Origin of the sequence: Streptomyces sp. NPDC050528 (genome assembly GCF_044457795.1) — a bacterium.
Classification (GTDB): domain Bacteria; phylum Actinomycetota; class Actinomycetes; order Streptomycetales; family Streptomycetaceae; genus Streptomyces.
The window spans coordinates 55,625-286,310 of sequence record NZ_JBITHH010000007.1 but is presented as its reverse complement, the minus strand read 5'-3'; the positions used below and the strand labels follow the sequence as shown (position 1 = coordinate 286,310).

Sequence of the window (230,686 nt, the reverse complement as noted above, 5' to 3'; positions counted from 1 at the left end):
TGTCGTTGTATGGAAGACCTGGGAAAATGCAAGACTATTGACCGATCGTGTGCAGTGCTACGCTCGTCCTCGGTTCAAGAGGCAGGGAGCGTCATGGTGACTCCCGCTGATCACGGCGATGCCGGGAGCCACTGTTTGGCTCTGATTGTCGGATACCACCACGACATGGACAGAGGCCGGATCGCTGCCGGGATCGACCTGTTAGCAGACGGCAGACCGTCCACGTGACTGCCGACAAGTGGCAGCCCGATGGTGCTTACGTCCTGGACCGCGTCCAGTGGCGCATCACGCGCCGTACCTCAAGGCCGTTGCGCCTCACAGATTGACGGGCAAGGAGGCCCTCGCGATGACGACGACCCCTCAGACCGGGACAGGGGCCAGCGGGTCACAAGCTGTCGCGCTGCAGTTCTCGGAGCAGGTGCTCAAGACCGTGCGCTACGACGACATGGCCGCCTTCTGCACCCACGCCCTCGGGCACGGCCCCTTCTGCGCCGGTGACGTGCAGAAGGGCCGTTTCCCCGGCCGAGCGGCCAATGTCACCGCGGCCAAGAGCTTCGACACCTTCACCCCCAGGGGCTCGCCCCTGGTCACCCTGGACGAATTCACCCACCCGAACCACCCACGCCAGGACGCACGCACCTCGCAGCTCATCCACCCTGTTCCAGCGCTGGTCTCCTATCTGTCTCGGCAGACGACCCTTGAACCCGGTGACGTGATCAGCACCGGAACCCCGGCCGGCGTCGGCCACAGGCGGGGACTCCTCCTGCGGTCATGCACCGAGGTGTGTACCGAGATCGAAGAGGTCGGCGCCGTCGTCCGCATCTGCGCCTGATCGACAGGGCGCGTCGGGGCGGCGTTCCAGCCGGAGGAACGGCGCCCTCACCACAGATTCCGGCAATGTACGGAGGACATGACGACATGAGTGCAGAAGCCAAGAACAGCTTCGGTGGCGGAGACCCGTGGGGGTACATCCAGCCGTGGGACGAGGAGCGTTTCGGTCCGGAGGTCCACGACATCGAGCAGCGGGTGAAGTGGGAAATGGCCATGGCCATCGCCGGTGGCTTGCCGTACATCTGGCAGGAGCTGGCCCGGCCGATCTCCGAGATCGTCTACGGTCTCCTCGAACTCCGTGCCGGAGACCGGGTTCTGCTTATCGGTGAGGGCATCGCTCCCGCCGGGTGGGTTGAGGACATGCGGGCCCTGGTGGGACCGGAGGGCGTCATCGACACGGTGGAGATCATCAAGGACGGACGAAACGCCGTCCTGGGCAAGGTCCCCGGCCGGAACGGCCAGGTTGGCTGCTGGCGCTGGTCGTACACGGATTCGGTGGACGACGAGGCATACGACTGTGTCGCCGTGCTGCAGGCGACACAGCACTGTGACGACTGGCACGAGACGGCCGCGGACCTGCTGCGGGTGATGAAGCCCGGCCGGCGCATCGTGCTGGCCGAAGCGGTCCTGAAGGGAGCGACGTTCTACTCCCGTATCGACTCCGACGTCCACCTCAGGCAGTGGTTCGACAAACTCTTCGGGCACGTCCCCGCGGACGACATCCCCTATTACTCCGGAGAGCAGATCCGCGAGGCGTTCGGGGACAAGGTCGACAGTCCTCAGCTGATGGAATGGAAGGGCATCGAGATGTACTGGGGCCGAAAGAGGTGACCACTACCACTGCCTTCAGGCAACAGGTTGCGGCGCGCATTCCCGCTCCGTCACCCGAGTCGATCCACTCATTTTCCCAAGGACAAGGAGGTCCCGGTGAGTGTCGTTGAAGACGTCTTGGTCTTGGGCTCCGACCATCCGTTGCGCAGTATCGTGCGCGACGAGCACCTGCTTCTCTCGCCGCCGCATCCCCCGAAAGTGCCCGTCAAGCTGTGGGGGGAGCACCCGCCGCTGACCGTGGTGCACTACCCGCAGTACTACGAGCCGGAAGCGTTCGCCCCGCCGCGCGGCGTCTACGAGAACGACGAGATCCGCGTCGAGTGGCAGAAACTCGACGGCCGGCAGCCGTTCTACCACCGCAATTGCGACGTCGACGAGATCTCGTACCAGATCGGCGGCGAGCGGACGCTGATGTCCGAGCTTGGCGTGATCGAGTTCCAGTCCGGTGAGTTCTCCCGTATCCCGCGCGGCGTCGCTCACGACAACTACGGTCGTGAGGACAGCCATTTGCTGTTCTACATTCCCGCACCGGTCACCGAGCTGGCGCCGGCTCAGCGGGAGTCCGGGGCCGTGTTCCCGCCGTTCCCCGGCTGGCAGCCCGGCAAGGCCAACGAGGCGATCACTCAGTGCATGGCCGCGCTCGGCCACGACATCACCGTCTTCGGGGTCGACGAACAGCTCCTGCTTGAGCAGGTGCACCAGGAGGACCGGCGGATGGCGGTGCTGCGGGCCGATCCCGGTCAGGACGTCACATGGCTGTACTCGACCGATCGCATCCGCCTCGGCATGGTCACCACCGTCCCGGGCGGAGAGCGCCGCTACCGGCGCACCCTCGACGCCGACGAGATCCAGTACCAGGCCCACGGCCACCGCACGCTGATCACCCAGCGGGGCGTCGTCGACCTTGAGCCGGGCGACTTCGTGCGCATCCCACTGGGCATCTCCCACACCAGCGTCGTGAACGAGCCCGGAGACTACGTCAGTCTCCTCTCGCACCAGGAACTGCCCCAGGTCGCCGAGACCACGCGTACGGCGGACGCCCATACCGCCGAACGGCTATCGAGCCTCACCGTGGAGGTCCGCTGATGGCCACGATGCTTGCCCTGCGAGCGCACCAGGGTGCCGAAGCGCCTGTCCTGGAGGAGGTGCCCGTTCCCGAGCCCGGCCCGCTCGACGTGGTCGTGAAGGTCGCCTCTGCCGGCCTGGCGCCGGGCATCATGCGCCTGCTGCGCATGGGGGCGCTCAAGCATCTGCCCACCACCCTGGGCCACGAGGCCGCAGGCGTCATCTCCGCCGTCGGCCGCGACGTCACGGGCCACGCGGTCGGTGACAGGGTGCGGGTGCACCCGCTGCTGAACTGCCGCGAGTGCGACTACTGCCTTACCGACCGGGACATGATGTGCGCCCAGCAGGCCATGCTCGGCCACGCCGCCTTCGGCGATGCGCCTATGCCCCTGTACGAGCAGTACCACGACGGCGGACTCGCGGAGTACGTCCGTGTCCCGCACTGGCTGATCGATTCCCTGCCGGATTCCGTCGGCTTCGACGTCGCGGCCAAGGTCCAGGATCTGGCCAACGCCGTGCGCGCACTCAAGTGCGCCGACCTTCCGGAACGGGCCACCATCGTGGTCACCGCCGCGACCGGCACCATGGGAACCGCGACGGTCAAACTCGCGGAGCACTTCGGCGTCGCCCGTCTGATCCTCGTCGGCCGCGACACCGACCGTCTCCATCGCGTCGCCGCGCTCGCCGGCGGCGTACCGGTCGGCGTCGTCGCGCTCGACGAACTCCCCGAGAACTGGTCGACCGACGGCACTCTGACCCATCGGCTGCGTGAGCTGGCCCCCGAGGGAGCCCATGCCGTCATCGACTTCATCCCGGAGGGCCCCGCCCTCGGCCAGACCATGGCTGGCATGGCCACCGGCGGCACACTCGTGCACATGGGCGGCAACTCCACCCCGCTGGCGCTGCCCCCCATCGCTCTGATGATGCACTGCTGGCGCTTCGTCTCCACGCGCGCTTACACCCGCCAGGACGCAACGGAGGTCCTGCGTCTGCTGGCGACGGGCGCCCTCACGGCAGACGAACTCATCACCCACCGGTTCCCGCTCACCGAAGCGCTCGAGGCCATGGACGCGATACAGCAACGGGTCGACGACCCCATGTGGATGACCGTGATCAATCCCTGACCCGACGCACCAGCACGTCACGGCTCCGCGGAGTCACCTCACAACAGCGAGAGGAAGCCGGAAAGTGTCCGAATCAGGAGCCGCACGCAGCCAGGAGCCGCACCTGATCGCTGTGATCGCGGGGTGCCCCTATGACTTCGGCCAAGGGGTGATCGGGGTTGGTGGTTGGTAGAAGGCGCCGTCGCGGAGTATCGCGAAGAGCACGTCGGCTCGGCGGCGGGCGAGGCAGAGGATGGCCTGGGTGTGGTGCTTTCCCTGGGCGATCTTCTTGTCGTAGTAGGTGCGGGAGGCCGGGTCGGCCAGCGCGGCGAACGCCGAGAGGAAGAAGGCTCGCTTGAGCTGCTTTTTTCCTCGACCACGGGACGGGCGGGTCCGGCGAGCCGGTGGCCGGTCTGCTCAAGCCCGGGAATGCCGTGAGTAACACCGCCGCCGATCACATCACGGGCACCCAGCTGGCCCTGGCCCAGCTGCCCAAGTCCTATCGGCGCGGGCGCGGGACGCTGATTCGCACCGACTCCGCGGGCGGCACCCACGAGTGCGTGGCCTGACTTGCGAAACGCGGACGGTGGCTGTCTTATTCGGTCGGCATGACCATCACCGACGCAATTCACCAGGCCGTACTCACGGTGCCGCTCGCGGCATGGACGCCGGCCGTCGAGCCGGACGGAGAGATCCGTGACGGAGCCTGGGGCGCAGAACTCACCGGCGGCATGCTCGACGGCCGGCCGATGGGGATGCGGCTGGTCGTCCGGAAGGAACGACCGCACCCCGGCGCCCAGTTGAGGATCACAGATGCCGACGGCAGGCGGATCACGTGCTTCGCCACCAACACCACCGGCCGGCCCATCGCCGACCTCGAACTCCGCCACCGCTTGCGGGCACGGGCCGAGGACCGCGTCCGGGCTGCCCGGGCGACCGGCCAGCGGAACCTGCCCCTGCACGACACCGCGCAGAACACGGTCTGGCTGGAGATCGTCCAGATCGCACTCGACCTGCTGGCCTGGACGCCGATGCTTGCACGAAACGACCAGGCCCGGCTCTGGGAGCCCTGCCGCCTGCGGCTCCGCTTGTTCAGCCCGGCCGACCAGCTCGTCACCAGCGCCCCCGGACGGCTCGATCATCTGCCCAACCCCGTCTGACCAGTAATTTTCCGTCCCTGCGAGCAGCACCACGTCTCCGGAGCAGTGGAACTCCGCGCCCACCCGACACGTCAGTCGGGCCACCGGCCTGCTCGCCAACAGCCACGGAACGCGAAACGGTCCGCCGACTCACTCGGCAGACCGTCACGAAAGATCGAGGCTGGTTCCTTCTCAGCCTGACCTTGTCGGTCCGGTGACGGCGGGAATTGCGGCCACGGTGGCGTTTCCCCTGTCGTCGGCGTTGTTGTTCAGGAGGTGGGTGCTTCCTCGGCGTCGTAGCCGTAGATCCAGCCGTTGCGCACCAGCGGATCGGATTCGGCCAGAGCGGCGTCGCGAGCCTGCTGCGCGGGCCCGTCGGGCAGGTGGTTGATCTCCCTGCGGGCGTGACTGATCTCCTGCAGGCGTGTGGTGCGTTCGATTCGCGCCGCCTCGTACCTCTTCAGCGCTTGCTCGGGATCGTTCGTATACGCGGTCAGGCAGCGAGCCAGTACCGCGGCGTCCTCGATCGACTGGGCCGCGCCCTGGGCGAAGAAGGGGAACATGGGATGCGCGGCGTCACCGAGCAGGGTGATCCTGCCGCGGCTCCAACACCGTAGTGGCGCCCGGTCCAGCATCGCCCAGCGCCCTGGTACACCACCGGCGGTGATCAGGTCCGTCACCCGCGGGTCCCAGTCGGCGAACTCGGCATGGAACTCCTCGATCGTGGCCGTCGTACTCCAGGACTCGTCGGTGTAATCCCCGGCTGGGGCGAACGCGACGACATTGACGGCCTGCCCACCGGCGACCGGATAGTGCACGAAGTGCCGTCCGGGCCCGAGCCAGAGGGTCTGGGCGCGGCGCAGGGCGAAGCCGGGCGCGGCTCGGGCGGGCACGATGGTGCGGAAGGCGCAGATACCGGAATACGTCGGTGGTGAGGGCTCGGTCACCGAGTTGCGGACGACGGAGTGCACGCCGTCGGCGCCGATGACGATGTCCGCCTCGACCTGGCTGCCGTCGGCGAAGCGCAGCAGAACGACGTCCTTGCGTGTGTCGACCGCTGTGCAGCGTGCGCCCAGGCGGACCCATTCGCTGGGCACAGCCGCCCTGAGGGAGTCCAGCAGGTCGGCACGGTGCACGACGTAGGTGCGCTCGCCGTAGAGCCGCTCGCACACGCCGCTGAGTTTCTCGACCGAAAGCACCCCACCGTTGGTCCAGCGGCGGAACTCCCAACCCCAGTCCAGCGGTACGGCCCGGCGGAGGAACTGGTCCATGGCGCCGAGGCGCCGCAGGAGCCGTACGGCGTTCGGAGCCATCACGAGCCCGGCGCCGACCTCGGTGAGTGCGGGCGCCTGCTCGTAGACGGTGGCCGTCAACCCCGCGCGGCGCAGGAAGGCACCGGCGGCCAGACCACCGATGCCACCCCCGATGATGGCAATGCGCGGACCCGGCACGGTGGCAGGCACTGATGTACTCCTCTGGCTCGTCGGTGGCCAATGAACTGGCCACCCCAGATCGTGACTGGCGCCCTGTGCCGCGGGAACGGTTGTGTTCATTGAACGGACACCGTTTGCCATGGCGTCGTTATCTGCGTCGGCAAGATGAGCGGTATTGCACACCGAGGAGGCCGTACCTTGTGCCACGGTCCGGCGAGCCCGGCAGGACGGTGAGTTCCCGCCCGTTGGAAGTGCTGTTCGCGTTCCAGCCCGGGCACACTGCGCTCAGCCTCGCCGACCTGGTGCGTAAGACGGGCATGCCGCACGCCACGGTGCGGAGACTGGCCATGGAACTCGCCGATTTCGGCGCGCCGGATCGTCGGCCGGACGGCAGATTCACGGTGGGATTGCGGCTGTGGCAACTCGGGACCCTGACCCCGCTCACCGAATCGCTGTGCGCGATCGCACCCCCCTGTGACGTGTCCAATGAGGACGACCCCGAGAGTGGCTGAGGCATATCGGTGCCAGAGCTGCGCGATTGCTTCCTGGAGGACCTGGCGTTCCGGGCATCTCCGTGGAACTCGTGGCGGACCGATCTCGCATCGCCACCGTCGCGGGCTTCGCGCGTGGGTCCCGGGCGGGCATCAAACTTCTCGGCGGCGTGCCCGGCGCCGATGTGGGGACGGACTCCGCGCCGCTGCCCGCCTGCAGTTCACCGAGGCCGTGGAGGCAGGGCGACTGCGGGTCCTGATCGCCGGCAGTTACCCGCTTCGCGAGGCTGCTGCCGCCCTCGCCAGATCATGACCGGTCACACCAGCGGAAAGGTCGTCCTGGTGCCGTGGCCAGACCAGACCCGTGCTGCCAAGCGACGACCGTTGACGGTCGCCAAAGCTTCGATCGGCAAAGCGAGGCGTCTGTGTCCCCTGCTCACGGGCAGGGAACACAGACATGTCTGTGCCATGCAGTCATCTCGCACAGTCTCTTGGCAAGATCCCTTCGTTGCCATCGGGCCGCTCCAGCTCGCTGTCCACACTCAGTTGAGACGAGCTGAACACGTCAAGGAGCCGGGATGCCGCGGAACCGCCAGCAGATCCCCAGTGAGGAGGGGACGTCAGCGCCGCCGCCGGGGTGGCCAGGGGAAATGTCTACTGGTACTACGACTCGAAAGACGACATCTTCGCCGCGGTGATGGACCGGATGCTCAGCCGCGAGATCCGTACCCTCGTCGACCAGGCCCACGATCCAGTCCAGGAAGGTGTTGCGGGCGGCCCGAACCGCCTCGGAATGCGGAGGCCGGTCGTGCATGGCCTGGTGCAACGGCCTGTACAGGCGCATGTCGGACAGCCCGCGCACCAGCCGGCTCAGTGGGTCGGCGCCCGCCTGCCCGGCGTTGATGTCATGGCCGAATGCGGCCTCGACGGCGAACCCGACATCGATGCCGCGCTCCTCAGCGATGTCGCGGTCGCCGTGTTCGAAGGCGCGAATGTGCCCAATGACCGGAACAGACCGGCACACGAGATGCTCCGTTTCCTGATGGAGTCCACCCTGGTCGGCCGGTCACCGATCAAGGGGCGTGACCACTGATCGCGACGGTCAGAGGTGGCGAGTACCGGCTTTCGCCGGGACAGCCCGGGTCGCCATGACCGAATCAGCGGCTGGATTCCCGGTCTCTGCCCCGCGCAGCCGGTCGAGTACCGTGACGGGGTCGGCAGGAGCCTGCTCGCCCCGCCACCCGACGTGCCCGTCGGGGCGGACCAGTACCAGCGGTCGCTCGTAGAGCCTCGCCGCGGCCGGATCGGTCAGGCGGAGCACTTGCAACGGCACCCCACGCTGGTGCGCGGCGTCCACCAGCGAAGAGGGGTCCGACGCCCCCGAGACCACGAGCACGAAGCCGCGGCCGAAGTGGTCGAGCACCGAACTGCCGTCGGGCATCCAGGCGTGCGGTGCCCGGCAGCCGGGCCAGGTGGACGGGATGTAGTCGTCCGGCTCGTCGGGTGGCTCCGGGGTGCCGTCCGGTACGCAGACCGGGGAGCCGCTGTAGCGGTATCCGAGCTGGACTCCTGTGCAGAGGAACTCCTTGCCCCTCCACCGGCGGATCATCTCGCCCATCTCACCGCGGGCCCGGTCGCCCTCTGCGCCCCCGCGGCCGAGTGCGGCGTCGGGTTCGAGCTGGGAGTCGGACCTCCAGTTGGTGGATGCCTCCGTGACGTTGCGGACGGCGATCGGCCGCCGCTCCAGTTCGTAGCTGTCGAGCAGCGCGGGGCCTCCCCAGCCCTGGAGGACCGCGGCGAGCTTCCAGCCGAGGTCGACGGCGTCGCCGATCCCGGTGTTGGCGCCGAAGCCTCCCTTGGGCCACAGCAGATGCGCCGCGTCACCCGCGAGGAACACCCGCTCCGCACGGTAGCTGCGGGCCACCACGCAGTGTCCGCTCCAGGGCTGGGCGGCGAGTATCTCCACGTCGATGGGCGCACCGACGGCCTCGTGTATCCAGGCGACCGCGTCCCCGGGCTGCGGCTCTTCGTCCAGGTAGACCGAGAGCCGCCACTCGTCCACGCCGTTGACCACCGTGATGTACGGCCTGCGTGCCGAGGACAGCGTGTGGATCTGCACCGCCGGGCCGCCCAACCGCTCCCGCAGCAGGTCCGCCAGTTGCGGTGCGCGGAAGTGCACCGCGAAGTTCTGTCCCTGCGCGAACATTCCCTCGAACTCGATGCCCAGCGCTCGCCGGACGCTGCTGCGGCCACCGTCGCAGGCCACGAGGTAGTCGCCGGCCAGCGTCTCGGTGGCGCCGCTCGCCACGTCTCGCACCAGGGCCAGGACACCGTCGGAGTCCTGCTCCATCGTCTCCAGGCGGTTGCCGTACCTGATCTCGACCGAGGGCAGACCTCGCGCCGTCCGTTCGAGCAACGGCAGGAACGAGAACTTGGAGAGGAACGCGGGGCCCTCCGGTGTCAGCGGGCCGTACGCGCCCGGAGATCGGTTCGTGACCCCGTAATCGAATTCGGCGAGTACGTGACCCGTCACTGACGTGGCGAACACCGTCCGGTGCCGGTAGTCCGTGGGCGGTGCCGACTCCGCGCGCGCCTCTTTCGCGCAGCCCCAGCGCCGAAGGTGTTCCATGGTGCGGGAGAAGATCGCCTCGCCCGCGGGGAAGGGCACGTGGCCGTCGCCCTGATCGATCACCGTCACCGGCACACCACGCCACCCCAGTTCGATCGCGAGCGAGAGACCCACGGGCCCCGCCCCCACGACCAGGACACGCCGAGATCCGGCTATTGCGTTGCGGTCAGACACAGGGGACCTGCCTTCCTGAACACGGCTTGGACCAATCGCGACCCAAGCTCTTGAACCCGAGTCAGGTTCGCATGCGTGGGCCGCTCAATGGAAGGGTCAAATAAACAAGCATCTATCAGCCCGAAGAATGCGGTGCTACGGTTGACCCCGGTTCAAGAGATGGGAGCGACGTCGTGGTGTCTCCGGTCGACCGAAGTGATGCTGTGGGCCGCTGTCGTGCCCTGGTTGTCAGCTACCACCGCGACATCGACAGTGGCCGGGCCACCGCCGGGATCGGCGCTTTCGCCGACGACGCGGAGTTCGAGGCGCACGGCCGGGCCTTCCGCGGGCGCGAAGAGATACTCGGGTTCCTCAAGGCGCGAGAGGCCAACGCCGGACGGCAGACCGTCCATGTGCTCGCCAACGAGGTCGTCACCGCTCAGGGCGACGGAAGCGACGACGAGCGGGTCGAGATGCAGAACATGGTTCTGCTGCACGTCCGGCAACCCGACGGCGCCTACGTCTTGGACCGCGTCCTCAACACCGTCCACCGGTTCCGCCACTCGGGGGGACGGTGGCGGATCACGCATCGCACATCGAGGCCGTTGCACCCCACCGTCTGACGGGCAAGGAGGCCCCCACGATGACGACGACTCCCCAGAGCACGGCCGCCCCCTCGGCCACCGAGACCCAGGCTGTTGCGCTGCAGATAGCCGAAGTCGTGCTCAAGACCGGCCGCTACGACGACATGGCCGCCTTCTACACACACGTACTGGGACACGGCCCGTTCTACGAGCGGACCCCGGACCCCGACGCCCCGCCGCGGCCCGCGGGGATGCCCGAACGAGCGGTCGATGTCCGGCTGGGCTTCTTCCGCGTGCATGACGCCCCGCACACTCAGGTCCTCGCGCTGTTCGGCATCGACCGCCTGCTCGGCACCGACGCCTCCGGGCCGGGGCTGCATCACTTCCAGTTCGGTGTCGGCTCGTTGGGCGAACTGGTCACCCAGTTCGAGCACATGGCGTCCATGGGAGCCCGCCCGCACCGTGCCGCCAACCATGGCCAGGCCACCAGCTTCTACTACCGCGACCCGGACGGGAACATCGTCGAGTTCTCCTGTGCCAACTTCGCCACCACTGAGGAAGAGGTGGCCTTCATGTCCGGGCCCGTCTTCGCGGCGAACCCCTCGGGCCTGGAGCTCAACCCCGACCGCTTCGTCGCCCGCTACCGTGCCGGTGACCCCGAGGACGAGCTGCTGCGCCTCGACAACCAGGCGGTGGCCCTGTGACCAGGCTCGTCAGCACGGCCAAGGGGATCGGCAGGCTGGAGGACGACGGCGAATCCGTCGCCTTCCTCGACCTCGACGCGACAGACATCGGGGCGGCCCTGCAGGCCGGCATCGACCTCACCGCCATCGCCACGGCGGCGGTCCGTGACCGTGTACCCACGGCCCAGGCCCAGCTCATCGCGCCCCTCCCGAGACCTTCCAAGATCTGGGCGGTCGGTTACGCCTACGCGGGCCACCGCACCGAGGTGGGGTACGCCGGCACGGCGGAGGATCCGGTCATCTTCCTGAAGGCTCCGTCCTCGGTGATCGGCACGGGAGAGCGGATCCGTTTCCCGAAGGTGGCTCCGGACGAGGTCGACTACGAAGGCGAACTCGCGGTCGTGATCGGCAGGCGCGCCACCGACGTGTCGGAGGCGGACGCGTACTCGTTCGTCGCCGGCTTCACGATCTGCAACGACGTCAGCGCGCGCGATGTCCAGAAGGGACGCGTTCCTGGCCGGGCCGCCAACGTCACCGTGGCCAAGAGCTTCGACACCTTCACCCCCATGGGCCCGGCCCTGGCCACTCTTGACGAGTTCGCCGACCCTGATGACCTGCACCTGCGCACCTGGGTCGGCGGCGAGCTCCGCCAGGACGCGCGTACCTCACAGCTCATCCATCCGGTTTCCGCGCTGGTCTCCTACTTGTCGCGGCAGACGACCCTCGAACCCGGCGACGTGATCGCCACCGGGACCCCGGCCGGGGTCGGGCACAAGCAAGGCCTGTTTCTGCGGACGGGTGACGAGGTCCGGATCGAGATCCAGGGCATCGGCACCCTCGTGAACACCTGCGCCTGACGCGCAGAGGCCAACCTGAGGATGCCGGCGCCGTGGCGTCCTCGAAGTCAGCAAAGCCAATTGTGGAGGCTCTCGCACGTGCGACAGCCCAGTCGTTGGAGGCATTCAGGTGAGCAGCGAAGTCAAGAGCAGTTTCGGCGGCGGAAACCCGTGGGACCACATCCAGCCGTGGGACGAGGAGCTTCTCGGGAAGGACGTCCACGACATCGCCCTGCGACACAAGTGGGAGATGGCCCTGTCGGTGGCCGGTGGGCTGCCCTACATCTGGAGGGAGCTGGCCCGGCCGATCTCCGAAATCGTCTACGGTCTCCTCGAACTCCGCGCCGGCGACAAGGTCCTGCTCATCGGCGAGGGCATCGCCCCCGCGGGGTGGCTGGAAGACATGCGGAAGATCGTGGGACCGGACGGCGCTGTGGATGAGGTGGAGATCATCCACGACGGGCGGAAGGCGGTCCTGGGCCGGCTCCCCGGACGCAATGGTCAGACCGGCTGCTGGCGCTGGGACTACGCCGACTCGAAGGCCGACGAGGAGTACGACTGCGTCGCGGTGCTCCAGGCGACCCAGCACTGCGACGACTGGGCGGAGGCGGCCCGGGACCTGCTGCGCGTGATGAAGCCGGGCCGCCGCATCGTGCTGGCCGAGTCGGTCCTGAAGGGGCCGGCGTTCGACGCGCGCATAAACTCCGACGTTCATCTGCGGCAGTGGTACGACAAGCTGTTTCAGCATGTGGGCGTGGAAAACATTCCCTACTGGTCCGGCGAGGAGGTCCGCGAGGCGTTCGGAGACACCGTCGAGAGCCCGCAGCTGCTGGAATGGCGCGGAATTGAGATGTTCTGGGGTCGAAAGAAGTAACAGCACCGGCACGCACCCATCATGCCGGAAAGGCTGCGCATGGATAGGAAGCCGGAAATCGACCCCTTCCTCGAACGAAGCCCCTCCCCGATCCTGCTGAGTTCCGGGCAGTGGGATCGGCTGACAACCTGAGCCGCATTACGCGACGCCACCCCGAACGAGGAGGTTGCCGTGAGCGTCAACGAGGACCTCATGGTCATGGCATCGGACCGGCCGCTGCAGAGCGCCGTCCGTGACGAGCATCTGCTGCTGTCACCGCCGCATCCGCCCAAGGTGCCCATCAAGCTTGCGGCCGAGCGGCCGGCACTGACTGTGGTGCACTACCCGCAGGAGTTCCAGGAAGAGGCGTACGCCCCGCCGCGCGGTGTCTACGAGAATGACGAGATCCGCGTCGAGTGGCAGAAGTTGGACGGCCGGCAGCCGTTCTACCACCGCAATTGCGACGTGGACGAGATCTCCTATCAGATCGCCGGCGAGCGCACCCTGATGACCGAAATCGGCTCGGTCGAGCACAACTGGCCCGGCGAATTCTCCCGCATCCCCCAAGGCGTGGCCCACGACAACCGCAGCCGCGCCGAAAGCCACCTGTTGTTCTACATCCCGGCGCCGGTCACCGAACTGGTGTCGGCCCACCGCGAGTCCCGGGCGATCTTCCCGCCGTTTCCCGGCTGGCAGCCCGGTGAGGCCAACGAGGCCGTCACCTGGAACCTGGGGGCGCCCGGCCGCGACATCGTCCTCTTCCCCGTCGACGAACAGCAGTTGCTCGACCATGTCCACAGCGACGACCGCCGGATACAGGTCCTGCGTGCCGACCACGACCGCGACACCACATGGATGTACGGCACCGAGCGCATCCGCCTCGGGCTCGTCACCACTGTGCCCGGTGGTGAGCGGCGCTACCGCCGCACCCTCGACGCCGACGAGATCCAGTACCAGGCAAACGGTCACCGTACCCTGATCACCCAGTACGGCATCGTCGACCTCAGGCCTGGCGACTTCGTGCGCATTCCGCTTGGCATCTCCCACGCCGATGTCACCACCGAGCCCGGCGACTACGTCAGCCTGCTCTCGCGTAGCGAGCTTCCGCAGGTGGCCGACACCGCTCGTACCGCCTACCAGTACTCGCCCGAACGGCTCGCGGCCCTCAACGTGGAGGTCCACGCATGACCACGATGCTCGCACTGCGCGCCCAGCGCGACGCCGGCACTCTCCTACTGGAGAACATCCCCGTCCCCGAGCCAGGCCCGATGGACGTTGTGGTGCGGGTGGCATCCGCCGGCCTGGCCCCGGGCCTCATGCACCTGCTCAGAAGGGGCGCGTTCAAGCATCTGCCCACCACCCTCGGCTTCGAAGCCGCAGGCACCGTCACTGCCGTCGGCAGCGACGTCACCGGCGTCGGCATCGGCGACCGGGTCCGGGTCCACCCCTTCCTGAACTGCCGTACCTGCATCCACTGCCGTAGCGACCGCGACATGATGTGCGCGCAGCAGTCCATCATGGGCTACGCCGCCTTCAACGACTCCGCGATGCCGCTCTACGACGAGTACCACAACGGGGCGCTCGCGGAATACGTGCGCCTCCCGTACTGGCTGGTCGACCCGCTGCCGGAATCCATCAGCTTCGACGTCGCGGCCAAGACGCACACCCTCGCCAACGCCGTACGCGCGTTCAAGTGGGCAGAGCTGCCGATGGGTTCCACCGTCGTCGTCACCGCCGCGACCGGTGCCATGGGCACCGCGACGGTCAAGCTCGCGAAGCACTTCGGAGTCGCCGAACTCATCCTCGTCGGCCGCCACAGTGACCGGCTCAAGACCGTCGCCGGGCTCTCCGGTGGCATCCCGGCCGCCATCGTCGCTCTTGACGAACTCCCCGAGGACTGGGCGACCAGCAACGCTCTCGGCGGCCGGCTGCGCGAGCTGGCACCCGGGGGAGCGCACGCGATCCTCGACTACGTGCCCGACGGTCCGGTCACCGGTCAGGCCATGGCCGGGCTTGCGACCGGCGGTGCGCTGGTTCACATGGGAGGCAACAGCACTCCGCTGCCGCAGTCACCGCTGGCACTCATGATGAACATGTGGCGGTTCATCGGTACTCGTGCCTGTACCCGCAACGACGCGCTGGAAGTGCTGCGTCTGCTGGAGACGGGCGTCCTCAACGCTGATGAGCTGATCACCCATCGGTTCCCGCTCAGCGACGCGTTGGGGGCCGTCGACGCCATGCAACGCCGCGACGAGCCCATGTGGATGACCGTGGTCAATCCCTGATCCGGGGCACGACTCCATCAGCGTGTGCTGCGAAGCCATCGAGGAACCAGCGAGAGGAAATCCGAAAGTGTCCGAAACGGAAGCCGTACGCAGTGAAGAGCCGCCTTTGCTCGCGGTGATCGGGGCGGCCGGGCTCTGTGGTAGGTACCTGTTGGAGGCGGCTCAGCGGTCTCCGTTCAGGGTCCGCGCGGTGGTGCACGGTCCGGGGGGCCGTGAACGGGTGGCCGCTCTGGGCGTCGACGAGATCGTCGAGGCGGATCTCGCGGAGCCCGACGCCGTCCGCCAGGCGGTGAAGAACGCCGACTTCGTGTTCATGATTCCTCCGGCGTTTCATCCGGAGGAGGACGTCTTCGCGAACAGGGCGATTGAGGCGGCCGAGCACGCGGGCGCGCGGCGGTTCGTGTACTTGTCCGTCCTCCACCCGCACACCCCCGGCCTGCGTCACCACATGCGCAAGGCGAACGCCGAGGCCACCGTGCGGGGTTCGGACCTGGACTGGACGATCCTCCAGCCGTCGATGTTCGCCCAGATCGTCCTGTCGACGTGGGGAAGGGCTCCCGCGGGGCCCGTGAATGTGCCGTTCGACGTCCACAACAAGTTCTCGTTCATCGACCTGCAAGAACTCGCGGAAGTCGGCATGAAGGTTCTGTCTGAACAGGGCCATGACTCGGCGACCTACGAACTGGCGGGCCCCACCACCACACTGGCCGAGGCCCTGCGCATCGCGGGACATGTACGAGGTGTGGAGCTCGAGGCGCGGACGGTCGACTGGGAGGAAGCGCCGCTCCCGCCCCCAGTCGCCGACGATCCGTCCCGGGGCCCCGACATGCGGGCCATGTGGCAGGACTACGACCGGCACGGCCTGCGTGGCAACAGCAACGTCCTGCGGATGCTGCTCGGCCGTGAACCCGCGTCTTTCGAGGAAGCGGCCGCTGCGTTCGCTGCTCGAGGTTAGCCTCTTGCGACGTTCGTCGGCCACAGCACCGTGTGGGCCCTGGCCCGGCTTGTGCCGTGAGCGCAGGCTTCAACCGCTCCCGGCATCACGAGTGCCTCAACTGGCCCACGCTACGTGGCCGGTGGTCTCGCACGAAGCCCAATGACGGCGGGCCCGGAGAACGGGCGGGCCGCCACCATGGATCCAGGCGCGCTCACGTGACTGGTCCCATCCCCAGGATCGCCAGCAGCGGCGACCACACCGTCGGGCCGGCTGCTGCGCCGCTCCGCACCCACTCGGTTCCACGAGCTCGCGCGCTCCCTGGTCACCAGGACGAGCCTCGACCACATGCCTGCGATCTTCGTGGACTGGACGGATGCTCCTGTCCCGCTGGCCACTGGCGCGGTCCCCGGATACCGCCGAGGCGTTGCGTTCCGTCAACGCGTTCATGTCTCCCGCCAGCGTGAGAGGCATCGAAGCGCTGTCGTCGTCCTGACCAGGCACACACCGGCTGAACGGGTTCGTGGACCACGACTTCGCCGTCGGGTTCTTCTCATCCGACCTTGGCCTGAAGGCGAACGTCTCCACGGAGCGGGAACCGTCGTACTTCCTTCATTTCGGCGTCTTCGGCGAACTGCACCTGGAGGCGAGGAAGCGGCAGCTGAGAAACACGCGCTCGGTCGCAGCCGCGGCGAATCCCGGTGAGCGACTGCTTGTCCTGCCCGAGCGGCAGCCGACCAGGACCCTCGTCATCCGTCTGGGGCGACGGTTCGTGGACCCGGAGCTGACGCCTTTGGCCGCGAAGGGCCCTGGGGCGGACGTGCGGTTCGACCCGGTCCTCGACCTTTCGCAGCTCGGCCCGGCGGGCATGCGTGAACTGCTGGGCAGCGTGCTCAGCGAGGTCGACAGTGAAACCGAGGTGCTCACTCAGCCGGCCATGCGCAGAGCGCAGACGCGTCTGATCGTCACGAGTCTGCTGCACACCTGCGGCCCGCCACCCGGATCGCGCGATCGAGTACATCGAGAGTCACCTCCGCGAGCAGATCAGGCTGGGGGACATCGCACAGGCGGCGGGACGCAGCGCACGGACGGTGGATGCGGGATTCCGGTCCTGTCTCGGGGTGTCGCCGATGACGCACGCCCGCAATCTGAGGCTGGAACGCGTCCGTGCGGCCCTGCTGACATCCGCGGAGACGATCAGCGCGATTGCCCTGGACACAGGGTTCACGCATCTCGGCCGGTTCGCGGCCGCCCGCCGTGGGCGTTTCGGAGAGCTGCCGTCGCAGTCCCGCGGGTGCTGCTGAGTGCGCTGTCCGACCCAGGGGACCAGACCCGGCTTCTGTGCCTCCGGCCCTGGTCCCACAGCAATGCGCCCCGGTCGCATTCCTGAAAGCGCTTCACGAGGCGGACGCGAGTGGCCATGTCCTCGCCATCGCAGGCGACCCGCCACAGCCGGAGGTCCCTACGAGAACGCGCCGGCGCTGATCAGAACGGCAGCCCTGGATGAGTTCGGGGTGAAGACGGTCAGCATCAGCGGATACCCGGAAGGACACTTCGGCATCCCACGGCAGATGCTGTGGGCCGCGCTTGAGCACAAGGCAGCCGCGCTGGCCGGAGCGGCGACATCATCACGCAGTTCGGCTTCGATGCCGAATCGGTCATCAGCTGGATCGAACAGGTGCGCTCGCGCGGCATTCAGTTGCCGATCCGCGTCGGAGTGCCGGGTCGTGCCGGGATCAGGCGGTTGATGTCCTTCGCGGGGCGGTTCGGCGTCGCAACCCGCACGGGGATCGCTGAGAAGCACGGCTTCTTGCTGACCAACCTGCTCGGCACCGCCGGCCCGGACCGCTTCATCACCGAACTGGCGCGACGACTCGACACCGATCGCCACTGCGTCGTAAAGCTTAACTTCTACACATTCGGGGGCCTGCGGCCGACTGCGTAGTGGATATGCGACTTCGCCGCGAGGGGGAGTGCACATGGGTGAACGCTGTGGCACGACTCCACTGTGGAGCAAGGGAGTTGGGAGCGGCTTGCCGGTGGTGGGGACGAGTACGGCGACACGCTGGCGTTCTCAGGTGGCCCATCCTGGTCAAGTGCGCGGTGAACCGACGGGCTGTAGGCCGTTCAGGACGGTGTCGACGATGTGCTCTGCCAGTCCGTCGGGGAGGTCGGGGTCGGTGCGCGCGAATGAGCGGATGAGCAGGGGGCCGACGAACATGTCGATGGCCAGTTCCAGGTCGACGTCGGTGCGGAGTTCCCCGTTCAGCCGGCCCCGCCGCAGGACCTCCAGTCCGAGGTCGCGCCGGGGAGTGATCACGCCGGCGTTGTAGGCGGCCCATATCTTCGGGCTGCATCTCATCTGGGCGTGCGCGTTGTGCAGGATCGCCGACGAGCGGCGGGCCAGAGTGCGTTGGCGCAGTGACTCCAGCAGTACGACCAGGTCGTCCCGCATCGAGGTGCCGGGGAGGTCTCGCTCGGCAGGCTCAGCGGCGCGTATGACGTCGACGAAGAGATCTTCCTTGGCGCTCCAGCGGCGGTAGATGGCTGCCTTGCCGACGCCGGCGCTCCGGGCGATGCGTTCGACGGAGAGATCGGCCAACGGGACGCCGTCCTCGAGAAGCTTCATCACCGCTTCCAGGATGGCCTGGTCCACGTCCCTGCTGCGGGGACGACCACGGGTGGAACCGTACGACGGCGGACGGCTCTCGGCACGGCTCATGGCGTTCTGTCCTTTCGCTTCGCGGCGCACCGGTGAACGTCGCGCGGTCCGCGTTGGGACTCGATCCCCAGAGCAGCATTCAGCTGTGCCTGGTGACCTGTGTCCCGCTCAGTCTTTCTCGCTCTTTTTTCACATCGACGCGCGGGGGTGCCCTGATGACTTTGGTCCCACAGCCAGGCCATCCTCTGCCTCGTCCGCCGCCGAGCCGACGTCCTCTTCGCAATGCTCCGCACTCGGTGGAGCATTGTGCCCATCGCACGAGTGGCAGCCGCCTGAAACGAGGCAAGTCGGGTGCGGCGTCCACACGTCCAGCGACCCCCGCCACCCGGCACGAATAGGCTTCGTCCAACTTCGAACACTGCCCCCGACCACTGAGGTGATGGCAAGGACGCCCGCGGCGACAGTGCTGCTGAGGGAAGTCACCGGCAGTGTGATGATCTTGCTCACCTACAACGTGTCCGTGGCCTCGCCGGCGAGGCCGAGACCAGCACGGTGACGTGTCGGGATCGAGGTGGACGGGCGGTCGTGGCGTGCTTTGAGGAGATGCGCATTCGCCGTGTGGGGCGGACCTGGCACCTTCCTTGTTCAGTCCTTGGCCACACGGGTGTGGTTCCCGACCGACGAGGGATGCGCCTCGGCCACACGGGGCTCTCCCGGTGACAACCGTCGACATGACGCGTCGGTTCCCTCGCCCCGCGAAGGGTTACGAAGTGTCGACGGGAATGCCCGGTCTCCAGCCGAGACTCCTGGACAGTCCGAGTCCGCTCGTGACCAGGGAGGGCACGGCCGCCTGCAGTTTGATCGAGCCCGCGGCCACCACTACAGACAGAGCTGCGACGACTTTGCCGCGGCCGTCGACGATGCGCGTCGCGACTGACTCGGCCCCCTCGCTCAGTTCCTCCTTGACGACCACCGTTCCGGTCGAGCGACAGGACGCCAGTTCGCGACGGAGTTCGGTCGGGTCGACGATCGTCTTGGGAGTGAAGCGTTGCAGCCTTCCCGCCAGCACCTCGTCGATGAACGCCGGGCTGCTGTGGCTCAGCAGCACCTTGCCCACACCTGAGCAGTGCAGGGGCAGAAGGCCGCCGACCTGCGATGTCAGACCGACGGCGTTGACCGCCGACAGCCGCTCGATGATCACGGCCTTCTCGCCCTGGAGGACGGCCAGCTGTACATGCTGGCGAAGAGCCGTGTACAGGTCCTCCACGAAGGGCTGCGCGGCACTGCGGAGCGTCTCGGCGCGCGGGGCGAGGGTCCCGAGGCGCCAGAGCTGTAGGCCGATCGCGAACCGGTTGTCGCGGGTACGCTCCAGCGCGCCGGCCTCCACGAGTTCCAGTGCGAGACGCCGGGCGGTGGCGTGCGGCATGCCGGTACGTCGGACCAGGTCGGCGAGACTCAGCTCGGTGTGGTCGGGGTCGAACGAGAACAGCAGATCCCAGAGTCGAGAGCTGACTGAGCGTCCTGGCTCGTGCGCGCGAGGCATGGATCTCTCCTCCATCGACTGCTTTCGCGGACTCGGTCCCACTGCCGGCCGGAGCAGACGAAGAGATCCGACCAACTCGTCGAAGTCTCCAGATTGCGCCGCCCCTGGTGGTCAGATGCTTGGGGCAGCGCAGCGACTCCCTCGCTCTCGGCCGGGTCGGCCAAGCCGCGCGGGCCTGACCGACGCGAACGCCGGGTCGCTGCCCCCGGCCACTGCGGTGATGGCAAGGACACCCGCGGCGACAGTGCTGCTGCCGCGGGAGCACAGTACGACGATCGATCATTTTAGCTGAGCGCCCGGGCGCCCGGGCGGCCCCGAGCACCAGTCGCGGGTGGAACGCTCGTCACGGCGGAGGCACTGGCCGGGACTGGTGGTGGATGCCTGCTGGCCGGGGGCGACGCGATGCGTCGGTAGCGAGTGTGAAACGACAGGCTTCGCGCCTGCTGTGCGGACCGAGTTGTTCGTTTGCCACCGGGCCACCTCGGTGTGCGTCGGCATCAGCACTGAACCCTAACGGCACACCGTCATACGCCCTTGGGGGCGAGGACGATGTCGAAGCGCACCCGGCTCCATGTGCCGTCGATGACGCGGCCGTCAGGCGTCGGCGTACCGGCGGGCTGCCGCTCGAACCGCTTGACCAGCGAGTCCTTCACGCCGAAGACGGTGTCCTTGCGGCCGATCGGGTCCCCCTCGGGGAAGATGTGGGTCACCAGCGTGCGCGCCCCTTCGTGGGACACCATGAAATGCAGGTGGGCGGCGCGCAGCGGTGAGCGGCCGACCGCGTCGAGCATCTTGCCGACGGGGCCGTCGTCGGGGATGGGGTACGGCGTCGGGGTGAGGCCCCAGAAGCGGTAGCCGCCGTCGGCCGCGGACAAGAGGTGAGCCCGACCGGCGCGCTTGTCGGCCTCGTACTGCACGTCGTAGAGCCCGTCCTCGTCGGCCTCCCAGACCTCGATCCGCGCGCCGGCGAGTGGGGCGCCGTCGGTGTCGGTGACGGTGCCCTCGACCCAGCAGGGCTCACCGGGGGCACCGAAGGCCAGGTCGTCGCCGAGCTCGATCGCCGGGGCGTCCTCGACGAAGAACGGCCCGAAGACGGTCGCCTCGGTGGCGCCCCGGTAGGCCTGGTAGTTGACGTTGATGGTCTGCATGCTCGCACCGAGGGTGTCGGACAGCAGGATGAACTCCTGCCGGACCTCGTCGGTGATGTGGCCGGCCCTGGTGAGGAAGTCGATCGCCGTCCCCCACTCCTCCTCGGTCAGCCGGACCTCGCGGATGAAGGAGTGCAGGTGCTTGGCCAGGGAGACCATGAGCTCCTGCAGCCGCGGGTCCTGGCAGGCGTCAAAGGAGGCCACGACGTTCTCGACGAGTCGCTGCTCGACCGCCTGCTGCTCCGGCGACACCTCGCGGTAGACGGTGCCGTGGGAACCGGCCTGGGCCGAGCCGGAGTTGACGTAGGTCGCCATGACGGCCTCCTTCAGTTGATCGGGTGGCCGGCCCACGCTGCCTTCAGCAGCGCGGTCAGGTTCTCGTCGGTGACGGGGGCCGGGTTGTTGTCGGGGATCGCCTGCGTGATCGACCCCAGCGCCTTGGCGATGCCGTCCTCGGGCATGCCGTAGTCGCGCAGCGCCTTCGGGGCGTCCAGCACCCGGCGCAGGGCGGCAAGACGGCCGTTCGCCGTCCGGGTACGGAAGACCGCGCCGAGGGCCTGGACGATCCGGGCCTCCGCCTCGGGAGCGTGCGGGGCGTTGAAGGCCAGCACGTAGGGCAGCACGACCGCGTGGGTCTGTGCGTGGGGGAGGTTGAACATGCCGCCGAGGACGTGGCAGATCTTGTGATGCATCCCGGAGCCGGCCGAGGCGAACGCGACAGCGGCCAGGTAGGCGCCGTACAGGGTCTGCTCGATGCCCTCGACGCTCGTCGAGTCGTCGGCCACCGCCGGCAGGCCGGTCGCCAGTGCGCGGATGCCCTCTTGCGCCAGCGCCCGGTCGATCGGATCGGCACGCGGCGCCCACATCGAGTCCACGCAGTGCGCCATCGCGTTGAGGCCGCTGGCCACGGTCATCTTGCCGGGCAGTGTGGTCAGCAGACCGGCGTCGTAGACGACCGACGCGGGCAGCACCTTGTCGTCCACACCGGTGGCCTTGGTCTCACCCTCGGTCAGGCCCCACACATTGGTCGCCTCCGAGCCGGCGTACGTGGTGGGTACCGCGACGATCGGCAGTCCGGTGGTCAGCGCCACCGCCTTGGCCAGACCCGTGGTCGAGCCGCCGCCGACACTGACCAGGACGTCCGCCTCCGCGCCAGCCGCCGCCTGGAGGGCTCGTGCCGCGACTTCGACCGGCACGTGCATCACGACCTCCTCGTGACGCAGTACGACCGGGATCTCCTTGGCGATCGGGTCGGCCAGCTCCTTCTCGCGGTCCGAGGCGATCAGCATGACCCTGGAACCGGCGAGCGCCTTGACCTCCGCCGCCACGGCGGCGGGTGACTCGCCGGCCGCGAACACCACCCGCTGGGGGAGGGTTTCGTGGGTGAACATCATCAGGCTCCCGCCAGCCATTGCTTGCCTTCCGAGTAGAGCTGCTCGACTGCTGTGCCGGTGAGGCCGGGAAGTCCGTCCTTGACCGTGAAGCCCGCCTTGGTCTGCAGGTAGGCCAAGTGCCGGTAGCCGAACGGGAATTGCTCCAGGAGTTCGGGGTCCAGTGTCAGGGAGGCAGCGGGGTCGACGACGTCGAGCCGGTCCTTCTCGTAGATCGGCTGCCGGCGTACGAGGGTCCAGCGCCCCTCGTGGCGGGAGAGGAAGTCGTAGAAGCGGCCGGTGCAGACGACATCGACCTCGACGCCGTCGATGCCCGAGCGTTGGTTGATGGTCATCTTCGTCTGGGCGATGGCCCGGTCGCCGACGACGTCCGCGGTGTGGCCGCCCAGGAAGTGGAGGATGCTGACTCCGTTGTCGAAGCCTTCGCGACTGGCCTTGATGAAGTCGGTGGCGCTTCCCTGGAACCAGGTGGCGCTCATCCAGCCGTCGCGCGGATGCCAGACCGTGGCGAAGCGGTCCCAGTCTCCGGCGTCGCGCCACAGTGCCCAGTTCTCCACGAGCTGCCGGATCTCGTGGCGGTCGTTGTCGGCCTGCGACATTCGTGACTCCTTGGAAGGGCGGAGACCTCTGGTACAGAGGCCTGGTCAGGCGGACCGGAAGAACTCCTCCAGCTCGCGGTCGAGCCGCTGGGAGGCCTCTGTTTCTCGGATGTCCGCAAGCCATGCGGCTGCCACCGCTGGGCTGAAGGCCGCGGCAAGCCACCACAGTCGGGGGAGTGGGGCCGGAGGGCGCGGCGCACGCTGGGTGACGTGCGCCGTACGACCTCGTCCCGTCATGAGATGGGGTAGTGGCGGGATCCTGACTGGACGGTGATCCAGCGCAACTTGGTGAACTCCTCCAGCGCGGCGCGGGACCCGAACCGCCCCCAGCCGTCGGCGCCGACACCGCCCAAGGGCATCTGGGGTTCGTCGTGCACGGTGGCGCCGTTGATGTGGCAGATGCCGGACCTGATCCGGCGGGCCACGTCGGGCGCGGCGGAGGTCGATGCGTCCACCGCGAGATTGACATCTGCGACGGAGGCTGCCGCGGCCCACGCGGTCGGTCCACCGGTCAGGGCCTCGGTGGTCTCGAAGTAGTGGCCGCTCCTGGCCGCGACGTGCTCGCCCGTGTTGAGGAGGCAGCTGGTCCGGACCGCGCCGGACGTGGGTGCCTCGGTCCCTGTGGCTGACATGTGATGCCTCAACTCTGCAACAGCGGCGATCGCCGCACGAAACCTGTATGTCGAACTCTCCGCCCTCGGCGTCGCGCCCTGAACCCTGATGTCCGTTCATCGAACAGCCGTGTGTGGGTGACCCGGTCGGCCTTCCCGGGCTCCAGGCTGGCGGCATGTGCTTGGACTGGTTGTACGTGCGCCAGGCGCCAGCCCTCCGCGATGTCCTCTCAGGCCCACATGACCGTCTCCCGGACCGGGAACGGCAAGGGCGCATCCGGTGGCCGTTGACCAGCTTGTCCTTCGTGACCTCGATGCCGGACCGGAGGCGTGCAGGCGCTTCGGTGACGCGGTGGTTGCCCCCAGCACGACACAACGCCTCCTGGACGCCCACGCGCACCGATTGCCCCACCCGGACACCGGTGGAAGACCGACCGAACCGCGGCTGGAGCGGCTGACCGGGCGCGAGCACGAGATCCTGCTGCACATGGCCGAAGGTCTCACGAACGCGAAACTCGCCGACCGGACGGTGGTGGTGGCCGAAGTGGCCGTGAAAACGCATGTCGCGCGGATTCTCGCCAAGTTCGAACTGCGGGACCGAGTCCAAGGGGTCACCTATACCTACGAGATCGGCCTCGCCGAGCCCACCAACCGGCCACCGGTTGCCACGTGAACCGGGTTCGCCTGGCCCGACGGCAGTCAGGCGGAGAGCGCCGCCGAGAGGTCAGTCCTCGCGAATCGTCTCGGCCACCCGGTCGAGCAGCGCCCGCAGCTGCGCCGATTCCTCCGGGCCGAGGCCACTGGTGATCTGCCGCTCGATGCCGGCGATCACTTTGTCGGCCGCGCGCAGCGCTTCCCGACCGGCGCCGGTGAGATGCAGTTCCTGGATGTGCCGGTGGCGCGGATGCTCGCGTCTCTCCAACTGTCCGCGGCTCTCCAGACGCGCCACCAGTGAGGCGATGGCCTGGGGGGTCACGTTGAGGCGGCGGGCAAGTTCGGCGCCGGTCAGACCCGGTTCATCGTGCACGGAGATCAGGAGCGTGTAGTGCGCCGCCGCCAGGCCCAGCGGGCGTAGTCGCTGCTCCTTGAGGCTCTGCACCGCCAGTTCCGCGCGGCGCAAAGCCCAGGTCACTCGGTCAAGCGCTCCGAGCTCGACGGGCTCCTCGTTATTTCGTATCACGCGAGAAGGATACGACACTTAAGAGCAATCAAATGTTTGACACTTGCCTAGCGGTTGATGGATGCTGGTCCCATGAATCGCACCATTGCTCTGATCACTGGCGCTTCCTCCGGCATCGGCGCCGCCTACGCCCGTCTCCTGGCAGACGACCACGACCTCGTCCTGGTGGCGCGACGCGCCGACCGGCTCGCCGACCTGGCCGAGGAACTCCGCGCCCATGGAGCAGCCGTCGAGGTGCTGCCCGCCGACCTCATGACCCATGACGGCATCGCCGCTGTCACCGTCCGCCTGGCCGCCGGGGACGTGCGCATGCTGATCAGCAACGCCGGCGCCGGCGGCTACGCCCCGCTCGCCGACGTCGACCCCGCCGACATCGACCGCCTGCTCACCCTCAACGCCGTCGCCCCCGTCCGGCTGGTCCACGCCGCACTTCCCGGAATGCTCGCGGCAGGCGAAGGCGCGATCGTCACCGTCGCCTCGCTCCTCGCCTTCAGCGCGGGCGTCACTGACTCGCGAGCGCCCCGGCGCACCCTGTACGTCGCCGCGAAGGCCGCCACCCTGGGCTTCACCCGCACCCTTGCCAACGAACTCGCCGACACCCCCCTCCGCGTCCAGGTCGTGTGCCCCGGCGTCGTGGCCACGGAGTGGAACAGCGGCGCCGGCCACAACATCCCCTGGGCGATGACGCCCCAGGACGTGGCATCGGCCAGCCTGGCCGGGCTGCGCCTCGGTGAGACCGTCTGCGCCCCCGGTCTGGAGCATCTGGACTCCGCTCTGGACGCCTTGCTCACCGCAGAGACCGCCTTTGTCGCGGGCGGCAACCAGCCCACACTCGCCGCTCGGTACGCGGATCCGCGAGCCTAGGGCAGTCCCAACCGGCGGCCTGCGGCTCAGTTATGGCAGGAGGAGTACTTTGCCGGTCTGCCGGTGGCTTTCGAGGTAGGCGTGAGCCTGGGCCGCTTCTTCCAGGGGGTAGGCGCGGTCGATGACAGGGTTGATCTTTCCGTCTGCCAGCAGTTCCAGGCACAGTTCCTGGTCCCGCAGGGTCGCGCCGCGCACGCTGGCGATCTTCACCTGCTGGCCGATGAGGGCGAGCGCGTCCAGTTCGAGGCGGGATCCCTCGTCGGTCGGGGTGCCCAGGACGATGACCGTGCCGCCGAGCCGTGTGCAGGAAAGGGAGAGCTGGAAGAAGTCGTTGCCGCCGACGCAGTCCCAGACGGCGTCGGCGCCCAGGCCGTGGGTCAGCTCCCTGACCTGTGCGGGCAGTCGGGGATCGGTGGAGTGCACGATGTGGTCGTAGCCGAGCTTCCCGAGCGCTTCGTCGTGGTCCGGCTTGGTGGTGGTGCCGATGACGGTGGCTCCGCTCAGCTTGGCCAGTTGTGCGCAGGCGATCGCCATTCCGCCGCTGGCGCCAGTGATGACCACCGTGTCGCCGGGGCCGACGGGTGCTTGCCGCGCGCAGTTGAGGGGGGTGGTGTAGGTCCACATGGTGGCTGCGGCGGTCTCGTAGTCGACGCCGTCGGGGATGGGCAGGATGGCGTCCTGCCGGCGCGTGACGTACTGGGCGTATCCGCCGAAGACCTGGTGTCCGGGGTAGGCGGTGTCGATGCACAGGTTTTCGAGTCCGCGGACGCACAGGGCGCAGTTGCGGCACGGGAGATGCGGGAGCTGCACCGCCCTGTCGCCGGGGCGCCACCTGGTGACGTTCTCGCCGGTGGCGACGATTTCACCGGCTGCGTCCCGGCCGAGCTGGAACGGCAGAGGCCACGCGGGTCGTCCCGGGAGAGGCTGCGGCAGGTTGCCTGCGCGGTACCGGAGATCCCAGCTGTTGACGGCCGTGGCGTGTACGCGCATCAAGACGTCGTCGGGGCCGACCTCGGGAATCGGCGCCTCAATGTACCTGAGCACCTCGGGTCCGCCATGTTCGAACAGGCGGACCGCCATCATGGTCTGTTCCACTCTCACGTTCCTTCAGATCGTTACGCGGTTCATCGGGGCCTGCATACAGTCGCGCGCACCTCACCCGCCCCCGCGAGACCGCGGGCGAGCGGGCCCCGACCAGGCGGCTCACCAGGGGGGGACCAGGACACTGCTCGGTCCGACGATCCGAGGGGGTGACCGGTCGTGGCCTGAGCGTGGTGGTCGGTCCAGGCTGAGAGCTTACCCAGGCTCTTGACTCGAAGTCATGAGTTTTCGTTCCGAAATATATGGCTTCCTGCACATCTGTTGACTGGGTAGCACTCTAGAATTAACTTGGCCCTGGTTCAAGAGTTGGGAAGTGGGTGACCCCACAGCGCCCAAGAGCGCTCTGGAGTCGGCAAGAGCAAACATCTCCTCTGCTCAGGCGCTGATGCGCACATCGCAAGCAGTGATCGGCGGCAGTGACTTACCGCGACGGTTGCCTGAACTCGTTCGGGCCGGGTCCGCCGACCGCATTGCGCCACCCGTCTCGCATCTGATCGCCGACGTGGTGATCGGCCCCCTCGGCGTCGTGGGAAGCCCGCGTCTCCGAATTCGCCGCCGACAGCAGGAGTTGGTCAGTCATGAGCAGCCCAGTGACCACGCCGCCTGACACCCAGGACGACTTCGGTGTTCTGCGCGAGGTGGAAAGCAGGGTGCTCTGGCTGTCGTCGGCGATCACCCATCACGCGAACCGCGTACGTGCGAACCCTTCGGGACTCAAGGTGGGCGGGCACCAGGCGTCGTCGGCGTCCATGGTGTCGATCATGACGGCGCTCTGGTTCCGGCATCACGGCCGATTGACCAGGCGCTGGCCGCCGTGCCGGGCGACCCCGCCGCGCGCGAGCGTCGCCGGCGCCTCGTCGTCGCCGGGGCATATCCCCTGCTGCGCACCGACGGCGCCAGGGTCACCATCGCCGCGATGGGTGCGGTGATGCCGGAGGCGCTGGCAGCCGCTGATCGACTGGCGCGGGCCGGTGTCGCGGCGGACTTGGTGTGTGTCACCAGTCCCGATCTCCTATATCGGGCGGTGCGTGCCAGGCAGGGCCACGAACAGGCCGAGTCCTGGGTGCTGGATCAGGGTTTTCCTGCCGAGCGCGCCACACCTCTGGTCACGGTCCTCGACGGCCATCCGCAGACCCTCGCCTTCCTGGCCACCGTCAACCGTGTGCCGGCTTCCTCCCTCGGCGTGACCCGGTACGGGCAGTCCGGATCGCTTGAGGACGTCTACCGCCATCACGGGCTCGACGCGGACAGTAACGTCCGCGCCGCCCTTTGCCTGACCGGTTGAGTTGCAAGAGCCTTGCTAGTTATCAAACGCTTGACAGTAGACAGAAGCTTGATAATCTAGTACTTGCCAAGGCCCTTGAGCCATCGCTGAAGTCATTCAGGTCGACGCGCACCCGCTGTCACACGGCGGTCCTTCACCGCGCCGAACACAGCGTCCGCCACCTGTCATCACCCTCGGGGTGCTGCTTGTGTGCAGGCGGTCGTAAGAAAGTGGGAGAGACCCGTGACCAACAACACTCCAACGATCACGCGTGACGGAGTCATCGGACAGGACGGGAGCGAGGTGGTCACCGTCGATCAGGCAACCGGGGTCGAGTTCGCCCGGTACCCCGTGGCCGGCAAGGTAGAGGCGGCCACGGCCGTGGCCGCCGCTCGCTCGGTCTCCGGGCCCTGGTGGGACCTCGGATTCGAGGGACGCACGGAGCGGCTGCGCGCCTGGCGGCGGGAGATAGCCGTGAGCGGCGAGGAGGGCGCCGCCCTCATCCACGCCGAGAACGGCAAGCCCCTCGACGAAGCCCGCGTCGAGGTGCTCGGGATTCTGGAGCACGTGCAGTACGCCATCGAGAACGCCGAGCGCGTGCTGGGACGCCGGGATGTGCCGGACAGCCCCACCGTGCCCAACCAGCGTGCGTGGGTCGAATACCAGCCCTACGGAGTCGTCGGCGTCATCGGCCCGTGGAACTTCCCCCTGCTTACGCCGGGGGCCATCCTCATCGAGGCGATCGCGGCCGGAAACGCCGCGATCCTCAAGCCCAGCCAGATCACGCCCGGCGTCGGGGAGTGGATCGTCCGGACCTGGCAGCGCGCGGTCCCCGACTTCCCGAACGTCCTCCAGTGCCTCAACGGGTTCGGGGCCACCGGCGGAGCGCTCATCGAGGCCGGCCTGAACAAGCTCGCGTTCACCGGCAGCGTCGCCACCGGCAAGACCGTGGCCGCCCAGTGCGCGCAGACCCTGACCCCCGTTCTGCTGGAACTCGGCGGAAAGGACGGCGTCATCGTGGCCGAGGACGCCGACCTGGACGAATCCGCCAAGCACATCGTCTGGGGTGCCATGCAGAACACCGGACACGGCTGCATCAGCCTCGAAGTGGCCTACGTCGTCGAGTCGGTGCACGACGCGTTCGTCGAGAAGATCAGCGACCTTGCCAAGCAGGTACGCGCCGGCAGCGACGAGGAGGCAGAGATCGGCCCTGTTCCGCTGCCCACCCAGATCCCGATCATCCGGGAGCACATCCAGGATGCCCTCGATCGCGGCGCGACAGCCACTGTCGGTGGCATCGAGGCGGTGGGGGAGCGCTACGTCACTCCCACCGTCCTGGTCGGCGTGAGCCCCGACGCCCTGGCAGTGACGGAGGAGACGTTCGGGCCCACGCTCGCCGTCGTCAAGGTCACCGACACCGAGGAGGCCATCGCGCACATCAACGGAGGCCGCTACGGACTGGGCAGCGCCGTCTTCAGCCGCGACCGCGGCGAGGACATCGCCCGGCAGCTCCGCGTCGGAATGACCAGCATCAACGACGCCCTGGTGTTCTCCATCAACCCCGCCGTGCCCTTCGGCGGTCGCGGCGACAGCGGTTACGGGCGCAAGCAAGGAGAGGAAGGACTCCGGGAGTTCGCCTACCCGCACTCCTTCACCGCCAAGGCCGGCCCCGCCCAGTTCTCGGCCACCACCTTCGGCAGGCCCGCGGGCGCGATGGCGGGTGCCCTCGCCGGCGTTCGCAACAGGATCCTGGCCGAGGGCGCCGAGAAGGCCGCCCCGACCAACTGACGGGCAGAGGCGAACGGTTCGGGCCGAGCCCGCTCCGGCATCCACCTCGTCACGCGACCGGTCGTTGACCGGCCTGGCACCAGGTCCGAGACGGCGCACCACCTCGGACCCGGTCGCCGGACGCGTCCCGGCGATGGTGCGAGCCGACCACAACCCGCCGAGGCCATGCCCGCCGCCGACACGACTCGATGGCGGCGGCTCGGAGGGCAAACCGGACCACCGGGAGAAACGACGCGCACTCTCGCGGAGCGCGACAGCAATTGGTACCTCCCGACAACCACCGCGCCACCATCGAGGGAGAGCGGACATGTCCAACGAACGTTCCGTCCAAGGCGTGACTCCACCCGCCGAGCCCCCGACCACAGCCACCCGGCGAAGATTCCTCGCCGCGACCGCCGCTGTCGGAGGAGCCGCCGTTACCGGCGGTCTGGCCGCAGGGTCGCCCGCGCTCGCCGCCGAGGCGCGGCCCGGCAGCCGTACCTCCACGACGTCCGGCGGATCGAAAGACCATCGGAACACCAAGAAGGAGAAGAAGATGCGCGTCGTAGCTGTGGAAGAAGCGTTCGCCATTCCTGGAGCCATCCGGCAGGAGGCAGCGATCCGTCAGCGCATGGACGTGCCGGACGCGATCAAGCAGGAGTGGTTCCGGCGCCTGGACGACATGACCGAGCTGCGGCTGGCGGACATGGACGCCAACGGCGTCGACATGCAGGTCCTCTCGTATGCCACGCCGGGTCTGGAAGTGATCGAGGATCCGGCGGAGGCGGTGGCTGTGGCGCGGCGGGTCAACGACCATCTGGCCAAGGCGGTCGCCAGTCATCCGAACCGGTTCGCGGGCTTCGCGGTCCTTCCGCTGCAGGATCCGAAGGCCGCGGTCGTGGAGCTGCGCCGGGCGGTGAAGGAACTCGGGCTCAAGGGCGTGCTGTACAACGACCATGTGCGGGGGCACTACCTGGACGAGCCGCAGTTCAGGCCGGTATGGGCCGAGTTGGAGCGGCTCGGCGTGACCCTGTATCTGCATCCGGCTGTCATTCCGGCTGACAACTGGCATGTCTTCGACGGGTACCCCGCGCTGGTCGGGCCGTCCTGGGGCTGGACCGCGACGGTGGGTGCCCATGCGCTCCGGCTGATCTACGGCGGCGTGTTCGACGAGTTCCCGGGCGCGTCAGTGACGTTGGGACACATGGGCGAGCTGCTGCCCTTCCAGATGGCCCGGCTCGACAGTCGCTACACCCAAGTGCCGGTTGAGCAGAGGGTGCAGCACCTGCCCTCGTACTACCTGCGCAACAACGTGTACGCCACCACCAGCGGAGTGATGTCGCATGCCGCGCTGCTGGGAGCCGTCCATGCCGTCGGTGTCGACCGGGTGCTGTTCTCCATCGACTACCCGTTCGAGTCCAGCGCCGAGGCGGTGGCGTTCCTGCGTTCCGCACCGTACGCGCCGGCCGACCTTGCGCGCATCGCGCACGGCAACGCCGAACGCATTCTGGGGCTGTGAACGACCGACAGTCCGCGTAGTCCCGCATTCTCTTCACCCGTCAGTGCGACCTGAGGAGCCGCGATGCCGAAAGCAGTGCGATTCGCCGAGTACGGCGGCATCGACGTACTGAACGTGGTCGACGTCGAACGGACCGGGCCCGGCGAACGCCAGGTCCTCGTCAAGGTGGTGGCGGCCGGGATCAACCCGGGCGAGGCCGCAATCCGGCGGGGATTCCTGCACGACAGGTTTCCGGCGACGTTTCCGTCGGGGCAGGGCAGCGACCTGGCGGGGATTGTCGAGGAACTCGGCGCGGGAGCCACCGGATTCGCCGTCGGTGACGAAGCGATCGGCTTCACCCACAAGAGGGCCAGCCACGCCGAGTACGTGATCGTCGACAACGACCACCTCAGCCCCCGACCGGCGGGGGTCCCGTGGGAGCAGGCAGGCGCGCTCTTCGTCGCCGGGACCACGGCGTACGCGGCGGTACACGCCGTCAGGGTCAAGCGTGGCGAGACCGTCGTCGTCTCCGGGGCCGCGGGTGGGGTGGGCTCTCTCGTCGTCCAACTCGCCCGGCACGCCGGAGCCACCGTCATCGGCCTGGCGAGCGAGCCCCACCACACATGGCTTGCCCGGCACGGAGTGATCCCGCTGACTTATGGCGGAGATGTGGGCGGGCGCATCCGCGCGGCGGCCGGCGGCACGATCGACGCCTTCATCGACACCTTCGGCGCTCCCTACATCGAACTGGCCCTGGAACTCGGTGTACCCGGTGAACGGATCAACACCATCATCGACTTCCCCGGCGCGGCGAAGCACGGCACCAAGGCGGAGGGCAGCGCGGCGGCGGCAAGCGCCGACGTCCTGCGGGAACTCGCCACGCTGATCGCCGATGGGGATCTGGAGATCCCCATCGCAGGCGTCTACCGGCTCGACGAAGTCCGAGAGGCCTTCCGGGAGCTGGAACGCCGGCACACGAACGGCAAGATCGTTCTCAGGTCCTGACGGGCCGTCATCGACCGGCTGCCAGCGCATCCTGCGAGCGAGCCGTCAAAACCAAGCACACCCCTGAACGGAGCCAGGCCGTGGCCAAGTCGTCACAATCCGAGATCCACACCCGTTGGTCGTCCAAGGACGCCGCCGATCAGTTCACCGTCGACAACCCCGCGACCGGCGCGCCGCTGGCCGTCGTTCAGGGTGCCGGCGACAAGGAAGTCGACCAGGCCGTACAGACGGCCTACGACGCGCACTTCTCCTGGAAGGCCCGCACCGCCCGCGAGCGCGGCAGCTGGCTGCGCAAGGTCGCTCAGGCGATACGCGAGCACGCCGACGAGATCGCGACCCTGGAGTGCAGCGACAACGGCAAACCCCTGACCCAGGCGCGCAACGGGGACGTGAACGCGGCGATCGGGATCTTCGAGTTCTTCGCGAGCCAGTGCGACTCCATGCCCGGCCAGGTCAACGACGGCGGAAGCCTGCTGGACATCACGGTGCTCGAACCCTACGGCGTCATCGCCGCGATCGTGCCGTTCAACTGGCCGCCGATCCACACCGCCAGCAAGCTGGCCCCGGCGCTGGCCGTCGGCAACGCGGTGGTGATCAAGCCGCCGGAGCAGGCCCCGCTCTCAGCCATGCGCATGGTGGAGATCATCCAGTCCGTCCTGCCCGACGACGTGGTCCACATCCTTCCCGGCACCGGCTCGATCGGGTCCCGGCTCGCCGGCCACCCGCTCGTCGGCAAGATCTCGTTCACCGGGTCGCCCACCACCGGCGTCTCGGTCATCAAGACCGCTGCCGACAACCTGACGCCGACCCTGATGGAGCTCGGCGGCAAGGACCCGTTCATCATCTTCGAGGACGCGGACCTCGACCTGGCGCTGCCGTGGGCGATCGAAGGCGGCCTCTTCAACCAGGGCGAGGCCTGCACCTCGGCGTCCCGCGTCCTGGTACACGCCGACATCTACGACGAGGTCGCGCGCCGCTACGGCAACGCGGTGAAGCGGCTGCGCGTCGGCAACGGCATCGATCCCGGCACGCACATCGGGCCGATGGTGTCCGCCGCCCAGCGTAAGCGGGTGCTGGACTACATCGACATAGGTGTCCAGGAGGGTGCCACGATCGCGGCGCAGGCGGCGTTCCCCGACGACCCGGAGCTTGCGGGCGGCTACTACGTCGCGCCGACGCTGTTCACCGGCGTCCGCCCGGACATGCGCATCGCGCAGGAGGAGATCTTCGGCCCGGTCATCTCGATGATCCCGTTCCACGACGAGGACGAGGCCGTCAGGATCGCCAACGGCACCGAATTCGGCCTGGTCGCCGCAGTGTTCACGCCGGACTCCGAACGCGCGTTGCGGGTCAGCCGCGCCCTCCACACCGGGTTCGTCTTCGTGAACAACTACAACCGGAACTTCACGGGCACGCCGTTCGGCGGTGTCGGCGCGAGCGGCTACGGCCGGGAGACCTCGGCCCAAACCCTGGGCGAGTACGGCTACAGCAAGAACATCCGCCTGGTCTCCGGGAGGGGCGAGATGCCGCGCTGGGCGCCGTCCCTGGAGGTGACTGGACACGGCAGGTGAACAACCCGGTCTTTGAGGCGGCGTAACCCGGCTCGAAGACACGGCGTGCGGCACCCTTGAGGACGGATGGTGCCGCACGCCGTCGTGCCGTTCACAGCCCTTGGCCGATGTCCCGCACGGTTGCCAGCAAGGGTCGGGACAACGCTGCCAGGCTCGCGCGGGTGCAGCGGACGGACGGGGCTGCCACGGCGACGGCGGCCACGGCGGTGCCCGTGTGGTCGCGGACGCATGCGCCGACGGCGTGCACTCCGCGCTCGCTCTCCTGGAGGTTGATGGCGTAGCCGGTCCGCCGCACCGACACCAGCTCGTTGAACAGGCGTTCCACGTCGTCGGAGGCGTCGGTCCGGTGCCCGGGGAGTCCGTTGGGGTAGAGGGCGCGGAGCCGGTCGGCCGGCAGGGCGGCGAGCAGGGTCTTGCCGCCCGAGGTGACGTGGGCGGGCAAGAGCGTGCCGGTGCGGTAGCTGACGCGTAGTGCCTGTGGGCCCTCGACGCCGTCGAGGAAGCGGGCCGCGTTGCCTTCGAGGACCATCAGGTGGGTTGTTTCGCGGACGGTGTCCGCCAGTCGTTGCAGGTGCGGGTGGGCGACGGTGATCAGGTTCGGGGGAGGTGCCGCCTGGCTTCCCCTGATCGCCTGCAGGGCCGGGCCGGGTCTGTACACCTTGTGGCGGTCCTGCGCGGCGAATCCCTCGAAGACCAGCATCGCCAGGATCCGGTGGGCGGTCGAGCGCGCGACGCCGAGCCGGTCGGCGACGTCCATCACCCGCAGCTCGTCGAGCTCGTGCAGCAGCCGTACGACGCGCAGGGCGTTGCCGGCGGCGCTCACCGGATACGAGGGACCGGGCGAACGGTCCAGTGGATTCTCCATAGCGGAATCCTACCCTTCAATGATTCCGGTAGAGGGAAAAGTCGGCGTAGCGTCAGGAATCAGCGCCGCAGGATGCGCGCTTGTTCTGGCGGTCGCCGAACACACGACGTGGAGGTTTCCGTGACCGATACCACCAGCGAACAGACCGAGCGCAAGCTGCTCGACGAGCTGTACGCGGACTTCGAGGACGCGGGTCTGATTCCGCTGTGGACCCAGGTGGACGACCTCATGCCGATGTCGCCGCAGCCCGCCGCGGTCCCGCACCTGTGGCGGTGGACGGACCTGCTGCCCATCGCGCAGCGCTCCGGCGAGCTCGTGCCGGTGGGGCGTGGCGGCGAGCGCCGCGCCATGGCCCTGTCCAACCCCGGCCTTCGGGGCCTTCCTTACGCCACTCCGACCCTGTGGACCGCCATCCAGTACCTGGGCCCGCGCGAGGTCGCCCCCTCGCACCGGCACAGCCAGGGTGCCTTCCGGTTCGTGCTCGAAGGCGAGGGCGTGTGGACCAACGTCGACGGGGACGCGGTCGCAATGCGGCGCGGTGACCTGCTGCTCACACCGAGCTGGGCCTTCCACGAGCACCAGAACGTCACCGACGAGCCGATGGCCTGGCTCGACGGCCTCGACATCCCGCTCGTCTCCAAACTCGACGGCGGCTTCTTCGAGTTCGGCCCCGACGAACTCTCCACCCGCGAAACCCCCGAGCGCTCGCGCGGCGAACGGCTGTGGGGACAGCCCGGACTGCGCCCGATCAGTCGGCCCGACCAGCCCAACTCCCCGCTGAACGCCTACCGCTGGGAGCACACCGACGCGGCCCTGACCGCTCAGTTGGAGCTGGAGGACGAAGGCGTACCCGGTGTGATCGAGCCCGGGCACGCCGGGATCCGCTTCTCCAACCCCACCACCGGCAGGGACGCCCTGGTCACGATGCGCACCGAGATGCGCCGACTGCGGGCCGGTACGCAGACCGTCCCGGTGCGCACCGTCGGCTCTGCGGTCTGGCAGGTGTTCGAGGGTGAGGCGGTCGCCCAGGTCGGCGAAAAGGTCTTCGAGATCGCCAAGGGGGACCTGTTCGTCGTCCCGTCCTGGTGCGAGGTCTCGCTGTCGGCCCGTACCCAGGTCGACCTTTTCCGTTTCAGCGATGAGCCCGTCTACGAGGCCCTCGGTCTCGCCCGTACCTCCCGAGGAGAACACAAGTGAAGCTCGCCACCATCCGGGTCAACGGCGCCACGCGCGCCGTCCGCGTCGACGAGGACAAGGCCGTCGACCTCGGGGAGAGCGACCTGGTGGCCTTCCTGCGCCACCGGGACTGGGCCGTGCGCGCCGCGGACGCCGACGGTGAGACGTACGAAGGTGCCCTGGACTACGCCCCTGTGGTCGTCGCCCCGGAGAAGGTCGTATGCGTCGGCCTCAACTACCGCAGCCACATACTGGAGATGGGCCGCGAACTCCCCTCCCACCCCACACTGTTCAACAAGTACGCGCGGGCACTGATCGGCGCGTACGACGAGGTGACCCTGCCCGCCGCGTCCACGCAGATGGACTGGGAAGCCGAACTCGGCGTCGTCATCGGTGCCGAGGTCCGGCACGCCGATCCGGAGCAGGCACGGGCCGCGATCGCCGGGTACACCGTGCTCAACGACGTCACCGCCCGCGACTGGCAGTACCGCACCACCCAGTGGGACCAGGGCAAGACCTTCGAGGCCACCACTCCCATCGGTCCCTGGCTGGTGACCGCCGACGACCCCGCGGTATCCGCCCAGGGCCTGAGCCTGACCTGTGAAGTCGACGGCGACACCGTCCAGAAGGCCGACACCGGCGACCTCGTCTTCGACCCGGCCACACTCGTCGCGTACCTGTCCGAGATCGTCACGCTGGTGCCCGGCGACGTCATAGCCACCGGTACTCCGGGCGGGGTCGGCCACGCCCGCAAGCCCGCCCGTTATCTGCAGGACGGTACGCGCCTCGTCACCCGGATCGAGGGCATTGGCGAGACCCGCAACACCTGCCGCCGGGAGACGCGGTGAACGCACGCCCGGCAGCGATGCTGGAGCAGGCGGCCAAGGGCACGGCGGCCTTCGAAGCCGCCGTGCACTGGCTGACCGACTCGGAATTCACCAGGCCCTCGAACCTGCCGAGTTGGAGCCGGGCCCACCTCGTCGCCCATGTCGCTCGCAACGCCGACGCGCTGGTCAACCTGCTGACCTGGGCGCGGACAGGTGTCGAGACGCCCATGTACGCCAGTGGCGACCAGCGCGCGCACGAGATCGAGGAGGGCGCCCGGCGCCCGGCCGCAGAACTACGTGCGGAACTGCTCGCGGCCGACGGTCGTCTCGCCACGGAACTCGCCGCACTGCCCGACGAGCGCTGGACGGCGACCGTCCGCACCGCGCGAGGCCGTGAGGTGCCCGCCTCCCAGGTGCCCTGGATGCGGGTGCGTGAAGTGTGGGTCCACGCCGTCGACCTGGACAGCGACACCAGCTTCGACGACGTACCGCACGACATGTGCGCGGCCCTCGTCGACGACGTGGCCGCCTCCTTCCGGGGGCGACCTGACTGTCCCTCCGTCCGGCTGCGGTCCGAGGACGGGGCCCACACCTGGCTTCTGGGCCACTCGGCCGGCGCCGAGCCGGTCGTGGTCCGTGGTGACCTGCCCAGCCTGGCCGCCTATGCGACCGGGCGCCCCGTGCCCGGCCCCCTGTACCCGACCGGCGGGGGATCCCTGCCGAAACTGCCCGCATGGCTGTGAGCATGAAGGAACAACGATGAAAGTTGCCTGCATCGGCGCAGGTCCCGGAGGCCTGTTCTTCGCCACACTGCTCAAACGGAGCCGGCCCGGCGCCGAGGTCGTTGTCTTCGAACGCAACCGGCCCGACGACACGTTCGGCTTCGGAGTGGTCTTCTCCGACGCCACACTCGACGCCCTCGACGCCGCCGATCCCGTCCTCAGCGAGGCACTGGAGAAGCACGGTCGGCACTGGGACGACATCGAGGTCCGTGTGCATGGCGCCCGGGAGCGCGTCGGCGGCATGGGCATGGCGGCCGTGGTACGCAGGACGCTGCTGAGCCTGCTGCAGGAACGGGCCCGCGCCGAGGGCGTCCAGATGCGCTTCCAGCACGACGTCCGCGACCCGGCTGAACTGGACGACTTCGACCTGGTCGTCGTGTGCGACGGCGCCAACAGCCGCTTCCGCACCCTGTTCGCCGACGACTTCGGACCGGCCGCCGAGGTGGCGAGCGCGAAGTTCATCTGGTTCGGCACCACCTACATGTTCGACGGGCTCACCTTCGTCCACCAGGACGGCCCTCATGGTGTCTTCGCCGCCCACGCCTATCCGATCAACGACTCGCTGAGCACCTTCATCGTCGAGACCGACGCGGACTCCTGGGCCAGGGCCGGTCTCGACGCCTTCGATCCGGCGACCCCGCCGGGCATGAGCGACGAGAAGACCAAGGGCTACCTGGAAAACCTGTTCCGCGAGCAGATCGACGGGCACCCGCTGGTCGGCAACAACTCCCGCTGGGCCAACTTCGCCACCCGCAGGGCCCGTTCGTGGCGACGGGGCAAGTGGGTGCTGCTGGGCGACGCCGCGCACACCGCGCACTTCTCCGTCGGGTCCGGCACCAAGATGGCCATGGAGGACGCGGTCGCGCTGGCCGAGGCCCTGGGGGAGGCGTCGCACAGCGTGCCGGAGGCACTGGAGATCTACGAGGAGCGCCGTCGCCCAAAGGTGGAGAAGATCCAGAACTCGGCGCGGCCCAGCCTGTCCTGGTGGGAGCACTTCGGCCGCTACGTCCGTACGCTCGACGACCCGACGCAGTTCGCCTTCCACTTCCTCACCCGCAGCATCCCGCGGGGCAAACTCGCCGTGCGCGACGCGTTGTACGTGGACCGTGTCGACGGATGGTGGCGCGGCCGTCAGGATGCAGGGCCCCTGCAGACGCCTTTCCGGGGCGGGCCGTACCGACTTCCCTCGCGGCGGGTGACGGTCGACGACGACCTCCTGACCGGGACCGACGGCACCGGCATCCCGATGGTCCCCTTCAGCGGTCAGTCGTCGGAGGCGGGCGTGTGGATCGACGCCCCGGACACTGAGGAGGGCCTGCCGCTCGCCCTTGATCAGGTGCGTGAGACGGCAGAGGCCGGCGCCTTGCTCGTCGGTGTACGCGGTGGTACGGCACTGACCCGCGTACTGGTTGCGGAGGAGGCTCGGCTCGCGCACGGCCTGCCCGCCGCGGTCATCGGGGCGTATGACGAAGACACCGCAACCACACTCCTGCTGTCCGGCAGGGCCGACCTTGTGGGAGGCACCAAGTGAGCGTCCTGGACCCGTTGTTCGCACCCCGAGCTATTGCCGTCCTCGGCGCTTCCGCCACACCCGGGAAGCTCGGCGCGGCTATGACTGACTCCCTGGCTTTCTTCTCGGGGCCGGTGCTGAAAGTCAACTCCGGCCGCCCGGACCCCTACCGGGGCTTCTTCCCCACCATCGGCGAGGCCGTGGCAGCCAACGGCATCACACCTGACTTGGTTGTCTCCTGCATCCCTGCCGCCGTGACCGCCGACGCCCTGCGCGAGGCGGCAGCAGTGGGGGCACGCGCTGCACTTGTGTGCGCCGGCGGGTTCGCAGAAGCCGGCGGGGATGGGCTGCTACACCAGCATGCTTTGGCCGAGGTGGTGCGGGACACCGGCATCCGGGTCCTCGGACCGAATACCTCGGGCTTCCTCGCCCCCCATCGACAGCTCGCGGCCAGTTTCGTCCCCGGCACCCCCGACCTGGAATCGGGTCCGGTGGCGGTCGTAGCGGCCAGCGGGGGAGTGAACCACGCGTTGGCCTTCGCCCTTGACGAGGCCGGCGTAGGACTGCGCCTGGGCGTTGGGCTGGGAAACAGCCTGGACGTCACCCAGGCTGACGTGCTGAACCACCTTGCCGAGGACGACGGTGTACGGGCGATAGCCCTGCACGTGGAGACCGCCGGGGAAGGCCGCCGCCTCACCGACGCCGTGCGCCGTCTGATCGATCGTGTCCCCGTCGTGGCCCTCGTGGTAGGCCGAAGCGACGTTGGCGACTTCGCCCGCTCCCACACAGGTGCCCTGGCCACAAGCTGGCGCGTGACGAGAACGGCTTTGCGCCAGGCGGGCGCCGTCCTCGTCGACGATGAACGTGACCTCGTCGACGCCGTCACCGCACTCGGCCGCATACGGCTCCCGGCCAAGGTACGCCCAGGTGTCGGCCTGGTCACGGCACAAGCCGGACCCGGCCTGCTGCTCACCGACGACTTGCGCTCCCATGGCATCCAGTTGCCGCCGCTGGTCGAACGGACGGTGAAGGAGCTGCGCGAGTTGCTCCCGGTCCTCACGTACCTGAACAACCCCGTCGACACCGGCCGTCCCTCGCCAGTGCTCACGCAGGTCGTGGAGCGGGTTTCGGAGGACCCCGGCATCGATGTCACCACCGTGTACGGTCTGCTGGAGCCCACCGCCGTTGACCTCCCGGCCGCGCTGGCCGCCGCCCGCACGGCCACGCCGCTCGTCGCCGTCGTAGGCGGACCTGAGGAGGAGGCGCGTCAGGCCCGCTGGGAACTCGGCGAGGCTGGCATTCCCTGCGCGGCCACACCGGCCTCCGGTTCCGCCATGGTCCGCGCGCTGGCCGAGGACGCGATCGCTCGCACCCGACTTGAGGCCGTCTTCAGCAGCTCCGACGCATGCACAGTGCCCCCTGCAGGTCGTGTCGACGAGCACACCGCGAAGGGCGTTCTTGCAGACCTGGGCATTCGCACGCCCGTGCGGCGAGTATGCGCAGACCCAGCCGCGGCGCACGAGGCTCTACTGGAGCTCGGAGGACCGGTCGTCGTGAAGATCCTCGACGCGGAGATCCTGCACAAGACAGAGGTCGGTGGGGTCCAGGTCGGCATCCGCACGCACGAGGAGCTCGACGACGCACTCGCCCGCATGCCCGCAAGCCCCGCGCTGCTGGTCGAACAGATGGCCCCCGCAGGACCCGAACTCATCGTCGGCGTACGCCGGGACCCGGTCTTCGGCCCCGTGCTGGCTCTGGGCGCCGGAGGAACGGCCGCCGAAATCCTCGGCGACGTCTCCCTGCGCCTCGCGCCCCTGTCCGAGAACGAGGCCCACGCGATGCTCGACGAGCTCGCCACCCGCCAGCTGTTCCTCGGCGCGCGCGGCGCCACCCCGGTCGACCGCGCGCGACTCACCCATGTACTGCTCGCCCTGGCCTCCCTCGCCGCCGACGACGCCGTGGCCGAGTGTGAGATCAACCCTTTGCGCGTTCTGCCCGACGGCGACGTCGTCGCGCTCGACGCCGTGCTGCTGCTGCGTGACCCCCGGGATCAAGGAGGATCCGATGACGCGTGAGGGATTCGTGCCCTGGCCCAAGGAAGCGGCCGACGGCTACCGCGAGGCCGGGTACTGGCGTGGTCGGCCGCTTGGCTCGTACCTTCACGAATGGGCGGAGAGCTACGGCGACACAGTGGCCGTAGTGGACGGCGACACGCGTCTGACGTATCGCCAACTCGTGGACAGGGCCGACGGATTGGCATGCCGCCTGCTGGACAGTGGTCTCAAGTCCGGGGACGCGATGCTCGTCCAGCTGCCCAACGGCTGGGAGTTCGTCACACTCACCCTTGCCTGTCTGCGGGCTGGAATCGCTCCCGTGATGGCGATGCCCGCGCACCGCGGTCACGAACTGCGCTACCTGGCCGCCCATGCCGAGGTCACCTCGATCGCCGTACCGGACCGACTCGGCGACTTCGACCATCAGGCCCTGGGGCGGGAGGTCGCCGAAGACACCCCGAGCGTAAGGCTGTTGCTCGTGGCGGGTGGCACGGCCGGTACCGACGCCACGGACCTGCGCGCCCTGGCCGAACCGGCCAACGACCCGGCCGGCGCACGGGCCCGGCTCGACGACATCGCCCCGGACAGCGGCGACATCGCCGTCTTCCTGCTCTCCGGCGGTACGACCGGACTACCGAAGCTCATCACCCGCACCCATGACGACTACGAGTACAACGCGCGGCGCAGCGCCGAGGTCTGCGGTCTCGACTCCGACACCGTGTACCTGGTGGCGCTGCCCGCCGGACACAACTTCCCCCTGGCCTGCCCCGGAATCCTGGGCACCCTCATGAATGGCGGCCGGGTCGTCCTGGCCCGCACCCCGGAACCCGGCAAGGTGCTGCCGCTGATGGCCGCCGAGGGCGTGACGGTCACTGCCGCTGTACCGGCCGTCGTCCAGCGCTGGATCGATGCGGTGGCCTCCGGCCGCCACCCCGCCCCGCCCGCACTACGGCTGCTGCAGGTGGGGGGCGCCCGCCTCGCGCCGGAGGTCGCCCGCCGCGCCGAACCCGTGCTCGGCTGCACCCTCCAGCAGGTGTTCGGCATGGCAGAGGGGCTGCTGAACTACACGCGCCCCGACGACCCCGACGAGATCAAGGTTGAGACCCAGGGGCGCCCCATGTGCCCGGACGACGAGATCCACGTCGCCGACGCCTCCGACGAGCCGGTCCGGCCCGGTGAGATGGGCGCGCTGCTCACCCGCGGCCCGTACACCCCACGCGGCTACTACCGGGCCGACGAGCACAACGCCAGAGCGTTTACCCCCGACGGCTGGTATCGCACCGGTGACGTCGTCCGGCTGCATCCGTCGGGCAATCTCGTCGTCGAAGGACGCGACAAGGACCTCATCAACCGGGGCGGCGAGAAGATCTCCGCCGAGGAGGTCGAGAACCTGATCTACCGCCTTCCCGGTGTCGCCCGCGTCGCGGCCGTCGCGAAGGCCGACCCCGATCTGGGGGAGCGGGTGTGCGCGGTCGTGGTCGTCGAGCCGGGGACCCGCTTGAGCCTCGAATCGGTCCGTGCCGCCCTCACCGCCATGCAGGTGGCGCGATACAAGCTCCCGGAAGACCTGCTGGTTGTGGACGAGTTGCCGCTGACGAAGGTCGGTAAGATCGACAAGAAGCGTCTGCGGGATGTCGTCCGTGGCGGGGCGGATTCCGTCGAGGCGGTGTGACGGCGCTCGCCGCGACGGCGAACGGGCCGACGGCGTCACGGTGACCTTCGCTTCCCGGACGGAGTCAATCGGCTTCGCCGGTCTTCCGGCGGTGCCTGGGAAACAGCTCCAGGTACCGCCATCGCCATCACCCCGTGTCCCGACCGTCGAGCCAGTGGCGGGATGTACCCCGCCCTGGCGACCAGCGACATGCGTCCTCTCCTACGTCCTGCCGCTGAGTCTTTCTCCGTGCGGGCCGGGCCGAGTGCTTCGAGCACCAGTCGGTCGGAGGACGCGGATCTATGTCGCCGACGTGAGCCCGCGCCCGACCAGGAACCGAACGTCGCTACCGCCTCGTGCGCCTGGCGAACGGCGCCCGGCCTAGGGTGGCGGTCGTCATTCCCCGTCGCAGACGCCCTCTACAGCGAACTTCTGGTAGAGGTGCGGGTAGGCCACCGTGCCGGCAGGGTAGCTCGCCAGATGCGAGGCGAACTCCGGCGTGCCGAGCGCTGCACGGAGGTGCTCGGTGGATTTCCAGACTGCCACGTTGGTGAAGAGCCGGCTGCCGGCTATGCCCCGGTACAGCTGCACGGAGAGGAGGCTCCCCGACCTCTTCATGTACTCCGCGTCGTCCTTCCAGGCGGCCACCACCTCGTCCTCCTTGCCCTCCGGGGCGACAAAGGTGTTGATGATGGTGACCGGGCCGGCCTCCTCCTTCTGCTGGTCGTGGAAGTGGGTGGACTCGTCGAGCTGGCCGAACTTGAGCATGGTTCCTCCATGTACGCGCGTGTGGTGAGTTGTGATCAAGGAGCGGTTCGGGTGAGGGGCCGGCCCCGTGTGGTACCGCCCGTGGTGTGCGGTCAGGCGTGGTGCTTGTCGAGGAAGTCGGTGATGAGCTGCAGCCACTCGTCGGGCCGCTCCAGCATCGGCAGGTGGCCGGTGGCGATTTCCGCGAGTTGGGCGCCGGGGATGGTCTCGGCGAGCCGGCGGTGCAGGGCGCTGGAGACGAGCCGGTCGTCGGTGGTCGAGACGACCAGGGTGGGGACCGTGATGCCGGCGAGGTCGTCCCGGACGTCGACCTGGCCGACGAGGTCGGTCTGCTCGGCGCTGCCGTCGACCGTACCGGCGGCGACGTAGCCGAGGGTCTGCCGCAGCTGCTCGGCCGGCATCGACTCCAGCGCCTGGGTGCCGAGGGCCACCATGAGCTGGAACTCGGCGAGCAGCTCGCGGTCGCCGGATGCGGCGATCTTGCTCTGGATCGAGGAGGCGAGAGCGAGCCGGTTGTCGCGGTGCGGGAAGGCGGCGGTCAGGACGAGTGCGGTGACGCGCTCGGGGTGGCGGGTGGCGGCGCGGACGGCGACCGGGCCTCCGAGGGAGTAGCCGGACACGGCGAAGCGGTCGACGCCCTCCGCGTCGGCGGCGGCGACGAGTTGGTCGGCGAGCTCGTCGACGGACAGCGGGGTGGTGGAGCGGGGGGTGTCGCCGCTGCCGGGGTAGTCGATGCCGACGACGGTGTGGCGGGCGGCGAGGGCTTCCAGGACGGGGCCGTAGGTGCCGGCCAGGCTGCTGCCGGCGCCGTGGGCGAGGAGCAGGCCGGGGCCGGAGCCGAGGCGAGTGCGGGCGAAGGTGGGTGCGGTGAGGTTGCGGGGTGACATGGGCGTCTGCCTTTCGAATCGTCGACACGCAAGAATCATCCAGTGCGTGTGATTGCTTACTCAGGTCTATCACACGGCGCGTATGATTGCCGCCTGTGACGTCAATCACACATGCCGTATGATGTGCGGGTAGGGTGGTCGCATGAAGCAGCCCCTCCACCGCCGTCAGCCGACTCCGGGCAACCCGCGCGTACAGCGCACCCGCAACCGCGTGCTGGCCGTCGCGCGAGAACTGCTGCCTCAGGTCGGACCGGCCGGGCTCACCTACGCCCTGTTGGCCGAGCGGTCGGACGTCACCCGCCAAACCCTCTACCGGCACTGGCCCACCCGAGCCGCACTGCTCTTCGACCTCGTCCTCGAAGGCCCCGACCTCGGCACGTACCCCGAACCGGGCAGCGACGTGCGCGAGGTGGCCACCGCCTGGCTCAAGAGCCTGCGCGCCGGCGTCAGCGTGCCGGCCGTGCGAGCCGCGGCCCTGGCCGTCACCGCCCAGGCCGACCACGACCCCGACAGTGCGCGCGCGCTCGTCCGCATCGGCGAAGACCGCTATGTCGGCTTCAACAAGCTGCTGGAGCCTTCGGGTATCCAGATCGGCGACGACGAGTTCACCCTCCTGTACGGGCCCGTCCTCGCCCGGCTCTTCCTTGACCGCGGCCAGGTCACCGACGCCTTCATCGACGCCGTCGTCGCCCAATGGCTCACCACGGTGCAGCCTTCCGACGCACAGCAGGACTCCCGGTAGCGGTCACCGAAAGCTCCTGACGGAGGGGAACAATCGCGTTCAGGCAGCTGACCGGACTCCTGACAACCCGCCATCGCCGCCCCTGTCGAGCGAGCCTCGCCGTCCGCTGCTGGGCACTACTGCACATCACCCATGGCCGCCGGCCACCTGTCCGTGTCCGTATGTGGAGCGCAGTCAGGTACTCCCGGACGTGCCCGCCGACGCTGGCTGACCGAGCCGGTGTGGTCGGCCAGCGACCTGAGCGACGCTCCGCAACCAGTACGAAGCCGTCGAAGGCACGGTCGCCAGTGCGGCGATCGGCTTCACGGAGGCTTCATGTGCTGAGTGGTAGGCGCTTTATGCGGCGGCTGTTGTCTGGCGGTCATGCACGAATTCCTCGTCCCGCCGGTGGGCAACGTCGACCACCCTGCTGTGCGGCACCTGACTTCCGCGGTCGGCACCTCGCTGTACCGGTTCCCTCGGGACCGGCGTGTTCCTTCGCATGGGGTCGGCCGGCCACATGGAGCCCGCTTGACACGAGCTCGTCGATGACGCACTGCATGAAGGAACCGTCGGCCTGTTCACCTCGGTGCGGGCAGCGCCGGCACGGCTGACGGCGTTGTCCGCGGGTCCGCTCCACTAGGTTCTGTCCGGCGAATCATGGCCGGAGCCAGAGTCTGATGGCTGCGGTGGTGGGATGTCCGGAACTGCCACACGAAAGCCCCGACGACCGTGACAGCGGCGACGATCGGCGTGATCCAGTGCCCGCCCAGAAACATGAAGTCCGAGGCCGACTCCCCCACACCGGTCGTGAGCAACTTGGCGACCCAGAAGATCGCGATGAGCGCGGGAACCTTGGCCTAGGGGTATCCGGTACGGCGCGCCTGGCTGGTCTCGGTCATGAACGCCCGCCAGCGAGGGCAGAGGTGGAACCGCCGGGAGCCGACCTGTCCCCGAAGCGTTTCGCGACTTGCCGTACCTTGATCATCTGCTCATCCTTCGAACCGGGCCACCGCCGTTCGGTGCCCTGCAAGGACGCTAGGTGTGGCAGTCGAGCAGACCGTGGCACCGCGGGAGTAATCCCGCTCCATCAAGTGGCACCGAGGTACAACACTGTGCGCTTGTTCGCGTCGGCGTCGCGCAGGGACCGGCCGACCAAGGGCGCCGCTTGCTGCTCCATGGGATGGGGGTGGGACCGACGCCCTCCGCCGGTCCCACCCCCATCCCGTCCTGACATCCGACCACCGCTGTCCTGTCGGCCCCGGAGGCTTTCGACAGCCCCCCCGAGGATCAGGCCAGCCCAAGAAGCGCTTCGGCGTTGCCGGCCAGGATGCCCTGGGTGTCCTCTGCGTCGAGACCTGCCCGTTCGATGTAGGCAACGGTGTCGAGGTAGTGCTCGCCGCCCTGGTACGGGAAGTCGCTGCCGAGGACGAGCCGGTCCGCACCGACTGCCTGGACCGCGGCCCGCAGAGCCGCCTGGGAACTGTGGGCGACGGTGTCGTACCACATCCGGCGCGCCGCCTGACTCGGCGGAAGGGGGGCGTCAGGTGCCTCGAAGTGGGCGAGGTTGTCCCACCGCTCCAGCAGCATGGGCAACGCGCCGCCGAAGTGGGAGTTGAGGATGCGCACGTGGGGGAAGCGCGTCACGTACCCACGGGTGATGAGCTGGGCCGCTACGACCGTGTCCTCCACGGGCGCGCCGACCATCCAGGTGAGGTGGTGGTCTGTGATCTGAGGGGAGGCTACGCCGTCGCCGGCGGGGTGGAGGTACATCACGGTGCCGCGGCGGTCGAGTTCCTGCCACACCGGTGCGAAGGCCGGGTCGGTCAGCGCCCGGCCCGCGGCCGAGGTGGTCAGGGCCACGCCCACCACCCCCGGCGCGTCGAGGACACGGTCGAGTTCGGCCAAGGCCGCGTCGACGTGCGGCAGAGGAAGCACAACGAAGGCCAGGAAGCGGTCGGGGTGGCGGTCCACCAGGTCGACGTACCGGTCGTTGATCATGCGTGCGGCCGCCGCGGACAGATCCGGATCCGGCAGTGCTCCCGTCAACGGGGAGGCGGAGATCACCTGCCGGTCCACACCGGCCTGGTCCATCAGAGAGAAGCGGGCCTCAAGTTCCTTGTCCGAGTCGTCGGCCCCAAGCCCACGTTGGCCGCCGGTGGTGGTGACGCCGGAGTCTGCCAGGAAGTCCAGGTAGTCGCTGGGGTAGACGTGTGCGTGCGTGTCGATACGCATGAAGGGGTTCCTCAATCGTCGAGGGCAGGGGGAGGGAGCGGAGTGGGAGGTGGGAGCGGATTCCAGCGGTGCAGGAAAGACTGCTGGGCGAAATGGATGGGCCGAGCTACTTGTCGACCAGGGACATGTGGTGCTCGTTGTAGCGGTCTCCCTGTACCCCGACGCGGCCGACGAGTCCGTTGAGGTCGGCGAGTTCGTCGGCGGAGAGTGGCAGTTGGGTGGCGCCGATGTTCTCCTCGATGCGTGCGCTGCGCCGGGTTCCGGGGATCGGAACGACCGACGGATGCTGTGCGAGCAGCCAGGCGAGCGCGACCTGGCCCGGTGTGGCGTCCTTGGCCTGCGCGAGCAGGGTGACGTGATCGACGAGCGCTTGGTTCGCTGCCCGGTTCTCGGCAGTGAACCGTGGGATGTTCGTGCGGACGTCGTCGGCGGTGAATGGCGTCTTGGCGTCCACTGTCCCGGTCAGGAATCCCTTGCCGAGCGGGCTGAAGGGTACGAATCCGATGCCGAGTTCCGAGCAGGTCGGCAGAACCTCATGTTCGGGGTCCCGGGTCCACAGCGAGTACTCGCTCTGTACTGCCGTCACCGGGTGGACCGCGTGGGCGCGGCGGATGGTCTGCGCACTGGCCTCGGAAAGCCCGAAGCAGCGCACCTTGCCTTCCTGCACGAGCTCCCCCACGGCTCCGGCGACGTCTTCGATCGGCACATCCGGATCGACGCGGTGCTGGTAGAAAAGGTCGAGCGTTTCGACCCTGAGCCGTTTGAGGGATGCCGTAGCGACGGCTCGAATCTGCTCGGGCCGGCTGTTGAGTCCGGCGGGGGCGCCGTTCGGGATGCGGAATCCGAACTTGGTGGCGATCACTGCCTGGTCTCGCACCGGGGCGAGGGCTTCTCCCAGGAGCTCTTCGTTGACGTAGGGGCCGTACACCTCTGCGGTGTCGAAGAACGTGACTCCGCGGTCTACGGCGCCACGCAGTACGGCGATCATGTCCGTGCGATCGCCGGGATTGGGGCCGTAGCTCTGGGACATGCCCATGACGCCGAGACCGATGGCGGAGACATGCAGGTCGCGTCCGAGCGTTCGGGTGTGCATTCTTCCTCCTCGTTGCTGTCAATGCCGGTGGGTGGGTTTCAGGCCGTAGGCAGGCCGCCGCCGCAGCCGGTGTCGTCGCGAGTTGCTTTTCATTCGCGTGACCGCGTCGAGGCCGCCGTACTCCAGTTCACCGCTCTGTCCGCGGAAACAGACGTTTGGCGTTCGCCGTCGTGAGCGATCGCCATGACGTGTCATGTGCCGGTGGATCGGCCGCGTCGATCGCCGCGATGTGGGTGTCGGCCAGCGGGGCAGGTGTCCAGCAGTAGTCGCTGCCGAACAGCACACGGTCCGGATCGACCAGCTGGAGGAGCGCCGGGACCTGGCGTGGGAAGGCAGTGCCCGCCATGTCGTAGTACAGGGCGCGCAGTTGCTGCACGGCGTCGGGGCCGGGCGGCTGCTGTGCAGGCAGGAACAGGCTCATGAACTCGTTGATGCGGTCGGCCAGGACGGGAATCGAGCCGCCGCAGTGCGGGACGATCACCCGCATGTTCGGGTGACGCGTCAGGACCCCCGCCATCACCAGGTCAGTGACGGTGCGGGCCGTGTCGAAGATGTACTCGACCATCGGGCGCGGTCTGCCGAGAGCGGACTGTTCCCAGCACACTGGTGAGGTGGGGTGCACGAAGACCACGGCGCGGCGGCGGTCGAGTTCTGCGAAGACCGGGTCGAGGCGCTGGTCGCCCAGGTAGACGCCGTGCGTGTGTGTCATCAATGCCACGCCGTCGGCGCCGAGTTCGTCGAAGGAGAAGGCGATCTCCTCCACCGCACCGTCGACGTCCGGCAGCGGAAGTGACACGAAGTTGCCGAAACGGCCCGGGTGGTCCCGGGTCAGTTCGGCCGTGTACTCGTTGATGCGCCGGGCAAGGAGGCGGGCCGCCTTGTCGTCGCCGAAGTGCACACCGGGGGAGGACATGGAGAGCATCGCGGTCTCGATGCCGTTGCGGTCCATCAGATCGAGATGGGCTTGCACGGACCATGACGGCCAGCCGCCCATCCCGTCGGGGTGGGCGTGGCCGGCCGCCGTCGCCTGCTGGACGTAGAAGTCGGGAAGCATGTGGGCGTGAACATCGATGAGGCTGGAGGACATGGCAGCGGGATTCCTTCTCGTGGGGCTCGCGTCGTCAGGGCACATACCGCAAGCGGCCTACTCCACCTGTTCGCCTCCGGCCAGCCGGACCTCTTCGTTGTCCAGGGCGGCCTGGAGACGGCGGAGCACGGTGTCGTCGATCTGCGACTCGTCCCTCAGGCGGACGACGGTCGCACGCTTTGTGGCGATGAGGGCGAGGCGGAGGTCGGTGTAGTGGCGGTTGTGGAGCAGTGCCGGATCGTCGTCGGTGCCCGCGCCCCTCGCCCGTACGGTCGCCAGGTTGGCCTCGTACTCCTGGCGCAGCCACTCCACGACCTTCGGAGTAGTCCCCTGTTCGGCGGCGAGCTGCGGCAGCGCCTTGATGGCCTCCTCGGTCGCCGTGGTCTCGGCGAGGACCTGCTCCTCGTCGACTGAGGTGTCGCGGGGCAGCCGGGCCCAGCGCACCACGACCGGCAGCAGCAGGCCCTGCACCACGAGGGTCACCACGATGACGCCGGAGGTGACGAAGACGATGAACGCGCGGCCGGGGAACGGCTCGCCCGAGTCGAGGTTCTGCGGCACGGACAGTGCCACGGCCAGTGACACCGCGCCCCGGAAGCCCGCCAGCCCGCTGACCACTCGTGCCCGGTCGCTCATTCTCCGCAGGCGCTGCTCGGGGCGCCGGTCGATCGCGCGGATCAGGTAGGCGGAGGAGAACAGGAATGCGAACCGGACCGCGACCAGGACCACGCTGACCGCCCCGATCGCGATGAGGGCGTCCCTGAGGTCGGATCGGCTCAAGTGGCGCAGCGCGTACTGCAGTTCCACTCCGACTAGGACGAACAGCGCGCCGTTGATGATGAAGGTGGCCAGCGGCCAGAAGGCCAGTGCCTGACGACGGTGATCGGCGCGGATGAGGCTGGGCGCCACCTGGGCCATGATCAGGCCGCTCACGACGACCGCGAGGACGCCGGAGGCGTGGATCAACTCGGCCAGCAGGTACGCCGTGAACGGAGCGAGGATCATGACCAGGTTGCCGAGCAGGGGATCGTCCAGTCGGCGCCGCAGGTTCATGTTGACCCAGGCGACCGCCACTCCGACCGCGGCCCCTCCGCCGTAGGCCAGCAGGAACAGCGCTCCGACGTGCGGCAGTGCCAGGTGCTCCCCGCCGACGGTGATACCGATCGCCAGGCCGTAGATGACCAGTGCGGTGCCGTCGTTGACGAGGCTTTCCGCACGCAGCACGGTGATCTGACGGCGCGGCAGGGAGCCTGCCAGGGCACTCACCGCGGTGGCGTCGGTGGGTGCCACGGCCGCGCCCAGGGCCCACGCCGGTCCCCACGGCAGCCCGAGCACGTGCCCGGCGACCGCCACAGCCCCCGCGGTGAGGATGACCAGGACCGTGCTGAGCAGGACGATTCCGCGCAGGTTCGTCCGGATCTCCCGCATCGAGGTGGTCAGACTCTCCCAGTAGAGGAGTACAGGAAGGAAGAGCAACAACACGACGTCGGGCGGGAGTTGGGTCTGGCGGACGGCCGGGACGAGGCCGATGAGTGCGCCCACGACGAGCAGAACGACGGGCGGCGCGACGTGGAAGCGCTGCCCCAGAACGTTGCCCACCAGCACGGCCGCACCCAGGACGACGACGAGTTCGAGACCGAGCATGGTGCCTACTCCTGTGCGGGACTGGCTGTCGGTGGTGCTTCAGCGGCTGCCAGCGGGATCGTCTCGGTCACCGGGGTACCAGTCGCAGTGTCGTGGAGCGCGCCGCGACCAAGGGGTCGACGTACGCGTCGCCGAAGCGGCCGTACTTGGTGCGGTACGCGGTGTCGACGCGGTCGTCGACCTCGGAGTCCGCCACCTGCACGAAGGTGACGTCCTTGTCGACGCCTCCGGAGCGGATGTGTCCCTCGTGGACGGCGCGGGCCCTGCGCCACCAGCCGCCGTCCGTACCGCGGAAGGAACGAACGTACAGATCGTCGCCGTCGCGGACGACCCAGACCGGCACCGGACCCTGCAATGTGCCGTCATCGCGGCGCGGCGCCATCTCCAACTCGTCGGCCGCGGCGATGCGGTCGAGCTCGTCGTTCGTCCATTTCGGCATCGGTGTTCTCCGGTCGAGGAGGCTGCGGGCGGGGCGGGCATGCGGGAACTTCGGAGGCCGAGCAGGGCGTAAGGCGGTGCCGCTGTGGTGGAGGGTGCCGGAAGGCCCGTGGTCAGGCGGGAGTGGTGGTGAGCGGGTCACCGAGGTGGGTGCGGGTGATTCCGAGTGAGTCCTCGAAAACGCGATAGTCGTTGATCAGTCCGTCGGCGACGGTGAAACGCAGGATCATCTCGCTTTCGAGTACCTGTCCCGAGGGGTGGAACCGGGAGGAGTACCGGCCCGGTGCCAGGACTCGTCCGTCGGCCTCCACCATGGTGCCCAGCTCGAATGCGAGTGGCTCGACGGCGGCGAAGAACGCGGTGAGGGACTGCCGGATCTCCTCTGGACCGGTGCGGCTCCCGGCCCAGGGGGTCAGGGCCGGATCGCCCGGAATCGTCCAGGTCGCGTCGGGTGTGAAGTGGGAGAGGGTGCGCTTCATGTCGCGGGTGCCGAAGGCGTCGAAGTACGCCTCGACGGTGGCGATCGCCTCGCTGGTCATGGCTGTCGGTCCGTTCTGTTCGGTGGCTGGGACGGTCGAACGGCCGCTGCTGCTCGGTTGTGCCGGCGGTGCTGGGCGCGGCTGGTTCGGCGCCCACCACCGCCGGGCTTCAGGTCACGGACGCAGCAGCGTCTTGATGGCGCGGCGCTCGTCCATGGCCTTGTAGCCCTCGGCGGCCTCGTCCAGGGGCAGGGTGAGGTCGAAGACCTTGCCCGGGTTGATGCGGCCGCTGAAGACGCGGTCGATGAGGTCGGGAAGGTAGGCGCGCACGGGGGCAGGGCCACCGCGCAGACCGACGTGGGAGAAGAAGAGCTCTTGGCCGTCGATCTGCGAGCCGTGGGGGAAGCCGACGAAGCCGACGTTGCCGCCGGGGCGGGTGGACTGCAGGGCCTGGCGCAGCGACTCCTGGGTGCCGACGCATTCGAGGACCGAGTCGGCGCCGATGCCGTTCGTCAGTTCCCTGACGCGGGCGACGCCTTCCTCGCCGCGTTCGGTGACGATGTCGGTGGCGCCGAATTCCAGTGCCAGCTTCTGTCGGGACTCGTGGCGGCTCATGGCGATGATGCGCTCGGCGCCCAGTTCCTTTGCAGCGATGACGCCAGACAGTCCCACCGCGCCGTCACCGACGACCACGGTCGTCGAACCAGGCCTGACCTCGGCCGCCTTGGCGGCGTACCAGCCGGTGCCCATGACGTCGGACAGTGTCAGCAGGCTGGGGATCAGCTCCTCGGCCGGCTGCTCCGGGGTGGCGACCAGGGTGCCGTCGGCGAGGGGAATGCGGACGTACTCGGCCTGGGCGCCGTTCACCCACTGCGCGTGCTGGCAGGAGGTCTGGTAGCCGAACTGGCAGACCGGGCAGGTGTTGTCGGAAGCGACGAAGGAGCCGATGACGAACTGGCCCGGTCTGACGTTCGACACGTCGCTGCCGACCTCCTCGACGATGCCGACGTACTCGTGGCCGATCGGCTGCGGCTCGTTGACCGGCAGGACGCCTCGATAGCTCCACAGGTCGGAGCCGCACACGCAGGCGGCGACGGTGCGGATGACCGCGTCCGTCGATGCCGTGATCTTCGGCTCTGGGGCGTTCTCCACCCGGATGTCCCCAGGCGCGTGAATGATGGTTGCTCGCATGGTGCCTTTCCAGCTCTTGTCAGGTCTGTCGTCGTGTCAGGGGCGGGTACGGGTACTGACGCGCGGGCCGTTGTAGTCGTCGTCAGGGACGTGTTCGAGCCAGGTGGTGTCGTCCGTCTCCCACAGCGGGAGATGGACCATGACCTGGTCGGGCGAGGCACCGTGCCAGTGCTCCTCACCCGGGGGTGTGTGGATGACGTCGCCGGGATGGGCCTCGATGATGTCGCCGCCACGGGCCTGCACCAGGGCGACGCCTTCGACGATGTGGAGGGTCTGGCCAAGACCGTGGGAGTGCCAGGCGGTGCGGGCTCCGGGAGCGAACCGGACCAGGTTGGCCCGCATCCGCGAGGGGGCCTCACCGCGGTGGATCACGTCGGCGTAGGCGCCGCCGGTGAACCACTCGGCCGGGAGCTTCAAGGTGGGAGGCCGCTTCAGCAGTTCCATGGTGTGTCGTTCCTCCGGCGTGGTGCTGCCGCCGGACCACGCGGCGGCGATGTGGGTGAGACCCCGGGATGTGGGGTGTGCGCGGGCGGAGGAGTGTCAGCCGGACTGGTCGGACTTCTCCACGATCTCCTTGAGCTGGGTCATCGCGGTCATGGCGTTGGGCCATCCGGCGTAGAAGGCCAGATGGGTGATGACCTCGACCAGTTCGTCCTTGGTCACGCCGTTCTCCAGCGCCTTGCCGAGGTGGAAGCCGAGCTGGTCGGTTCGGTACAAGGCGGCGAGAGCGGTGACGGTGACGAGGCTGCGATCGCGCGGAGACAGACCCGGCCGCTCCCAGATGTCGCCGAACAGGACGGTGTCGGTCACCTCCGCGAGCTTGGGGGCGAACTCCTGGATCGCCGGCGGCGCGAACTTCTTCCGTTCGGACATGAGGTGGTGCTCCTAGCATGTGTGCGGGGGGATTCAGGCCGCTCGGTCCTGAACCGGGTGGCGGGACGGGTGCTCGCCGAAGAACGAGATGAGCTCGGCGAGGGCGGGGAGGCGTATTCGTCCTCTTCGTCCTCGCCGTGCAGGCCGAAGCGGGACGTACCGTCGATCCAGAACAACTCCGCCGGCACCCGGCGCGTTCGACGGCCATTCGGCTGGCCGTGGGCAGTGGATGCCTCGCTGCCCACGATCATCAGCAGCGGGCGCGGCGCGAGGAACTCGATGCCGGCGAAGGAGTCCGACTGGGCGATCTGGTCGAATCTGCGCAGCACCCACGCGTTCTCGCAGCGCAGGCGCGCGGTAGCACTCGTTCCCCTGCCGGAGATGGTCCGGTGTCGTTTCGCCGACTTCCTCGGGCGCGATGTGTTCGAGGAAGTCGTGTTCGCCGAGGGCCTCGACCACGCGGAGCGGGCCAGTGCGGGCGAATGGATCGCGGAAGACGACTGGGTCCTGACCGCCACCGAGCCGGACGCGCAGCAGGCTGCCGAGGCAGGCGGCGCTGACCGTGCCGACGGTCCTGGAGCGAAGGTCGCTCAGGGCGGCGCACACCGCGTGGCCGCTGGCGGAGATGCCCAGTGCGCCGAGGCGGATGACGGCGCTTTTGATGTCCTCGGCTCGCTGGACGGGGTGCTCCAGGAAACGGCGTTCGCCTTCACATGCGCCCTGGTGAGCGGCGTCGGAGGCGAGGGCGGCGAAGCCCGCCTCGGTCGGACGCCGGGCGTAGGGTCCGGCGGCCTGCTCCTTCACCCCACCCCACGGGTGGATGACCGCGATCGCGGGCAGTGGATGTCCGGCGCGGGATTCGGGAGTGTGCAGGTGACCGGTCGGCGTCAGGCCCTTGCTGACGAAGGTGACATCCGTCCGCACTGTTCTAACTCGCCTCCTCTGCCTGCAGCATGGAAATACGCGGAATTGGTGACGTGTGAAAGCAATTCTGACCGGGGGTGGGCCGTCCCGCTTGTTCGGGTGGACGCTCCCCGTAGGCCGCCTCTGATCGCCGAACACGCCATTGACCCTGCCACCTCCACGAGAATCCGCAAAGGGGAGAATTCCACCCTGGGTATCACTTATCCAGGGGAGGGATTCCTACCCCCCTCGTGCGGACCGAGCGGTGTGCCACCAGCTGGCATGGCCAGCGGCGCGCATCTGAACGAGCTGCGACAATTCCTCAAGCTGCGGAGGGCCGAGTTGAGCCCGCGCGCAGTTGGCCTGCCCGACACCGGTGGCCGGCGGGTGCCTGGCCTGCGCCGGGAGGAGGTTCTTCTCCTCGCCATCAGCACCTACTACTACACCCGGCTGGAGCAGGGCCGCATCCAGCCGTCCGCGTCAGGGCTGGCCGCACTCGCCCAGGTCCTGCGTCTGGGCGACAACCAGCGCGACCGGCCATGACCGAGAAGGGTGTCGCCGACCCGAGGACCCGTTCCGACGCTGGCGCACCGCGTGTCACGGAGCACCACTGGTCGTTGCTTTCGGCGCTCACCACATGCCATGGCGCCCACGACGCCAGGGGCGCTGTCTCATGAGTAGACAGGGACATCGCCGAGGGCGTGGGCGTTGTGGCCGGGCAGTCTGCCCTTTTGGACAGGCGGAACAGTCAGAAAGGACAGTCGGGCGTGGGGCCGTCCCGTCCCAGAATGAAGGCGTTACCCAGGGTCTGCCTCCTCGGCGGCGTACGCGTGCATGACGGGAATTCAGATGCATGAAGACCGCAGGCAGGTGCCTTCCAACCACCGACGCCGCGGGAGCGGTACCGGTAGGCGGCACTGCCGAGAGCCATGGAGTGTTGGGCGGTCGTCGGCGGCTGTGCTGACAGAAGGACAGGATTCATGACGATGGTCAATGGCTGGGTTGATGTGCACGCGCACTTCACACCGCCGCTCACCGAAGAGCAGCGGCTCAGGCAGTGGGAGGGCCTGCGCGCGCAGCGGTTCCTGGCGCCGCAGCCGTTTTCCTGGAGTCCGGAGTCCGCCTTGGACTACATGGACCGGACCGGTATAGCCATGCAGCTGCTCAGCAACACCCACGTGTTCTCGCCGCAGGCGGTGCAAGACTCCAACGACTACGGGGCGAAGATCGTCGCGGATCATCCGACCAGGTTCGGGTTGTTGGCGGCGTTCCCCACCGACGATCCCCAGGCGGCGCTGGCCGAGATCGGTCGGGCCAAATCGGACCTTCACGCCGACGGATACGCGGTGAGCGCCCGGTACAACGAGGTGTTCCTCGGCGACGAGCGGCTGGAACCGGTGTGGGCCGAGTTGAACCGCCGTCGTGCGGTTGTCTTCGTGCACCCGAATACGATCGCGCCGCCGCAACTCGGCCTCCCCGTCACCTTGATGGATGTGGGGTTCGAGACCGCCCGGAGTGTTGTCGACATGCTCTACGCCGGAGTGTTCCGCCGCTACCCGGACCTGACGCTGATTCTCGCCCACGCCGGTGGAGCGTTGCCGGCGATGTCCGGACGGCTGGGGCAGTTGGGAGCGGAGCCCTGGGTGCCCAACCCGCAGAACATCACCCGGGAGGAGATTCGCGAGCATTTGGCCAGGCTGTACTTGGACACCGCCAACGCGGGAGCCGACGCCCCCCTCGCATCGGCGCTTGCCACGGTCCCGCGTGACCACCTGGTCTACGGCTCCGACACCGGCGCGCCCTGCAACACGGACGAGACGCTGGCGACCAACATCCGGGCGCTGCGTGACTCCCGCCTGCTGGCCGAAGGTGGAGCCGACCAACTCGGGCGTCGAGGCTGGGACCTGTTCCCGACCGCCAGCCGTCGCGCCGGCAGAAGCTGAACCGCTGGTCCGGTCCCCTGCCGCCAGAAACGCGAAGCGGAGCTGCCGCGTAAAAGGTCAAGTCCGAGACCGGCACCCTCACGGTGCGGACGCTCCCACCCCTGCGAAAGCGCAGGACGCCAGTACGGGAAGTCGACCGGCACGGCCATCCACTTCACGCCGTTGTCGACCAGGTAGCGCACATCGTCGAGGAACTCCCGGTGGCAGTACGCCTCCGGGCGCCCGCCCCGTTTCAGGAGCCAGCCAGCCAGGCACCGGCATCGCGGAGCGGACCTCGGCCCACTCCGCATCCGTCATGTCACTCGGACAGCACCGGGCCCGTGCCGTCGAGAGGGTGTCCAACTCGGTCGTCACAAGTCGATGTTGGACGCCTCCTCCGTCTGGGGACCTCACGTTCGGCACTGCTCGCCTCCAGATGTTCCGTCCGGGGAGGTCGTGGACGGGTTAGCCGGGTCTCGGCTGAGAGATCTTGAACAGGTAAGGGTCTTCCGGTTCGGTGTGGACTGCGACGTCTACACCGAACCGGAAGACCCTAGTGGTTCAGCCATGCACCCCTGCCCGAGACCGGACGCCTCCGCTTGGCGCACTGTGCAGTCGAGGACGACTCGCCCGTGGGGCCGGCTGCGGAGCGCCCTCAGGTCTCCCGACCACCGCTCGGCGATGGGCGGACGAGAGTCAGAGTGCGCTCAGCGCGGCGCGGGCTACCTCGTCGTCCTGGGCCGGGGTGCCGCCGCCGACGGCGAGGGCGCCGATGAACTGACTGTTCTCGAAGATCGGTCGACCGCCGGCCAGCAGGCTGGCGCCGGCGGCGATGTGGGAGGCGATCTGGCCCGGGTCCTTGATGTTGGAGGCCAGGTCGGCGGTAGCGGTCCGGTAGGTGCGCGCGGTGTGTGCTTTGTGCGGTACCAACGCGGCCGCCGCCGAGCTGTTGTTGTCCATGCGAAGGGACGCCTTGGCTTCGCCGGCGGAGTCGACGACCACCACATACATGGGGGGAAGCGTGGGGTGGTCCCGCACGTAGCGGACGGCGGCCTCGGCGAGCCGCTGAGCCTGGGCCAGGCTGATCGTCCGCGTCGCGATCGATCCACCGCTGCCGGTGGCGGCCGAGGCGCTGCCGGCAGCCATCTGGCCGACCGCAAGTCCGCCCGCTACCGCCCCCGCTATTCCGAGCATTCCGCGTCTTGTGGCCAGGGTGTTGACGGATTCCTCTGTCATGGCTTGCTCCTACGTCTCTGTACGGAAGTCTCTTACGGATCTCGGGGTCGTTCTTGGGCGTCCTGCCCGCGTCGACGGGCGGGTTGTTGCCTGCGGCCATGGATGCATGGTCCGGCGGCGGCGATGGAGTGGGGGCCGCCGCGCTCTCCCGATCACTTCATGCATGAAGTTATATAAGGATGTCACTTCACGATGCAACTGATTCGTCGAAGTAATTTACTTCATGCGTGAAGTGAAAATCTTGCGCCTGAACCGGGATGCCACGACCTCAGGCTCAGCGGAACTCGTCGCTGCCCGCCGCCTGCGCGATGCGGCTCGCGATCTGGGTCATCTGACGCACCTGCGTGGGGGAGAGGCTGTCGAAGATGATGCCGCGGACCGCTGCGACGTGGCCCGGGGCGCTGACCTCGAGCTTCGCCGCCCCTGCGGTGGTCAGGGAGGCCAGGGTGTAACGGCCGTCGGTGGGGTCGGGGCGGCGGGTGAGCCAGCCGCGTCGCTCCATGCGGGTCGCGACCTGCGACAGACGCGGCAGTTGCCCCCCGGTGAAATTGGCCAGCTCGCTCATTCGAAGGGTGCGCTCGGGAGCCCGAGACAGTCCTACGAGGACCTGGTACTCGAAGTGCGTGAGGCCGGCGTCGCGCTGGAGCTGTCGATCCAGTGCCGCGGGCAGCTTGGCGACCATGCCGGCCAGGGCCATCCAGGCGTGGAGCTCCTCCTCGTTCAGCCACCGGATCGGCTCCGCGGCCTCGCTGCCCCCTGTCGGCTCGGCTTGCGCCCCGGGGCTGTGGTCGCCGGCGGGGGTGCTGCGGGTCCGCTTCACAGGGCGGTTCTTGACCATGAGCAGATTCTAGGCGCGAGGGAGGATGGGTGACCTTCCTCGCGAAGCGGCCGACGATGCGGTCAAGGCCACGACCACGGAGAAGTACCTGGCGCCGGGGTGGACTTCCCCTCGGTGACGCCGCGACGGGAAGCTCATGCCGAGGTGCCTGCCAGGACCGCACTCCAGCGGGCCTGGATGGCGACCGGATCGAGAGCGACGAGGCCGCCCTGCCCGACGACTACCGCAAGATCATGGTGATCGCGGGGGAGGCCGACGGCCCGGTGCAGGTCAGCGTGACGGACCGAGCGATGTGCTCGCTGGTCCAGTTGCTTCGATTCCGGCGGCTCGTGCCCCTGGAGGGCATCATGACGAGGCGGTTCCGCCCGGACGATGCCCCGGCGTCCGCGCCCACCGGGGCCGGGGGCGTGCCATCGGAGGATGCCGAGCCCAAGACGGCGCCGGCTCCGCTCAGGCAGGACCTCCACCGCTACGACCCGAATCTCGAGGCTGATGGGGAGCTACGGAGTCGGGAATGCTCGGTCCCGTAGCCGTAGCCGTAGCCGTAGCCGTAGCCGTAGCCGTAGCCGTAGCCGGTGAGCACTGTCGCCGCCGGAACCAGCCGAGTTCTGGAGCCAGACCGTGCCCCTGCTCATCGAAAAGGGACCCCTTTGCCACAACGCACCGACCGGTCACACCATCGTGACCTTTAACTTCGCAGCGTCAGCGAGACCTTGAAACAGCTCTTCCGGGCGGGGTCGACCCTGCCCGGTCAGTGGGGAGCGGTCACGAGGTGCTCGAACTCGGCGACCAGTGCGGCCGACGACGGCAGAGCGGCGATCGGTCTCGGGACGCGGGGAGCGTGCTGGAGGGGGTGCCGGCGGCGACGACCTTACCGAGGAGCCCGGGACGGGAGGGGCGAGAGCGTGGATGTCGCGTAGGCCCTCTTCACGAGGCTCGCGAACCTCTCGCCGGCCCTGACCGCCTATCAGAAGCGGGCCGCGCGCCCCAGGGCAGCGGCTTCTCCCCTGGTGTGTACTCCCAGTTTAGAGAGGATCTGGCGGACGTGGAACTTGACGGTGTGTTCGGTGACGTGCAGCTGGTCGGCGATCTGCTGGTTGGTCAGGCCGCGGACGAGTTCCGCCATCACCGTGATTTCTCGTGGGCTGAGTTCGCGCAGCAACTCGACATCAGTGCTGGGCGGCAGGGCGAGCGGGAGGCGGGCGGTGATCGTGGTGCCCCAGCCGGGAACGGTTGCCACGCTGAAGTCGCCACCGAGAGGGGCCAGACGTTCGCGCATCCGGTATTCCGCCTGGTTCAGCGGAAACTGTGCGCAGTCACCGTCGTCCCGAACGTCCACCGACAGTTGTTCGTCGGTCACCTGCCACGCCACACGGATCCGACGAGGGCTGGTGTGCTCCAGCATGACGAGCACGCAGCCGCGGGACAAGGCGGTGGCGGCCTGACCCACCGGGCCCGGAAGGAGCCTGTCGGCGGTGGCGGGTGGCACAGTCTCCAGGTCCACCTCGGCGTGAAGCACCAGTGGCCGCAGTTGTTCGGTGAGCAGGGAGAAGGCGCGTTGGACGGTGCATTCCTGGGCGGAAGAGGCGGCCTGCAGCGCGGTCAGGGCGGTGGAGGCCATGTCGGTTGCCGCCCGGCGGGCCCGGGAGTCGTCCAGCTCCCGGGAGCGCAGGGTTGTCAGGAGTGCCCTGAGCGTGGCGGCGTGGGTGTCGCGGGCGAGGAGGAGCTGCTTGGCGTGCTCTCCGGCGAAGAAGCGTTCTGCCGCGGTGGTCGGTGGGGAATCGGAGCGGGAGAGCAGGGCCGCCGCGATCTCCCAACTTCGCTGCACCATTGGGTAGGCGTGCTGGGCGTCGTCGGCATCGGCCAGGACGAGCAGACTGCCGGATGCCCTGGGGCCGGCGGTGGCCGCCACCAGGGCTGGGCGCGTGGTGCCTCCGATGGTGACCGGCCTGTGCCAGGGCTGACCGGGTACCGCCACAGCCTCCAGCGCGGCCAGTTCGGCGGCGCTCGGCCGGTGGTCGCCGTTGTGCGGTGTGACGCTGATTCGTCCGGCGACCAGGACAGTGGCCCAGCGGTGAGGCACCTCTTCGCGGACCACCGCCGACAGGCGTGGCAGGACCTCGTCGTCGGCGGCTGTGGCCAACTCCAGTGCCCAGTCTCCGGTCACCGTGACCTCCTACTCACTCGGCCGGTTGCAACTCTCCAGAGAGCAGTCCGGCTCACCTTGGGCGGGTGTGATCATCGTTCTGTCGCGCGGCTGTGGGCAGGCTTCCGTACCGCCCTGGTCTCCGGCTGCTGTGTCGGAGGAGCACGACGGTCGGCCACAGCTGCGGAGCACGTCGCCTCCGGCCAGATCTCGCATTCCTCACTTTCCGGGCTGGCGTCCCGTCCCACGCCACGTTCGGCCCCGCCCCTCACCCCACCTTCCACAGGGAGTCTCCAGAGCCTGTGCGACGAGGGCACTGATCGTGCTCAGCAGGGTGCGTTCCTCGTCGGTGAGGCGGCGCGGCCGGTCGAAGGTGACTACGCACACTCCGAACGTGTGCCCGGACGCGGTGGGCCCGGCTCTACGACGCCGAACACACCCGCTCCCGCGAACTCCAGAGCAGCCTGCTCCCCTCAGGGCCTGACCGACCTGCCAGCGTGCACGGCAGCCGCCCGCTGTCTCCCTGCAGAGCAGGGCATGGACGTGGGCGGTGACTGGTACGACATCATCCCGCTCTCGGGCGGCAGGTCGCCCTCGTCGTCGGCGACGCCATGGGCCACGGCCTGCCCGAGGCGGCCACCATGGGGCGTCTGTGCAGGGCCGCCTTACGGCACAGGCTCAACTGCGCTTCCTCTCGCCCGCCCACCACACGGCGACCACTCACTTCACGGACGACTGCCCCTAGCCGGCCGGGCAGGGGCAGTTCTTGCTGCCCGAGATGGCCGAGGGCGGAGAACTCCGTGGAGGAAATGTGCAGGTGCTCGCCTATCAAATGTTTGACTCTGCTCAAGTGGCTTCATTGACAACAAGATAGTGTGATCTCGGGGAACTGGCCACCCCACGCCTTGTGCACGCCTGTCTGAGGCATGTGCTGGGGGAAGGGAGCTCTGTGTCTCGGCAGCACCTCGGCCGACGTCGCAGCCTCGGCCGCAGAGCCGCGTCGCTCCTGGCACCGGCAGTCGCCGGCGGCGCGGCAGCCGGACGACACCGCGGGGCAGAGGCACTCCACCGGGACCTAGCTCGTACAGCTCGCCGACAAGCCCGTTGCCGCGTACGGCAGGACCGCACCGGTCCCTGGCCAGAAGGTGGACCCGCGCTCCTGGGCCGCACGCGACTACCTCGGCTGGCTGAAGCAGGCACGCGACCAGGTGCTGGACGAGGTGCGGGGCGTCACTCTGCTGTACAACTACCACTACGTACTGAACGGGTTCTCCGCAAAGCTGACGGCCAGTCAGACCGCAGAACTGGCCCGCATCCCGGGCGTCGCTTCGCTGGCCCGCAGCGAGGCGGACCACCTGGCCGCCACGAGCACCGCGGCAGGTACCGCTACCACCGCCGGTACCGCGACCCGCGACCGCCGCCGGCACTCTCCCACCCGCCGACACCGTCGGGTTCCCCGGCCTGAAGAAGCCCGGCGGCGTGTACTCCAAGGTTCCCGGCGGTCGGCGGAACACGGGAGAGGGGATGATCATCGGTCTTCTGGACTCCGGTATCGACACCGACAACCCGTCGTTGCGGGCCCTTCCGGAGCCCCGGGCCGACGCCGAGGTCATCGCGAGGAAGTGGAAGGGCGGCTGTGACCCCGGCGACGACCCCGCGCACCGTGTCACCTGCAACAACAAGGTGATCGGCGCCCAGTACTTCAACAAGGACGTCTTCGACCCGGGGCAGAACGACTGGCCGTCCCCCGATGGACTCCAGGTAGACGTTCCCCCTCAGTGTGATGGTGTGGTTCTCGCCGCCCTGCTCACCTCCCGACTTCTATGCGGCGCCCCATTGATGGGCGAGCGCCGCCGCCTCCCCTCGGGTGCTGACGCCCAGTTTGCCGATGATCCTGGCGACGTGGAACTTCACCGTCGACTCGCTGATGTGCAGCGTCTGGGCGATGTCGCGGTTGCGGCGGCCCCGGGCCAGTTGCCCGAGGACCTCCAGTTCCCGTGCGCCGAGCTTGGTCAGGGGGTCCTGACAGGGCGTACTGGACGATGAGAGAGGGATCTCGAAGGTGACCGTTGTGCCCCATCCCGGTACGGCGTCCACGTTGAGCCGCCCTCCGAGCGGGGCCAGCCGCTCGGTGACGCGGCGGGTGTCGAGGGCGCCGCGGGTGAGAGTGCCGGGCCCGTTGTCCCGCACGGTGGCGCGCAGTTCGTCCGTGCCGACTTTCCAGCCGATGTGAAGGCGGTGCTCTCTGTCATCACCGCCCAGGCCGTGCACTTGGTCGTCCAGGGAGGCGTGCACGGTGGCCCGGACCACGGCAAGCGCCGTGTGGGTGATGTCCGCGGGCAGCGGCCGGTCGGTTCTGTCCTCCGCGTCGGACGGTCCCAGCTCCAGCCGCACGCCGCGGGAGCGCAGGATCTGGCGCAGTGACACCGCGAGCCGCTCGAAGGCGTTTCCGGCCCGCTCCTCCATCAGCGCCCGGTCGAGTTCGACCCGGGACCGCAGTTCGGCGACGGCCGAGACGGCGAGGTCGACGGAGCGTGCACGGGAGTTCGCGTCGTCCAGAGCGCGGTCGCGCAGGACGCGGAGCAGAGCGGTGAGCGAGGCCCCGTGCGCCTCGCGGAGTTCGGCGATGGCTACGGCACGTGCGGCGGCCGCCGCACGCGACGCGGCCAGCGGCTCGCTACGCGGGCCCTCCCGGTACGCGGTCACCAGGTCCCACAGCGCCCGGGCCGGCGTCACGTGCTCCTCCGGTACCGGGGGGGCCTCGGTTCGTATGAGGACCAACAGCGCGCTCTGGCCCGTGATGTCGCTGGCCAGAGCCAGCACGGGCATGTCGACGCCGGCCATCGGCGCCCGCCCCTGCCAGCTTCCCCTCGACGGCACCAGCGACCGCAGGGCTGCCACGTCGGTGGCGGTGATGGCGACGCTGGGCCGGCCGGGAGGCTCGCCGATGATCTTGAACGATGCGTACGAGCAGTCACCGGCCAGCTGGGCGATCTCCCGGTGAGGAATCGTCTCCGCCAGGGCGGAGGACAGACGTGCCAGATGCTCGGACAGCGGCGTCTGGATCAGCTCGACTGCTGCCATCAGGTCCATGTCCGCCAGCGTAGGCAGCAGGCCTCTCCCACCGGATTGTCCTTTCGGTCAGTTGGAACTGTCCGAAAGGACGGCGGCGGCCGAGTCGCCGCGCCTGAGGCTGGAGGCGTTGTTCACGACCGGCCGCTGCCACGGCGGACCGAGCCATCCGTACGACGGGAAGTGACATTCATGAAGGCGATCTCCTACGACGAGTACGGCGGTCCGGAGGTTCTGCGGCTGGCGAAGGTGACGGAGCCGCACGCAGGGCCCGGGCAGGTGCGAGTGAAGATCGTGGCCGCTGCCGTCAACCCCATCGACTTCAAGATCCGTCAGGGCCGTGCCCCGCAGATGGGCCCCGTGTCCCTCCCGGCTGTCCCCGGCTTGGAAGGAGCCGGGATCGTCGACGAGGTGGGGGCAGGCGTCAGGGGTGTGTCGATCGGTGACGAGGTGATGGTCTGGACCGACACCGGCGCCTCTGCCGAGTACGCCCTGGCCTCGGACTTCGCGCTCAAGCCCGCCGGCCTGAACTGGGAAACAGCCGCCGCGCTGCCGGTGGCTGTCGAGACCTCCGACCGCGTGCTGGGCGAACTCGCGGTGGGCCCGGGCGAGACCCTGCTGGTCCATGGAGCCGCGGGCGTGGTCGGCTCCGTCGGGGTCCAGATCGCCGTGGCGCGCGGCGCCACCGTGATCGGTACGGCGTCCGAGGCCAACCACGACTTCCTGCGCTCTCTCGGCGCGATCCCCGCGGCGTACGGTGACGGCCTCGTCGACCGGGTCCGCGCGGTCGCCCCCGAGGGCGTCGATGCCGTCTACGACGTTGCCGGCATGGACGCCCTGGACGTCTCCGTGGAGCTGCGCGGCGGTACCACCGACCGCATCGTCACCACCAACGACCCGCGGGCCTTCGAGCTGGGCATCACCTTCTCCATCGGAGGCCGGCGGTTCGGACCGGAGCTCGCCGAGTACGCCCGCCTCGCCGCCGACGGTCGGTTGCGCGTACGCGTCGACCGGAGCTTCCCGCTCGCCGACGCCGCCAGAGCGCACGAGCTGAGCGAATCCGGCCATGCGCGCGGCAAGGTGCTCCTGCGCCCGTAGGGAGCCTTCCTCAAGACGCGCCGGGCTCAGGCGAACCCGGGCACGGCTGGTCTGTACGGCAGCGCTGCGCCCCGGCGGGTCCCCGGTCTGCGCCGGGAGGAAGTCGCCCGACTGGCGGCGATCAGTACCGACTACTACACCCGACTCGAACAGCGCCGTGTCCAGGTGTCGGGGGCCGTCCTGGGCGTGCTCGCGCAGGTGCTCCGTCTCGATGGCGACCAGCGTGAGTACCTGCTGACCCTGGCGGGGAAGAACGCCCCGCCCACGGCGGGCGGCGCTCGACAGGATGTCCAGCCACAGATGCGGCACCTGCTCGACGACCTCACCCTGTCCGCTGGGTTCGTGATCGGACACAACACGGATCTTCTGGCGTGGAACGCCGTGGCCGCGGCCATGGTGATGGACTTCGGACGGGTGCCGGAGGAAGGACGCAACTATGTGCGCCTGGTGTTCACCGTGCCCGCCATCCGCGTGCTGTACCGGGACCGGGAGGTCATGGCCCGTCTGGCTGTCTGCCACCTGCGCATGGACAGCAGGCGTAACCCCCACGACCCTCGGCTCACGGCGCTTGTCGAGGAACTTTCCGCGATGGATCCCCAGTTCCGACGGTGATGGACCTCGCATGACGTCGCCACGCGGGCCGCGGCACCAGGCTGCTTCGTCATCCTGTGGTCGGTGACCTGCTCCTCGGGCGCTCCACTTTCCAGTGCGTTGAGGACCCCGGGCAGAAACTTGCCGTGTGGACTGCGGATCCCGGCAGGCCGGCCTCCGACGCCTTGCGTTACCTGGCGTCCACGATCGGGTCGGCGCCGCTGCGCACGTGATCGCGTCGAGTGGTGGCGCCCCCGTTCACCGCGAGGCCTGCGGGAACAGGCGCAGGGCGTTCGCTGTGGTGAGTGGTCGCCAGGTGGCGCCCTCCTCCGGTGGCTCGGCCGCGTCGATCGCCGCGATGTGGGCGTCGGCGAGCGGCGCGGGACCGGTGAGTGCCAGGCTGTCGCCGCAGCAGGGGACGATCGTCCGCATGGCCCTCCTCCTCTCCTCCTCCGCCTGCCGAAGAGATACTGAATACCGGTCACATCCGGGAAATCATTCATTCCGGATGTCGACCTTCCCGCTCATCCGGGTGTGTGCGCTCCGCAGACCGGTTCCGGTCACGGAACACACCACATGCCCTGCCATTTTCACGGGAACCCGTAAAGGGGAGAATTCCATCCGGGGAATCCCGTATCCAGGGGAGAAATCCTTACCCCTCTTCCAGTGACCGAGCGATGCCACACTGGAGTCATGGCCGCCGACGCGCATCTGAGTGAGCTGGGAGAAATCCTCAAGGCGCGGAGGGCCGAGCTGACCCCGCGCACCGTCGGTCTGCCCGACACCGGTGGTCGGCGTGTGCCCGGTCTGCGCAGAGAGGAGGTCGCCCTGCTCGCCGCCATCAGCAGCGACTACTACACACGGCTGGAGCAGGGCCGCATCCAGCCGTCCGCGTCGGTGCTGGCCGCTCTCGCCCATGTCCTGCGCCTGTCGGATCGCCAACGTGACCACCTGTTCGAACTGGCCGGCCGGCAACGGGCACGACACCGCCGACCAGCCGCACAGAAGGCACACCCTCAGTTGCTCCGCCTGCTCGACGATCTCACCGTGAGTCCCGGTGTGGTGATCGGTCGCCGTATGGACATCCTGGCCTGGAATCCGCTCGCTGCCGCCTTGTTCACCGACTTCGCGAAGGTGCCGGAAGGCAGGCGGAACTGCGTCCGCATCCTCTTCACCGATCCCTCCATGCGGACGCTCTACGCGGACTGGCGGGCCGTCGCCCGTGACTGCGTGTCCCATCTGCGCACGGAGACCGCCAAACATCCCGAGGATCCGCAGCTGATCAGCTTGGTGGGGGAACTCTCCGTGGAGGACGGGGACTTCGGTCGATGGTGGGGAGGCCGTCACGCGCCGTCGCGCAGGGCGGGCGTCAAGAGGTTCCACCATCCCCTCGTGGGCGAACTCGTCCTGGACTGGGACACCCTCATCTGCGGCGGCGACCCCGATCAGGAACTCGTCGTCTGGACGGCGGAGCCAGGCACACCGTCGTACGACGGACTGAGCGCCCTCGCCTCGCGGGCCACCGGTCGGCCCCGCAGGCTCACGACCGGTCAGGCCGGTGAGACTGGCTGATACGAAGGTCTCCTCGGCCCCTGCGATTCGACAGGCGACAGACCTGGGACAAAACTCTCCCCCTCACATTTCGACTGGATACTGCAACACTCGCTGCCATGTACACCGAAGCACATTTGCCTGAACTGGGAGAATTCCTCAAGATGTGCCGGGCCCAGCTCAGCCCGCGGACCGTCGGTCTGCCCGAGTCCGGGGCACCCCGGCGAGTGCCTGGGCTGCGCCGTGAAGAGGTCGCTCACCTCGTGGGGATCAGCACCCGTGCCTACGCGCGGCTGGAACAGGGGCGCACCCCCGTGCCGAGGACGGTGCTCGCCACGCTCGCCCGCGTCCTGCACCTCGACGACGCCCAGCGCGACCACCTGTTCGAGCTGTCGGCAAGGGGCACGTGCGAACCGCGTCGCCGGTCGGCGCAGAAGGTCCATCCGCAGCTCAGACGCATCCTGGACGAACTGTCCACGACCCCCGCCCTCGTCCTCGGCCGACGCCTGGACATCCTTGCCTGGAATCCTCTCGCAGCCGCTCTGCTCACCGACTTCGACAAGCTCCCCGCGGACAGGCGCAACTACGCGCGGCTGATGTTCACCGAACCCGCCTTCCGTGAGCTCTGCCTCGACTGGAGGACGAACGCCCGAATCTGCGTGACCCAACTGCGCCTGGAGGCCGCCTGGTACCCCGGAGACCCGAAGCTGGCCGCACTCGTCGGCGAGTTGTCGGTCGCCGACGCCGACTTCCGGCAGTGGTGGGCGGGCCGACAGATGAACGGCCTGCGGATGGGCACCAAGAGGCTGCGCCACCCGATCGTCGGCGACCTCACCCTCGACTGGGACACCCTGACCTGCACCGCCGACCCCACACAGAAACTGGTCATCGCGACCGCCGATCCCGGGGCCCCGTCCCACGACGGGCTTCTGTTCCTGGCGTCATGGACTGCGGACTCGGACCGGCCCGCACAGGACGCGGCAGCCTGAGGCCTCAGGGGGCCAGGTGAGCCACCGCGCAGCCACAGGACAGGGCCGTCGGGACAGTCTCACAGCCGCCATGGCCCTCCACGGGCGACCGCCCGTGGAGGGCCATGGCTCGGCGCGGGGAGAGACGCTGCCCCTCCCGATCCGGAGTGGCGCGTGCCCCCGGGATCAGGTGCGAGGATCGCGTTCCCCGGGCGCCGGGAGGCGCGGTCGTTCCCCGTCGGAGCCGGAGAGCTGCGACGACAACTCGTCGACCAGTTCGACCAGGTCTGTCGGCCGGTCGGGTCCCCACCAGTCGCCGAGCAGCTCGGTGAGAGAGTCCCGGCGGGCCGCCGACAGCCGGGCCGCGGCGTCGCGGCCAGCGTCGGTGAGCGTCAGGTCCATGCCCTCGATCGTGGCCAACTGCCGCTGCTCGACCTGGTGCAGGGCAGCCTGGATCACCGGCAGCGGCACCTGGCTGTACTCGGCGAGCCGTGCCGCCGGCAAAGACCTGTCCGGTCGTAGGGCCCGCAGCAGTAGCCAGCTGGAGGCGGGCAGGAGGTCGTATCCGGCCGTGGCGGTGATCTTCTCGTAGATGCCGCGGCGTCCGTTCCGTGACCCGAGGACGGACAGGGCCCGTTGCGCCTCCTCGCGCGAGGAGCGGTGCACGGGGTGGACGCTGAGGGTCTGCGCCATGTCGGGCGCGGTGACCGAGCCGCGCAGCCTGTCCTCCTTGAGGAACCAGGTCAGCGCGAAGGCGAGCAGGACGATCGGGGCCGCGTAGAGGAACACGTCGGTGATCGATGTGGCGTACGCGTGCAGCGCGGACGGGCGCAGCTCAGGCGGGAGTCGGTCCATGGCACGTGGGTCGGCCTCGAGCACGGTGGCCGCCCGAGACTGGGCCGGCCCGGTGAACACGTCGTGCAGCTTGTCGTCGAGCCGGCTGGTGAAGACCGTGCCGAAGACGGCGACGCCGAACGCGGAGCCGATCGACCGGAAGAACGTGACCCCCGAGGTGGCGACGCCCAGGTCCTCGTACGAGACCGCGTTCTGCACGATGAGTACGAGCACCTGCATGACCAGGCCGAGCCCGGAGCCGAACACGAAGAAGTACAGGCTCATCTCGAGGTCGCCGGAGGACTCCGTGAGCCGGTGCAGCAGCAACAGCCCTGCGGCGGTGACGGCGGTGCCGAGCACCGGGAAGATCTTCCAGCGCCCGGAACGGGAGACGACCTGGCCGGACAGCGTGGACGTCAGCAGCAGCCCGAGCACCATCGGCAGCATGTGGACACCCGACATGGTGGGCGACACCCCCATCACGACCTGGAGGAACGTCGGCAGGTAGGTCATCGCACCGAACATCGCGAAGCCGATCACGAAGCTGATCGCCGAGGACAGCGCGAACGTACGGATGCGGAACAGCTTCAACGGCAGCACCGGTTCGGCAGCCTCGCGCTCGACGGCCAGGAACCACACGAGAAGTACGCCACCCAGGACCGCGGTCCCGATCAACGGGACCGATGTCCATCCCCAGGTCCGGCCACCGAGTGAGGTCACCAGGATCAGGCAGGTGGCGACGGACGCGATCAAAAGCGTCCCCAGGTAGTCGATCCGGTGCTTCTGCGACCGGACCGGGATCCGCAGCGCGGCGGCGATCACCACCAGGGCGACGGCACCGACGGGCAGGTTGACGTAGAAGACCCAGCGCCAGCTCAGACGGTCCACGAACAGCCCGCCGAGCAACGGCCCCAGCACGCTGGTCGCGCCGAAGACGGCACCGAACAGGCCCTGGTAGCGGCCCCGGTCCCGGGGCGGCACGATGTCGCCGACGATCGCCATCGACAGGACCATCAGGCCACCGCCGCCGAGCCCTTGAAGCGCGCGGAACGCGATCAGCTGCGGCATGTCCTGCGCCAGACCGCACAGCGCCGATCCGATCAGGAAGATCACGATCGCGGCCTGGAAGAGCTTCTTGCGCCCGTACTGGTCGCCCAGCTTGCCCCACAGCGGTGTCGCGGCGGTCGAGGCGAGCAGGTAGGCGGTGACGACCCACGACAGGTGGCTCATTCCGCCGAGGTCACCGACGATCGTCGGCAAAGCAGTGGACACGATGGTCTGGTCCAGCGCCGAGATGAGCATGCCGAGAAGCAACGCGCCGACGGACACCCGCACCCTGTGCCGGTTTCCCGCCGCCGACTGCGGCTCCACCACCTGTTCGCCTACCTCCTGGACCACAATTTCGTTCCCTCCGATACAGGAAATCGGACCTGTTGCTTCCGCCCGGGCCGCGCCGCTGACCATATCCGCAGGGCCGACAGGTGTGCATCGGTGTATGGGGGGAGGAATTCATCCCCTGGGTAATTCATGCCGGGGAAGAAATGGTCCCCTTTTGCTTTTTCCTCGACACCGGGAAATTTACTGTCCAACTCAGAACTGCGGAGATGCACTTGCTGCCGTGATGCGTCTTGGACCTCGGCCGAAGGAAGCGAGTCACGGATGACCAGAGCCACCCCCACGTCGAGCCAGGTCGTCGCTCCGGCCCCCACGGCACGGGCCGGCCTGTTGCTGCCCGCCGCGCTGGTCGCTGCCTACTACGGTGCCTACATCGCGGTGATGTCCCCGCCCACGATCAGCATGGCGCTGCGCGTGCGTGACGTGGTCGGTGAGGACCGGCGGGTCTCCACGCTGGGCACCGTGCTGTCCGTCGGTGCCTTCGCCGCTGCGATCGCCTCCCCGCTCCTGGGCGCCCTCTCCGACCGCACCACCCTTCGCCTCGGGAAGCGTCGGACCTGGTTGGTGATCGGCCCGCTCGTCGGGCTCACCGGCCTTGCCTGCATCGGCCTCGGCGGCGCGGTGTGGCTGCTGGTCGTGGGCTGGGTGCTGGCGCAGGCCGGCTGGTCGGGCACGCTGATGGCGTCGCAGGCCGTGCTGACCGAGCGCATCGAACCAGGGATGCGGGGCCGGGTCAGCGGGCTGATGGGCCCGGCCATGCCCATCGGGATGGTCGCCGCGACCCTGCTGGTCAGCCTGTTGGACTTCAGTCCCGCGCTGATGCTGCTGGTCCCCGGTCTGATCGGCGTGGCAGGTGCGGCACTGCTCGTCGCCGTGGTTCCCGACGCACCCGCCGACAAGAGCACCCTCCCGCCCTTCGGCCCGCGGGAGTTCTTCTCCAGTTTTTATGTGAACCCGCGCCGATACCCCGCCTACGCCTGGGCGTTCGCCAGTCGGTTCCTGATGTTCTCCGGGGTCTTCATCATCCTCACCTACCAGACGTACATCGTCGCGGACCGTGTGGGATACGGCGGCGACAGCACCGCCGGCCGGGTCTTCCAGTCCACTCTGCTGCTGGGCGCCGGGTCGTTGGTGGCCTCGCTGCTCTTCGGCATGCTCGACGACCGCACCGGCCGCCTCAAGCCCTGGCTCCGCGTGACCGCCTTCGCGTCTGCGGGCGGACTCCTGGTCATGTGCGTCGACAGCTCGTTCGGGATCTTCCTGACGGGCATGGTGCTCATCGGCGTCGCCCAGGGCGGCTACCTCTCCGTCGACCTGCCCATGGTCAGCCGCGTTCTGCCCGATCCCGAGCACGCCGCGCAGGAACTGGGCGTCTACAACCTGGCCCTCGTCATCCCGCAGATGCTCATCCCTTTGTACGGCGCGCTCATCGTCGGGGCCGACGACAACTACCCGCCCCTGTTCGTCGTCGGCGCCGTCTGCTCGGCCCTCGCCATGGCCACGCTCGCGGGCGTACGCGGCGTCAGGTGACCCGCCCACGGCATCCACCCCATGCCCCTCACGCCCTGTGGAGAGACCATGACCACCCCCACCCTCCGCGCGGATGCCCTCATCCTCTTCGGTATCACCGGCGACCTCGCCAAGAAGATGTTGCTGCCCGCCCTGTACGACCTGACCCGCCAGGGCGTTCTTGACGTGCCCGTCATCGGCGTAGGCCGCAGCGACTGGGACGACGAACGCCTGCGCCGGCACGCCCGTGATGTACTGAAGGCCGCTGAAGTACCCCTGGACGGGGGAGCGTTCGACAAGTTCGCCGCGCTGCTGGGCTACGCCCGCGTCGACTACGACGACCCCGTGAGCTTCGACGCACTCGCCGACCGGGTCCGGTCCCACGGTTTCCTGACCCACTACGTCGCCCTGCCGCCGTCCACCTATCCCGTCATCGCCCAGCGGCTGGCCGAAGCCGGTCTGGGCGACCATGCCCGGCTCGTCGTCGAGAAACCCTTCGGCAGCGACCTGCCCTCCGCCCGCGCCCTGCAGAGCGAACTGACCCGGTACTTTCCCGAGGAACGCCTGCGCCGCGTCGACCACTTCCTGGCCAAGGACGTCATCGAGGACCTGCTGACCTTCCGCTTCGCCAACACCACCGTCAACGCCGTTTTGGACCGCCGCTTCGTACGCAGCGTCCAGATCACCATGGCCGAGGACTTCGACGTCGCCGACCGCGGCGGCTTCTACGACGCGACCGGCTGCCTGCGCGACGTGGTCCAGAACCACCTGCTGCAGATGCTCGCCTACTTCGTCATGGAGGCACCACGCACCGGCTCCGCCGCCGACGTCCTCGACGAACGCATCCGAGCCCTGCGCGCCGTCCGTACCGTGCTGCCCGAAGACTTCGCACGCGGTCAGTACGACGGCTACCTCGACGTCCAGGGTGTCAAAGCGGGGTCGACCACCGACACCTACTGCGCCCTGCGTACCTGGGTGAACCTCGACCGCTGGGCCGGGGTCCCCTTCACCATCCGGGCGGGCAAGGCGATGGCGACCACCGCCATCGAGATCGTCGTCGACCTGCACGCCTCGAGCGCGTCGGCAGGGTGGCTCGTGACAGCCACCCAGATCGGCTACGCGACCGGAGCACTGCTGCTGGTCCCGCTCGGCGATGTCCTCGACCGGCGCCGGTTCATCCCTGGAATGATGCTCTGCGCGGCCCTCGCGCTCATCGCCTGCGCCATAGCTCCTTCCCTGGGCGCGCTCCTGGTGGCGACCACTCTCCTCGGGTTCACGACCGTCAGCGGCCAGTTGCTCACCCCGCTCGCCGGTGACCTCACCGACGACACCAACCGCGGGCGCGTGGTGGGGACGGTGGTCTCCGGGCTGCTCATCGGCATCCTCACCTCCCGCACCATCAGCGGACTCCTCGCGGACGCGGCCGGGTGGCGCGCCATCTACTTCGTCGCCGCCGCGGTCTCCCTCGCCTTCGCGTTGCTCCTCAGCCGCGCGATTCCTCCAGTCGCCCCGAAGGTCCACCTGCCGTACCCACGGCTGTTGCTCTCGGTGTGGCAGGTGATCTGGCAGGAGCGCGCGGTGCGCTGGACGCTGTTCCTCGGTGCCACCGCCTTCGGCGTCTTCACCCTGTTCTGGACCGGGCTGACCTTCCTGCTCAGCGCGGAGCCGTTCTCCTACTCGGTCTCCGTGATCGGTCTGTTCGGCCTCATCGGCCTGGCCGGGGCGCTGGCCGCCCGGCGTGCCGGGCGGCTCCACGACCGGGGCAGGTCCATGCCGGCGACCGGGTGGGGGTGGGCGGCGGTCGTGGTCTCGTTCATCGTCGCGGCCTTCGCCGAGCGCTCCGTCGTCGGGATCGTCGTGGCCGTCGTGCTGCTCGACATCGCCGTACAGGGCGTGAACATCCTCAACCAGACACGGCTGTTCGCGCTCGCGCCGGGAGCCCGCAGCCGCCTCAACACGGCCTTCGTCACCTGCAACTTCCTCGGCGGTGCGGCAGGCTCCGCCGCCGCCTCCGTCCTGTGGTCCGTCGGCGGCTGGACGGCCGTCGCGCTGACCGGCGCCGGTCTCGCCTGCGTCGCACTCCTCGTGTGGGGCCTCGGCCGCCGCGGACCGCTCCTCTCCGCGAGAAGCGGTTGAGCGCCCTCCCTCGAACGTCAAGTTTTCTTCCGCTGCTCTAGTAAGGAGTGATTGCGCATGACCACCGCACAGCACAAGATCGGCTCCGGGTTCGACGCCAGGAGCACCGCCGACGATGTCCTCCAGGGCATCGACCTGAGCGGCAAGCTCGCGATCGTCACCGGCGGCTACTCGGGCATCGGCCTGGAGACCACCCGTGCGCTTACCCGGGCCGGCGCCCACGTCGTCGTCCCCGCGCGCAGGCCCGCGGACGCCCGGGGTTCGCTCGACGGGGTCCTCGGCGTCGAGGTGGACGAGCTGGATCTCGGCGACCTGGAGAGTGTTTGCGGATTCGCGGAGCGGTTCCTCGCCTCAAGCAGGAGTGTCGACCTCGTCATCGACAGCGCCGGGATCATGGCATGCCCCGAAACCCGGGTCGGGCCCGGCTGGGAGGCGCAGTTCGCGATCAACCACCTCGGTCACTTCGCCCTCGTCAACCGTTTGTGGCCGGCGCTCGAACCCGGCGGTGCACGGGTCGTCTCCGTCTCCTCCGGCGGCCATCACATGTCCGGCATCCGTTGGGACGACGTCCAGTGGGAGCGGGGCTACGACAAGTGGCAGGCATACGGGCAGGCGAAGACCGCGAACGCGCTCTTCGCGGTGCACCTGGACAGGCTCGCCAAGGACTTCGGCGTCCGCGCCTTCGCCGTGCATCCCGGCGTCATCATCACGCCGCTCCTGCGGCACGTGGCCGAGGAGGAGAAGAGGGAGTTCGGCTGGTTCGACGAGGACGGCAATCTGCGCGACCCGGACTTCTTCAAGACCCCTCAGCAAGGCGCGGCCACGCAGGTGTGGGCCGCGAATTCCCCCCAGCTGGAGGGCCTGGGCGGTCTCTACATCGAGGACTGTGACGTGGCCGAGCCCGCTCCCGCCGACGGCGAGATGCGCGGTGTGAAGGACTGGGCGACCGACCCCGGGCAGGCGGCGCGCCTGTGGGAGTTGTCGGCGGAGCTGACGGGTGTGAACGCGTTCGCCGCGTAGTGGGTGTGGCCGGATGTCGTACGACGTCCGGCCACACACGCGTGACGTTGAGGGCAGCGGTCTCCGCGCCCGCACGTGCCCCGCGTCAGAAGGTCAGGACCAGTCGGCCGCGCAGTCCGCCTGTGGCGAGGAGCCGGTGTGCCTCGGCGGCCTGTTCCGCCGGGAACGTCCTGGCGACCCGAAGAGTGATCTGGCCGTCCTCCGCCTGCTGCCGCAGCCGGTCGAGCTTGGCGTGTTCGCGGGCATAGCGGAACACGACGATCGGCTCGTAGACGATGCCTCGTTCACCGGGACCGTCGTAGCCGCGCAGTGTCACCACCCGGCCGCCGTCACGTACCGCCCGGGCGGTGAGAGCGCCGAGCGACGCGCCGTCGATGAGCCCGTCGACGCCCTCCGGAACCTCCGTGCGTACCCGGTCCGGGTACTCGGCGCCGCGACGCAGGACGATGTCGGCACCGAGTTCCTTGACCAGGGTCTCGTCCTGCTCCGAGGCGTCGGCCACCACCCGCAGCCCGTCCGCCTTGGCCAGTTGTACGGCATAGCCGCCCACCGCACCGGCTGCTCCGGTGACGGCGACGGTCTGCCCGGCCTCCAGGCCGAGGGTGTCCAGGGCCAGGCGCGCGGTCATACCGTTCATCGGTAGCGACGCGGCCTGCGTGTCGCTCACGCCGTGGGGTGCGCGCACCACCGACTCCGCCGGTATGACGACCTGCTCGGCGTAGGCGCCGCGGGAACCGTCAGCGAGCACGAACGCCATCACCTGGTCACCGACGCTGAGGTCCGTGTCCGTGCCCGCGCCGATCTGGTCCACGACACCGGCGGTCTCCATGCCGGGAACGAACGGCGGCCGGGCGTCCGGAGACCGGGCTGGCCCGCTGCGCTGGAGGGCGTCGACCGCGTTGACGGTCGCGGCACTCACCCGGATACGCACCTCGCCCGGACCGGCGTCCGGGACAGGCAGCTCCAGAACCTGAAGCACCTCCGGCCCACCGAATTCCGTGAAACCTACAGCCTTCATGCGAAGCACCTCATTGTCTGACATGCGGTCGTTGAGGTGTCCGACCTTTCCGTCCCGCGTACTCCCGGAAAAGGGGAAGATTCCTGGCTGGGATACGGCCATAGGGGGGACGTATTTCTCCCCCGATGTGTGACACCGCACCGCCGGTCAGCGCTTGTGGGCGCGTGGGAGAGAAGGCTCAGGTAGCCGCGTCGGACGCCGACGGTTTCTGGTCGGCGGTCCAGGAAGCGAGCAGGCGTAGCCCGTCGTGGGAGGGTGTGCCGGGTTCCGCGTTCCACACGATGATGTGCTGGTCGGGATCCGTCCCGCAGGTGAGCGTGTTCCAGTCGAGCGTCAGCTCGCCCACCACAGGGTGACGCAGCTTTTTGACGCCGTTGCCCCGCATCGCGACGTCGTGTTCGGTCCACCACTGCCGGAACTGTGGGTCACGGGCGGAGAGTTCCTCGACCAGTGCGGTGAGAGGCTGGTCGTCGGGGTAGCGCGCGCTCTCCATGCGTAGCTGGGCGATGGCCAGCCGGGTGACCTCCTCCCAGTCGACGTACAGTTCACGCATCCAGGGTTCGGTGAACAGCAGCCGCACGAACACCCGCTCCAGCTCGGGGTAGCGCCCGAAATCGGTCCACAGGGCGGCGGCGAGTCGGTTCCAGCCCAGGATGTCGGTGCGCCGGCCGATGACGAAGGCCGGGGAGGCGTTGAGGTCGTCCAGCATGCGCTGCAGCTGCGGGTCCACCTGCTGGCGCTCGCGGTACACGGTCGGGCGCACCCGCTCCTTCGCGGCGAGGTCGAAGAGATAGGTGCGCTGGGCGTCGTTCAGACGGAGCACCTGGGCGATCTCGTCGAGGAGGGGAGCTGACGCCTGGAGTCGGCCCTGCTCGATCCGGGTGTAGTACTCGGTGCTGATCGCGGCGAGGAGTGCCACTTCCTCACGGCGCAGTCCCTTCACGCGCCTCCGTGGCCCGCCGCGGAGGCCGACCTCGGAGGGGGTGAGCTCAGCACGACGGGCCTTGAGGAACTCACCCAGCTCGTTCAGATGCGGGTTGCGGTTCATGACCTTCAGCCTGGCACAAACGCCGCATCTTGTGAGGGGGACGGATCCGTCCCCTGGCTGATCGGCCAGTGGGCACGATCCCCTCGATCGTGGTAGGGCCCGCAGCCGGACAGATGGCCCGGGGCGCGAGCACGCCACGGGCCACCGGCGGGAGCTTTCCGAGTTGTCAGCTCAGTGCCTTGACCAGCTCCTGGGCGAGGGCAACGGCCGAGACCGGGTTCTGGCCGGTGTAGAGGGTGCGGTCGACCTGGACGTGCGGGGTGAACGGGTCGGCCTCGCGGTAGTCCGCCCCGAGTTCGCCCACGAGGCGGTCCTGGAGCAGCCACTTCGCGCGGTCGGCGAGACCGTTCAGCTTCTCCTCGGCGTTCGACAGGCCGGTGAGGCGGTAACCGTGGAACGGGGAGGTTCCGTCCGGGCCGATCGTCGCCAGCAGTGCCGCGGGGCCGTGGCACACCAGGGAGACCGGCTTGCCGGTGGCGAGCCACTCGGTGAGCAGCTTGCCGGAGGCGGCGTCCTCGGGCAGGTCCTCCATCGGGCCCCACCCGCCGGGGTAGAAGACGGCCACATAGTCGTCGATGTGCACGTCCTCGATGCGCATCGGGTGTGCCAGCTCGGTGGCCTCGCGCAGGGCGGTCCGCATGCGCTCGGCGCCTTCCTCGCCGCCGTTGAAGTCCGCGGTGAGGCTGAGCGCGTCCGCGGTCGGCGGCACACCGCCCGGCGTGGCCGCCGCGATCTCGTATCCGGCCTCCTTGAAGACCTGGTAGGGGCCGATCGCTTCCTCGGCCCAGAAGCCGGCCGGCTGGCGGGTGCCGTCGGCCAGCGTCCAGTGGTCGGACGCGGTGATCACGAAGAGGATCTTCGCCATGGTTGTCGTCTCCTGGTGAGGGTGTCAGCCCTTGAGGGCTTCCTGGAGGATGTGGCTGTCGGCGGCCTGCCGCATGCTCACGGCCTTGCCGTCGCGGACGGTCCACAGGTGGATGAACCGGACGTCGGCCTTGTTCCCGGTCTTCGTCTCGGCGTGGTAGTGGCCGAACACGAAGACATGGCCTTCGTCGTCGGCGTAGAACTCCTCGGGCACCGCGCCGAAGGAGTCGTAGTTCGGCATCGTCCTGCCGAAGAAGTTCTTGGCGGCGTCGTCCCAGCCGTGGTAGACACCGCTGTTCGGGAAGCCGGGGGTGATGTCCCAGATGAGGTCCGGCGCCATGACCTCACTGGTGACTTCGGGGGCCATCCCGGACTCGTACAACCTGCGGATGAGGGCGAGGCTCGGGGAATCGGACATGACGTACTCCTTGCAGGGGGTGGTGGATGGAGCGGGGAAGGGACTCTGGGATCAGGCGACGAGGGCGATCCGCCCGGCGCGGAAGATCGCGGCCTGACGTGCGACGCGGGCGCCCAGGTGCTCCGCGGTGGCGATGTCCGACTTGTGGACTGCCTCCGGGCCGGCGTCGGTCGGGCTCTGGGCGCCAGCGCCCAGGAAAAAGCCCAACCGGTTGATGTCGTCCTCGCTGCCCGTGGTGGAGTCCCAGCCCGGCTGCAGGCCCAGGCTGATCCAGTGCATGCCGTGCTGGGCCGCCATCGTGGCGAAGTAGCCCAGGGTGGACGACTTGTCGCCGTTCTTGGCACCGGAGTTGGTGAAACCCGCGGCGAGCTTGTCCACCCAGGCCTGGGAGAACCAGCGCCTGCTGCTGGCCTCGGCGAACGCGTGGAAGGCCGCGGAGGCGGTACCCATGTATGTGGGGGCGCCGAAGACGATCGCGTCAGCGCCGTCCAGCTGTGCCCACTGCTCGTCCGTGATGGTGTCGACGGAGATCGAGACGACCTCGACGCCCGCTCCCGCCGCACCACGCGCCACGGCTTCGGCGATGACGGCCGTGTGGCCGTAGCCCGAATGAAAGGCGATGCCGACGGTGGGGCGGCCGGGATGGGACATGGTGAACGTGCTCCTCAAATGATTTCTACGGTGGGCTCGGTTCTCCGGGCGTTTGCCCTGGGGGCCTGCTACTGAAGGACGGCGAAGAACTTCACCATCTTGGTGAGCGCCTGATCCATGTACTCGGGAACGTCGTACATGGCGATGTGGGTCGCCCCGTCGACGACGAACAGCTCCTTCGGGCCCTTGGAAAGCTCGTAAGCCTGGTCGCTGAATACCTTTGTGTCCGCCTTGCTCCCCGCGATGAGGAGCAGCGGCTGGGTCAGCAGTTCCGGAATTTGATCGAACGCCGAGAACGCGTACATCCTGTCCATGCTGGTCAGTAGAAAACGGCCCTTTGAACGGGGATGCTGACCACGCGGAGTCCGGTAGTAGTCGTATCCCTCGCGGAGGAGATCCGGCGTGTTGTCGTCGATCTCCTCCAGCGTTTCCGGGACGAACGGGGCGTAGACGGGCTCTGCTCCCCTCGCCTCCGCTGTGCGCTGCTGAGCGACCGTCTCCAGGGTCTTGATCTGCTCGGACACCGGAGACAGATGCCCCAGGAAGCCCCTGGAACCTTCGCCCATCGGAGCCGCGCTGACGGTGGCGACCGCCTTGAAACGGCGTTCGGTCTGCGCCACGCTGATCGCGTAACCGCCACCGGCGCAGATACCGAAGACGCCCATCCGCTCGGTGTCCACGTACGGGAGAGTGGTGAGGAAGTCCGCCGCGCAGCGGGCGTCCTCCACTCTGGTCGTCGGGTCTTCCAGAAGGCGCGGTTCGCCGCCACTCTCTCCCTGGTAGGAGGAGTCGTAGACCACGGTGACGAATCCCTCGGAAGCCAGCCGCTTCGCGTACTGGCCGATGGTCTGTTCCTTTACACCGCCGGCCGGATGAATTCCGACAAGGGCCGGGTATTTTTTATCTTCGTCGAAATTGTCCGGCAGGTGGAGGTGTCCCGCGATCTCTACGGCCTTGTTCCTGAATGAAACAGTCTCGACCATGGCGCCTGTCCCTTTGTCGGCCGCGATCCGCCAATCGGCGGTCCACGCACCATGATTCGCCGGTGTCGAGATGATGTCCACTCGCGATGGGGGGAAGAAATTATCCCCTGGATATGAATTCCCGGGTAGTCACCTCTCCGTCTCATTCCGGGGTACCGAAGACCAGCTCAGGGACGCCGAGGACATTCGTCGTACCTCCGAGTCCTGGTCGCAGGTCGAGTGGGACGAAGGGGAACCCGAGGGCGATCCCCGCATCTCGCTCGGCGTCCCTGAGCTGGTCTCCGGTACCCCGGACGGCCTGATTCCGATCGCGAGCACCGACCGGGCCGAGGTGATCTTCTACGCTCCCAGGGGAGCCTCGGGCCGGGGCTCGCTGTTCATCGAGAACGGCGACTATGAATTCCTTGACTACTCATTCTCGTTCGCGGAGTGGCTCTACCGCTGGCTGGTCGGCTAAGGGCTCGTAACACGATCATGATCGGTGGTTCCTCAGTCGCCTCCAGCAGATGAGGCCACAGGCCAACGACATGAAGGCGTCGTGGAGTTCGGTCCGATGTTCCCATCGGACGGCGAGGCGTTTGAACTGGTGGAGCAGGGCGAAGGTCTGCTCCACGACGTAACGGAGCTTGCCCAGGCCCTTGATGTTCGGTGCACCCTTGCGTGAAATCACCGGCAGGATTTGCCGCTTGCGCAGCTCTTCGCGGTTGGGGTTGGAGTCGTAGCCCTTGTCCGCGGGCGCCCGGGCCGTCCGGCCACGGGAGGGATGCCGTCGACCAGGGCAAGGGTCTGGGTGACGTCGTTTACGTTGGCCGCTGTGGTGATACCTGAACGGGGTACCGCGTCCGTCACAGATCAAATGATGCTTGCTGCCCGTCTTCCGTCGGTCGACCGGCGACGGACCGGTGTCGGCTCCCCATTTTTTCGCGCGGATGTGGGAGCCGTCCACACACGCGCGGGACCAGTCGAGTTCGCCGGCCGCGTTCAGCTCGGCAAGCAAAACACGGTGCAACTGGTCGAAGACGTCGGCCTGCTGCCAGCGGTCCAGACGCCGCCAACAGGTCTGTCCCGAGCCGAACCCCAACTCCAGCGGCAGGAGTTGCCAGGCTATGTCGTTGTGGAGCACGTACACTTCAACAAGATTGTGTTACGAGCTCTAAGGACCCGCAGAAGAACAACCCGTCGATGGAAAACGCGCTGACCTGCGAGGTCAAGTCTCAAAACCCGCAAGTTATTTGTCTGCATGCCCTAAGGAAGCATTTCGCCTTGCTGTCTGAATGATGGCTCGGAAGGGTGCCTGACGGGAGTTTTCCCAGTTCAGGCACCCTTTCGTTTGCCTTTAGAAGAAGCCCAGCTTCTTCGGCGAGTACGACACCAAGAGGTTCTTGGTCTGCTGATAGTGGTCCAGCATCATCTTGTGGTTCTCGCGGCCGATGCCGGACTGCTTGTAGCCGCCGAACGCCGCGTGCGCGGGGTACGCGTGGTAGCAGTTCGTCCACACCCGGCCCGCCTGGATCGCCCGGCCCGCGCGGTACGCCGTGTTGATGTCCCGGGTCCACACACCGGCGCCGAGACCGTACAGCGTGTCGTTGGCGACCTTGATCGCGTCGTCGAAGTCGTCGAACGACGTCACCGAGACCACCGGTCCGAAGATCTCCTCCTGGAAGATCCGCATCCTGTTGTCGCCCTCGAAGATGGTCGGCTGGACGTAGTAGCCGCCCTTCAACTCGCCGTCGTAGTCGAGGCGTTCGCCGCCCGTGAGGATCTTCGCGCCTTCCTGCCGGCCGATGTCCAGGTAGGAGAGGATCTTCTCCAACTGGTCGTTGGACGCCTGCGCGCCGATCATCGTGTCCGTGTCGAGCGGATGGCCCGGCTTGATCAACTCGGTGCGGGCGACGGCCGCTTGGAGGAAGTCCGCGTAGTGGCCGCGCTGGATGAGCGCCCGGGACGGGCAGGTGCACACCTCGCCCTGGTTGAGCGCGAACATCGTGAAGCCTTCGAGCGCCTTGTCGAGGAAGTCGTCGTTCGCCGACGACACGTCGTCGAAGAAGATGTTCGGCGACTTGCCGCCGAGCTCCAGCGTGACCGGCTTGATGTTCTCGGAGGCGTACTGCATGATCAGCCGCCCTGTCGTGGTCTCGCCGGTGAAGGCGACCTTCGCGACGCGCGGGCTGGACGCGAGCGGCTTGCCCGCCTCTACGCCGAAGCCGTTGACGATGTTCACCACGCCCGGCGGCAACAGGTCCGCGATCAGGCTCATCCAGTAGTGGATGGACGCCGGGGTCTGCTCGGCCGGCTTGATGACGACCGCGTTGCCCGCCGCGAGCGCCGGCGCCAGCTTCCAAGTCGCCATCAGGATCGGGAAGTTCCACGGGATGATCTGCGCCACGACCCCGAGCGGCTCGTGGAAGTGGTACGCCACGGTGTCGTCGTCGACCTCGCCCAGCGAACCCTCCTGCGCCCGGATCGCCCCCGCGAAGTAGCGGAAGTGGTCGATGGCCAGCGGGATGTCGGCGGCGAGCGTCTCGCGGACCGGCTTGCCGTTCTCCCAGCTCTCCGCGACCGCGAGCTGTTCCAGATTCGCCTCCATCCGGTCGGCGATCTTGAGCAGGATGTCGGAACGCTCGGTCACCGACGTCCGTCCCCACCCCGGCGCCGCCGCGTGCGCCGCGTCCAGCGCCCGCTCCACGTCCTCCGCGGTGCCGCGCGCGATCTCCGTGAACGGCTGCCCGTTCACCGGGGACGGGTTCTCGAAGTACTGCCCGCGAGCCGGCGGCACGTACTCGCCGCCGATGAAGTGGTCGTAGCGCGCCTGGTAGGAGACGATCGCGCCCTCGGTGCCGGGTGCCGTGTAACGGGTCATCCTGGTCTGCCTCCCGGAACAGCGCTGCCCGCCGTTGGGCAGCTTTTGGCGCGAGGCTAGGGAGCGGGACGTTGCATGTACGTTGCGGGGAAGTGGTGGGTGCGGGCGGGGCGTTGAAGCGGTGGGTGGGGGCGGGACCGGTAGCTGGGAGCCGTCGTCCTGGCGGGAGTGGCCGACGGAGGTGTTGGAGACGGGACGTCCCGGAAGCCGGAAGCCGGAAGCCGGAAGCCGGAAGCCGGAAGCCGGAAGCCGGAGGGCGGAAGCCGGAGGGCGCAGAGGCGGACGGCGGGCGGCGGGCGGGGCGGCAAGTACCCCGCGCCGAGCGCGAGTTACGTCAGTGACCCCCCTGCCGTGCCCACCCGACCGGAGCCGCCAGCTCGGACTCCAGTGCGGCGAGTCGCGAACGCACCGGTGCCGTCGGCCGTATCGCCGCGAGGGCCCGCCAGACGTCGAGGTCGTCCTCGCCCCACGGTGCGTGCGCCCAGTCCGCCAGCAGGTCGGGGTCGCGGCGGGCGATCAGTGCCGTGCGGAGGCCGTCCGCGAGGCGGGTCCTGAGCCGGACCACCGCCGGTGCCTGCGAACCGGGCAGCAGCGGACCCGTGTACGCCGTCGCCGCTCCCGTGACCGCGCCCCCTTCCAGCCGCCGCTCGACGATCGCCACGTCGGACTCGACCGGCGAGGTGAGCCGGTACGGACGCGAGGCGAGCAGGCCCGGGCCCAACAGCCGCCGCAGCCTGGCCAGTTCGGCCCGCAACGTCACCGGCGGTACCGACTCGTCCTCGTACAGCGCGCACAGCAACTCGTCGCCGGTCAGCCCCTCGGGATGCCGGGCCAGCAGCACCAGGATCTCGCTGTGCCGGCGGCTCAGCCTCATCTTGCGTCCGTGGACGCACAGTTGGGCCTCGTCCCGGCCCAGCGCCGTCAGTTCGGGCCCGTCGACGGAGGTCTGCTCCGGTGCGAGCAGCGCCAGTTGGGACTCGGCGGCCCGCGCCACCGCCTGCACGAAGCCGAGGCTGTGCGGATGCGCCAGCCCGTTCCCGCCGGTGATGTCCACGGCACCGAGTACCCGTCCCGTGCGCGGATCGTGCACCGGAGCCGCCGCGCACGTCCACGGCTGCACCCGCCGGATGAAGTGCTCGGCCGCGAACACCTGCACCGGCCGGTCCACGGCGACCGCCGTACCCGGCGCGTTCGTCCCGACCGCGCTCTCCGCCCAGCGCGCACCCGGCACGAAGTTCATCCGGCCCGCCTTCCGCCGGGTCACCGGATCACCCTCGACCCACAACAACCTGCCCTGCGCATCGCACACCGCCAGCAGATGCTCGCCGTCCGCGGCGAACGTACCCACCAACTCCCGGATCAACGGCATCACCCGCGCCAGCGGATGCTCAGCGCGATAGACACCCAGGTCACCGTCCGTCAGCTCCACGCGCGCCGTGCCCTCGGGACCGACACCGGCCCGCGCGGAACGCCGCCAGGAATCGGCCACCACCGACCGCACCGGCTGCGGCACCGTACCCGCCACGGCGAACGTCTCGTGCGCCCGGCGCAGCACCCGCACCCGCTCGGCAGGGTCGGCCCCCGGCTCCAGGGCCACCCACGGATCGGTCAACTCGGCCTCCCCTGAAGTCGATACGACGGCAGTGCAGTGGCGGTACAACGGCGATACGGCGACGACACGACAGTGACACGGCGCCGCAACGGATGCGGACATCGTCACTCCGCAGACGGATCCGGACAACCGTTTCGACCAGCTACGCCCCGAACGAACCGCGACGCTCCCGGATCCGGCTCGCAACCCGCCCTGATCCGCCCCGGCTCAGGCGAAGTTGACCAGCCTTATGTAGCGCGTCCAGTCCCAGTTCGGCCCCGGATCGGTGTGGTCCGTGCCCGGCACTTCGTAGTGCCCGATGATGTGCGCCCGGTCCTTCGGGAGTCCGTACTTCGTGCAGATCGCCGCCGTCAGCCTGGCCGACTGCTCGTACAACGCGTCGGTGAACCACTGGGGTTGGTCCACCCAGCCCTCGTGCTCGATACCGATGCTGCGGGTGTTGTAGTCCCAGTTCCCCGCGTGCCAGGCGATGTCGGCCTCCCGCACGCACTGCGCCACATGCCCGTCGGCCGATCGCACGAGGTAGTGCGCGGACACCTTCTTCTGCGGATTCTGGAAGATGGACAGGGTGTTGGCATACGTCTCCTGCGTGACGTGGATGATCACGTAGTCGAGGGGATAGGTGCCGGGGCGGCTGGACGCCGTGTAGTTGGAGGTGCTCGCCGGCTGCCACTCGGCCGGCGGATAGTCGACGGCCTGCGTCTGCGCACCGGCCTGCGCGTCGGGAAGTAACGCATAGGGTACGGCGGCCAGCGCGGCACCCTTGAGGATGCGCCGCCTGCTCGGAAGCGGTCTTGAACGGTCCACTGCGGGTGCCTTTCAGGGGTCTTCGGGTACGTCGGGTATGTCGGGTTCTTCTGAGTGTTCGGGGTGAGCGGCGGGCTCAGTGCTGGAGTGCCTTCGCGGTCTCACGCAGCCGTGCGTGCAGTCCGCGATGCGTCTCGCGCGCGGGCAGCCATTCCTTCCGGATCTTCGCCACGCAGGTGTAGTTGGTGTCGCACACGTTGGCCAACGGCGATTCGACCGCCTGGGTTGCGAATTGGTAGGCGTCCAGTTCACTGAACCCGTAGTCGCGCACCAGCCAGCGCACCAGGTCGAGCTGGGAGATCCGGAACGCGTCCTCCAACGGGCGTGCCGAACCCGTCGAGATGATGTGCGTGTCCGACTCGATGCGCGGCCAGGGCGTGGCGACCCCCTTGAGCAACTCCACGATCACCACGGTGTTCATCGCGCACTCGACCGCGACTCCACAGGTCTCGCCCTCGCCCTGCCGGGCGTGCCCGTCGCCGAGACTGAGCAGCGCGCCCTCCACGTTCACCCCGAGGTAGCAGGTGACCCCGGCCCGCATCTCGGGCGTGTCCATGTTGCCGCCGTGCGCGTCCGGGACCAGCGCCGAACGCACTTCCAGATTGGCGGGAGCCACACCCACGGTGCCGTGCATCGGGTCGAGAGGCAGCTCGACCTCGATGTCACTGTCCCGCGCGCGGAACAACGCCGTACGGCGGGTCCGGTCCAACTGCCAGATCCAGACGGTCTCCGGAAGCGGCGGCTGCAGCGTCGCCGTGGTGTGCGTCGAGGTGAGCGCGCCGAAGAGGGGGACCGTGGTGGAGGCGGCCCAGTCCCGCGCCGGTTCGATCGACACGAAGTGCACGGCGACCGTGTCGCCCGGCTCCGCGCCCTCCACATGGAAGGGGCCGGTTTGAGGGTTCAAAAAAGGGAACTCACATACCTCGGACACCAGGTCCTTCTCGGACCGTACCCGTCCGGCGAAGCAGTCCTCCGTATACAGGTCGAGGACTGTGCCGGGCGTGATGCGTGCCACGGGCGGGGCGCCGCCGAACGTCCAGGCGTACTCGCCCGGTTCGGGCCGCACCGTCAGGATCCGGGGGTCGTTCATGGCTGTACTGCTCCGTTCTGCGGATGACCGGTGGAGGCGGGTTCGTCGAGATGGACACGGGCGGTTTCGGCTATTCGCTCGGGGTGGCGTCGTAGCAGAACGAGCAGGACCACGAGCCCTGCCGCCATCCAGACGCCGACGACCGGTCCTGCGTAGGACACGGGCGCGGTCAGCTCGGTCACGAAGTCGAAGACCGGGAGGCCTGCCGCGGTGAGCAGGGCGGGGACGAACGCGACGATCCCGAGGAGCGGGACCAACAGGTGGCGTGCAGGCTTGAGCAACTCGCGCCTGCGGCGCAGGAAGTAGCCCGCGCAGGCCAGGTTCACGACGATGTAGACGGCGATGACGACCGTGACGATCACCGTGGCCAGGAGGAGGAACGCGGTCACCGGGTCGTAGGCGAAACCGAGGCCCAGTACGGCTCCCACCGCGACGACGGTCTGCACGGCGATGCCGGCGACGGGGGAGCGGTGGCGTGGGTGCAGGGTGGCCAGGACGCGGGGGAGTACCCGGATGCGGGCCAGGGCGAAGGCGGTGCGGGTCGAGACGGTGGCGCACGCGTTGGCATTGGCGATCGTCGAGTTGACCACGGCCAGGAACACCAGCACCCAGAACAGTCCGAACGACGCGCGGGCCACGCCCTCCCAGGACGCCGCTCCGGAGGCGCCGAATCCGCTGAAGCGGTCCGGCCCGAAGTACACGGTCATGGCGTAGGTCGTCAGCACGTAGAACAGGCCGATCCCCAGGGCCGCGCCGAGCACCGCGCGGTGCATCGTCCGGCGCGGGTCCCGTGTCTCCTCGGCGAGCGGTGCAGCGGCCTCGAACCCGGCGAACGCGAGCACCGTGTAGACCGAGCCGGCGAAGACCCCGCCGAGCCCCGAGTAGTCCTTGCCGACGTGCGAAGTGCCGAACACCGACAGCGTGTTGGCGCTACCGGCCTTGCCGATCAGCCAGACGGCGAACACCAGGAAGACGAGGATCTCGAAGACCCCGAGAATCGTCCCGAAGCGGGCCGAGGCGCGCGCCCCGAACCAGCCCGCCACGGCGATGATCGCGGCGCCCGCGAGTGCCCACGGCCACCACAGGTTCTCCGGATACGAGTTCCACTCCTGGTGCAGGGTGCCCGCCGTGGTGAACCCGAGCTGCAGGAGCAGCAGCGGCGGGACCAGCGCCTCCACGAAGACGTAGCCCCAGCCGACCAGGAAGCCGACGGCCGGATGCAGTCCCTGCGCCGCGTAGGTGGCCACCGAGCCGGCGGCGGGCAGTTCGCGGGCCAGCTCGGCCACGCAGGACGCGGTGAACAGGCAGGCCACCAGGGCGATCAACACCGACAGCGGCAGACTGCCGCCCGCGAAGGCCGCGCCCGACGGGATCGACGCGGCGACCGCGGCGGCCGGCGCCATCGCCGTGATGCTCTGGAAGAGGACCTCGCGCAGCCCGACGGCATCCCGTCGCAGCCCTTGAACTGTCTCCGCCGACACGTGAATCCCCCCTCGTCCACCCGCGTTCGCAACCACACCCGCACCCCGTCGTCACGACACGACGGCTGTGCCTCGCGTGAATCACGGTACGGCGCTTGCGGGTTGGGCAGTAGGGCGTGGCGTGGTTCCGTGGACGGCGGCGGAGTTGTGGACAACTCGATCACTCGAATGGGTGAACTCGGCCCTGTTTCAGGCCTGTTCGGCCAGGTTGTCCCCAGCCCGTTCGGCCACCGAGGCCGGGTCGTCGAGGACGGCCCGCACGATCGAGTGCGCGGCGCCCAGCAGCGGACCCTCGGGCCCCAGCCGCGACACCGAGACCGGACAGGCGGGCCCGGCCGTGCGGCGCGCCAACTCGGCCTCCAGCGACGGCAGTAGCCAGGGCGCGAGTCCGGACAGTGCGCCGCCCAGTACCACCAGCTGCGGATCGAGGAGGTTGACCGCGCCGGTCAGCGCGATGCCGAGCGCCGTGCCGGCGTCGTGCAGGGCACGGCGTACCGCCTCGTCGCCGTCGGCGGCGCGGGACGCGAGCAGGCCGACCCGGTCCGCGCCGGGCTCCAGCCCTGCGGCGCGCAGCACGGCCTCCTCGCCCGCGTACTGTTCGAGGCAGCCGCGCCCGCCGCACGCGCACTCCGGCCCGTCCGGACGCACCGGGACATGCCCCAACTCGCCCGCGAATCCCCGTGTTCCGCGCAGCAGTCCGCCGTCCACCACGACCGCGGCGCCGATGCCGATCTCGGCCGACACATGCAGGAAGTCGCGCGGAGTGGTCCCGCCCAGCCAGAGTTCGGCGAGCCCGCCGAAGTTGGCTTCGTTGTCCACAGTCGGCGGGAGTTCGGCGGGCAGCAGGGCGCCGAGGTCCGTGTCGTGCCAGTCGAGGTTCGGGGCGCGGACGACCGTACGGCCGTCGCGTGCCACCAGACCGGGTACGGCGACCGCGAGCCCGGCCGGCCACAGGCCCTCCGCGTCCGCCTCGGCGACGACCTGCCGTACCAGCGCGGTGAGTTCGGCGAGTACAGGCTCGGGGGAGCGGCCGCGGTTCACGCCGTGTCGCACGGCACGCGCGCGTATCTCGCCGCGCAGATCGACCGCGCAGACCGCGAGGTGGTCGACGCCGATCTCCGCGCCGATCCCGGCCGGACCGCGCCCGCTGACGGCGAGCGCCGATCCGGGGCGGCCCACCCGGCCGGGCCGCTCGGGGCCCAGCTCTTCGAGGAGCCCCGACCGGATCAGTTCGTCCACCAGCGTCGACACCGCCGCACGGGTCAGCCCGATGCGTGAGGCCACCGCCGCACGCGAGAGCGGGCCCTCGGCGCTGACCGTGTGCAGCACGCGCGCGAGGTTGCGGCGGCGCATGCCCTGCTGAGTGTCGGGCAGCGCGCGGCCGGGCCCGGCGGGATGCGCCTCGTGCAGCGGTGCGGTCATGCCTCCGTCAGTCCTCGGTCGGTTGCGGGTCAGCGGGCGTCCGTCCCCCGTTCGAGCAGCGGAGCCGCGTCGGAGAGTACCCCGGAGATCCTGGCCAGCGTCGCCTCGTCACGCTCCACGGCGTCCAGCACCGGCCCCGCGGCGGTGTTCCAGCGCCGGGCCACCGCGGCCGGATCCTCGCCGGTCAGCAGCCCTGCGGCCTGCGCTGCGGCACCGAGCGCGACCAGCTCCTTCGCCTCGGGCACCTGGACCGGACGCCCCGACAGCCGTCGTACGGTCTCCTGCCAGGCCGTGCCCCGGGCGCCCCCGCCGATCAGCAGCAGCGGCGTCGTGCGGTCCGCGTCCTCGTCCAGGACCAGGTCGAGCGCGCCCAGCAGGGCGTGTACGGCACCGTCGTAGGCGGCCTGGAGGAGCTGTCCGCCGGTGGTGTCGTGGCGCAGGCCGTGCAGCAGGCCGGAAGCGTTGGGCAGGTTCGGGGTGCGCTCGCCGTCCAGGTAGGGCAGCAGCGTGACCGAAGTGCCGGGCTCAACGGCTTCCCGGTCCAGGCCCAGCAGGGCCGCGACCCGGTCGACGGCGAGGGTGCAGTTCAGCGTGCAGGCCAGGGGCAGCCAGTCGCCGTGCGCGTCGGCGAAGCCCGCGACCGTGCCGGACGGGTCGGCGGGGCGGTGCTTCGACACCGCGTACACCGTGCCCGACGTACCGAGGCTGAGCACGGGGTGGCCGGCGCGCAGCCCGAGACCGAGCGCTGCGGCCGCGTTGTCGCCGGTGCCCGGGGCGACCAGCGTGCCCTTGGAGAACGGCAGGTCGTGGCAGTCGCGCACCGTCCCCGCCACCTCGCCCGGCCGCACCACCCGGGGCAGCATCGCCGGATCGAGCCCGACATGCCGGAGGATCTCCTCGTCGTACGACTCGGTCCCCGAGGCCCACCAACCCGTGCCGGAGGCATCGCCCCGGTCGGTGGTGCCCTGTCCGGTGAGCCGCTCGGTGAGGTAGTCGTGGGGGAGGCGTACGGCCGCCGTGGCGCGCAGCGACTCCGGCTCGTGCTCGGCGAGCCAGGCCCACTTCGTGACCGTGAAGGAGGCGCCGGGCACGCTGCCGGTGCGCTCCGCCCAGGCCTTCGGACCGCCCAGTTCCTCGATCAGGCGGCGGGCCTGCGGAGCGGAGCGCACGTCGTTCCACAACATCGCCGGGCGTACCGGCTCGCCCTGGGCGTCCAGAGTGACCAGGCCGTGCTGCTGGCCGCCGATCGACACGGCCGCCGCCTCGTGGGCCGCGTCTCCGCACTGGCGCAGGGCCTCGCACAGCGCGTCCCACCACTGGCGGGGATCGCTCTCGCGGCCCGCCCCCGAGGAGACGGTGTGCGGCGCCTGGCCGCTCGCGACGATCCGTCCGGTGGACACATCGACGACCAGTGCCTTCGTGGACTGGGTGGACGTGTCCACGCCGACGACGAGCGGACCCTCGGCTGCTGACATCGGGCTCTCCCTGTTTTTTCCGCGGCTCTGCGGGGCTCTGACCTGGTGTTCTCAAGGCTGTCCGGGGTGCGGTGACCCGTACCCCACTCCTTCAGGGACACGTTGTCCCTTCCCAGAGCTGCGTGTGCATACTAATTTGTAAACCGCCATGACGAAATAGTCGCAGCGAAGCAACAAGGAGCCGCGTCATGAACTACCAGCCCACCCCCGAGGACAGGTTCACCTTCGGCCTTTGGACCGTCGGCTGGCAGGGACGGGACCCGTTCGGCGACGCCACCCGCCGTGCCCTCGACCCCGTCGAGACGGTGCAGCGCCTGTCCGAGCTCGGCGCCCACGGTGTGACCTTCCACGACGACGACCTGATCCCCTTCGGGTCCTCGGACACCGAGCGCGAGTCGCACATCAAGCGCTTCCGTGAGGCCCTCGACGCGACCGGCATGAAGGTGCCGATGGCGACCACCAACCTCTTCACGCACCCGGTCTTCAAGGACGGCGCGTTCACCGCCAACGACCGTGACGTGCGCCGCTACGCCCTGCGCAAGACGATCCGCAACATCGACCTCGCGGTCGAGCTGGGCGCCGAGACCTACGTCGCCTGGGGCGGCCGCGAGGGCGCCGAGTCCGGCGCCGCCAAGGACGTGCGTGTCGCCCTCGACCGCATGAAGGAGGCCTTCGACCTCCTCGGCGAGTACGTCACCGACCAGGGCTACAGCATCAAGTTCGCGATCGAGCCCAAGCCGAACGAGCCCCGCGGCGACATCCTGCTCCCCACCGTCGGCCACGCCCTGGCGTTCATCGAGCGCCTGGAGCGCCCGGAGCTCTACGGCGTCAACCCCGAGGTCGGCCACGAGCAGATGGCCGGGCTCAACTTCCCGCACGGCATCGCCCAGGCCCTGTGGGCGGGCAAGCTCTTCCACATCGACCTCAACGGCCAGTCCGGCATCAAGTACGACCAGGACCTGCGCTTCGGCAACGGCGACCTGCGTGCCGCCTTCTGGCTGGTCGACCTCCTGGAGAGCGCCGGTTACGCCGGCCCGAAGCACTTCGACTTCAAGCCGCCGCGCACCGAGGACCTCGACGGTGTGTGGGCGTCGGCCGCCGGCTGCATGCGTAACTACCTGATCCTCAAGGAGCGTTCGGCCGCGTTCCGCGCCGACCCGGTGGTCCAGGAGGCGCTGCGCGCCTCGCGGCTGGACGAACTGGCGCAGCAGACCGCGGCGGACGGCCTCAAGTCGCTGCTCGCGGACCGCTCGGCCTTCGAGGACTTCGACATCGAGGCGGCCGCCCAGCGCGGGATGGCCTTCGAGCAGCTCGACCAGCTCGCCATGGACCACCTCCTGGGAGCACGCGGCTGACCGCACGCACGCGTGCGTCACGTCACTCGCGAGCCCGTTGGTGTACGTGACCGCCTGTTCGTGACCGACCCTCGCGCGGAATGCTCCGGAATCATGCGATCCACGGCATGAGCCCGTATCAACCACCGCGCGGGGGTCGCGCCATGACCTCTGCCCGGCGACTCTGGTCGGTATGGCCATGCCGCCCGTACCGCCTCGACCGCCCGGGCCACCCGGCTCTGTGCCGCCTCCGGGAGGCGGCTTCGGACCACCGCCTCCCGGAGACTTCGACCACGCATCAGGAGGGGGCTATGGGGACTACGACCCGCCTCCGCGCCGACGCCCCCGACCGCTGTTCATCCTGCTCGCCGTGATCGTCGCTGCCGGAGCGGTCGTCGCCATCGCGTTGATGGCCTCCGGAGGACACGACTCACCGGACAAGAAGACGCCCGCGGAGAGCAGTTCGAGCACGAGCCGCAGCCCGTCCCTCACCCTCCCGACGAAACTCCCCACCAGCCTGCCGACCAAGCTCCCGACGTCGCTCCCGTCGAACCTCCCCTCGGAACTGCCGAGCGAGGTCCCCAGCGACATCGAGTCCCTGCTCCCGTCCCTGTTCGGCTAGTCGCCTCGGAAGCCGACGGACGTTCAGATGCCGTGCGGCAGCTTCAGGTACACCACGGTCGTCTTGATACCGCTGTCCACCAACCGTCCCTGTGCGTCGAACGCGCCCGCGCCGTCCGTCATCCCGAAGTCGTTGTCATTCACGAGGACGAGCGTGTCGTGATCCACGCGCGCGATGCCCTCGATCTTCTGCGGCACCCCGGAGACGGTCCCCAGGTCGACGACCAGCTTCTTGGCCAGCACCGGGACACCCGAGGCGGTCGGGTTGTCGAGCTGCTCCAGCGACGGGGACGTCGTGTCGTCGTCGTAGCGACCGCCGAGGATGTTCGACTTGCGGTCCAACGTGACCAGTTGGAGCCTGGCCGCCTTGTCGGTGCGCTCCTCGACCAGGAGCCGGTCACCTCCTACGGCGACCACGGAGGAGATCTTGAGTTCGGAGGTGTCGTCCTCGCTGGGGTCGACCACGTTGACCGGGTCGAAGCGGTACGGGTACTCCGCCGTGACCGCCTTCTTCTTCGTGGAGAAGCGCAGCAGCCGGGTGTTGAGCGACGCGTCCCCGGCATCCCCGTCCGGCAGCGACAGTGGGCTCTGGAGGGCCATCACCAGGTCACCGCCGGGCAGTTGGGCCAGCCCCTCGAAGCCGCGGTTGATCTTCCGGTGCAGCAGGACGGCCGGCAGCGACTCCACCACCGGGTAGTCGGTACCCGTCAGATGCAGCCCCTTGGGCACGTACCGCGTGAGTACCTTCCCGCGCGCGGAGACATGCACCAGGGAGGGCCCGTACTCGTCGACGAGCCAGAACGACCCGTCGCCGGCCCGCACGATGCCCTCCGTGTCCAGCCCGTTCGGGTTGAACGACAGTGCCGTCTGGGCGTCGTAGGAGTACGGCGCCTCGTCGCGTCCCTGCTGGTTCGACAGCCCGGTGACGGCCTTCCCGGAGGACGTGGTGATCGGGAGCGCGTCCAGGACCTTCACCTTGTCCCCGGAGACACGGATCTTCACGATCGCCGGGTCGAAACCGGGCACGGGGAACGTACGGCGCTTCGTTCCGCTCACCTTGATCTGGCCGTTGGGCCCGCGATCGGTGACCGTCCAGTACTCGCCCTTGCGGCCTGCCGGGTAGATGTCGCTGCCGATGCCTCCGAGGTCCACGCCCCGGTCGTTGTCCACGGTCCCGGGCAACAGCGCGTTGCTGAACGCGCCGAGCGGGATGTCGCCCAGCGTCGCCGTCCGCGTGACATGGGCGGCCTCGGCCTTCGCGGGGGCTCCCACGGCCGTACCGGCCGCCACGAGGGCGACGACGACGGCGAGTGGAACACCCGCCGCTACGGGACGACGGACGCGGCGCCGGACGATGGCGTGCGGGGACATCGGGCCTCCTGAAGACAAGTTCGTTGACAGCGGCCAGAGTTGGGCGTCATGAGGAACGGTGCTCGACGGTGGGGTTAATCCGGAGTGTCGACAGCTTGTCGGGCGGGCGTGGCGCCTGCGACGGGGCGGCCGTGATCCGATCGCGGCCCGTGGTCTTTCTGCCTGGGAGGCCAGGCGTTCCCGGCGTACCGATCACAGCGGCGGACGAGGCGAGCACCTAGTGGGCCGCACCGAACCACTTGGGCAGTCGGCTCAACAGGTCCTCCTGGTCGTCGCCGACCCACGCCACGTGACCGTCCGGCCGTAGGAGCACCGCGGGTGCGTCCAGTTCCTCGCTGACGTCGACTACGTAGTCGACGCGATCCGCCCAACCCGTGACCGAGAGTCGGCCGGTCCGGTCGAGGAGGAGGCCTCGGCCGGTGTGCATCAACTCGTAGAGGCGACCGTGCTTCAGCTGCACGTCCCGTAGTCGCCGGCCGAGCAGTTCGTGGCCCTCGCCGAAGTCGTAGCGGATCCCGACCGCGGTGATCATCTCGGTCACGTACCGGTTCACCCCCTCGAAGTCCATCAGCGTCGAGAACAGTTCCCGTAGTGCGGTCGGACCGGGATCGGTCCCCAGGAGCGTGATCTGCGCGCGCGTGTTGGCGATGACTCGGGCGCCTACGGGGTGTCGTTCGAGGTGGTAGCTGTCCAACAAGCCTTCCGGAGCCCAGCCGTTGACCTCGGCGGCGAGCTTCCAGCCGAGGTTGAACGCGTCCTGCACACCCAGGTTGAGCCCCTGCCCGCCGGTCGGCGGATGGATGTGTGCCGCGTCGCCGGCCAGCAGGACCCGGTCGACCCGGTAGCGCTCGGCCTGCCGGGTGGCGTCGCCGAAGCGGGACAGCCAGCGCGGCGAGTGCACGCCGAAATCGGTGCCCGCGACGGCCCGTAGCCGCTGCTTGAAGTCGCCGAGGGTCGGCGCTGTCGCACGGTCCTCGGCAACGCCGTCGGCGGGCACCACGACGCGGTACACGCCGTTCTCGCCGGGGCTGACGCCGAACCGCAGTTGAGTCCTGCGGACTTCCTCGACGGCGGCGGCAATGGTCGCCGGATCCTGGGTCGCCTCCATTTCGCCCAGCAACGTCTCGACCGTCGCGGGCTCGCCGGGGAAACCGACACCGAGCACCTTGCGTACCGTGCTGCGACCGCCGTCGCATCCGACGACATGGCGCGAGCCCAGCTGCGAGCCGTCAGCCAACTCGACGGTCACCCCGTCCTCGGCCTGACTCAACCCGATCACCTCGCAGCCGCGCCGGATCTCGGTACCGAGTTCGACGGCGTGCTCTTCGAGCAGCCGCTCGGTGACAGGCTGCGGGGTGGCGACACCGTACGGGTGAGCCGTGTCCGACCGGTCGGGCCATGGTTTGACGATGCCTCCGAAGAGGCCACCCGTCTGGAACTTCTCGCTGACCGCGAGGAACCGGTCGAGGAGGCCGCGCTGGTCCATGATCTCCACGCTGCGCGCGTGCAGACCCTGCCCGCGCGACTCCCCGGTCGGCTCGGCCAACTTCTCCAGTACGACCACATGCACGCCGTGCAGCCGCAACTCGCAGGCCAGCATCAAGCCGGTCGGTCCGCCGCCGACCACGATCACGTCAATCATCAGAACGCCCGTCCAACGCGATTGGTTTCCGGCCCGCCGATCCGTGGAGCTGTGCTCGCGAATCTTTCGTTTCCGCAGGTCCCGGCCTCGGTCGGCCATTGTGCGGGACCCCCTGGGCCTTGCCGCAAGCCCCCCGCCGCGCTATACCTTGGGTGTGGCGAGGAGTGGACGAACTCCTTGCCATTTCCTGTTTCCGGGTACTTCTCCGCGAACTCGTGACTCCTGGGGGCCGGGCCGGTGAGGGTGTCGTCAACCCCCCTGTGCCGACCCGGCTGACCCCCGTACGGACACGGGGGGTGCCGCCATGGTCGCGACCGGTCACCGATTCGTACGTTTGCTCAGGTCAGCCCGTTGCCTGAGAGAGCCGGAGACCGGACATGTCCCAGACCACCGCAGTCGTCGGCGCACCTGATCCGGGGGATGCCGTCGCGGCGCCCCAGGGAAGCGGGTTCGCGCCCCTCCTGCGCACGGTCAAGGGCAGAGGCCTGCTGGAGCGGCGGTACGCCTGGTACGCGCGCTGTATCGCCGCCAACGCCCTCGCGCTGGCCGCCATCGGCACCGGCATCGTCCTGATCGGCGACTCCTGGCTGACCCTGCTCCTGGCCCCGCTGCTCGCCGTGTTCGGCGCCCGCACCGCCTTCATAGGCCATGACGCGGGCCACTCCCAGGTCGCCGGCGACAAGGCCGTCAACCGCCTCATCGGCCTGGTCCACGGCAACCTGCTGCTGGGGATGAGCTATTCCTGGTGGAACGACAAGCACAACCGTCACCATGCCAACCCCAACCACATCCACAAGGACCCGGACGTCGTCGCCGACATCCTCGTGTTCACCGGCGAACAGGCCAAGGACCGGTCAGGTTTCCGGCGCTGGCTCACCCGCAACCAGGCGTGGCTTTTCTTCCCGCTCACCCTGCTCGAAGGCATCGCCCTCAAGGTCCACGGTTTCCAGGACCTGCGGCGTCAGCCCCGTCGTGAGCGGGTCGTCGAAGGTGCCCTTCTGGTGGGCCATATCGTGGCCTACGCGACGCTGCTGCTCATCTCGATGTCCCCGGGGAAGGCACTCGCGTTCGCCGTGCTGCACCAGGCCCTGTTCGGCCTGCACCTGGGCCTCGCCTTCGCACCCAACCACAAGGGCATGGAGATGCCGGACCCGAACGGCGACCGATGGGGCCATCTCCGCCGCCAGGTCCTCACCTCGCGGAACATCCGCGGCAGCGCCCTCACCGACTGGTTCCTCGGCGGCCTCAACTACCAGATCGAACACCACCTCTTCCCGAGCATGCCGCGGCCCAATCTGCGGCTCGCACAACCCCTGGTGCGCGCCCACTGTCAGGATGTGGGTATCCCCTATGTGGAGACAGGACTCGTCGACTCCTACCGGCAGGCCCTGCGCCACCTCCACGAGGTGGGGGAGCCGCTGCGGATGGAGTGGACGGAGTGACGGAACAGCCGACGACGCGGGTACCAGTAGGGGAAGCGCCTCAGGGATGTCTCAGGGTCGCGATCCGGAACTGTGCGGAGCGCGGACCCGTTCTCAGATCAGAGAGCGGCTGCGGCCGCGGAGGAGGCGACACATGTCGAAGAACGCGAAGATCGCCGTAGGAGGTGTGGCGGTCGGCCTGATCCTGTGGTGGCTCTGGCTGCCCTGGTGGGTCTCATTCCTGATCGTCGTGGGAGTGCCGACGGCCGCATACCTCACGCTGGACCCCTCGCAGCGGCGTCGGCTGCGCCGCGTGGCAGGCAAGGAGATCGGCCGCTGACGCACTACCGATGCCCTACGGCATTCCCGCCCGGGGCGCAGGAGCGGAGCACGGCACCGTCCACGGGACTGCGGACAACAGCCCTGCGGACGGTGTTCGGCCGGGAACGGGCCGCCCACCGGCGGGAGTTGAGTTCCGCGGGGTTCCAGGACGGTTGCCGGTGAAGGGCACGTTCGCCCGTGGACAGCGCGCGGTCACGGGATCCTTCTTCGTCGACCCAGACCCAGACGATCGAGCGAGTGTGACCCGCCCGCTGACCTACGGAACGGGGCCCCAAGGGCTCAACTCGGCCGTACGGCCAGCTTGTCGAGTGCTTCCAGGAGACCGGGCAGTTCGGGGCCCCGGCCCACCGGCAGGACCTCGCCGGGTTCGTCGTCGAGCAGGACGAACGCTATGTCGTCGGTCCGGGCCACCAACGACCAGCCGGGGCCGTCGGCGCGCAGCGTGCGCGCGTCACCCGGTGCGAAGGACGATCTGACGCGGCCGAGGGGCGGCGGGGTGTCGACGTACGCGCGAACCTCCGTCAGTACCCGACGGACCCCGCTGTGGCCCGCCTGAGCGCCCTCCCCGGTGCTGTCCGCCGGGGTGTCCCCCGACGGCGTCCCGTCCGCCTCGGACGTGGCGTCAGGGGCGGCGGCATCGAGGGTGGTGTCCGAGGCGGCCTTGTCCGTCTTCGAAGCGTCGCCCGCGGTGTCCTGAGCCTCCTGAGCCCCCTCGGCTTCCTCGGCCTCCTGCGTCGAGAAGGTCGAGTCGTCGATCTGCTCCCGCCACAGCGCCCATTGCAGCGCGATCTCGTCGGCACCCAGGCGCCGCTGTGCCGGACCCCAGGTGGCGGTGTCCGGCGGAGCCAGTGGCGGCCGGTCCACGAGGTCGGGATCCGGATCGTGCGGCGCGGGCACGTTGGGAGCCGCGACGGCGACGGCGAGCGGCCAGCCCGGCAGCGCGGCGACCACCGTGCGCTCGCTCGGCGACAGGTCGTACTCCATGCCGCAGTCCCAGGACGCGATGGCGACCGCGACCAGCGACACGTCGTCGATGACCACCGTCCACCGTGCCCCGTCGCCGTCCTGGCCGAGCACCAGGCCGTACCCGTCGGCGAGCGGCGCCATGCCGAGTGCCGCACATGCCTCCGGGTAGTCGTCGCCCAGCACACTCGGGAACTTCGCCGGCGTCAGCAGCACCGCCGTGAGCACATAGAGCGCATCGTCCTCGGCGGCGACGGCCTCTTCATCCGTGTCGGCCATCCCAGCCTCCCCATCGTTCGTCCAACCGCGCGCACCCTAGTGTGCGCGGAAGCTCCTTGTCACGACTCCCAAGTACACCCGGAGCTGCAGTTTTCCGTCTGGACAGGGCGAAATGACCACCGGTAACCCGAACTGTCAGGCTGCGGGGAGCCCAAGAAGGGCACGGGCCACCGTCCGTGGCGACTCGTCACGCTCCCTCGCGAGGGCGACGACGGCCCGGCACGCCAACTCGCTGACCCCGAAGGACAGTGCCTCCGGCGACACCCAGCCCGCGGCCTCGTCGATCCGTTCCTGGTCGTCCTCCGCGCGGGCCGAGACATAGACGGCCGCGGCCTCGAAGAGATTGTGCGGACGCCGTTGCGGGCCGCTGGCCGCCGCCGCGCGCGTGGAGGTGAGAAATCTGGTGAAGGTCTTGCGGGGCCTGTCGAACATGCTGACCACCTTCCCCCTGCGTGGTTCTCTGTCGCTGACCGTTCATCTACTGCTACCCAACGTAGAGTTGGAGTTGCGGCGACAGAAGGGGGACGGTGCGGTGAAGCGCATCGGACGCCCCGCGCGGGCTCAGCTCTCGCGCACGGCCAGCGCCAGGAAGCGGGCGTCCTCGTCGGCGTACGACGTCATGCGCCACCCCGAACCGGCCAGCAGCGGACGGAGATTGGGCTCCGCGCGCAGGTCGTCCGGAGTGATCTGCCGCCCCTGACGGGCCGCGAGTGCGGCCCGGCCGATCGGGTGGAACAGGGCCAGCGTGCCGCCGGGACGCACCACGCGCGCCAACTCCCGCAGATTCTCCTCGGGTTGGGGCAGGTGAGCGATCAGTCCCGCCGCGAACACGGCATTGAGCGACTCCGACCGCAGCGGCAGCGCGGCCACGTCGGCGAGCAGCAACTGCCCCTCACGGCCCCGTCCGGCCCGTACGGCGGCCTCCAGCATGGCCGGGGTGAGATCGGCCCCGAGCACCACTCCGGAGCGCCCCACGGCCGCACGGAGCGGCGGCAGTGCCCGTCCCGTCCCGCAGCCCGCGTCGAGCACCCGGTCTCCTACGCGCAGCCCGAGTTCGGCGACCGCGGCGGCGTATGCGGGGCCGTCGTCGGGGAAGCGGCTGTCCCAGTCGGCGGCGCGAGCACCGAAGAACTCCTGGACATGTGTGTGGTCGTCGCTCATGTTCCGCATGATCCCTCACCGACACGGATGACGCTTCGGCGCGCATGTTCGAGCGTGACGCGGTCGTTCAGGTGTCCCTCTGTGTCAGATTGCAACACCTTTCGAAATGCGCCCCCTTTGTGCACCCGTGCCCCTACTAGCGTCCCCTGGTCATGGGACACCTGGACCACGCCACCTTCGGCTGGCTGACCCCCGTGCTGTCATACGTGATGGCCTGTATGGGCGCCGCACTCGGGCTGCGCTGCACCGTCCGCGCGCTCGGCGCCACCGGCCGGTCGCGCCGCAACTGGCTCATCACCGCGGCCTCCGCGCTCGGCACCGGCATCTGGACCATGCACTTCGTGGCCATGCTCGGCTTCGGCGTCAGCGGCACCGACATCCGCTACGACGTACCCCTGACCATGCTCAGCCTCCTCGTCGCCATGGTCGTCGTCTGCGCGGGCGTCTTCGCGGTCGGCTACGGCCGCGACCGGAGCCGCGCACTCTTCCTCGGCGGTCTCACCACCGGACTGGGTGTCGCGAGCATGCACTACCTGGGCATGGCGGCGATGCGGCTGCACGGTGACGTGAGTTACGACCCGATGCTCGTCGGGCTCTCCGTGCTCATCGCCGTCGTCGCGGCGACCGCGGCCCTGTGGGCGGCCCTCAACATCAAGTCGCCCGTAGCCGTCACCGCCGCCTCCCTCGTCATGGGAGCGGCCGTCAGCAGCATGCACTACACCGGGATGTTCGCGGTGCGCGTGCACGTCACCCCCTCCGGGACGGTCCTGCCCGGTGCCACGGCGATGCAGTTCATCTTCCCGCTCGCCGTGGGCCTCGGGTCCTACCTGTTCCTGACCTCGGCGTTCGTCGCACTGTCGCCGACGACAGGAGAACGCGAGGCCACCGCCTCCGCCCAGCGGCCGGTCGAGAGCGTCGCCCGCTAGTCCGGCCCGCGCAGCACGCCCCTGAGAACCACTTCCGAGCGAGGAGGCCATGCGTACCCCCCGTAGGACCCCGAGAGCCGGCGCCGAGACGCCGCCCGTGCGCGGTCGTCGCGCGCACGCCGGACCACCCGCCGACGAACTCTTCGACGAGCCCCTGGACGCCCCGCCGGAGGACATGTCCCCGCGCGCGGGACGCTGGCGGATACGCCCCCGTACCGTACGGGCCAAGATCGTCTGCCTCCTGATGGTGCCGGTCGTCTCGCTGCTCGCCCTGTGGGCGTACGCCACCGTCAGCACCGCCCAGGACGTCTCCCGGCTACGGCAGTTGCAGCGTGTGGACTCCGAAGTGCGCAGCCCCGTCGCGGCGGCCGTAGCCGCGCTGCAGGCCGAGCGGTCGGCCGCCGTGCGCTACGCGACCGACCCCGACGCCGAGCAGAGCGGGGATCTGAAGAAGCTGGCGGCGAGCACGGACCGGGCGGTCGCCCGGTTGCGGCTCGGCGACGACAACACCGTTGCCGACGGCGAGGAGTTGCCGGCCGGAGTCGCCCGACGCCTGGAGGCCTTCGTCACCGGAGCCGAGCAACTGCGCTCCCTGCGGGGTGATGTGCTCGGTCACCGCGCGGGATGGGACGAGACGTACGGGCAGTACACGAAGACCATCGCGACGGCCTTCTCCGTGGGCGGGGCGCTCACCGGAATCCAGGACGCCGACCTCGGATCCGACGCGCGCGTGCTCCTCGAATTTTCCCGGGCCGGCGAATCGTTGTCCCAGGAGGACGTCATGCTCGCCGGCGCGCGTCTCGACGGCAGGCTCGACGGGGAGCGGCTGAGGCTGTTCACGGGAGCCGTCGACACCCGACGCACCCTCACCGACTCCGCCGTCGAGGACCTGCGCGGCTCCGAACGCGCCGCCTGGCAGAACCTCGCCGACACCAACGCCTATGCCGCCATCGGCACCGTCGAGGACAAGGTCCTCGCCACCGACTCGGGTACTCGAGCGATCGCCGCGGCTCCGGAGACCACCTGGAACAACGCGCACGCACGCGTGCAGGACGGTATGCGCACCATCGAAGCGGACGCGGGCGGTGGCGTCGCCGACCGCGCCGACCCGTTCACCCGCGGACTGCTCACCTCCGCCGGGGCCGCGGTCCTGCTCGGCCTCGCCGCTGTCATCGCCTCGCTCGTCATCTCGGTACGCATCGGACGCGGTCTCGTCGTCGAACTCGTGAGTCTGCGCAACGACGCCCTGGGGATCGCCCGCCACAAGCTCCCCGAGGCCATGCGGAGACTGCGCGCGGGGGAGGAGATCGACATCAGGGCGGAGGCACCGCCCGGGTCGCCGGCGGAGGACGAGATCGGACAGGTCGCCGAGGCCTTGGGCACCGTGCACCGTTCCGCCCTGCGCGCCGCCGTCGAACGCGCCGAACTCGCCAGCGGCATCTCCGGGGTCTTCGTCAACCTCGCCCGCCGCAGCCAGGTCCTGGTGCACCGTCAACTCAGCCTTCTGGACAACATGGAACGGCGCTCCGAGGACCCGAACGAACTGAGCGACCTGTTCCGCCTCGACCACCTCACCACCCGCATGCGACGGCATGCCGAGAGCCTGATCATCCTCTCCGGAGCGGCACCCGGCCGGGCATGGCGCATGCCGGTCTCCCTGACCAACGTCGTCCGCGCGGCCGTCTCCGAAGTCGAGGACTACGCGCGCGTGGAGGTACGCCAGCTCCCCGAGGCGTCCGTCGTCGGCGCGGCCGTCGCCGACCTCACGCATCTGCTCGCCGAGATCGTGGAGAACGCCGCCCAGTTCTCGCCGCCGCACACACGCGTGCGGGTCACCGGCGAGCCCGTCGGCAACGGCTACGCCGTCGAGGTCGAGGACCGGGGCCTCGGCATGGGCAAGGAGTCCCTGGGCGACGCCAACCGCCGTATCGAGCAGTCCGAGGCCCTCGACCTCTTCGACAGCGACCGGCTGGGCCTTTTCGTGGTCAGCCGGCTGGCCGCCCGCCACGGCATCAAGGTGCACCTGCGGACCTCGCCCTACGGTGGAACGACGGCGGTCGTCCTGCTGCCGACGGCGCTGCTGCACGGCGGCGCGGCGGAACGCTCCCCGCGCGCGGCGGTCGAGGACGGGGAGCGGGCCGTGGAACGCGAGTACGCGCGTGTGCCCACCGCGACCCAGCACCAGGAGTCCGTCCCGGCCTCGGCCGACCGGCCCGCGCTGGCGGCCTCCGTACGGGCCGCGGCGGAGCCGGCGAACGACGCCCCGCCCCCCGGAGTCACCACCTTGCGACTGCACCGTCCCCCCGAGGACACCGAAGGGACCGACGAGAGCGACGACCTCCCGCGCCGCGTCCGCCAGGCGAACCTCGCCCCCCAACTCCGCGAACAGCCCACCCCGGAACGGGAACAGGCGCCGGCCGCCCCGCGCGACGAGCACCGCACACCGGAGGTCGTACGGGACCGGATGGCGGCCTACCGCGAAGGTTGGACGCGCGGCGGCGGCAGGCAACCGGGCCGTGGTGCCACCCCAGGCCCCGCAACGGGCAGTGACAGCAGAGAAGGAGACCCCGCGTGATCCAGGACCCGAGCATGAGGGCCGCCCAGCGGTCCGGCGAACTCGACTGGTTGCTGGACGACTTGGTGCTCCGCGTGAGCGAAGTACGGCATGTCGTGGTGCTGTCCAACGACGGCCTCGCCGTCGGCGCGTCGACCGACCTCAAGCGCGAGGACGCGGAACACCTCGCCGCCGTGGCCTCCGGATTCCACAGCCTGGCCAAGGGTGCGGGGCGGCACTTCGGTGCCGGCGGAGTGCGCCAGACCATGGTGGAGATGGACGACGGGTTCCTGTTCGTCGCCGCGGCCGGGGACGGCTCCTGCCTGGCCGTTCTCACCGCCGTCACGGCCGACATAGGCCTGGTGGCGTACGAGATGGCACGGCTCGTCAAGCGTGTCGGCGAGCACCTCTACACGCCGCCGCGCGCCGGTGCGCGGCCGCCCGCAGCCGGATGAGGCGAGAAGGCGATCCGCTCCGATGACCGAGGACACGACCGGCGACCGGCACGAGCCGGGCAGCCAGTGGTACGACCAGGAAGCCGGGCCTCTCGTCCGTCCCTACGCCATGACGGGCGGACGTACCAAACCGGGCCCTACGGGAGTGCGTTTCGACCTGATCGCACTCGTCACGCTGGACACGGGCGCGCCCGACTTCGACGACGACACCGGGCTCGGACCGGAACACCGGGCACTCATCGACCTGTGCCGCACGGAAACACAGTCCGTCGCCGAACTCGCCGCCGGAGCGGACCTTCCTCTGGGTGTGGTCCGGGTGCTCCTGGGCGACCTCCTTGAGCTCGGCTGCGTCACCGTCAGCCGTCCGGTGCCGCCCGCGCAGCTGCCCGACGAACGGATTCTGCGCGAGGTGATCGAGGGACTACGGGCACTGTGATGAAACTTCAGAAGCACCCGAACGCGTACGGCACCGACCTGTGCACCCTTTCGCACACCGAACGGGTGCGAGGCGGTCACATCGGGCAAATAGCGGTCCAATCCTCCAGGACGAGGCCGCACTTGCCACGATGCACACCTACGGACGTCGAGCGTTGCCGGCACTCCCGAGAGAAGTGATCGATGGTCTCCGAGCACTCCGACGCCGAGGACGGCGAGAACACCGCCCTGGCGTTGAAGATCCTGGTCGCAGGCGGATTCGGCGTGGGCAAGACCACCATGGTGGGCGCGGTCAGCGAGATCAGGCCGCTGCGCACCGAGGAACTGCTCAGCGAGGCCGGTCAGTTGGTGGACGACACCGACGGCGTGGACCAGAAGGTCACGACGACCGTCGCCATGGACTTCGGCCGCATCACCATCAGGTCCGGCCTCTCCCTCTACCTGTTCGGCACACCGGGCCAGGACCGCTTCTGGTTCCTATGGGACGAACTGTCGCAGGGCGCCCTGGGGGCCGTGGTCCTCGCGGACACCAGGCGACTTGAGGACTGCTTCCCCGCGGTCGACTACTTCGAGCACCGGCACATCCCGTTCGTGGTGGCCGTCAACTGCTTCACGGGCGCCCGCAGTTACGGCGCCCGCGACGTCTCCCGCGCGCTGGACCTCGACCAGGGAACACCCGTGGTCCTCTGCGACGCCCGCGACCGCGACTCGGGGAAGGAGGTGCTGATCCGGCTCGTCGAGTACGCCGGGCGGATGCACACCGCCCGGATGCTCGACTCGGTGGGCTGACGGGGGCATCTCACTCCGAAATGCCCTTCTGCGCCAGGACCTTCTCGATCGTGACGCGGACGAGGAGTTCGCCCGGGACCCCGTTGCGGGCACCGAACTCCTCGGCGCGCTCCTCGCCCATGTAGCGGGCCCCGATCCGGGCGGCCCAGTACCGGAGTTCGCCCGGTTCCTCCGACAACTCGGCGCGTCCCTGCAGCACCACGAAGTCGAACGGCGGCCGATCGTCGTCCACGCACAGGGCGACTCGCCCGTCACGGGCCAGATTGCGCCCTTTTACCGTTTCCTTCGCAGTGTTGAACACCACATCGTCTCCGTCCAGCAGGAACCAGATCGGCGCCACATGTGGGCTCCCATCGGCGCGGACGGTCGACAGCTTGCCGGTGCGCGTGTCGTGTGAGACGAACGCCCGCCACTCCTCGTCGGTCATCTTCTGTGCCATGCCCCCATCCTCCTTGCCCGGGCGACAGTGGTGGGGAAGGCTGACAGGAGATCCTCCGGCCAGGGGGAGAGGCGACACGGGGAGGCCGGAACATGGCACAGAACCAGGGACTGAGCTGGCTGCTGGACGATCTGACCGAGCGTGTCGAGCACGTACGCCACGCCCTGGTCCTGTCCAACGACGGACTCGTGACGGGCGCGAGCACAGGGCTGCGCCGCGAGGACGCCGAACACCTCGCCGCCGTCTCGTCCGGACTGCACAGCCTGGCCAAGGGCTCGGGACGCCACTTCGGCGCGGGCGGGGTGCGGCAGACGATGATCGAGTTCGACGACGCCGTCCTGTTCGTCACCGCCGCGGGCAGCGGCAGTTGCCTGTGCGTCCTCAGCGGCGCCGATGCGGACATCGGCCAGATCGCCTACGAGATGACACTCCTCGTCAACCGCGTCGGCGAGCACCTCGGCGTGGACGCCCGACAGCCCGAGCGAACCCCTGTCACAGACCTCTGACCTGCTGGTTCATCGACTTTCGCAGAGTTATCCACAGGCCTGCCACGAGATCTTCCGGACCGGTTACGGTTTGTTCATCGCAAGCGCACAGAGCGTGAGCATTGGACTCCGCGGGGGAGATCGACCATGGCAGGAAACACCATCACCAAACCGTCCGACCTCACGTGCACGCCCAGTCGCGCGGCACGGGAACTGGGGCTCAAACGAGGCGAGTTCGACCTCGCGGTCCATCTCGGACGCATCCGCACCGCGCCCGACGAAGGAGGAGGCGGCGGCCGACGCGTCGCCCACGCCGAGATCGACCGACTGCGCTCGGCGGACGGGTTCCCCGACACCCTCCTGGAAAGCGTCAGGACCGTGGGCACCACGGACGGCGCCGCCCTCATGGAGGTCACCTCCGCCCGGTTCACCCGCCTCGCCCGGCTGGGACTCGTGGTGCCGGTGAAGTTCTACCTCAACCGTTATCGAGCCGTGGTCTGGCTCTATCTGGCCGAAGAACTACGGCAGTTCGCGGCAGACAAGAACCACACCTCACTGCTGAACGGCCGTACGCCCGAGGGAATGAGGGACCAACTGCAAGAGGGTCTGGATCTACGACCTCGCAACTGGCGCGGACGACATCTCGGGTTCCTGCTGCGCCAGGCCGACGACCCGTGGGAGCGCGCCGGCGCTCTGGCCGCACTGCTCGACCCCGTCCAGATCGCGGAAATCGTCCAAGATCCTTACGAGCGGGCCTACTTGAACCGCTTCCGGCCGGAACGGCCCGCCCACGGGGCTCCCGGCTCGCCTGCCGCGCACCTCGCCGAGCGGATCATGACGGCGGAGGACCCGGACGAGATCAGCTGGCTGCGGGCGGATCTGACCCAGGTTCTGGACGAGGCACGCCACCATCGCCCCGCACCACGGCCGACCAACGAACCGGCCGCACCATGGCCGACCGCCGAAGCGGCCCGACCACCGGCGTCCGCTGAAGCGGCCGGACCACCACCGAGCGACGAACCGGCCGGACCACGACCGGCCACCAAACGGGCCGGACGACCGCCCTCTCTGAGCGAGCACCCGCCCGAGCCGGCGCCGGAACCCGAGCGATCACGCGGTATGTTGGGCTGGCTGCGCCGCAGAAGCGCGTGAGCGGTACGGCATTGACGCAGCGGCCGCAGCGGCACGCGTGAGCCGCGGCGCACATCCGTCGGCTACAGCGCTCGGAACAGCCCTTCCTGGACGACCGAGACGAGCAGGCGTCCCTCCAGGTCGTAGATGCGGCCGCGGGCCAGACCGAGGCCGCCCGTCGCGATCGGGGACTCCTGGTCGTACAGGAACCACTCGTCCGCGCGGAACGGCCGGTGGAACCACATGGCGTGGTCCAGCGACGCCATGTCGAAGTTCCGCGGTCCCCACAGGGGTTCGACGGGGATGCGGACGGCGTCCAGGAGCGTCATGTCGCTGGCGTACGTCAGCGCGCAGGTGTGCACCAGCGGATCGTCGCCGAGCGGTCCGACCGCGCGCATCCACACCGCGCTGCGCGGCTCGGCGTCCTTGATCTCCTCGGCGCTCCAGCGCAGCCCGTCCGCGTACCGGATGTCGAACGGCTGACGGCGTGCCATCCGCTCCAACTGCTCGGGCAGCACGCCCAGATGGGCCCGGACCTCCTCCGACACCGTCGGCAGGGACTCCGGGTCCGGGACCTCGCGGGGCGGCAGCTGGTGCTCGAAGGGACCTTGCTCAGGCTTGTGAAAGGAGGCGGTGAGATTGAAGATCGTGCGGCCCTGCTGTACGCCGGTGACCCGACGGGTGGTGAACGACCGCCCGTCCCGCACCCGCTCGACCTGGTACACGATCGGCACGCCCGGCCGGCCCGGGCGCAGGAAGTACGCGTGCAGCGAGTGCACGGGCCGGTCGCCCTCCGTGGTGCGCCCCGCGGCGACCAGCGCCTGGCCCGCGACCTGGCCGCCGAAGACCCGCTGCAGGGACTCGTGCGGGCTGCGGCCGCGGAAGATGTTGACCTCGATCTGCTCCAGGTCGAGCAGGTCGACGAGCCGCTCTGCCGGGTTCGTCATGGGTGGGATTCTCCTGTGCTCACAGCTGGCCGACGTCGGTGACACGGACGACCGCACGGCCCTCCGCGTCGGAGGCCGCGAGATCGATCTCCGCGCTGATGCCCCAGTCATGATCGCCGTTCGGGTCGGCGAAAATCTGCCGAACGCGCCACAGGTTGTGCTGGGGCTCCTCCTCGATGAGCAGGAGCTTGGGCCCGCGGGCGTCGGGGCCGGTGCCGAGGTCCTCGTACTCGTCCCAGTACTTGTCCATCGCCTCGCCCCAGGCGTCCGCGTCCCAGCCCGCCTCGGCGTCCAACTCGCCCAGCTCGTCGACATGGTCGAGGGCGGCCAGTTCGACGCGGCGGAACATCGCGTTGCGGACGAGGACCCGGAACGCCCGCGCGTTGGCGGTGACCGGCTTGACCTGGTCGGCCTTCTCCTGCGCCTCCTCGGCGGTCATCTCCGCCGGGTTGGCCAGCTGCTCCCACTCGTCCAGCAGGCTGGAGTCGACCTGGCGCACCATCTCGCCGAGCCAGGCGATCAGATCCTCCAGGTCCTCGGACTTGAGGTCGTCCGGGACGGTGTGGTCGAGGGCCTTGAAGGCGCCGGCGAGGTAGCGCAGCACGATGCCCTCGGTGCGGGCCAGCTCGTAGTAGGAGGTCAACTCCGTGAAGGACATGGCCCGTTCGTACATGTCGCGGATCACGGACTTCGGGGACAGCGGGTGGTCGCCGACCCACGGGTGGCTCTTGCGGTACGTGTTGTACGCGTGGAAGAGCAACTCCTCCAGCGGCTTGGGGTAGCTGACGTCCTGGAGGCGCTCCATGCGGTCCTCGTACTCGACGCCGTCCGCCTTCATCGCGGCCACGGCCTCACCACGCGCCTTGTTCTGCTGCGCGGCGAGGATCTGCCGCGGATCGTCCAGCGTGGACTCGACGACGGACACCATGTCCAGCGCGTACGACGGCGATTCGGGGTCCAGCAGCTCGAACGCGGCGAGAGCGAAGGTGGACAGCGGCTGGTTGAGGGCGAAGTCCTGCTGCAGGTCGACCGTGAGACGCACGATGCGGCCCTCGGCGTCCGGGGTGTCGAGCTTCTCGACGATGCCGCCGTCCAGGAGCGAGCGGTAGATGGCGATCGCACGCCGAATGTGCCGCAACTGCTGCTTGCGCGGCTCGTGGTTGTCCTCCAGGAGATGCCGCATCGCGTCGAAGGCGTTGCCGGGGCGGGCGATCACCGACAGCAGCATCGTGTGCGTGACCCGGAAGCGGGACGTGAGGGGCTCCGGCTCGGAGGTGATGAGCTTCTCGAAGGTGCCCTCCGACCAGCCGACGAAGCCCTCGGGCGCCTTCTTGCGGACGACCTTCCGGCGCTTCTTCGGGTCGTCGCCCGCCTTGGCGAGCGCCTTCTCGTTCTCGACGACGTGCTCGGGGGCCTGCGCGACCACCAGCCCCGCAGTGTCGAAGCCGGCACGTCCGGCGCGGCCCGCGATCTGGTGGAACTCACGGGCACGCAGCGTGCGCACCCGGATGCCGTCGTATTTGGCCAGTGCCGTGAACAGCACGGTGCGGATGGGCACGTTGACACCCACCCCGAGCGTGTCCGTACCGCAGATCACCTTCAACAGGCCCGCCTGCGCGAGCTTTTCCACCAGGCGCCGGTACTTGGGCAGCATGCCGGCGTGGTGCACACCGATGCCGTGCCGCACGTAACGGGAGAGATTGCGGCCGAACTTGGTGGTGAAGCGGAAGTTGCCGATCAGCTCGGCGATCTGGTCCTTCTCCTCGCGCGAGGACATGTTGATGCTCATCAGCGCCTGTGCCCGCTCCACGGCCTGCGCCTGCGTGAAGTGCACGATGTAGACCGGTGCCTGCCGGGTCTCCAGCAGCTCGGTCAGCGTCTCGGTGAGCGGGGTCAGTTTGTACTCGTAGGACAGCGGCACCGGCCGGGTCGCCGAGCGGACCACCGACGTGGGGCGCCCGGTGCGGCGGGTGAGGTCCTTCTCGAACATCGCGACGTCGCCGAGCGTGGCCGACATCAGGATGAACTGCGCCTGCGGCAGTTCCAGGATCGGGATCTGCCAGGCCCAGCCCCGGTCCGCCTCCGCGTAGAAGTGGAACTCGTCCATGACGACCTGGCCGACGTCCGCGTGCTTGCCGTCCCGCAGCGCGATCGACGCGAGGACCTCGGCGGTGCAGCAGATGATCGGGGCGTCGGAGTTGACGGACGCGTCGCCGGTCAGCATGCCGACGTTCTCGGTGCCGAACATCTTGCACAGCTCGAAGAACTTCTCCGAGACCAGCGCCTTGATCGGGGCGGTGTAGAAGGTGACCTCGTCCCGGGCCAGCGCGGCGAAGTGTGCACCGGCGGCGATCATGCTCTTGCCGGAGCCGGTGGGCGTCGACACGATCACGTTCGCACCGGAGACCACCTCGATCAGCGCCTCCTCCTGATGGGGGTAGAGCGTGAGACCGCGCTCCTGGGCCCACGACTCGAAGGCTTCGTAGAGGGCGTCGGGATCTGCGGTCGGCGGCAACTGGTCGATGAGGGTCACGACCCCATCTTGCCTGGCGTCGTGACCGATGGGGGAATCGGCTGCGGGGACGAAGATCGCTACCGCTACGCTGTGTCGCCGACAGAGTGTCAGGGCGCCCGAGCAACTGACCGGCGGCGTAAGAGGAATGGGGCGGGGAACGGCCATGATGGGACCAGCACACTCACTGTCGGGAGCGGCGGCCTGGCTCGGCGTCGGAGCGGCGACTGCCGCGGCCGGGCATCCGATGCCCTGGCCGGTGATCCTGGTCGGTGCCCTGATCTGTGCCGGCGCCGCGCTCGCCCCGGACCTCGATCACAAGGCGGCGACCATCTCCCGGGCCTTCGGCCCCGTCTCCCGGACCGTGTGCGAGGTCGTCGACAAACTCTCGTACGCCGTCTACAAGGGGACCAGGAAGCAGGGCGACCCGCGTCGCTCCGGCGGGCACCGCACGCTCACTCACACCTGGCTGTGGGCGGTCCTGATCGGGGCGGGGAGTGCGGGTGTGGCGATCCTGGGCGGTCGCTGGGGAGTGCTGGCGATCCTCTTCGTGCACATGGTGCTGGCCATCGAAGGTCTGCTGTGGCGGGCGGCCCGCGGCTCCAGCAGCGACATCCTGGTGTGGCTGCTGGCGGCGACCAGCGCGTGGATCCTCGCCGGAGTGCTGGACAAGCCGGGCAACGGTTCGGACTGGCTGTTCACGGATCAGCACCAGTACCTGTGGCTCGGTCTGCCGGTCGTGCTGGGTGCGCTGGTGCACGACATCGGGGACGCGCTGACCGTCTCCGGCTGCCCGATCCTGTGGCCGATCCCGTTGGGCCGCAAGCGCTGGTACCCGATCGGGCCGCCGAAGGTGATGCGGTTCCGCGCGGGCAGCTGGATCGAGCTCAAGGTGCTGATGCCGGTGTTCATACTCCTCGGGGGAGTGGGCTGCGCGGCGGCGCTCAACGTGATCTGACGCCCGGCCCCAGTTCCGGCGCCGGCTCCCGTGCACACCCCCAGGCCGGTGCACAGCGCCGTGCCGCCTCACGCCCCGCCGGAACCGCCGGGACCCTGGCCCGCCTCACCGCCGCCGTAGCGTCGCTCGAACTGGGCGATGCGGCCCTCCGTGTCCACCGTCCGCGCCTTGCCGGTGTAGAACGGGTGGCTCTCCGAGGAGATCTCCACGTCCACGACCGGGTAGGTCTCGCCGTCGTCCCACTCGATGGTCCGGTCGCTGGTCGCGGTGGACCGGGTGAGGAAGGCGTATCCGGCGGCGCGGTCGCGGAAGACCACGGGGTGGTAGTCGGGCTGCTTGTCCTGCTGCATGACTGCTCCTCCTGCGGCGATGGTGCGGGTGACGGCGAGAGGGCGGCGAGGTCAGCCGTAGAGGGAGTCCTGGTCCTCGTCGACGATGTGCATCGCGGCCTCCTCGGCGGAGGCGGCGGCACCGTCGATGCCCACGTCCGTGGCGATCAGACCGCTCTCCTCGTCCTCGTGCGCTCCTTCGTCGGGTGCCACGAGCCGGCCCGAGCGGATGTCGCCGACCTCGATGTCGAGGAGTTCGCCGTCGGTGTCCTCGGAGTCGCCGAGACCGTCGCCGTCGGACGCGGCGAGATCCGGGATCTCCTCGGCGAGGCGCTGGTCGAGCGTCTCGCCGTGCTCGCGGCCGGCGGCCGTCACGTCGTCGCGTTCCACCGCCCAGGGGCGTTCCGGCGGGGACCAGCCGCGGTCGAGGGGGTCCTCGACGCCGTCGGCCACCAGGGTGTCCTCCGCGTCCAGCAGACCCGCGTCGTCCTGCACCTCGGATCCGTCGGGCTGGTAGACGTCGTCTCCCCATCCGTCGACGCTGTTCACGGGTACCTCCAGGTGGTGGGGACCGGCCCGTTCTCACCGCGGTCGGCGGCGGGTCGCCGCTGTGCGGGGCACAGTCGGCGCCCGGCACGAACCACATGGTCCCCGGGCACTCCCCGAACCGGTGCCGCTCCCCAGCCTTCCACCCCTTCTTCCCCGCGCGCAACGGCAAGGGCCCGGGCCGGGGTGGGCGGGGCCGTTCGGTTCCGGCGCGGCACAGCGCCCCGAAAGGGGCGCGGGGCTGTGACATGTGCGGCTCCGCCGCGTGGGCGCGACCAGCCCCCACCGGCCCGCACGTCAGTCACCTCCCACGCCGATCAGCCCCCACCGACCCGCGGATACTCACCGGCCCGCAGGCCGGCCACACTCTCCCCGACCAGCCCCTCACCGCCCCGCACCCTAGTCACCGCTCAACCAGCGGAGCTACCCGTGCCAGGACCGCCAAAGCGCCGCGTACGCCCCCTCCGCCGCCACCAACTCGTCGTGGCTCCCCAGCTCGCTGATCCGCCCGTCCTCGACGACGGCGATGACATCCGCGTCATGCGCGGTGTGCAGGCGATGGGCGATCGCGACGACCGTGCGACCATCGAGGACGCGGGCCAGGGACCGTTCGAGGTGCCGGGCCGCACGCGGGTCGAGAAGCGAGGTCGCCTCGTCCAGGACCAGCGTGTGCGGATCGGCCAGCACCAGCCGCGCCAGCGCGATCTGCTGGGCCTGGGCCGGGGTGAGCGCGAGCCCGCCCGAGCCGACCTCGGTGTCGAGGCCCTCGTCCAGCGCCCGCGCCCACCCGTCCGCGTCGACCGCGCCCAGCGCCGCCCACAGCTCGGCGTCCCCCGCGTCGGTCCGGGCGAGCAGGAGGTTGTCGCGCAGGGAGCCCACGAAGACGTGGTGCTCCTGGTTGACGAGGGCCACATGGGAGCGGACGTGTTCCGCGGTCATCCGGGCGAGTTCCGCGCCGCCGAGGGTGATCCGGCCGTCCCGGGGCGCGTAGATGCCGGCGAGCAGCCTGCCCAGGGTGGACTTGCCCGCGCCGGAGGGGCCGACCAGGGCCAGCCGGGTGCCGGGCGCGACCTCAAGGGACACCTTGCGGAGCACGTCGACGCCCTCGCGGTAGCCGAAGTGCACCCGGTCCGCGTGCACGTCTCGGCCCTCGGGGGACAGCCCGGCGTCCCCGGCGTCGGGCTCGATGTCACGGACGCCGACCAGCCGGGCCAGCGAGACCTGGGCGACCTGGAGCTCGTCGTACCAGCGCAGGATCAGGTTCACCGGGTCGACGAGCATCTGTGCGATGAGCGCACCCGTCGTCAGTTCGCCCACCCCGATCCAGCCCTGGAGGACGAACACCCCGCCGAGCATCAGCACCGAGCAGAGCACGGTGACGTGGGTGACGTTGATGACGGGGAAGAGCACCGACCGCAGCCAGAGCGTGTAGTTCTCCCAGGCGGTCCACTCCTTGACACGGCGCTCCGAGAGGGCGATGCGCCGGTCGCCGAGGCGGTGCGACTCGACGGTGCGGCCGGCGTCCACGGTCTCGGCGAGGGCCGCGGCCACGGCGGCGTACCCGGCGGCCTCGGAGCGGTAGCCGGCCGGTGCCCGCTTGAAGTACCAGCGGCAGCCGATCACCAGCACCGGCACCGCGATCAGCACGGCAGGGGCCAGCGGCGGCACGGTGACGACCAGACCGCCGAGCAGCAGCACCGCCCACACCACACCGATCGCCAGTTGCGGCACGGCTTCCCGCATCGCGTTGGCGAGCCGGTCGATGTCGGTGGTGATGCGGGACAGGAGGTCGCCGGTGCCCGCCCGTTCCAGGACACCCGGCGGCAGTCCGACCGACCGGACGAGGAAGTCCTCGCGCAGGTCGGCCAGCATCCGCTCGCCGAGCATCGCGCCGCGCAACCGCACCTGCCGGATGAACAGGGCCTGGACGGCGAGCGCGACCACGAACACCCCGATGGTCAGGCCGAGATGGAGTTCCCGCGCGCCGTCCGACACCCGCTCGACGAGATCGCCGAGCAGATAGGGGCCGACCATCGAGGCGATCACGGCGACCGTGTTCACGGTGACGAGGAGGAGGAAGGCACGGCGGTGCCGGTGGAACAGCTCGGACACGTAGGCCCGTACGGTCGCGGGGGCACCGACCGGCAGGGTGTTGGCCGTGGTCGGGGCCGCCGGGTCGTAGGCCGGGGGCGCCACGCCGATCATGCGCTCTCCTCGATTTCTTCCAATGCGCTCCGCAGAGCGGCTTCGTCGTCGTCCAGGGCGGCCCGCAGCGAGCCCCCGTCGTCGTCCTCGGCACCCGGGAGAGGAGCCTCGCCATGATTCAACTCGCCCAGCAGGGAGGCCTGTTCGTCGTCCGACGCCTCCCGCGAAGCCGACGCCTCCCGGGACGCGAACTCCTCCTCGGTCTCCCGCGTCACCACCGCCCGGTACCGGGACTCGTTCCGGAGCAGGTCGCGGTGGGTGCCGACCGCCACTACCTCGCCGTCGTGCACGAGCGCGACCCGGTCCGCGTGGTCCAGGAGCAGGGGCGAGGAGGTGAACACCACAGTGGTCCGGCCGGTCCTCAACTCCCGTACGCCGTCGGCGATCCGGGCCTCGGTGTGGGAGTCGACGGCGGAGGTCGGCTCGTCCAGGACGAGGACCTCCGGATCGGTGATCAACGACCGTGCCAGGGCGAGCCGTTGGCGCTGGCCGCCGGAGAGGGAGCGTCCGCGTTCGGTGATGCGGGCGTCCATCGGGTCCTCGGTGTCGAGCGAGCCCTGCGCGAGCGCCACCAGCACGTCCCCGCACTGCGCGGCGGCCAGCGCCTCCTTGGCGCCGACGGCACCCGAGGCGGGCACGTCGAGCAGCTCGCGCAGCGAACCGGACAGCAGCACCGGGTCCTTGTCCTGGACGAGGACGGCGGTGCGCGCCGAGTCGAGGGGGAGTTCGTCGAGCGGTACGCCGTCCAGGAGCACGGAGGTGCCGGCCTCGGCGGGGTGTCCGCCGAGCCGTTCCGCCAGCCGCCCGGCCGCGTCCGGGTCTCCGCACACCACGGCGGTGAGCAGGCCCGAGGGGGCGAGCAGACCGGTGTCCGGGTCGTAGAGATCCCCGGCCGGCACCTCCGCCGCTCGCGTCCCCACGGTGTCGGTGACCCGCTCCAGGGACAGCACCCGCGCGGCGCGTTTGGCCGAGGGCCGGGAGAAGGAGTACGCCATGGCGATCTCCTCGAAGTGCCGCAGCGGATAGGACATGACCATCACCGCGCTGTAGACGGTGACCAGTTCGCCCACGGTGATCCGGCCCTGGCGGGCCAGCTGCACGCCGTGCCAGACGATCGCGATCAGCAGCAGACCCGGCATCAGCACCTGGATCGCGGAGATGACCGCCCACATCCGGGCACTGCGCACGGCCGCGTGGCGCACCTCCTGCGAGGCACGGCGATAGCGGTCGAGGAACAGTTCCTCACCGCCGATCCCGCGCAGCACCCGCAGTCCGGCGACGGTGTCGGAGGCGAGTTCGGTGGCGCGGCCCGCCTTCTCGCGCTGCACGTCGGCACGCCGGGTGGCGCGAGGCAGCAACGGCAGCACCGAGATCGCCAGCACGGGCACGCCCACGGCGACGACGACACCGAGCGCGGGCTGGTACACGAACAGCCCGACGCACACGACGACGATCGTCAGCGCGGCGGCCAGGAAGCGGGACAGCGCCTCCACGAACCAGCCGATCTTCTCGACGTCACCCGTCGACACGGCCACGACCTCACCGGCCGCGACCCGCCGGGTCAGCGCGGAGCCGAGGTGGGCCGCCTGGCGGGCCAGCAGTTGCTGGACGCGGGCGGCGGCCGTGATCCAGTTGGTGACGGCGGCCCGGTGCAGGAACGTGTCGCCCACAGCGATGCCCGCCCCGCACAGCACCATCAGCTCGCCGGTCAGGGCCAGCCGGCTCCCGGAGCGGTCGACCACGGCCTGCACGGCGAACCCCACACAGAACGGCAGCGCGGAGACCGACACAAAGTGCAGCAGCCCCCAGGCCAGGGACTTGAGCTGGCCACCGAGCTGATTCCGGCCGAGCCACCACAGGAATCGGGGCCCCGAGCGCGCGTCCGGCACACCCGGGTCGGGATACGGAAGGTCTTGAATCTGCATGACGTCCCAGTGGCTCTTGTCTGGCGGGAAGGGGGAGGAAGGAACCGCGGAGCGCGGCGACGAACCGCGAACGGAGTACGGCAACAAACCGTGAAAGGTTCGCGTCGCAGCGTGGTCGGAAGCAAGCGGTTTTCCCCGCCGGGGGTCAAAACCGGCGTTCACCCATCAGGGGCGAGATGTCCGTGACCTCACGCTATGCCGCCGAATGCGATGTGACCATGGCCCGATGCAGAGTGGCGGCACACGGCGTGCGACGGTCGCAATGGCGGCTCTCGGTTCCCTCCTGACGATGACGACCCTGTCCGCGTGCGGCAGCGCGCACACCGGACACCCCGGCGGCACGGAAGGGAGACCCGGCGCACAGGCGACCCACCCGAGACCGGCCGTCACCACCGCTGCCCCGGACCCGACCCGCATCCCGGACGTGGGCGAGCGGCTCCAGCGCGCCATCCCCACCGACACGAGCCAGGTCCTCACGGTCTACGGCGACGGCAAGGACTCCCCGGACTCCACCGCCGTCCTGTTCACCAAGAACGGCAACACCTGGGCCCGGACCGCCAGTTGGTCCGCGCACAACGGCAAGCTGGGCTGGACCACCGACCACCACCTCGGCGACAAACGCAGCCCCGTCGGCGTGTTCACGCTGACCGCCGCGGGTGGTGTCCTCGACGACCCGGGCACGGCACTCCCGTACTCCCAGGACGAGTCGTACGAGGCGCCGCGCGACTGGGACGAGTCCCACTGGCACGACTTCGACTACGTCATCGCCATCGACTACAACCGCGTCCCCGGCACCCCGCCCGACGACGCGGAGCAGCCCGAGGGCGAGGACAAGGGTGGCGGGATCTGGCTGCACCTGGACCACGGCAGCGGTACGTCGGCCTGCGTCAGCCTGCCCAAGGAGGCGATGGAGTACCTGCTGCGCACGCTCGACCCGAACCGGCATCCCGTGGTGCTGATGGGGGACAGGGTGGACCTCAAGGGGTAGAACACCGCCCATGAGAAGCCGGATAGTCATGTCCATGCTCGCCGGGGCGACCCTCCTGGCGAGCGCCCTCCTCGGAGCGAGCCCCGCCCAAGCGGCCGAAGCGAAAGCCCAACTGCCCGCCGATCAGGCCCAAGTGCCCGCCGCGCAAGCCCACTTGGCCGCCTCGGCAGCGCAGACAGCCGCCGCGAAACCCCAAGTCGCCGACGTCCCCGCCGAGTTCGGCACCGACTGGCACGACCCCCTCACCGCCGCCCCGCCCATCGCCAAACCCGCGACGAAGTCCTGCCAAGTCACCCTCGCCGACACCGAGTTCCGCGACTTCACCCCGTACAAGGGCACTTACACACCGCCCAAGGCCTGCGGTGACCACTGGAGCAAGGTCGTCCTGAGACTGGACGGAACGGTCGCCGGACGGCAGTACGACCGACTCGGCTATCTGCACGTCGGCGGAGTCGAGATCCTCCGTACCTCCACACCGGAACCCTCGCCCGACGGCATCAAGTGGTCGGTCGAGAAGGACGTCACGCGCTACAGCGCCACCTTCCGCAGCGCCCAGGACGTCGAGATGCTCATCGGCAACGTCGTCGACGACACGTACACCGGCGTCATCGGCGTCAAGGCCACGCTGACGTTCTACGAGGGCAGACCGGCGGCGGCGCAGACCCCCGACCGCGTCCTCACCCTCGCCGCCGACTCGACCCTCACCACCCCGCGCAACACCGAACGCATCGTCGCCGAGGTCTACGCCACCGGATCCGGCGGCGGCTGCGAGGAGTTCTGGTATCTCGCGGTGCCCGGCTCGGCGCCGTACTCCTGCCAGGCCGACAAGGGCCCCTACCGCGAGGTGCAGATCAAGGTCGACGGCCAACTCGCGGGAATCGCGGCCCCGTTCCCGAACGTGTGGACCGGCGGCTGGTCCGACCCCTTCCTCTGGTACGTCATTCCCGGCCCGCGCGCCTTCGACGTCAAGCCGATCGAATACGACCTGACACCCTTCGCCGGGCTGCTCAACGACGGTCGCCCGCACCGCGTCGACGTCTCCGTCGTGGGCGTGCCCGAGGGGCAGAGCGGGTGGAGCGCGCCGGTGAACGTGCTCGTCTGGCAGGACGCGCAGCGCGCCCACGTCACCGGGAAGCTCACCCTCGACAAGGCCGGCGAGCTCGCCAACTCCTCGGTGTACACGCCCGGTTCGGAGGAGCGCGTGGACACCGACGCGGGCCACCGGCTGACCACGGCCGGGTATGTCGACACCTCGCACGGCCGGGTGCGGACCAGCGTCGACCGGACGCTCGCGAACACCTCCGTGCACCGCTGGATCGACGGCGAGAACATGGACGGGCTCGACGCGACCTGGACGGACGACGAGTCGGTGACCGTGGACGGGCGGGGACCGGCCCGGACGACGGCCACGCACCGGACGTACACGATGAACGGCGCGACGACGATCGGGACGGACGACCGGCTGCGGACCGTACTCACGCTGGGCGACCGGGCGGCGGTCGTCGACACGCGGGGCGGGCGGCGGACCGGGTGGTCGCGGCTCGACGACACCTACAGCGGAGACGCGACGTACACCCTGAACGTGCCCCGCGACCAGCGGCGCGCGGTCGGGACGTCGAGTGAGCGCTACCGGCTGTACGGCTCGGGCGGCTGCTACGACCGCTCGCTGGCGACCGCGCAGGGGGTGCTCACCGAGGACCGCAGCGGCTGCTGACCTGGTACGCGTGCGATGCGTCACTCAGATGCGTGATTTACACGGCCGTCACACGGAGGTTTTCCGGGCGATCAACAACGGCTTCAAAGTGTCCACTCGGAAGCCGCTTTCCGTATCGCAGAAGTCGCCCCCCATCGACTCCCGCGAACGACCGTCCCCCTCAAGGAGTGCCCGTGCCGCCGTCCGTCCCGCCCCTGCCGCGACGCGTCGCACGCATACTGCGTACCTCACTCTTCGCGCAGGTCGCCTGCGCGCTCGTCCTCGGCATCCTCGTCGGAAAGCTGTGGCCCGACGTGGCCACGGACCTTCAGCCCCTCGGCGACGGATTCACCCGGCTCATCAAGACGATCATCTCGCCGCTCGTGTTCTGCGTGGTCGTCGTCGGCATCGCCAAGGCCGGTGACCTCAAGGCCTTCGGCCGCATCGGCCTCAAGGCGCTGATCTGGTTCGAGGTCGCCAGCACCGCGGCGCTGATCATCGGCCTTGTCCTCGCCAACGTCGTCCAGCCCGGTTCCGGGATGCACGTCGACCCGTCGACGCTCAACACCTCGGCGGTGGACGCGAAGACGGGCGGCGCCGCGCTGCCCTCGACGACCGAGTTCATCGTCAACGCGCTCCCCACCAGCTTCATCGGCGCCTTCGCCGAGAACTCGCTCCTCCAAGTCCTCATCCTGGCCTGCCTGGTGGGCGCCGCGCTGCTCCACCTCGGCCACACCAAGGTGCCGCAGGTCCTCCCCGCGATCGAGCAGGCGCAGGAGATCATCTTCGCGATCGTCGGCTTCGTCATGCGACTCGCCCCGCTCGCCGTGTTCGGCGCGATGGCCGTCCTGGTCGGCCAGTACGGGCTCGGCGTCATGAAGACCTACGCCAAGCTGATCATCCTCTGCTACGTCGCCGCCGCGCTCTTCCTCGTGGTGCTCGCCGTCGCCCTGCGCATGGTCACCGGGCTCAGCCTCTGGAAGTTCCTCCGCTACATCCGCGAGGAGATGCTCCTCGCGCTCGGCACCGCCTCCACCGAGTCCGTCATGCCGCGCGTGATGCAGAAGCTGCGCAAGGCCGGCGCCCGGGACGACGCGGTCGGCCTGGTGCTGCCCACCGGCTACTCCTTCAACCTCGACGGCGCCTCCCTCTACCTCTCCATCGGCACGCTGTTCATCGCCCAGGCCGTCGGCGTCGACCTCGGCCTCGGCCAGCAGATCACCGTGATCCTGGTGCTCATGCTCACCAGCAAGGGTATGGCCGGCATCCCTGGTTCGGCCTTCCTCGCCCTGTCCGCGACCGCCTCCTCGCTGGGTGCGATCCCGGCCGGCGCGGTCGCCCTGCTCCTCGGCGTCGACCGCATCATGGACTCGATGCGCGTCGTCACCAACCTCCTCGGCAACTGCGTCGCCGTCTTCGCCGTCTCCCGCTGGGAGGGCGCCCTGGACATCGAGAAGGCCAAGAGGGTCCTCGACGGCGAGATCGCGGTCGTAGAAGAAGACCTGGACGAAGAAGCAGCTGTACCGGAAGAGGCCGTGGAAGAAGCCGTGTCGGAAGACGCGGAGATTCCCGCGCAGCGCGTCAAGGAGACTGCCCCCGAGGCCAGTTGAGGTCGCGTCGGTTCGTCTTCGCGGGCTGCGGCTCCTGCTTCATCTCTACGGTGGGGGAGTCGCGGCCCGTTGTCTTTGGCTACGGGAGGTCGACCGGGTAGTCCTGGTCGAAGTCGGCCGAGCGGCTCACCGGCTCCCAGGTGGCTGCCTCGGCTATCTGGTCGCGTGAGTAGTTCTGCGCCATTTCTACGGCGCCGGCGCCCAGGACGAGGTGGGAGGGGAGGTTCGGCTGCTTGACGATGCGGACCAGGATCTCCCCGGCGCGCTTCGGGTCGCCCGCGGCGACCACCGGACCGTCGAAGAGGCGGATCATCGCGCCGACGGTCTCGTCGTACTCCGGTGCCACGTCCGGGATCCGCATCGAGGAGCCGGCCCAGTCGGTCGCGAACCCGCCCGGTTCCACGACGAGGTACCTGATGCCGAACGGCGCGGTCTCGGCCGCGAGCACGCGCGTGAAGCCGTCGACCGCGAACTTCGCCGCCTGGTACGACCCGAGCCCGGGATTCCCGCCGACCCGGCCGCCGATGGACGAGAACTGTACGACCGTGCCCGCGCCCCGCGCCCTCAGGAACGGGATCGCGGCCGTCGAGACGTTGTAGACGCCCCAGAAGTTGGTGTCGAACTGTCGGCGGAAGTCGTCCTCGGGGGTCGTCTCGACCGGGGAGAGGTTGGCGTACCCGGCGTTGTTGACGACCACGTCGATCCCGCCGAAGCGGTCGACTCCAGCCTGTAGTGCGGCCGTTGCTGCCGTCCGGTCGGTGACGTCGAGTGCCACGGGGAGTACGCGGTCGCCGTACTTCTCCACGAGGTCGTCCAACTGCTCCGGGTTGCGTGCCGTGGCGACGACCCGGTCGCCGGCCTCCAGGGCCGCGACGGTGAGGTTGCGGCCGAAGCCGCGGGACGAGCCGGTGATGAACCATGTCTGAGTCATACCTCTAGCAAAATACTGTTTCGTTATTAGTGCAACACGGTTGCGCTATGCTCTGGGTCATGAGCACGCCCGGTCCCCAACGCGCCCGCAGTGCGGCCGCCAAACAGCAGCGTGAGAGGGCGATCCTCGACGCCGCGCGAACGCTCGGCACCGAACGCAGCGTGCGCGAGGTCACGCTCACGGACATCGCCGCCGCCGTGGGCATGCACAAGTCCGCGATGCTGCGGTACTTCGAGACCCGCGAGCAGATCTTCCTGGCGCTGACCGCCGAAGGCTGGGAGGACTGGTCGGCGGAGCTCCGCGCGCGGTTGGGCGAACTCACCGACGGGGACTCCGGCACCGACGTCGACGCGGTCGCCGCCGTCGTCGCGCGGTCGCTCGTCGCGCGGCCGTTCTTCTGCGACCTGTTGGCCCAGGCGCCGTTGAACCTGGAGCGCAACGTCTCACTCGACTCGGTGTACGAGTTCAAGACGGTTGTCCTCGGCGAAGTCGCGTCCGTGGCAACCGAGTTGTGCCGCATCCTCGCGATCTCCGAGCGCTCGGCGATCGACGTGATCGCCACGGCGACGAGCATGGCCGGGGCGCTGCTGCAGATGGCCGCCCCCGGCACCCGCCTCCGAACGCTCTACGAAAGCCACCCCGAGTTGGCGCACGCGCTGGTCGACGTCGAACCCCAACTGACGCGCATCCTGACCGCGTTGCTGGCAGGGCTGCGCGCTACCGCGACGCCAACCCTGCCTTCCGCGCAAGCGTGAGTTGAAGCCCGTAGGTCATGGCTCACGGCGCAGTCGTCTGGCCGCGCGTGCTGGCGAACCGGCTCCGATAGTGCGTCGGTGTCGTGTCCAAGTGGCGGGCGAAGGCGCGGCGGAGGGTCTCGTCGGTGCCCAGGCCGCTGTGGTGTGCCGCGGAGGTGACGCTGTGTCCTTCGAGGAGGAGGTGCCGGGCTCGGTCGAGGCGGACGCGCTCGACCCAACGGGCGGGCGTGGTGCCGAGTTCGGTGCGGAAGAGCCGGGTCAGGTGGCGGGGGCTGACGGCCACGGTCGCCGCCATGGCGGGCAGGCTGTGGTCGGCGGCCGGGTCGGCGAACACCGAGGCGATCAGCGACCGTAGCGGATCCGTGCGCGGCGGCGGGGTGGCGGTCGCGGCGCTGAACTGCGACTGGCCGCCCGGGCGTTGCATGAAGACGACCAGTTCGCGCGCGATGTCCCGGGCCACCTCCGCGCCGTGGTCGTCCTCGACGAGGGCGAGTGCCAGGTCGATGCCGGCGCTGATGCCGGCCGAGGTGACGAAGCGCCCGTCGCGGACGTGGATGGCGTCCGGTTCGACGCGTACGAGGGGGTGGCGGCGGGCCAGTGTCTCGGCGTGCCGCCAGTGGGTCGTGGCCGACCGGCCGTCCAGCAGGCCGAGTTGGGCGAGGACGAAGGCGCCCGTGCAGACGGACGTGACCCGGGTGGCGTGATCGGTGAGGGTGCGGGTCGCGGTCAACAGCCCTTCCTCGGCGGGCTGTTGGGCCAGCCGGTCGCTCCCGGCGACCATGACCGTGTCGACCGGTCCGGCGTCGGTCGCGGTCACCGTGCCGGTCAGCGTCAACCCGTTGGACGCGGTCACCGTGCCGCCCTGGGGTGAGGCCAGCACCAGTTCGTAGGGGTGGCCGAGCTTGCCCGACTGGTGCAGTACCTCGGCGGGGCCGCTGACGTCGAGCATGGTCACGCCGTCGAAGACGAGGAATCCGACCCGGTGCGTCATGCCGGAAGCCAGGTCTGGAGCCGCGTCTGAAGCCATGTCCGAATCTGTGGTTTTCCTGGCTGTGAGGACATGGCCCCAGCGTACGCCGCCGACGAACCTGGAGGCACAGGACATCGAGTCGCACGGCATCGAGGAGAGGCAAGAACGATGAGTGAAGTGATCGCAGGCGTGGAGATCCCGGACACCGCCCTGGCGCGGGAGGCGACCGAGCTGGTGCGCGAGGCCGCGTCGCCGTTGCTGTTCGACCACTCCCGGCGGGTGTTCCTGTGGGGCGCCCTGCGCGGCCGGGAGCAGGGGCTCGACTACGACCCCGAACTGCTCTACGTGGCCGCGATGTTCCACGACCTCGGGCTCACCGAGAAGTTCCGCCGCACCGACCAGCGCTTCGAGATCGACGGCGCGGACGAGGCCCGCCGGTTCCTGCACACCCACGGCATCACCGGTGAGCCGGCCGACCGGGTCTGGGCGAGCAGCGCCCTGCACACCACGCAGGAGATCCCCTTGCACATGTCGGCCGAGATCGCCCTGGTCAACCGGGGCGTGGGGCTCGACGTCGTGGGCATCGGCTACGACGCCGTCTCCGCCGAGCAGCGCGCGGCCGTCGTGGCGGCGCACCCCCGCCCCGACTTCAAGAACGGGATCCTCGCCGCCTTCACCGAGGGCATCAAGGACCGCCCCGAGACCACGTTCGGCAACATCAAGGCGGATGTGCTGGAGCACTTCGTGCCGGGCTTCGTGCGCGGCGACTTCGTCGAGCGCATCAAGGCCTCGAACTGGGCGGAGTGACGCGAGCCCGGCCTTCGGCGGCGGCCCGGGTCAGTGGGTCAGCGCGGCAGCGGACAGCGGACAGCGGGTCGACGGGTGAACGGGGCGCGGGTGACCGGGCAGCGGGCCAGCAGGTCAGCAGGACCGCCCGTGCCCATGTCCCTCGTGCGCCCCATGCCCCTCGTGCGCCCCGTGGGCGTCATGCCCTTCATGCGCACCGGGCGCCCCGTCCACCAACGTGTCCAGCAACGCCCGCAACACCTCGCGCTCCACATCCGTGAGCGGCGCCAGGATCTCGTCCGCCGCCCCCCGTCGCGCGCCCCGCAGCTCGCTCAGCGCCTTGCGGCCGTCGTCGGTGATCTCGATCCGGATGACCCGCCGGTTGGACGGATCGGGCACGCGCCGCACCTTGCCGCTCGTCTCCAGGCCGTCGACCAGCGTCGTCACGGCACGCGGCACCACCTCGAGGCGCTCGGCGAGGTCGGCCATGCGCGGTGGGGAGTCGAAGTGGGCGAGGGTGCGCAGCAGCCGGGACTGGGCGGGGGTGATGCCGAGGTCGCGCTGCTCCAGATGGCGCTTCTGGATGCGGTGCACCCGGCGGGTGAGCCGCAGCAACTGCTCCGCGAGCAGGCCGTCGGAATCGGGGGTGGTCATACGGGAACAATATCAGGACCTGGTTCATTGTGAGTATAGGTAACAATGAGCTATGCTCCATCGAGTCTCATCGCTCCACGAGCTGTGAGCGCTCGACCCGTCCTGATCGCCTCACCATCCGTAGGAGACCATGCCCCGCGACGACATCAACTGGACACCGTCCCCCGGCACCTCGACCGACCAGCCTCGGCAGGTGCGCCGCATCCTCAAGCTCTTCAAGCCCTACCGTGGCCGGCTCGCGGTCGTCGGCCTCCTGGTCGGTGCCGCGTCCCTGGTCACCGTGGCGACCCCGTTCCTGCTGAAGGCGACGCTCGACACCGCCATCCCACAGGGCCGCACGGGCCTGTTGAGCCTGCTCGCGCTCGGCATGATCCTGAGCGCCGTCCTGACCAGCATCTTCGGCGTGCTGCAGACCCTGATCTCCACGACGGTCGGCCAGCGCGTCATGCACGACCTGCGCACAGCGGTCTACGGCCGGCTGCAGCGCATGTCGCTCGCCTTCTTCACCCGGACCCGGACCGGCGAGGTCCAGTCCCGCATAGCCAACGACATCGGCGGCATGCAGGCCACCGTCACCTCCACGGCCACCTCCCTGGTCTCGAACCTCACCAGCGTGGTCGCCACGATCATCGCGATGATCGCCCTGGACTGGCGGCTCACCGTCGTCTCGCTGCTGCTGCTCCCGGTCTTCGTGTGGATCAGCCGCCGCGTCGGCAACGAACGAAAGAAGATCGCCACCCAGCGCCAGCGGCAGATGGCCGAGATGGCCGCCACGGTCACCGAGTCGCTGTCCGTCAGCGGCATCCTGCTCGGTCGCACCATGGGCCGTTCCGACTCTCTCACCCGGTCCTTCTCCGAGGAGTCCGAGGGTTTGGTCGACCTCGAAGTCCGGTCGAACATGGCAGGGCGCTGGCGCATGGCCGTCATCTCGATCGTCATGGCCGCGATGCCCGCCGTCATCTACTGGACCGCAGGCATCGCCCTCCAGATGGGCGGCCCGGACGTCTCGATCGGCACGATCGTCGCGTTCGTCTCGCTCCAGCAGGGCCTGTTCCGCCCGGCCGTCAGCCTGTTGTCGACCGGCGTCCAGATCCAGACCTCGCTGGCGCTCTTCGCCCGCATCTTCGAGTACCTCGACCTGCCGATCGACATCACCGAGCGCGAGAACCCGGTCCACCTCGACACCATCAAGGGCGAAGTCGCCTTCGAGGACGTCGAGTTCCACTACGACGACAAAAGCGGCCCGATCCTTGACGGCATCGACATCACCGTCCCGGCAGGCAACAGCCTCGCGATCGTCGGCCCGACCGGCGCCGGAAAGTCGACCCTCGGCTATCTCGTGCCCCGGCTCTACGACGTGACCGGCGGCCGGGTCACCCTCGACGGGGTCGACGTCCGCGACCTGGACTTCGACACGCTCGCGCGTGCCGTCGGCGTCGTCTCCCAGGAGACGTACCTCTTCCATGCGACGGTCGCCGACAACCTCCGCTTCGCGAAGCCGGACGCCACCGACGAGGAGCTGTACACGGCGGCGCGCGCGGCGCAGATCCACGAGCACATCGCGGGCCTGCCCGACGGGTACGACACGGTCGTCGGCGAGCGCGGCCACCGGTTCTCCGGCGGCGAGAAGCAGCGCCTGGCCATCGCCCGCACCATCCTGCGCGACCCGCCGGTCCTCATCCTGGACGAGGCGACCAGCGCGCTGGACAACCGCACCGAAGCCGCCGTCCAGGACGCCATCGACGCCCTGTCGGCCAACCGCACGACGCTCACCATCGCCCACCGGCTGTCCACCATCCGGAGTGCCGACCAGATAGTGGTCCTCGACTCCGGGCACGTCGCGGAGCGGGGCACGCACGAGGAACTGCTCGATCAGGACGGGCGGTACGCGGCGCTCGTACGCCGGGATGCCCAACTGGAACCGACAAGCTGAAGATATGCCGGGTTTGTGGCGATATGCGGGTTACCGTGCCCGCATGCAGATGAACACTCCGCCACGGAGCACGATTCGACTGACCCGCAGGGGCCGGGTCGCCCTCATCGCGACGGGGGCCGTCGTGGCCGGTACCGCCGTGGCGGTGCCGCTGCTGAGCCTGGAGAGCGAGGGGGACACACGCCCCACGTCCTTGGTGATCCCGGAGGGCTGGCGCTCGGGCCAGATCTACGAAGCGGTGGACAAGGTCCTCGCGCTGCCGGTCGGGACCACGAAGAAGTCGATCGCGAAAGCCGGCCTGAAGCTGCCGAACGACGCGGAGGGCAACCCCGAGGGCTATCTCTTCCCGGCGACGTATCCGCTGGAGAAGAAGTCGACGCCCGCGTCGCTGCTGTCGTTCATGGTCAACACCGCGAACAAGAAGTTCAACGGCGCCCCGGTTGCCGCCGGCGCCCAGCGCAACGCGATGAACGTCTATCAGGCGGTCACCATCGCGAGCATCGTGCAGGCCGAGGCGGCCTCCAAGGCGGACATGGGGAAGGTGGCCCGGGTCATCTTCAACCGCCTGGAGCGCGGTATGCCGCTGCAGATGGACTCCACCATCAACTACGCGCTGAACCGCGCCACGTTGAAGACCACCAGCAGCGACACCCGGCTCGACAGCCCCTACAACTCCTACCAGCGCATGGGCCTGCCGCCCACCCCGATCGACAACCCGGGCGAGGACGCGATGCGCGCCGCGATCAACCCGCCCCCGGGCGACTGGCTCTACTTCGTCACGGTCAAGCCCGGCGACACGCGCTTCGCGGCCACGTATGAGGAACACCAGCGGAACGTCGCGGAGTTCAACGCGGCCCAGAAGAGTGGCGCGTCGCCCACGAAGTGAATCGGGCGGGGCGAGGTGGGGCGGCGCTCGGTGTTTCGGCCGGCGCGCCGCCTGATGTGTCGCGGGAGTGCGCGGAGTTGGCCGCGGGCGGTCTGTTCGGTGGGCGGGGCGGGGCGGTGCCAGGCTCGTGTGCGCGTTTCGGGGTGGGTGACTTGTGTTTCGTTGGCGGGTGCGGGTTCGTTGTGGCTGGGCGCGCAGTTCCCCGCGCCCCTTAAAAGGCCGTTGGTCGGCCGGTACTGTCCAGTCGCGCGTGCACCCGATGCGGCGCCCTCCGTCCGCCCAGGACGCGATCCCGCCAGAACAACCTCAGACCGTCACCGGCTCCCCGGCCAGCAATCGCCTGATGTCCCGCACAGCCGCACGCCCCGCCCGGTTCGCGCCGATGGTGCTTGCCGACGGGCCGTAGCCGACCAGGTGCACGCGTGGGTCCGCGACCACACGGGTTCCATCGAGGCGGATGCCGCCACCCGGGCCGCGCAGCTTCAGTGGTGCCAGGTGGTCGATCGCGGGCCGGAACCCGGTTGCCCACAGGATGACATCGGCGTCCACATGGCGACCGTCGTCCCAGGCCACCCCATCCGGTGTGATCCGGTCGAACATCGGCTGGCGGTCCAGGACGCCGTCGGCGATCGCCTGCCGGATCGCGTCGTTCAACGGCAGCCCGGTCACGGAGACGACACTCTTCGGGGGCAGCCCCTGCCGCACCCGCTCCTCCACCAGCGCGACGGCCGCCCGGCCCACGTCCTCGGTGAAGGGCTCGTCGCGGAACACGGGCGGACGCCGGGTCACCCAGGTGGTCGCGGCCGCGTACGGGGCCAGCTCCATCAGATGCTGCGTGCCCGACGCGCCCCCGCCCACCACGACCACCCGCAACCCGGCGAACTCCTCCGGCCCCGGGTACTGCGCGGTGTGCAACTGCCGCCCCCGGAAGGTCTCTTGACCCGGATAGCGCGGCCAGAACGGTCGGTCCCACGTCCCGGTCGCATTGATCAGCGCCCGCGTCGACCACGTAACGTCCGACCCCTCCGCCCCGTCCGACGTCTCGACGAGCAGCCGCCCGTCCACGCCCTCCCGCACCGCCCTCACATCCACCGGCCGCCGCACCCGCAGGTCGAAGGCGCGCTCATACGCCGCGAAGTACTCGGCGATCACCTCGGCGGACGGGCGGGCCGGGTCGGCGTCCGTGAGTTCCATGCCCGGCAGCGCGTGCATCCCGTGCACCTTGCCGTACGTCAACGACGGCCACCGGAACTGCCAGGCGCCGCCCGGCGCGGGCGCGTGGTCCAGGACCACGAAGTCGCGCTCCGGCTCGAATCCGGTGCGCCGCAGGTGATAGGCGCCGGCCAGTCCAGCCTGCCCGGCGCCTATGACGACCACGTCGACCTCACGCGTGTTGTTCACGTTTGTACGAACAGCACCGGGGTCGCCGATCTTCCCGCCCGCTTGGCGCCCGTTCAGCGCCCGCCGCTCACGAGCAACGGCAGACCGGCCTTCGTCGTCCTCCCCTCGACCAGCCCGCGCGCCGCCAGCTCGGGAATCACGCCCTCCCCGAACCAGTACGCCTCCTCCAGATGCGGATACCCGGACAGCACGAAGTGCTCGACGCCCAGCGCGTGGTACTCCTCGATCAGGTCGGCCACCTCGGCATGACTGCCTACGAGCGCCGTGCCCGCGCCACCCCGGACGAGACCGACGCCCGCCCACAGGTTCGGGTGGATCTCCAGGTCGGCCCGCGAACCGCCGTGCAGGGCCAACATCCGCTGCTGGCCCACCGATTCACTGCGCCCGAGTGCCGTCTGCGCGGCCGCGATCGTGTCCGCGTCGAGGTCGTCGAGCAGCCGGTTCGCGGTCGCCCACGCCTCCGCCGACGAGTCCCGCGAGATGGTGTGCAGCCGTACCCCGAACCGCACGTCCCGCCCCTCCCGCTCGGCGAGCCCGCGGATCCAGTCGATCTTCTCCTTGACCTGCGCCGGCGGTTCTCCCCAGGTGAGATACACGTCCGCATGCCGGGCGGCCACCGGTCCGGCCGCCGCCGACGACCCGCCGAAGAACACCTGCGGCACCGGATCGGGCGGCAGCGCCGTCAGCCCGCCCTCGACCTGGTAGTGGAGACCGTCGAAGTCGTACGGCTCCCCGCGCCACACCCCTCGTACGACCGACAGGAACTCGTCCGTACGCGCGTACCGCTGATCGTGGCCGAGATGGTCGCCGAAGCGGCGCTGCTCGGCGGAGTCGCCGCCGGTGACGACGTTGAGCAACAGCCGCCCTCGCGTGAGGCGTTGATAGGTCGCCGCCATCTGCGCGGCGAGCGTCGGCGAGATCACTCCGGGCCGGAACGCCACCAGGAACTTCAGCCGTTCGGTGTGCTGTGCGAGCGCGACAGTCGTCAGCCAGGCGTCCTCGCACCACGTGCCGGTCGGCGTGAGCACCGCCTCGAAGCCCAACTGCTCGGCGGCCTTGGCGATTTGGGCGAGGTACTCGATGTCCGGCGGACGCACCCCGCGGACCGCGCCCGCGCGGTTGGGGCCGTAGGCGTGCCGGTCGACGAGCGTACGGCCGTCGCCGCCGGTCGGCAGGAACCAGTGCAGGTGCACGCTCATGTCACGAACCTCCCGTGGTGCGCGGGGCGGAGGTCGAGGCCGGCAGGGTGCCGTTGTAGCGCGTGTCCACGAAGTCGGCGAAGTCCACCTTCCTTGGGATCAGCTTGAGTTGGGTGAAGGTGTCGGCGATCCGCTGCTCGGAGGCGATGAGCGGCTTGTCGACGGCGACCGAGACCCGGGTGGAGTTGGTCCGCTTCACCGAGGCCAGCGCCACCTCGTACGGCAGCCCGGTGTCCTTCGACCACACCTTGGCCCACTCCTCCTGATGCGAGAACACCCAGGTCTGGGCGCGGCGCAGCCGGTCGAGGTAGTCCTTGATGGCGGCGGCCTTCTTCTTGTCCGCCAGCGCGCCGGGCGCCGCCACCTGGAAGGTGAGGCCGTTGGTCACGCCCTGTCCGGTGGTGAGGACGCGGCCCTGCTTGGCCTGGAGGATCTGCGAGGTGTACGGGTCCCACACCGCCCACGCGTCGATCTTGCCGGAGGTGAACGCGGCCAGCGCGTCGGCCGGTTGGAGGTACTTCACCTTGACGTCGCCGATGCCGAGCCCGGCCGCCTTGAGGGAGGCGACCAGCTGGAAGTGCGCGGACGAACCCTGCGCCACGGCGATGGACTTGCCCTTGAGCTGCTGCGGCTTGCTGAGCTTGGAGTCCTTCGGCACGAGGATGGCGTCGCCCTCGGACGTGCCGTGCCAGGCGGCCACTACCTTGATCTTCGAGCCCGCGCCCGCCGCGAACACCGGCGGGGTGTTGCCGACGCCGCCGATGTCGACGGCCTTGGCGTTGACGGCTTCCAGGAGCGGCGGGCCGGAGGTGAACGTGGACCACTTGATCTTGTAGTCCAGGTTCTTGAGTTCACCGGCGGCCCGCAGCACCGCCTCCGAACCGCCTTTCTGGTCACCGACGTTGAGCGTGAGGGAGCCCTTGCCGTCGGTGCCCGTCGAGGTCTCGGCGGCCGAGTTCCCGCCGCAGGCGGTGAGCAGGAGGGCGAGGGGGAGCAGCAGGGCGGCGGGGACGAGGCTTCGTCGCATGACGGATGATCCGTTCTCGGTAACTGGGTTGAGGTGTGGGGGAGTTCAGGCGGCTTCGGCGGCGGTGTCGACGCCGAGGCGTTCCAGGAGTCCGGCGCGCAGTTCGGCGAACCGGGGGTCGGTGATGTCGCGCGGCCGGTCCAGGTCGATGTGCTGTTCGTGCGCGATGACGCCCTCGTCCATCACCAGGACCCGGTCGGCGAGCAGCACGGCCTCCTCGACGTCGTGCGTCACCAACAGGACGGCGCAGCCCCGCCGTTGCCACAACTCGCCCACCAACCGCTGGGCCTTGATCCGGGTCAGCGCGTCCAGCGCGCCGAACGGCTCGTCGAGCAGCAGCAGATCGGGCTCACGCACCAGAGCACGCGCCAACGAGGCCCGCTGAGCCTCACCACCGGACAGCGTCTTGGGCCAGGCATCGGCATGGTCCGCGAGCCCCACCTCCGCCAACGCCTGCTCCGCCACGGCCCGTTCGGGCTTTCCGGGCAACCCGAGCAGGACGTTGCGCCACACCTTCTTCCACGGCATCAGCCGGGGCGCCTGGAACGCGACGGCCTTGCGGCGCGGCACGAGGACGGTGCCCTCGATGTCCCGGTCGAGCCCGGCGAGGATGCGCAGCAGCGTGGACTTGCCGCAGCCGCTGCGGCCCAGCAGTGCCACGAACTCGCCCTGCCGTACGTCGAGTTGGAGCTTGTCGATGACGGCACGGCCGTCGAAGGAGCGGGTCAGCCCCTCGACCCGTACCGCCTGCGCGGTCGTCGGCGAGGAGGTCGCCGTCTGCGTGCTCACCGGCCCGTGAACGTCGGTCGCCATTGCAGCAACAGCCTTTCGAGGGTGCGGACGACGAAGTCGGCCAGCAGGCCGAGGAAGGCGTAGACGATCAGACAGACCACGATCACGTCGGTCTGCAGGAAGTCGCGGGCCTGCACCATGAGGAAGCCGATGCCGGCGTCCGCGTTGATCTGCTCGGCGAAGACGAGGGCCAGCCAGGCGATGCCGAGGGAGTAGCGCAGCCCGGTCATCGCGTTGGGCAACGCGCCCGGCAGCACCACATGCCGTACGAGCCCCCAGCGGGACAGCCCGAGGGACTCGCCGGCCTCGATCAACTGGCTGTCCACGCCCCGGATTCCGGCGTAGACGTTGAGGTAGAGCGGGAAGGTCACGCCGAGCGTGATGATGGCGACCTTGGGAGCCTCGCCGATGCCGAACCAGATGATGAACAGCGGGATCAGCCCGACGAAGGGCACGGTCCGCAGCATCTGCACGGGGGCGTCGACCAGGTCCTCGCCGATCCTGAACAGGCCGGAGATCAGGGCGAGTCCGGTGCCGATGACCGTACCGAGGAGCAGTCCGACGGCGACCCGCTGGAGCGAGGTGGCCATGGCCGAGGGCAGTGAACCGCTGTCGATCAGGTCCCACCCGACCTGGGCGATCCGCCCGGGCGAGGCGAGCACGTCGGAGGTCAACACGCCTGTGCTGTTGAGGAGTTGCCACAGCGCGAGCAGTACGAGTGGGCCGGTCGTGCGGCGCAGCCAGCGAGGGACGCGGGTGCGGCGCGAGGAGGTGGGGACGAGGGGGACGAGATCGAGGGGAGCGGGATCGTCCGCGTCGGCCTTGGATGTTGACATAGGAGAAATGTCGGGCCCGGAGGAGCCGGGCGGTGCATGACTGATGCTCATGGGTGCTCCACGGGTGGGGAGAGCGTCCGGTGAGGAGGGGTACGCCTCAACGCCGCCGCGTCACGACGATGTGAACGGGCGCGACGGAGTGCGGGAGAAAGGAAGGGGTGAGGCGGAAGAAGACGTCAGCAGCCGCGGCAACACGCGGCGGAGGCCACCCGCAGCAGGTCGATGTGACCGCGCGTGGTGAGCAGAACTGAACGCAACATGCGGCCGAAAATAGGTCAGATGGCGTGCCACGGTCAACGGTGTCTCGCGGACTGGACCCCTCGTATCACGGGCCGGGCGGTCGAGCGGGCGAGGAGCTCGACAGGCGGGTATCGAGCGTGGAGCCCGGCGGATGGTTCAGGATGGAAGACATGCCAGCTGCCTTCACCACCCGAGTCCTGAACGTCACCACCGGTTCGAGGGAGCGGATCATGGACCTGACCCGCGACTGCGAGGCCTTCCTCCGGGACGCGGCGGCCGGCCGCGACGGTCTCCTCAACATCTTCGTCCCGCACGCCACGGCGGGCGTCGCGATCCTCGAAACGGGCGCCGGCAGCGACGACGACCTCCTCGCCGCCCTGCACACCCTCCTCCCCGCCGACGACCGCTGGCAGCACCGCCACGGCAGCCCCGGGCACGGCCGCGACCACGTCCTCCCGGCCTTCGTACCGCCGCATGCGACGTTGCCGGTGCTGGGCGGGCGGTTGGAGTTGGGGACGTGGCAGTCGGTGTGCCTGGTCGATACGAACCGCGACAACCCGGACCGGGTGGTTCGGTTGTCGTTCCTTGGGTGAGGCCTGCTAGAAGAACTCGGTCCAGGTGCCCTGCGCGAGGTTCGTGAGGATCGTGCGCAGCCACGGGCTGCGCACGGCCGGTAGTCGGACCAAGGTGTGCTGGAAGGTTCCCCAGTCGGCCCGGAACAGGTAGTTGGGGAGCGGTGGGAGCGGGTCGTCGCGGAGGACGTCCTGGGGGAGGCGGCCCGACGCGGGAACCGGCAGGTAGGGCTGGGGAGAGACCAGCCACAGCCACACCCCCAGCGGCAGGGGCACCAGGTACGCCGACGTGGTCGGGTCGGCGGGGGTCCAGGTCCGACCCGTCCGGGGATGGATCGGTACGAGGAGAATGTCGACGCCCGCGTCCGGGGAGGGCTGTCCCGGTCCAGCCAGGGCGGCGCGCCGCTTCGGGGAGCCCGCGGGCAGCAGGGCGTCGAGCGTGCGTTGGAAGACGTCCGCTGCCAGACCGTCCGGGACCTTCACCGGCTGCTCCTGGGAGGCGGCCAGCAGGTGGGCGAGTGCCTGGCCGGCGGCCGCCTCCCACCGCGGACTCCACGACCAGTAGTGACTCGACCCCGACCGTCCTCCCCACGTACCGACCGGCTCGAACAGGGGAGTTCTCTCCCCCTCCTCTATCAGCTCCGCCCAGGAGATGGGCTTGGCGTGGGCGCCGCCGACGGGGACGCGGTGCACGGCGTCCGAACTGAGCCGTACTGCCTGCCAGAGCGAGCAGTCGTCGACTCTGGTCGCCACGGGGAGGTCGCACGTCTCGCAGGCCATGTTGGGCCCGTCGGCTCCGTCGAGTCCGCAGCAGGCACTGGCGGTCTTGTCGGGAAGCAGCCGGGTGCCGCGGATGTCACCGGGCGCGATCACGCTCGCCCCGGGCGCGCTGTCGGACAGGGCGTGGACCGGCGCGTAGATGCCGCGTGCCTCCGCCTCGCCCGGGTCGAGCTCGTCCCACAACCGCCACGGTCCTCCCCAGGGATCCGGGTCCACGGCGAACGTCCCCGACTGCATGAGCACCGGAAGCTGGGCCCCGTTCCCGTACGTCTGACGGGCGTGGACCGGCAGTGCGACCTGGGACAGCGGGGTGGTCAACTCGGCACCGCAGCCCGCACACACGAAAACGAACAAATGTCCTCCACCTCGGAAATGGACGCATCTTCGCAGTTCGCCGGCGGTCGGCCAACATGTTTTCTCGTCCGGACGTCGAGGCCTGGTGGGACTACGGGCAAGTCGACGGCCGGGGCTGCGAGTTCCCGGTAGTCCCGGGGCACGAGGACGCCCCGCGCCTTCGAGGCGTGGCAGGACATCGCCTCCGCCTAGCCGCCCGCCCGCGCCATGAGCGACTTCTGGGCCCGACACATCGCCGACCCAGCGAACCACCCGCAGGCGTAAGCCCTCGTTCAGTTGACGGCGAGGATGGCCTTGGCGAGTTCCTCGGGGTGTGTGAGCAGGCCCTCGTGCGTCCCGGGTACGGCGATGGGCGTCAACCCGACGCGCTGGGCGAAGACTTCGCCCGGGTGGGGCAGTGCGTGGTCCTCGTCGCCGAGCAGGTAGTGCAGCGGGACGCCGAGGGTGGTCACGGCAGGCCCTTCGGCCGGGTCGAGGAAGTAGTCCCCGGGCATGGGCGTCAGGAGGTCGGCGACCAGGCGCTGAACCTCGGGTGCGGCGTCCTGCATGAAGATGTGCCGGACGAACTCAAGCGTGGGTGCGATGGACCGGGTCGGCGAGGCGTCGATCAGGCCGCAGAGCATGGCCCCGGCCTCGGCCGGATTGTCGTCGACGAGGGACCGTCCCGCGACCGGTATCTGGGCGCCGTAGTACACGATGCCGGCGAGCCTGTCGCCGAGCCGGCCGGCCGCGCCGTTGACCGGGTAGCCGCCCCAGCTGTGGGCGACCAGGACCACGTCCCGCAGGTCATGGTCGACGACGAACCGGACGATGTGATCGACCGCGGCGCTGAGCCGGCGATCACGCGGATCATCGCCGTCGCCCAGGCCCGGCAGGGTCACGGTGACCGCCTGGTGGCCCGCGGCTCGCAGACGTTGTGCGACGGGCGTCCACGACCATCCGCCGTGCCAGGCTCCCGGGATCATCACATACGTAGTCATGCGGCTTTCCTTGGTATTTAGCTGTTTCGGACGCAGCGTCCGACGAGATCCGCAACGCTAGCACCGGTGACGATCCGCCGGGGCAGGTCGTCACCGAGATCACAACTGCCCCACCTAGACTGGGGAGATGATCGACGACCGGGGCGCCGACGAACGGGCGGCGGCCATCGAGGCGGGTGTGTTGGCCGCCGCCGAACGGCTGTTGGCCGAGGGCACCTCGTTCTCCGCCCTGTCGATGCAGCGCATCGCGGACGAAGCCGGCGTCGCCAGGTCCACGCTGTACCTGTACTTCAAGGAAAAGAGCGCCCTGCTGATCCGTCTGGCCAGTGGCCTCAAGAGCGGCTCGTACCAGCTGATGAGCACCTGGTCGCCGGACCGGCCGGACGCGCTCGACCGTCTGGGCGACACCCTGGAAGAGGTCATCGGCTACTACCGGCAGCGGCGCCATGTACTGCGCGCCATGCTGGAGTCGGCGGACCGTGACTCGACAGTGGGCCAACTCTGGGCCGACGAGCTCGATCCCTTCGAGGAACTGAGTCGGCGCTGGATCAGGCAGGCACAAGCGGCAGGGCAGACAGCCGCCGGCGTGGACCCGGCCACCGCAAGTCAGGTCATCGTGCACGGCGGCTTCCGGGTGATCGCGCATCAGGTTCTGACGGGCGATCCCGATCGCGACGCGACAGTGGCTCGCGAGCTGGCCGCCAACCAGTGGTACGGAGCGTTCCGCCGGCCGGGCTGAACCTGCGACAACCCGCCGGGCGGACCCGCGACACGGCACGCACCGCTGGTCGGCCTGTTGTCCGCGCGCGCCTTCGTCAGTAGACGGACAGTCCGTACGTGTTGAGTGCTTCCTGGATCGGCTGGTAGTACGTGTTCCCTCCCGTCGTGCAGTTCCCGGAGCCTCCGGACAGGATGCCGATGACCTTGTCCCCGGCGTAGAGCGGGCCGCCGCTGTCGCCCGGCTCGGCGCAGATATTGGTCTGGATCAGGCCGTGGACGACTGCTCCGCTCCCGTAGTTGACGGTCGCGTTGAGCGCGGTGACCACGCCGCAGTGGACACCGGTGGTCGCTCCCCGGCGGCAGACGCTCTGGCCGATGTACGCGGTAGCGGTGCCGGTGATGTCGACGGATCCGATGGTTCCGGGGTGTGGGACGGCCGTGTTGGTGTAGCGGACGACTCCGAAGTCGTTGCCGGGGTAACTGGTCGCGGTCGTGGTGCCGATCGCCGTGGCCATGGCGGAACTGGTGTACCAGGTGGACACGCCGTCGGTGCAGTGGCCGGCGGTGACGAAGTAGTACGTGGAGCCGCTCTGTACGTTGACTCCGGCCGAGCAGCGCCCGGTGGACGTGTAGATGCCGTCACCGCCCGACAGGAGGGTGCGCAGCGTGCCGCCGAGTCGGTCGAGGGACACGGCACCCGAGAACTGGCGCGCGGCTTCCCGCAGTTGGACCAGATCCGAGTCCGAAACCGTGGCATCGGCCAGCACCCGCAGCTTCCCGGTGCGCCCGTCCACGGCCCAGGCCGTCCCGGCGATGGCCAGGGACTCTACGGCCGAGGTCGCGCCGGTCACCGAGGCGGCGGACGGCGCGGCGCCGACCGTGGGCGCCGCTGAGGCGCCGGTGTCGGACACCGCGAGGGCGCTCACGACGAGCAGGCTCACCACCGAGGCGATCAGTCGTGAACGCCTGATGGTGGTACGGGGTGCTCTCATCGGCCGGTCTCCCCGAGGTCGGTGGGTCAGGTCGGAGCATGTCGGATGGGTCAACGGGCGTGCTGGGTACGGGTGTTGTGGTGCGGTCAGTGTGCCCAGCCGCGCCCGGCGGGGGTAGGCCGACTTCGGCCGAAGAGGTCGGCCGGGAGTTCGAGGGGCGGGTGCGCGGTCGGGCGATCAGGCCGCCGTGGAGCGGTACGAGAGCATCCGCGCCGTCGACGAACGGGTACGAGCCCCTCGGCTGCCCGATCCGGTGACCGGTCCGGTGACCGTCCCGGGCAGCCGCGCCGTCTTGATCAGGTGGCGAAGCGGTGGGTGCCGGAGCCGACCCCGAACACCGCGCAGTCGTCCTCCTGGCGCAGATACGTCCCGTGCGTGTGGGTCACCGCGTCCGGGGTGGACGCCGGGATCCACACCTCGGCGGTCGTGTTGGGCGGCACCGCGCAGGTCAGCGTGAACCGGCCGGACCGCTGTCGCCACTGGGTGGAGACCGGGCCGTAGACCGAAGTGAACGTCGCGCGGGCGGTGTTGACGGATCCGCCGGGGCGGGGGCGGATGACGATCTCGCGGTAGCCGGGCCCGCCCGCCGCGATGCCGGCGATGTTCGTGTACATCCATTCCCCCACCGAGCCGTAGGCGTAGTGGTTGAAGGAGTTCATGCCCGCGTCCTGGAAGCTGCCGTCGGGCCGGATGGAGTCCCAGCGTTCCCACATCGTGGTGGAGCCCCGGTCGATCTGGTAGCCCCAACTGGGGAAGGAGCGCTGTTGCAGGAGGCGGTAGGCGACGTCGGTGTGGCCCGTGTCGGTCAGGACGGGGAGCAGGCGGGGAGTGCCGAGGAAACCTGTCGACAGATGCCAGTCCTTCGCCTCGATCAGGGCGACGAGCCGGTCGGCCGCGGCCTTCCGCGACGCGTCCGCCAGCAGGTTCATCGACAGGGCCAGGACGTACGCCGTCTGCGTATCGCCCTTGATACGGCCGTCGGAGGTGACGTAGGCGTTCTGGAAGGCCGCCCGGATCCGCTCGAAGAGATCGCGGTACGCGGCGGTGTCCTCGCCGAGTTCGCCGGCCATCCGGGCCGCGAGGTCGGCGCCGTGCGCGAAGTACGCGGTGGCGATGACGTCCTTCGGGGTCTCGTCCTCGACGTTCAGCCAGTCGCCGTATCCCTGGGCCGGGCGCAGCAGTTGGTCGCTGTTCTTCTCCAGATACGCCAGCCAGGTCCGGACGGACGGCCAGGCGTCCACGAGGACTTGACGGTCGCCGTACGCCTGGTAGAGGGACCAGGGGACCGTGACCCCCGCGTCGCCCCAGCCGGCCGTTCCGTTGCCGACCGTGCCGACCATCGGCGCCACGTCCGTGAACGCGCCCTCCGCCGTCCGGGAGTCCCGGAGGTCGACGAGCCACTTGGACAGGAAGCGCGCCGACTCCATCGTGTACGCGGCCGTGGGCGCGAAGACGTTGATGTCTCCCGTCCAGCCCAGGCGCTCGTCGCGCGCGGGTGTGTCGGTCGGAACGGAGAGGAAGTTGCCGCGCTGGCCCCAAGTGATGTTGTGGTGCAGCTGGTTGAGCATCGGTACGTCGGTCTCGAAGTCGAGGGTGAAGGGGGCGGACGTATGCATCACGCGCCCGGTGACGGCCCTGGCGGTGGGAGTGCCTGGGAAACCGGTCACCTCGACGTACCGGAACCCGTGGAAGGTGAACCGGGGTTCGTAGATCTCCTCCTTCCCGCCGCCCTTGAGGGTGTACGTGTCGGTCGCCGCCGCCGTGCGCAGGTTCGCGGTGTAGACGGTGCCGTCGGGGTTGAGCACCTCGGCGTGTCTGAGCCGGACGGTCGTCCCCGCGTCGCCCGACACGCGCAGCCGGACCGAGCCGACCATGTTCTGGCCCAGGTCCAACACGTAGACGCCGGGCTTGGGTTGGGTGATCTGATGCGGTGTCAGTTCTTGCTCCACCCGCACCGGCCCGTCCACCTGCGCGACGATCAGGTCGGGACCGAGGTCGCCGACGCCGCCCATGCTTCGCACGCCGAGCCAGCCCGTGTCGTCGAAGCCGGGCGAGGCCCAACCCGGGGTCTCCTTGCGGGCGTCGTACGTCTCGCCGTTCAGCAGATCGGCGGCGACGATCGGTCCGGCGGCGGCCCGCCAGTCGGTGCCCGACTCGATGCGCTCGCTGGTCCCGTCCGCGTACTCCACCTCCAACTGGGCCAGAAGCGCCGGGACTTGGCCGTACTGGCCGGGCCCGAACATGCCCACGTTGCCGGCGTACCAGCCGGGTGCCAGATACGTGCCGATGGCGTTGGCGCCGGGCCGCAGGAGGTCGGTGACGTCGTACGTCTGGTACTGGACGCGGGTGCGGTAGTCCGTCCAGCCGGGAGCGAGCTGATCGAGGCCCACCCGGCTGCCGTTGAGGTGGCTCTCGTACAGGCCGAGCGCCGTGGCGTACAGGCGCGCGCGGGCCACCTTCCGGCGCGGCAGCCGGAATTCGTGCCGCAGTTGGGTGACGGCGTACGACACCGGGACGACGCGTCCCCACGGCCCGCCACCCCAGACCGCCGCCACCCGGACCGCCGGCCAGCCCGAGTCGTCGAACCCCAACTCCCGCCATCCGTCGGCCGGTTCCTGGTCCGTGGTCTTCCAGGAGGCGTCGGTGAACACCTTCTGCTCACCGGAGGCGGTCCGCACGACAAGGGTGGCGACGAGTCCCGCCGGGCCTTCCGTCGCGTTGGTGGCGGCGACGGCGATAACGTTGTCACCGGCCCGCACGCGCTCCAGTACGTCGATCACCGCCGGGCGTTTCCAGTCCTCGTTGTCGGTGTCGAGGTCGGTGTGGGCGACCTCGACTCCGTTCAGGGAGACGGCATATACGTTGTCGGCGGTGATGGCGAGCGTGGCCGACGTGATCCCGTCGGGCAGGTGGGCGGTGCGGCGGAACCAACGGGTGGCCGCAGGAACGCTGTTGGTCGGATCGCCCTCGGGGAACCAGATCCAGGAAGCGCCCTCGAAGGACGGCGCGTCCACGAGGGCCGCCGGTGCGGAGATCCAGTCGGCGGTCCACTGTCCGGCATCCATCAGTCCGGTCTCCCACCACGAGGGTGCGCTCCAGCCGGAGACATGGCCGTCGCCGTCCCATACGCGCACGGACCAGTGGTAGCGCGTCCGGGGCTTGAGTCCTGGACCTCCGTAGGACACGAGGACCGACTCGCCGGACGTGACCTTCCCGCTGTCCCAGACGTCCGGGTGGGACAGACGTGACGGGGTGGTGGCGACGCGGATCTGATAGGCGCTCTGGTGGGCGCCCGTCCGGTCGGAGGCCAACGGCCAGCTCAGACGGGGGCGTTGGGCATCGAGCCCCAGCGGGTGCCGGACGTACTCCACGGTCGGCGCGGTGACGCGCAGCCCGTCGCGCTGTGCCTGAGTCTGTCCGGATGTCGGTGCGGCTATCGCCGGCACGCTGTCGACGGTCACTGCCGCGACCGTGGCGACCGCGCCCGCGAGTATGTTCCTCCTGCTGATCACTACGACTCCTCACTCGCACGGAATGGATGAATCGATTCAGATTTGAGAGGCGTGGGTAACGTAGAGCCTGGTGGGGTCGGGGTCAATCAGCGTGCAACTGTTTTCGTGACACGGCTAGTTCGGGATCGATCCGGGCCGAGTCGGTGCGCGGGGCGGACGCGAGGGTATTGAACGGTTTCAATGAGGCCTGCGGACACTTGAGCCGAACCCCACGGGCGTGCCCCCGCCTCACGGCAACGAGCGGGCGAGCCACACCACTTCACCGTTGTCTTCCGTGGAGACGTGATCGCGCTCGAACCCGAGCTTCTCAAGGACACGAAGCGAGGGCGCGTTCCACGTGCCGACGGTCGCCCAGAGCCGTTTCCGTCCGGTCACGGCAGCGGCGTCGAGCACCGCGCCGGCCGCTTCGGTGGCGTAGCCGTGCCCATGCGCGCGCTGGAACAGCTCGTACGCGATTTCCGGCTCCTCCAGGGTGGAGCGGCCGATGATCAGCCCGCAGTAGCCGATGAAATCGCCCTCGGCACGGCGCTGGATGGGCAACAGGGCGATCCCCGTGGTCGCCGTCGCGGCGAGCAGTTCCGCGATGGACGTGCGGATGCGCTCGACCGTGGGGGTCCCCTTGCCGCGTTCGGCGAGGAGGGCGCAGAAGTCGGCGGCGTCCGACTCGGCCCACGGCCGCAGGATCAGCCGCTCGGTCTCAAGGTGGAACGGCATCGTCCCGTGCGTAGACATGCGTCTACTCTGCCCCACGGGTCACCGCGGACTGCGGCCGGAGTGCCAGGTGAGGAACCCTGATGAAGGTGGAGGACAGCGTGGAGCTCAAGGAGATCCTGGCCGACTGGCGGGACTACGACGACGCGGCGTTTCGGCTCGGGGTGTTCCTGGGAGTCCTTCCGCGTGACCAGACGTTCTCCTCGGTGAAGCGGATGTTCTGGGTGGACGGATATCCGCTGGGCGACATGCTGGTGGACATGCTCGACCGGATGGCGGAGGCCGGGGTTCTGCTCAAGAACGACGAGGACGTGCAGTACAAGTGGAACCCGGCTCCCATCGACCTGTCGTGAACCGTCTCGCGGACAACCGCGTGTCACGCCCTGAGCGGCAGCGCCCTGAACTCGTAGTCCTGCCACAGCCGGCGCGCGTTCTCCTCGGGATAGGCGGCGACGGTCGGCGGTGCGCCGAACACCTGGGTGAGCCGGTGTTCGGGGGCGAACGCGGGCCAGCCCGGGTCTCCGGTGGCGGCGAAGGCTGTCCATGACGTGCGGAAGCGCGCCGACAATTCCAGGGCTTCGGCCGGGGTCGGCGTGCCCAGCATCTGGCCGAAGCCGGTGGTGAAGTCGCCGAACAGCAGGGGGAGATCCAGCCCGTGGCAGGCGCCGAAGGGGGTGACGGCGCTCGGCGCGGGCCAGGTCAGTTCGTAGAGGTAGGCCTGTCCGCCGCCCAGCGCCTGACTTTCGGCCAGCCGGAGCGAGGGCATGCGGAACAGCCAGTCGGAGCGGACCAGCACCCAGAGCTGTTCGGCGGAGGCGTTCGGGAACGCGGCGCGGTAGGCGGCCTCGGCGTCCGGGACGGGACCTTGGACGGCGAACGCGCGCGACACCTCCTGTGCGTCGATCGCACCCGGGCGCGGGGGCAGGAACAGCCGGTACTCGTCGCGGGTGTGCCCGGCGATCAGCTCGATGCCGCGTCCCGCGCCGGCGGCGAGGGCCTGCCAGGGCGTGGTGGGCAGTACGTCGCCGTCCACGACCGGGCCGAACAGGCTGGGGTGATCGGCCAGTTGACCCCATCGGTCGACGCGCTCGCGCTGGCCCACGGTCGCTTCCTCGCCGGCCATCGCGAGGTCGACCGGCTCGACGGTGGAGAGGTCGGTCGCCGTGGGACGTAGACCGCGCCGGGCGGCGATGACCGCGGACACGTCGGCGGCCAGCTCGGGGGAGAGGAACGGGCCTCCGAAGCTCTGGGCCACGGCCCTGTGGAACAGCCTCGCCGCCGAGGGCATGGCCAGCAGCGCGGCCACCGAACCGGCACCGGCCGACTCGCCGAACACCGTGACCTGATCGGGGTCGCCGCCGAACTCGGCGATGTTCTCGCGCACCCACTCCAGCGCGGCCACCTGATCGAGCAGACCCCGGTTGGCCGGGGCGCCCCCGATCGCCGCGAAGCCCTCCACACCGAGGCGGTAGTTGCAGCTGACCACCACCAACTCGCCCTCCCGGACGATCTGTTGAGGGTCGTAGGCGCTGTCGTTGCTCGAACCCAGTTTGTAGGCCCCGCCGTGAATCCACACCATCACCGGACGCAGCGCCGCGCGGTCCGGGGCCGGTGTCCACACGTTGAGCGTCAGCCAGTCGGTGCCCGTCGACTGCGCTGGCAGGGGGCCTCCTTGGTCCCGGAAGACGGCGTAGTCCTGCGGTGCGCACGTGCCGAAGGCGAACGCCTCGCGCACTCCGTCCCAGCGGGGTACTCGTCGGGGAGCGGCGAATCGCGCATCGCCAACAGGGGGCGCGGCGAACGGAATTCCCCGGAAGACGGCCAGGCCGTTCTCCCAACGGCCCTGTATTCGTCCGGTGGTTGTGTGGGCTTCGGCTGCGGGGGATTGTTCTGACACTTCGGCTGTCATGGGTGGCTCCCTTTCCTTGGTCGGTACGGAGAAGGTGTGTCAGGCGGCGAACAGTCGGCCTAGCCAGGCGATCGGTGCTCGGTTCGCGGCCCGGGACAACGGGGCCTCAGGCGCGATGATGTTGAACGAGTGGAAGCCGCCGGGCCAGACGTGCAGTTCGGCCGATCCACCGGCCCGCCAGATCCGTCGGGCGTACTCGACGGCCTCGTCCCGGAAGATCTCCGCCGAGCCCGTGTCGATGAACGTGGGCGGCAGACCGGACAGTTCGACGGCCCGCGCTGGAGCGGCGTACGGCGACACCTCCGGGCCGCCGCGCGCGGTGCCGAGGAACGCGGTCCAGCACAGGTCGATGACGCCGGTGTCGCCGAGTCCAGCCTCGGCCATCTGCCGGGCCGAGCAACTGCCGTCGCGATCGTCCAGCATGGGGCCGAGCAACACCTGGCCGAACAGGGTGAGTTCGCCTCGGTCTCTCACCAACAGCACCGTCGCTGCGGCCAAGTTGGCGCCCGCGCTCTCTCCCGCGACCACGATCCGATCCGGGTCGATGCCGAGTTCGGCCGCGTTCTTCACCGTCCACGCGAGACCGGCGTAGCAGTCCTCGACCGGCGCGGGATGGGGGTGTTCCGGTGCGAGGAGGTACTCCACCGAGATCACGGCGAGTCCCAACTCCTCGGCGATACCTGTGTACATGGGCATGTTCAGGTAACGGTCGCCGCCGATCATGCCGCCGCCGTGGATGCGGTAGACCGCTCCGTACGGCGCCGGTGTGCTGGTCGGTAGGCAGATGAGCAGCTCGACGTCGGGTGCGCCGGGCGGGCCGGGCACAAGACGTTCGGACACCGCGAGCGCGCCGTTCCGGGTCAGGTCACCGGCCGATTCCAGGCTCGCTGCCGCGCCCTCGCGCATGGCCGCGACCGCCGCCTCGCCGCCGTCGGCTCCGAACACCTCGACGAATCCGGCCAGTTGCTCCTCGTACGCGGTCGCGACGGCGGCCAGCCCGGGGTCGAAAGGAGGCAGCGGACCGATGGGTTCGCTCGCGGAGTCGGCATGCGACGCGACAGGGCTCATGACTGCCTCTCATGGTGAGCAGGGAGATCGTGTCCCGAGTGTGCGGCCAGGTCAGGCGGGTGGCGGGCTGCCGGATGGCGGGAAACATCCGCCATCCGGCTAGCCGTCTCCCGCCGGGTCCGGCCGCACACTCGGGAGACGATCTCCCTCCGGACAGGCAGGTGCGCGATGACATACGGAGCCGAATTCGACGTACGGATCCCCATGCGGGACGGCACGGAGCTGTCGACCGACATCTGGCGACCGGAGACGGACGAGCCGATGCCCGCACTGCTCACCCGTACTCCCTACGGCAAGGAGAAGGTGGGCCTGGGCACCGCCCTGATGCCGGGGCTGCACGGCATGCTGCGCGCCGGCTATGCGGTCGTCGTCCAGGACTGCCGGGGCACCTACGGATCGGACGGTGTCTTCGTGCCGCACGTGGACGACGCCTCGGACGGCGCCGACACGATTGCCTGGCTGGCCGAGCAGGAGTGGTGCGACGGCAGCGTGGGCATGTTCGGCCCCTCCTACCTGGGCATGGTGCAGTTGCGGGCCGCCACGTCCAAGGCACCGGCGCTGAAGGCGATCGCTCCGATGATGGCGTCGGCCGACCTCTATGCGACGCCCTGGCGTTCCCGGGGCGGGGCACTGTCGCTGGACACCGTGCTCGGCTGGGCCACGCTCATGGCGCTGGGCGAGGCTCAGCGCGCTCTCGCCCAGGGGCGCGCCGACGCCGAGGACGTCACCGCCCTCGCGGCGCGTGTGGCGGCGGACCGCTCGCTGCGCAACGACGCGACCCCGGTGGCCGACCAGCCGCTGATCTCCGCCCACCTGCCCTGGATGGTCGACGTTGCGATCGGCCGGCCCGACCGCGACCAGACCTGGCGGGACCTGTCGGCGCGGGAGGACATCGCCTCGCTCACGACGCCCGCGCTGCACATCGGCGGGTGGTACGACCTGTTCATCGGGGAGACGCTGCGCGACTTCACGGAGATGCGGGCGGGGGCCGGTACGGCGGAGGCGCGGGAGGGGCAGCGGCTGATCGTCGGGCCGTGGTCCCATTCGCTCGTCGGGTTCGTCGGCTACTTTCCCGACCGTGACTTCGGAATGGCGGCGAGCATGGACGCCGCCGCGCTGGGCGAGCGGCAGATCGCCTTCTTCGACCGTTGCCTGAAGCGGAAGCGGGACGAACCGGAGGGGCGCCTGCCCGTGCGGTTGTTCGTCATGGGGATCGACCAGTGGCGCGACGAACCGGACTGGCCGCTGCCCGACACCGACTACCGGGCCTACTACCTGGAGGGCGACGGCCCGGCGAACAGCGCCGCGGGCGCGGGACGCCTGTCGACGACCGAACCGGCCGGCGACTTCGTCGACACCTACCTCTACGACCCGCGTCGACCGGTGCCCTCACTCGGCGGCACCCTCATGAGCCTGACCGGATACGACGGTCCGGCCGACCAGCGCCCGCTGCACGACCGCGACGACGTGCTGGTCTTCACCACCGAGGTGCTGGAGGAGCCCGTCGAGGTGACGGGCCCGGTGTCGGCGCGGCTGTTCGTCAGCTCGTCGGCCGTGGACACCGACTTCACCGCGAAGCTCGTCGACGTCCACCCGGACGGGCGGGCCATCGTCCTGTGCGACGGCATCCTGCGCATGCGCTACCGAAAGGGCCTGGACGCCCCGCGGTTGATGACGCCCGGCGAGGTGTACGAGATCGAGGTCGACCTCATCGCCACCGCCAACGTCTTCCTGGCCGGACACCGGATCATGCTGGAGATCTCCAGCTCCAACTTCCCGCGCTACGACCGGAATTCCAACACCGGCGGGGTCATCGCGCGGGAGCACCTCTCCGACATGGTGTCCGCGGTCAACCGGATTCACCGTGGGGCGGAGTACCCCAGCCGGATCGTGCTGCCCGTCCTCCAGCGGTAGGAACGGCCGGGTGGAGCAGCAACCGGCGCGCGGCGAGCGCCAGTTGGACCCGTAGCCGGCCCTGGGGGTCGCACACCGGGAACCCCAGGTCCTGCTCGATCAGGGTGATCCGGCCCTTGAGCGTCGAGTGATGGACGTACAGGGCCGCCGCCGCGAGCCGCAGACTCGTGTGCGAGGTGAACTCGACCAGCGTGCGCAGCACCCACGGACCGGAACGGGCCGCCCTCTCCAGGGCGCGGACGTCGTCCGGCGGCGAAGCGGGGTCGAGGGCGTCGGCGAGCAGCCCCAGCGTGCCGAGCTCGTCGTACAGGACGACGCCGGGTCCCGGGTCCTCGTCGGTGCCCTCGGCGGCGTAGCGCAGCGCGGTGCGGGCCCGGTCCCAGGACCGGGGGAGGTCCAGCAGGGGTACGGCGGGTCCGATGCCCGTCCGGCCGAGACCTTCCCAGCGTCGCGCCCGGGCGGTGCGGTCACCGTCGCCCTTCGTGGCGGCCACGATCCGGCCGGCGCTGTCGGCTGACGCGATTGCCCGAAGACTTCCCTGCTCAGGCAGGTGCAGCAGCCGGGCCGCGTGCAGGCGGTCGTTCTCACTCGCGGTGCCGTCCAGCAGTACCTCGACCGCGGCCGGGTCGTCCGAGAACGGGCCCGCGCTCCGTCCGGCCGCGTCGCGGGTGCGGTGGAGGACCTCGCGGGCGGCGAACGCGGCCCGGTCGAGCACCATCGCCTCGATCAGCGAGTGCCGGCCCACCCGCTCCAGCCAGAGCGCCGGCCGGCCACCCGGGACGAGGGGCGCGCCGATCCAGCGCGGATCGACCGGGCCGCCGTCGCGCTCGACCCGGCCGTCGAGGTCGGCGCGGAGGGCGACGGCGAACCGTTCGTCGATCAACCGGGCCGGTGAGCCGCTCAGCGTCGCCACCGCGCACAGAATGGGCCCCAACCCCGCGTGCCCTTCGACGAGTTCGTCGAACCGGCTGATGACCCTGATGGCCGCGCCCGCCTCCGGGTCGAGGGCGTCCAGTTTGGCGACTACGTGGTGCATGACCGCCTCGTCCCGTACTGGTCCTGGTCTTCCCGCAGTCCTTCGAGGTCGGGTCGCCACGGTGGAAGCGGAGGACTCTTCTCCATGAATATTGACGTTTTTTTACGATGGCGACAAGAGCGCGATGCTGTGAATCCGTGATCTCGTCCGAGTGACAGCGGGCCGTTTCGCCACCGCCTCATGAGCGGTGCGCGAGTCTCGTCCCGTGTGCGATCGACGCGAGTGCCGTGCGCGGACGACCGTGGCCCGGCCCGGCACATCGAGTGCCGGGCCGGGCCGTCGTTCAGAAGTTCCAGCTCTGACTCCTCGCCCCGTTGCAGCTCCAGCTCACCAGGAGCTGGCCGTTGTCGGACCGGCCGCCCAGGATGTCGAGGCACTTGCCGTTCAGCCGGCTGCGGATCTCGCTGCCGTTCCAGAACCACTTCTGGTTGCTGCCCCCGTTGCAGTCCCACAGGTCCACCGACCCCTGGTCTCCGGGATTGGCACCGTAGATCTCCAGGCACTTGCCGTTCATGCCGGACCGGATCTGCTCGCCGTCCCAGCTCCACTGCTGGTTGGTGTTGCCGGTGCAGTCCCACGTCACGGTGGAGGCGCCGTTCTCGTTGTGGAACATGAAGACGTCGGCACACCTCCCGTTCAGGTTGGACCTGAGCAGCGGTGCCGCCGCCTGGGCCGGCAGTGCCGTCACGGCACCCCCGATCGTGAGCCCGATCGCCGCCAGCAGCGGTACCAGTCGCTTCGCAGCCTTCATGTCGTCCCTCCACGTAGCCGGTGCGCGGTTGCGCTGACTCATGGCTATCGGCCGCGGGTTGTCCGGCGCCGGGACGTCGACGCCGGACATCAACTGCCGGACAACCACCGCGCAGCGCGGCTGCGTCGATGCTCGGGAAAGGACGCGCATGCCACGTGCCGAACGGCCGCTCGACCTGGACGCCGGTCCGCTGACCCGCTTCGCGGCCGACCTGCGGAAGCTGCGCGAGGCGGCGGGACTGCCGCCGTACCGGACCATGGCCAAGAGGGCGCACTACTCCTCCACGACCCTGTCCGATGCCGCCGGCGGACGCGCGTTCCCGAGCCTGAGCGTCACGCTCGCGTACGTCGAGGCGTGCGACGGCGACCGTTGCGTATGGGAGTCCCGTTGGCACGCGGTCGCCGCCGAACTCGCCGCGGGCGCGCAGAGCGGAGAGTCCGGCGGGTCGACCACGCCGTACGCCGGACTGTCGGCGTTCCAACCCGAGGACGCCGACCGGTTCTTCGGGCGCGAGCGGCTGACCGACGAGGTGCTCGCGCACGTGCGGGAGCGCCGGTTCCTGGCGGTCTTCGGGCCGTCCGGATCGGGGAAGTCCTCGCTGCTGCGGGCCGGGCTCGTCGCCCGCGCGCGGGCGGCGGAGTGGCCGGCGATGCTCCTCACGCCGGGCCCCCATCCGGTGGAAGAGCTCGCGGTACGACTGTCCGCCATGACGGGAGAAGCCCCCGGCCCGCTGCTCACCGAACTGCGCGATAACCCCGAGGCGTTGCACCTGCGGATCCGGCAGGCCACGATCGACCGCGCACCGGACGGCGACACCCTGATCGTGGCCGACCAGTTCGAGGAGGTCTTCACCCTCTGCCGGGACCGGGCCGAACGGGACGCGTTCATCGGCCTGTTGACCACCGCCACCACCGCGCCGACGAGCCGCACCCGGGTGGTGCTGGGCGTACGCGCCGATTTCTACGGCCACTGCGTCCAGGATCCCCGGCTGGTCGAGGCGATGCGCGACGCGCAGCTCGCCGTCGGCCCGATGAGCAGCCAGGAGTTGCGTGAGGCCGTCACCCGGCCGGCCCGGCTCGCCGGCTGCACGGTGACCGGCCCACTGCTGGCGGCCGTGGTCGCGGACGCGACCGGCCAGCCGGGCGCGTTGCCCCTCGTCTCGCACGCGATGGTGGAGACCTGGCGCCGCCGCAGCGGCAACCGCCTGACCCTGGACGGGTACTTGGCGGCCGGCGGCATCCAGCACGCCCTCGCACAGACCGCCGAGACCGCCTACCGGGACTTGTCACCGGCGCAACAGACCATCGCCAGATCGCTGTTCCTACGGCTGACCGCGCTCGGTGACGGTACGGAGGACACCAGACGCCGTATCACCCCGGACGAGCTGGACCCGGGCCCCGACACCGCGTTCGTGCTCGAATCCCTCGCCCGGCAACGGCTGGTGACGCTGGACGAGAGCTGTGTCGAGATCACCCACGAGGCGATCATCCGCTGCTGGCCGAGGCTGCGCGGCTGGCTGACCGAGGACCGGGAGCGGCTGCTCCTGCACCGCCAGCTCACCGACGCGACCGCCGGCTGGGAGGCGCAGGGCCGCGACCCGCACGCCGTGTGGCGGGGAGCCCGCCTCGCCGCGGCACTGGACCTGGCCGCTGCGGACGGCGGCCGACTGACGTCCAGGGAACGGAGTTTCCTCGACGCGAGCAGCGACGCGGAGGCCGGTGAGACGGCGGCGATCCGACGACGGACGGTCCGCCTGCGGCAACTCGTCGCGCTGCTCTCGGTGTTGATGGTCACCGCGATCGGCGCGGGTGTGCTGGCCGTCGGTTCGCGCGACTCGGCCGTCCGGCAGCGCAACGTGGCCATCGCCCGGAAGGTCGCCGCGGACGCGGCCGAGGTGCGGAGCCACAACCCCGCGCTCGCCGCGCAGTTGAACCTCGCGGCGTACCGGCTGGCGGCCACGTCCGACGTCCGCGATCAGCTCATGAGCAGCGGCGCGACGCCGTACACGAGCCGGCTCACCGGCCACACCTCCGACGTGGTCGCGATCTCCTTCGCGCCGCGCGACAGGGTCCTGGCGAGCGCCAGTTGGGACCACACGGTCCGCCTGTGGGACGTCGGGAACACCCACCGTCCAGCCCAACTGGCCGTCCTGTACGAGCCGTTGAGGCTGCTGTCGGTCGCGTTCGGCCAGGGCGGGCGCGTCCTGGCGGCGGCGAGCGAGGGATCGGTACGGCTGTGGGACGTGACGGACCGGCGGGCGCCCGTCGCGCTGAGCACGCTGCCGCAGCTGCGCGTCGCGCCGACGTGGGTGGCGTTCCGGCCCGACGGCGCTGTCGTCGCCACCGGCCACACCGACGGTACGACGCGGCTGTGGAACGTGACGGATCCCCGGCATCCGCGACGGCTGGCCACCCTCAACGGCCATACGGCCGCGGTCACTTCGGCGGCGTTCGCCCCGGACGGCCACACGCTGGCGACCACCGGCGACACCACCGCCAGGCTGTGGGACGTCACCGATCCCGTACGCCCGCGCCCGCTCGACGTGCTGCGCGGCCACACCGACACGGTGACCTCGGTGGCGTTCAGCCCGGACGGCCGGACCGTGGCGACCGGCAGCTGGGACCACACCGCCCGGGTCTGGCGCCTGGGCGCGGACCTACGCACGCAAGTACCGGCCGTACTGCACGGATTGCGGCCGCAACCTCCGGCCGTCCTGCTCGGGCACCCCGCCATCGTCTGGTCGGTGGCGTTCGCTCCCGACGGCCGGACCCTTGTCTCGGTCGGCGGTTCCACCCTGTTCTGGGACGTCACCGACCCGGCGCACCCCCAGCGCGTCAGCATGATTCCCGGCGGTGCCTACCAGGCCGCGTTCAGCCCGGACGGCCGCGTACTCGCCGACTCCGACCGGTTGTTGGACCTGCGGGACCTGTCGACCGGGACCCACGACGACGTGGTCACGTCCCTCGCGTTCGCCCCCGGCGGTCGCGTGCTCGCCAGCGCGAGTTGGGACGGCACCGCACGGCTGTGGCAGGTCACGCGCGGCCGGGCGCTGTGGCCACTGGCGGTTCTGCGCGGGCACACCAGGTTCGTCCGCTCCGTGGCCTTCAGCCCGGACGGGCGCACCCTCGTCACCGCGAGCGAGGACACCACCGTACGCATCTGGGACGTGACCGAACCTCGCAGGCCGCGCCTCACGTCGGTCCTCCGCTGCGACGCAGGTGAAGTCGCGGGCGCAGGCTTCGGGCCCGACGGCCACCTGCTGGCCGTATGGGCCGAACACGGCACCGGACTCTGGGACTTGACGGATCCGCACAGACCGCGACAACTGAGCCGGATCGACGGGGGCGGCCGGGAGGTGACGATGGTGTCGTTCCGCCCCGACGGCCGCACGCTCGTGACGAGCACGGGCGAGACCGGCTCGCTGCGGTTCTGGGACATCAGCGATCCGCGCAGCCCCCGCGAACGTCCGTGCCCGTTCCGGTCCGAGCCGCTGACCGACGGCATCTTCAGCCCCGACAACCGGAGCCTGGCCGCGGTCCACCGATCGGACCGGACGGTGTGGCTGATGGACGTAGGCGACATCGAACGTCCGCGAAAGACGGCGCAGTTGGGGCCGTCCGGCTCCTGGCTCTACGCGCTCGCCTTCTCCCCGGACGGCGGCCGACTGGCGGCCGGCGCGGCGGACGGCAAGGTCCTGCTGTGGGACGTACGCGCTACGACTCCTCCCATCGTCCTCGCCGGCCACGCGAACCCGGTACCGGCCGTGGCGTTCGGCCCGCACGGCGACACCCTGGCCTCCGGCGGCAACGACTTCACCATCCGGCTGTGGGACACCGACCCGGACAGGGTGGTCGCCCGCATCTGCGAGCGCGCGTACCCGAGGATCACCGGGGCGGAATGGGCACGGTACTTCGCGGCGACGGACTTCGATCCACCATGCCGTGACCACGGCGGCGGGAGTGGTCGACGGGGCGCACGTTGAACCGGTGTTGCTCTGATGGACACGCCGACTCGCCTGCCCAGTGCGGGAGTTGTGACGTCCGATGGGTGATGCTGGAGGCTTCCGCACAGTGGTTCGGGCAGGCGTCGCCCCGTACGTCTGCATCAGGGCAACACGTACAAGGGAAGCGCCTTGCAGCAATCGCCGCAGCAATCTTGGCAACCGTCCTCGCGCAAAAGATCCGCCCGGAAGCTGCTCGCCGGGATCCTGGCCGGCGGCGCCGTGGCCGCGGGCTGCTTCGCCGTTCTGCCGTCGACGGCGCAGGCCGCCCAGACCCCGGCCGCCGCCGACCGGCAGTCGTCCTTCACCGACGCGGCAAAGGAGTTCGGCGTCCCGCTGCCCGTGCTCCTCGCCGTCTCGTACCAGGAGTCGCAGTGGGACGACCACGACGGGCACTACAACACCTCGGGCGGATACGGCCCGATGAACCTGACGGACGTCACCGCGAAGATGGTCTCCGGCGGCGCGACGGGCGCCGCGGGCCGCGGTGACCTCGCCGAGCTGACGTCGGACCCGGCCCTGCACACCCTCGACGCGGCGGCGAAGCTCACCGGCACCCCGGCGGCGAAACTGCGCACCGACGACCGTGCGAACATCCGGGCCGGTGCCGCCCTACTCGCCTCGTACCAGCGGCAGTTGACGGGCGAGAGCTCGACCGACCCGGCCGACTGGTACGGCGCGGTGGCCAAGTACAGCCAGTCGTCGGACCGGAAGGCGGCGCAGCTCTTCGCCGACCGAGTGTTCAGGACGGTGTCCTCGGGCGCCTCGCGGACGACGGTCGACGGACAGCACGTCAGCCTCGCGGCGCAGAAAGCGATCCGCCCCGAGACTCAACAACTGTCCGCACTGAAGCTGAAGTCCGCCGCGACGGCCACCGACACGGAGTGCCCGCCCACGGTGGACTGCACGTTCCTCGCCGCGGCCGCCTCCAACGGGCAGGTCGCGGGCCGCCCGGGCGACGGCGTGCAGATCAAGTACATCGTCCTGCACGACACCGAGTCGTCCTACGACGCCGCGATCAAGACGTTCCAGACGGTGGGCTCCGGCGACTCGGCGCACTACGTCATGCGGGCCTCGGACGCGGCCGTCACGCAGATGACGCACACCAAGGACATCGCGTTCCACGCCGGCAACTACTGGTTCAACATGCACTCGATCGGCATCGAGCACGAGGGCTACGCCGCGCACGGCGCCACCTGGTACTCACAGGCCCAGTACCAGGCGACGGCCGACTTGGTGAAGTACCTCGCCGCCCAGTACGACATCCCGCTCGACCGCGAGCACATCATCGGCCACGACAACGTGCCCGGCCCGCAGGACAGTTACGTGCCGTCCATGCACTGGGACCCCGGCCCCTACTGGGACTGGACGGCGTTCATGAACATGGTTGCCCCGTCGAAGGAGGCCCAGGCGCAGAGCGCCTCCCGGCACACCCCGAGGGTGGGTTCGGCGGTCACCATCAGCCCCAGGTTCGCGACCAACGACCAGACCGTCCAGGTCTGCCCGGCCGACGACCCCACGGGCGCCACCACCGCGTGCACGGACAGCACGGCACCCGCCAACTTCCTTCCCGTACGCACCAGTCCGAGCGCGGACGCGCCCCTGTTCGCCGACCCGGCCATCCACCCCGGCGCGAGCGCCGGCACCGACTCGATCCACGACTGGGGCAGCACCGTCCAGGCCGGCCAGGAGTTCGTGGTCGCCGCCGTCGACGGCGACTGGACCGCCATCTGGTTCAGCGGATCGAAGGTGTGGTTCTACAACCCCGGCGGCATCAACACCTGCGCCGCACCGGGCGCGAAGATCCTCCACTCCGGCGACCAGCCCGCGACCCTCTACGGCTCCGGCTACCCCCAGGCCTCGGAGTACCCCTCGGGCCTGTCCCCGTCCACCCAGAAGCCCCTGACCGTATACACCTTCCCGGCGGGCCAGGCCTACGTCGCCACCCAACCCGCGGTGAGCGCCGACGACTTCTTCGTCTCGGGCGACACGTATGTCACCGGGGCGGCCAAGTACTTCACCATTCAGTACAACCACCGGGTCGTGCTGGTGGATGGCTCGCAGGTTTCCTGAACCGGCTGGTACGCCCCGAAGGGAGAGCAGACCGGCGGGATGAGCCGGCCTGCTCTCCGGGTAGCTAGATGATGATGCAGCGATCCGGGGCGTCCATGGCCACGGTGGTGACGACGGTGACCGAGGTAACGGTCGATATGGATTCAGCGGCCGTGGCGCTGGGTGCCGTCAAGCCGAGACCCATTGCGGCGACGAGGACCACCCCGGACATGTGACGAAACGTTTTGTGCACGTGCAGAAGTCCTTCTTGCTAGTTCCTGTCGACTTACGATCAGGAGCATAGCGAGCTTTGATCACTATCTCTAACGCGCGTATGGGATGCAGCGGTACGAATACGGTCAGAGCGAGATGGTTTTCTATTCCACTACTTTTACGCCGCCGTCGATGTCCGCCAAGCGATCGCTTATTACATGCGCTTCTTCGGGTGTGTGATTCCGTGTAATTTCGAACGCCTGTTTAAGGAGTGCCCGCGCGGCACCTGGATCGCCGGAGGCCAACCGCACTTCGGCCAGAGCCTGTTGCGCTTGAATTGTCTCGTCCATGTCATGCGTGCGTTCGGCCAGGGCGACGGCGGCCTCCAGATGGCGACTCGCGGAGGTGAGGTGCTCTGCGGTCAAATAGGTCTGGCCCAGGCGTCGTTCGGCCTGTGCCTGCTGGTGGATCGCGCCGATGCGTCGGGCGAGGTCGAGTCCGTCGGTGAGGTGCCGGACCGCTTCTGTCGTGTCGCCCGCTCTGCGGCGGGCTTCACCCAGTCCGATGAGCGTGTCCGCCTGGCTCTTCTGATCGCCAAGTGCCCTGAATTCTCTGAGGGTTTCCTGATAGAGTGCCGTTGCGGCATTCGTGTCGCCCGACTCGGTGAGCGCGTCGGCCAGGCTCCCGCGTACGGTCGCCCGGTCGTAGCGATTCCCGGATTGCTCCAAGAAGAAGAGCGACTTTTCGAACGATTGGCGAGCGGACGCGAGGTCGCCGGCTCGCATATGTAAGTCGCCGAGGTTATTTAGGGTTTTCCCCAGCGCTGTGCGGTCGTCTGATTCCGTGAATCCCGTAAGTGCTTTCTCGAAGTGTTCTCGCGCTCGGTCGTGCTCGCCCAGGAAGAGGAGGGAAACCGCGGTGTTGTTGTATCCGCGGGCTCTGTCCCAGGGGTCGCCGGACAAAGCCGTAAGGCTGAACGACTTTTGAAAGAGGACGAGTGCGGTCCGGTATTCGCTCAGGTGCCAGTTGAGGGTGCCGAGTGTCCGTAGGGCCTCCGCTTCCGCGGCCACATCCTCGGTCCTGCGGGCGATTTCCAGGGCGCGCTCTCCGGTCTCGGTGGCTTCCGGGTAGCGGCCGGTGTGTGCGTACAGGGCGCTGAGGTGCGACAGGGTGCGACACAGGGCGGCCGAGTTGCCGGTCCGGGACCAGTGGTCCGCTGCGGGGCGGAGCACGGTGTGCGCGTCGTGCCAGTGGCACTCCGCGTTGAGGAAACCTGCCATGGCGTAGGCGAGTTGTGCCGCGGTCTCCGGTTGCCCGTGGTCCCGGGCGCAGGCCTCGACGGCCAAAAGGTTGGTGTGTTCGGCGGCGAGCCACGATCGTGCGGCGTCGGCGTCGGACCAGTCTGGCGTACTGCTTCGGGGCGGGCCGCACGGCAGGTCGGGTCTTGTGCGGCGGGGGTAGGCGAGGCGGTCGGCGCGGTCGGTGGCGGCCGCGTAGAAATCGATCAGGCGGCGCAGGGCGTCGGACCGCTCCTGTTCGCTGTCGTCGACGGCGGACCGCGAACGGCCGTACTCCCGCAGGAGGTCGTGGTACCGGTATCGGTCGGGCGTCGGCTCGCTCAGGATATGGGAGGCGAGCAGCGACTCAAGGGTGCGTTCCGCGGCGACCGGGCGCAGGTCCAGCATGGCCGCGGCCTCCTCCGCGGTGAAGTCCTGGCCGGGGTGCAGGCTGAGGCGGCGGAACGCGGTCCGGTCGTCCTCGGACAGGGTCTGGTGCATGAGGTCGAAGACGCGCACCACGTCGTGGTCCGCGTCTCTGATCTCGTCCAGCCGGCCTTCCGGACGGGCGAGGCGGTCGGCCAGTGTGGTGAGCGTCCACGACGGGTGGGCGCGGAAGCGGCTCGCCACCAGTTCTATCGCGAGCGGCAGACCAGCGCATTGCCGGATGATCCGGGTGATTTCGCCGACGTCGTGTGTCCGCGGTACGCCCGCGAACGCGCAGAACAGGGCGACGGCGTCCTCGTCGGGCAGTACGTCGAGCGCGATGTGCCTGGCATGAGGAAGGCCGGTGAGATGACGCCGACTGGTGACGATGGTCAAGGAGGGGGAGCCGCCCGGCAGCAGCGGCCGGATCTGATGGGCGCTCACCGCGTCGTCGAGGACGATGACGGCCCGCCGCTCCGCCAGCATCGTCCGCCACAGGGCGCTGCGGCTCTCCAGTTCGAGGGGAATGGTCTCGGCGGGAGCGCCGAGCAGGCGGAGGAGCGTGGCCAGGGCGGTGTCGGGATCCAGGGGTTCGCCGATCGGCGAGTGGCCGCGGAGGTCCAGATACAGCTGTGCGTCGGGGAACCTCTCGGCGAGTCGGCCCGCGCCGGTCACCGCGACGGCGGTCTTCCCGATGCCGGCCATGCCGGTCACCGTGCTGACGGACTCCAGGCTGACGACCGCGCCGTCCTCGGGTGCCGTCTCGACCACCGCCCGCAATGCCTGTAATTCCGCGTGACGCCCCACGAGCGGGGGCTGATGGGGCAGATTCCGGGGCGGTCGCGGGGGCGCCGGCGCGGTCCGGGCGGGCGCGGGCCGTGATGCCGCGGTCGCGCGGGCCGGTGTGCCGAGGTCCCGGACGAGATCGGTGGCCGGGACGCGATCGAGGATTCCGCTGTGGATGCGCTTCAGCTCGACGCCCGGACGCGACCCGAACTGTGTCATCAGGAGCTGGCAGATCTCCTGATGGACACGGAGGGCCTCCGTGTAGCGGTTGGTGCCGTAGTACGCCAGCATCAGCTGGCCGGCGAGCGTCTCGTCGCCGGGGTACCGCTCGACGAGGGCGGTCAACTCGGCGGTGAGGCCCGTGAACCGGCCCAGCCGCAGCAGGGCGGCGATCCGGGAGACGGTGGCGCTGAGCCGTCGTTCTGTCAGCGTCCTGCGTACGGTCTCGGCCCAGAGTCCGGGCAGACCGGCCAACGCCTCGCCCCGCCAGAGCTGTTCGGCCCGGTCGAGGAGGGCGGCCGCCTGCTCGTGGGCGCCGTCGGCCACGAGGCTGCCCGCCTGGGCCACTTGGTGCTGGAACCGGTGCCAGTCCACCGATACGTGAGCGGTCTCCAGCGTGTAGGTGTGGGCGCGGTTGATGATGCGGGCCGTCCCCGTGGACGAGGGGTCGACGAGACGCAGGTGCCGACGGATCCTGGAGACATAGGTGTGGACGCTCTCTCGGGCATGCGGCGGCGGTTCGTCGTCCCACAGCCGGTCTATGAGCGCGTCCAACGAGACCGGACGTCCCGCCGTCAACGCCATCGAGGCCAGGAGAACTCGGCCCTTGTCGGAGCCGAGTTCGACGCGTCGACCGTTCACTCGGAGGCCCACCGGGCCCAGTACTTCGAATTCCACCAGTGCCTCCCGCGGTTCAGAGCCATCGACGACCATGGCGGCGGGGTAACGGACTTGGTAACGGATGAATGAGCATGACAGGAAGGGGAGGGTGTTTCCATATGTGCCCGCGTGCTGGCTGAATCGTTTCTGTCCCTGGTGTTCGCCGTCGGCCGCCCGCATCGTCCGCTCGTGGACAGGGGTAGGACGCTGCTGATCGGCACAGCGGAGACACGGCCGGGGGGGACGGACGTATGGCTGCGGCAGGGGAGGACGACCGGGGCCGGGGCGGCAACGTCATCGGTGGCGGCGCCCACTTGTACGGACCCACCGTCCAAGCGCGCGATGTCCATGGCGGCGTCCATTTCCAGGCGCCCCCATCGCCACCCCCGCGACCACCGAAGCCCCGTCAACTCCTGCCGATACCCGCTCACTTCACCGACCGGCTGGAGGAACACGCCGCTTTGGACCGGCTGTTCAGGGCCGGTGCGGAGGGCGGGGTGGGGCAGTCGTTGATCGTGGTCAACGGGCCCGCCGGCATCGGCAAGACGACGTTCGCCTCGCGCTGGCTGCGCACGCACGAAGAGGCCTTTCCCGACGGGCAGTTGTACGCGGACCTGCGTGGGCATGTCGCGAGCGGTCCGGCGAACCCGGGCGAGATCCTCGGCCAGTTCCTGCGGGCGTTCGGCACGGCATCGGTCCCCGGAGATCTGGCCGAACAGGCGTCTCTGTGGCGTTCCGTCACCGCCAACCTGCGGATCGCGGTCATGCTGGACAACGCCTTCACCGCGGCACAGATCCGGCCGTTGTTACCGGGCGGAAGCGGTGGGCTCGTCGTGGTCACGAGCCGCCACCGACTGACCGGGCTGGGCATGGACGGCGCCGATTTCCACCGCCTTCGCTCACTCGGCGCCGCCGCCGGGACGGAGTTGTTCATCCGGGGCGCCGGCGAGGACCGCGTCGCCGGTGAACTGTCCGCGGTGCGCGAGGTCGTCGCCCTCTGCGCGGGTCTGCCGCTCGCGGTGTGCCTTGCCTCCGCACGGCTCGCCGCCCGTCCGGGGCAGCCGGTCGCCGCTCTCGCCGCCGCGCTCACCCCGGACCGGGACCGACTGGCCGTGCTGGAGGTGGAAGGGGAAGGGACAGTGCAGAACGCGCTGGACGCTTCGTACGCGGTGCTCGGGCCCGAGCCCGCCCGGCTCTATCGCGCACTCGGCGTGCTGCCGGTGCCCACCTTCGACGTGCGGACCGCCGCCGCGGCCTGCGCGGAGCCGCTGACCTGGGCGGAGCGACGGCTGGGCGAACTCGTCGAGGCCAACATGCTGGAGGACATCGGACCGGACACCTACCGCTTCCACGACCTCGTCCGGGTGCACGCCCACGACAGCGCGACAACGACGCAGACCGCGACGGACTGCGAACGCATCGAACGCCGGGTCACCGACTGGTACCTGCGGACGGCCACCGAGGCCCAACGCCGGATCACCCCCATCCAGTTGACCCTGCCGCGCACCTACGCGTACCCGGCCCGACTGGCCGTGCCCTTCAACGACGACATCGGTGCCCTCACCTGGCTGGACAGCCGGCGGACCCACCTGATGGCGGTTCTGCGCCTGGCCGCCGAGCGCGACTGGCACGCCACGGCCTGGCAACTCGTCGACGCGATGTGGCCGTTGTTCCTCCGCCTGCGCCACTACGACCTGTGGATCGAGGCGCACCGCATCGGGCTGGCGGCCGCCCGGAGCGACGGACACCGCGAAGCCGAACGGCAGATGCTCAACTCCGGAGCCATCGGCCTGGCCGCGGCGCACCGAACCGAAGAGGCCGTCGAGTGGTACACGGCATCTCTGCGGGCGGCCCGCGAGGCCGGTGACCGACGGGACGAGGGGCAGGCACGGCTGGGTCTGGGCGGATGCCACTTCGAAATGGGGCGGCTCGCCGAAGCGGTGGCCGACCTCGACCGTGCGGTGCGGACGTGGACGGAGTGCGGATACCCACGCGGGGTGGCTCTCGCGAGGATTCTGCTCGGCGAGGTCGCACTCGCCGAGCACGACCTCGACCGGGCCATCGCCTCTTTCACCCTTGCCCGGGACGGTCTGCTGGCGGTGTCCGACACGCACGACGCGGCCAGGGCCCTCGCCTTCCTCGGCCTGGCCCGGGCCCGCGACGGAGACCACACCACAGGCACGGCCCAGATGCGCGAGGCTCTTGAGACGTTCACCGCCTCGGGCGCCACGCACTGGCAGGCCCGCACCCTGGAGATGCTCGGCGACAGCGCCCGGGAGCGAGGGGACGAGGCGGAGGCCGGGGTCCTCCTCGCCCGGGCCCTCGCCCTGTACGAGGCCACCAGCCCGGCCGACGCCCGCAGACTGCGATGACGGCCGGCGCGCCGGGCCGGTCGTGATGCGACGGGAGTCCTACGTCCCCCGCACCACACGGAGATCCCGAAGGACCCGCACGTCGTGTCCCGTCACCCACCAGGTGTACAGACAAGACGCCAGCAGCGGCTGATCCCCGGGAACATCGAGGGCCACGACGACGCCTTCCCGGCTCGCGCTGTCGAGGACTGCCCAGCCGCCTTCGGCCAAGGGCGCCGCCGCGAGCCGACAGCCGGGAAACGCGGCCGTGACGCCCCGCAGCCAACACACCGCGTCGGCCGAGGGCCGTATCCGGCTTGCGTACAGTACGTCCGCGCAGCTCAGCCAGTCGCGTTCGCGGCAGGCGTCGGCGTCGGCCGCGAAGTGCGCGTCGGTGTCGGACGCCTCGGCGGTCTCCACGCGAACGGCCCTGGCCGTGAAGGTGTAGACGCGTCCCGCCGAGCTGCCGTGGAGCGTCAGGACGGAGGCCGTGTCCGTCCGTCGCGGTGGGGCCTCCGGCCGGGACGGTGACGGTGCCGTGGCTCGGCGCAGCGCGACGGTGACGAGATGCCTCATGCCGGAACCTCTCGTCGGCCGGCGATCCAGGTGTCCAGGGCGGGCGGTTCCGGCAGGGGGACGGTTTCCGGTTCGTGGGCGGGCTGGCCCAGTTCCAGCAGCCGGTACATCAGCCGACGCATGTTCCGGTTGAACCGGCCCGGTTCGGAGGTGATGCGCGCGGCGATCCCCGCGTACTCCTCGGCCCGGTATTCGGCGGTGGCGTAGTCGAGTTGGGCGACCAGCGGGTGTGTGGGCGAGAGGGCGGGCGCGGTCAGGGCGAGAGCGGCGGCGGGAGAGAAGGGGTTGATCTCTTTCTCCGGCGAACTCGCCAGCAGAATGGGGGCCTTGGTGAGAGTGCCGTACAGCGTCACGGAGCCGTGGTCGCCGATGATGTGGTCCGCGGCGATGAGCAGCGGCCGCCAGTCGGCCTCGGGTGCGAGGAGTGCGACGCCCAGGTCGGCACAGCGCGCCAACCACGCGCGCACCTGCCATGAGCCGTGCCCCGACCAGACGTTGGGATGGACGAGGATGACCGAACGGAATCGTCCGGCCGGCAACTCGGCCATGAGGCGCGGAAGCAGTGCCTCGAACCGGCCGAAGGACGATCGCGCCCCCCAGGTGGAGGCCACGACCACCAGTTCCTGCCCGTGCGTGAGACCCAACGCCTGCCGGTAGAGGTTGCGGAGCGGCAGGCTCGCCACGATCCGGTCATGGGCGGGATCTCCGACCACGTGCGTGAGCGGCAGCGCCTCGGGGCAGTACCGCTCCAGCACGGACAGCTCCGCGTGATGGGGCACGGCCACGGCGGCAGGCAACTTGCCACCGGGGGCCAGGTCCTGTCTGCGCAGCCCGGCGACACCCTTCTGGGGTCCCGTGGCCCACCGCTTGAGATACCCGGCCCCGTGCGGCAGCGTCAGCAACGGAGCGGAGATCTCCTCCACTCCCCGCGGACCGGCGGCCAGCGCGAGGTCGAACGTCATCCGCACGGCCTCACTCCACGGCAGTACGGCACCTCCCAACTTCCGCAGAAACGGCGGGACTTCGTCACCGAAGACGTGCGGCGGCGCGGTGAACACCACCTGGATCCTGAAGTCGGCCTCGAACAGCGACAGGACGTCGACCAGCCGCTTTCCATAGGCCAAGGTGTGGACGACGACCAGGATCGTCTTGCGGTCGACCAAGGTGAGCCACTCGCGTTCGGCAACCGATGGATCTGTCCCTGGATTCAACGCCGACATGATGTTCCCCCGTTGTCCGTAAGGGCCCGGACGGACCCTCCTGCCGTGCGTCCTGCCCCCGGCGGCGGACGGAAGGCTTGCACGAGCCTTGAGGAAACCTTGCGGAGACCTGCCGTCGGCCGCGCGGCTCAACTCGGCGATGGCGAGCGTCTCTCTGGAAGGATCTCCCCATGACCGATAACCCCCTGCGCCACGTCACCGTCGACCGCACCGCCCCCGGCCGCTTCACCGCGACCAACGCCCGCGGCGGCACGATCGACTTCGGTACCGCCGTCGGTGGCGGCACCGAATTCACCCCGGTCGAGCTGCTGCTCGCCGCGATCGGGGGCTGCACCGCCGCCGACGTCGACGTGGCCACGACCCGGCACGCGGAGCCGGACGGGTTCACCGTCACCGTGACCGGCAACAAGGTCAGCGACGACCTCGGCAACCGGATGACCGACCTGGCGGTCACCTTCGCCGTGACCTTCCCGGAGGGGGAGGCCGGGGACCGGGCCCGCGCGATCCTGCCCCGGGCGGTCACCGTCTCGCACGAGCGGCTGTGCACGGTCAGCCGTACCGTCGAGACCGGCACGCCCGTCACGGCGACGATCAAGGACGCCTGAGCCTTCCGTTCTCCGCGGGGTTCTCTGCGAGCAGGTGACAAGGGCGTCGGCGTGCGCTGCGTTCTTGTGAGCACCGCCTGATCCCGTGGTCCATGCCGTCCTACGGTCCGGCCATGAACACGAGTCGCAGCAAAGGAAGTTCGTGGCGCGGAGCCGCTTCGTGGCGCGGAGCCGCGAGCGCAGGACGTACCTGGCGCGGAGCCGCGCTCGCGGTGTTGTTGACCGCGGGCGCGCTCACCGCCGCCGCACCACAGGCGCAGGGAGACGGTGCGCGTACCGAGACTCCGGTCGCGTCGACGCATCCCGCCGACGGTGTGGTCGAGTCGTTGGTGCGGGTCAAAGTGCCGTTACCGCAGTCGTTCGGCGCGCGTCCGGCGGCGTGCGACTGGCTGTCGTATCTGCGGTACCGCTCCGCCGACGGGCCGAGCGCTTCCGCCGACGCAGACCGGATCCTCGTCGCCCAGCCCGGCATCCTGGAAGGGGCCGGCGCCTTCGACAGCGTCGCCCGTGACACGGTCGCCCAAGCCGCCGCGCAGGGACGGCACATCGAGTTCTGGGCCCTGGACCGGCGCTCCAACTGCCTTGAGGATCCCACCGGTATCGCCTCGGGCGACCAGCACACGGCCGTCGACTACTACTACCGGGGCAAGTCCGTCGCCGGCCGGACCTTCGCCGGGTTCGTCGGCAACGACCAGCTCGGCTGGATGGCCAAGCTCGGCATCCAGCAGACCGTGCGCGACGAATACGACCTGCTCGTCGCCGAGTTGCCCGATCCGACCCTGCGCAAGAACAAGGTGCTGTGCGGCGGACACTCGCTCGGCGGTGTCATCACCGGCTATTTCGCGGCCGCCGACTTCGACGGCAACCCCGCGACCACGGCGGACGCCGGACAGAACCAGTGCGCCGGGTACTTCGCCCTCGACACGACGATCTCCACCGACCTCTCCGACCTCAACGGCAGCATCCCGGACGACACCAACTTGCCTGATATCGGGCTCGGTTACGCGGTCGTCCAGGCCGGGCTCGACAGCGGGGTGCTGTCGCGTTCCCTGTCCGCGCCCGTGCTGCTCAACCCCGAGACGATGACCCTGCTCGCCATCGCCGGCCTGGGCGCCGCAAAGGACCCGAGCGGTGAGTCGGACCTGCCGTCCTACCTTCCCTCCAACGTCAACATCGAGGCCACGAACCGCTTCCTGTTCTCCAAGGACGCGGCCACCTTCCTCACCGGCTCACCCGCGGTGAAGGACTTCCGGCTCACGAACGACGCCGTGCTCGGGTCACTCATGGACGACAACTCCGTACCGCTCGCCTTCCTGCAGAGCAGCGTCGGCTTCTTCGACGGCGGGCCGATCGTCGACAAGAACTTCCCCGCCACCAACGGGAGTTCGGACCAGTCGCAGCTCTTCGGCGTCGAGTACAAGGCCATCCCGGCCGTGCCGCACGGGCCGCTCTACACCTGGCGCAATTACGACCGTGTCGGCGCCGCCGACGACCCCGGGTACCGGTCGGCCGACGGCACCCCGTTCACCAATGCCTCCAAGGAGGTCACCGACATCCACGAACTGGCCCGCAGCATGGGGGAGCAGCCGTTGGACTTCACGGAGCAGTACTTCCCGACGAAGCTGGTCACCGACATCGAGCTGTCCACCTCTCCGCAGGTGAAGCAACTCCTCGTGCACCCGAGCGGGTTGACCGCCAATCCGACGCTCACCGTCCTCGCGGGCGACGGCCTGCTCGCCGGTCACATCCCGGCCGGCCTGCACCCCGTGATCGCCCCCGGCTACCAGCACCTCGACGTACTGACCGCCGCGCCCGCCCAGAACACCGGCCGCCCCGAGATCGTCTCCAGCAGCCTCGCGGCGTTCGCAGCCGCACCCAAGTAGCCGCCAAGTAGCCGTCCCCGCACGGTCGTTCCAGAACATGACGAGGACCGGGAGGATCAACTCCCGGTCCTCATCAGCGCGATCAGTGCATTGCTACGGCTCAGATCTTGCCCGCGGCGAACGTGGCCGCCGCGTCCGCGTCGGAGGTGTAGCCGAGGTGGGCGAGGGCGTCGGTTCCGCCGTTCTGGCAGATGGGGTCACCGTTGGCGCAGAAGTCGATGGTGCGGCTCTGGTACGTGCCGGTGACGCTCTTGCCGAGGGCCCGGATCGGGTTGCCGAACAGCAGGATCGCGGCGACTCGCGGTGCCAGCGCGTCGGGGATCGTCGCCACGATCGGGCTGCCGACCACCGCGCCGGCGCTGCTGATTCCGATGGAGTTGTCGACGACGTTCGCGCCCTGCGAATAACCGACGAGAATGAAACGCTGATTCGGGCACGCGGTGGATTGTGCGTTGATGTGGTTCACCACATCGGCGTTTCCCGTCGCGGCGGACGTCAGGGAAAGGTCGGCGGGATAGTTCACCGCATAGCTGGAGAGCGTCTTTCCGGTGATTTTCTTCTGGAGCGCGGAGAACACCGGGTCGCCGACGATCAGGCCGAGGGTGCCCGGCTCGAAGGTGCCGCGTGCCGCCACGACGTCGAGTTCGGAGCAGGTGGCAGCCGTCGCGGCGGGTGCGGTGAGGGTGGTGAGCCCGGCCCCGCCCACCAATGAGAGCGCGGCGAGGCATAAGCGAATACGCATGGGAATCCTTTGAGGGTGGGGCGCTTGCGGCGCCTGTGGAAAGGACTGTCCCGAAGGTATTCGCGTTCCCGTACCCGGTGTTATGGACGGGAATTCAGAAACTCTCTCTGTTTTTGTCGGCTCGTGAGTCGCGGTCACCTCGTGAGTCGCGTTCACTCCGTGCGTCGGGGACACCCTCCCGCAATGCCGCCGAACGCAGCGCGAGGATCAGATCCAGGCGAGTGCCGGGATCGTGCAGGGAAGAGCCGAAGAGTTTCTCCAGCTGGCGCAGGCGATAGCGGACCGTCTGCGGGTGGATGTGGAGCCGGGCGGCGACATCGGGGACGTTGCTGCCGGAGAGCAGCCAGGCGAGCAACGTCTCGGCCAGCCGCGGGCGTTGACCCTCGGAGGCGGCGTCGAGCGGCGCGAGGGCCCGTGACTCCAGCTGGGCGAGCAGCGGTTCGTCGCTGTGCAGCAACAGCGTCGACAGATGGTCGGCGCACAGCACCACGCCCTGCCGGGGCAGCACCCCGCGCCCCATCAACCCCAGCGCCCGCGTGGCCCAGCGCAACGACCGCGCGGCCTCGACGACCGGGACCGTAGGCCCGATCGCCGCCGGACGGCCACCCAGGCCGAGCACGAACGACCGCCCGCCGAACCGGCCGTAGCCCTCCGGGTCCGGCACCAGCACGCGCGGCGGCCGCGACTCCATGTCCGCCAGCGCGCCCGGCATCGCCGGCGGCCGGTCCTCCGCGCGCGGGTCCGCCGGGCCCGCCAGCGCGATGACGGCGACCCGCGACGGCACTCGCCACCGTGCCCCGTGCGCCAGGTCCTGCAACGCCTCCGGGGCCACCGGCCCGTCGCCCAGCAGGAGTTCGAGCAGCCGTCGGCGCCGCCGCTCCACCTCGTCCGTGCTGCGCGACTGCGCCTCCGCGTACCCGGCGGCGGCCGCCTCCGCGACCTCGTGCACGGTCCGGAACGCCAGCTCGCCCAGCGCGGCCACCACCGCCGAATCCAGGCCGAGTTCCTCCGCCGTACGGCCCATCAGCCGCCACGCGTGCAGCCCGCCCACCCGGATCGCCGACTGCAGCGCCTCCAGGCTCCGGCCCTCCAGGGCCTCGCCGCGCCCGAGTTCCTCGTAGTACGCCGCCGCCATCGCGGCGTTCTGGCCGTGCGGGTCCGCGATGTGGTCGACGAACAGCGTGAGCGCCTGCACCACCCCGGACCTGAGGTTCTCGCGGTACGTCCCGTCGGCCGGCCGCGCGTACTCGGGGACCTGCCTGCGCACCACGTCCTCCACCTCGTCGGAGACGGCGGGGAGTTGGGCGCGCAGCAGCTCGGCCAGGTCGGGCGGAACCAGCGCGGTTCCGGGTTCCGTGGGTACTCCGCGCGGGGTGGGGACAGCCACGACGGACACTCCTTTCCCCCGGAGGCGGCTCGCCCACGGACTGGTGCCCGTGGGACGAGGGGGACGTCCCGTGTTGGACGGTCGTCCCCTGCGCTCCGTTCCGTGCCCCGGCTGCACCGACATCACTCCGGCAGCCCCAGCGCACCGGCGAGCATCGGCCACGAGGCCGTGAACTCCCCTTTCCAGTAAGCCCAGCTGTGCCCTCCGCCCGAGTAGAAGTGCGCGGTGACCGGGATCCCGAGCAGCGCGAGGACACCGGTGAAACTGTGCGCGGACGGCCACAGCAGACTCTCCAACGCCTCGGGCAGCCAGTCGCCCGAACCCCCGGCCACACCACTGCCGTTGGACACGTACAAGGGAGTACCGCGCAGCCCGCCGGCCCGGGCCCGCGGATTGGCCGCCTGCCAAGTCAGCAGGTCCAGAAGGGGGTTGCCCCACAGGGAGCGCGGCGCCAGGTTCTCGCGGGCCACGATCGCGTCCACCAGCGAGGGCATCCCGGGAGCCGTCGTGTCGAGGATGCCGCTGTAGGACGCGGCGGCGGTGAACGCCCCCGGGTGACGAGCCGCGTGCGCCATCGCACCGTAGCCCCCGGTGGACACCCCGGCGACGGCCCGCACCCCGGACGCCCGATAGTCACGGGCCAACAGCGCCGGAACCTCGGTGAGTTGGAAGGTCTCGTAGTCGGGACCGTCCCGCCACGCACTGGGGATACCGGTGGGCCCCGCGTCCGGCATAGCCACGATCAGATCGCGGCCCTCGGTGAACGCCTCGATGTCCGTCTCCCGTGTCCACGACGTGTAGTCGTCGTGCGCCCCGTGCAGCAGATACAGCACGGGATACGTCCGACCGGGCTGCGCGGCGAAGCCCGACGGCAGGATCAGCCGCACCGGGCCACTGCGGCCCAGCGCGGGCGACGACACGGACACGTCGAACGTCCGCGCCGAGATCTGCGTCGCGGCCCGGGCCCGGCCCACGGAGGCCGTGGTACCGAACAGAACGGCCAGTCCCGTGGCCGCGGTTGCCCTCGTGACGGCGCGTCGGGACATTCCGCTGGGGTGGTGGTGCGGCATGGCGGCTCCTCAGTCAGGTTCGGCGGGTCTGCCCAACTGGGTCAGCACCCGCCGCAGATGGGCGGCGATCTCGTCGACGTGCGGCGGATCGAGCAGCGACAGGTGATGCCCCGACACCGGTACGACCGTCAGACGCGGGCACACCTCGTCCCAGCCGAGCGCGTCGTCGTCCCGTTCGTACGCCGGGTCACGCACGGTGCGCGGCGCCGGCTCGGTGGCCCGGTACAGCACCACCCGCCCCTCGTACCGGCCCGGTTGATGCGCCTCGCCGATCCGCAGGTCCAGGTACGAGGCACGCTGGTGCTCCAACGCGGCGGACGGCACCTTCACCGCCCCGCGCAGGATGCCCAGCACGGCGTCGATGCGCTCGTGGTCGTCGTCCATCGCCACGAGTTCGTCGTAGGGGAGGGGGAGTTGGACGCCGTAGGCGTCGGCGATGTGGTGGGCGAAGCCCGTGAGCTGTGTGCGCACGCCGTCGGGTCGACGGAGGGGCCGTACGGAGTCGATGAGTACGACGAGTTCGACCTCCCGTCCGGCGGCGGTGAGGTGGCGTGCCGTCTCCTGGGCCACGAAACCCCCGAAGGACCAACCGGCAAGCACACAGGGCCCGTTGGGATGGGCGGCGGTGATCTTCTCGGCGTAACGGCGGGCCTTCTCGGCAACGGTGTGGGCGTCCTCGATCCGGTCCAGTCCGTGCACCGGCCGGTCTTCGCCGAGGCGTTCGGCGAGTGCGCGGTAGACGTCGCTGGTCCCGCCGGCGGCGTGGAACAGGAAGAGCGGGGAGGGGTGGGACGGTGCCTCGATCAACTGGCTAACTCGGTCCGCCACTTCGGCGACCGTGACCGCGTCGAACAGGTCGCGCAGGTGCAGCTCGACTCCGAAGTCGCGTTCCACGGCGGTACGGATACGGACGGCCATGAGGGAGTCCAGGCCGAGGTCGGTCAGTGGCGTGGTCGGGGTGATGCGGGCCGCCGGGTGGCCGGTGACGGAGGCGATATGGTGGCTCAGGCGGGCGGTCACCGAGTTCTCCGCAGCCGGTGCCGGCTCGGCCCAACGGTGGACAACAGGCGCTGTGGCGACGGGAGTTCGGCCGTCGGTCCACCAGTACCGGACGTGCCGCCAGCGCGGTGGCGGGAGGTCGATGACCCGGCCGCCCGGCAACGGGAGGTCCAGTCCCGCCGCGTACAAGGTGCCCAACTCCCGCAGGAACGCTGCCGATCCGTCCGCGTCGCGCCGCAGCGTCCCCACGGTGAGGGCGCCGGGCACGTTGTCGGCGATGGACCTGGCCAGCACCGGATGCGGTGAGATCTCCACGAACGCGGTGTGACCATCCGCCGCGGCCGCTGCGAGGGCACGGTCCAGGCGCACCGGCCGACGCAGATTGGCGGCCCAGTGCTCGGCGTCGAACTCGCCGACGCCACGCGGGTCTTCGAGGACGGTGGAGTACACGGGGATGCGTGGCGGTCGGCCCTTGACGTCCGCGAGGGCCTCGATCAGTTCCGGCAACAGCGGGTCCACCTGCGGCGAGTGTCCGGCGCCGACGACCCGCATGGCCCGCGCGGCCCGCCCTCGCTCCTCCAGCCGACGCACCAACCGGGCGACCGCCATCTCGTCACCGGTGACGACCTTCTGCCGGGGCGAGGAGTGGACGGCGACCCGGACACCGGGGAAGTCCCGTTCCAGGTCGGGCAGTTCACCGTCCTTCACGTCGACGACGGCCATCGCGCCGCCGTGCAGTCCGCTGAGCAAGCGTGCCCGTACGGCGACGACCCGTGCCGCGTCCGCCACATCCAGCGCGCCCGCGCACACGGCGGCGGCCACCTCGCCCAGGGAGTGACCGATCACGGCGACCGGCTCGACGCCGTAGGACCGCCACAGCTCGGCGAGCGCCAACTGGACGCCGAACAACACAGGTTGGGCGACCTCCAGCCGGTCGAGATCCCCGGCGGAGGTCAGGTGTTCGTGGAGGGAGAAGCCGAACACGTCAGCTGCCTGCGCGTCGAGCTTCTCCACTGCGGCCGCGAAAGCCGGTTCCTCCAGGAGTAGTTGGCGGCCCATGCCGGTCCACTGGCTGCCGTACCCGGAGAACACCCAGATTGGGCCCCGCCCGACGAGATCACGGTCACCGGTCACCACTCGCGCATCCGGGCTGCCGCCTTGTGTCAACGCATGCAGCGCGGCGGTCAGTTCGTCCCCGTCGCGCGCGACGACCGCGGCGCGGACAGGCCCGCGTCCCACGCGTCCGGCGAGCGTGCGCGCCACGTCGGCGGGACGGGCGGCGCGCCCCTCGGGCGTACGGAGCCACGCGGCGAGACGGGACGCGGTGTCGCGGACCCGTTCGGTGTCGACGTCGGAGAGGAGATGGAGGCGGGCGATGGGTTCCTCGCCCCGGAGCACGGCGGGCCGCCATTCCTCCACCACCGCATGGGCGTTGGTGCCGCCGAACCCGAAGCCCGAGACGCCGGCGGTGGCCGTACCGCCGTAGCGCGGCCAGGGTTCGGGCTCGGTCACGACGCGCAGCCGGGCGTCATCGAGGGAGTTGCCGTGCAGCGACGGTGGCACGAGGTCGTGGTGGAGGGCGAGGACCGTCTTCACCAGGCCGGTGATGCCCGACGCGGACTCCAGATGGCCGAGGTTCCCCTTCACCGAGCCGAGGAGCAACGGCTGTTCGGGGTCGCGGCCCGCGCCCAGCACCGCGCCGAGGGCGCCTGCCTCGATCGGGTCGCCGAGCGGGGTGCCGGTGCCGTGCGCCTCGACGTAGTCGACGTGGGCCGGGGCGAGCCCGGCGCGGGCGTAGGCCGTGGCCAACAGGGCTTGCTGGGCTGCCGGGTTGGGGGCGAGGAGACCGTTGGAACGGCCGTCGGAGTTGACGGCGGTCGCGCGGATGACCGCGAGGATGCGGTCGCCGTCCCGTTCCGCGTCGGACAGCCGCTTCAGCAGCACCGCCGCGCAGCCCTCACCGCGTCCGATGCCGTCGGCCGCCGTGGAGAAGGGTTTGCAGTGGCCGTCCGGGGCGAGGGCGCCCGCTCGTTGGAAGGCGACGCCGATGGCGGGGGAGAGGAGGACGTTGACCCCGGCGGCGATCGCCGTGTCGCACTCGCCGGTGCGGAGGCTGACGCAGGCCTGGTGCACGGCGACCAGTGAGGACGAACAGGCCGTGTCCACCGCCATGTTGGGGCCGTGGGTGTCCAACACGTAGGCCAGTCGGCCGGCCGTCACGCTCAGCGCCGCGCCCGCCGGGGCCCATGGGTCGACGGCGTTGATGTCGGCGCCGGTGAGGTGTCCGTACTCCGGGGCCGAGACGCCGACGTAGATGCCGGTGGCCGTGCCCGCCAAGGAGGTTGCGGGGACGGCGGCGTGGTCGAGGGTCTCGCGGACGACCTCCAGGAGGATGCGCTGCTGGGGGTCCATCACCGCGGCCTCGCGCGGGGTGATGCGGAAGAAGTCCGCGTCGAACCCGGCGATGTCGTCCAAGTAGCCGCCGTACAAGGGCGTTTCGGGAGGCGGGAACGCCGTGAAGTCGGCCCATCTGTCCTCGGGGACGCGTCTGATCCCGTCGACGCCGTTGATGAGCAAGTGCCAGTAGTCGGCCGGGCCGTGCACCCCGCCGGGGAGTCGGCAGCCGACCCCGATGACCGCCACGGGCTCGCCCGGGGCCGTGGCAACAGGGGCTTGCCGCACGGCAGTTCGCGTTCTCGTACCGCACACCCGCTCCACCAGCGCGTCCACGGTCGGTGCCTCCCACAACAGGGTCGTCGGCAACTCGTGCCCGGTCAGCGCGGACAACTCACCGGCCAGCACGATCGCTTGGCGCGAGGACATGCCGAGGTCGGCCAGCGGTCGGTCCAACGGGACTTCTTCGACGGGGGTGTTGTTCCACTCGGCGACCCGTTCCGCGATCCGGCGGCGCAGCAGTGCTCTGGCGTCGGCGGCCGTCATTCCGCGGTCTCCGCCGCGTAGGCGCCCTCCAGATAGCGGGTGCGGGTCAGGGCCCGGGACACCTTGCCGCTGGAGGTGCGGGGGACCGTGCCGGGTGCGACGAGGACGACGTCGGCGAGCCGCAGTCCGTGCCGGGCGGAGACGGCCGCGCGAACGGCCTGCGTCAGAGCCGGTATGTCGATGTCGGCGAGGGCGGCCGTACGCGCGTGCTCGGCGACGACCACCACCCGCTCACCCGCGCCGCCCGGTACCCCGAACGCGGCGAGTCGGTCGCGTCGTACGGCGTGATGCGCGTCCTGCGCGGTGGCCTCCACGTCCTGCGGATAGTGGTTGCGGCCGTCGATCACGATGAGGTCCTTGAGCCGGCCGGTGACGACCAACTGCTCCTCCAGCACGGTCCCGAGGTCCCCGGTGCGCAGCCAACTGCCCGGCGCCTCCTCGCCGAGCGTGGCGCCGAAGACGCGCTCGGTCTGCGCGGAGTTGTTCCAGTAACCGCGCCCCACATTCGGACCCTGCACCCAGATCTCCCCGACCTCCCCTTCGGCCAGCACGGCATGGGCGACCGGATCGACGATGCGCACCCGCTGCCCAACTGGCGTTCCACAGGCGGCCAGTAGCACGGCTCGCGGGTCTTCGGGCCGTGCCGGCAGGGCCTTCCCGGCGGCGAGCGCGTCGCGGTCGAGGGCGAAGCGGCCGAGCGGGCGGCCGGGCCGGGCGGCGCTGACGAAGACCGTGGCCTCGGCGAGCCCGTACGACGGACAGTGCACCCCCGCCGCGAGCCCCTGCGCGGCGAACGCGGCGTGGAAACGATCGGCGGTGCCGGGCCGGACGGGTTCGCTGCCGTTGATCAGCGCGGCGACCCCGTCCAGCCGCAGCCCCTCCTTCTGCGCCCCGGTGACGGCGGAGGCGCAGTAGTCGTAGGCGAAGTTGGGCGCGGCGCTCAGCGCCTGCGGATGCGCGGCCAACAGCCTTAGCCAGCGCACCGGTTCGTGCAGGAAGGCAGCCGGGTCCATGAGCACCGACAGCAGGCCCCGTACGACCGGTGCCGCGACGCTCAGCACCAGCCCCATGTCGTGGTAGAGCGGCAGCCAGCCCACGCAGGTCATCGGATGCGCGTCGGCACCGTAAGCGGCAAGCGCCTGGCGGGCGTTGGCGACGACGTTCCCGTGCGTGATCTCCACACCGGCCGGAGCGCGGGTCGAGCCGGAGGTGTACTGCAAGTAGGCGGTCGCGGCCGAATCCGGCGCGGGCGCCTGCCAGTTGAGGGCAGCGGAGTCCGGGACCCGGTCCGCCGCGAGCACCGGCACATAGGCCCGCTCGCAGAAGTCCGCCACCTCCGGCAGGGCACGTCCGGTGGTCACCACGACCGACGGGCGCGCGTCCCCCAACACCCCTACGAGCCGGTCGCCTTGCCCCGGCAGACCGGGCGGATACAGCGGTACGGCGACCATCCCGGCCGTCAGCGCCGCGAGGAAACCGGTGATGTAGTCCGTCCCCTGCGGGCACAACAGGGCGACCCGCGAACCGGGTTCGGCGTGCTCGGTGAGCCGGGCGGCCAGTGCCCGCACCCGCAGATCCAGGCGCTGCCAGGTCAGAGTGCGGTGCACACCACGGGAGTTGGGGGCCGGGTGGTCGACGAACGTGAACGCCCGGCGTTCCGGGGTGACTTCGGCCCAGTGCCGCACGTACTCGGGCAGAGTCCGGTACGCGGGCGCGAGCGGGGGGCGGCGGCTGTCCATCGGGCGTGACTCCTCACATCGCGGAACAACGCGGTGTCAGCTGGAGAGGGTGAACAGGGCGGTCAGAGCGGGATGTTGCCGTGCCGGCGCTCCGGCATCGGGGCGCGTTTGCCGCGCAGGGCACGCAGCGCGCGGCTGACATGGGCGCGGGTGTCGCGCGGAGCGATCACGTCGTCGACGTACCCGCGCTCGGCGGCCAGGTACGGCGTCCCGTGCGTCGACTCGTACGCGGCGACCAGGTCGGCCCGCAGCGCCTCCGGGTCGGCCGCTGCGGCGAGTTGACGCCGGTGCAGCACACCCACGGCACCCTCGGCACCCATGACGGCGATCCGGGCCGTGGGCCACGCGAGGTTGAGGTCCGCGCCGAGATGCTTGGAACCCATCACCGCGTACCCGCCGCCGTACGCCTTGCGCACCACCACGGTGACCTTCGGGACGGTTGCCTCGGCGTACGCGTAGAGGAGTTTGGCGCCGCGCCGGATGATGCCGCCCCGCTCCTGGTGGACGCCGGACAGATAACCGGGCACGTCGGCGAAGGTCAGGAGCGGGATGCCGAACGCGTCGCAGAACCGCACGAACCGCGCGGCCTTCTCCGAGGCGTCGATGTCGAGGACACCGGCGAAGTGCAGCGGCTGATTGGCGACGACCCCGACACTCGCCCCCTCGATCCGGGCCAAGGCACAGATGATGTTCGGCGCGAACAGCTCCTGCACGTACAGGAGTTCACCGTCGTCGACGACCGCGTGCAGGATGTCCCGCATGTCGTAGGCCTGCCCGAGCCGGTCGGGCACGACCTCGTCGAGCGGTGCCCCGTCGGCGACCGAACCGGGCGCGAACTCCGGCGGCCGTTCAAGGTTGTTGGCGGGAAGGTACGACAGCAGATCGCGCACGGTGTCGAGCGCGTCCCCCTCGTCGGCGGCGAGGAAGTGGGCGTTGCCGTTCACGGAGTTGCTGGTGCGGGCGCCGCCCAGCTCCTCGGCGGTGGTGCGTTCGCCGGTGACCGCTTCGATGACGTCGGGCCCGGTGACGAACATGTGCGACGCGCCGTCGACCATCACGGTGAAGTCGGTGATCGCGGGGGAGTACGCGGCACCGCCCGCACACGGGCCCAGGACGACCGAGATCTGCGGGATCACCCCGGACGCCTTCACGTTCCGGCGCACCAACTCGGCGTAGAGAGCGAGGGAGTTGACGCCTTCCTGGATGCGGGCGCCGCCTGAGTCGTTGAGGCCGACGACCGGGCAGCCGGTCTTCAGGGCCAGCTCCATGAGGGCCACGGTCTTCTCGCCGAAGGCCTCGCCCATGCTGCCGCCGAAGACTGTGGAGTCCTGGGCGAAGGCGCAGACCGGCCGCCCGTCGACCGTGCCGTACCCGGTCACGACCCCGTCGCCGTAAGGGCGTTGGGCGCCGTCGCCGACGGCTCGGGCCCGCACGAAGGCGCCCGTCTCCGCGAACGAGCCCGGGTCCAGCAGCCGTTCGATGCGTTCCCGCGCACCGAGAGCGCCCTGTCTTCTCGGCGCGGCGGTGGCGACCGCCTGTGTCCGCCGGTGGTCCAGGTCGGCGATGCGTCCGGCGGTGCGGTCCGCCGCCGTATCTGTCACTGCCGTCAGGGATGTTGTCGCCTCTAGCGTCACAGCCACCTCCGAAGTGGTTCTCGAATATGGCAGCGATTCGGGAGCGGACCGAGGGATCGCCGTTCTGTTTGCGGGAGTTGAGTCCCGGGCGACGGAGGTTCGTCCTGTGGTGACAAGGGAGTGAGGGTCGGCGAGTACAGCACGTAGGCGTCTGCGGTCCAGACCATTAGTGTGGTCATGTCACTGGCAACGTTTCCATCCCGTCTTACGTGCCCCCACCGATGTGACCACAGGAGGACCCCGGATGAGATCGTCGATGAGACGGCCGTTGATCGCGGCCGACCGACGGCTGTTGACCGCGGCCGACGGAACCGAGAGGCGTGAACTGCGCGCGCTGGCCCTCGTGTTGACGGCCCTCCTGCTCGCCGTCGCGGCACTTTTCGGCACCCCGCAGCCCGCACGGGCCGCGGCGGGCACCGTGTCGGCGTACCCGGTCCCCTCCATCTACCCGGCGTCCACCGACTACAAGTTGACCGTCAACGGCACTTCGGTGCCGGTCACCAAGTACACCGGGTACGACATCGCCCAACTCGCCCTCGGCGCAGGCACGGCCACCATCTCCGTGACCAAGCTCAACAACACGGACATCGGCGCGTACAGCATCAGCCCGCAGAAGCTGGGCATCACGGGAACGGTCAGTGGCCCGACCTTGACCTTCACCGTCCAGAACGACGAGTACCTGATCGTCAAGCTCGACGGCCGCCCCAACCTGGTCATCGCCGCCGACCCGGCCGAGACCAACCGCCCCGCGACCAGCGGCACCGGCATCTTCAACGTACAGAGCGCGCCCTACTCGGCCCAGCCGAACACCGGCGCTTACACCACAACTCCCTTCCAGAATGCTCTGAATGACGCCGCCGCGTACGGATCCGCAAACGGCACGCAGGGCATCGTGTACGTCCCGGCCGGCGTCTACACCCTCGGCAACCTCTACCTGCGCAGCAACCTTGCGTTCTACCTCGCCCCCGGCGCGGTGCTCCGCTACACGGGAGAGGTGAGCCACTACGTGGTGACCGGCCACAAGACCTCGCAGGGCCGCGACCTCACGTGGTTCATCTCCACCCGCTACTCCTCGACGAACATCAAGATCTACGGCCGAGGCATCATCGACGGCAACGGCCAGGCCGCGCTCGCGCCCTCCATCCTCGGCGTGAACCTCCTGGCCCCGATCTACACGAGCGGCTTCACGGTCGACGGCATCACCTTCCGGGAGTCCAGCAGTTGGGCGGTCATCCCGCTGCGCTCCTCGGACCTGACCTTCCGCGACATCAAGCTGTTCAACAGGTTCGACATGGGCGAGAACGACGGCATCGACGTCATGGAGTCCACGAACGTCACCGTCGACCACGCGATCGGCATCGGCCTCGACGATCCGTTCAGCACCAAGACCTGGCCGGCCGGCGCCGACATCTACAGCTCGGTCCCCGGCACCCCGCGCCCGCTCGACAACGTCACCTTCAACGACCTTGTCTCCTGGACCTATTGCTACGGCGTCAAGGTCGGCCAGGGCGTCTACGAGTCGCAGAACAAGGTCACCTTCCAGCATGTCGTCGTCTACGACGCGGCCGTCGGCATCGGCGTCCACCACAAGTACGGGACGGCGGCCGCGACGAACCTCAAGTTCGACGACATCGACATCGAGCGGCTCAGCTTCAGCAACGACGGCAACCGGACCTGGCTCGCCATGATGACCGGCAGCACGGCGGGCATCGGCCCGGTTACGGGCGTCACGATCTCCAACGTCCGTGTCCGCAACGCCGGTACGACCGCCGCACGCGTCAACGGCCTTCCCGGCGCGCCCATTTCGGGCGTGGCCCTGAGCCACATCGTGATGCCGGGCAGCACGACCGGCGCGACCACCCTCGGCCAGGCCAACCTCACCAACCTTTCGGACTACGGCAGTTTGACCATCACGCCCTGAGTTCAGAATGTGGGCGCGGTTCCTCGCTTCGGGTGGCGCGGCACGCTCCCACGGGCACCTGCTGTCAGACGGGTGGCCAGTTCCGCAGTGCCGCGTCGGCCACCCGCTGGAGTTCGCAACGGGTGGCACCGCCGACAGCCTGGACGGCGATGCCGTTCCCGACGGTCATGAGGTATCGGGCGAGCAGTTCCGGGTCCGCGCCCGGGGGCAGATCACCCTCGTCGACGGCCTGCTGGAACCGGTGCCGGAGGCGAGTACGGCCGTCGTCGCGCCAGGCGATCAGGGCATCCTGGGCCGCCCGTCCGGAGTCGCCGGCGGCCAGCGAGCCCTGCACACCCAGGCACCCGGCGGGGCAGTCGGGGCGGGTGGTCGTGTTGACCGCGCCGGCGAGGAACGCCGTGGCCACCTCACGGGCGCTCGGCTTCTCCAGCGCGCGGGCCGCATAGGCGGCGGGACCGTCGGTGTAGCGCTCCAGGGCCTTGCGGAACAGCTCCTCCTTGTTGCCGAAGGCCGCGTACATGCTCTTGCGGGTGATGCCCATGGCGCGGGTCAGGTCGGTCAGGCTGGCGCCTTCGTAGCCCTGCTCCCAGAAGACCGTCATCGCTCGCTCCAGGGCCTCGTCGGCGTCGAAGCCTCTCGGCCGACCGATCGGCGCTTTCGGGGTGATCTCCATGACCCCATCCTACGTCCTGGATACCGATCGGTGCAGAAGTGCTACGGTTCCATTCTGCACCGATCGGTATCTAAGTTTCGGGAGTTCAAGCGATGGGACAGCTGGAAGGCAAGACCGCCGTTGTCACCGGCGGAAGTACGGGAATCGGCCTGGCCACCGCCGCGCGGCTGGCGTCCGAGGGTGCCCATGTGTTCATCACCGGCCGACGCAAGGACGTGCTCGACCGGGCCGTGGAGTCGATCGGTTCCGCGGTCACTGGGGTGCCGGGCGACGTAGCGGAGCCGGCTGACCTGGACCGGCTGTACGACGCGGTCCGTGAACGCGGCCGGGGTCTGGACGTGCTCTTCGCCAACGCGGGCATGGCCACGCTCGCACCGTTGGAGCAGGCCACCGGGGAACAGTTCGACCAAATGTTCGATGTCAACGTCCGGGGCACACTGCTCACCGTGCAGAAGGCGCTGCCGCTCCTCAACGACGGCGCCTCGGTGATCTTCAACGACTCCATCCGCGCCGACGACGGCCGGGAGGCCTTCGGCCTGTACGCGGCGTCGAAGGCCGCGATGCGGTCTCTCGCGCGGACCTGGGCCAACGAACTGAAGGGCAGGGGCATCCGCGTCAACACGGTCGCGCCGGGCGCGATCGACACCCCCGGAGTCGACCTCGCCATCGGCGAGGAGAACGCGGCCGCAGTCAAGGCGGAGCTCGCTGCGGGAGTGCCGATCGGCCGCAGGGGGCGCCCGGAGGAGGTCGCCGCCGCGGTGGCCTTCCTCGCCTCCGCGGACAGCAGCTTCGTGCTCGGCACCACCCTGCACGTCAACGGCGGCGAGAACCAGTTCTGACCCCGCCACCCGGAGTCCCGAACTGTCGCGGGCGAGTCGTCGCCCGCGACAGTTCGCGTGGCCGGCACGAGCATGCGTGCAGTACGCCCGGGCTGGACACGGAGGGGCGACATCACTTCCGCCGGTAGGGTCGCCCAGCACCCCCAGCGTCACCTCGTACGACCAGGTTCGCCGCCAAGGAGGCCGGAACGGCTGGGTTCGCCGCCCTCGTCGAACGTCCAGGAGTAGAGAGCGCCGGCCCTGGTCCACCGGTCTTGCGCCCGGCGATGAGTTGAGCCCCGTACCGCACAGTCGCCTTCGGCGGTCGAAGTCGCCGCCCAGTGCGTGCTCTTTCAAACGCACGCGGCCAACGCTCGCCCACCGGCAGGTGACTGACGCAGTGTCACGCAAGGCCGCCACCCGCCCCCGCCCCACCAGGCAACGCCCGTGGATGCACCGGAAAGAAATGCCGCACCCCGCCCCCGCACACCTCCAGCGCAAGCTCGCAGAACATCGCATTCGCCCACCCGAACCAGTCCCGGGTGAATCGACCAGGCGAGTCGACATGGAAACTCTCGTGCATCAGACCGGTACCGGCGGTGGTGGCGGCCAGGGTCTCCAGGGCGCGAGCCGCCTCGTCCGCGCTGCCGGTCAGGCCCGCCGTGGCGATCGCCAGCGGCCAGATGTGCCGATCCGGCGTGTGCGTACTGCCGATCCCGGACGCGTAACTCCCGCTGAAATAAGAGGGGTTCAACTCAGAGAGCGCGAAGCGCCGGGTGGCCCGGTACAGCGGATCCTCCGACGCGCACCAGCCGCTCAGCGGAAGGCTCAGCAGACTCGGAAGGTTCGCGTCGTCGCACATCAGCGTCGCGCCGAGGCCGTCGACCTCGTAGGCGAGGACGGAGTCGCTGTCGACCTCGGTCACCGCATGCGCCAGAATCCCTGCGTCGATCTCATCGGCCAACTGCCAGCACTCATGGGCGAGTTCGGTGTCGTCGAGAACCGCCGCCGCCAGCTCGGCCAACCCGTGCAGGGTCGCCGACGCCAGCGCGTTCGCCGGGACCAGGTAGCCGTGGGCGCACGCGTCGTCGCTCGGCCGGAAGCCGGACCATGTCATCCCGGTCCAACCGACCGCCGCACCATGGCCGTTGAGAGGCAGGCTGTCTCCGGCGAAGGGCCCGGACGGCCGGACGAACCGATAGGGCGACCGCGTGTGGTGGGACTGTTCCACCCGCCACAGCCGTACGATCTGCCGGGCCGCGCGGTGGAACGCCTCGTCGAGATGATCCTCGCGGCCGGTCGCCCGCCGGATCGCGTACGCGAGCTGCAACGGCGCGCAGAGGGAGTCGAGTTCGTACTTGCGCTCCCACACCCAGTCACCCGGCGTGGGCAGATCGCCGGGTTCGCCGTGCGCGCCGGTGGGGCCGTCGTTGAAGGCGTTGGCGTACGGGTCGAGCAGCACGCAGCGGATCTGGCGGCGCGAGACCCCGACCAGGACGTCACCGACCTCCGGGTCCGTGGCCACGGCGAGATAGGGGCGGACCTGCGCCGTGCTGTCCCGCAGCCACATCGCCGGAATGTCGCCGGTCTTCACGAAGACCTCCGCCGACGCGTCCGACGCGCCGGCCGACAGACCCTGCGGCAACACGTCCGACATTCCGACTGACGGGGCCCCCGGCAACGTACCCGAATGCCCGGCCGACAGGCCCGCAGACAACGCGTCCGACAGCCCCTCCGGCACCCCGCCCACCGGACTGCTCGACACTCCGCCCGCCAACCCACCCGACAGATCGCTCGACAATCCGCGCGCCGGGCCGCGTACGACCCCGCCCGCCGAACCGCCCGGCACCCCGCCCGACCCCGCCCCCCAACTCATCGCCGTAGCCCACGTATTACTCAGACACCGCTCGACAATCGCCCCCGCCGGACCACCCCGCAACTCACCGGCCAGCCGCCGCCCCAGCATGCTCAGCGACTCCGGAACTGCCCACACTGTTCCGGATGTTGATCCGGGAAACGTTACCATCGCGCCTCTTGACTCCCTCATGTGGCGTGCGCCACCGTGTGATCGCCAGGGAATGGAAACGTTACCTTGAGCGGGCCGACGACCACCAGACGGTCGGGTCCGCGTGATCCGAGTGATCGTCAACTCCTCGGAGGAAGAAGGTGAGCGCGTGTGACAGCCGCTCCGCACCAAGAGACGCGAACCGCCGTACCGCCCGTGGACAGGCCGCCCGGCAGAGGGAGTCCCGGCCGACTCGGACGCCCGTGGCGGCGATCGCCGAAGCGGTCCTCGGACACCCTGGCCGCGTACGTGTTCCTGGCGCCGGCGCTCATCGGCTTCACGGCGTTCGTCGTCTATCCGCTGTTCCGGTCCGGCTACTTCGCGCTGACCACCTACAACGGCCTGACGGACCCGAAGTTCGTCGGCCTGGACAACTTCCACCGCATGTTCACCACCGACCCGTCTTTCTGGCCCTCGGTGCGCGCCACGCTGCTGCTCGTCGTGCTGTACGTGCCGCTGTCGCTGATCATCGGGCTCGCCCTGGCGGTGTTCTGCAACCAGCGGATGCGGGGCGTCGGCCTGCTGCGCACCCTGTGCTACCTGCCGGTCGTGCTGCCCGTGGTGGCGACGATCACGCTCTGGAAGTTCGTGTTCAACCCCCAAGTCGGCCTGGCCAACCAGGTGTTGAAGTGGTTCCATCTGCCCACCAGTGAGTGGCTGTCCGGCGACAACTCGGCGATGCCGTCGATCGTGATCGTCATGCTGTGGAGTGTCGGCTCCACGATGATCATCTTCCTCGCCGCGCTCCAGGCGGTCCCCACCGAGCTGTACGAGGCGGCCAGGCTCGACGGCGCGGGCCCCCGCACGGTGTTCTTCCGGATCACCCTGCCGCTGATCAGCCCGATCATGATCCTTCAGGTGGTCCTCCAGATGGTGACGGCCCTCCAGGCGTTCAACCAGCCGAAGATCCTCTCGCCGGACAACCAGGGCGGCCCCGGGTTCAGCACCAGGACCCTGATGCTGTCGATCTACGACAACGGCTTCCCCCGGCTCGGGCAGGTCTCCCAGTTCGGCTACGCCTCCGCCCAGGTGTGGGTGTTGTTCCTGGTCATCGTCGTCGTGATCGCCGCCACCGCCCGCTTCTCGTCGATTTGGACCTACAGTGACCACGTCTCCTGACGTCACCAGGGCGCCGACGACCGCGCCGACACCGGCCGCCCCACCGACGAAGCCGCCCGGCAGGGCCGTACGCAAAGCAACCTGGTACGCGACCGCGCTGCTGATCAGCTCGGTGATGATCCTGCCCATCCTGTGGATGCTCACCGTCGCGCTGAAGGGCCCCTCGGCGGTCTTCGAGGTCCCGCCGAAACTGCTGCCGCACGAGTTCCACTTCAAGAACTTCATCGACGGCCCGAAGGTCATCCACTTCCCGCGTCTGCTGCTCAACTCCGTTGTCATCACCGGGCTTTCGGTGATCGGCGGCGTGATGACGTCGATGATGGCGGGCTACGCCCTGGCCCGGCTGCGCTTCCCCGGCCGCAAGGTGTGGTTCTACGTCTTCGTCGGGAGCATGCTGCTGCCCCCGGTGGTCGGCATCATCCCGCTGTTCCAGCTCTTCAAGGACATCGGCTGGTACGACACCTGGCTGCCGCTGATCGTCCCGGCCTTCCTCGGCGGCAATCCGCTCTTCATCTTCCTGGCCCGGCAGTACTTCCTGTCGATCCCGCACTCCATCGACGAGGCGGCCAAGGTCGACGGGGCGGGGCACGTCCGGATCTTCTTCAGCGTGATGCTGCCGATCACGAAGCCCGCCTGGATAACGATGTCAATCCTGGCCTTCCAGATGTCCTGGAACGACTACCTCAACCCGCTGATCTACCTGTACTCGTCCCAGAAGTGGCCGCTGAGCGTGGGCATGGCCTCCTTCGTCAACCAGTTCGCGGGACAGAGCCCGGACTGGAACCTCTACATGGCCACCAACCTGCTCTACATGCTCCCGCCGCTGATCGTGTTCTTCGTCGCCCAGCGCTACTTCATCCAGGGCCTGAGCGCCCTGGGCACCGTCAACCAGCGCTGACCGGCGCCGAGTTGGACCCCGACCCACCTACGAGCCGTATGCCAGCGAGCCGTATGCCAGCCAGGTATCAGGAGGCCACGATGAAACGATGGATCCGTTGCGCCGGAGTGTTGCTGTCGGCGGGAGGACTGCTCGCTACGGCGGCCTGCGGCGGCTCGTCCGGGAAGCAGTCGGACGGCAGGACGACGGTCACCATCATGACCTGGGAGACCGCCGTCACCAACAAGGCCATCGACCAGGCCCTGACCGGCTTCCACGACCCGAACATCACGGTCAAGCGGGTCGACACCCCGAACGGCAACTACAGCGACAAGCTCGCGGCCCTCACCCAGGCCAAGAAACTCCCCGACCTGTTCTGGTGCGGCAACGACACCGAGCAGCAGTACACCAGCCAGGGCCTGCTCACCGACTGGTCCTCCCGGCTCTCCGGCTCCAGCGACTTCGGCGCGAGCAGCTTCGTCTCGTCCACGATGAAGAACTGGAAGACCGCCGACGGCAAGATAGGCGGCGTCCCCTCCCTGCTGAACACCTACGGCATCTGGTACGACATCGACGCCTTCAAGGCCGCCGGCATCACCGTGCCCGCCGCGGGCTGGACCTGGGACCAGATGTTCGACGCGGCCGCCAAGCTGCATGCCAAGGGTGCCAAGTACGGCCTGGTCGCCGACGCGCTGACCTCCACGGACGGCCCGTTCTCCCTCAGCACGTACGCCCTGTCGGCAGGCGGCAAGCCCTTCGCGGACAACGTGCACCAGCCCACCAAGACGACCATCGACCCGACGTACACCGAAGGCGTCAGCAAGGTCGTCGCCGGAATCAAGAGTGGAGCGATCGCGCCGCCCGGCTACGACATCAGCAACCAGCAGGGCCTGTTCGCCGCCGGACAGATCCCGATGCTGTGGAGCGGCCAGTGGCTGGCCGCAGGGTTCCTCACCGACAAGCCGAAGATCAAGTACGGCTTCGCGCCCCTGCCCCAGGTCACCAAGCCCGCCACCCTCTACGACGCCGTGGGCATCTGCACCCCGTCGTACACCCAGAACGCGGACGCCACCTTCAAGGTCCTCAAGTACCTCGACTCCACGGTGTGGAGCAAGGTGCTGCCCGACTCGCCGGTCGCGGCCCCGGCCTATCTCGCCTCCCAGAACGCCTACTTCGGCGCCCTCGACAAGGCCGGTCAGACGTCCGTCGCGGCGACCGTCAAGGCGGGACTGAACACGCCGACCACCATCGGCGTGCGCTTCACCACCCAGTGGGCAAGTCAGTCGAACGACTTGATCACCGCCTACTGGCCGGACATCCTCAACGGCAAGAAGCCGCTCTCCGACCTCCAGACGATGACCGACAAGATCAACGATGTGATCAAGAACAACAGTTAGCGTCCCGGGCCGAGCGGCGGGCCGGGACCCGATACGTATCCTGAGAGCGGTCCCGGCCCCCGGTACGCGATGGAAGGTTGGTCTTCAACTCACGTGAGCAGTCGTCCCCCGCACCGCCAGAACACCAGGCCCACGATGCGCGACGTCGCGGAGCGGGCCGGAGTCGCCGTCGTCACCGTCTCCCGCGTCGTCAACGGCATCGGCACGGTCCGCGAGGAGACGGCCGAGCGCGTGAACGCGGCGATCACCGCGATCGGCTACCAGCGCAACGAGATCGCGCGCTCCCTGCGCCCCGGCCAGAACTCCATGACCATCGGGCTGCTCCTGGGCGACCTCACCAACCCGTTCTACGCCTCCCTCGCCAAGGCCGCCGTGGAAGTCGCCAACGAGGCAGGCTACGCAGTCCTGTTGAGCACCGCCGACGAGGACCCCGAGGTCGAACGCCGGGCCGTCGGCGAGCTGATCGGCCGCCGGGTCGCCGGGCTCATCATCGTCCCCGACCAGGGCGACCACGCCTTCCTCAACGAGATCAACGGCCACGACCACGTGCCCATCGTCTTCGTGGACCGGCCGGCCACCGGCGCCGAGGCCGATGTCGTCCTGGTCGACAACGAGGACGGCGGACACAAGGCCACCCAGCACCTCGTCGACCAGGGCCACCACCGCATCGCGATCCTCGTCGCGCCCTCGTACTACAGCACCGGCCGACGGCTGCGCGGCTACCGCAAGGCCCTGCGCCGCAGCGGCATCGAGCCCGACAACGACCTGGTCGTCACCCTGCGCCGCGGCACCACCGAGGAAGCCGAGGCCGCCACCCGCACCCTGCTCACCTCCGCGAACCCGCCCACCGCCGTCTTCTCCACCACGGGCTTCCTCACCGAGGGCGTGCTGCGGGCCTGCCGCGACCTCCACGTCTCCATCGCCGTCGTGGGGTTCGACGACTTCAAGCTCGCCGACATGCTCCCCACCCCGGTCACCGTCGTCACCTCCGACACCGAGGAACTCGGCCGCCGAGCCGCCCACATCCTGCTGGACCGCATCGACGGCGACGACAGCCCCTCCCACCGGACCGTCCTCCCGGTGCAGCTGATCGCACGCGGCACCGGGGAGATCGGACACCCGTAACGTCAGTACAGAATCCGCCACTTGGCACGCGGCCAGGCGAGCACGGCGTAGAGCTGCACGAGGGCCGCCTGCTGGATCGCCTGCGTGCCACCGGCCGAGTCGAAGTGCACGAGGCCGGTGGAAGGATCACGCATCGTGTCCCACACCTGGTCGGCGTAGTCGGCCATCGCCCGGTGGTAGGTGTCCTTCCCGGTCACCGACTCCAGGAGCAACAGGTTCTTGAAGAAGATCGAGTTGAAGAACACGGGCTGCGTGAACAGCCGCCCCTGGGTGACGTAGTAGGCGTACGCGGCGGCGGCAACACGCTCCGCCTCGCGCAAGTAGGCGCGGTCGCGGGTGACTTGGTACAGCAGCACGGCCACGCCCACCGGCACGCCCTGGTTGTAGGACCAGACGGTCTTCTCAATCGTCCCTTGCAGGTCAAGGTGGTCCCAGTACAGGCCGGTTGGGCTCTGGAGGTGCGCGTTCGTCCATTCGTAGAAGCGCTTGGCCCAGTCCAGGTAGTCGGCCTCGCCGGTGATCTGGTGCAGGCGCAGGGCGAGTTGGGCGCCCGGCATGTTCGAGACGGTGTTGCGGTCGTGGCTCCAGTCGGCCTGCGTCCAGAAGACCCCGCCGGGCGCGGCATGGCTGCTGTCGGTGTCCCAACCGGACTTGACCAGGGCGAAGATCTCCTTCGCGCGGGCCAGCGCGGCGGTATCCCCGGTCTGGAGGTACCGCTGGACCTTCGCCAGCCCGACCCACTCGTTGTCGTCGTAGAACATGTCCCCGCCCGCCCCGTACGGCGCGACCGGGTAGGAGGCGTAACCAGGCAGCTTCGTCGTCCCGCCGCCCGCGTTCCAGTGGTGCTCCTGCGCCGCCGCCCGCCGAGCCAGCTCGGGCTCCAACTCCGGTGCCACGACGGTGAGATCGAGCGCGGCGATGTGCACCTGCGAGAAGGGCCATTCGTACGAGTACGGGTTGTCGCCGGCCGCTGCCGGGATCTGTTCGCGGACCAGCCCCGAGCCGTCGGTCGCGTCGAAGTGTCTTCTCAGTGCGGCGTACGTGGTCTTGGCGCGGGACAACGCCCGTGCGGGGCTTGGGCGTTCGGCGGCGAAGGAGGGGGTGGCGGCCGTCGCCGTCAGGGCGGCGGCCAGGCCGGAGCCGATCATCATTCGCCGGGAGGGACGCAGCGACATGGAGGCCTCCAAGGGTGCGGGTTGGTGCCGATGATGGAAACGTTGTCATCGACTCAAGAGGTCGTCAACGCATCGGACGACACGGGTAGTTCACTCCCGGGACATTTTGGTCCGGACCATTGACGATGCGGCTGCGCTGTTGGAACCTGCACGATGGTTACGTTTCCACAGGTGAGTTCGTCCGGCCCCACACGGCGAAGCAGGAGACCTCGACATGACCGTCCCGTCACCGTTCTTCAAGAGACGTCTGATCTTCACGAGACGTCTGAGCGCCGCCCTCACGATGGTGCTGCTGCTCGCTCTCGTCCCGGCCCTGCTGGTGCTGCGTGCCGCGCCGCCCGCGCAGGCCCTCGACAACGGCCTCGCGAAGACGCCTCCGATGGGCTGGAACGACTGGAACGCCTTCGGCTGCAACGTGACGGAGCAACTGGTCGAGCAGACCGCCGACTACCTCGTCTCCTCCGGGCTGAAGGACGCCGGGTACCAGTACGTCAACATCGACGACTGCTGGATGACCTCGGCCCGCAACTCCGCCGGTCAACTCGTCCCGGATCCGGTCAAGTTCCCGAACGGCATCAGCGGCACCGCCGCCTACGTGCACGGCAAGGGCCTCAAACTCGGCATCTACGAGAGCGCCGGCACCGCGACCTGCGCGGGCTACCCCGGGAGCCTCGGCCATGAGCAGACGGACGCCAACAGCTTCGCCGCGTGGGGCGTCGACTACCTCAAGTACGACAACTGCAACCACCAGAACGTGCCCGACCAGCAGCGCTACACCGCGATGCGCGACGCCCTCGCGGCTACCGGCCGCCCGATCGTCTACAGCCTCTGCAACTGGGGCCTCGCCGACGTGTGGACCTGGGGCGCGGGCGTCGGCAACAGCTGGCGCACGACCGACGACATCAACGTCAACTTCTCGACGGTGACGTCGATTTACAAGGCCAACGTGAAACTCGCCGCGTACGCCAAGCCGGGCGCCTGGAACGACCCCGACATGCTCGAAGTCGGCAACGGCATGTCGTTCACCGAGGACCGCTCCCACTTCAGCCTCTGGTCGGAGATGGCAGCGCCCCTGATCGCCGGCACCGACCTGCGCAAGGCGACCGCCGCCACCCTCTCCCTCTACGGCAACAAGGACGTCATCGCCGTGGACCAGGACTCCCTGGGCAAGCAGGGCACCGAGATCTCCAACTCCGGTGGCCTGCACGTCCTTTCCAAGCCCCTCGCCAACGGTGACGTGTCGGTGGTCCTCTTCAACGAGAACTCCTCCGCCGCCACCATCACCACCTCCGCGACGGCGGCCGGCCTCCCCTCGGCGTCCTCGTACAAGCTCAACAACCTCTGGTCCCACGTCGTCAGCAGCACGAGCGGCAGCATCTCGGCCAGCGTCCCCGGCCACGGCTCGGTGATGTACAGGGTCTCCGTCGGCAGCGGCACCAGCGTCGGCACCACCCACCCGCTGATCGGCGCCTCCTCCAACCGCTGCCTCGACGCCTACAACGGCGAGACCACCCCCGGCACCAAGATCGAGATCTGGGACTGCGGCGGCGGCACCAACCAGGCCGTGACCATCACCGCCGCCGGTGAACTCCGGCTCTACGGCGGCACCCAGTGCCTGGACGCCTACAACAACCAGACCAGCAACGGCACCAAGGTCCAGCTCTACGGCTGCAACGGCGGCGCCAACCAGAAGTGGAGCGTCAACCCCAACGGCACGATCACGGGCACCCAGTCGGGCCTCTGCCTGGACGTCACGGGCGGCGACCAGCCCGCCGGCAACGTCAACGGCACCGCGCTGGAACTCTGGTCCTGCAACGGCGGCGCCAACCAGCAGTGGCGCCTGGGCTGACCTCCCGTACTCTCCCCCCCACCTCGATGGAGCCGGCATGACCTCAACAGCACTACGCATCGCGAGAGTTGGGACCGGTCTGATCGCCGTCCTGGCCCTGTTCATGCCGGTCTCCACCGGCGTCGCGACCGCCGCCGCCGAGGCGTCGATCTGCAACAAGTACTGCGACGCCCGCGACCCGGCCCTGTCCCCGGGTGACAGGCAACCGGTGACGGCCACGATCTACTCCCGCACCATCGCCCTGCACTTCGACGACACCGACGCGATGGGCTGGGCCTCGATCACCAACGGCAGCCCAGGCGACGAGGTCTGGCTCGACCGGTCCTTCGACGGCGGCCGCACCTGGTCCTCCGGCAGCAAGCTCGGCGACACCACCATCCCTACTGGGCAAGGGGGTTGGCGCACCCTGATGTACAACGTCGACGACTGGAACGCACTCGGCGTCGGCGCCCTGCGCGCCTGCGGCAAGGCCGGCGACCGGGCCGAGATCGCCTGTACGTCCTGGGCCCGCACGACATGGAACGCGGGGAGCCGCGCAACTGCCGCCGCCACGGCGCTGATGCAGTCGTACAACCTGGGCACCGGCCTCTTCGACACCACCGGCTGGTGGAACTCGGCCAACGCCCTGACCGCCCTCATCGACAACATCCGCGTCACCGGCATGGGCAGCTACAAGTACGCGATCGCCAATACCTACGACCGCAATATCTCCGCCCAGGGCGGCAACTTCACCAACGACTACATCGACGACACGGGCTGGTGGGGGCTGGCCTGGGTCGACGCGTACGACCTCACCGGCGACAGCCGCTACCTCAACACCGCCCGCGCGGACGCCGATTACATGGCCCGCTACTGGGACTCCACCTGCGGCGGCGGGGTGTGGTGGAGCACGGCGAAGACCTACAAGAACGCCATCGCCAACTCCCTCTACCTGGAGCTGAACGCCGCCCTGCACAACCGCATCGCGGGCGACACGACGTATCTCGGCCGGGCCAACGCCGAGTGGTCGTGGTTCAAGGGCACCGGCATGATCAACGGCTCCCACCTCGTCAACGACGGCATCAACCTGGCGACCTGCGGCAACAACGGCGACACGGCGTGGTCGTACAACCAAGGCGTACTGCTCGGCGGCCTGTCGGAGCTGTACCGAGCGACGGGGGACGCCGGTCTGCTCACCACCGGCCGGCAGATCGGTGACGCCTCGACCACCTCAACGGCCCTCAACTCCGGTGGAATCCTGCGGGAACCGTGCGAGACGAGCGGTTGCGGCGGGGACGGTCCGTCCTTCAAGGGCGCGTACGTCCGGGGTCTGAGCGCCTTCAACTCCCGCTTGTCGGACCGCCCTTACACCTCCTACATCAAACGCCAGGCGGACACGGCCTACGCGAACGACCGCAACTCCCTCGACGCGTACGGCCTGCACTGGGCCGGACCGCTGGACTCCACCGACGCGGCCCGGCAGCAGAGCGCGCTCGACTTGATGAACGCGGCGAATTGACGGGCTGTTACGTGAGTCAGGACAAGTCCGCAGGGGCCCTGAACCTTCCACTCGCGCTGCGTCAGCCGGATTCCGTCAACTCCTCCATCACCTCCGGCAGTTTGCGCAGCCTGGACAGCGTCTGGTTCAGGAGGCGCACGGTCCTATCGGCTTGCCCCCGGCCGATGGGTTGGGTGACGGACGCCGCCCGGCTCTGGTCCTCGAGTTGGGCGAGGATTTCGGCGATTTCGGCGGAGGCCGTGTGCAGGCCAAGGATCCGATCCTCAACCTGGGTCACCAGCGACTCAAGGGTGGGCGGTACCTCGGGGGAGGGCACCGAGCCATCGGCTTCGTCGGTCTCGTAGACGGCCGGGGCTTCGGGTTCGGCCGAGACCGCTGGCGCGGGGCGGTGTACAGAGGGTGACGTCACAGGTGAGGAATCTGGTGGCGTGAGTGAGAGACCGGGCAGCTTGGGCGCGGGAAAAGGGGTGGGCACCGGCGCAGCCGTGGTCAATGGCGGCGGAGAATCCGCGCCCTTGCGAGGCCGGGTGCCGGTGTCCTTGGGGAATTCGATGTCGAACCAGAGAGGTGTCATCTCTCGTCCCGGCTTCTCCAAGCCAGAGCTGCCGACGCGCCAGGGTCGCCGGTCGCCATCGTCCATGGCTGCGGCCAGCGACTTCAGTACGCCGACTGCCATCGCCCGGCTCTTCTCGTACCTCAGGGCCTGCAGGCAGTTATTGACCGTCCTGCGCGATCGGCGAAGCCGTTCCCCTGTGTCGCCGATCGCCTCCTGGCCGTCGAGTGAACCTCGGTCAGCCTCGATGATGCCGAAGAAGGCCAGCCAGTGCGCGGCCCTATAGGACACCAACTCGTCGAAAGCGGAGTCATCGGTGTCCGCGACAGCGAGAAGTTCCGGCAGCCTGCGCCCGGAGAGAACGATTCCCTCCCGGGCTCGGGTTGAGAAGACCTGGCCCACACGTGGGTTCCATGGCGTCGGGTAACTCTCGGAGGTCAGCGCGGACCACGTGCGCGCTCGTTGGTTGATTTCCCCCGCCTTGAGCTGAGACGGTGGGTTCTCGCTGAGCGCGCGCCGCAGTAGATGGCGCTTTCGCGGATCCACAGGAAAGAACTCCTGCAACAACCTCATGGAACGCAGGTCTCGCAACTCGGAGACCGTCATGTCCGCCGACGCGTCCGCGAGTTCACGGATCGGCGCGAGCCCGGAGAGAACCTCTGCCGTTTTCCCGTCCATGACCTGTTGCGCCACGTACATCCCGAGAACGCTTCGGCCCAGCGCGCGCGATCGGTCGAGGGCGTCGAACTCCAGCGGTGGGTGGACGTGATCGCGTCGGTTGTTCATCTGGACGATGCGATAGAGCCGCTCCGGTGTGGGAGTGCCGATCACCAGATGTGCGTCCACCACGGCGATGGCTGCGGCGCGTCGTGCCCGTGAGCCGATCGTCGGATCCAGCTCGCCATCGCTGGTTTCCGTGAACTCCCTGTTCAGTACGGCAGAGAATTCAGGGAGCCAATCACGGGGGTCGCAGATGATCTCGTCCCCTTCCCGCTCCAGTTTTTCCGCCGGGACGCCGGCCAGCACTTCACTGGATGTCAAACGGAAGATCGACTGTCGCTTCTGTGTGCGATTATTTCCTCGAACTGCCATCCATCCCCAATAGGCGTCCGGATACAGAGGATTGCCGTCAGGATCCCTCTCTGGGTTCTCCTCGATCCTCACCTGCTGAGGAACGTACATCCCGGGCTCCTGTTGACCATTGAGGACGAGGTCCTCCTCAAGGTCGTAGGGGCGCACACGGTCTCGCTTCTTCAGTTCGTCCGCCGCGTCCTCGGTATTCATGATCAACGTGCTTCGGTTGGCCACGACGCTTTCCAGCGCGGCGAAACACGTCTCGTGTCCATCGGCGCCGATATCCATCCATGGTCGGACCGGAGCCAGGGTCCTCTCGGTCTCCCGGCCGACCGTTGGGTCCGCGGCGGAGCGCCAGATCGAACTGATCCGTTCGTTGTGTCCCCACTGCACACCGCCGACGCCATGCATGCGGACGACGGCGACGACCATGTCACCAGCGTCTGTGCGGACGCGCCGGACTGTGCTCGCCTTGAGCGTGCGCATGCCATGGGCGTCGGGCTCGCTCAGCATGTCGTCGGAGTCGACGATGAAGGGGGCGATGTTCTCCAATGCGCCACGAGGCAGATTCACACCCGATGTTGCCAGTACGGCCTGGATCCATACCTCTTGAGCCTCCCGGGATGCCGGGATCGGAAACGGTCCATTGGGATGGGCCTCACTCATGATCTACCTCGCGTCATTCGGAGTCTCGGAAACGTTCCATGGCCCACTCGGCGCACTTGACTGCCCACCGGTAAGGCGGGTTGTCTGTCGCGAGCGCGACCAGGGAGAGGACCATCTGCAGGGTTCGCAGCCACCTGACGATCTGCTGGTGGCGTGCCAACTTGGCCTCGGCCTCGGCCAGTTCCTGGCTTCGGATCTCCTCGGCGGATTTGTCGACAGGGTGGTCGGATTCCGCAGGTGACGGCATGAGTAAGGCCCTTCAGGAATCGGGGCCGTACGTCGACTCAGCGGTCAACAGACGCCCAGTATCGGCAGGTTGGGAACCGTAAGAATGCTGGCACCAGCAAGTCGAGGGGTGGCATGCTTATCTGGTTAGATACTCACTTCGAGTGAAGAGGCGTATCTTTGTTCCTGTCGAAAGATGGCGAGCTTGCGTTCCGATGATGCGGGTTAGAAGGAATGCCGGTTAGGAAAAAGTAGGCTGCCGGTCAGCATCTTCGCGTAGAAGTGTCGAACCCGTGCGCGATGCATCTCGAACAAATGAGCCGGATTGACGAATTGGCGATCCGGTGCTTGCGATCCTTTGGAGTGGACGCGCGTTGGGGCACTCACGGAGTTGCTGTTCGCACCCGCCCCGGTTTTAGCCTTCGCCGGTGAGCAGCCGTCGTGGATTGGCGATGCGAAAGGCGTAGGCCGCCGCCCCGCCCAACCCGTACCCCGGGTGGCGGGGCGGCTCCGCGTACGGGCGGTCCGAGCCCTGGACGACGGCGTTCACGCCCAGCGCGCGCACGATCGCGTCGACAGCGGTCGGGCCGTAGGAGGACGTCTCGACGAACACGCCCTGGTCGCCGTCCAGTTGCCGCCCGCCACGGGCCGCCAGGCGCTCGCCGTGGAGTGGGGCGAGTCCGGCGAGGAGGGCGAAGCACACGCGGAGGTGTGGATGGCGGGGGCGGCCGAAGGCACGGAAGGCGTGCCAACTGGCGTGCATCTGCTGGACGTACGGGACCAGCGCGGGCCACCAGGCCGGGTCTGCTGATGAGCCGACCGCAGGTCCCGGGTGGACGAAGAGCGGGAGGTCGCGTTCTTCGAGGAGGTCCAGGAGTGGGGCGCAGCGGGCGTAACCGGCCGCGTCGGCAAGGGAGTTGGCGGGGAGCTGGAGCCCGACGAAGCCCCGGTCGAGGTCCTTGGCGGTCGCCTCCGCGTCGATGTCCCGTACGCAGGCCGCGGCCCACGCCCCGAAGGGTTCCGGCAGCGCGGCCGCGCCGTCGTGGTAGGCGTCGAGCAGGGGGCGTGCGTCGGCCTCGGGCAGCCACTCCACGCCGATCGGGGCGGACAGCGAGACGAGGACCTGGTCGAGGCCGTCGTTGGCGGCGAGTTCCGCGCGCCGGGCGATGTCGTGGTCGGCGGGCGGTATCTCGAAGGGCGGTTCGCCGTCCAGGAACAGCGTCCAGCCGTCCAGATACGGCGGTTCGCGGCGGGCGCGCAGAGCCGTCACCAGCGAGGGGGTCCACAGATGCTGGTGTACGTCGACGTTGGTCATGTCGCTTCTCCCGCCAAGGCGTTCAGTGTGCTGCGGACGTCGTCGGACCCCAGGATGTCGCGGCTCACGGTCTCCACGTCCACGCCGTGCGGCCGGTCGTCGGTCAGGGTGGGCACGAGCTCGCGGATCGCGCGGTGCAGGAACTCCGGGCCCCGCCCCAGCGCCGCCGGCGCCGCCAGGTCCACCGCCTGCGCTGCCGCCACCGCCTCCACGGCGAGGAGTTGGCGCAGCCGGCCGAGCATCGTCGTCAACCGCCGGGCGCCGAGCGACGCGTTGGTCGAGTCGTCCTCCACGGCGTCCGCGCCCTGCCGGGGATCGACGCACACGGGCACGGCCAGCATCCGGATCTCGGCGACCAGCGCCTGCGCCGTTTTCACCAGCGGCGCGAAACCCGAACGCTCCGGACCGTACGGAGAGAGGTTCGCGGGCAGTCCACTGACCGCCGGGTCGAGGAGCCGGCGCATGCGTTCGGCGGAGATCGCCGCGGTCTGGGTCAGGGCCAGCGCGAGGGTGTCGAAGGCGAGGGCCAGGGCGGGGGTGTGGAAGTTGCCCGTCGAGACGATCTCGCCCGCGCTGAACGGGAGTTGAGGGTCTACGCCGGTATCGGGCAGCCCCGTCGGGTCGTCTCCGGCACCGATCAGTACCACCGGGTTGTCCCCGCAGCCGTTCAACTCCGGTGCCAGCGCGGCGTCCACGAAGTCCAGGGCCGCGTACGCGGCGCCGTGCACCTGGGCCGCGCAGCGCAGGCTGACGGGGTCCTGGACCCGGCGGGCGTTGCGGGGGTCGGTCAACTCGCCGTCGGTCAGGAGGGCGAGGAGCCCGGCCGCCGCATGGGACTGCCCGGGAGCGGGACGCAGCGCCAGGACTCGGGCGTCGAGCGGGCTCGTGTTCGCCCGGAAACCCTCGTAGGTCAACGCCGTGACCGCCTGCGCCAGCGCGAGCAGCGCGCCCGCCTCGTGCAGGGCGAGGGCACTGACGCCGGCCGCCAACGGGCTTGCGCTGCACAGGACATGGCCGTCCTTCGGGCCCAGCGCGGCTGGGGTGAGACCGGCCCGGCGCAGGGCCGTGGCGCCGTCGAGCACCTCATCGCCGTACTCCGCGCTGCCCTCGCCGATGACGACCAGACCGACATGCGCCATCTGGCACAGGTCGGACGCGCCGATCGAGCCCACCTCGGGGATCACCGGATGCACCCGCGCGTTGAGCAGGGCGACGAGCAGCCGTACGATCTCCGGCCGGACTCCGCTGCCGCCGCCCGCGAGGCCGTTGACCCGGGCGAGGAGGGCGGCGCGTACGACGGGGGTCGGCAGCGGATCGCCGACCGCGTTCGCCCGGCCCCGGACCGTGCGCACGCTGAAGGCGTCGAGTTCCGTGCGGGGGAGGGCGTAGGAGGAGCGGGCGCCGAGTCCTGTCGTCAGGCCGTAGGTCGGGATCCGGCGGTCGACCACGTCGTCGACGACGGCCCGTTCGCGCGCCAGACGCGACAACACCCCGTCCGCCAGGGCGACTTGGGCGCCGTGGCGGGCGACGGCGACGACATCGCCGTAGGACAGCGTCCGTCCGTCGACGACGACCTCGGTCACCAATGGTTTCTCCCCATGTCCTGTCATGTGTGAACCTAGCGCCTGGGCCTGTGATGATCGAGTGGTGGGGAGCAGGGGGCGGGCGTACCGTCGAACGGTGGGTATCCGGTGGACGGAGCCGTTCACCGGCCTCTCGTGAGTGCGATCCGTCATGAGCAGCAGTCCTCAGCACGCCTCCCCAGCGCAGACCACCACCCGGGACACCGGCGGTGGCGGCAGCACGATGGCGCTGCTGGTGATCGCGTCCTGTCAGCTGATGGTGGTTCTCGACATCACCATCGTGAACATCGCGCTTCCGCACATCCAGAGTTCGCTGGGGTTCTCGACCACCAGCCTGGCCTGGGTCGTCAACGCGTACACCCTCACCTTCGGCGGTCTGCTGCTGCTCGGCGGGCGGGCCGGGGACATCCTCGGGCGGCGGCGGGTGTTCGTGTTCGGGGTGCTGCTCTTCGTACTCGCCTCCCTGCTGGGCGGGTTGTCGCAGAACTCCGGTGAACTCCTCGCTGCCCGTGCCCTCCAGGGCGTCGGCGGTGCCATCGCCTCGCCGACCTCGCTCGCCCTGATCAGCACGACGTTCCGCGAAGGCCCGGAACGCAACCGGGCGTTCGGGGTCTTCGCCGGTGTCTCGGCCGGCGGCGGCGCGATCGGGCTGCTGATGGGCGGGATCCTCGTCGAGTGGCTGAACTGGCGCTGGGTGCTCTTCGTCAACGTCCCGATCGGACTGCTCATCGTCCTGGCCACGCCGCGCTGGATCAAGGAGTCCGAACGCCACCCGGGCCACTTCGACATCACCGGCGCGCTGACCTCCACCGTGGGCGTGGTGTTCCTCGTCTACGGCTTCATCCGGGCCGCGCAGGAAGGGTGGCGGGACTGGCTCACCCTGAGCTCGTTCGCCGCGGCCGTGGTCGTCCTCGCCCTGTTCGTGCTGGTCGAGCGGCGCTCCCGGCAGCCGATCACCCCGCTGCACATGTTCCGCGACCGCAACCGCGCCGGGACGTACGGCATCATGCTCTGCCTCGCCGCCGCGATCTTCGGCATGTTCTTCTTCCTCACCCTCTTCGTGCAGGACGTGCTGGGCTTCAGCCCGCTCATGGCCGGCTTCGCCTTCCTGCCGGTCAGCGCCGTCATCGCGGTCGGCGCGGGGCTGGCCTCCCGGTTCCTGCCGACGTACGGGCCCAAGCCGTTCATGGTGGTCGGTGCGATCCTCGCGGCGGCCGGTCTGTCCTGGCTGACGCTGACGGACGTCCACTCCACGTACCTGGGCAGCGTCCTCGGGCCGATGCTGGTGTTCAGCCTCGGCATGGGCATGGAGTTCGTCTCGCTGACTCTGATGGCGCTGTCCGACGTGCCCGTCCAGGAGACAGGCGCGGCCTCCGGACTCCTCAACGTCACACAGCAGGTGGGCGGTTCGCTCGGACTGTCCATCCTGGTCACGATGTTCGGCACGGCCAGCCGCAACGAGGCGAAGGACCAGATCCCCGCGTTCCTGTCCCAGGCGACCCCGGCCGAGCGCCTCCGCTTCCAGCGGACCGGTCAACTCCCGGGCTCCTGGGGCGATCACGTCCTCACCGCCGGGGTCTCGGCCGCGTTCGTGATGGCGGCGATCTTCACTGTCGTCGCTGCCTTGATCGCCGTAGTGGTCATCCAGGTTCGGCCCTCCGACCTCGAACGCCTCAAGGGCGGAACGGGTGTTGGGCCGGTGTGAGCGTCAACTTCCTTGTCCGACCGTCGACTCCCTTGTGTCCGACCGTCAACTCCCTTGAGGAATCTGGTCCTTCGGGATCTGCTGCTCGAACCACACGACCTTGCCCGTGCTCAGTCGCGTCGCCCCCCAGCGCTGGGCGAGCCGGTCGACCAGGAACAGGCCGCGCCCGCCCTCGTCGCCCGGCGCCGCCTGGCGCATGCGGGGCACCTGGGGCGAGTCGTCGGTGACCTCGCAGCGCAGCACGTCGGTGCGCAGCAGCCGTAGGGAGATGGGGCGGGAGGCGTACCGTACGGCGTTAGTGACGATCTCGCTGACCATGAGTTCCGTGGAGTCGAGCAGATCGTCCAGGCCCCAGCGGCGCAGCACCCTACGGGTCAGCCGGCGGGCCTGGCCCGCGGTGAGGGGGTGCGGGTCGAGGTGCCAGTAGCCGACGCTGTCCGGCGGGAAGCCGTCGAAGCGGGCGGTGAGCAGGGCGATGTCGTCGTCGCGGGGACCCGGCGCCAGTGCGGTGAGGATGCGGTCGCACAGCCGCTCCAGCGAGGACAGGCGATGCCTGTGCGGGGTGGACTGGAGGTGGGTGCGCAGGGCCTCGACGCCCGTGCCCACGTCGGTGTCGCGGGACTCGACCAGGCCGTCGGTGTACAGGACCAGCGTGGTGCCGGTGGGCGCGGGCATCTCCACGGACTCGAAGACGACACCGCCGACGCCGATCGGCGCACCCGGCGGGACCTGGAGCACCTCGGCGTGGCCGTTCGGGCGCAGCAGTACGGCGGGCGGGTGGCCGGCGTTGGCCATGAGGAGGCGGTGCGAGATCGGGTCGTAGATCGCGTACAGGCAGGTCGCGATGTGGTCGCTGCCGAGCCGCTGGGCCTGTTCGTCGAGGTGGTGGAGGACCTCGTGCGGGGGGAGGTCGAGGCCGGCGAGGGTCTGCACGATCGTGCGCAGCTGGCCCATGATCGCGGCGGAGGTCATGGAGTGGCCCATGACGTCACCGACGATCAGCGCGACCCGGCTGCCGGGCAGCGGGATCGCGTCGTACCAGTCGCCGCCGACCTGCGCGGTCTTCGAGGCGGGCAGATAGCGGCTGGCGAGGTGGATGCCGGTCGACTCGGGCAGCGAGGACGGGAGCATGGTGTGCTGGAGCGTGTCCGCGACGGAGGCCTCGTGGCCGTACATCACCGCCTTCTGGACGCCGATCGCGGTGTGCGTGGCCAGCTGGGAGGCGACGAGCAGGTCGTCGGCGGTGAACGCGGAGCGGTCGGGGCGGCGCAGCAGGACGACGGTGCCCATGACGTGGTGGCGGCCGTGCAGCGGGGCGATGATCAGGCGGCGGCCCGGCGGCAGCGTGCCGTGCGCGCTCGCCGCGGGGCCGAGCAGTTCGGCCACGGCGGGGTGGATGCCCGGGGCGTCGCCGAAGGCCGGGCGCCCGGCCAGGAGCAGCTTCGCGAGCCGTCCCGCGAGCATCGGCTGCACCCGCTCGGCCACGCTCGCGTACTCGGCGTGCGGCATCAGCAGCGCGGACCTGGCCTCGGGCGCCCGGTCGATGCTGTGCAACTGGAGGACGACGGGCGCCGCCGACTTCTCGTCCCCGACGGGCAGCGGATCGTGCAGGTGGATCACGATCGCGTCGGCGAAGGCGGGCACCGCCGCCCACCGCAGCTCCCGCAGCGTCTCGTCCAGGTCCATCCCGCGGGCGATCCGCCGGGTGGCGACATCGAGGTACTGCAACCGGTCCATCTGCTGAACGGGCGTCCGGCCGAGCGGTACGACGGGCGCCGGGCCGCTCGCCGAGGCGCCTCGCCGGGCGGTTCCGGCGGGGCCTTCGCGGGGGCTGGGTTGCTCCGTCACACGCTTCGTCCCGTCACTGGTACGGCAGCGGCCGCTGTGTCGGTCCTACGGCCTCAGTCGCGCCGTCGACAGCAGAGGAAGACCTGTTCCTCGGGCGGGACGTCGGCGGTCGCCGGGGCGTAGGTGTAGGAGTTCTCCTTCACGACCTCGAAGCCGGCCGTGTCGAGGACCTTGTGCAGGTCTTCGAGGAGATAGCCGGAGACCCTGATCGTGTGGCCGAGGAAGGGGATCTCGAAGTCGTCCACATGGGCCTCCACCATCGACAGGGCGAGCAGCCCGCCCGGATGCAACAGGTGGTGGATCGTGCGCAGGGCGAGCGGGATCTCCGCGCGCGGAAGCATCAGCAGGGAGAAGAACGCGGTGACCCCGTCGAAACGGCCCAGGTCACGAGGGCCGCCCGGGCGCAGGTCCGCGAGGTCGAGCTGGTGGAACGTGGCGGCGGGGACGTACTCCTGGGCCAGCGCCACCATCCGCGCGGAGAAGTCCACGCCGACGACGTCGAGGCCCGCGTCGGCCAGCTGCCGGGCGGTCGGCACACCCGTGCCGGCGCCGAGGTCCAGCACGCGGGCGCCCGGATCCAGGGACTCGATCAGCCACTCACCGGCGCCGACCTGGCCCTCCTTGTGCGGGAAGGCCTCGTCGTAGCGGTCCCCGATGGCGTCGAAGGCCTCGGCCTGACCGGTGCGGTCGAGCCGAAGGCTGTCGTAGCCGGACCCGTCGTTCGTTCCGCTCACTGAAGTGGCCTTTCGTCCGCGCATGAGGATTGTCCCACAAGTCCGTGAAGCGAGGTTTCGGCGGAAAAAGAACGTGAGGGGCGCCCTGGGGCACCCCTCACGGGACGTCGAGGGCGAGGAAAGCGAACAGGCTGGATTCTTTACAGGAAGGTGAGAAGGAAGCCCGTTCATGGCCTCGCCGAGGCCGACGCTATCAGTCAGGCGGGGATCAGGTCGCGCAGATTTTCGAGACTCACGATCCGGGATCCCGCGGGCAGCTCGTCCGGGCGGCGCAGACCGATGAAGGTGACCGGACCGTCCGGCACCGTCTCGCCGTCCCAGACCGTCACCGTCGTCGTCTCCCCGCTCATCAGGTCGACGAGATGGCGCACGGTGAGCTGCTCGCGCTCGACGATGCCGCGCAGCAGATTGGCCACCGTCACGCGGTTCTCCTCGACCCGGTTCGCCGACGGGCTGCCCTTGAGGTACAGGTGCAGCCACTTCGCGCGCCAGGCACCGTCCTCCCCGCGCAGGAACACCAGCGGCAGGGCGACCCGCCCCGCACCACGCAGCTCCGACTTCATCCGCACGGTACGGGGCTCGAACGGCCGCCCCTGCTGCTCGCCCTCGCGCAGCATGAACCCGAAGAACGACTCCTCGACCTCCTCGAAGCCCTCGCCCGAGAAGATGTTGACCTGCGGCACCACGAATGCCCCGCGCACGGCACCGAGCCGCAGATTGATGAACTCCGAGGCCCCGTCCGGCGCTTCGGTGATGTCACCGGAGTGCTCGCCCTCGGCCTCGGTGAGCGAGGTGTACGACAGCCACGCGTTCGTCGAGTAGTCGGCGTTGAGCATCAGCGCCGACAGGTCGAAGTCGGTGCGCCGCTCGCTCTCCTTCCAGTACACGAAGAAGCGCAGCAACTCGCCCTCGACCGCCGACAACGACCCACGCGGCAGCACTCCGAGCCCGGCCGCCGTCGCCTTCCCGCTCAACGGCAACGCCACGTCCAGCACGTCCGGATCGATCAACAGCCGTTCAGGAGAAGGCAGTCGCCGCCGCGTCTCGTCGTCGAGCACGGCGATCAACCGGTCACGCTCCGCCGGTCCTACGACCGACCGCTCGTCGTCGGTCACCCAGGCGCGGCCGCGCCGGTTCACGAAGACCCGCAACTGCCCGGTGTCCCGGGCCCGGTTGTGCAGGTGCTCGCGCACCGACAGCAGCACCCGGCCCGACACCTCCGGCGCGACCTGCTCGACGGCGGCCACCACGGCGTCCCGCTCCTCCTGCGTGAGCGCCGTGCGCAGCAGCCGGTCCAGCGCGCGGAACAGCTTGCCCGGCGCCGACGTCAGCAACTTCGCCGCCCCCGGCACATCGTGCCGGGCGAGGAGTTCCTCGACCCGGCCTTCGAACGACCGGGCCTCCAGCTCACCCCGCGCGACCGCGAACACCTCGGCGGCACGCGGCAGTTGCGGGTACTCGTGCGGGTGCAGCCGCTCACCCAGCCGCTTCCACGCCTCGCGGTGCGCGTGCACGTCGGCGAGCTTGGCGGGGGAATCTGCGACCACCGAGTCCAGCCCCGCGAGCAGCGCCCGCCGCACCGGCCGCGACGGCGACCGAAAACGCGTCGGCTCCGCCAGCGTCACATCACCGCCCGACAGCGCGCAGGCCAGCCGCAGCACATCGGTCACGGTGTCCAGCAACAGCCCCGAACCCGCCTTCAGCCGGGCCTGGTTGACGATCGCGCGGTTCTCCCGGACCGGAAACGTCTCGGGCTGCGGCCCGTCCACGCACCGCTCGGCCAGCGCCCGCAGATCGCCCTGGTGCTCCTCGCTCAGGGGAGTGGCGCTGCCCGCCAACGCCAGGTACAGGGCGGTGAGTTCATCGGCCAGCTCACCGCCCGCGTGCAGCATCGTGAGCCGGTCGCCCGCCGACTCGATCAACTCGTCCTGCGCGGCGAGCAGTTCGGCGTACGTGTGCTGGTACCTGCCGTACTTCGGCAGACCGAGCAGATTCACCACACCGGTCCGCAGCTGCTTGAGCGTCGAGGACGAGGTCTCCTCGTCGTGGAGCGCGTCGGTGACGCACGCCATCCAGAAGTCCACGGTGTCGGGCACGTTGGCCGGGAAATTGATGAAATAGGCGTTGTGCCGGACGTGATCGCCGACCAGCTCGCGGACGGTCCGCAGCGTGCGTCCGGCGATGCGGACGACCGTCTCCCCGGGCAGCCCCGCCAGTCGTTCCAGCAGCTCCGGGGAGAGCTTGAAGCCGACGGAGAGCAGCACGGCGTCGAACTGCCGCGCCGCGGTGGCGCCTTCACCCACGGCACCCACGGCACCCACGGCACCTGTGGCTTCACCCGCGGGACCTGTGGCTTCGCCCAAGGGGCCGGTGCCTTCACCCAAGAGGTCCGAGCCCTCACCCGGCCCCGCGGGGAGGGGGACGCGGAACGTGTGCCGGAGGACCAGCGGTTCGAGACGGTCGATCATTCCGGCATGGTCCCAGAACCGAACAAGCGGGCGCATTCGGGTTTCACCGTGCCGAGTACCCGGTCTCCACGGTCCCGGATGTCAGGCCAGCCAGTCGTACGCCCCCTGCGCACTGAACTCCGCCTGCCCGCCCCGCAGCAGCAGCCCTGCCGTGGCGAACTCGGGGGCGTCGGCCTGCGCCGCCACGTACGGGATCGCGATGCAGCGCATCCCGGCCGCGTGCGCCGCCGCCGCGCCCGGAGCCGCGTCCTCCAGGACGACACAGTCGGCCGGAGCCGCCCCGAGCCGGCGCGCGGCCTCCAGGAAGACGTCAGGCGCGGGCTTGCCGTGCGCCACCTCGTCCGCCGAGACCACGGTCCGCAACGACGCGTCGAGCCCGGTACCGGTCAGGATCGCCTCGATGGCCTCCGGAGACGAACCCGACGCCACCGCCATCGGCACCCCCTCGGCCGCCAGCAGCTCCACGAACTTCCGCATCTCCGGGTACACGCGCGTGGCGGCCCGGGCCAGCGCCAGATAACGGCGGTTCGTCTCCGCGAGCAGTTCCTCCACCGGCGCCTTCAGGCCGTGGTGCTCCTTCAGGAGGGCGAGGGTCTCCTGGGTGCTGATGCCGACGAAGCGCTCGTGCTGGGCCCACGTGAAGTCCGGGACGCCGTGCTCGGCGAGGGTCTGCCGGGTGGCTTCGTAGTAGTTCGGCTCGCTGTCCACGAGTGTTCCGTCGAGATCGAAGATGACCGAGAGGCCGCCGAGGTTGCTCATGGGTTCAGGATGCCAAGGATCATTTCCCGGCCGCGCGGCCGATCGACTCCACCAGCGGCAGCAGGCGGTGCGGGACGCGCTCGCGCAACGCCATCTCGGTCCGGGTGCGGACCACGCCCGGCAGGCTGATCAGCTGCTGGATCACGTCCTCCAGGTGACCGTTGTCCCGCGCCACGACCCGGGTGAGCAGATCCCCGCCGCCGGTGATCGAGAACGCCTCGACGATCTCCGGTACGGCGGCCAGCGCGTCCCCGACCTCGTCGAGATGCCCCTGGGTGACCTCGATGTGCACGAACGCGAGCACCGGGTGCCCGAGCGCGGCGGGGGAGAGGAAGGGACCCGTACCGGTGATCACCCCGTCCCGCTCCAGCCGGTCGAGCCGCGCCTGGAGCGTGCCCCGGGCGACCCCGAGCAGCCGGGCGTACTCGCGCAGGCTGGTGCGCGGCTGCTCCAGAAGCAGCTTCAGGATGCGGGTGTCGAGTTCGTCCACGCTCATGATGCATGACTGTACCAACGGACCAGTGCATTGCGACTGGGCCATTGGTCCAGTAGATCGAGGGCCACTTGAGCCACTCGGCTCGATGATGCTCTCATGGGCATGTCGATGGCGCTGCGGACCTCCGCGGCGCCTTTTTCATGCCGGTGTCCAGAGGTATGCGCAGGGGGCGGGAAGCAGTGCTGAAAAGGGTGTTCGTGGCTCCGGACCTGGGGCGCGTACGGCTGCGGTTCGCGGCTCGGGCCGTCCTCGGCATCGGCCTCGCGGCCGTCGTCTGCGGGCTGACCGGGCAGTCCCTCGCGGGCGCCGTGACGGGCGGTCTCGCCGCGCTGCTCGCCCTGTTCACCGTCACGGACGCGACCGTGCGCGGGCAGGCCGTCACCACCGCGCTGCTGCCCTGCGTGGGCCTGCCGGTGCTCGCCGCCGCGGCCGAACTGCAGGACCACGCCGTCGCCCGCGACCTCACCTTCCTCGCCGTGGTCGGCGCCGGCGTCTACGCCCGCCGCTGGGGACCGCGCGGCCACAGCCTCGGCGTCTTCGCGTTCATGACCTTCTTCGTGGCCCAGTTCCTGCACGCGACCACGGACCAACTGCCCATGCTGTACGCGGCAGTTGTCCTCTCCGTCCTCACCGCCGCGACGGTCCGCTTCGGGTTCTGGTGCTACGAACGCCGGTTGCCCCCGACCGCCGTACCCGCCCCAACTGCCGCTCGCGGCCTGGCCCGTGTGACCACCCGGCAGGCGGTCCAGGCGACCGCCGGCGCCGGATTCGCCCTGGTCGTCGGCCAGTTGGTGTCCGGCCAGCGCTGGTACTGGGCCGTAGGCGCCACCTGGTGGATCTTCGTGAACACCGCCTCACGCGGCGAGACCGTCGTCCGCGGCTTCCGCCGCGTCCTCGGCACGGTCCTCGGCATCGCCCTCGGCCTGCTCGTCGCCGTACCGGTCCAGGGCGCCCCCGTCCCCACCGCGATCCTGGTAGCGGCCTGCGTCTTCGGCATCTTCTACTCGGCCGCCGTCTCCTACACCTGGATGATGCTCTCGGTGACCTTGATGGCAGAACTGCTCTACGGCCTCCTCGGCGTCCTGAATCCCGCGCTGCTGGCGTTGCGCTTCACGGAGACCGGCGTCGGCGCGCTCGGCGCCGTACTGGCCGTCCTCCTCGTCCTGCCGGTGACCACCCACACCACCACCGACGCCTGGATCCAACGCGCCCTGCGCTGCGTCCACACCTGCACCGCCGAAGCAGCCGCCCGCCTCGCCGGCTCCGTGACGGCCGACCCCGCCGGACGCGTCGCCGAACTGGAGCAACTCCTCGGCCGGGTACGGCTGTCCGTCGCCCCCCTCGTCCACCCGCTGAACCCGATGCTCGGCCGCAAGCGCCGCGCCCGCCGGGTGCTCGCCCTGCTCGACGACTGCGCCCGCGAGATCCGCGGCCTCGTCGCGGTGGCCGCCGACCCGGAGGCCTCCCACGACGCCCGCCTCGCCGCCGCCTGCTGGCGCGTGGAGAGCGCGGTCGAGGCGCTCACCGACGGCGACGCGTCCCGGCTCGCGGCCACGCCGACCAGGGCACCCGCGGAGCCCGCGCTGGCCCACCTGCACGGGCTGGAGCACGCCCTCGCGGAACTCGCCGAGCCGCTGCGCGCACGGTCCGGCGTGCCCCTCGTGAACTGACTCGGCACTTTGGTCTAGACCGGTCATGATCGACTGCTACCGTCACCCCGACAGGACGGAACCGGCGCGCAGATCCGGTGCGCCGACCTGAGTGCGGACCGGAGCACTGACCGAGAGGGGACAGCGGTGGCAGACGGCGGCAGGCGGGGACGGCGGGCCTTCATCGGGTCGTTCACGGCGGCGGGCGGCCCGGGTGTCGTCACGGCGGCGGTGGACGCGGACAGCGGCGCGCTGACCGTCCTGAGCAGCGTCGACGGCGTTCCCGACCCCTCGTATCTCGCCCTGGCTCCCGACGGGGACACGCTCTACGCCGTCAGCGAGACGGCCGAGGGCGCGGTGGCCGCGTATCGCGTGAACGGTGACAAGCCGGAGCCGCTGGGGTCGCCGGTGCGTGTGGGTGGCTCCGGGCCGACCCACCTGAGCCTGTTCGCGGGGCACGTGCTGACCGCCGACTACGGCTCCGGCACCGTCACCGCCGTGCCGGTCGGCCCGGACGGCACGCTCGCGGGCCGCCCCTCCGGACAGCTCCGGCACACCGGCTCCGGCCCGCACGAACAGCGCCAGCAGGGTCCGCACGCCCACCAGGTCCAGCCCGACCCGAGCGGCCGTTGGGCGGTCAGCGTCGACCTCGGCACCGACTCCGTGCGGGTGTGCACGCTGGACGACGGACGTCCCGTACCGCACCGCGAGATCGCGCTCCGACCCGGCTCGGGCCCCCGCCACCTGGCCTTCCACCCCGACGGCGTCCACGCCTACGTCCTCAACGAACTCACGCCGACTGTCACCGTCTGCCGCTGGGACGCCGAGAGCGGCTCGCTGAAGCCGCTGACCGAGGTGGCGGTCCTGCCGGGCCCGCCGGACGGCGATGCCGCCTATCCATCCGGCATCGTGACCTCGCCAGACGGCCGCTTCGTCTGGACGGCGACCCGCGGCGAGGACGTCCTGTCCGTCCTCGCCGTCGAGGGCGACGGGCTGCGCCTGATCGGCACGGTCCCCTGCGAAGGCCACTGGCCGCGCGCCCTCGCCGAGGCCGACGGCCACCTGTACGTCGCGAACGAGCGCTCCGGTGACGTCACTTGGTTCACCGTCGACCCCGCCACGGGCGTCCCGCGCCGCAACGGCTCGATCAAGGTGACCGCCGCGTCCTGCGTGGTGTTCGACTGAGTCCGACGCGTTCACCAGGCACGCATGCCGAAGGGCCCACTCCCGCGTGGGGAGGGGCCCTTTCGGCGCTACGGCGTTACACGTGCCGATGGAGTCAGCGAACCGGCGCGCCCTGCGGCTGGGGCGGGGCGATGCCCAGCGCCGTCGTGTACTTGGCGAGCGCGAGCTTGCCGATCGCCGGGTACGGGCCGAGCGCCTCGGCGGCGGCACAGCCGGCCTCGGCGGCGGCCGCCTGGAGCAGACCCGGGTCGATCTCGGGACCGATCAGGTAGGGCGCCAGCGCCAGTTGCTGCGAACCCGACCCGCGCAACTGTTCCGCGATGGCCGCGATCGAACCTTCCTGGTCAAGTGCCGCCGCCATCACCGGCACGGCGAGACGAGCGGCGAGCAGCATGCCGGTGATCCCGGCCGCCTGCACGGCCTCCTCGCCGCCCACGGAGGCGAGGATGATGCCGTCGGCGGCGGTCGCCACGGTGAACAGCCGCGCGCGGTCGGCACGGGCCAGACCCGCCTCGGACAGCCGGACGTGCAGCGCCTCGGCGAGCAACGGGTGCGGGCCGAGCACATCGGTCAGGTCGGCCGCGACCCGGCTGTCCATGACGGCCTGGCGGACCTGACGCAGCAGCGCGCTGTCCGGACCGGCGAGCAGCGGCACGACGACGGCCACCGGCCCGTCGGGCTCCTTGACGTCGGCGCCGGCGGCCCTGGCCTGCTCGAAGCGGGCGGTGCGCTCCTCAGCGGCGTGCGCGAGCACGGACGTCAGCGTGGGGAACTCGGAGTCGTCCCCGTCGAGATAACCGATGCGGCCGTCGAGACCGGGCAGCTCGGAGCGCGCGATGCTCACGACCTCCTCGGCGAGGCTGCGCGTGGCGGCGCTGGGCGTGCCCGGCACGGCGAGCACCAGCGCGGGCGCGCCCTCGGGAGCCGCCAGCTGCTCGGGTCGGCGGTGCCGCCCGGGCTGGCGAGGTCGCGGCATTCGTACTGGCAGGCCGGACGCGGGCCCAGTGGGGGAGCTCATGGCGAGGCATGTTACTGGCTTCCTGGGCTCCCCTGTTCGGGGAGGGTGCAGGTGAGCGGTATCCGTCCTGTTTTGTCTGATGAGTTACGTACGGATCAGAAGTGATCACCTTGTCCCATTGGGCTCATCCGGACTCACCACGGACACCATCACGCCGTCACACGGCAGCACGAGCGCGCCCACGGCAAGATCACGCGCGATCCGTACGGCACCGTCCAGCGGATCACCCTCAGCCGGAACCACCCGCGCATGCGGCAGCCGTTTCGCCAACTCCTCGTGCAGCGGTACGAGGAGAGGGTCACCCATCTTGAACAGGCCACCGGTGAGCGCGACTTGAGGCTCACCGGCGGTCGGGCAGACGGCGACGGCGGACTCGGCCATGTGTCGGGCGGCGGCCCGCAGGATGCCGGCGGCCACCGGGTCGTCCGGCGCGCACTCGGCGACGCGGGGCGCGAACGCCGCGAGTACGGCGGGTCGGTCCGACCGCGGATACACCTTGCCGGGCAACCCCGCCATCGCCCCGAACTGCTCCTCGGCACAGCTCAACAGCGCCTCGGAACCCCCGTCCCGCCCGTCGTACGCACGCAGCGCCGCCTCCAGCCCCGCCCGCCCGATCCAGGCCCCGCCACCGCAGTCGCCGAGCAGATGCCCCCAACCGTCGGCTCTTCGCCACCTGGTGAGATCGGTGCCGATCGCGATGAGCCCGGTACCGGCGGCGACCACGGCGCCGGGCCGCGTCCCGAGAGCGCCCGCATAAGCGGTGACGGCATCGGCGACGAGCGCGACCGTCCGCACCCCGAACTCACGCGCCAACGCCCCCGGCAACTCGGCCCGCAATCCGTCCCCGAGAGTGGCGAGCCCGGCGGCCCCGATCACAGCCGTGCCCACCTCGGACACCTCGGCGTGATCGATCAACTCGCGCACCATGGGAGCCAGTTGCTCCATGAAATGCCCGGCATCGATCCCGCGGTCACCGGTCCGAACAGGTGCCCCGGACGAGAGCGGCGCGGATCTTCGGCCACTGCCGACCTCGCCCACGACGACCCGGAGCCCGGAGCCTCCCGAGTCCACGGCGAGGAACCCGCCCACGGCATCCGGTGAACCGTCCCCCGGAACCGTCACGGCAGACGCCAGTCCACCGGTTGTCCTCCCTGCCGGACCAGCAGGTCGTTGGCGCGGCTGAAGGGGCGGGAGCCGAAGAAGCCGCGGTCGGCCGACATCGGGGAGGGGTGCGAGGACTCCACCGAGGGCAGGTCGCCGAGGAGGGGCCGGAGGTTGCGGGCGTCGCGGCCCCACAGGATCGACACCAGCGGCTTGCCACGGGCCGCCAGCGCCCGTATCGCCTGCTCGGTGACCTCTTCCCAGCCCTTGCCGCGATGGGCGGCCGGACTGCGCGGGGCGGTGGTGAGCGCCCTGTTGAGGAGGAGCACCCCCTGCTGGCTCCACGGGGTGAGGTCGCCGTTGGACGGCTGAGGGAGTCCCAAGTCCGTGTTCAGCTCCCGGTAGATGTTGAGCAGGCTCGGCGGGAGCGGGCGTACGTCGGGGGCCACCGAGAACGACAGTCCCACCGCGTGCCCCGGAGTCGGATACGGGTCCTGTCCGACGATCAGGACGCGGACGTCGTCGAAGGGCTGCTGGAAGGCCCGGAGGACATTCGGTCCGGCCGGTAGATAGGTGCGCCCGGCGGCGATCTCCGCGCGCAGGAAGTCCCCCATCCCGGCGACGCGTCCGGCCACGGGTTCCAGGGCTTTCGCCCAGCCCGGTTCGACGATCTCATGCAACGGTCGTGGTGCCACGGGCGTCACCCTACTGCCGTACAGGGCCCGGCGATCAACCGGTGGTCGCGGCCCGACCGAGAACGACCGAATCGGCGACGCGTCTGAACGAAGCCTGCCCTGCCGGGAGTTGCCCTTCCGAAGGCCCCCGCCCTCACGCGACCACCGCAGCGCGCACGCACAGCACGTCCGGGAGATGGGACGCCAACTGCCGCCAGCTGTCCCCGTCGTCGTCCGACGCGAACACCTCGCCGTTGCGATTGCCGAAGTACACGCCGGCCGGGTCCGCGCCGTCCGTGCACATCGCGTCGCGCAACACCGTGCCGTAGTGGTCCTCGGTCGGCAGCCCCGCCGACAGCGGCTCCCAGCTCCGGCCCGCGTCCGCCGTACGGAAGACCCGGCACCGGTGCTCGGCGGGCACGCGGTCCGCGTCGGCGTTGATCGGGAACACGTAGGCCGTGTCGCCGCGATGGGGGTGGGCCGTCGCCGCGAAGCCGAACGTGGAGGGCAGGCCCTCGCCGATGTCCGTCCAGTGGGCGCCCGCGTCGTCGCTGCGGTACACACCCCAGTGGTTCTGGAGATACAGCCGGTCCGGGGTCGCCGCGTCCTGGGCGATCTTGTGCACGCACTGGCCGAACTCCGGGTTCGGATCCGGCAGGAACACCGCGGAGACACCGGAGTTGGACGGCTCCCAGCTCTCGCCGCCGTCGCCGGTGCGGAACACCCCGGCCGTCGAGACGGCGACCGTCACCGCCAGCGGGTCGCGCTCGTCGGTGAGGACGGTGTGCAGCCCTTCTCCGCCGCCGCCCGGGACCCACCGCGAACGCGTGGGGTGTTCCCAGAGGGGACGGACGAGTTCGAAACTCTCGCCGCGGTCCTCGGAGCGGAACAGCGCGGCCGGCTCCGTGCCCGCGTACACCACGTCGGGTTCCGCGGCCGCCGGGTGCAGCTGCCACACCCGCTCCAGCGAAGCCCCCGTGTCCTTCGGGAACTTGACCGCCGGTTGCGCCGGCTCGGCCCAGGTCCGGCCCAGGTCGTCGGAGTGGAACACGGACGGTCCCCAGTGAGAGCTGTCACCTCCGGCCAGCAGTCTCGGTGTGGGGCCGCGGGTGTCGACGGCGACCGAATACAGCGCCTGCGCGTTGAAGTACGGACTCTCGTCGAACTCCCAGATCCCACCCCGCCTGCGCCCGATGAACAGGCCTTTTCGCGTGCCCACCGCCAGCAGAACCTCTGTCATGCCGATCACCTCCGCTGCGTTTTTGGCGATTTCGCCCCCCTCACCAGCCAGTCTGCACCCCACCACTGACAGTCACCCCCGGAACCGGCATCACCGCAGCTCAGGCCCGATGTACCGGCCCGTGACGGCAGATCTTCGGCGGCCTCTCGCGAAGTGCCTGCGAAAGCCCCGGCAGCCATGGGAACGTCGAGTCGGGGTATTCGTCGTGAGCATCGAGGAGGCGTCTCCCGTATGGGAGGGCGGTTCGGCATGTCAGTGCGTTCATGAGGAGGATGCCTTCGATGGCGTTCCGAGGTCCGAAGGTGTGGCTGTGGCGGTGGCGGCGGAATCCGCTCAAGCGCCGTGCCGATGCGGTGGAATCGTGGATCGTGCTCGGCGCCTGGCTGATCACCGTCCTCGCCGGGGTGCTCGCCGGTCTGACGGCGACGCGGTCCGTCGAACACGAGCTGGCCCAGGAACGCGTCGACTGGAAACCGGTGGTGGCCCTGGTGACCCAGAACGCCCCCGGCGCGGCCCCCGCCAATTCCAACAGCAGAACGACCGGCGAACCGGTCTGGGCGAAGGTCCGCTGGACGGCCGTGGACGGCTCCTCGCACACCGGCCAGATCCGCGTCCCCTCCGGCAGCGGCATAGGCACACCGGTGACCGTCTGGACCGACCCGCAGGGCCACCTCGTCACCAAGCCCGCCACCGCCGCACAGGCCCAGCTGCGCGCCGTGATGATCGGCTCCCTCCTGGGAATCGGCGCGGCGGCCGTCCCCTTCGTCGGCGCCCGAGCCCTGCGCGGCCGTCTGGAACGCCGACGCATGGACCAGTGGGACGAGGAGTGGGCCCGCTTCGGCCCCCTGTGGGGCCGCAAGACGGGCTGAGCGCCCGGCCGGCGGTGCGCGCCCCTGACCTACGGATCGGACCGGATCGGATCGTAGGCAGGGGCCCTTGTCACGCCCGTCTGTTCGGACCCGCCTGATTTCCAGCGGCGCGTACTTCCCGGTGCACGGGCGGCTTGGCTGGCCCTACTCGACCCGAACTTCCCGGCACAGGGACCCGCCCGATCCCGCTCGTTCAGCACCTCTCCTCATCCGGCCCCGCCCGGTCTCAAGCGGCGGGTACTTCCTGGCAGACGGCCTCGCCCGCGCTTCTTCGCCTGGAACCTCCGGCTCCCACCTCACCCGATCTCAAGCCACCCGCACCTCCCGGCAGACCGCCAACAGCCGCTCGTCCTCCAGAACGTCCTGGCTCCCATGCCCGCCCGCCCGCACCAAGTGCCGTCGCGGAGACGCGAGTTCAGCGTCCACCAGGTCATGCAGAGGCACCCCGGCCGCCCCCATGTCGACCAGACACGCGGCAACGACACCCCGCACCCCCGGATGCCCCACCCAGGCCGCACGCAGCACCGGAAGCACCCTCTCCACCTCCCCGCTGACCTGCCACAGCGCACACGCGCCCGCCACCCGCTCCCACGCGCACTCCGCCTCGACCAGCCGCGCCAACCCGGGCGCCGCAGCCCGCGCCAACGGGCCCAGCCGAGCCAGTACGTCCGCAGCAACCCGGCGCCGCGACGCGTCCGACCCCGCCAACTCCCGTACCAGCACAGGCAGTACGGCCGAGGCATCCCCCTCCACCGACCACAGCGCACCCGCGACGACACCGGCGCACTCGGACTCGAGCAGCCCTCGCAGGGCGGGTACGACCCCCTCCGCACCGCCCCCGAACACCCCCAGCGCCCGGACCGCCGACTCCACGACCCGGTGCCTCAGCCGCACCCCCTCCGCCATCCCACCCAGCAGCCGCAACACCTCCAGCACGGCCTCCCGATCGGCGAGCGCGGTCAGTGCCGACAGCAGCGGAACCGCGCGGTCGTAGGTCTCGGGGGAGTCGAGAGGGACTTGGCCGAGCCGGTGCCGTAGCGCCGGGGCGAGTGGGGCGGCGGACGGGCCGAGGTGGATGATCACGCGTCCCAGATCGTCGGGTACGACCGGCTGTGCGAGGACCTGGGCCAGTACCGGTGTCGCCCGTGGATCGCCGCTGCGGGCAAGGGACTTGAGGGGTCCGCCCAGGGTCGGCGATCGTCGTTCCCAGCGGTGGACCCAGAGGTCGGGGCGTGCGGTCACCAGCGTGTGGAGGTGGTCGGCGGCAGGCGCGGCCAGGTGGAAGAGATCGCCCAGGACCGACACCGCCGCATCCCGCAACCGATCCGACTCCACCCCACCGGGCAACGGACCTGCCCCCACGCCGAGTTGCTCACCGATCAGCTCGACCGGCACCGAGTAGTCGGCCCGCCACTCGCGGAACAACCCCGCCGCCATCCACACCCCGTTGCACCGGTCGGCCGGGTCGGTACTGCTCAACTGCCCCTCCAACAGGGCGATTCGATCGCTCACCCGTCCGCCGAGCGCGGTGTGCAGCGTGCGTAGCAGCAGTGCGCCTTCCTCGTCCGAGGGCCGCAGTCGCCGTAACCGTCCCGCGAGCGTGTCGGGATCCGAGTGGTCCCGGTCGATCAGTTTCGAGCGGCCCGACCGTCGCTGCTCCGACCGCTCCCCTAGCAGCTCGACGACGGTCGGGACCAGGTCGGCGGGGAGCAGATCGGGTGCGCAGCCCGCGAGTTGGCCGAGCGCGGCGAGCCGTAGACCGGGGTCGTAGGGCGGAGTGCCGAGCATCAGGAGGATGTCCAGGGCCTCGGCCGCGTGGGCCGGGTGCCGTCGTACGAACAGGCCGACGCTCTCGGTGAGGGCGCGCAGGACCCGGTCGTCGCGTTCCACCGTGATCCGCTGCCGCAACAGGCCCAGTACGCGGGCGGGTTGGTCGAGGAACCGGACGAGCGCTTCGGCCGCCGCCCGGCGTACGTCGGAGTCCCGGTCCCCGACGAGCACGACGAAGTCCTCGGCCCGCGCACGGACAGCGGCGTCCGCCGGCGCGCCTCGGCCGCCTGCTTCTGCCAACGGACCTTCGCCGCCTGCGTTCGGTGCCGTACTTCCAGCGCCGGTATCCGCCGCTGCACCTCCGACGCCGGTGCCTGTAGCCGTACCTCCAACGCCGATACCCGCAGCCGCCCCGCCGCCGGTATCCATCACGACGTCTCCACCGCCCGCGTCCGCCGACCCGCCGCCGACTCCCGCACCCCCCTCAGGCCCCCGCCCCCGCCCAATGCTGATCAGCAGCTCCACCAACTCACCCCGATCCGCGACCTGTTCGCAGCCCGCCAGCTCGAACAGAAACGGAACGCACGCGAGCGTCGAGTCGTACACGATCCCCTGGTGGTGCACCGCGTCGTACATCCCGTCGAGCGCGGCCGCCCGCTCGACGGGGTCCGTGGAGGCCAGTCCCCGGAGCAGTCCGGGCACGTCCTCGGCGGTGCCGTACGCGTGGCGCAGTGAGGCCCAGCCGACCTCGTCGATCCCCGTGAACACGTTGTCCTCCCCAGGCGCAGTGCCAACTGATCGCGAGTCTGCACCACGCCACTGACAACGAAGCGGAATCGGGGAGTGACCGAGGGTCAGTCCGCTGCGGGCAGAGCGCGGGCGAGGATCGTGTCGAGGTCGGCGGAGTCGGGGAGGGTGCCGAAGGAGTGCCCCCAGTCGCCGGCCAGCCGGGTCGCGCAGAAGGCGTCGGCGACGGCGGCCGGGGCGTGTCGTACCAGGAGGGAGGCCTGGAGAGTCAACGCCATCTGCTCGACGAGACGGCGGGCTCCCCTCTCGGTGGTCTTGCTCAACCCGTCCCGCAATCGGCTGACGGCCGCGTCCAGGCGGGCGTCCGCGCCCTGGGCCAGGGCGAGTTCGGCGAACAGCGCGTCCGCCGTGCCGGGCTCGCGGGTCAACGCCCGTAGGACGTCAAGGGCGTTGACGTTCCCCGAGCCCTCCCAGATGGAGAGAAGCGGGGCCTCGCGGTAGTGGCGGGGCATGCCCGAGTCCTCGACATAGCCGTTGCCGCCGAGGCACTCCAGGGCCTCCGCCGTGAAGGCCGGTCCGCGCTTGGTGACCCAGAACTTGCCCACGGCGGTGGCGATCCGACGGAACGCCGACTCGGCGTCGTCCCCGCGCACCGCACGGTCGGCCGCGCCCGCCAGTCGTAGCGTGAGGGTGGTGGCGGCCTCGGACTCCAGCGCCAGATCGGCCAACACGTTGCGCATCAACGGCTGTTCGAGCAGTCGCGCGCCGAACGCGGACCGGTGCCGGACATGGTGACCCGCCTCGACGAGCGTCTTGCGCATGAGCGTTGCCGACATCATCACGCAGTCCAGACGCGTGCAGTTGACCATCTCGATGATGGTCTTGACGCCACGCCCCTCGGGCCCGACCAGCCACGCCACGGTCCCGTCGAACTCGGGTTCCGAGGACGCGTTGGACCGGTTGCCCAGCTTGTCCTTCAGCCGCTGGATACGGAACGTGTTGCGGCTGCCGTCGGGAAGTACGCGCGGTACCAGGAAGCATGACAGTCCGTCAGGCGCCTGTGCCAGGACGAGGAACACGTCGCACATCGGCGCCGACGTGAACCATTTGTGCCCGCGCAGGGTGTACACGCCGGGTTCGGAAGTGGGGGTGGCTGTTGTGGTGTTGGTCCGGACGTCGGAGCCGCCCTGCTTCTCGGTCATCCCCATCCCGGCGAGCAGCCCGCGCTTCTCGGTCGGGACGCGCAGGGCCGGGTCGTACACGCGGCTGGTCAGCAACGGCTCGTAGACGGCGGCCAGTTCGGGTGTCGCGCGCAGGGCGGGGACGGCGGCGTACGTCATCGATGTCGGGCAACCGTGCCCGGCATCGGTGTGTCCCCACACCAACCCCCTTGCGGAACGGGCCACATGGGCGCCGGGGCGCTCGTCCGCCCAGGGCGCGCCGGCCAGCCCTTCGGCCACGGCGACGCCCATCAGCCGGTGCCAGCTCGGGTGGAACTCGACCTCGTCGATCCGGTTGCCGTAGCGGTCGTGCGTGCGCAGCTCCGGCTCGTGCCGGTTCGCCTGCTCACCCCACTCCTGCGCCTCCTCGCTGCCCGCCGCCCGCCCGAGCCGCCGCACGTCCTCCTCGGCCCACCCGGCGCCTTCCCGCCGCAGCCCCTCCAGCAGGGCCGTGTCCTCGGAGGCGTCGTACGGGGTCAGGGGCGGGGGCTGGTTGGTGACGTCGTGCGTGGCGTTCCGCGGCTGCGGCGGTATGTGCGCGAGTGTCTGGGCCATGCGAGCAGTGTTGCACTATTCCTGCGATCGCATCAATGATGTAACAAGAGAATCGCGTCGTAGAGTACGAGGCCATGCGGATGAACGTGTCAGAAGTGCCCGGCGAGGTGGACCTGCGCCCGTTGTCCGCGCGGTCGGTCGTCCTCAGTCTGCTGCTGGGCACACATCCGCCCGAGCTGGCCGTACGGGATCTGCTGCGGGCCGTCGAACCGCTCGGTGTCGCCGGTTCGGCGCTACGGGCCGCGCTGAGCCGGATGGTGGCCGCCGGCGACCTGCGAACCACGGACGCGGTCTACCGCCTGAGCGACCGCCTCCTGGACCGCCAACGCCGCCAGGACGCCGCCGTACACCCCGAGACCCGTCCCTGGAACGGCGACTGGGAGATGACCGTCGTCACCGCGACCGGCCGCGGCCCCGCCGAACGAGCCGACCTGCGCGGCAAGTTGACCGCCCTCCGCCTCGCGGAACTCCGCGAGGGAGTCTGGCTCCGCCCGGCCAATCTCCTACGCCCCCGACCGGACGAACTCGGCGCGGTGGCCCGGCACTTCACCACCCGCCCCGAGGAGCCGGCCCGCCAACTGGCCACGGTCCTCTGGCCACTTGAAGCCTGGGCGAAGACCGCCGAGGCACTGCTCGACCGGATCACCGCCACCGCGGACCACCCGGCCGACCGCTTCACCGTACTGGCCGCCGCCGTACGGCACTTGCTCGCCGACCCGGTCCTGCCCCCCGAACTCCTGCCCCCCGACTGGCCGGGCCCCGCGCTGCGCACCGAATACACGCGCCATCGGCGGGAGTTGATCGCGACCACGCTGGGGAACCCGGCGTAGGCCGTTTCGTTCGGATGGCCGGACCCCTCGGTATGTGGCCGGGCTCGTCGCGTGCGGTGCCTCTGGCGGCCTCTGTAGCCTGGCGGCGCTGTACGTCGGGGGGTGCTGACCGTGGAGAACATCGTGGCCGTGGCCATCGGGGCTGCTATCGGCCTCATGGGTGCGGTGTTCGGTTCGTGGTTCACCGCGCGCCGACAGGACCGCATGTGGCTCCGCGAACAGAAGCTCAGAGCCGGGATCGGCTTCAACACAGCCGTGGTTCAGCTACTGGACTACCTGAAGGAAACACAGCTGAGTGACGATGGACCCGGAGCCAACGAGTTGGCGAACCGTATGCAGGAAGCACGCTCGGCCCTCTACCTGCTCTGTGCCGACGGGACCGTCGATCTCGCCGACGCTCTCGCGCGCCGGGTCTGGAGCACCCGGCCCACCGACGGCAGGGACGACCGCCGCGCCGAGTTCCAGGAGACGCTGGACCTGCTGCGTCGCTTCACGCACCGACTCCGGCAAGAGATCGCCAGGTCGTAGTCCCGAGCCGGTGTACTCGCCGGCCGACCCGCACGATGACGGCGGCCGTGCGAAGCGCCGTGCGGGGACGCTTCGTACGGCCGCCGGAACCGTGGGGGGCTTACTTGTACGTGATGTCCGAGGACGCGTACTTGCAGTAAGTCCCGTCCGCGCCCGTGCCGTTGGTCGTCGGCTCCGCGCCCGTGTTGTTTCCGATGTACTTCTGGCAGGGGATCATCTTCTTGCTGGTGTCCCCGACGATCGTGATGGCCTTCAGGGTCGCGCTGTCGCCGTAGTTGGTGTTGATGCCGACGATGCGGCTGCCCTTGTAGGTCGCCTCGATGGTGTTGAGGTTGATCGTGCGCTTGTACTGCGTCTTGCAGTTGCCGCACGAGCGGACGAACGTGCCGAAGGTCTGCGCGGCGAAGTTGGAGACGTTGAGCGTCCCGGCGCCGTTGAACTGGAACACCTTGTCGCTGGCCTCCTTCGCGCCGCCGCCGTTGACGGTGTACACGTTGGACGACGAGGAGCCCAGGAAGGTCGCCGCGTCCTCGCCGACGTCCTCCCACCAGACGTTCTGCAGCGTGCAGGCGCCCAGGCAGTGGATGCCGTCGGCGGCGGGGGAGCCGATGATGACGTTCTTGACGACGGCGCCGGGGGCCAGTTCCAGGATGGGGCCCTGGTCCTCGTCCTGGTTGTCCGTGCCGAGGTCGCCGCTGCCGTACAGGCGCAGCATGCCGTAGTCCTTGGTGCCCGAGACCGAGATCGTCGAGGTCACCGCCTGACTGCCGCTCGCGGTGGGCCAGGTGGCGGCGCTGGCCGGCGAGAGAGTGCCGGATGCCATGATCATGCCAATGGAGAGGCTGAAGGCGGCCAGTGCGCCGGTCAGCACACGTGATCGTGCGGAAGAAGTCATGTCCCGATTCCTTCTCCGAGGTGGGGGAGTGGGGGTAGTGGGGGAGTGGTCAGAGCTTTCCGGTGCCCGCGCCTGCCGTCACCGAGGCGACGACGGTCGAGGCGGGCTCGGCGGTGTAGCTGTACGGCGGACTGGTGAACGTGCCGACCTGCGAGATCTCGGTGGCGGCTCCACCGAGGTCGTTGCCGCTTAGGTTGGCGTAGCCGTCCACGTCGCTGTCCCGGTTCGTCGTCACGGCGACCTCGGTGTCCCGGAAGACGTTGTTCTGGACGAACATCTGGGCGCCCATGCGCGAGTGCACGGCCGTCTCGGCGCCGACGACGTAGTTGTCGTAGAAGTGCCCGGTGCCGAAACGCAGGCTGGGGATACGGGAGTTGACCTGGTCGAACCAGTTGTGGTGGTAGGTCACCCGCAGATGCCCGGTGTCCTCGCTCGCGTTGTTGTCGCTGTGGCCGACGAGCGAGCCCTTGTAGTGGTTCTTGAAGGTGTTCCAGGAGACGGTGACGTAGTCGGAGGCGTGGCTGATGTCGACCAGGCCGTCGTAGTAGTCCTTGCCGTGGTCGAGGTCGGACGAGAAGGCGTTGTGGTCGATCCACACCTTCGTCGAGGCCTGCACGGTGATGCCGTCGGCGGGCGCGACCGACTTGCTGATGTTCAGATTGCGGACGACGACGTTCGTCACGTTCTTCAGGCGCAGCCCGCCGCCGGTGAATCCGGACGCCGAACCGACGCCCAGGACTGTGGTGTTGGACCCGACGTCGACCTGACCGCTCAGCGAGATCAGTCCGTTGACCTTGACCACCTTCGAACTGCTGCCGGTGACCGCCGACTTGAAGGCGTCCAGCGTCGACACCGTGACCGCCGAGGCGCTGCCGCCCCCGGTCGTCCCGGCACCGAAACCGACCGGCGAAGCGTCGACCGCCGACGCGGACTGGGGGAGCGCGAACACGGCGACGGTGGCTAATGCGACAGCCGTCAGGGCTGACCTTCGGGAGCGAGTACGCATGCGGGTGCGTCCCTTCGGAGGGGTCGGGTGATCGCGTACATGAACGAGGCGTGCCACGAGAGGCGCTGCGGTCACACATCTGAACGGAAGGTAGGGTGCAAGCGCTTTCTAGTCAACGCTCCGCGCGAAACTATTCGAGGCGTGGGAGCGCTTCCATGGGGCTCATGTCCATGCCACGATGCCGATGGTTCCCCCTCCGAACGATGCCGCACGAGCCGCATGAGCCGCGATCAGGAAGGGACGATGACGTGCGCCCCACAGCCGACAACACCCTCAAGTCCTGGAGAAAACCGCCGCGTTCGGTACTCGTCGCGGTCTTCGGAGCGCTGGTGCCGCTCCTCGCGGCCCTGACCCTCCTCGCACCCCCGGCCGCCGCCCGCACCGAGGCCGTTCCCACCGCGACCCTCACCGAGGTCACCGGCTTCGGCACCAACCCCAGCAACCTGCAGATGTACGTGTACGTCCCGGCCGCCGTCACCGCCCACCCGGCGATCGTCGTGGCCGTGCACTACTGCGGCGGATCGGGCCCGGCGATGTACTCCGGCACCGAATACGCCTCGCTGGCCGACCAGTTGGGGTTCATCGTCGTCTACCCGTCGGTCACCCGCGCCAGCAAGTGCTTCGACGTCTCCTCGCCCCAGGCCCTGCACCGCGACGGCGGCAGTGACCCCGTCGGCATCAAGTCCATGGTCGACTGGGTGACCAGCACCTACTCCGCCGACACCTCCCGCGTCTACGCCCTGGGCATCTCCTCCGGCGCGATGATGACGAACGTCCTGCTCGGCGACTACCCCGACGTGTTCGCGGCCGGCGCCGCCTTCGCCGGTGTGCCGTTCGGCTGCTTCGCCACCACCGACGGCTCCGAGTGGAACACCGCCTGCGCGAACGGCACGGTCATCCAAACCCCGCAGCAATGGGGCGACTTGGTCCGGAGCGCCGACCCCGGCTACACCGGCCACCGCCCCCGCATGCAGGTGTGGCACGGCACGGCGGACGACACGCTGCGCTACCCCAACTTCGGCGAGGAGATCAAACAGTGGACCAACGTGCTGGGCGTCAGCCAGACCCCGGCCGCCACCGACACCCCGGCGACCGGCTGGACCCGCACCCGCTACGGCGCCACCGGTGACCAGGCCCCCGTCGAGGCGATCAGCCTCCAAGGCGCCACCCACAACCTCTACACCTACGGCATGGGCGCCCGCGTCCTCACCTTCTTCGGCCTGACCGGCGGCGGCACCACACCCCCGCCCTCGACCGGCCCCTGCAAGGTGACCGCCACGATCAGCGCCTGGAACACCGGCCTCACCGCCTCCGTGACCATCACCAACACCGGCACAAGTGCCGTCAACGGCTGGCAGTTGGGCTTCACCCTGCCCACCGGGCAGGTCATCACCAACGGCTGGGGCGCGACCTACGCACCGGCCTCCGGCACGGTGACGGCCACCAACGCCTCCTACGACGGCACCATCGCGCCGAACGCGAGCGTGACCGTCGGCTACCAGGCGAACCACACCGGCAACAGCGCCGCACCGACGGCCTACACGCTCAACGGGACGGCCTGCACGGTCGGTTGACCCCCTCCCGGGTGCGCGCCCGCCGCCTCCGGCGCGCACCCTCGCGCCCCAACTCCCGCCAGCGGAAGGCAGGTTCTGTGCAGCCCACGAGACGGACCGCGATCGTCGCCACGACCACAACGGCACTGTCGGCCCTGGTCGCCACCAACCCCGCACGCGCCGAGGGGAGTTCGGCCCCGCCCGCCGCGCACTGGGTGAACACCTGGACGGCGATGCCCCAGCTCACGGAGCCCGGCAACCTGCCACCCGCGCCGTTCGCCGGGACCGCCTCGGTCCTCGTCGACACCACCCTGCGCCAGACACTCCGCGTCACCACCGGCGGCCGAAAGCTCCGCCTGCGCTTCTCCAACGCCTACGGCGACACCCCGCTCCCGCTCACCGCGGTGACCCTGGCGCTCCCGCAGGACGGCAAGGCGGGAGCGAGCGCGATCGTCCCCGGCAGCGGCAGACGCGTCACCTTCGCCGGGCGCGGATCGGCGACCGTCCCCGTCGGTGCCCAACTGGTCTCCGACCCCCTGGACTTGGACCTGCGTGCCGCGTCCGTCCTGACCGTCACGACGTACCTGGCGACGGGCCAGCCCTCCCTCGCGCTCACCTCGCACCCGGGCTCGCGCACGACGTCGTACCTCCGCAACGGCGACCACACCGAGGACCAGGACCTGCTGCCCGGGGCGACCCCGGTCGACCATTGGTATCTGCTGAGCGACGTGGAGGTCCTGGCCCCGCGCGCCACCACGGCCGTAGCGATCCTGGGCGACTCGCTCACCGACGGCCGAGGCTCCACGACCAACGCCAACGACCGCTGGCCCGACCAGCTCTACGACCGCCTCCGCGCCCACCCCGCCACCGCGTCCGTGGCGATCCTGAACCAGGCCGCCGGCGGCAACCGTGTCCTCAACGACGGCCTCGGCCCCAACGTCCTCGCCCGTCTCGACCGCGACGTCCTCTCCCGCAGCGGAGTCACCCGCCTCATCGTCTTCGAGGGCGTCAACGACATCGGCACGGCCGACGCGACCCCCACCGCCCAACACCAGCTCACCGAGGACCTGTTGGCCGCCTACGCCCAGATCGTCGTCCGCGCCCACGCGCAGGGCATCCGCGTCTACGGCGCGACCCTGCTCCCCTTCGGCGGCAACACCTACGACGACCCGGCAGGCGAACGCGAGTCCGCCCGCCGGGTCGTCAACTCCTGGATCCGCACGGCCAATTGCTTCGACGCGGTGCTCGACTTCGACCGCGCCGTACGCGACCCCGCCGACCCGCGCCGACTGCTCCCGTCGCTCCAGGTCGGCGACTGGCTGCATCTGAATCCGGCGGGGTACGCGGTGTTGGCAGCGACGGTCCCCGCCGGACTGTTGCGTTAGGGCCTGGCCGGCGGATCGGGTCAGGAAGTCGGACGGACCCTAGACGACCGGCTCCTCCGCGACAGCGCCGGCGGGAGTCGCCGTGCTGGTGGCGGGTGAACTGCCCTTCGTCGGAAGGTGGTTGAAGAGCAGGTTCAGCACGATCGCCGTGAGGCAGCCCGCGCTGATGCCGCTGTTCATGACCGTCTGGAACCAGTCAGGGAACTGCGCGTAGATCGTCGGCACCCCGACCGGGAGGACACCCACGGCGACCGAGACGGCGACGACGGTGAGGTTGTGGTTGTCCTTGAAGTCGACCTGGGTCAGGGTGCGGAGGCCGCTCGCGGCGACCGTGCCGAACATGACCAGACCCGCGCCGCCGAGCACCGGCGCCGGAATCGCCGCGACGACCGCGCCCAGCTTGGGCAGCAGGCCGAGGACGACGAGGATGCCACCGGCGACGGCGACGACCCAGCGGCTGCGCACGCGGGTCATGCCGACGAGGCCGACGTTCTGGGCGTACGCCGTGTACGGGAAGGTGTTGAAGATGCCGCCGAGGACGGTGGAGAGGCCGTCCGCGCGCAGTCCGTCGGCCAGCGAGCGCGGCTCTATCCTGCGGTCGGTCATCTCGCCGACCGCGATCAGGTCGCCGGTCGTCTCGGTCATCGTCACCAGCGCCACCACCAGCATCGACACGATCGCCGAGGCGTGGAAGGTGGGCGTACCGAAGTGGAACGGCGTGCTGATGCCGACCCAGTCGGCGTCCCCGACCCCGCTGAAGTCCGTGAACCCGAACACCACCGCGGCCACCAGCCCCACCGCCATGCCGATCAGCACCGCGATGCGGCTGAGGAACGCTGGCGCGAACCGCTGCACACCGAGCACGACCGCGAGGACGAACGCGGCGAGCGCGATGTTCTTCGGTTCGCCGAAGTCCTTCGCACCCTGGCCGCCGGCCGCCCAGTTGCCCGCCGCGGGGAGCAGCGACAGACCGATGATCAGGATCACCGTGCCGGTGACCAGCGGCGGGAAGAAGCGCAGCAGCCTGCCGAAGACGGGGGCCAGGAGCGCGATCGCGAGCCCCGCGATGATCACCGAGCCGTAGATCGCGGGCAGTCCGCCGCCCGTCGTACCGATCAGCACCATCGGCGACACGGCCGCGAACGTGCAGCCCTGCATGATCGGCAGCCGTACCCCGAACCGCCAGAAACCTATGCACTGGATGAGCGTGGCTATCCCGCACACCAGCAGGTCCGCGGTGATCAGGTACGCGAGATCCGCGGCCGACAGCTTCATCGCCCCGCCCACGATCAGCGGCACCGCGACCGCGCCCGCGTACATCGCGAGCACGTGCTGGAGCCCGAAGGCGGCCAGTTGCCGGACGGGTGGGACCTCGTCGACGGGATGCACGGGGGTGGTCGTGGCCATGGGCACTCCTGAGCGGCGGAGGGAGGAGGAATGTACGAACAGTTCGAGACCGTAGGCGCCTTGAACAGTTTGTTGATTTCTGGGTTGTTGCCGCCGTGTGTCTTGCTTTTCTGGTAAGGGTGCGCCCCACGTACCGGCTAGGTGTGCGTCCCGCGTACCGCCGCCAGCAGGGCCGCCCAGTCCGGCAGCTTCACCACACCACCCCGCCCGAGCGAGGCCCCCAACTCCGCCTCGGCCCGCTCGATGGCCTCCCACCCGCCCCACTCGACCGGCTCGATCCCCTCGGCGCGCAGCACGGCGAGGGGATCTTCGGTCCGTTCCTTCGCTACGAACATGGGGGCGTCCGCGAGCAGGGACGTCACCGTCTCCTTGGCGTCCGGGCGGTTGGTGCCGATGACGCCGGTCGGGCCCCGCTTGATCCAGCCGGCCACGTACTCGCCGGGTACGGTCCGTCCCTCGCGTACGACACGGCCCGCCCTGTGTGGCACCGTGCCGTGCTCGGCGTCGAACGGTAGCCCGTCCAGCGGCACCCCGCGATAGCCCACCGAGCGCAGCACCAACTGCGCCTCGATGTCCTCCAGTCTGCCCGTGCCGACCACACCGCCCTGGCCGTCCGGCGCGGTGCGTTCGAAGCGGACCGAGCCCACGCGCCCCGCGTCGGCGAGGAATTGGACGGGACGGAGGAAGAAGCGGAGGTGGATACGGCGTGGGGCGCCCCGGGGAGGGAGCGCGGCCCAGGTGCGCAGTGCCTCCACGTTGCGGCGCTGGGCGCCGGGCAGGGCGGCGGGGTCGAGACAATCCGGGTCGAGCGCCAACTCGGCCGGATCCACGGTCACTTCGGTGTCCGGGAGCCCGCCCAGCTCACGTAGCTCCTTCGTGGTGAAGCGGGCTTGGGAAGGGCCGCGCCGGCCGACCATGTGGACGTCCGTGATCCCGCTCGCGGCCAGTGCGGTGAGGGCGGCCTGGGGGATGTCGGTACGGCTCAGCTCGGCCGCGCCGCGCGCCAGCATCCGCGTGACGTCCACCGCGACGTTGCCCACGCCGATGACGACGGCCGAGCGTGCGCCGCGCACGAAACCGGCGGCGGTGGAGTCCGGGTGGGCGCTGTACCAGGACACGAACTCGGTCGCGGACCAGCTGCCCGGCAACTCCTCGCCGGGAATGCCCAGATGGCGGTCGGTGGCGGCGCCCACGCAGTACACGACCGCGTCGTAGAGCTCCCGCAGGCGGGTGGCCGGCAGTCCGCCGGGTCCGACGAGCACCCCGCCGAGGAACCGCACCCGCTCGTGCTCCAGGATCGCCCGCAGGTTGTTCTGCAGCGACTTGATCTTCTCGTGGTCGGGTGCGACGCCGTAGCGCACCAGGCCGTACGGGCACGGCAGCCGGTCCAGGACGTCGACCAGTACCCCGGGTTCCGACTGGACCAGACTCTGGGCGGTGTAGACCCCGCTCGGTCCGGAGCCGACGACGGCGACACGCAGCACGGCGGAACTCCTCACCCGTCAGGCACACAGGAGATCGCGGACTCGCCAGACCACTGACACGTCCAGGATCGCACCACCGGTGCTCCGCTGACAGGGTGCCGAACGCACCCGTCCGCGCCGGGGGCGTGCGTGTCCGTTCGTATGGAATGTGATCATGCGGTTACGTTGCGTGTGTGCTAGAAGCATCCTTTGTTAATCTTTCCGATCGCTGCCCGGAGGACGGCGCGGTGTCCGTGTGGCCCGCGTGGGAAGTGCAGGAGCACGACGGCGCCACCTCGTGGTTCCACGTCCGGCTGGCCTTCACTGACGGCGCCCGGGTCGACGCGCTCGCCGTGGTGTGCGAGCGGAACGTCTCCGTCGAGGACGTACGGGCCCAACCTGCCCTGTCCCTCGACGACTTGACGGTGCTGGCCGACTGGATCGAGGGGCCGCTCTTCGAGGCGTGCGGGCTGGAGCCGGCCGAAGTGGGGGAGGAACAGGCGGAGTCGGGCGGAGCGCGCCGGGCCCGGCCGGCCTGGCCGCGTGGCATCGAGGGGCGCTGGCTGATCGCCCAGGAGTACCGCGCCGCACAGGAGGAGGGAGCCGATCCCGTCCTCGCGGTGATGTGCGCGACGGGGCACAGTCGGCGCCGGTCGCTCCGGCTCATCTCGCAGGCGCGGGACGCGGGGTTTCTGACGCCGCGTCACGCCCGGCGCTGAGCAGGGCCGTTACGCGTCCGAGGGCTCGGTCGGCCGGTCGTCGGCCGAACTCCCGGGCGCGGGTGGGGACATGGGAGGGAGGGCGGATCTGTCGTCCGTCGCGAAGAACCGTGACAGGTCCGTGTCGGCCGTCCCGGACCGTGCGCCGGACCCCGGCGGGATCCCCAACTCCCAGTCCAGCCCGTACCGTTCGAACAACTCGGTGCGCAGCACCGGAATCGGCATCGGCACCCCCGGCACGAGTGCCGAGTAGACCGCGCCCATGAGCAGCGCGCGGAGCATGGGGTAGTCGGAGGGGACGTTCCCCGATCCGTACCGCGCGATCGTCTGCCCGAGCAGCTCGGACAGCCGCCGCTGCTCCGGGCACTGCACGAAGCCCTCGCCCTGGAGGAGGCCCGCCATGTGCTGGCGCATCAGCACGGGCCGGTCGTGCGCGAGACCCAGGATCGCGTCGATGGCCCGCGCCATCCGCTCCCGGCCGTCGTCGGTGCGGGGCTCGCGCTCCAGGGCCTCTTCCAGCGTGCGGTGCATCAGACGGTGTACGGCGGACTGGACGAGCTGGCGTTTTCCGGGGAAGTAGTACGACACCAGTCCGCGCGCCGAACCGGCCCGGTCCGCGATGTCGCCCAAGGTCGTGGCCTCGTAGCCGTGCTCGCCGACCAGTTCCACGGCCGCCTGGAGGAGTCGCTCCCGGGAACGCCGTCGCAACTCTTCATTGACCGATGCGCTGCGCGGGGACATGCTGTAACTCCTGCGTTGACTGGCTATCAGCCAACTATACTCAGGACGTCCGGGCCGCCCGTCGAGGGGGCCTGGCGCATGCTGCCGTCCGTCTGGGGCGACGCGGGGGATCGTCTCAGGCGGGCGGCTCCTTTTCACCCCCATGGTTTCCTCGGGCGACTTTTGAACCGGCGTCCGGCACGGCCTTCTCGCACTTCTGTCGCACGGCGCGTGATCCGTCCCTAGAGTGGGCACGGGTGTCGAGCCGAGGAGGCGCACGGGCATGGAGCAGGACCAGCAGATCTTCGCGCGGATCAACGAGATGGTCGACGACGAGCGCAAGCTCCGTGAGGCCGTCGCGTCCGGCACGATCGACAGCGCCACGGAGCATCAGCGCCTCGGGCAGCTGGAACGTGAACTCGACCAGTGCTGGGACCTGTTGAGGCAGCGCCGCGCCAAGGTGGAGTTCGGGGAGAACCCGGACGAGGCGCGGGTGCGGCCGGAGTCCGAGGTGGAGGGGTATCAGGGGTGAGGTGACGTGGGCCGACGGGCGAGCGGGCCGCGTCGGACCGGTCTGACGCGGCCACCGATCGTTTCGTCGCCGCTGATATCGTCTGTGTCGCCGATGGTGCTGTCGCCGGTTGCCGCGTTACTTGTCGCGCGCGGCGAGCCTCTTGGCGATCTCGGTCGTGACCGTCTCCTGTAGTTCGTCCGATGTGAAGCCCAGGCCGCGCAGGATCCGCGCGGCCGGGCTCTCCTCGACGCGGATCAGGCCCAGCAGCGTGTGTTCCGTGCCGACCCAGTCGTGACCGAGGTCGGCCGCCGCGCGGCGGGCCTGCCCGATGGCCTCCTTGGTCTCCGGCCGGAACGCGATGTGACCCCGCAGGACCTTGTCCCCGGCCGGCGGCAGCGCTTCCTCGATCGCGTCGCGGACGCGCTGCTCCGACCCGGTCTTCGCCACCAGCACCTCGTACGCCAGGCCCCGCGGTTCGCCGAGCAGGCCGAGCAGGAGGTGTTCGGTGCCGATGGAGTCGTGCCGGTGCGTGCGGGCGGCCTCCTGCGCGAGCACGATGCTGTGCCGGTTCAGGTTGGTGTACCGCTCGAAGGGGCCCGGTGCGTGGCGCTGCTGGGCCGCCTGCTTGGACACCCCGATGGCGTCGCCGATCTCGGTCCAGGACGCGCCGGTCCGCTTGGCCTTGCTGACGTAGTGGTCGATGAGCTGGTCGCCGAGGTCGGACAGGGTCTGGGCGCGGAGTCGGGCCTCGCTGATGCGGGCCAGTTCGTCGGCTTCGGGCAGTTCCTCGTCGAGCCGGGCGATCAGGTCGGCGAGGCTGATGTCGAGTGGGCTCATGCGTCAACTTTAAATTGACGATCCCTCATCGTCAACCTGTAATTGACGATTGGTTCGAGGGTGCTCGGCCGTGGCGATCCGGGGAGCTACGACCCGGCGGTCCCCGTGATCGGTCAGTCCTGAAGCCCGCCCAACCCTCGCCCCTGCCCGACCAGTTCGAGCACCGGCCGCAGCGCGTCCGGCCGTTCCGTCACCGGGCGGTGGTCCACGAAGTGCACCCCGCACCCCAGAGCCGCCGCCCCACCGTCCGCCCGCCGGTCGTCGCCGACCATCAGCACGTCCTCCGGGTCGGCACCGAGGGCCTCGCAGGCGACGGTGAACAGCCGGGGGTCCGGCTTCTGGATGCCGTGTTCGTACGACAGGACGTACGCGTCCACATACGGGTCGAGCCCGTGCTCGCGGAACACCGGCCGCAGATCCCAGCCGATGTTGCTGACGACGCCCACCCCGATCCCGCGCTCGTGCAGGGTCCGCAGCACGTCCTCGGTGTCCGGGTACGGCGTCCACGCGGCCGGCGTCATGTGCCGTTCGTACAGCGCGTCGTGCAACGCCGGGTCGGGCAGCGGGACTTGGCGGGAGACGCCGGTGTACGCGGCCCGGTGCAGCGCGGAGCTCTCGTCCCGGATCGCCCACATCTCCGCGAACTCCTCGGGCAGCCGCTCGGGTTGGGGTCCACCCGGCATCGCCCCCGCCGACTCCAGCGCTCTGGCGGCCTCGGCCAACTCCCGTTCGGGGAGCGCTATTTCGGCCTCGCGCAACACGGCACGCAGCCAGGACTCGGTGGACTCGACGCGGAAGAGGGTTCCGGAGAAGTCGAAGAGGACGGCATTCATGTGGTGATCCTACGCAGCGACATTCCACTCGGCGGGAAGATCGCTCCCGCAGAACACGCAGACGAAATCGCCCTCGCGCACGATGTTGATCTCCCGGCACGACACACAGCGGCGGAACACCACGGCGTGCGTGAACCCGGCGGGGCGTCCGATATCGGCCCCGTCGAGCGCCCGTGCCACCGCGTCCCAGGAGTCGAGGCGCGGGCAGTACCCGGTGGACTGGTTGCTGACCTCCCGGACGGTCCAGGGCCCCGCCGCCCGCTCGAACCCCATCTCGCCCGCGCCCAGCACATCGGCGCCCCCGGCACACGCCACATGCTCACTCCGGCGCGGCGCCAACCGCAGCAGCCCGTCCACCCCGACGACGTAGGTGAAGGGCTCGGCGAGTTCGGCTCCCGCCCGTCCGGCGAGCCAGCCGTCCAGGTCCCCGGCCGACCGTACGATCCGGCCCTCCGCACTCGGCCGTACCGTCCCCAGCAACTCCGTCGGGCCGACATAACCGTGCCGCCACCCGGCCGCGCTCACACCCGCCACCGCTCGTACGCCCCCACGGCCACCGCCACCACGAACGCCCCCAGTACCCACCCGCCCACCACGTCCGACGGCCAGTGCACGCCCAGCCACACGCGGGTCAGCCCCACGCCCACCACGGAGATCACGGCCACGACCACGGCCGTACGCCACACGGCGCGGCCGGCGCCGTAGTGGTGGAGCAGCCACAGGAGCAGGCCGCAGACCACCGTGGCGGTCATGGCGTGGCCGGAGGGGAAGGCGGCGTAGCGGGCCGAGTCGACGGGGTCGGGCCAGACCGGGCGGGGGCGGTCGACCAGTGCTTTCAGGGTCTGTTGCAGCAGTGTGCCCAGGGCGCAGGTGGCCGCCAGCCAGAGAGCCGTCCACCACGCCGAGCGTCGCCACGCCAGCCATACGATGGCGGCCGCGCACACCAGGCGCATGGTCAGCGGGTCCCAGATCCAGTCCGTCAGGATGCGGAACGCATGGGTCAGGCCGTGGTCCTCGACCGCCCAGCGGTGGGTGGTCCGGGCGATCCGCTCGTCGACGTCGATCAGGGGGCGCCACTCGACCGCGACCAGGGTGAGGAGCAGCGCGGAGCACAAGGCGAGGGCCAGGCTGGTCTGCCGGACGGTCGGGCGGGGCGGGTGGTGCATGGAACGATCCTCGCCGATTCACGGTGTGCGGAGCCAACCCGGTCCCGGGCCGGCGTCCTCCTCAGCCGAGTGCCCGCAACCCCGGCACGAACGCCACCAGTACCGGAACCGCCGGCACCAGCGCCGCCGTCGCGGTCCAGCCCAGGCGACGCAGCGCCGTGAGGCGGTCCGGGGGAGTGAGCAGCCGGTTCACGCGCTGGGGGACATGAGCGTGCGGGGTGGGGCAGGGCCCGAACACCCCACGGTCCTCGTTGAGTTCGACCAGTGCGAGTGCGGTCGTCAGGCGGCCGAAGCGGCGCGATGCCATGTCGTCGGCGGCGAGTTCGACCAGCCGGTGCATCTCGTCCCGGAACGCGGCGAACACCGGCACCTGCGGAAACCCGTTCGCGAGCGCGCCCGAACAGTGCAGCAGCCAGTCGTGCCGGGCCTGCGCGTGCCCCTGTTCGTGCGCGAGCAGCGAGTCCAGTTGCCGCCCCTTCAGCCGCCTCAACGCGGCCGTGGTGATGACCAGTTGGGGCGCGGGGCCGGACATCCACCAGGCGTCCGGGCGCTCTCCCTCCAGGACGACCAGCGGCTCGGCACCGGGCTCCTCGCCGGGCAACACCGGGGCGCGCACGAGGAGTTCGGCCCTCCGCTGCCGACGGCGCGACCGGGCCCGTAGGACTTCACGGACCAGCATCGCCGCGGTCCACGCCCCGCCGCACGCCAGGGCCACGGCGGTCGCGGCGGCCCAAGGCCCGGTCGTGACAAGGGGATACGCGTCCACGACCGCGTGCGGGGCGTTGGCGAACACATGGCCGCGCACCGCCTGCCACGCGGCGGCGGCGCTGAGCGTCATCGACAGGGCGCAGCACAGGAGGACGGCCGCGACCACGCACTGCCACACCCACAGCGCGAGCACCGGCTCATGGTCCGGCCAGTCGGCCCGGGCGAGCAGCCGGGGGGCGACGACGGCGGCCAAGGCGCCGAGCAGCAACAGTGCCGCGGGGACCATCATGGGAGCACCCTATGAGCGCCGCGGTGATCA

Annotated in this window: 196 protein-coding genes and 8 pseudogenes; 90 read left to right on the top strand and 114 right to left on the bottom strand. The window is 69.7% G+C overall.

What is annotated here, in order from left to right; genetic code table 11:
• Window positions 1-346: 346 nt before the first annotated feature.
• The 4 genes from ACIBK4_RS25275 to ACIBK4_RS25260 all read left to right on the top strand — a co-directional run bounded on the left by ACIBK4_RS25275 (window position 347) and on the right by ACIBK4_RS25260 (window position 3,851).
• Window positions 347-832 (top strand): fumarylacetoacetate hydrolase family protein, encoded by a 486-nt coding sequence (locus ACIBK4_RS25275; RefSeq protein ID WP_398997764.1) that lies wholly within the window; start codon window positions 347-349, stop codon window positions 830-832.
• Between the two features lie 86 nt (window positions 833-918).
• Window positions 919-1,662, top strand: a complete 744-nt coding sequence (locus ACIBK4_RS25270) for a hypothetical protein (RefSeq protein ID WP_398997762.1) — start codon at window positions 919-921, stop codon at window positions 1,660-1,662.
• A gap of 96 nt (window positions 1,663-1,758) precedes the next feature.
• Window positions 1,759-2,748 (top strand): hypothetical protein, encoded by a 990-nt coding sequence (locus ACIBK4_RS25265; RefSeq protein WP_398997760.1) that lies wholly within the window; start codon window positions 1,759-1,761, stop codon window positions 2,746-2,748.
• Window positions 2,748-3,851, top strand: coding sequence for an alcohol dehydrogenase catalytic domain-containing protein (locus ACIBK4_RS25260; protein WP_398997758.1), 1,104 nt, complete (start codon window positions 2,748-2,750; stop codon window positions 3,849-3,851). The genes ACIBK4_RS25265 and ACIBK4_RS25260 overlap by 1 nt, the downstream gene beginning before the upstream one ends.
• A 129-nt stretch (window positions 3,852-3,980) precedes the next feature.
• On the opposite strand, the pseudogene ACIBK4_RS25255 reads toward ACIBK4_RS25260, so the two are convergent.
• A pseudogene (locus tag ACIBK4_RS25255) lies at window positions 3,981-4,229 on the bottom strand (IS110 family transposase); the annotation flags it as partial.
• Here ACIBK4_RS25255 and ACIBK4_RS25250 point away from each other — a divergent pair.
• A pseudogene (locus ACIBK4_RS25250) lies at window positions 4,199-4,966 on the top strand (transposase); the annotation flags it as partial. The pseudogenes ACIBK4_RS25255 and ACIBK4_RS25250 overlap by 31 nt on opposite strands.
• A 272-nt stretch (window positions 4,967-5,238) precedes the next feature.
• On the opposite strand, the gene ACIBK4_RS25245 reads toward ACIBK4_RS25250, so the two are convergent.
• Window positions 5,239-6,432 (bottom strand): FAD-dependent monooxygenase, encoded by a 1,194-nt coding sequence (locus tag ACIBK4_RS25245; protein WP_398997756.1) that lies wholly within the window; start codon window positions 6,430-6,432, stop codon window positions 5,239-5,241.
• A gap of 221 nt (window positions 6,433-6,653) precedes the next feature.
• Here ACIBK4_RS25245 and ACIBK4_RS25240 point away from each other — a divergent pair, with 221 nt between their 5' ends.
• Together ACIBK4_RS25240 and ACIBK4_RS25235 are read left to right on the top strand one after the other, a co-directional pair.
• On the top strand, window positions 6,654-6,914 hold the full coding sequence (locus ACIBK4_RS25240; RefSeq protein ID WP_398998271.1) for a helix-turn-helix domain-containing protein: 261 nt from the start codon (window positions 6,654-6,656) through the stop codon (window positions 6,912-6,914).
• 607 nt (window positions 6,915-7,521) lie between these two features.
• Window positions 7,522-7,986: pseudogene (locus ACIBK4_RS25235) on the top strand (TetR/AcrR family transcriptional regulator); the annotation flags it as partial.
• A 9-nt stretch (window positions 7,987-7,995) separates the two neighbouring features.
• Here the strand turns inward: ACIBK4_RS25235 and ACIBK4_RS25230 are convergent.
• Window positions 7,996-9,696, bottom strand: a complete 1,701-nt coding sequence (locus tag ACIBK4_RS25230) for an FAD-dependent monooxygenase (RefSeq protein ID WP_398997754.1) — start codon at window positions 9,694-9,696, stop codon at window positions 7,996-7,998.
• Between the two features lie 203 nt (window positions 9,697-9,899).
• Between ACIBK4_RS25230 and ACIBK4_RS25225 the strand changes: the two genes are divergently transcribed.
• From ACIBK4_RS25225 to ACIBK4_RS25185, 9 genes and pseudogenes are all read left to right on the top strand, one after another.
• A complete protein-coding gene (locus ACIBK4_RS25225) occupies window positions 9,900-10,298 on the top strand; it encodes a nuclear transport factor 2 family protein (protein WP_398997752.1) in 399 nt (132 codons plus the stop codon).
• A gap of 20 nt (window positions 10,299-10,318) precedes the next feature.
• On the top strand, window positions 10,319-10,963 hold the full coding sequence (locus ACIBK4_RS25220) for a VOC family protein (RefSeq protein ID WP_398997750.1): 645 nt from the start codon (window positions 10,319-10,321) through the stop codon (window positions 10,961-10,963).
• A complete protein-coding gene (locus ACIBK4_RS25215) occupies window positions 10,960-11,799 on the top strand; it encodes a fumarylacetoacetate hydrolase family protein (protein WP_398997748.1) in 840 nt (279 codons plus the stop codon). Before ACIBK4_RS25220 ends, ACIBK4_RS25215 begins: the two co-directional genes overlap by 4 nt.
• 109 nt (window positions 11,800-11,908) lie before the next feature.
• The gene (locus ACIBK4_RS25210; RefSeq protein WP_398997746.1) at window positions 11,909-12,652 is read left to right on the top strand and encodes a methyltransferase domain-containing protein; all 744 of its coding nucleotides are present in this window, start codon (window positions 11,909-11,911) and stop codon (window positions 12,650-12,652) included.
• Window positions 12,653-12,823: 171 nt separating this feature from the next.
• On the top strand, window positions 12,824-13,819 hold the full coding sequence (locus ACIBK4_RS25205; RefSeq protein ID WP_398997744.1) for a hypothetical protein: 996 nt from the start codon (window positions 12,824-12,826) through the stop codon (window positions 13,817-13,819).
• Window positions 13,816-14,916, top strand: coding sequence for a zinc-binding dehydrogenase (locus ACIBK4_RS25200; protein WP_398997742.1), 1,101 nt, complete (start codon window positions 13,816-13,818; stop codon window positions 14,914-14,916). The genes ACIBK4_RS25205 and ACIBK4_RS25200 overlap by 4 nt, the downstream gene beginning before the upstream one ends.
• A gap of 67 nt (window positions 14,917-14,983) precedes the next feature.
• The gene (locus tag ACIBK4_RS25195; RefSeq protein ID WP_398997740.1) at window positions 14,984-15,871 is read left to right on the top strand and encodes an SDR family oxidoreductase; all 888 of its coding nucleotides are present in this window, start codon (window positions 14,984-14,986) and stop codon (window positions 15,869-15,871) included.
• 502 nt (window positions 15,872-16,373) lie between these two features.
• A pseudogene (locus tag ACIBK4_RS25190) lies at window positions 16,374-16,769 on the top strand (hypothetical protein); the annotation flags it as partial.
• Window positions 16,770-16,860: 91 nt separating this feature from the next.
• Window positions 16,861-17,154, top strand: coding sequence for a helix-turn-helix transcriptional regulator (locus tag ACIBK4_RS25185; RefSeq protein WP_398998269.1), 294 nt, complete (start codon window positions 16,861-16,863; stop codon window positions 17,152-17,154).
• A gap of 158 nt (window positions 17,155-17,312) precedes the next feature.
• Here ACIBK4_RS25185 and ACIBK4_RS25180 read toward each other — a convergent pair whose 3' ends face one another.
• The 7 genes from ACIBK4_RS25180 to ACIBK4_RS25150 all read right to left on the bottom strand — a co-directional run bounded on the left by ACIBK4_RS25180 (window position 17,313) and on the right by ACIBK4_RS25150 (window position 23,825).
• Complete coding sequence (locus ACIBK4_RS25180; protein WP_398997738.1) at window positions 17,313-17,741, bottom strand: hypothetical protein; 429 nt, start codon at window positions 17,739-17,741, stop codon at window positions 17,313-17,315.
• A gap of 201 nt (window positions 17,742-17,942) precedes the next feature.
• Window positions 17,943-18,572, bottom strand: coding sequence for a TetR/AcrR family transcriptional regulator (locus ACIBK4_RS25175; RefSeq protein ID WP_398997736.1), 630 nt, complete (start codon window positions 18,570-18,572; stop codon window positions 17,943-17,945).
• Between the two features lie 703 nt (window positions 18,573-19,275).
• A complete protein-coding gene (locus tag ACIBK4_RS25170) occupies window positions 19,276-20,055 on the bottom strand; it encodes an IclR family transcriptional regulator (RefSeq protein ID WP_398997734.1) in 780 nt (259 codons plus the stop codon).
• 524 nt (window positions 20,056-20,579) lie between these two features.
• Window positions 20,580-21,518, bottom strand: coding sequence for a dioxygenase (locus ACIBK4_RS25165; RefSeq protein ID WP_398997732.1), 939 nt, complete (start codon window positions 21,516-21,518; stop codon window positions 20,580-20,582).
• Window positions 21,519-21,529: 11 nt separating this feature from the next.
• On the bottom strand, window positions 21,530-22,597 hold the full coding sequence (locus ACIBK4_RS25160) for a maleylacetate reductase (protein WP_398998268.1): 1,068 nt from the start codon (window positions 22,595-22,597) through the stop codon (window positions 21,530-21,532).
• The gene (locus ACIBK4_RS25155) at window positions 22,597-23,193 is read right to left on the bottom strand and encodes a nuclear transport factor 2 family protein (RefSeq protein ID WP_398997730.1); all 597 of its coding nucleotides are present in this window, start codon (window positions 23,191-23,193) and stop codon (window positions 22,597-22,599) included. Before ACIBK4_RS25155 ends, ACIBK4_RS25160 begins: the two co-directional genes overlap by 1 nt.
• A 233-nt stretch (window positions 23,194-23,426) precedes the next feature.
• Window positions 23,427-23,825 carry an aldehyde dehydrogenase family protein gene (locus tag ACIBK4_RS25150; RefSeq protein ID WP_398997728.1) on the bottom strand — a complete coding sequence of 133 codons (399 nt, stop codon included), beginning with the start codon at window positions 23,823-23,825 and terminating at the stop codon, window positions 23,427-23,429.
• A gap of 331 nt (window positions 23,826-24,156) precedes the next feature.
• Between ACIBK4_RS25150 and ACIBK4_RS25145 the strand changes: the two genes are divergently transcribed.
• A complete protein-coding gene (locus ACIBK4_RS25145; RefSeq protein ID WP_398997726.1) occupies window positions 24,157-24,477 on the top strand; it encodes a response regulator transcription factor in 321 nt (106 codons plus the stop codon).
• A 51-nt stretch (window positions 24,478-24,528) separates the two neighbouring features.
• On the opposite strand, the gene ACIBK4_RS25140 is transcribed toward ACIBK4_RS25145, so the two are convergent.
• A complete protein-coding gene (locus ACIBK4_RS25140) occupies window positions 24,529-24,936 on the bottom strand; it encodes a MarR family winged helix-turn-helix transcriptional regulator (protein WP_398997724.1) in 408 nt (135 codons plus the stop codon).
• Between the two features lie 120 nt (window positions 24,937-25,056).
• On the opposite strand from ACIBK4_RS25140, the gene ACIBK4_RS25135 reads away from it, so the two are divergent.
• Window positions 25,057-25,848: an SDR family NAD(P)-dependent oxidoreductase gene (locus tag ACIBK4_RS25135; protein ID WP_398997722.1), complete on the top strand. Its 792-nt coding sequence runs from the start codon at window positions 25,057-25,059 to the stop codon at window positions 25,846-25,848.
• 30 nt (window positions 25,849-25,878) lie between these two features.
• Here the strand turns inward: ACIBK4_RS25135 and ACIBK4_RS25130 are convergent, their stop codons facing one another.
• Window positions 25,879-26,943, bottom strand: a complete 1,065-nt coding sequence (locus ACIBK4_RS25130; protein WP_398997720.1) for a zinc-binding alcohol dehydrogenase family protein — start codon at window positions 26,941-26,943, stop codon at window positions 25,879-25,881.
• Between the two features lie 787 nt (window positions 26,944-27,730).
• On the opposite strand from ACIBK4_RS25130, the pseudogene ACIBK4_RS25125 reads away from it, so the two are divergent.
• The 5 genes and pseudogenes from ACIBK4_RS25125 to ACIBK4_RS25105 all read left to right on the top strand — a co-directional run.
• Window positions 27,731-28,234 (top strand): annotated as a pseudogene (locus ACIBK4_RS25125) (transketolase-like TK C-terminal-containing protein); the annotation flags it as partial.
• Window positions 28,235-28,456: 222 nt separating this feature from the next.
• Window positions 28,457-30,001: an aldehyde dehydrogenase family protein gene (locus ACIBK4_RS25120; protein WP_398997718.1), complete on the top strand. Its 1,545-nt coding sequence runs from the start codon at window positions 28,457-28,459 to the stop codon at window positions 29,999-30,001.
• Between the two features lie 307 nt (window positions 30,002-30,308).
• Window positions 30,309-31,499 carry an amidohydrolase family protein gene (locus ACIBK4_RS25115; protein WP_398997716.1) on the top strand — a complete coding sequence of 397 codons (1,191 nt, stop codon included), beginning with the start codon at window positions 30,309-30,311 and terminating at the stop codon, window positions 31,497-31,499.
• Window positions 31,500-31,562: 63 nt separating this feature from the next.
• Window positions 31,563-32,483: an NADP-dependent oxidoreductase gene (locus ACIBK4_RS25110; RefSeq protein WP_398997714.1), complete on the top strand. Its 921-nt coding sequence runs from the start codon at window positions 31,563-31,565 to the stop codon at window positions 32,481-32,483.
• Window positions 32,484-32,563: 80 nt separating this feature from the next.
• Window positions 32,564-34,054, top strand: a complete 1,491-nt coding sequence (locus ACIBK4_RS25105; RefSeq protein WP_398997712.1) for an aldehyde dehydrogenase family protein — start codon at window positions 32,564-32,566, stop codon at window positions 34,052-34,054.
• Window positions 34,055-34,145: 91 nt separating this feature from the next.
• On the opposite strand, the gene ACIBK4_RS25100 is transcribed toward ACIBK4_RS25105, so the two are convergent.
• Window positions 34,146-34,919 carry an IclR family transcriptional regulator gene (locus ACIBK4_RS25100; protein ID WP_398997710.1) on the bottom strand — a complete coding sequence of 258 codons (774 nt, stop codon included), beginning with the start codon at window positions 34,917-34,919 and terminating at the stop codon, window positions 34,146-34,148.
• A gap of 120 nt (window positions 34,920-35,039) precedes the next feature.
• Between ACIBK4_RS25100 and ACIBK4_RS25095 the strand changes: the two genes are divergently transcribed.
• Genes ACIBK4_RS25095 through ACIBK4_RS25070 form a run of 6 tightly spaced genes read left to right on the top strand, consistent with a single transcriptional unit; the run spans window position 35,040 to window position 42,940 of the window.
• Window positions 35,040-36,116 (top strand): cupin domain-containing protein, encoded by a 1,077-nt coding sequence (locus ACIBK4_RS25095; RefSeq protein ID WP_398997708.1) that lies wholly within the window; start codon window positions 35,040-35,042, stop codon window positions 36,114-36,116.
• Complete coding sequence (locus ACIBK4_RS25090; RefSeq protein WP_398997706.1) at window positions 36,113-36,943, top strand: fumarylacetoacetate hydrolase family protein; 831 nt, start codon at window positions 36,113-36,115, stop codon at window positions 36,941-36,943. Before ACIBK4_RS25095 ends, ACIBK4_RS25090 begins: the two co-directional genes overlap by 4 nt.
• Window positions 36,940-37,665, top strand: coding sequence for a maleylpyruvate isomerase family mycothiol-dependent enzyme (locus tag ACIBK4_RS25085; RefSeq protein ID WP_398997704.1), 726 nt, complete (start codon window positions 36,940-36,942; stop codon window positions 37,663-37,665). Before ACIBK4_RS25090 ends, ACIBK4_RS25085 begins: the two co-directional genes overlap by 4 nt.
• 16 nt (window positions 37,666-37,681) lie before the next feature.
• Window positions 37,682-39,235 (top strand): FAD-dependent monooxygenase, encoded by a 1,554-nt coding sequence (locus ACIBK4_RS25080; RefSeq protein WP_398997702.1) that lies wholly within the window; start codon window positions 37,682-37,684, stop codon window positions 39,233-39,235.
• Window positions 39,232-41,289: an acetate--CoA ligase family protein gene (locus ACIBK4_RS25075; RefSeq protein ID WP_398997700.1), complete on the top strand. Its 2,058-nt coding sequence runs from the start codon at window positions 39,232-39,234 to the stop codon at window positions 41,287-41,289. The genes ACIBK4_RS25080 and ACIBK4_RS25075 overlap by 4 nt, the downstream gene beginning before the upstream one ends.
• Window positions 41,279-42,940: a (2,3-dihydroxybenzoyl)adenylate synthase gene (locus ACIBK4_RS25070; protein WP_398997697.1), complete on the top strand. Its 1,662-nt coding sequence runs from the start codon at window positions 41,279-41,281 to the stop codon at window positions 42,938-42,940. The genes ACIBK4_RS25075 and ACIBK4_RS25070 overlap by 11 nt, the downstream gene beginning before the upstream one ends.
• 375 nt (window positions 42,941-43,315) lie before the next feature.
• Here the strand turns inward: ACIBK4_RS25070 and ACIBK4_RS25065 are convergent, their stop codons facing one another.
• Window positions 43,316-43,687: an antibiotic biosynthesis monooxygenase gene (locus ACIBK4_RS25065; RefSeq protein ID WP_266393487.1), complete on the bottom strand. Its 372-nt coding sequence runs from the start codon at window positions 43,685-43,687 to the stop codon at window positions 43,316-43,318.
• A gap of 92 nt (window positions 43,688-43,779) precedes the next feature.
• Window positions 43,780-44,574: an alpha/beta fold hydrolase gene (locus ACIBK4_RS25060; RefSeq protein WP_398997695.1), complete on the bottom strand. Its 795-nt coding sequence runs from the start codon at window positions 44,572-44,574 to the stop codon at window positions 43,780-43,782.
• Window positions 44,575-44,716: 142 nt separating this feature from the next.
• Here ACIBK4_RS25060 and ACIBK4_RS25055 point away from each other — a divergent pair, with 142 nt between their 5' ends.
• Window positions 44,717-45,316 carry a TetR/AcrR family transcriptional regulator gene (locus ACIBK4_RS25055; RefSeq protein ID WP_398997693.1) on the top strand — a complete coding sequence of 200 codons (600 nt, stop codon included), beginning with the start codon at window positions 44,717-44,719 and terminating at the stop codon, window positions 45,314-45,316.
• A gap of 560 nt (window positions 45,317-45,876) precedes the next feature.
• Here the strand turns inward: ACIBK4_RS25055 and ACIBK4_RS25050 are convergent.
• From ACIBK4_RS25050 to ACIBK4_RS25005, 10 genes are all read right to left on the bottom strand, one after another.
• Window positions 45,877-46,131: a hypothetical protein gene (locus ACIBK4_RS25050; RefSeq protein WP_398998266.1), complete on the bottom strand. Its 255-nt coding sequence runs from the start codon at window positions 46,129-46,131 to the stop codon at window positions 45,877-45,879.
• A 454-nt stretch (window positions 46,132-46,585) separates the two neighbouring features.
• Window positions 46,586-47,530: an amidohydrolase family protein gene (locus ACIBK4_RS25045; RefSeq protein ID WP_398997691.1), complete on the bottom strand. Its 945-nt coding sequence runs from the start codon at window positions 47,528-47,530 to the stop codon at window positions 46,586-46,588.
• A gap of 106 nt (window positions 47,531-47,636) precedes the next feature.
• On the bottom strand, window positions 47,637-48,623 hold the full coding sequence (locus ACIBK4_RS25040) for an aldo/keto reductase (protein ID WP_398997689.1): 987 nt from the start codon (window positions 48,621-48,623) through the stop codon (window positions 47,637-47,639).
• A 127-nt stretch (window positions 48,624-48,750) separates the two neighbouring features.
• The gene (locus ACIBK4_RS25035; RefSeq protein WP_398997687.1) at window positions 48,751-49,710 is read right to left on the bottom strand and encodes an amidohydrolase family protein; all 960 of its coding nucleotides are present in this window, start codon (window positions 49,708-49,710) and stop codon (window positions 48,751-48,753) included.
• 57 nt (window positions 49,711-49,767) lie between these two features.
• The gene (locus ACIBK4_RS25030) at window positions 49,768-51,354 is read right to left on the bottom strand and encodes a Na+/H+ antiporter (RefSeq protein ID WP_398997684.1); all 1,587 of its coding nucleotides are present in this window, start codon (window positions 51,352-51,354) and stop codon (window positions 49,768-49,770) included.
• 67 nt (window positions 51,355-51,421) lie between these two features.
• On the bottom strand, window positions 51,422-51,793 hold the full coding sequence (locus ACIBK4_RS25025) for a DUF2255 family protein (RefSeq protein WP_398997681.1): 372 nt from the start codon (window positions 51,791-51,793) through the stop codon (window positions 51,422-51,424).
• Window positions 51,794-51,905: 112 nt separating this feature from the next.
• Window positions 51,906-52,331, bottom strand: a complete 426-nt coding sequence (locus ACIBK4_RS25020; protein WP_398997679.1) for a nuclear transport factor 2 family protein — start codon at window positions 52,329-52,331, stop codon at window positions 51,906-51,908.
• A gap of 114 nt (window positions 52,332-52,445) precedes the next feature.
• Window positions 52,446-53,462: a zinc-dependent alcohol dehydrogenase family protein gene (locus ACIBK4_RS25015; RefSeq protein WP_398997677.1), complete on the bottom strand. Its 1,017-nt coding sequence runs from the start codon at window positions 53,460-53,462 to the stop codon at window positions 52,446-52,448.
• A 36-nt stretch (window positions 53,463-53,498) separates the two neighbouring features.
• Window positions 53,499-53,906: a cupin domain-containing protein gene (locus tag ACIBK4_RS25010; protein WP_398997675.1), complete on the bottom strand. Its 408-nt coding sequence runs from the start codon at window positions 53,904-53,906 to the stop codon at window positions 53,499-53,501.
• 96 nt (window positions 53,907-54,002) lie between these two features.
• Window positions 54,003-54,335: a carboxymuconolactone decarboxylase family protein gene (locus ACIBK4_RS25005; protein WP_398997673.1), complete on the bottom strand. Its 333-nt coding sequence runs from the start codon at window positions 54,333-54,335 to the stop codon at window positions 54,003-54,005.
• Window positions 54,336-55,520: 1,185 nt separating this feature from the next.
• On the opposite strand from ACIBK4_RS25005, the pseudogene ACIBK4_RS25000 reads away from it, so the two are divergent.
• Together ACIBK4_RS25000 and ACIBK4_RS24995 are read left to right on the top strand one after the other, a co-directional pair.
• Window positions 55,521-55,769, top strand: a pseudogene (locus ACIBK4_RS25000) (transcriptional regulator); the annotation flags it as partial.
• A gap of 449 nt (window positions 55,770-56,218) precedes the next feature.
• A complete protein-coding gene (locus ACIBK4_RS24995) occupies window positions 56,219-57,181 on the top strand; it encodes an amidohydrolase family protein (protein WP_398997671.1) in 963 nt (320 codons plus the stop codon).
• Window positions 57,182-57,856: 675 nt separating this feature from the next.
• Here the strand turns inward: ACIBK4_RS24995 and ACIBK4_RS24990 are convergent.
• From ACIBK4_RS24990 to ACIBK4_RS24975, 4 genes are all read right to left on the bottom strand, one after another.
• Complete coding sequence (locus tag ACIBK4_RS24990) at window positions 57,857-58,396, bottom strand: heme-binding protein (protein WP_398997669.1); 540 nt, start codon at window positions 58,394-58,396, stop codon at window positions 57,857-57,859.
• A gap of 274 nt (window positions 58,397-58,670) precedes the next feature.
• Window positions 58,671-59,234 carry a MarR family winged helix-turn-helix transcriptional regulator gene (locus ACIBK4_RS24985; protein ID WP_398997667.1) on the bottom strand — a complete coding sequence of 188 codons (564 nt, stop codon included), beginning with the start codon at window positions 59,232-59,234 and terminating at the stop codon, window positions 58,671-58,673.
• Window positions 59,235-59,734: 500 nt separating this feature from the next.
• Entirely contained in the window at window positions 59,735-59,869 is a 135-nt protein-coding gene (locus ACIBK4_RS24980) for a hypothetical protein (RefSeq protein ID WP_398997665.1), read from the bottom strand.
• Between the two features lie 332 nt (window positions 59,870-60,201).
• Window positions 60,202-61,401, bottom strand: a complete 1,200-nt coding sequence (locus ACIBK4_RS24975; protein ID WP_398997663.1) for a LuxR C-terminal-related transcriptional regulator — start codon at window positions 61,399-61,401, stop codon at window positions 60,202-60,204.
• Window positions 61,402-61,793: 392 nt separating this feature from the next.
• Here ACIBK4_RS24975 and ACIBK4_RS24970 point away from each other — a divergent pair.
• Window positions 61,794-62,033: pseudogene (locus ACIBK4_RS24970) on the top strand (PP2C family protein-serine/threonine phosphatase); the annotation flags it as partial.
• 492 nt (window positions 62,034-62,525) lie between these two features.
• Window positions 62,526-63,020, top strand: a complete 495-nt coding sequence (locus tag ACIBK4_RS24965; RefSeq protein ID WP_398997661.1) for a protease inhibitor I9 family protein — start codon at window positions 62,526-62,528, stop codon at window positions 63,018-63,020.
• A gap of 181 nt (window positions 63,021-63,201) precedes the next feature.
• Here ACIBK4_RS24965 and ACIBK4_RS24960 read toward each other — a convergent pair whose 3' ends face one another.
• Window positions 63,202-64,473, bottom strand: coding sequence for a LuxR C-terminal-related transcriptional regulator (locus ACIBK4_RS24960; protein WP_398997659.1), 1,272 nt, complete (start codon window positions 64,471-64,473; stop codon window positions 63,202-63,204).
• 171 nt (window positions 64,474-64,644) lie between these two features.
• On the opposite strand from ACIBK4_RS24960, the gene ACIBK4_RS24955 reads away from it, so the two are divergent.
• The 4 genes and pseudogenes from ACIBK4_RS24955 to ACIBK4_RS24940 all read left to right on the top strand — a co-directional run bounded on the left by ACIBK4_RS24955 (window position 64,645) and on the right by ACIBK4_RS24940 (window position 66,374).
• Window positions 64,645-65,550, top strand: a complete 906-nt coding sequence (locus ACIBK4_RS24955) for an NADP-dependent oxidoreductase (protein WP_398997657.1) — start codon at window positions 64,645-64,647, stop codon at window positions 65,548-65,550.
• Between the two features lie 51 nt (window positions 65,551-65,601).
• A pseudogene (locus tag ACIBK4_RS24950) lies at window positions 65,602-65,724 on the top strand (transcriptional regulator); the annotation flags it as partial.
• Between the two features lie 12 nt (window positions 65,725-65,736).
• Window positions 65,737-66,162, top strand: coding sequence for a hypothetical protein (locus ACIBK4_RS24945; RefSeq protein WP_398997655.1), 426 nt, complete (start codon window positions 65,737-65,739; stop codon window positions 66,160-66,162).
• A 56-nt stretch (window positions 66,163-66,218) separates the two neighbouring features.
• On the top strand, window positions 66,219-66,374 hold the full coding sequence (locus ACIBK4_RS24940; RefSeq protein WP_398997653.1) for a hypothetical protein: 156 nt from the start codon (window positions 66,219-66,221) through the stop codon (window positions 66,372-66,374).
• 25 nt (window positions 66,375-66,399) lie between these two features.
• Here ACIBK4_RS24940 and ACIBK4_RS24935 read toward each other — a convergent pair whose 3' ends face one another.
• On the bottom strand, window positions 66,400-66,573 hold the full coding sequence (locus tag ACIBK4_RS24935; protein ID WP_398997651.1) for a hypothetical protein: 174 nt from the start codon (window positions 66,571-66,573) through the stop codon (window positions 66,400-66,402).
• A gap of 261 nt (window positions 66,574-66,834) precedes the next feature.
• Here ACIBK4_RS24935 and ACIBK4_RS24930 point away from each other — a divergent pair, with 261 nt between their 5' ends.
• A complete protein-coding gene (locus ACIBK4_RS24930; protein ID WP_398997649.1) occupies window positions 66,835-67,713 on the top strand; it encodes a helix-turn-helix domain-containing protein in 879 nt (292 codons plus the stop codon).
• Window positions 67,714-67,811: 98 nt separating this feature from the next.
• Window positions 67,812-68,681 (top strand): helix-turn-helix transcriptional regulator, encoded by an 870-nt coding sequence (locus ACIBK4_RS24925; protein ID WP_398997647.1) that lies wholly within the window; start codon window positions 67,812-67,814, stop codon window positions 68,679-68,681.
• A 165-nt stretch (window positions 68,682-68,846) separates the two neighbouring features.
• Here ACIBK4_RS24925 and ACIBK4_RS24920 read toward each other — a convergent pair whose 3' ends face one another.
• The gene (locus tag ACIBK4_RS24920; RefSeq protein WP_398998264.1) at window positions 68,847-70,796 is read right to left on the bottom strand and encodes an MDR family MFS transporter; all 1,950 of its coding nucleotides are present in this window, start codon (window positions 70,794-70,796) and stop codon (window positions 68,847-68,849) included.
• A 357-nt stretch (window positions 70,797-71,153) separates the two neighbouring features.
• Between ACIBK4_RS24920 and ACIBK4_RS24915 the strand changes: the two genes are divergently transcribed.
• From ACIBK4_RS24915 to ACIBK4_RS24905, 3 genes are read left to right on the top strand one after another with little or no spacing between them, the layout of a single operon-like run.
• A complete protein-coding gene (locus tag ACIBK4_RS24915; RefSeq protein ID WP_398997645.1) occupies window positions 71,154-72,419 on the top strand; it encodes an MFS transporter in 1,266 nt (421 codons plus the stop codon).
• 48 nt (window positions 72,420-72,467) lie between these two features.
• Window positions 72,468-74,534: an MFS transporter gene (locus tag ACIBK4_RS24910; protein ID WP_398997643.1), complete on the top strand. Its 2,067-nt coding sequence runs from the start codon at window positions 72,468-72,470 to the stop codon at window positions 74,532-74,534.
• Window positions 74,535-74,591: 57 nt separating this feature from the next.
• Window positions 74,592-75,554 carry an SDR family NAD(P)-dependent oxidoreductase gene (locus ACIBK4_RS24905; RefSeq protein WP_398997641.1) on the top strand — a complete coding sequence of 321 codons (963 nt, stop codon included), beginning with the start codon at window positions 74,592-74,594 and terminating at the stop codon, window positions 75,552-75,554.
• Between the two features lie 85 nt (window positions 75,555-75,639).
• On the opposite strand, the gene ACIBK4_RS24900 is transcribed toward ACIBK4_RS24905, so the two are convergent.
• The 6 genes from ACIBK4_RS24900 to ACIBK4_RS24875 all read right to left on the bottom strand — a co-directional run bounded on the left by ACIBK4_RS24900 (window position 75,640) and on the right by ACIBK4_RS24875 (window position 80,617).
• The gene (locus ACIBK4_RS24900; protein WP_398997639.1) at window positions 75,640-76,572 is read right to left on the bottom strand and encodes an NADP-dependent oxidoreductase; all 933 of its coding nucleotides are present in this window, start codon (window positions 76,570-76,572) and stop codon (window positions 75,640-75,642) included.
• Window positions 76,573-76,750: 178 nt separating this feature from the next.
• Window positions 76,751-77,620, bottom strand: coding sequence for a helix-turn-helix domain-containing protein (locus tag ACIBK4_RS24895; protein WP_398997637.1), 870 nt, complete (start codon window positions 77,618-77,620; stop codon window positions 76,751-76,753).
• A 166-nt stretch (window positions 77,621-77,786) separates the two neighbouring features.
• Complete coding sequence (locus ACIBK4_RS24890) at window positions 77,787-78,485, bottom strand: type 1 glutamine amidotransferase domain-containing protein (protein WP_398997635.1); 699 nt, start codon at window positions 78,483-78,485, stop codon at window positions 77,787-77,789.
• 24 nt (window positions 78,486-78,509) lie between these two features.
• The gene (locus ACIBK4_RS24885) at window positions 78,510-78,902 is read right to left on the bottom strand and encodes a nuclear transport factor 2 family protein (protein WP_030942728.1); all 393 of its coding nucleotides are present in this window, start codon (window positions 78,900-78,902) and stop codon (window positions 78,510-78,512) included.
• 51 nt (window positions 78,903-78,953) lie between these two features.
• On the bottom strand, window positions 78,954-79,553 hold the full coding sequence (locus ACIBK4_RS24880; RefSeq protein ID WP_398997633.1) for an NAD(P)H-dependent oxidoreductase: 600 nt from the start codon (window positions 79,551-79,553) through the stop codon (window positions 78,954-78,956).
• A 68-nt stretch (window positions 79,554-79,621) separates the two neighbouring features.
• A complete protein-coding gene (locus ACIBK4_RS24875) occupies window positions 79,622-80,617 on the bottom strand; it encodes an alpha/beta hydrolase (RefSeq protein WP_398997631.1) in 996 nt (331 codons plus the stop codon).
• Here ACIBK4_RS24875 and ACIBK4_RS24870 point away from each other — a divergent pair.
• Complete coding sequence (locus ACIBK4_RS24870) at window positions 80,607-80,993, top strand: hypothetical protein (protein WP_398997629.1); 387 nt, start codon at window positions 80,607-80,609, stop codon at window positions 80,991-80,993. The genes ACIBK4_RS24875 and ACIBK4_RS24870 overlap by 11 nt on opposite strands.
• Window positions 80,994-81,008: 15 nt before the next feature.
• Here ACIBK4_RS24870 and ACIBK4_RS24865 read toward each other — a convergent pair whose 3' ends face one another.
• The 8 genes from ACIBK4_RS24865 to xylB all read right to left on the bottom strand — a co-directional run bounded on the left by ACIBK4_RS24865 (window position 81,009) and on the right by xylB (window position 91,283).
• Window positions 81,009-81,665, bottom strand: a complete 657-nt coding sequence (locus tag ACIBK4_RS24865; RefSeq protein WP_398997627.1) for an IS5 family transposase — start codon at window positions 81,663-81,665, stop codon at window positions 81,009-81,011.
• A 207-nt stretch (window positions 81,666-81,872) separates the two neighbouring features.
• A complete protein-coding gene (locus ACIBK4_RS24860) occupies window positions 81,873-83,396 on the bottom strand; it encodes an aldehyde dehydrogenase family protein (RefSeq protein ID WP_398997625.1) in 1,524 nt (507 codons plus the stop codon).
• Window positions 83,397-83,730: 334 nt separating this feature from the next.
• A complete protein-coding gene (locus tag ACIBK4_RS24855) occupies window positions 83,731-85,008 on the bottom strand; it encodes a GAF domain-containing protein (protein WP_398998262.1) in 1,278 nt (425 codons plus the stop codon).
• Window positions 85,009-85,215: 207 nt separating this feature from the next.
• Window positions 85,216-85,815 carry an N-acetylmuramoyl-L-alanine amidase gene (locus ACIBK4_RS24850; RefSeq protein ID WP_398997623.1) on the bottom strand — a complete coding sequence of 200 codons (600 nt, stop codon included), beginning with the start codon at window positions 85,813-85,815 and terminating at the stop codon, window positions 85,216-85,218.
• Window positions 85,816-85,891: 76 nt separating this feature from the next.
• Window positions 85,892-86,905, bottom strand: a complete 1,014-nt coding sequence (locus ACIBK4_RS24845) for an acetamidase/formamidase family protein (RefSeq protein WP_398997621.1) — start codon at window positions 86,903-86,905, stop codon at window positions 85,892-85,894.
• Window positions 86,902-88,386: an APC family permease gene (locus tag ACIBK4_RS24840; RefSeq protein WP_398997619.1), complete on the bottom strand. Its 1,485-nt coding sequence runs from the start codon at window positions 88,384-88,386 to the stop codon at window positions 86,902-86,904. Before ACIBK4_RS24840 ends, ACIBK4_RS24845 begins: the two co-directional genes overlap by 4 nt.
• Before the next feature lie 189 nt (window positions 88,387-88,575).
• Window positions 88,576-89,808 (bottom strand): ROK family protein, encoded by a 1,233-nt coding sequence (locus ACIBK4_RS24835; protein ID WP_398997617.1) that lies wholly within the window; start codon window positions 89,806-89,808, stop codon window positions 88,576-88,578.
• 29 nt (window positions 89,809-89,837) lie between these two features.
• Entirely contained in the window at window positions 89,838-91,283 is a 1,446-nt protein-coding gene (gene xylB / locus ACIBK4_RS24830; RefSeq protein WP_398997615.1) for a xylulokinase, read from the bottom strand.
• A gap of 188 nt (window positions 91,284-91,471) precedes the next feature.
• On the opposite strand from xylB, the gene xylA reads away from it, so the two are divergent.
• Complete coding sequence (gene xylA / locus ACIBK4_RS24825) at window positions 91,472-92,638, top strand: xylose isomerase (RefSeq protein ID WP_033278292.1); 1,167 nt, start codon at window positions 91,472-91,474, stop codon at window positions 92,636-92,638.
• A 349-nt stretch (window positions 92,639-92,987) separates the two neighbouring features.
• Complete coding sequence (locus ACIBK4_RS24820) at window positions 92,988-93,239, top strand: hypothetical protein (RefSeq protein ID WP_398997613.1); 252 nt, start codon at window positions 92,988-92,990, stop codon at window positions 93,237-93,239.
• Between the two features lie 23 nt (window positions 93,240-93,262).
• Here ACIBK4_RS24820 and ACIBK4_RS24815 read toward each other — a convergent pair whose 3' ends face one another.
• Window positions 93,263-94,609, bottom strand: a complete 1,347-nt coding sequence (locus ACIBK4_RS24815; protein WP_398997612.1) for an esterase-like activity of phytase family protein — start codon at window positions 94,607-94,609, stop codon at window positions 93,263-93,265.
• Window positions 94,610-94,826: 217 nt separating this feature from the next.
• On the bottom strand, window positions 94,827-96,251 hold the full coding sequence (rox, locus tag ACIBK4_RS24810) for a rifampin monooxygenase (RefSeq protein WP_398997610.1): 1,425 nt from the start codon (window positions 96,249-96,251) through the stop codon (window positions 94,827-94,829).
• 377 nt (window positions 96,252-96,628) lie between these two features.
• Between rox and ACIBK4_RS24805 the strand changes: the two genes are divergently transcribed.
• Together ACIBK4_RS24805 and ACIBK4_RS24800 are read left to right on the top strand one after the other, a co-directional pair.
• On the top strand, window positions 96,629-97,693 hold the full coding sequence (locus ACIBK4_RS24805) for an acyl-CoA desaturase (RefSeq protein WP_398997608.1): 1,065 nt from the start codon (window positions 96,629-96,631) through the stop codon (window positions 97,691-97,693).
• 133 nt (window positions 97,694-97,826) lie between these two features.
• Window positions 97,827-98,012, top strand: coding sequence for a hypothetical protein (locus ACIBK4_RS24800; RefSeq protein ID WP_398997606.1), 186 nt, complete (start codon window positions 97,827-97,829; stop codon window positions 98,010-98,012).
• Window positions 98,013-98,293: 281 nt separating this feature from the next.
• On the opposite strand, the gene ACIBK4_RS24795 is transcribed toward ACIBK4_RS24800, so the two are convergent.
• The 3 genes from ACIBK4_RS24795 to ACIBK4_RS24785 all read right to left on the bottom strand — a co-directional run bounded on the left by ACIBK4_RS24795 (window position 98,294) and on the right by ACIBK4_RS24785 (window position 100,417).
• On the bottom strand, window positions 98,294-99,256 hold the full coding sequence (locus ACIBK4_RS24795; protein ID WP_398997604.1) for a hypothetical protein: 963 nt from the start codon (window positions 99,254-99,256) through the stop codon (window positions 98,294-98,296).
• Window positions 99,257-99,391: 135 nt separating this feature from the next.
• Entirely contained in the window at window positions 99,392-99,688 is a 297-nt protein-coding gene (locus ACIBK4_RS24790; RefSeq protein ID WP_398997602.1) for a hypothetical protein, read from the bottom strand.
• A 129-nt stretch (window positions 99,689-99,817) separates the two neighbouring features.
• Window positions 99,818-100,417 carry a class I SAM-dependent methyltransferase gene (locus ACIBK4_RS24785; protein WP_398997600.1) on the bottom strand — a complete coding sequence of 200 codons (600 nt, stop codon included), beginning with the start codon at window positions 100,415-100,417 and terminating at the stop codon, window positions 99,818-99,820.
• A 152-nt stretch (window positions 100,418-100,569) separates the two neighbouring features.
• On the opposite strand from ACIBK4_RS24785, the gene ACIBK4_RS24780 reads away from it, so the two are divergent.
• The 5 genes from ACIBK4_RS24780 (at window position 100,570) to ACIBK4_RS24760 (ending at window position 105,576) form a co-directional block, all read left to right on the top strand.
• Window positions 100,570-101,343 (top strand): MHYT domain-containing protein, encoded by a 774-nt coding sequence (locus ACIBK4_RS24780; RefSeq protein WP_398997598.1) that lies wholly within the window; start codon window positions 100,570-100,572, stop codon window positions 101,341-101,343.
• Window positions 101,344-101,392: 49 nt separating this feature from the next.
• Entirely contained in the window at window positions 101,393-103,918 is a 2,526-nt protein-coding gene (locus ACIBK4_RS24775) for a nitrate- and nitrite sensing domain-containing protein (protein ID WP_398997596.1), read from the top strand.
• Window positions 103,915-104,352: a roadblock/LC7 domain-containing protein gene (locus tag ACIBK4_RS24770; RefSeq protein ID WP_366428888.1), complete on the top strand. Its 438-nt coding sequence runs from the start codon at window positions 103,915-103,917 to the stop codon at window positions 104,350-104,352. The genes ACIBK4_RS24775 and ACIBK4_RS24770 overlap by 4 nt, the downstream gene beginning before the upstream one ends.
• Before the next feature lie 22 nt (window positions 104,353-104,374).
• Window positions 104,375-104,788, top strand: coding sequence for a DUF742 domain-containing protein (locus ACIBK4_RS24765; protein WP_366428889.1), 414 nt, complete (start codon window positions 104,375-104,377; stop codon window positions 104,786-104,788).
• A gap of 182 nt (window positions 104,789-104,970) precedes the next feature.
• A complete protein-coding gene (locus ACIBK4_RS24760; RefSeq protein WP_398997592.1) occupies window positions 104,971-105,576 on the top strand; it encodes a GTP-binding protein in 606 nt (201 codons plus the stop codon).
• 10 nt (window positions 105,577-105,586) lie between these two features.
• On the opposite strand, the gene ACIBK4_RS24755 is transcribed toward ACIBK4_RS24760, so the two are convergent.
• Entirely contained in the window at window positions 105,587-106,015 is a 429-nt protein-coding gene (locus tag ACIBK4_RS24755; RefSeq protein WP_398997590.1) for a PPOX class F420-dependent oxidoreductase, read from the bottom strand.
• A gap of 92 nt (window positions 106,016-106,107) precedes the next feature.
• Here ACIBK4_RS24755 and ACIBK4_RS24750 point away from each other — a divergent pair, with 92 nt between their 5' ends.
• Together ACIBK4_RS24750 and ACIBK4_RS24745 are read left to right on the top strand one after the other, a co-directional pair.
• Window positions 106,108-106,521, top strand: coding sequence for a roadblock/LC7 domain-containing protein (locus tag ACIBK4_RS24750; protein WP_019062680.1), 414 nt, complete (start codon window positions 106,108-106,110; stop codon window positions 106,519-106,521).
• Between the two features lie 126 nt (window positions 106,522-106,647).
• The gene (locus ACIBK4_RS24745) at window positions 106,648-107,652 is read left to right on the top strand and encodes a DUF6397 family protein (protein ID WP_398997587.1); all 1,005 of its coding nucleotides are present in this window, start codon (window positions 106,648-106,650) and stop codon (window positions 107,650-107,652) included.
• A 62-nt stretch (window positions 107,653-107,714) separates the two neighbouring features.
• On the opposite strand, the gene ACIBK4_RS24740 is transcribed toward ACIBK4_RS24745, so the two are convergent.
• The gene (locus ACIBK4_RS24740) at window positions 107,715-108,578 is read right to left on the bottom strand and encodes an acyl-CoA thioesterase II (RefSeq protein WP_366428893.1); all 864 of its coding nucleotides are present in this window, start codon (window positions 108,576-108,578) and stop codon (window positions 107,715-107,717) included.
• Between the two features lie 19 nt (window positions 108,579-108,597).
• Complete coding sequence (locus ACIBK4_RS24735; RefSeq protein WP_398997585.1) at window positions 108,598-111,111, bottom strand: DUF3516 domain-containing protein; 2,514 nt, start codon at window positions 111,109-111,111, stop codon at window positions 108,598-108,600.
• A gap of 145 nt (window positions 111,112-111,256) precedes the next feature.
• Here ACIBK4_RS24735 and ACIBK4_RS24730 point away from each other — a divergent pair, with 145 nt between their 5' ends.
• Window positions 111,257-112,048: a metal-dependent hydrolase gene (locus tag ACIBK4_RS24730; protein ID WP_033278306.1), complete on the top strand. Its 792-nt coding sequence runs from the start codon at window positions 111,257-111,259 to the stop codon at window positions 112,046-112,048.
• Between the two features lie 68 nt (window positions 112,049-112,116).
• Here ACIBK4_RS24730 and ACIBK4_RS24725 read toward each other — a convergent pair whose 3' ends face one another.
• The 4 genes from ACIBK4_RS24725 to ACIBK4_RS24710 all read right to left on the bottom strand — a co-directional run bounded on the left by ACIBK4_RS24725 (window position 112,117) and on the right by ACIBK4_RS24710 (window position 117,053).
• On the bottom strand, window positions 112,117-112,398 hold the full coding sequence (locus tag ACIBK4_RS24725; RefSeq protein ID WP_398997582.1) for a type B 50S ribosomal protein L31: 282 nt from the start codon (window positions 112,396-112,398) through the stop codon (window positions 112,117-112,119).
• Between the two features lie 51 nt (window positions 112,399-112,449).
• Window positions 112,450-112,926, bottom strand: coding sequence for a DUF5709 domain-containing protein (locus tag ACIBK4_RS24720; RefSeq protein ID WP_398997580.1), 477 nt, complete (start codon window positions 112,924-112,926; stop codon window positions 112,450-112,452).
• A 420-nt stretch (window positions 112,927-113,346) separates the two neighbouring features.
• Window positions 113,347-115,128, bottom strand: coding sequence for an ABC transporter ATP-binding protein (locus ACIBK4_RS24715; protein WP_398997578.1), 1,782 nt, complete (start codon window positions 115,126-115,128; stop codon window positions 113,347-113,349).
• Window positions 115,125-117,053: an ABC transporter ATP-binding protein gene (locus tag ACIBK4_RS24710; protein ID WP_398997575.1), complete on the bottom strand. Its 1,929-nt coding sequence runs from the start codon at window positions 117,051-117,053 to the stop codon at window positions 115,125-115,127. Before ACIBK4_RS24710 ends, ACIBK4_RS24715 begins: the two co-directional genes overlap by 4 nt.
• A gap of 226 nt (window positions 117,054-117,279) precedes the next feature.
• On the opposite strand from ACIBK4_RS24710, the gene ACIBK4_RS24705 reads away from it, so the two are divergent.
• The 3 genes from ACIBK4_RS24705 to ACIBK4_RS24695 all read left to right on the top strand — a co-directional run bounded on the left by ACIBK4_RS24705 (window position 117,280) and on the right by ACIBK4_RS24695 (window position 121,344).
• Complete coding sequence (locus ACIBK4_RS24705) at window positions 117,280-118,041, top strand: L,D-transpeptidase family protein (protein ID WP_398997573.1); 762 nt, start codon at window positions 117,280-117,282, stop codon at window positions 118,039-118,041.
• Between the two features lie 10 nt (window positions 118,042-118,051).
• Window positions 118,052-119,755: a peptide-N4-asparagine amidase gene (locus tag ACIBK4_RS24700; RefSeq protein WP_398997571.1), complete on the top strand. Its 1,704-nt coding sequence runs from the start codon at window positions 118,052-118,054 to the stop codon at window positions 119,753-119,755.
• Between the two features lie 173 nt (window positions 119,756-119,928).
• Complete coding sequence (locus ACIBK4_RS24695) at window positions 119,929-121,344, top strand: cation:dicarboxylate symporter family transporter (protein WP_398997569.1); 1,416 nt, start codon at window positions 119,929-119,931, stop codon at window positions 121,342-121,344.
• A gap of 79 nt (window positions 121,345-121,423) precedes the next feature.
• Here the strand turns inward: ACIBK4_RS24695 and ACIBK4_RS24690 are convergent, their stop codons facing one another.
• Window positions 121,424-122,275, bottom strand: coding sequence for an SDR family NAD(P)-dependent oxidoreductase (locus tag ACIBK4_RS24690; protein ID WP_398997567.1), 852 nt, complete (start codon window positions 122,273-122,275; stop codon window positions 121,424-121,426).
• A gap of 59 nt (window positions 122,276-122,334) precedes the next feature.
• Here ACIBK4_RS24690 and ACIBK4_RS24685 point away from each other — a divergent pair, with 59 nt between their 5' ends.
• Window positions 122,335-123,030, top strand: coding sequence for a TetR family transcriptional regulator (locus ACIBK4_RS24685; protein ID WP_398997565.1), 696 nt, complete (start codon window positions 122,335-122,337; stop codon window positions 123,028-123,030).
• Window positions 123,031-123,052: 22 nt separating this feature from the next.
• On the opposite strand, the gene ACIBK4_RS24680 is transcribed toward ACIBK4_RS24685, so the two are convergent.
• Window positions 123,053-124,057, bottom strand: coding sequence for a GlxA family transcriptional regulator (locus tag ACIBK4_RS24680; RefSeq protein WP_398997563.1), 1,005 nt, complete (start codon window positions 124,055-124,057; stop codon window positions 123,053-123,055).
• 111 nt (window positions 124,058-124,168) lie between these two features.
• Between ACIBK4_RS24680 and ACIBK4_RS24675 the strand changes: the two genes are divergently transcribed.
• On the top strand, window positions 124,169-124,807 hold the full coding sequence (locus ACIBK4_RS24675) for an HD domain-containing protein (protein WP_398997561.1): 639 nt from the start codon (window positions 124,169-124,171) through the stop codon (window positions 124,805-124,807).
• 114 nt (window positions 124,808-124,921) lie between these two features.
• On the opposite strand, the gene ACIBK4_RS24670 is transcribed toward ACIBK4_RS24675, so the two are convergent.
• Window positions 124,922-125,440 carry a MarR family winged helix-turn-helix transcriptional regulator gene (locus ACIBK4_RS24670; RefSeq protein ID WP_398997558.1) on the bottom strand — a complete coding sequence of 173 codons (519 nt, stop codon included), beginning with the start codon at window positions 125,438-125,440 and terminating at the stop codon, window positions 124,922-124,924.
• Between the two features lie 130 nt (window positions 125,441-125,570).
• Between ACIBK4_RS24670 and ACIBK4_RS24665 the strand changes: the two genes are divergently transcribed.
• Together ACIBK4_RS24665 and mltG are read left to right on the top strand one after the other, a co-directional pair.
• Entirely contained in the window at window positions 125,571-127,373 is a 1,803-nt protein-coding gene (locus ACIBK4_RS24665; protein WP_398997556.1) for an ABC transporter ATP-binding protein, read from the top strand.
• A 43-nt stretch (window positions 127,374-127,416) separates the two neighbouring features.
• Entirely contained in the window at window positions 127,417-128,259 is an 843-nt protein-coding gene (gene mltG / locus ACIBK4_RS24660; protein WP_398997554.1) for an endolytic transglycosylase MltG, read from the top strand.
• A gap of 306 nt (window positions 128,260-128,565) precedes the next feature.
• Here the strand turns inward: mltG and ACIBK4_RS24655 are convergent, their stop codons facing one another.
• From ACIBK4_RS24655 to ACIBK4_RS24630, 6 genes are all read right to left on the bottom strand, one after another.
• Window positions 128,566-129,660 (bottom strand): NAD(P)-binding domain-containing protein, encoded by a 1,095-nt coding sequence (locus ACIBK4_RS24655; protein ID WP_398997551.1) that lies wholly within the window; start codon window positions 129,658-129,660, stop codon window positions 128,566-128,568.
• Between the two features lie 53 nt (window positions 129,661-129,713).
• Complete coding sequence (locus tag ACIBK4_RS24650; protein ID WP_398997549.1) at window positions 129,714-130,859, bottom strand: LLM class flavin-dependent oxidoreductase; 1,146 nt, start codon at window positions 130,857-130,859, stop codon at window positions 129,714-129,716.
• Between the two features lies 1 nt (window position 130,860).
• On the bottom strand, window positions 130,861-131,886 hold the full coding sequence (locus ACIBK4_RS24645) for an ABC transporter substrate-binding protein (RefSeq protein WP_398997548.1): 1,026 nt from the start codon (window positions 131,884-131,886) through the stop codon (window positions 130,861-130,863).
• Between the two features lie 45 nt (window positions 131,887-131,931).
• Window positions 131,932-132,699: an ABC transporter ATP-binding protein gene (locus ACIBK4_RS24640; RefSeq protein WP_398997546.1), complete on the bottom strand. Its 768-nt coding sequence runs from the start codon at window positions 132,697-132,699 to the stop codon at window positions 131,932-131,934.
• A complete protein-coding gene (locus ACIBK4_RS24635; RefSeq protein WP_398997544.1) occupies window positions 132,672-133,565 on the bottom strand; it encodes an ABC transporter permease in 894 nt (297 codons plus the stop codon). The genes ACIBK4_RS24640 and ACIBK4_RS24635 overlap by 28 nt, the downstream gene beginning before the upstream one ends.
• A 125-nt stretch (window positions 133,566-133,690) precedes the next feature.
• Window positions 133,691-133,774 carry a putative leader peptide gene (locus ACIBK4_RS24630; protein ID WP_315986669.1) on the bottom strand — a complete coding sequence of 28 codons (84 nt, stop codon included), beginning with the start codon at window positions 133,772-133,774 and terminating at the stop codon, window positions 133,691-133,693.
• Window positions 133,775-133,924: 150 nt separating this feature from the next.
• Here ACIBK4_RS24630 and ACIBK4_RS24625 point away from each other — a divergent pair, with 150 nt between their 5' ends.
• Window positions 133,925-134,347 carry a secondary thiamine-phosphate synthase enzyme YjbQ gene (locus tag ACIBK4_RS24625; protein WP_398997542.1) on the top strand — a complete coding sequence of 141 codons (423 nt, stop codon included), beginning with the start codon at window positions 133,925-133,927 and terminating at the stop codon, window positions 134,345-134,347.
• 6 nt (window positions 134,348-134,353) lie between these two features.
• Here the strand turns inward: ACIBK4_RS24625 and ACIBK4_RS24620 are convergent, their stop codons facing one another.
• Window positions 134,354-135,460, bottom strand: a complete 1,107-nt coding sequence (locus ACIBK4_RS24620; protein WP_398997540.1) for a hypothetical protein — start codon at window positions 135,458-135,460, stop codon at window positions 134,354-134,356.
• Window positions 135,461-135,732: 272 nt separating this feature from the next.
• Window positions 135,733-136,440, bottom strand: coding sequence for an alpha/beta fold hydrolase (locus ACIBK4_RS24615; protein ID WP_398997538.1), 708 nt, complete (start codon window positions 136,438-136,440; stop codon window positions 135,733-135,735).
• 127 nt (window positions 136,441-136,567) lie between these two features.
• On the opposite strand from ACIBK4_RS24615, the gene ACIBK4_RS24610 reads away from it, so the two are divergent.
• Window positions 136,568-137,179 (top strand): TetR/AcrR family transcriptional regulator, encoded by a 612-nt coding sequence (locus ACIBK4_RS24610; RefSeq protein WP_398997536.1) that lies wholly within the window; start codon window positions 136,568-136,570, stop codon window positions 137,177-137,179.
• A gap of 76 nt (window positions 137,180-137,255) precedes the next feature.
• Here ACIBK4_RS24610 and ACIBK4_RS24605 read toward each other — a convergent pair whose 3' ends face one another.
• The 3 genes from ACIBK4_RS24605 to ACIBK4_RS24595 all read right to left on the bottom strand — a co-directional run bounded on the left by ACIBK4_RS24605 (window position 137,256) and on the right by ACIBK4_RS24595 (window position 142,396).
• Window positions 137,256-138,152 carry a S1 family peptidase gene (locus ACIBK4_RS24605; protein ID WP_398997534.1) on the bottom strand — a complete coding sequence of 299 codons (897 nt, stop codon included), beginning with the start codon at window positions 138,150-138,152 and terminating at the stop codon, window positions 137,256-137,258.
• Between the two features lie 296 nt (window positions 138,153-138,448).
• Window positions 138,449-141,664 carry an alpha-L-rhamnosidase gene (locus tag ACIBK4_RS24600; RefSeq protein ID WP_398997532.1) on the bottom strand — a complete coding sequence of 1,072 codons (3,216 nt, stop codon included), beginning with the start codon at window positions 141,662-141,664 and terminating at the stop codon, window positions 138,449-138,451.
• Window positions 141,665-141,892: 228 nt separating this feature from the next.
• Window positions 141,893-142,396: a GNAT family N-acetyltransferase gene (locus tag ACIBK4_RS24595; RefSeq protein WP_398997530.1), complete on the bottom strand. Its 504-nt coding sequence runs from the start codon at window positions 142,394-142,396 to the stop codon at window positions 141,893-141,895.
• 62 nt (window positions 142,397-142,458) lie between these two features.
• Here ACIBK4_RS24595 and ACIBK4_RS24590 point away from each other — a divergent pair, with 62 nt between their 5' ends.
• Window positions 142,459-142,728, top strand: coding sequence for a hypothetical protein (locus ACIBK4_RS24590; protein WP_398997529.1), 270 nt, complete (start codon window positions 142,459-142,461; stop codon window positions 142,726-142,728).
• A gap of 23 nt (window positions 142,729-142,751) precedes the next feature.
• On the opposite strand, the gene ACIBK4_RS24585 is transcribed toward ACIBK4_RS24590, so the two are convergent.
• The gene (locus ACIBK4_RS24585) at window positions 142,752-144,284 is read right to left on the bottom strand and encodes a carboxylesterase/lipase family protein (RefSeq protein WP_398997526.1); all 1,533 of its coding nucleotides are present in this window, start codon (window positions 144,282-144,284) and stop codon (window positions 142,752-142,754) included.
• A gap of 39 nt (window positions 144,285-144,323) precedes the next feature.
• The gene (locus ACIBK4_RS24580) at window positions 144,324-145,352 is read right to left on the bottom strand and encodes an alpha/beta hydrolase (protein ID WP_398997524.1); all 1,029 of its coding nucleotides are present in this window, start codon (window positions 145,350-145,352) and stop codon (window positions 144,324-144,326) included.
• 168 nt (window positions 145,353-145,520) lie between these two features.
• Here ACIBK4_RS24580 and ACIBK4_RS24575 point away from each other — a divergent pair, with 168 nt between their 5' ends.
• Entirely contained in the window at window positions 145,521-147,266 is a 1,746-nt protein-coding gene (locus ACIBK4_RS24575) for a CocE/NonD family hydrolase (RefSeq protein WP_398997522.1), read from the top strand.
• Here the strand turns inward: ACIBK4_RS24575 and ACIBK4_RS24570 are convergent.
• Both ACIBK4_RS24570 and ACIBK4_RS24565 read right to left on the bottom strand, forming a co-directional pair.
• A complete protein-coding gene (locus tag ACIBK4_RS24570) occupies window positions 147,202-148,302 on the bottom strand; it encodes a helix-turn-helix domain-containing protein (protein WP_398997520.1) in 1,101 nt (366 codons plus the stop codon). The two genes, ACIBK4_RS24575 and ACIBK4_RS24570, sit on opposite strands and share 65 nt — an antisense overlap.
• Before the next feature lie 283 nt (window positions 148,303-148,585).
• Window positions 148,586-149,053: an RICIN domain-containing protein gene (locus ACIBK4_RS24565; RefSeq protein ID WP_398997518.1), complete on the bottom strand. Its 468-nt coding sequence runs from the start codon at window positions 149,051-149,053 to the stop codon at window positions 148,586-148,588.
• 148 nt (window positions 149,054-149,201) lie between these two features.
• On the opposite strand from ACIBK4_RS24565, the gene ACIBK4_RS24560 reads away from it, so the two are divergent.
• Window positions 149,202-153,035: a hypothetical protein gene (locus tag ACIBK4_RS24560; RefSeq protein ID WP_398997516.1), complete on the top strand. Its 3,834-nt coding sequence runs from the start codon at window positions 149,202-149,204 to the stop codon at window positions 153,033-153,035.
• A gap of 150 nt (window positions 153,036-153,185) precedes the next feature.
• The gene (locus ACIBK4_RS24555; RefSeq protein WP_398997514.1) at window positions 153,186-155,126 is read left to right on the top strand and encodes an N-acetylmuramoyl-L-alanine amidase; all 1,941 of its coding nucleotides are present in this window, start codon (window positions 153,186-153,188) and stop codon (window positions 155,124-155,126) included.
• 64 nt (window positions 155,127-155,190) lie between these two features.
• Here ACIBK4_RS24555 and ACIBK4_RS24550 read toward each other — a convergent pair whose 3' ends face one another.
• Window positions 155,191-155,337, bottom strand: a complete 147-nt coding sequence (locus tag ACIBK4_RS24550) for a hypothetical protein (RefSeq protein ID WP_398997513.1) — start codon at window positions 155,335-155,337, stop codon at window positions 155,191-155,193.
• A 145-nt stretch (window positions 155,338-155,482) separates the two neighbouring features.
• Window positions 155,483-158,704 carry an AfsR/SARP family transcriptional regulator gene (locus tag ACIBK4_RS24545; protein ID WP_398997510.1) on the bottom strand — a complete coding sequence of 1,074 codons (3,222 nt, stop codon included), beginning with the start codon at window positions 158,702-158,704 and terminating at the stop codon, window positions 155,483-155,485.
• Between the two features lie 233 nt (window positions 158,705-158,937).
• Here ACIBK4_RS24545 and ACIBK4_RS24540 point away from each other — a divergent pair, with 233 nt between their 5' ends.
• Entirely contained in the window at window positions 158,938-161,058 is a 2,121-nt protein-coding gene (locus ACIBK4_RS24540; RefSeq protein WP_398997508.1) for an ATP-binding protein, read from the top strand.
• A gap of 39 nt (window positions 161,059-161,097) precedes the next feature.
• On the opposite strand, the gene ACIBK4_RS24535 is transcribed toward ACIBK4_RS24540, so the two are convergent.
• Complete coding sequence (locus tag ACIBK4_RS24535) at window positions 161,098-161,613, bottom strand: hypothetical protein (RefSeq protein WP_398997506.1); 516 nt, start codon at window positions 161,611-161,613, stop codon at window positions 161,098-161,100.
• Window positions 161,610-162,833 (bottom strand): hypothetical protein, encoded by a 1,224-nt coding sequence (locus tag ACIBK4_RS24530; RefSeq protein ID WP_398997504.1) that lies wholly within the window; start codon window positions 162,831-162,833, stop codon window positions 161,610-161,612. Before ACIBK4_RS24530 ends, ACIBK4_RS24535 begins: the two co-directional genes overlap by 4 nt.
• Window positions 162,834-163,003: 170 nt before the next feature.
• On the opposite strand from ACIBK4_RS24530, the gene ACIBK4_RS24525 reads away from it, so the two are divergent.
• Both ACIBK4_RS24525 and ACIBK4_RS24520 read left to right on the top strand, forming a co-directional pair.
• Window positions 163,004-163,438, top strand: coding sequence for an OsmC family protein (locus ACIBK4_RS24525; protein ID WP_398997502.1), 435 nt, complete (start codon window positions 163,004-163,006; stop codon window positions 163,436-163,438).
• A 212-nt stretch (window positions 163,439-163,650) separates the two neighbouring features.
• Window positions 163,651-165,321, top strand: a complete 1,671-nt coding sequence (locus ACIBK4_RS24520) for a hypothetical protein (RefSeq protein WP_398998260.1) — start codon at window positions 163,651-163,653, stop codon at window positions 165,319-165,321.
• A 100-nt stretch (window positions 165,322-165,421) separates the two neighbouring features.
• Here the strand turns inward: ACIBK4_RS24520 and ACIBK4_RS24515 are convergent, their stop codons facing one another.
• From ACIBK4_RS24515 to ACIBK4_RS24490, 6 genes are all read right to left on the bottom strand, one after another.
• Window positions 165,422-166,063, bottom strand: coding sequence for a cutinase family protein (locus ACIBK4_RS24515; protein WP_398997500.1), 642 nt, complete (start codon window positions 166,061-166,063; stop codon window positions 165,422-165,424).
• 94 nt (window positions 166,064-166,157) lie between these two features.
• A complete protein-coding gene (locus tag ACIBK4_RS24510; RefSeq protein WP_398997498.1) occupies window positions 166,158-167,450 on the bottom strand; it encodes a PucR family transcriptional regulator in 1,293 nt (430 codons plus the stop codon).
• A 122-nt stretch (window positions 167,451-167,572) separates the two neighbouring features.
• Entirely contained in the window at window positions 167,573-168,520 is a 948-nt protein-coding gene (locus ACIBK4_RS24505; RefSeq protein WP_398997496.1) for an alpha/beta hydrolase, read from the bottom strand.
• A 9-nt stretch (window positions 168,521-168,529) separates the two neighbouring features.
• Window positions 168,530-172,459, bottom strand: a complete 3,930-nt coding sequence (locus ACIBK4_RS24500) for an acyltransferase domain-containing protein (protein WP_398997494.1) — start codon at window positions 172,457-172,459, stop codon at window positions 168,530-168,532.
• On the bottom strand, window positions 172,456-174,198 hold the full coding sequence (locus ACIBK4_RS24495; RefSeq protein ID WP_398997492.1) for a fatty acyl-AMP ligase: 1,743 nt from the start codon (window positions 174,196-174,198) through the stop codon (window positions 172,456-172,458). The genes ACIBK4_RS24500 and ACIBK4_RS24495 overlap by 4 nt, the downstream gene beginning before the upstream one ends.
• A 62-nt stretch (window positions 174,199-174,260) precedes the next feature.
• Window positions 174,261-175,799, bottom strand: a complete 1,539-nt coding sequence (locus tag ACIBK4_RS24490; RefSeq protein ID WP_398997490.1) for an acyl-CoA carboxylase subunit beta — start codon at window positions 175,797-175,799, stop codon at window positions 174,261-174,263.
• Between the two features lie 289 nt (window positions 175,800-176,088).
• Between ACIBK4_RS24490 and ACIBK4_RS24485 the strand changes: the two genes are divergently transcribed.
• Window positions 176,089-177,753, top strand: coding sequence for a glycosyl hydrolase family 28 protein (locus ACIBK4_RS24485; RefSeq protein WP_398997488.1), 1,665 nt, complete (start codon window positions 176,089-176,091; stop codon window positions 177,751-177,753).
• A gap of 64 nt (window positions 177,754-177,817) precedes the next feature.
• Here ACIBK4_RS24485 and ACIBK4_RS24480 read toward each other — a convergent pair whose 3' ends face one another.
• Complete coding sequence (locus tag ACIBK4_RS24480) at window positions 177,818-178,426, bottom strand: TetR/AcrR family transcriptional regulator (protein ID WP_398997486.1); 609 nt, start codon at window positions 178,424-178,426, stop codon at window positions 177,818-177,820.
• A gap of 92 nt (window positions 178,427-178,518) precedes the next feature.
• On the opposite strand from ACIBK4_RS24480, the gene ACIBK4_RS24475 reads away from it, so the two are divergent.
• Window positions 178,519-179,265, top strand: a complete 747-nt coding sequence (locus ACIBK4_RS24475) for an SDR family NAD(P)-dependent oxidoreductase (protein WP_398997484.1) — start codon at window positions 178,519-178,521, stop codon at window positions 179,263-179,265.
• 382 nt (window positions 179,266-179,647) lie between these two features.
• Here the strand turns inward: ACIBK4_RS24475 and ACIBK4_RS24470 are convergent, their stop codons facing one another.
• Window positions 179,648-181,237, bottom strand: coding sequence for a glycoside hydrolase family 125 protein (locus ACIBK4_RS24470; protein WP_398997482.1), 1,590 nt, complete (start codon window positions 181,235-181,237; stop codon window positions 179,648-179,650).
• A gap of 321 nt (window positions 181,238-181,558) precedes the next feature.
• Here ACIBK4_RS24470 and ACIBK4_RS24465 point away from each other — a divergent pair, with 321 nt between their 5' ends.
• From ACIBK4_RS24465 to ACIBK4_RS24450, 4 genes are all read left to right on the top strand, one after another.
• The gene (locus ACIBK4_RS24465) at window positions 181,559-182,428 is read left to right on the top strand and encodes a carbohydrate ABC transporter permease (protein WP_398997480.1); all 870 of its coding nucleotides are present in this window, start codon (window positions 181,559-181,561) and stop codon (window positions 182,426-182,428) included.
• Window positions 182,412-183,326, top strand: coding sequence for a carbohydrate ABC transporter permease (locus ACIBK4_RS24460; protein ID WP_398997478.1), 915 nt, complete (start codon window positions 182,412-182,414; stop codon window positions 183,324-183,326). Before ACIBK4_RS24465 ends, ACIBK4_RS24460 begins: the two co-directional genes overlap by 17 nt.
• A gap of 80 nt (window positions 183,327-183,406) precedes the next feature.
• The gene (locus ACIBK4_RS24455; RefSeq protein WP_398997476.1) at window positions 183,407-184,702 is read left to right on the top strand and encodes an ABC transporter substrate-binding protein; all 1,296 of its coding nucleotides are present in this window, start codon (window positions 183,407-183,409) and stop codon (window positions 184,700-184,702) included.
• 93 nt (window positions 184,703-184,795) lie between these two features.
• Window positions 184,796-185,827, top strand: a complete 1,032-nt coding sequence (locus ACIBK4_RS24450) for a LacI family DNA-binding transcriptional regulator (RefSeq protein WP_398997474.1) — start codon at window positions 184,796-184,798, stop codon at window positions 185,825-185,827.
• 2 nt (window positions 185,828-185,829) lie between these two features.
• On the opposite strand, the gene ACIBK4_RS24445 is transcribed toward ACIBK4_RS24450, so the two are convergent.
• Window positions 185,830-187,002, bottom strand: a complete 1,173-nt coding sequence (locus ACIBK4_RS24445; RefSeq protein ID WP_398997472.1) for a glycoside hydrolase family 76 protein — start codon at window positions 187,000-187,002, stop codon at window positions 185,830-185,832.
• Between the two features lie 214 nt (window positions 187,003-187,216).
• On the opposite strand from ACIBK4_RS24445, the gene ACIBK4_RS24440 reads away from it, so the two are divergent.
• Both ACIBK4_RS24440 and ACIBK4_RS24435 read left to right on the top strand, forming a co-directional pair.
• The gene (locus tag ACIBK4_RS24440) at window positions 187,217-188,851 is read left to right on the top strand and encodes a glycoside hydrolase family 27 protein (protein WP_398997470.1); all 1,635 of its coding nucleotides are present in this window, start codon (window positions 187,217-187,219) and stop codon (window positions 188,849-188,851) included.
• A 37-nt stretch (window positions 188,852-188,888) separates the two neighbouring features.
• Complete coding sequence (locus ACIBK4_RS24435) at window positions 188,889-190,349, top strand: glycoside hydrolase family 76 protein (protein WP_398997468.1); 1,461 nt, start codon at window positions 188,889-188,891, stop codon at window positions 190,347-190,349.
• A 61-nt stretch (window positions 190,350-190,410) separates the two neighbouring features.
• Here ACIBK4_RS24435 and ACIBK4_RS24430 read toward each other — a convergent pair whose 3' ends face one another.
• The 4 genes from ACIBK4_RS24430 to hutH form a co-directional block, all read right to left on the bottom strand.
• Window positions 190,411-192,642: a hypothetical protein gene (locus ACIBK4_RS24430; RefSeq protein ID WP_398997466.1), complete on the bottom strand. Its 2,232-nt coding sequence runs from the start codon at window positions 192,640-192,642 to the stop codon at window positions 190,411-190,413.
• A gap of 13 nt (window positions 192,643-192,655) precedes the next feature.
• Entirely contained in the window at window positions 192,656-192,889 is a 234-nt protein-coding gene (locus tag ACIBK4_RS24425; RefSeq protein ID WP_398997464.1) for a hypothetical protein, read from the bottom strand.
• Window positions 192,890-193,282: 393 nt separating this feature from the next.
• Complete coding sequence (locus tag ACIBK4_RS24420; protein ID WP_398997462.1) at window positions 193,283-194,182, bottom strand: amidohydrolase; 900 nt, start codon at window positions 194,180-194,182, stop codon at window positions 193,283-193,285.
• Window positions 194,179-195,792, bottom strand: coding sequence for a histidine ammonia-lyase (gene hutH / locus ACIBK4_RS24415; RefSeq protein ID WP_398997460.1), 1,614 nt, complete (start codon window positions 195,790-195,792; stop codon window positions 194,179-194,181). Before hutH ends, ACIBK4_RS24420 begins: the two co-directional genes overlap by 4 nt.
• A 196-nt stretch (window positions 195,793-195,988) precedes the next feature.
• Here hutH and ACIBK4_RS24410 point away from each other — a divergent pair, with 196 nt between their 5' ends.
• Entirely contained in the window at window positions 195,989-197,470 is a 1,482-nt protein-coding gene (locus ACIBK4_RS24410; protein WP_398998258.1) for an MFS transporter, read from the top strand.
• A 45-nt stretch (window positions 197,471-197,515) separates the two neighbouring features.
• Here the strand turns inward: ACIBK4_RS24410 and ACIBK4_RS24405 are convergent, their stop codons facing one another.
• From ACIBK4_RS24405 to ACIBK4_RS24385, 5 genes are all read right to left on the bottom strand, one after another.
• On the bottom strand, window positions 197,516-199,207 hold the full coding sequence (locus tag ACIBK4_RS24405; RefSeq protein ID WP_398998255.1) for a SpoIIE family protein phosphatase: 1,692 nt from the start codon (window positions 199,205-199,207) through the stop codon (window positions 197,516-197,518).
• Window positions 199,208-199,371: 164 nt separating this feature from the next.
• Window positions 199,372-200,076, bottom strand: a complete 705-nt coding sequence (locus ACIBK4_RS24400) for a class I SAM-dependent DNA methyltransferase (protein ID WP_398997458.1) — start codon at window positions 200,074-200,076, stop codon at window positions 199,372-199,374.
• A 173-nt stretch (window positions 200,077-200,249) separates the two neighbouring features.
• Entirely contained in the window at window positions 200,250-202,520 is a 2,271-nt protein-coding gene (locus ACIBK4_RS24395; RefSeq protein ID WP_398997455.1) for a hypothetical protein, read from the bottom strand.
• Between the two features lie 81 nt (window positions 202,521-202,601).
• Window positions 202,602-203,279, bottom strand: a complete 678-nt coding sequence (locus ACIBK4_RS24390; RefSeq protein ID WP_398997453.1) for an HAD family hydrolase — start codon at window positions 203,277-203,279, stop codon at window positions 202,602-202,604.
• Between the two features lie 19 nt (window positions 203,280-203,298).
• Window positions 203,299-203,775 (bottom strand): Lrp/AsnC family transcriptional regulator, encoded by a 477-nt coding sequence (locus tag ACIBK4_RS24385; RefSeq protein WP_398997451.1) that lies wholly within the window; start codon window positions 203,773-203,775, stop codon window positions 203,299-203,301.
• Between the two features lie 179 nt (window positions 203,776-203,954).
• Between ACIBK4_RS24385 and ACIBK4_RS24380 the strand changes: the two genes are divergently transcribed.
• Both ACIBK4_RS24380 and ACIBK4_RS24375 read left to right on the top strand, forming a co-directional pair.
• A complete protein-coding gene (locus ACIBK4_RS24380) occupies window positions 203,955-205,445 on the top strand; it encodes an FUSC family protein (protein ID WP_398997449.1) in 1,491 nt (496 codons plus the stop codon).
• 126 nt (window positions 205,446-205,571) lie between these two features.
• On the top strand, window positions 205,572-206,609 hold the full coding sequence (locus tag ACIBK4_RS24375) for a lactonase family protein (protein ID WP_398997447.1): 1,038 nt from the start codon (window positions 205,572-205,574) through the stop codon (window positions 206,607-206,609).
• Between the two features lie 94 nt (window positions 206,610-206,703).
• Here ACIBK4_RS24375 and ACIBK4_RS24370 read toward each other — a convergent pair whose 3' ends face one another.
• From ACIBK4_RS24370 to ACIBK4_RS24355, 4 genes are all read right to left on the bottom strand, one after another.
• Window positions 206,704-207,627 (bottom strand): sirohydrochlorin chelatase, encoded by a 924-nt coding sequence (locus ACIBK4_RS24370; protein ID WP_078652243.1) that lies wholly within the window; start codon window positions 207,625-207,627, stop codon window positions 206,704-206,706.
• 105 nt (window positions 207,628-207,732) lie between these two features.
• On the bottom strand, window positions 207,733-208,749 hold the full coding sequence (locus tag ACIBK4_RS24365) for an N-acetylglucosamine kinase (protein WP_398997445.1): 1,017 nt from the start codon (window positions 208,747-208,749) through the stop codon (window positions 207,733-207,735).
• Window positions 208,746-209,423 (bottom strand): uracil-DNA glycosylase, encoded by a 678-nt coding sequence (locus tag ACIBK4_RS24360; protein ID WP_398997443.1) that lies wholly within the window; start codon window positions 209,421-209,423, stop codon window positions 208,746-208,748. The genes ACIBK4_RS24365 and ACIBK4_RS24360 overlap by 4 nt, the downstream gene beginning before the upstream one ends.
• Window positions 209,424-209,556: 133 nt before the next feature.
• Complete coding sequence (locus tag ACIBK4_RS24355) at window positions 209,557-210,708, bottom strand: WD40/YVTN/BNR-like repeat-containing protein (protein WP_398997441.1); 1,152 nt, start codon at window positions 210,706-210,708, stop codon at window positions 209,557-209,559.
• A gap of 215 nt (window positions 210,709-210,923) precedes the next feature.
• Between ACIBK4_RS24355 and ACIBK4_RS24350 the strand changes: the two genes are divergently transcribed.
• Complete coding sequence (locus ACIBK4_RS24350) at window positions 210,924-211,511, top strand: hypothetical protein (RefSeq protein WP_398997439.1); 588 nt, start codon at window positions 210,924-210,926, stop codon at window positions 211,509-211,511.
• A 306-nt stretch (window positions 211,512-211,817) separates the two neighbouring features.
• Here the strand turns inward: ACIBK4_RS24350 and ACIBK4_RS24345 are convergent, their stop codons facing one another.
• Entirely contained in the window at window positions 211,818-214,049 is a 2,232-nt protein-coding gene (locus ACIBK4_RS24345) for a HEAT repeat domain-containing protein (protein WP_398997437.1), read from the bottom strand.
• Window positions 214,050-214,135: 86 nt separating this feature from the next.
• Window positions 214,136-215,803 (bottom strand): acyl-CoA dehydrogenase family protein, encoded by a 1,668-nt coding sequence (locus ACIBK4_RS24340; protein ID WP_398997435.1) that lies wholly within the window; start codon window positions 215,801-215,803, stop codon window positions 214,136-214,138.
• Between the two features lie 74 nt (window positions 215,804-215,877).
• On the opposite strand from ACIBK4_RS24340, the gene ACIBK4_RS24335 reads away from it, so the two are divergent.
• Complete coding sequence (locus ACIBK4_RS24335) at window positions 215,878-216,633, top strand: PaaX family transcriptional regulator C-terminal domain-containing protein (RefSeq protein WP_398997433.1); 756 nt, start codon at window positions 215,878-215,880, stop codon at window positions 216,631-216,633.
• Between the two features lie 111 nt (window positions 216,634-216,744).
• The gene (locus ACIBK4_RS24330; protein ID WP_398997431.1) at window positions 216,745-217,161 is read left to right on the top strand and encodes a hypothetical protein; all 417 of its coding nucleotides are present in this window, start codon (window positions 216,745-216,747) and stop codon (window positions 217,159-217,161) included.
• A 100-nt stretch (window positions 217,162-217,261) separates the two neighbouring features.
• On the opposite strand, the gene ACIBK4_RS24325 is transcribed toward ACIBK4_RS24330, so the two are convergent.
• Window positions 217,262-218,056, bottom strand: a complete 795-nt coding sequence (locus ACIBK4_RS24325) for a pectate lyase (RefSeq protein WP_398997430.1) — start codon at window positions 218,054-218,056, stop codon at window positions 217,262-217,264.
• A gap of 49 nt (window positions 218,057-218,105) precedes the next feature.
• Window positions 218,106-219,062 (bottom strand): polysaccharide lyase family 1 protein, encoded by a 957-nt coding sequence (locus tag ACIBK4_RS24320; protein WP_398997428.1) that lies wholly within the window; start codon window positions 219,060-219,062, stop codon window positions 218,106-218,108.
• A 248-nt stretch (window positions 219,063-219,310) separates the two neighbouring features.
• Here ACIBK4_RS24320 and ACIBK4_RS24315 point away from each other — a divergent pair, with 248 nt between their 5' ends.
• Window positions 219,311-220,636 carry a PHB depolymerase family esterase gene (locus ACIBK4_RS24315; protein ID WP_398997426.1) on the top strand — a complete coding sequence of 442 codons (1,326 nt, stop codon included), beginning with the start codon at window positions 219,311-219,313 and terminating at the stop codon, window positions 220,634-220,636.
• Window positions 220,637-220,713: 77 nt separating this feature from the next.
• Entirely contained in the window at window positions 220,714-222,000 is a 1,287-nt protein-coding gene (locus ACIBK4_RS24310) for an SGNH/GDSL hydrolase family protein (RefSeq protein ID WP_398997424.1), read from the top strand.
• 39 nt (window positions 222,001-222,039) lie between these two features.
• Here ACIBK4_RS24310 and ACIBK4_RS24305 read toward each other — a convergent pair whose 3' ends face one another.
• Window positions 222,040-223,407, bottom strand: coding sequence for a nucleobase:cation symporter-2 family protein (locus tag ACIBK4_RS24305; protein WP_398997422.1), 1,368 nt, complete (start codon window positions 223,405-223,407; stop codon window positions 222,040-222,042).
• A 137-nt stretch (window positions 223,408-223,544) separates the two neighbouring features.
• The gene (locus ACIBK4_RS24300; protein WP_398997420.1) at window positions 223,545-224,891 is read right to left on the bottom strand and encodes an FAD-dependent oxidoreductase; all 1,347 of its coding nucleotides are present in this window, start codon (window positions 224,889-224,891) and stop codon (window positions 223,545-223,547) included.
• 227 nt (window positions 224,892-225,118) lie between these two features.
• Here ACIBK4_RS24300 and ACIBK4_RS24295 point away from each other — a divergent pair, with 227 nt between their 5' ends.
• Window positions 225,119-225,589 carry a DUF6214 family protein gene (locus tag ACIBK4_RS24295; RefSeq protein WP_398997418.1) on the top strand — a complete coding sequence of 157 codons (471 nt, stop codon included), beginning with the start codon at window positions 225,119-225,121 and terminating at the stop codon, window positions 225,587-225,589.
• Window positions 225,590-225,598: 9 nt separating this feature from the next.
• On the opposite strand, the gene ACIBK4_RS24290 is transcribed toward ACIBK4_RS24295, so the two are convergent.
• A complete protein-coding gene (locus ACIBK4_RS24290; protein WP_398997416.1) occupies window positions 225,599-226,330 on the bottom strand; it encodes a TetR/AcrR family transcriptional regulator in 732 nt (243 codons plus the stop codon).
• A gap of 262 nt (window positions 226,331-226,592) precedes the next feature.
• Between ACIBK4_RS24290 and ACIBK4_RS24285 the strand changes: the two genes are divergently transcribed.
• Window positions 226,593-226,841 carry a DUF2630 family protein gene (locus tag ACIBK4_RS24285; RefSeq protein WP_366428976.1) on the top strand — a complete coding sequence of 83 codons (249 nt, stop codon included), beginning with the start codon at window positions 226,593-226,595 and terminating at the stop codon, window positions 226,839-226,841.
• A 117-nt stretch (window positions 226,842-226,958) separates the two neighbouring features.
• On the opposite strand, the gene ACIBK4_RS24280 is transcribed toward ACIBK4_RS24285, so the two are convergent.
• The 5 genes from ACIBK4_RS24280 to ACIBK4_RS24260 all read right to left on the bottom strand — a co-directional run bounded on the left by ACIBK4_RS24280 (window position 226,959) and on the right by ACIBK4_RS24260 (window position 230,656).
• Complete coding sequence (locus ACIBK4_RS24280; protein ID WP_398997414.1) at window positions 226,959-227,660, bottom strand: Clp protease N-terminal domain-containing protein; 702 nt, start codon at window positions 227,658-227,660, stop codon at window positions 226,959-226,961.
• A 113-nt stretch (window positions 227,661-227,773) separates the two neighbouring features.
• Window positions 227,774-228,493: an HAD family hydrolase gene (locus tag ACIBK4_RS24275; protein WP_398997412.1), complete on the bottom strand. Its 720-nt coding sequence runs from the start codon at window positions 228,491-228,493 to the stop codon at window positions 227,774-227,776.
• A 9-nt stretch (window positions 228,494-228,502) separates the two neighbouring features.
• Complete coding sequence (locus ACIBK4_RS24270) at window positions 228,503-229,027, bottom strand: hypothetical protein (protein WP_398997410.1); 525 nt, start codon at window positions 229,025-229,027, stop codon at window positions 228,503-228,505.
• The gene (locus tag ACIBK4_RS24265; RefSeq protein WP_398997408.1) at window positions 229,015-229,659 is read right to left on the bottom strand and encodes a phosphatase PAP2 family protein; all 645 of its coding nucleotides are present in this window, start codon (window positions 229,657-229,659) and stop codon (window positions 229,015-229,017) included. Before ACIBK4_RS24265 ends, ACIBK4_RS24270 begins: the two co-directional genes overlap by 13 nt.
• Before the next feature lie 61 nt (window positions 229,660-229,720).
• Window positions 229,721-230,656 (bottom strand): M56 family metallopeptidase, encoded by a 936-nt coding sequence (locus tag ACIBK4_RS24260; RefSeq protein WP_398997405.1) that lies wholly within the window; start codon window positions 230,654-230,656, stop codon window positions 229,721-229,723.
• Window positions 230,657-230,686 lie beyond the last annotated feature (30 nt).

Coding starts and splice junctions, on each gene's coding strand:
- ACIBK4_RS24995 (WP_398997671.1), top strand. CDS start 56,219: ATGACGATGGTCAATGGCTGGGTTGATGTGCACGCGCACTTCACACCG.
- ACIBK4_RS24705 (WP_398997573.1), top strand. CDS start 117,280: ATGCAGAGTGGCGGCACACGGCGTGCGACGGTCGCAATGGCGGCTCTC.
- ACIBK4_RS25035 (WP_398997687.1), bottom strand. CDS start 49,710: ATGTCCTCCAGCCTCATCGATGTTCACGCCCACATGCTTCCCGACTTC.
- ACIBK4_RS24580 (WP_398997524.1), bottom strand. CDS start 145,352: ATGAGCCCTGTCGCGTCGCATGCCGACTCCGCGAGCGAACCCATCGGT.
- ACIBK4_RS24550 (WP_398997513.1), bottom strand. CDS start 155,337: ATGTCCGGGGTGGTCCTCGTCGCCGCAATGGGTCTCGGCTTGACGGCA.
- ACIBK4_RS24515 (WP_398997500.1), bottom strand. CDS start 166,063: ATGCGTATTCGCTTATGCCTCGCCGCGCTCTCATTGGTGGGCGGGGCC.
- ACIBK4_RS25055 (WP_398997693.1), top strand. CDS start 44,717: ATGAAGCAGCCCCTCCACCGCCGTCAGCCGACTCCGGGCAACCCGCGC.
- ACIBK4_RS24385 (WP_398997451.1), bottom strand. CDS start 203,775: ATGAGCGTGGACGAACTCGACACCCGCATCCTGAAGCTGCTTCTGGAG.
- ACIBK4_RS25020 (WP_398997679.1), bottom strand. CDS start 52,331: ATGACCAGCGAGGCGATCGCCACCGTCGAGGCGTACTTCGACGCCTTC.
- ACIBK4_RS24595 (WP_398997530.1), bottom strand. CDS start 142,396: ATGTCTACGCACGGGACGATGCCGTTCCACCTTGAGACCGAGCGGCTG.
- ACIBK4_RS24730 (WP_033278306.1), top strand. CDS start 111,257: ATGATGGGACCAGCACACTCACTGTCGGGAGCGGCGGCCTGGCTCGGC.
- ACIBK4_RS24990 (WP_398997669.1), bottom strand. CDS start 58,396: ATGACAGAGGAATCCGTCAACACCCTGGCCACAAGACGCGGAATGCTC.
- ACIBK4_RS24405 (WP_398998255.1), bottom strand. CDS start 199,207: ATGGACCGGTTGCAGTACCTCGATGTCGCCACCCGGCGGATCGCCCGC.
- ACIBK4_RS24885 (WP_030942728.1), bottom strand. CDS start 78,902: ATGTCCGATTCCCCGAGCCTCGCCCTCATCCGCAGGTTGTACGAGTCC.
- ACIBK4_RS24725 (WP_398997582.1), bottom strand. CDS start 112,398: ATGCAGCAGGACAAGCAGCCCGACTACCACCCCGTGGTCTTCCGCGAC.
- ACIBK4_RS24760 (WP_398997592.1), top strand. CDS start 104,971: ATGGTCTCCGAGCACTCCGACGCCGAGGACGGCGAGAACACCGCCCTG.
- ACIBK4_RS24685 (WP_398997565.1), top strand. CDS start 122,335: ATGAGCACGCCCGGTCCCCAACGCGCCCGCAGTGCGGCCGCCAAACAG.
- ACIBK4_RS25155 (WP_398997730.1), bottom strand. CDS start 23,193: ATGTCGCAGGCCGACAACGACCGCCACGAGATCCGGCAGCTCGTGGAG.
- ACIBK4_RS25065 (WP_266393487.1), bottom strand. CDS start 43,687: ATGCTCAAGTTCGGCCAGCTCGACGAGTCCACCCACTTCCACGACCAG.
- ACIBK4_RS25045 (WP_398997691.1), bottom strand. CDS start 47,530: ATGCGTATCGACACGCACGCACACGTCTACCCCAGCGACTACCTGGAC.
- ACIBK4_RS24790 (WP_398997602.1), bottom strand. CDS start 99,688: ATGTTCGACAGGCCCCGCAAGACCTTCACCAGATTTCTCACCTCCACG.
- ACIBK4_RS24805 (WP_398997608.1), top strand. CDS start 96,629: ATGTCCCAGACCACCGCAGTCGTCGGCGCACCTGATCCGGGGGATGCC.
- ACIBK4_RS24815 (WP_398997612.1), bottom strand. CDS start 94,609: ATGTCCCCGCACGCCATCGTCCGGCGCCGCGTCCGTCGTCCCGTAGCG.
- ACIBK4_RS25060 (WP_398997695.1), bottom strand. CDS start 44,574: ATGTCACCCCGCAACCTCACCGCACCCACCTTCGCCCGCACTCGCCTC.
- ACIBK4_RS24410 (WP_398998258.1), top strand. CDS start 195,989: ATGGCGCTGCTGGTGATCGCGTCCTGTCAGCTGATGGTGGTTCTCGAC.
- ACIBK4_RS24955 (WP_398997657.1), top strand. CDS start 64,645: ATGAAGGCGATCTCCTACGACGAGTACGGCGGTCCGGAGGTTCTGCGG.
- ACIBK4_RS24290 (WP_398997416.1), bottom strand. CDS start 226,330: ATGTCCCCGCGCAGCGCATCGGTCAATGAAGAGTTGCGACGGCGTTCC.
- ACIBK4_RS24690 (WP_398997567.1), bottom strand. CDS start 122,275: ATGACTCAGACATGGTTCATCACCGGCTCGTCCCGCGGCTTCGGCCGC.
- ACIBK4_RS24305 (WP_398997422.1), bottom strand. CDS start 223,407: ATGGCCACGACCACCCCCGTGCATCCCGTCGACGAGGTCCCACCCGTC.
- ACIBK4_RS24960 (WP_398997659.1), bottom strand. CDS start 64,473: ATGGACCTGATGGCAGCAGTCGAGCTGATCCAGACGCCGCTGTCCGAG.
- ACIBK4_RS25220 (WP_398997750.1), top strand. CDS start 10,319: ATGACGACGACTCCCCAGAGCACGGCCGCCCCCTCGGCCACCGAGACC.
- ACIBK4_RS24445 (WP_398997472.1), bottom strand. CDS start 187,002: ATGTCGCTGCGTCCCTCCCGGCGAATGATGATCGGCTCCGGCCTGGCC.
- ACIBK4_RS24980 (WP_398997665.1), bottom strand. CDS start 59,869: ATGAGCAGGGGCACGGTCTGGCTCCAGAACTCGGCTGGTTCCGGCGGC.
- ACIBK4_RS24320 (WP_398997428.1), bottom strand. CDS start 219,062: ATGCGTACTCGCTCCCGAAGGTCAGCCCTGACGGCTGTCGCATTAGCC.
- ACIBK4_RS24915 (WP_398997645.1), top strand. CDS start 71,154: ATGACCAGAGCCACCCCCACGTCGAGCCAGGTCGTCGCTCCGGCCCCC.
- ACIBK4_RS24370 (WP_078652243.1), bottom strand. CDS start 207,627: ATGAGCTCCCCCACTGGGCCCGCGTCCGGCCTGCCAGTACGAATGCCG.
- xylA (WP_033278292.1), top strand. CDS start 91,472: ATGAACTACCAGCCCACCCCCGAGGACAGGTTCACCTTCGGCCTTTGG.
- ACIBK4_RS25080 (WP_398997702.1), top strand. CDS start 37,682: ATGAAAGTTGCCTGCATCGGCGCAGGTCCCGGAGGCCTGTTCTTCGCC.
- ACIBK4_RS24585 (WP_398997526.1), bottom strand. CDS start 144,284: ATGACAGCCGAAGTGTCAGAACAATCCCCCGCAGCCGAAGCCCACACA.
- ACIBK4_RS25070 (WP_398997697.1), top strand. CDS start 41,279: ATGACGCGTGAGGGATTCGTGCCCTGGCCCAAGGAAGCGGCCGACGGC.
- xylB (WP_398997615.1), bottom strand. CDS start 91,283: ATGTCAGCAGCCGAGGGTCCGCTCGTCGTCGGCGTGGACACGTCCACC.
- ACIBK4_RS25175 (WP_398997736.1), bottom strand. CDS start 18,572: ATGAGCCGTGCCGAGAGCCGTCCGCCGTCGTACGGTTCCACCCGTGGT.
- ACIBK4_RS25275 (WP_398997764.1), top strand. CDS start 347: ATGACGACGACCCCTCAGACCGGGACAGGGGCCAGCGGGTCACAAGCT.
- ACIBK4_RS24860 (WP_398997625.1), bottom strand. CDS start 83,396: ATGACCCGTTACACGGCACCCGGCACCGAGGGCGCGATCGTCTCCTAC.
- ACIBK4_RS24265 (WP_398997408.1), bottom strand. CDS start 229,659: ATGCACCACCCGCCCCGCCCGACCGTCCGGCAGACCAGCCTGGCCCTC.
- ACIBK4_RS24285 (WP_366428976.1), top strand. CDS start 226,593: ATGGAGCAGGACCAGCAGATCTTCGCGCGGATCAACGAGATGGTCGAC.
- ACIBK4_RS24630 (WP_315986669.1), bottom strand. CDS start 133,774: ATGTTGCGTTCAGTTCTGCTCACCACGCGCGGTCACATCGACCTGCTG.
- ACIBK4_RS25270 (WP_398997762.1), top strand. CDS start 919: ATGAGTGCAGAAGCCAAGAACAGCTTCGGTGGCGGAGACCCGTGGGGG.
- ACIBK4_RS24560 (WP_398997516.1), top strand. CDS start 149,202: ATGCCACGTGCCGAACGGCCGCTCGACCTGGACGCCGGTCCGCTGACC.
- ACIBK4_RS25135 (WP_398997722.1), top strand. CDS start 25,057: ATGAATCGCACCATTGCTCTGATCACTGGCGCTTCCTCCGGCATCGGC.
- ACIBK4_RS24635 (WP_398997544.1), bottom strand. CDS start 133,565: ATGAGCATCAGTCATGCACCGCCCGGCTCCTCCGGGCCCGACATTTCT.
- hutH (WP_398997460.1), bottom strand. CDS start 195,792: ATGACAGGACATGGGGAGAAACCATTGGTGACCGAGGTCGTCGTCGAC.
- ACIBK4_RS24740 (WP_366428893.1), bottom strand. CDS start 108,578: ATGACGAACCCGGCAGAGCGGCTCGTCGACCTGCTCGACCTGGAGCAG.
- ACIBK4_RS24935 (WP_398997651.1), bottom strand. CDS start 66,573: ATGCGGACGATCGTCCCCTGCTGCGGCGACAGCCTGGCACTCACCGGT.
- ACIBK4_RS24340 (WP_398997435.1), bottom strand. CDS start 215,803: ATGGCCCAGACACTCGCGCACATACCGCCGCAGCCGCGGAACGCCACG.
- ACIBK4_RS24435 (WP_398997468.1), top strand. CDS start 188,889: ATGACCTCAACAGCACTACGCATCGCGAGAGTTGGGACCGGTCTGATC.
- ACIBK4_RS24280 (WP_398997414.1), bottom strand. CDS start 227,660: ATGAGCCCACTCGACATCAGCCTCGCCGACCTGATCGCCCGGCTCGAC.
- ACIBK4_RS24565 (WP_398997518.1), bottom strand. CDS start 149,053: ATGAAGGCTGCGAAGCGACTGGTACCGCTGCTGGCGGCGATCGGGCTC.
- ACIBK4_RS25165 (WP_398997732.1), bottom strand. CDS start 21,518: ATGGCGACCTACGTCAACTCCGGCTCGGCCCAGGCCGGTTCCCACGGC.
- ACIBK4_RS25005 (WP_398997673.1), bottom strand. CDS start 54,335: ATGTCCGAACGGAAGAAGTTCGCGCCGCCGGCGATCCAGGAGTTCGCC.
- ACIBK4_RS25110 (WP_398997714.1), top strand. CDS start 31,563: ATGCCGAAAGCAGTGCGATTCGCCGAGTACGGCGGCATCGACGTACTG.
- ACIBK4_RS25100 (WP_398997710.1), bottom strand. CDS start 34,919: ATGGAGAATCCACTGGACCGTTCGCCCGGTCCCTCGTATCCGGTGAGC.
- ACIBK4_RS25115 (WP_398997716.1), top strand. CDS start 30,309: ATGTCCAACGAACGTTCCGTCCAAGGCGTGACTCCACCCGCCGAGCCC.
- ACIBK4_RS24920 (WP_398998264.1), bottom strand. CDS start 70,796: ATGCTCATCTCGGCGCTGGACCAGACCATCGTGTCCACTGCTTTGCCG.
- ACIBK4_RS24475 (WP_398997484.1), top strand. CDS start 178,519: ATGGGACAGCTGGAAGGCAAGACCGCCGTTGTCACCGGCGGAAGTACG.
- ACIBK4_RS24905 (WP_398997641.1), top strand. CDS start 74,592: ATGACCACCGCACAGCACAAGATCGGCTCCGGGTTCGACGCCAGGAGC.
- ACIBK4_RS24665 (WP_398997556.1), top strand. CDS start 125,571: ATGCCCCGCGACGACATCAACTGGACACCGTCCCCCGGCACCTCGACC.
- ACIBK4_RS24260 (WP_398997405.1), bottom strand. CDS start 230,656: ATGATGGTCCCCGCGGCACTGTTGCTGCTCGGCGCCTTGGCCGCCGTC.
- ACIBK4_RS24645 (WP_398997548.1), bottom strand. CDS start 131,886: ATGCGACGAAGCCTCGTCCCCGCCGCCCTGCTGCTCCCCCTCGCCCTC.
- rox (WP_398997610.1), bottom strand. CDS start 96,251: ATGATTGACGTGATCGTGGTCGGCGGCGGACCGACCGGCTTGATGCTG.
- ACIBK4_RS24640 (WP_398997546.1), bottom strand. CDS start 132,699: ATGGCGACCGACGTTCACGGGCCGGTGAGCACGCAGACGGCGACCTCC.
- ACIBK4_RS24575 (WP_398997522.1), top strand. CDS start 145,521: ATGACATACGGAGCCGAATTCGACGTACGGATCCCCATGCGGGACGGC.
- ACIBK4_RS24430 (WP_398997466.1), bottom strand. CDS start 192,642: ATGAGTGAGGCCCATCCCAATGGACCGTTTCCGATCCCGGCATCCCGG.
- ACIBK4_RS24675 (WP_398997561.1), top strand. CDS start 124,169: ATGAGTGAAGTGATCGCAGGCGTGGAGATCCCGGACACCGCCCTGGCG.
- ACIBK4_RS24425 (WP_398997464.1), bottom strand. CDS start 192,889: ATGCCGTCACCTGCGGAATCCGACCACCCTGTCGACAAATCCGCCGAG.
- ACIBK4_RS25010 (WP_398997675.1), bottom strand. CDS start 53,906: ATGGAACTGCTGAAGCGGCCTCCCACCTTGAAGCTCCCGGCCGAGTGG.
- ACIBK4_RS25160 (WP_398998268.1), bottom strand. CDS start 22,597: ATGATGTTCACCCACGAAACCCTCCCCCAGCGGGTGGTGTTCGCGGCC.
- ACIBK4_RS24495 (WP_398997492.1), bottom strand. CDS start 174,198: ATGGACAGCCGCCGCCCCCCGCTCGCGCCCGCGTACCGGACTCTGCCC.
- ACIBK4_RS25040 (WP_398997689.1), bottom strand. CDS start 48,623: ATGCACACCCGAACGCTCGGACGCGACCTGCATGTCTCCGCCATCGGT.
- ACIBK4_RS24625 (WP_398997542.1), top strand. CDS start 133,925: ATGCCAGCTGCCTTCACCACCCGAGTCCTGAACGTCACCACCGGTTCG.
- ACIBK4_RS24890 (WP_398997635.1), bottom strand. CDS start 78,485: ATGGCGAAGATCCTCTTCGTGATCACCGCGTCCGACCACTGGACGCTG.
- ACIBK4_RS24275 (WP_398997412.1), bottom strand. CDS start 228,493: ATGAATGCCGTCCTCTTCGACTTCTCCGGAACCCTCTTCCGCGTCGAG.
- ACIBK4_RS24650 (WP_398997549.1), bottom strand. CDS start 130,859: ATGAGCGTGCACCTGCACTGGTTCCTGCCGACCGGCGGCGACGGCCGT.
- ACIBK4_RS25200 (WP_398997742.1), top strand. CDS start 13,816: ATGACCACGATGCTCGCACTGCGCGCCCAGCGCGACGCCGGCACTCTC.
- ACIBK4_RS24775 (WP_398997596.1), top strand. CDS start 101,393: ATGCGTACCCCCCGTAGGACCCCGAGAGCCGGCGCCGAGACGCCGCCC.
- ACIBK4_RS24485 (WP_398997488.1), top strand. CDS start 176,089: ATGAGACGGCCGTTGATCGCGGCCGACCGACGGCTGTTGACCGCGGCC.
- ACIBK4_RS24985 (WP_398997667.1), bottom strand. CDS start 59,234: ATGGTCAAGAACCGCCCTGTGAAGCGGACCCGCAGCACCCCCGCCGGC.
- ACIBK4_RS25030 (WP_398997684.1), bottom strand. CDS start 51,354: ATGCTCGGTCTCGAACTCGTCGTCGTCCTGGGTGCGGCCGTGCTGGTG.
- ACIBK4_RS24880 (WP_398997633.1), bottom strand. CDS start 79,553: ATGTCCCATCCCGGCCGCCCCACCGTCGGCATCGCCTTTCATTCGGGC.
- mltG (WP_398997554.1), top strand. CDS start 127,417: ATGCAGATGAACACTCCGCCACGGAGCACGATTCGACTGACCCGCAGG.
- ACIBK4_RS24525 (WP_398997502.1), top strand. CDS start 163,004: ATGACCGATAACCCCCTGCGCCACGTCACCGTCGACCGCACCGCCCCC.
- ACIBK4_RS24535 (WP_398997506.1), bottom strand. CDS start 161,613: ATGAGGCATCTCGTCACCGTCGCGCTGCGCCGAGCCACGGCACCGTCA.
- ACIBK4_RS25025 (WP_398997681.1), bottom strand. CDS start 51,793: ATGCCGAAATGGACGAACGACGAGCTCGACCGCATCGCCGCGGCCGAC.
- ACIBK4_RS24835 (WP_398997617.1), bottom strand. CDS start 89,808: ATGACCGCACCGCTGCACGAGGCGCATCCCGCCGGGCCCGGCCGCGCG.
- ACIBK4_RS24800 (WP_398997606.1), top strand. CDS start 97,827: ATGTCGAAGAACGCGAAGATCGCCGTAGGAGGTGTGGCGGTCGGCCTG.
- ACIBK4_RS24400 (WP_398997458.1), bottom strand. CDS start 200,076: ATGCGCGGACGAAAGGCCACTTCAGTGAGCGGAACGAACGACGGGTCC.
- ACIBK4_RS24590 (WP_398997529.1), top strand. CDS start 142,459: ATGAAGGTGGAGGACAGCGTGGAGCTCAAGGAGATCCTGGCCGACTGG.
- ACIBK4_RS24480 (WP_398997486.1), bottom strand. CDS start 178,426: ATGGAGATCACCCCGAAAGCGCCGATCGGTCGGCCGAGAGGCTTCGAC.
- ACIBK4_RS24390 (WP_398997453.1), bottom strand. CDS start 203,279: ATGAGCAACCTCGGCGGCCTCTCGGTCATCTTCGATCTCGACGGAACA.
- ACIBK4_RS24680 (WP_398997563.1), bottom strand. CDS start 124,057: ATGGCTTCAGACGCGGCTCCAGACCTGGCTTCCGGCATGACGCACCGG.
- ACIBK4_RS24845 (WP_398997621.1), bottom strand. CDS start 86,905: ATGAACGACCCCCGGATCCTGACGGTGCGGCCCGAACCGGGCGAGTAC.
- ACIBK4_RS24715 (WP_398997578.1), bottom strand. CDS start 115,128: ATGATCGGCGTGGCGCCCCCGGCCTACGACCCGGCGGCCCCGACCACG.
- ACIBK4_RS25260 (WP_398997758.1), top strand. CDS start 2,748: ATGGCCACGATGCTTGCCCTGCGAGCGCACCAGGGTGCCGAAGCGCCT.
- ACIBK4_RS24440 (WP_398997470.1), top strand. CDS start 187,217: ATGACCGTCCCGTCACCGTTCTTCAAGAGACGTCTGATCTTCACGAGA.
- ACIBK4_RS24420 (WP_398997462.1), bottom strand. CDS start 194,182: ATGACCAACGTCGACGTACACCAGCATCTGTGGACCCCCTCGCTGGTG.
- ACIBK4_RS24670 (WP_398997558.1), bottom strand. CDS start 125,440: ATGACCACCCCCGATTCCGACGGCCTGCTCGCGGAGCAGTTGCTGCGG.
- ACIBK4_RS24570 (WP_398997520.1), bottom strand. CDS start 148,302: ATGCACCACGTAGTCGCCAAACTGGACGCCCTCGACCCGGAGGCGGGC.
- ACIBK4_RS24895 (WP_398997637.1), bottom strand. CDS start 77,620: ATGAACCGCAACCCGCATCTGAACGAGCTGGGTGAGTTCCTCAAGGCC.
- ACIBK4_RS24505 (WP_398997496.1), bottom strand. CDS start 168,520: ATGCCGCACCACCACCCCAGCGGAATGTCCCGACGCGCCGTCACGAGG.
- ACIBK4_RS24540 (WP_398997508.1), top strand. CDS start 158,938: ATGGCTGCGGCAGGGGAGGACGACCGGGGCCGGGGCGGCAACGTCATC.
- ACIBK4_RS24335 (WP_398997433.1), top strand. CDS start 215,878: ATGCGGATGAACGTGTCAGAAGTGCCCGGCGAGGTGGACCTGCGCCCG.
- ACIBK4_RS24795 (WP_398997604.1), bottom strand. CDS start 99,256: ATGGCCGACACGGATGAAGAGGCCGTCGCCGCCGAGGACGATGCGCTC.
- ACIBK4_RS24930 (WP_398997649.1), top strand. CDS start 66,835: ATGGCCGCCGACGCGCATCTGAGTGAGCTGGGAGAAATCCTCAAGGCG.
- ACIBK4_RS24780 (WP_398997598.1), top strand. CDS start 100,570: ATGGGACACCTGGACCACGCCACCTTCGGCTGGCTGACCCCCGTGCTG.
- ACIBK4_RS25170 (WP_398997734.1), bottom strand. CDS start 20,055: ATGCCTCGCGCGCACGAGCCAGGACGCTCAGTCAGCTCTCGACTCTGG.
- ACIBK4_RS25015 (WP_398997677.1), bottom strand. CDS start 53,462: ATGCGAGCAACCATCATTCACGCGCCTGGGGACATCCGGGTGGAGAAC.
- ACIBK4_RS24605 (WP_398997534.1), bottom strand. CDS start 138,152: ATGAGAGCACCCCGTACCACCATCAGGCGTTCACGACTGATCGCCTCG.
- ACIBK4_RS24755 (WP_398997590.1), bottom strand. CDS start 106,015: ATGGCACAGAAGATGACCGACGAGGAGTGGCGGGCGTTCGTCTCACAC.
- ACIBK4_RS24530 (WP_398997504.1), bottom strand. CDS start 162,833: ATGTCGGCGTTGAATCCAGGGACAGATCCATCGGTTGCCGAACGCGAG.
- ACIBK4_RS24700 (WP_398997571.1), top strand. CDS start 118,052: ATGAGAAGCCGGATAGTCATGTCCATGCTCGCCGGGGCGACCCTCCTG.
- ACIBK4_RS24710 (WP_398997575.1), bottom strand. CDS start 117,053: ATGCAGATTCAAGACCTTCCGTATCCCGACCCGGGTGTGCCGGACGCG.
- ACIBK4_RS25150 (WP_398997728.1), bottom strand. CDS start 23,825: ATGTCAGCCACAGGGACCGAGGCACCCACGTCCGGCGCGGTCCGGACC.
- ACIBK4_RS24785 (WP_398997600.1), bottom strand. CDS start 100,417: ATGAGCGACGACCACACACATGTCCAGGAGTTCTTCGGTGCTCGCGCC.
- ACIBK4_RS24395 (WP_398997455.1), bottom strand. CDS start 202,520: ATGATCGACCGTCTCGAACCGCTGGTCCTCCGGCACACGTTCCGCGTC.
- ACIBK4_RS24610 (WP_398997536.1), top strand. CDS start 136,568: ATGATCGACGACCGGGGCGCCGACGAACGGGCGGCGGCCATCGAGGCG.
- ACIBK4_RS24900 (WP_398997639.1), bottom strand. CDS start 76,572: ATGAAGGCTGTAGGTTTCACGGAATTCGGTGGGCCGGAGGTGCTTCAG.
- ACIBK4_RS24455 (WP_398997476.1), top strand. CDS start 183,407: ATGAAACGATGGATCCGTTGCGCCGGAGTGTTGCTGTCGGCGGGAGGA.
- ACIBK4_RS24910 (WP_398997643.1), top strand. CDS start 72,468: ATGACCACCCCCACCCTCCGCGCGGATGCCCTCATCCTCTTCGGTATC.
- ACIBK4_RS24870 (WP_398997629.1), top strand. CDS start 80,607: ATGATGTCCACTCGCGATGGGGGGAAGAAATTATCCCCTGGATATGAA.
- ACIBK4_RS24765 (WP_366428889.1), top strand. CDS start 104,375: ATGACCGAGGACACGACCGGCGACCGGCACGAGCCGGGCAGCCAGTGG.
- ACIBK4_RS24350 (WP_398997439.1), top strand. CDS start 210,924: ATGGCGTTCCGAGGTCCGAAGGTGTGGCTGTGGCGGTGGCGGCGGAAT.
- ACIBK4_RS24500 (WP_398997494.1), bottom strand. CDS start 172,459: ATGACGGCCGCCGACGCCAGAGCACTGCTGCGCCGCCGGATCGCGGAA.
- ACIBK4_RS24745 (WP_398997587.1), top strand. CDS start 106,648: ATGGCAGGAAACACCATCACCAAACCGTCCGACCTCACGTGCACGCCC.
- ACIBK4_RS24325 (WP_398997430.1), bottom strand. CDS start 218,056: ATGACTTCTTCCGCACGATCACGTGTGCTGACCGGCGCACTGGCCGCC.
- ACIBK4_RS24750 (WP_019062680.1), top strand. CDS start 106,108: ATGGCACAGAACCAGGGACTGAGCTGGCTGCTGGACGATCTGACCGAG.
- ACIBK4_RS24615 (WP_398997538.1), bottom strand. CDS start 136,440: ATGACTACGTATGTGATGATCCCGGGAGCCTGGCACGGCGGATGGTCG.
- ACIBK4_RS24925 (WP_398997647.1), top strand. CDS start 67,812: ATGTACACCGAAGCACATTTGCCTGAACTGGGAGAATTCCTCAAGATG.